Source organism: Leisingera sp. ANG-S5, from assembly GCF_000813925.1.
Lineage (GTDB): Bacteria > Pseudomonadota > Alphaproteobacteria > Rhodobacterales > Rhodobacteraceae > Leisingera.
In genome coordinates, this window is record NZ_JWLH01000003.1 from 112,413 (window position 1) to 331,436 (window position 219,024).

General features: G+C 62.7%; 218 protein-coding genes, 9 tRNA genes and 1 pseudogene (2 of these 228 running past the window's edge). 120 read left to right on the forward strand and 108 right to left on the reverse strand.

What is annotated here, in order from left to right; translation table 11 throughout:
• The 7 genes from RA25_RS05240 to cobA form a co-directional block, all read right to left on the reverse strand.
• Positions 1-227, reverse strand: the start of a protein-coding gene (locus RA25_RS05240) for a hypothetical protein (RefSeq protein WP_241477365.1). Its footprint begins 286 nt before the window's first position; the window shows 227 of its 513 coding nt (coding positions 1-227); its start codon is at positions 225-227; its stop codon lies beyond the left edge, outside the window.
• 135 nt (positions 228-362) lie between these two features.
• A complete protein-coding gene (locus tag RA25_RS05245; RefSeq protein WP_029204787.1) occupies positions 363-1,229 on the reverse strand; it encodes a ferredoxin--NADP reductase in 867 nt (288 codons plus the stop codon).
• Between the two features lie 140 nt (positions 1,230-1,369).
• On the reverse strand, positions 1,370-1,765 hold the full coding sequence (locus RA25_RS05250; RefSeq protein WP_039170607.1) for a DUF934 domain-containing protein: 396 nt from the start codon (positions 1,763-1,765) through the stop codon (positions 1,370-1,372).
• Between the two features lie 5 nt (positions 1,766-1,770).
• A complete protein-coding gene (locus RA25_RS05255) occupies positions 1,771-2,532 on the reverse strand; it encodes a phosphoadenylyl-sulfate reductase (protein WP_052254166.1) in 762 nt (253 codons plus the stop codon).
• 4 nt (positions 2,533-2,536) lie between these two features.
• Positions 2,537-4,201 carry a nitrite/sulfite reductase gene (locus RA25_RS05260; RefSeq protein WP_039170608.1) on the reverse strand — a complete coding sequence of 555 codons (1,665 nt, stop codon included), beginning with the start codon at positions 4,199-4,201 and terminating at the stop codon, positions 2,537-2,539.
• Complete coding sequence (locus tag RA25_RS05265) at positions 4,194-4,502, reverse strand: DUF2849 domain-containing protein (protein ID WP_019295911.1); 309 nt, start codon at positions 4,500-4,502, stop codon at positions 4,194-4,196. The genes RA25_RS05260 and RA25_RS05265 overlap by 8 nt, the downstream gene beginning before the upstream one ends.
• Positions 4,502-5,257: a uroporphyrinogen-III C-methyltransferase gene (gene cobA / locus RA25_RS05270; RefSeq protein ID WP_019295910.1), complete on the reverse strand. Its 756-nt coding sequence runs from the start codon at positions 5,255-5,257 to the stop codon at positions 4,502-4,504. Before cobA ends, RA25_RS05265 begins: the two co-directional genes overlap by 1 nt.
• A gap of 209 nt (positions 5,258-5,466) precedes the next feature.
• Between cobA and RA25_RS05275 the strand changes: the two genes are divergently transcribed.
• A complete protein-coding gene (locus RA25_RS05275) occupies positions 5,467-5,934 on the forward strand; it encodes an Lrp/AsnC family transcriptional regulator (RefSeq protein ID WP_019295909.1) in 468 nt (155 codons plus the stop codon).
• Positions 5,935-5,967: 33 nt separating this feature from the next.
• Here the strand turns inward: RA25_RS05275 and RA25_RS22955 are convergent, their stop codons facing one another.
• Positions 5,968-6,114 (reverse strand): hypothetical protein, encoded by a 147-nt coding sequence (locus tag RA25_RS22955; RefSeq protein ID WP_156131907.1) that lies wholly within the window; start codon positions 6,112-6,114, stop codon positions 5,968-5,970.
• 240 nt (positions 6,115-6,354) lie between these two features.
• On the opposite strand from RA25_RS22955, the gene RA25_RS05285 reads away from it, so the two are divergent.
• On the forward strand, positions 6,355-7,263 hold the full coding sequence (locus RA25_RS05285; RefSeq protein WP_052254167.1) for a LysR substrate-binding domain-containing protein: 909 nt from the start codon (positions 6,355-6,357) through the stop codon (positions 7,261-7,263).
• Between the two features lie 190 nt (positions 7,264-7,453).
• On the opposite strand, the gene RA25_RS05290 is transcribed toward RA25_RS05285, so the two are convergent.
• The gene (locus tag RA25_RS05290; protein ID WP_039170610.1) at positions 7,454-8,638 is read right to left on the reverse strand and encodes a cytochrome P450; all 1,185 of its coding nucleotides are present in this window, start codon (positions 8,636-8,638) and stop codon (positions 7,454-7,456) included.
• A gap of 59 nt (positions 8,639-8,697) precedes the next feature.
• Between RA25_RS05290 and RA25_RS05295 the strand changes: the two genes are divergently transcribed.
• The 5 genes from RA25_RS05295 (at position 8,698) to RA25_RS05315 (ending at position 15,548) form a co-directional block, all read left to right on the forward strand.
• Positions 8,698-10,443 (forward strand): sensor histidine kinase, encoded by a 1,746-nt coding sequence (locus tag RA25_RS05295; protein ID WP_039145493.1) that lies wholly within the window; start codon positions 8,698-8,700, stop codon positions 10,441-10,443.
• Positions 10,440-11,669, forward strand: a complete 1,230-nt coding sequence (locus RA25_RS05300; protein ID WP_019295904.1) for a sigma-54-dependent transcriptional regulator — start codon at positions 10,440-10,442, stop codon at positions 11,667-11,669. The genes RA25_RS05295 and RA25_RS05300 overlap by 4 nt, the downstream gene beginning before the upstream one ends.
• Positions 11,670-12,391: 722 nt before the next feature.
• On the forward strand, positions 12,392-13,393 hold the full coding sequence (locus RA25_RS05305) for a DctP family TRAP transporter solute-binding subunit (RefSeq protein WP_039170611.1): 1,002 nt from the start codon (positions 12,392-12,394) through the stop codon (positions 13,391-13,393).
• Positions 13,394-13,494: 101 nt separating this feature from the next.
• Complete coding sequence (locus RA25_RS05310) at positions 13,495-14,172, forward strand: TRAP transporter small permease (protein ID WP_039170612.1); 678 nt, start codon at positions 13,495-13,497, stop codon at positions 14,170-14,172.
• Positions 14,172-15,548 (forward strand): TRAP transporter large permease, encoded by a 1,377-nt coding sequence (locus RA25_RS05315; RefSeq protein WP_039170613.1) that lies wholly within the window; start codon positions 14,172-14,174, stop codon positions 15,546-15,548. The genes RA25_RS05310 and RA25_RS05315 overlap by 1 nt, the downstream gene beginning before the upstream one ends.
• Positions 15,549-15,655: 107 nt before the next feature.
• Here the strand turns inward: RA25_RS05315 and tpiA are convergent, their stop codons facing one another.
• The 4 genes from tpiA to RA25_RS05335 form a co-directional block, all read right to left on the reverse strand.
• Positions 15,656-16,405: a triose-phosphate isomerase gene (gene tpiA, locus RA25_RS05320; RefSeq protein ID WP_039170614.1), complete on the reverse strand. Its 750-nt coding sequence runs from the start codon at positions 16,403-16,405 to the stop codon at positions 15,656-15,658.
• A 137-nt stretch (positions 16,406-16,542) separates the two neighbouring features.
• Positions 16,543-16,902 carry a HesB/IscA family protein gene (locus tag RA25_RS05325; RefSeq protein WP_019295899.1) on the reverse strand — a complete coding sequence of 120 codons (360 nt, stop codon included), beginning with the start codon at positions 16,900-16,902 and terminating at the stop codon, positions 16,543-16,545.
• Positions 16,903-17,075: 173 nt separating this feature from the next.
• On the reverse strand, positions 17,076-18,299 hold the full coding sequence (locus RA25_RS05330; protein ID WP_039170615.1) for a glycerophosphodiester phosphodiesterase family protein: 1,224 nt from the start codon (positions 18,297-18,299) through the stop codon (positions 17,076-17,078).
• 110 nt (positions 18,300-18,409) lie between these two features.
• Entirely contained in the window at positions 18,410-18,772 is a 363-nt protein-coding gene (locus RA25_RS05335; RefSeq protein WP_019295897.1) for an SUF system Fe-S cluster assembly protein, read from the reverse strand.
• 239 nt (positions 18,773-19,011) lie between these two features.
• Here RA25_RS05335 and RA25_RS05340 point away from each other — a divergent pair, with 239 nt between their 5' ends.
• On the forward strand, positions 19,012-19,767 hold the full coding sequence (locus RA25_RS05340) for an outer membrane protein (RefSeq protein WP_039170616.1): 756 nt from the start codon (positions 19,012-19,014) through the stop codon (positions 19,765-19,767).
• 48 nt (positions 19,768-19,815) lie between these two features.
• On the opposite strand, the gene RA25_RS05345 is transcribed toward RA25_RS05340, so the two are convergent.
• From RA25_RS05345 to rimK, 3 genes are all read right to left on the reverse strand, one after another.
• On the reverse strand, positions 19,816-20,091 hold the full coding sequence (locus tag RA25_RS05345; protein ID WP_039146425.1) for an NfeD family protein: 276 nt from the start codon (positions 20,089-20,091) through the stop codon (positions 19,816-19,818).
• Positions 20,091-20,981 (reverse strand): SPFH domain-containing protein, encoded by an 891-nt coding sequence (locus RA25_RS05350; RefSeq protein ID WP_039171208.1) that lies wholly within the window; start codon positions 20,979-20,981, stop codon positions 20,091-20,093. Before RA25_RS05350 ends, RA25_RS05345 begins: the two co-directional genes overlap by 1 nt.
• Positions 20,982-21,247: 266 nt before the next feature.
• Entirely contained in the window at positions 21,248-22,654 is a 1,407-nt protein-coding gene (gene rimK, locus RA25_RS05355; RefSeq protein ID WP_039145506.1) for a 30S ribosomal protein S6--L-glutamate ligase, read from the reverse strand.
• 70 nt (positions 22,655-22,724) lie between these two features.
• Here rimK and tgt point away from each other — a divergent pair, with 70 nt between their 5' ends.
• The 5 genes from tgt to lon all read left to right on the forward strand — a co-directional run bounded on the left by tgt (position 22,725) and on the right by lon (position 28,479).
• Complete coding sequence (gene tgt / locus RA25_RS05360; protein WP_039170617.1) at positions 22,725-23,855, forward strand: tRNA guanosine(34) transglycosylase Tgt; 1,131 nt, start codon at positions 22,725-22,727, stop codon at positions 23,853-23,855.
• Between the two features lie 70 nt (positions 23,856-23,925).
• On the forward strand, positions 23,926-24,621 hold the full coding sequence (locus RA25_RS22610; protein ID WP_152612164.1) for a hypothetical protein: 696 nt from the start codon (positions 23,926-23,928) through the stop codon (positions 24,619-24,621).
• Positions 24,609-25,070 (forward strand): hypothetical protein, encoded by a 462-nt coding sequence (locus tag RA25_RS22320; protein WP_082023041.1) that lies wholly within the window; start codon positions 24,609-24,611, stop codon positions 25,068-25,070. Before RA25_RS22610 ends, RA25_RS22320 begins: the two co-directional genes overlap by 13 nt.
• Before the next feature lie 101 nt (positions 25,071-25,171).
• Complete coding sequence (locus tag RA25_RS05370) at positions 25,172-25,831, forward strand: hypothetical protein (protein ID WP_039170619.1); 660 nt, start codon at positions 25,172-25,174, stop codon at positions 25,829-25,831.
• Between the two features lie 236 nt (positions 25,832-26,067).
• Positions 26,068-28,479 (forward strand): endopeptidase La, encoded by a 2,412-nt coding sequence (gene lon, locus RA25_RS05375; RefSeq protein ID WP_039145510.1) that lies wholly within the window; start codon positions 26,068-26,070, stop codon positions 28,477-28,479.
• 271 nt (positions 28,480-28,750) lie between these two features.
• Here lon and RA25_RS05380 read toward each other — a convergent pair whose 3' ends face one another.
• Positions 28,751-29,806, reverse strand: a complete 1,056-nt coding sequence (locus tag RA25_RS05380) for a Glu/Leu/Phe/Val family dehydrogenase (protein ID WP_039171210.1) — start codon at positions 29,804-29,806, stop codon at positions 28,751-28,753.
• A 133-nt stretch (positions 29,807-29,939) separates the two neighbouring features.
• Between RA25_RS05380 and RA25_RS05385 the strand changes: the two genes are divergently transcribed.
• From RA25_RS05385 to RA25_RS05400, 4 genes are all read left to right on the forward strand, one after another.
• Positions 29,940-30,395: an Lrp/AsnC family transcriptional regulator gene (locus RA25_RS05385; protein WP_019295887.1), complete on the forward strand. Its 456-nt coding sequence runs from the start codon at positions 29,940-29,942 to the stop codon at positions 30,393-30,395.
• 133 nt (positions 30,396-30,528) lie between these two features.
• The gene (locus RA25_RS22325; protein WP_082008869.1) at positions 30,529-31,086 is read left to right on the forward strand and encodes an HU family DNA-binding protein; all 558 of its coding nucleotides are present in this window, start codon (positions 30,529-30,531) and stop codon (positions 31,084-31,086) included.
• Between the two features lie 12 nt (positions 31,087-31,098).
• Positions 31,099-31,173, forward strand: a tRNA-Val gene (locus RA25_RS05395).
• Positions 31,174-31,286: 113 nt separating this feature from the next.
• The gene (locus RA25_RS05400) at positions 31,287-31,856 is read left to right on the forward strand and encodes a histidine phosphatase family protein (RefSeq protein ID WP_039170620.1); all 570 of its coding nucleotides are present in this window, start codon (positions 31,287-31,289) and stop codon (positions 31,854-31,856) included.
• Positions 31,857-31,899: 43 nt separating this feature from the next.
• Here the strand turns inward: RA25_RS05400 and RA25_RS05405 are convergent, their stop codons facing one another.
• Positions 31,900-32,604, reverse strand: a complete 705-nt coding sequence (locus RA25_RS05405) for a hypothetical protein (RefSeq protein WP_019295884.1) — start codon at positions 32,602-32,604, stop codon at positions 31,900-31,902.
• Positions 32,605-32,841: 237 nt separating this feature from the next.
• On the opposite strand from RA25_RS05405, the gene RA25_RS05410 reads away from it, so the two are divergent.
• From RA25_RS05410 to RA25_RS05425, 4 genes are all read left to right on the forward strand, one after another.
• Positions 32,842-32,917 (forward strand) — tRNA-Val (locus RA25_RS05410).
• A 199-nt stretch (positions 32,918-33,116) separates the two neighbouring features.
• Positions 33,117-33,193: transfer RNA gene (locus tag RA25_RS05415), tRNA-Asp, on the forward strand.
• A gap of 81 nt (positions 33,194-33,274) precedes the next feature.
• Positions 33,275-33,351: transfer RNA gene (locus tag RA25_RS05420), tRNA-Asp, on the forward strand.
• Positions 33,352-33,417: 66 nt separating this feature from the next.
• Positions 33,418-33,494: transfer RNA gene (locus RA25_RS05425), tRNA-Asp, on the forward strand.
• A gap of 45 nt (positions 33,495-33,539) precedes the next feature.
• On the opposite strand, the gene RA25_RS05430 is transcribed toward RA25_RS05425, so the two are convergent.
• The 4 genes from RA25_RS05430 to RA25_RS05445 all read right to left on the reverse strand — a co-directional run bounded on the left by RA25_RS05430 (position 33,540) and on the right by RA25_RS05445 (position 36,841).
• On the reverse strand, positions 33,540-33,956 hold the full coding sequence (locus RA25_RS05430) for a nuclear transport factor 2 family protein (protein WP_039170621.1): 417 nt from the start codon (positions 33,954-33,956) through the stop codon (positions 33,540-33,542).
• Between the two features lie 55 nt (positions 33,957-34,011).
• Positions 34,012-34,233: a hypothetical protein gene (locus tag RA25_RS05435; protein ID WP_019296794.1), complete on the reverse strand. Its 222-nt coding sequence runs from the start codon at positions 34,231-34,233 to the stop codon at positions 34,012-34,014.
• A 125-nt stretch (positions 34,234-34,358) separates the two neighbouring features.
• Positions 34,359-35,237, reverse strand: coding sequence for an alpha/beta fold hydrolase (locus tag RA25_RS05440; RefSeq protein WP_039170622.1), 879 nt, complete (start codon positions 35,235-35,237; stop codon positions 34,359-34,361).
• Positions 35,238-35,449: 212 nt separating this feature from the next.
• On the reverse strand, positions 35,450-36,841 hold the full coding sequence (locus RA25_RS05445) for a M20/M25/M40 family metallo-hydrolase (protein WP_039170623.1): 1,392 nt from the start codon (positions 36,839-36,841) through the stop codon (positions 35,450-35,452).
• A gap of 400 nt (positions 36,842-37,241) precedes the next feature.
• On the opposite strand from RA25_RS05445, the gene hemA reads away from it, so the two are divergent.
• The 3 genes from hemA (at position 37,242) to ispG (ending at position 41,048) form a co-directional block, all read left to right on the forward strand.
• Complete coding sequence (gene hemA, locus RA25_RS05450) at positions 37,242-38,465, forward strand: 5-aminolevulinate synthase (protein WP_029204868.1); 1,224 nt, start codon at positions 37,242-37,244, stop codon at positions 38,463-38,465.
• A 130-nt stretch (positions 38,466-38,595) separates the two neighbouring features.
• The gene (locus RA25_RS05455) at positions 38,596-39,822 is read left to right on the forward strand and encodes a helix-turn-helix domain-containing protein (protein WP_039170624.1); all 1,227 of its coding nucleotides are present in this window, start codon (positions 38,596-38,598) and stop codon (positions 39,820-39,822) included.
• A 104-nt stretch (positions 39,823-39,926) separates the two neighbouring features.
• Positions 39,927-41,048 (forward strand): flavodoxin-dependent (E)-4-hydroxy-3-methylbut-2-enyl-diphosphate synthase, encoded by a 1,122-nt coding sequence (gene ispG / locus RA25_RS05460; protein ID WP_039145522.1) that lies wholly within the window; start codon positions 39,927-39,929, stop codon positions 41,046-41,048.
• 90 nt (positions 41,049-41,138) lie between these two features.
• On the opposite strand, the gene RA25_RS05465 is transcribed toward ispG, so the two are convergent.
• Both RA25_RS05465 and RA25_RS05470 read right to left on the reverse strand, forming a co-directional pair.
• A complete protein-coding gene (locus tag RA25_RS05465; RefSeq protein ID WP_039170625.1) occupies positions 41,139-41,903 on the reverse strand; it encodes a DsbA family protein in 765 nt (254 codons plus the stop codon).
• Positions 41,900-43,279 (reverse strand): M48 family metalloprotease, encoded by a 1,380-nt coding sequence (locus RA25_RS05470; RefSeq protein ID WP_039170626.1) that lies wholly within the window; start codon positions 43,277-43,279, stop codon positions 41,900-41,902. Before RA25_RS05470 ends, RA25_RS05465 begins: the two co-directional genes overlap by 4 nt.
• Between RA25_RS05470 and RA25_RS05475 the strand changes: the two genes are divergently transcribed.
• The 3 genes from RA25_RS05475 (at position 43,278) to RA25_RS05485 (ending at position 48,410) form a co-directional block, all read left to right on the forward strand.
• Positions 43,278-44,423 carry a pyridoxal phosphate-dependent aminotransferase gene (locus tag RA25_RS05475; RefSeq protein WP_039170627.1) on the forward strand — a complete coding sequence of 382 codons (1,146 nt, stop codon included), beginning with the start codon at positions 43,278-43,280 and terminating at the stop codon, positions 44,421-44,423. The genes RA25_RS05470 and RA25_RS05475 overlap by 2 nt on opposite strands.
• 92 nt (positions 44,424-44,515) lie before the next feature.
• On the forward strand, positions 44,516-45,742 hold the full coding sequence (locus RA25_RS05480) for an N-acetylmuramoyl-L-alanine amidase (protein ID WP_039170628.1): 1,227 nt from the start codon (positions 44,516-44,518) through the stop codon (positions 45,740-45,742).
• Between the two features lie 166 nt (positions 45,743-45,908).
• On the forward strand, positions 45,909-48,410 hold the full coding sequence (locus RA25_RS05485) for a penicillin-binding protein 1A (RefSeq protein ID WP_039170629.1): 2,502 nt from the start codon (positions 45,909-45,911) through the stop codon (positions 48,408-48,410).
• Here RA25_RS05485 and RA25_RS05490 read toward each other — a convergent pair.
• The gene (locus tag RA25_RS05490; RefSeq protein WP_039170630.1) at positions 48,404-50,401 is read right to left on the reverse strand and encodes a Hint domain-containing protein; all 1,998 of its coding nucleotides are present in this window, start codon (positions 50,399-50,401) and stop codon (positions 48,404-48,406) included. The two genes, RA25_RS05485 and RA25_RS05490, sit on opposite strands and share 7 nt — an antisense overlap.
• Before the next feature lie 224 nt (positions 50,402-50,625).
• Here RA25_RS05490 and prfB point away from each other — a divergent pair, with 224 nt between their 5' ends.
• Together prfB and RA25_RS05500 are read left to right on the forward strand one after the other, a co-directional pair.
• Complete coding sequence (gene prfB, locus RA25_RS05495; RefSeq protein ID WP_039170631.1) at positions 50,626-51,753, forward strand: peptide chain release factor 2; 1,128 nt, start codon at positions 50,626-50,628, stop codon at positions 51,751-51,753.
• Between the two features lie 245 nt (positions 51,754-51,998).
• Entirely contained in the window at positions 51,999-52,769 is a 771-nt protein-coding gene (locus RA25_RS05500) for a DUF2189 domain-containing protein (protein ID WP_039170632.1), read from the forward strand.
• 2 nt (positions 52,770-52,771) lie between these two features.
• Here the strand turns inward: RA25_RS05500 and RA25_RS05505 are convergent, their stop codons facing one another.
• The gene (locus RA25_RS05505; RefSeq protein ID WP_019296780.1) at positions 52,772-53,569 is read right to left on the reverse strand and encodes a helix-turn-helix domain-containing protein; all 798 of its coding nucleotides are present in this window, start codon (positions 53,567-53,569) and stop codon (positions 52,772-52,774) included.
• A 235-nt stretch (positions 53,570-53,804) separates the two neighbouring features.
• On the opposite strand from RA25_RS05505, the gene RA25_RS05510 reads away from it, so the two are divergent.
• The gene (locus tag RA25_RS05510) at positions 53,805-54,158 is read left to right on the forward strand and encodes a hypothetical protein (RefSeq protein WP_039145540.1); all 354 of its coding nucleotides are present in this window, start codon (positions 53,805-53,807) and stop codon (positions 54,156-54,158) included.
• A gap of 29 nt (positions 54,159-54,187) precedes the next feature.
• Here RA25_RS05510 and ilvN read toward each other — a convergent pair whose 3' ends face one another.
• A complete protein-coding gene (ilvN, locus tag RA25_RS05515; protein ID WP_019296778.1) occupies positions 54,188-54,748 on the reverse strand; it encodes an acetolactate synthase small subunit in 561 nt (186 codons plus the stop codon).
• Between the two features lie 85 nt (positions 54,749-54,833).
• Complete coding sequence (locus tag RA25_RS05520; RefSeq protein WP_019296777.1) at positions 54,834-56,585, reverse strand: acetolactate synthase 3 large subunit; 1,752 nt, start codon at positions 56,583-56,585, stop codon at positions 54,834-54,836.
• 403 nt (positions 56,586-56,988) lie between these two features.
• Here RA25_RS05520 and RA25_RS05525 point away from each other — a divergent pair, with 403 nt between their 5' ends.
• Complete coding sequence (locus tag RA25_RS05525) at positions 56,989-57,840, forward strand: HalD/BesD family halogenase (protein WP_039170633.1); 852 nt, start codon at positions 56,989-56,991, stop codon at positions 57,838-57,840.
• A 67-nt stretch (positions 57,841-57,907) separates the two neighbouring features.
• On the opposite strand, the gene RA25_RS05530 is transcribed toward RA25_RS05525, so the two are convergent.
• Entirely contained in the window at positions 57,908-58,897 is a 990-nt protein-coding gene (locus tag RA25_RS05530; protein ID WP_039170634.1) for an MBL fold metallo-hydrolase, read from the reverse strand.
• A gap of 265 nt (positions 58,898-59,162) precedes the next feature.
• Between RA25_RS05530 and RA25_RS05535 the strand changes: the two genes are divergently transcribed.
• Positions 59,163-60,311: a lytic murein transglycosylase gene (locus tag RA25_RS05535; protein ID WP_039145543.1), complete on the forward strand. Its 1,149-nt coding sequence runs from the start codon at positions 59,163-59,165 to the stop codon at positions 60,309-60,311.
• 3 nt (positions 60,312-60,314) lie between these two features.
• On the opposite strand, the gene RA25_RS05540 is transcribed toward RA25_RS05535, so the two are convergent.
• From RA25_RS05540 to RA25_RS05550, 3 genes are all read right to left on the reverse strand, one after another.
• On the reverse strand, positions 60,315-61,283 hold the full coding sequence (locus RA25_RS05540; RefSeq protein WP_039170635.1) for a LuxR C-terminal-related transcriptional regulator: 969 nt from the start codon (positions 61,281-61,283) through the stop codon (positions 60,315-60,317).
• Positions 61,284-61,351: 68 nt separating this feature from the next.
• Positions 61,352-61,996 carry a response regulator transcription factor gene (locus RA25_RS05545; protein WP_039171212.1) on the reverse strand — a complete coding sequence of 215 codons (645 nt, stop codon included), beginning with the start codon at positions 61,994-61,996 and terminating at the stop codon, positions 61,352-61,354.
• A 55-nt stretch (positions 61,997-62,051) separates the two neighbouring features.
• Positions 62,052-63,479 (reverse strand): cache domain-containing protein, encoded by a 1,428-nt coding sequence (locus RA25_RS05550; RefSeq protein ID WP_039170636.1) that lies wholly within the window; start codon positions 63,477-63,479, stop codon positions 62,052-62,054.
• A 282-nt stretch (positions 63,480-63,761) separates the two neighbouring features.
• Between RA25_RS05550 and RA25_RS05555 the strand changes: the two genes are divergently transcribed.
• From RA25_RS05555 to RA25_RS05565, 3 genes are all read left to right on the forward strand, one after another.
• Positions 63,762-64,844 carry a TRAP transporter substrate-binding protein gene (locus RA25_RS05555; protein WP_019296770.1) on the forward strand — a complete coding sequence of 361 codons (1,083 nt, stop codon included), beginning with the start codon at positions 63,762-63,764 and terminating at the stop codon, positions 64,842-64,844.
• Positions 64,845-64,975: 131 nt separating this feature from the next.
• Entirely contained in the window at positions 64,976-65,902 is a 927-nt protein-coding gene (locus RA25_RS05560; protein ID WP_039170637.1) for a TRAP transporter small permease subunit, read from the forward strand.
• Between the two features lie 15 nt (positions 65,903-65,917).
• A complete protein-coding gene (locus RA25_RS05565) occupies positions 65,918-68,272 on the forward strand; it encodes a TRAP transporter large permease (RefSeq protein WP_039170638.1) in 2,355 nt (784 codons plus the stop codon).
• Between the two features lie 152 nt (positions 68,273-68,424).
• On the opposite strand, the gene RA25_RS05570 is transcribed toward RA25_RS05565, so the two are convergent.
• From RA25_RS05570 to RA25_RS05585, 4 genes are all read right to left on the reverse strand, one after another.
• Complete coding sequence (locus tag RA25_RS05570; protein WP_039145548.1) at positions 68,425-68,808, reverse strand: VOC family protein; 384 nt, start codon at positions 68,806-68,808, stop codon at positions 68,425-68,427.
• Entirely contained in the window at positions 68,808-69,632 is an 825-nt protein-coding gene (locus RA25_RS05575) for an arginyltransferase (protein ID WP_039145549.1), read from the reverse strand. Before RA25_RS05575 ends, RA25_RS05570 begins: the two co-directional genes overlap by 1 nt.
• A gap of 130 nt (positions 69,633-69,762) precedes the next feature.
• Positions 69,763-70,194 (reverse strand): RDD family protein, encoded by a 432-nt coding sequence (locus RA25_RS05580; RefSeq protein WP_019296765.1) that lies wholly within the window; start codon positions 70,192-70,194, stop codon positions 69,763-69,765.
• Positions 70,195-70,270: 76 nt separating this feature from the next.
• A complete protein-coding gene (locus tag RA25_RS05585) occupies positions 70,271-70,726 on the reverse strand; it encodes a DUF2852 domain-containing protein (protein ID WP_039170639.1) in 456 nt (151 codons plus the stop codon).
• Positions 70,727-71,201: 475 nt separating this feature from the next.
• Here RA25_RS05585 and RA25_RS05590 point away from each other — a divergent pair, with 475 nt between their 5' ends.
• On the forward strand, positions 71,202-74,012 hold the full coding sequence (locus RA25_RS05590; RefSeq protein ID WP_039170640.1) for a [protein-PII] uridylyltransferase family protein: 2,811 nt from the start codon (positions 71,202-71,204) through the stop codon (positions 74,010-74,012).
• The gene (locus RA25_RS05595) at positions 73,993-74,265 is read left to right on the forward strand and encodes a hypothetical protein (protein ID WP_039170641.1); all 273 of its coding nucleotides are present in this window, start codon (positions 73,993-73,995) and stop codon (positions 74,263-74,265) included. The genes RA25_RS05590 and RA25_RS05595 overlap by 20 nt, the downstream gene beginning before the upstream one ends.
• A gap of 9 nt (positions 74,266-74,274) precedes the next feature.
• Here the strand turns inward: RA25_RS05595 and RA25_RS05600 are convergent, their stop codons facing one another.
• A complete protein-coding gene (locus RA25_RS05600) occupies positions 74,275-75,408 on the reverse strand; it encodes a glycoside hydrolase (protein ID WP_039170642.1) in 1,134 nt (377 codons plus the stop codon).
• 245 nt (positions 75,409-75,653) lie between these two features.
• On the opposite strand from RA25_RS05600, the gene RA25_RS05605 reads away from it, so the two are divergent.
• From RA25_RS05605 to RA25_RS05620, 4 genes are all read left to right on the forward strand, one after another.
• Positions 75,654-76,322: a DUF6778 family protein gene (locus RA25_RS05605; protein WP_039170643.1), complete on the forward strand. Its 669-nt coding sequence runs from the start codon at positions 75,654-75,656 to the stop codon at positions 76,320-76,322.
• Between the two features lie 83 nt (positions 76,323-76,405).
• Positions 76,406-77,620, forward strand: a complete 1,215-nt coding sequence (locus tag RA25_RS05610) for an RSP_2647 family RNA methyltransferase (RefSeq protein WP_039170644.1) — start codon at positions 76,406-76,408, stop codon at positions 77,618-77,620.
• A 5-nt stretch (positions 77,621-77,625) separates the two neighbouring features.
• Positions 77,626-78,168 carry an RSP_2648 family PIN domain-containing protein gene (locus RA25_RS05615; RefSeq protein ID WP_039170645.1) on the forward strand — a complete coding sequence of 181 codons (543 nt, stop codon included), beginning with the start codon at positions 77,626-77,628 and terminating at the stop codon, positions 78,166-78,168.
• Between the two features lie 119 nt (positions 78,169-78,287).
• Positions 78,288-78,809: a hypothetical protein gene (locus tag RA25_RS05620; RefSeq protein WP_241477366.1), complete on the forward strand. Its 522-nt coding sequence runs from the start codon at positions 78,288-78,290 to the stop codon at positions 78,807-78,809.
• Between the two features lie 29 nt (positions 78,810-78,838).
• Here the strand turns inward: RA25_RS05620 and RA25_RS05625 are convergent, their stop codons facing one another.
• Both RA25_RS05625 and RA25_RS05630 read right to left on the reverse strand, forming a co-directional pair.
• Positions 78,839-79,525 (reverse strand): M48 family metallopeptidase, encoded by a 687-nt coding sequence (locus RA25_RS05625; protein ID WP_039170646.1) that lies wholly within the window; start codon positions 79,523-79,525, stop codon positions 78,839-78,841.
• A 57-nt stretch (positions 79,526-79,582) separates the two neighbouring features.
• Positions 79,583-80,545: a sodium-dependent bicarbonate transport family permease gene (locus RA25_RS05630; RefSeq protein WP_019296755.1), complete on the reverse strand. Its 963-nt coding sequence runs from the start codon at positions 80,543-80,545 to the stop codon at positions 79,583-79,585.
• A 94-nt stretch (positions 80,546-80,639) separates the two neighbouring features.
• On the opposite strand from RA25_RS05630, the gene RA25_RS05635 reads away from it, so the two are divergent.
• Together RA25_RS05635 and RA25_RS05640 are read left to right on the forward strand one after the other, a co-directional pair.
• Positions 80,640-81,584, forward strand: a complete 945-nt coding sequence (locus RA25_RS05635; protein ID WP_052254170.1) for a hydrogen peroxide-inducible genes activator — start codon at positions 80,640-80,642, stop codon at positions 81,582-81,584.
• Between the two features lie 93 nt (positions 81,585-81,677).
• Positions 81,678-82,850: a threonine/serine ThrE exporter family protein gene (locus RA25_RS05640; protein ID WP_039170647.1), complete on the forward strand. Its 1,173-nt coding sequence runs from the start codon at positions 81,678-81,680 to the stop codon at positions 82,848-82,850.
• On the opposite strand, the gene RA25_RS05645 is transcribed toward RA25_RS05640, so the two are convergent.
• The 5 genes from RA25_RS05645 to RA25_RS05665 form a co-directional block, all read right to left on the reverse strand.
• On the reverse strand, positions 82,847-84,298 hold the full coding sequence (locus RA25_RS05645; protein WP_039170648.1) for an HD-GYP domain-containing protein: 1,452 nt from the start codon (positions 84,296-84,298) through the stop codon (positions 82,847-82,849). The two genes, RA25_RS05640 and RA25_RS05645, sit on opposite strands and share 4 nt — an antisense overlap.
• A 220-nt stretch (positions 84,299-84,518) precedes the next feature.
• The gene (gene minE, locus RA25_RS05650) at positions 84,519-84,782 is read right to left on the reverse strand and encodes a cell division topological specificity factor MinE (protein WP_019296751.1); all 264 of its coding nucleotides are present in this window, start codon (positions 84,780-84,782) and stop codon (positions 84,519-84,521) included.
• 2 nt (positions 84,783-84,784) lie between these two features.
• A complete protein-coding gene (gene minD, locus RA25_RS05655; protein WP_039145567.1) occupies positions 84,785-85,633 on the reverse strand; it encodes a septum site-determining protein MinD in 849 nt (282 codons plus the stop codon).
• Positions 85,633-86,382, reverse strand: a complete 750-nt coding sequence (gene minC / locus RA25_RS05660; RefSeq protein WP_039145568.1) for a septum site-determining protein MinC — start codon at positions 86,380-86,382, stop codon at positions 85,633-85,635. Before minC ends, minD begins: the two co-directional genes overlap by 1 nt.
• A gap of 213 nt (positions 86,383-86,595) precedes the next feature.
• Positions 86,596-88,062, reverse strand: coding sequence for an alkaline phosphatase D family protein (locus RA25_RS05665; protein WP_052254171.1), 1,467 nt, complete (start codon positions 88,060-88,062; stop codon positions 86,596-86,598).
• A gap of 185 nt (positions 88,063-88,247) precedes the next feature.
• Between RA25_RS05665 and RA25_RS05670 the strand changes: the two genes are divergently transcribed.
• On the forward strand, positions 88,248-88,616 hold the full coding sequence (locus RA25_RS05670; RefSeq protein WP_039170649.1) for a hypothetical protein: 369 nt from the start codon (positions 88,248-88,250) through the stop codon (positions 88,614-88,616).
• 206 nt (positions 88,617-88,822) lie between these two features.
• Here the strand turns inward: RA25_RS05670 and RA25_RS05675 are convergent, their stop codons facing one another.
• From RA25_RS05675 to RA25_RS05690, 4 genes are all read right to left on the reverse strand, one after another.
• Positions 88,823-90,007: a vWA domain-containing protein gene (locus RA25_RS05675; RefSeq protein WP_019296745.1), complete on the reverse strand. Its 1,185-nt coding sequence runs from the start codon at positions 90,005-90,007 to the stop codon at positions 88,823-88,825.
• 19 nt (positions 90,008-90,026) lie between these two features.
• Positions 90,027-90,194 (reverse strand): hypothetical protein, encoded by a 168-nt coding sequence (locus RA25_RS22960; protein WP_019296744.1) that lies wholly within the window; start codon positions 90,192-90,194, stop codon positions 90,027-90,029.
• 48 nt (positions 90,195-90,242) lie between these two features.
• Entirely contained in the window at positions 90,243-91,604 is a 1,362-nt protein-coding gene (locus tag RA25_RS05685; RefSeq protein ID WP_039170650.1) for a DUF2927 domain-containing protein, read from the reverse strand.
• Between the two features lie 194 nt (positions 91,605-91,798).
• A complete protein-coding gene (locus tag RA25_RS05690) occupies positions 91,799-92,638 on the reverse strand; it encodes an AAA family ATPase (protein ID WP_039145572.1) in 840 nt (279 codons plus the stop codon).
• Positions 92,639-92,813: 175 nt separating this feature from the next.
• Between RA25_RS05690 and dksA the strand changes: the two genes are divergently transcribed.
• Together dksA and RA25_RS05700 are read left to right on the forward strand one after the other, a co-directional pair.
• Entirely contained in the window at positions 92,814-93,236 is a 423-nt protein-coding gene (gene dksA / locus RA25_RS05695; RefSeq protein WP_036762180.1) for an RNA polymerase-binding protein DksA, read from the forward strand.
• Between the two features lie 104 nt (positions 93,237-93,340).
• Entirely contained in the window at positions 93,341-94,507 is a 1,167-nt protein-coding gene (locus tag RA25_RS05700) for an FAD-dependent monooxygenase (protein WP_039170651.1), read from the forward strand.
• Positions 94,508-94,615: 108 nt separating this feature from the next.
• On the opposite strand, the gene xth is transcribed toward RA25_RS05700, so the two are convergent.
• On the reverse strand, positions 94,616-95,422 hold the full coding sequence (xth, locus tag RA25_RS05705; RefSeq protein ID WP_019296739.1) for an exodeoxyribonuclease III: 807 nt from the start codon (positions 95,420-95,422) through the stop codon (positions 94,616-94,618).
• Positions 95,423-95,699: 277 nt separating this feature from the next.
• On the opposite strand from xth, the gene RA25_RS05710 reads away from it, so the two are divergent.
• The 3 genes from RA25_RS05710 to RA25_RS05720 all read left to right on the forward strand — a co-directional run bounded on the left by RA25_RS05710 (position 95,700) and on the right by RA25_RS05720 (position 98,528).
• Positions 95,700-96,452 carry a DUF6749 family protein gene (locus RA25_RS05710; RefSeq protein ID WP_241477367.1) on the forward strand — a complete coding sequence of 251 codons (753 nt, stop codon included), beginning with the start codon at positions 95,700-95,702 and terminating at the stop codon, positions 96,450-96,452.
• 97 nt (positions 96,453-96,549) lie between these two features.
• Positions 96,550-97,611 (forward strand): DUF6902 family protein, encoded by a 1,062-nt coding sequence (locus RA25_RS05715; protein WP_039170652.1) that lies wholly within the window; start codon positions 96,550-96,552, stop codon positions 97,609-97,611.
• The gene (locus RA25_RS05720) at positions 97,611-98,528 is read left to right on the forward strand and encodes a DMT family transporter (RefSeq protein WP_039170653.1); all 918 of its coding nucleotides are present in this window, start codon (positions 97,611-97,613) and stop codon (positions 98,526-98,528) included. The genes RA25_RS05715 and RA25_RS05720 overlap by 1 nt, the downstream gene beginning before the upstream one ends.
• 108 nt (positions 98,529-98,636) lie before the next feature.
• Here RA25_RS05720 and RA25_RS05725 read toward each other — a convergent pair whose 3' ends face one another.
• Positions 98,637-98,960, reverse strand: coding sequence for a HesB/IscA family protein (locus RA25_RS05725; RefSeq protein WP_019296551.1), 324 nt, complete (start codon positions 98,958-98,960; stop codon positions 98,637-98,639).
• 91 nt (positions 98,961-99,051) lie between these two features.
• Between RA25_RS05725 and RA25_RS05730 the strand changes: the two genes are divergently transcribed.
• From RA25_RS05730 to RA25_RS05775, 10 genes are all read left to right on the forward strand, one after another.
• Positions 99,052-100,203 (forward strand): deoxyguanosinetriphosphate triphosphohydrolase, encoded by a 1,152-nt coding sequence (locus RA25_RS05730; RefSeq protein WP_039170654.1) that lies wholly within the window; start codon positions 99,052-99,054, stop codon positions 100,201-100,203.
• A 380-nt stretch (positions 100,204-100,583) separates the two neighbouring features.
• Positions 100,584-100,976: a GFA family protein gene (locus RA25_RS05735; protein ID WP_039170655.1), complete on the forward strand. Its 393-nt coding sequence runs from the start codon at positions 100,584-100,586 to the stop codon at positions 100,974-100,976.
• A gap of 144 nt (positions 100,977-101,120) precedes the next feature.
• The gene (locus RA25_RS05740; protein ID WP_019296548.1) at positions 101,121-101,420 is read left to right on the forward strand and encodes a YciI family protein; all 300 of its coding nucleotides are present in this window, start codon (positions 101,121-101,123) and stop codon (positions 101,418-101,420) included.
• Positions 101,417-101,755, forward strand: a complete 339-nt coding sequence (locus RA25_RS05745; protein ID WP_039170656.1) for a YciI family protein — start codon at positions 101,417-101,419, stop codon at positions 101,753-101,755. Before RA25_RS05740 ends, RA25_RS05745 begins: the two co-directional genes overlap by 4 nt.
• A 165-nt stretch (positions 101,756-101,920) precedes the next feature.
• A complete protein-coding gene (gene argS, locus RA25_RS05750; protein WP_019296546.1) occupies positions 101,921-103,666 on the forward strand; it encodes an arginine--tRNA ligase in 1,746 nt (581 codons plus the stop codon).
• A gap of 118 nt (positions 103,667-103,784) precedes the next feature.
• The gene (locus tag RA25_RS05755) at positions 103,785-104,984 is read left to right on the forward strand and encodes an SPOR domain-containing protein (protein ID WP_019296545.1); all 1,200 of its coding nucleotides are present in this window, start codon (positions 103,785-103,787) and stop codon (positions 104,982-104,984) included.
• A 154-nt stretch (positions 104,985-105,138) separates the two neighbouring features.
• Positions 105,139-106,143, forward strand: a complete 1,005-nt coding sequence (gene nagZ, locus RA25_RS05760) for a beta-N-acetylhexosaminidase (RefSeq protein ID WP_039170657.1) — start codon at positions 105,139-105,141, stop codon at positions 106,141-106,143.
• Entirely contained in the window at positions 106,136-106,930 is a 795-nt protein-coding gene (locus RA25_RS05765; protein WP_019296543.1) for a segregation and condensation protein A, read from the forward strand. Before nagZ ends, RA25_RS05765 begins: the two co-directional genes overlap by 8 nt.
• On the forward strand, positions 106,930-107,607 hold the full coding sequence (gene scpB, locus RA25_RS05770; protein ID WP_019296542.1) for an SMC-Scp complex subunit ScpB: 678 nt from the start codon (positions 106,930-106,932) through the stop codon (positions 107,605-107,607). Before RA25_RS05765 ends, scpB begins: the two co-directional genes overlap by 1 nt.
• Before the next feature lie 82 nt (positions 107,608-107,689).
• Positions 107,690-107,887 (forward strand): hypothetical protein, encoded by a 198-nt coding sequence (locus RA25_RS05775; protein ID WP_039170658.1) that lies wholly within the window; start codon positions 107,690-107,692, stop codon positions 107,885-107,887.
• Here the strand turns inward: RA25_RS05775 and RA25_RS05780 are convergent.
• A complete protein-coding gene (locus RA25_RS05780; RefSeq protein ID WP_039170659.1) occupies positions 107,880-109,037 on the reverse strand; it encodes an MFS transporter in 1,158 nt (385 codons plus the stop codon). The two genes, RA25_RS05775 and RA25_RS05780, sit on opposite strands and share 8 nt — an antisense overlap.
• Before the next feature lie 44 nt (positions 109,038-109,081).
• On the opposite strand from RA25_RS05780, the gene RA25_RS05785 reads away from it, so the two are divergent.
• Positions 109,082-109,642 carry an Lrp/AsnC family transcriptional regulator gene (locus RA25_RS05785; protein WP_241477368.1) on the forward strand — a complete coding sequence of 187 codons (561 nt, stop codon included), beginning with the start codon at positions 109,082-109,084 and terminating at the stop codon, positions 109,640-109,642.
• Positions 109,643-109,793: 151 nt separating this feature from the next.
• Here RA25_RS05785 and RA25_RS05790 read toward each other — a convergent pair whose 3' ends face one another.
• The 8 genes from RA25_RS05790 to RA25_RS05825 all read right to left on the reverse strand — a co-directional run bounded on the left by RA25_RS05790 (position 109,794) and on the right by RA25_RS05825 (position 116,979).
• A complete protein-coding gene (locus tag RA25_RS05790; RefSeq protein ID WP_039170660.1) occupies positions 109,794-110,873 on the reverse strand; it encodes a 2'-deoxycytidine 5'-triphosphate deaminase in 1,080 nt (359 codons plus the stop codon).
• Between the two features lie 124 nt (positions 110,874-110,997).
• A tRNA-Pro gene (locus tag RA25_RS05795) sits at positions 110,998-111,074 on the reverse strand.
• Positions 111,075-111,264: 190 nt separating this feature from the next.
• On the reverse strand, positions 111,265-113,451 hold the full coding sequence (locus tag RA25_RS23205) for a MerR family transcriptional regulator (protein ID WP_241477369.1): 2,187 nt from the start codon (positions 113,449-113,451) through the stop codon (positions 111,265-111,267).
• Between the two features lie 16 nt (positions 113,452-113,467).
• On the reverse strand, positions 113,468-113,770 hold the full coding sequence (ihfA, locus tag RA25_RS05805) for an integration host factor subunit alpha (RefSeq protein ID WP_008207184.1): 303 nt from the start codon (positions 113,768-113,770) through the stop codon (positions 113,468-113,470).
• 101 nt (positions 113,771-113,871) lie between these two features.
• Positions 113,872-114,843 carry a beta-ketoacyl-ACP synthase III gene (locus tag RA25_RS05810; protein WP_039170661.1) on the reverse strand — a complete coding sequence of 324 codons (972 nt, stop codon included), beginning with the start codon at positions 114,841-114,843 and terminating at the stop codon, positions 113,872-113,874.
• Between the two features lie 18 nt (positions 114,844-114,861).
• Positions 114,862-115,974, reverse strand: a complete 1,113-nt coding sequence (gene plsX / locus RA25_RS05815; protein WP_039170662.1) for a phosphate acyltransferase PlsX — start codon at positions 115,972-115,974, stop codon at positions 114,862-114,864.
• Between the two features lie 37 nt (positions 115,975-116,011).
• The gene (rpmF, locus tag RA25_RS05820; RefSeq protein WP_008558107.1) at positions 116,012-116,218 is read right to left on the reverse strand and encodes a 50S ribosomal protein L32; all 207 of its coding nucleotides are present in this window, start codon (positions 116,216-116,218) and stop codon (positions 116,012-116,014) included.
• Between the two features lie 224 nt (positions 116,219-116,442).
• Positions 116,443-116,979, reverse strand: a complete 537-nt coding sequence (locus RA25_RS05825) for a YceD family protein (protein WP_039170663.1) — start codon at positions 116,977-116,979, stop codon at positions 116,443-116,445.
• A gap of 101 nt (positions 116,980-117,080) precedes the next feature.
• Between RA25_RS05825 and RA25_RS05830 the strand changes: the two genes are divergently transcribed.
• From RA25_RS05830 to RA25_RS05840, 3 genes are all read left to right on the forward strand, one after another.
• The gene (locus tag RA25_RS05830; protein WP_029204843.1) at positions 117,081-117,554 is read left to right on the forward strand and encodes an outer membrane protein assembly factor BamE; all 474 of its coding nucleotides are present in this window, start codon (positions 117,081-117,083) and stop codon (positions 117,552-117,554) included.
• Positions 117,555-117,618: 64 nt separating this feature from the next.
• Positions 117,619-118,359: a GNAT family N-acetyltransferase gene (locus tag RA25_RS05835; protein WP_052254172.1), complete on the forward strand. Its 741-nt coding sequence runs from the start codon at positions 117,619-117,621 to the stop codon at positions 118,357-118,359.
• A gap of 69 nt (positions 118,360-118,428) precedes the next feature.
• A complete protein-coding gene (locus RA25_RS05840; protein ID WP_082023042.1) occupies positions 118,429-120,237 on the forward strand; it encodes an ABC-F family ATP-binding cassette domain-containing protein in 1,809 nt (602 codons plus the stop codon).
• Between the two features lie 134 nt (positions 120,238-120,371).
• Here the strand turns inward: RA25_RS05840 and RA25_RS05845 are convergent, their stop codons facing one another.
• A complete protein-coding gene (locus RA25_RS05845; RefSeq protein WP_039170666.1) occupies positions 120,372-120,929 on the reverse strand; it encodes a sugar O-acetyltransferase in 558 nt (185 codons plus the stop codon).
• Positions 120,930-121,081: 152 nt separating this feature from the next.
• On the reverse strand, positions 121,082-121,369 hold the full coding sequence (locus RA25_RS05850; protein ID WP_039145605.1) for a putative quinol monooxygenase: 288 nt from the start codon (positions 121,367-121,369) through the stop codon (positions 121,082-121,084).
• A gap of 95 nt (positions 121,370-121,464) precedes the next feature.
• On the opposite strand from RA25_RS05850, the gene RA25_RS05855 reads away from it, so the two are divergent.
• Positions 121,465-121,821, forward strand: a complete 357-nt coding sequence (locus tag RA25_RS05855; RefSeq protein WP_039170668.1) for a winged helix-turn-helix transcriptional regulator — start codon at positions 121,465-121,467, stop codon at positions 121,819-121,821.
• 241 nt (positions 121,822-122,062) lie between these two features.
• On the opposite strand, the gene RA25_RS05860 is transcribed toward RA25_RS05855, so the two are convergent.
• Both RA25_RS05860 and RA25_RS05865 read right to left on the reverse strand, forming a co-directional pair.
• Positions 122,063-122,818, reverse strand: coding sequence for an SDR family NAD(P)-dependent oxidoreductase (locus RA25_RS05860; RefSeq protein ID WP_039170669.1), 756 nt, complete (start codon positions 122,816-122,818; stop codon positions 122,063-122,065).
• A gap of 100 nt (positions 122,819-122,918) precedes the next feature.
• Positions 122,919-123,833, reverse strand: coding sequence for a GNAT family N-acetyltransferase (locus RA25_RS05865; RefSeq protein WP_052254173.1), 915 nt, complete (start codon positions 123,831-123,833; stop codon positions 122,919-122,921).
• Between the two features lie 46 nt (positions 123,834-123,879).
• On the opposite strand from RA25_RS05865, the gene RA25_RS22965 reads away from it, so the two are divergent.
• Entirely contained in the window at positions 123,880-124,017 is a 138-nt protein-coding gene (locus tag RA25_RS22965) for a hypothetical protein (protein WP_193747963.1), read from the forward strand.
• 297 nt (positions 124,018-124,314) lie between these two features.
• Here RA25_RS22965 and tyrS read toward each other — a convergent pair whose 3' ends face one another.
• A complete protein-coding gene (gene tyrS, locus RA25_RS05870; RefSeq protein WP_039170671.1) occupies positions 124,315-125,571 on the reverse strand; it encodes a tyrosine--tRNA ligase in 1,257 nt (418 codons plus the stop codon).
• Positions 125,572-125,714: 143 nt separating this feature from the next.
• Between tyrS and RA25_RS05875 the strand changes: the two genes are divergently transcribed.
• Entirely contained in the window at positions 125,715-126,824 is a 1,110-nt protein-coding gene (locus tag RA25_RS05875) for an anhydro-N-acetylmuramic acid kinase (RefSeq protein ID WP_039170672.1), read from the forward strand.
• An 81-nt stretch (positions 126,825-126,905) separates the two neighbouring features.
• Here RA25_RS05875 and RA25_RS05880 read toward each other — a convergent pair whose 3' ends face one another.
• Positions 126,906-127,808 carry a fatty acid desaturase gene (locus RA25_RS05880; RefSeq protein ID WP_039170675.1) on the reverse strand — a complete coding sequence of 301 codons (903 nt, stop codon included), beginning with the start codon at positions 127,806-127,808 and terminating at the stop codon, positions 126,906-126,908.
• A gap of 44 nt (positions 127,809-127,852) precedes the next feature.
• Positions 127,853-128,272, reverse strand: a complete 420-nt coding sequence (locus RA25_RS05885; protein ID WP_039170676.1) for a cupin domain-containing protein — start codon at positions 128,270-128,272, stop codon at positions 127,853-127,855.
• Between the two features lie 57 nt (positions 128,273-128,329).
• Here RA25_RS05885 and RA25_RS05890 point away from each other — a divergent pair, with 57 nt between their 5' ends.
• Complete coding sequence (locus RA25_RS05890; protein ID WP_039170677.1) at positions 128,330-129,748, forward strand: protein adenylyltransferase SelO; 1,419 nt, start codon at positions 128,330-128,332, stop codon at positions 129,746-129,748.
• A 156-nt stretch (positions 129,749-129,904) separates the two neighbouring features.
• Positions 129,905-130,609, forward strand: a complete 705-nt coding sequence (locus RA25_RS05895; RefSeq protein ID WP_039146448.1) for an endonuclease/exonuclease/phosphatase family protein — start codon at positions 129,905-129,907, stop codon at positions 130,607-130,609.
• Between the two features lie 234 nt (positions 130,610-130,843).
• On the opposite strand, the gene RA25_RS05900 is transcribed toward RA25_RS05895, so the two are convergent.
• On the reverse strand, positions 130,844-132,160 hold the full coding sequence (locus tag RA25_RS05900) for a DEAD/DEAH box helicase (protein WP_029205083.1): 1,317 nt from the start codon (positions 132,158-132,160) through the stop codon (positions 130,844-130,846).
• Between the two features lie 352 nt (positions 132,161-132,512).
• Here RA25_RS05900 and RA25_RS05905 point away from each other — a divergent pair, with 352 nt between their 5' ends.
• The 5 genes from RA25_RS05905 to RA25_RS05925 all read left to right on the forward strand — a co-directional run bounded on the left by RA25_RS05905 (position 132,513) and on the right by RA25_RS05925 (position 136,844).
• Positions 132,513-132,926 carry a Fur family transcriptional regulator gene (locus RA25_RS05905; protein ID WP_019298556.1) on the forward strand — a complete coding sequence of 138 codons (414 nt, stop codon included), beginning with the start codon at positions 132,513-132,515 and terminating at the stop codon, positions 132,924-132,926.
• A 195-nt stretch (positions 132,927-133,121) separates the two neighbouring features.
• The gene (locus RA25_RS05910) at positions 133,122-134,015 is read left to right on the forward strand and encodes a DMT family transporter (RefSeq protein WP_019298555.1); all 894 of its coding nucleotides are present in this window, start codon (positions 133,122-133,124) and stop codon (positions 134,013-134,015) included.
• Between the two features lie 173 nt (positions 134,016-134,188).
• Positions 134,189-135,463, forward strand: coding sequence for a phosphopyruvate hydratase (gene eno, locus RA25_RS05915; RefSeq protein WP_039170678.1), 1,275 nt, complete (start codon positions 134,189-134,191; stop codon positions 135,461-135,463).
• Between the two features lie 174 nt (positions 135,464-135,637).
• Positions 135,638-136,144 carry a DUF2306 domain-containing protein gene (locus RA25_RS05920; RefSeq protein ID WP_193747964.1) on the forward strand — a complete coding sequence of 169 codons (507 nt, stop codon included), beginning with the start codon at positions 135,638-135,640 and terminating at the stop codon, positions 136,142-136,144.
• 169 nt (positions 136,145-136,313) lie between these two features.
• Positions 136,314-136,844, forward strand: coding sequence for an AAA family ATPase (locus tag RA25_RS05925; protein WP_039170682.1), 531 nt, complete (start codon positions 136,314-136,316; stop codon positions 136,842-136,844).
• Positions 136,845-137,185: 341 nt separating this feature from the next.
• On the opposite strand, the gene RA25_RS05930 is transcribed toward RA25_RS05925, so the two are convergent.
• Positions 137,186-137,461: a glycine zipper 2TM domain-containing protein gene (locus tag RA25_RS05930; RefSeq protein WP_019298551.1), complete on the reverse strand. Its 276-nt coding sequence runs from the start codon at positions 137,459-137,461 to the stop codon at positions 137,186-137,188.
• A 32-nt stretch (positions 137,462-137,493) separates the two neighbouring features.
• On the opposite strand from RA25_RS05930, the gene RA25_RS23210 reads away from it, so the two are divergent.
• The gene (locus tag RA25_RS23210; RefSeq protein WP_241477370.1) at positions 137,494-138,210 is read left to right on the forward strand and encodes a GNAT family N-acetyltransferase; all 717 of its coding nucleotides are present in this window, start codon (positions 137,494-137,496) and stop codon (positions 138,208-138,210) included.
• 3 nt (positions 138,211-138,213) lie between these two features.
• Here RA25_RS23210 and RA25_RS05940 read toward each other — a convergent pair whose 3' ends face one another.
• Together RA25_RS05940 and RA25_RS05945 are read right to left on the reverse strand one after the other, a co-directional pair.
• Positions 138,214-138,663, reverse strand: a complete 450-nt coding sequence (locus RA25_RS05940; RefSeq protein WP_019298549.1) for a GNAT family N-acetyltransferase — start codon at positions 138,661-138,663, stop codon at positions 138,214-138,216.
• Positions 138,660-139,601 (reverse strand): nucleoside hydrolase, encoded by a 942-nt coding sequence (locus RA25_RS05945; protein ID WP_039170686.1) that lies wholly within the window; start codon positions 139,599-139,601, stop codon positions 138,660-138,662. Before RA25_RS05945 ends, RA25_RS05940 begins: the two co-directional genes overlap by 4 nt.
• Before the next feature lie 268 nt (positions 139,602-139,869).
• Here RA25_RS05945 and RA25_RS05950 point away from each other — a divergent pair, with 268 nt between their 5' ends.
• Complete coding sequence (locus RA25_RS05950; RefSeq protein WP_039145630.1) at positions 139,870-140,424, forward strand: hypothetical protein; 555 nt, start codon at positions 139,870-139,872, stop codon at positions 140,422-140,424.
• A 77-nt stretch (positions 140,425-140,501) separates the two neighbouring features.
• Here RA25_RS05950 and mazG read toward each other — a convergent pair whose 3' ends face one another.
• Positions 140,502-141,317 (reverse strand): nucleoside triphosphate pyrophosphohydrolase, encoded by an 816-nt coding sequence (gene mazG, locus RA25_RS05955; protein ID WP_039170688.1) that lies wholly within the window; start codon positions 141,315-141,317, stop codon positions 140,502-140,504.
• A gap of 63 nt (positions 141,318-141,380) precedes the next feature.
• Between mazG and RA25_RS05960 the strand changes: the two genes are divergently transcribed.
• The 5 genes from RA25_RS05960 (at position 141,381) to RA25_RS23085 (ending at position 145,791) form a co-directional block, all read left to right on the forward strand.
• Entirely contained in the window at positions 141,381-142,547 is a 1,167-nt protein-coding gene (locus tag RA25_RS05960) for a M20 aminoacylase family protein (protein ID WP_039170691.1), read from the forward strand.
• A gap of 75 nt (positions 142,548-142,622) precedes the next feature.
• Positions 142,623-143,591 (forward strand): agmatinase, encoded by a 969-nt coding sequence (gene speB, locus RA25_RS05965; protein ID WP_039170693.1) that lies wholly within the window; start codon positions 142,623-142,625, stop codon positions 143,589-143,591.
• Positions 143,584-144,531 carry an agmatinase gene (gene speB, locus RA25_RS05970; RefSeq protein WP_019298543.1) on the forward strand — a complete coding sequence of 316 codons (948 nt, stop codon included), beginning with the start codon at positions 143,584-143,586 and terminating at the stop codon, positions 144,529-144,531. The genes speB (RA25_RS05965) and speB (RA25_RS05970) overlap by 8 nt, the downstream gene beginning before the upstream one ends.
• Before the next feature lie 75 nt (positions 144,532-144,606).
• The gene (locus RA25_RS05975; protein ID WP_039170695.1) at positions 144,607-145,047 is read left to right on the forward strand and encodes a DUF1499 domain-containing protein; all 441 of its coding nucleotides are present in this window, start codon (positions 144,607-144,609) and stop codon (positions 145,045-145,047) included.
• Between the two features lie 330 nt (positions 145,048-145,377).
• The gene (locus RA25_RS23085; RefSeq protein WP_082023043.1) at positions 145,378-145,791 is read left to right on the forward strand and encodes a hypothetical protein; all 414 of its coding nucleotides are present in this window, start codon (positions 145,378-145,380) and stop codon (positions 145,789-145,791) included.
• Positions 145,792-145,994: 203 nt separating this feature from the next.
• Here the strand turns inward: RA25_RS23085 and RA25_RS05980 are convergent, their stop codons facing one another.
• Positions 145,995-146,294 carry a hypothetical protein gene (locus tag RA25_RS05980; RefSeq protein ID WP_019298541.1) on the reverse strand — a complete coding sequence of 100 codons (300 nt, stop codon included), beginning with the start codon at positions 146,292-146,294 and terminating at the stop codon, positions 145,995-145,997.
• A gap of 60 nt (positions 146,295-146,354) precedes the next feature.
• Between RA25_RS05980 and prfA the strand changes: the two genes are divergently transcribed.
• The 3 genes from prfA to RA25_RS05995 all read left to right on the forward strand — a co-directional run bounded on the left by prfA (position 146,355) and on the right by RA25_RS05995 (position 149,156).
• Positions 146,355-147,410 carry a peptide chain release factor 1 gene (gene prfA / locus RA25_RS05985; RefSeq protein WP_039170698.1) on the forward strand — a complete coding sequence of 352 codons (1,056 nt, stop codon included), beginning with the start codon at positions 146,355-146,357 and terminating at the stop codon, positions 147,408-147,410.
• A gap of 2 nt (positions 147,411-147,412) precedes the next feature.
• Entirely contained in the window at positions 147,413-148,264 is an 852-nt protein-coding gene (prmC, locus tag RA25_RS05990) for a peptide chain release factor N(5)-glutamine methyltransferase (protein ID WP_193747161.1), read from the forward strand.
• Positions 148,265-148,478: 214 nt separating this feature from the next.
• Entirely contained in the window at positions 148,479-149,156 is a 678-nt protein-coding gene (locus RA25_RS05995) for a DUF4167 domain-containing protein (RefSeq protein WP_019298538.1), read from the forward strand.
• 80 nt (positions 149,157-149,236) lie between these two features.
• Here the strand turns inward: RA25_RS05995 and RA25_RS06000 are convergent, their stop codons facing one another.
• The 7 genes from RA25_RS06000 to lptF form a co-directional block, all read right to left on the reverse strand.
• Positions 149,237-150,004: a pyridoxine 5'-phosphate synthase gene (locus RA25_RS06000; protein ID WP_039170700.1), complete on the reverse strand. Its 768-nt coding sequence runs from the start codon at positions 150,002-150,004 to the stop codon at positions 149,237-149,239.
• 39 nt (positions 150,005-150,043) lie between these two features.
• Positions 150,044-150,886, reverse strand: a complete 843-nt coding sequence (gene rsmA / locus RA25_RS06005; protein WP_039145645.1) for a 16S rRNA (adenine(1518)-N(6)/adenine(1519)-N(6))-dimethyltransferase RsmA — start codon at positions 150,884-150,886, stop codon at positions 150,044-150,046.
• Positions 150,887-150,970: 84 nt separating this feature from the next.
• Positions 150,971-151,942 (reverse strand): 4-hydroxythreonine-4-phosphate dehydrogenase PdxA, encoded by a 972-nt coding sequence (gene pdxA / locus RA25_RS06010; RefSeq protein WP_039170702.1) that lies wholly within the window; start codon positions 151,940-151,942, stop codon positions 150,971-150,973.
• Positions 151,939-153,198, reverse strand: a complete 1,260-nt coding sequence (locus tag RA25_RS06015; RefSeq protein WP_019298534.1) for a peptidylprolyl isomerase — start codon at positions 153,196-153,198, stop codon at positions 151,939-151,941. The genes pdxA and RA25_RS06015 overlap by 4 nt, the downstream gene beginning before the upstream one ends.
• A complete protein-coding gene (locus RA25_RS06020; RefSeq protein ID WP_193747965.1) occupies positions 153,183-155,363 on the reverse strand; it encodes an LPS-assembly protein LptD in 2,181 nt (726 codons plus the stop codon). The genes RA25_RS06015 and RA25_RS06020 overlap by 16 nt, the downstream gene beginning before the upstream one ends.
• On the reverse strand, positions 155,347-156,450 hold the full coding sequence (gene lptG / locus RA25_RS06025; RefSeq protein ID WP_039145651.1) for an LPS export ABC transporter permease LptG: 1,104 nt from the start codon (positions 156,448-156,450) through the stop codon (positions 155,347-155,349). The genes RA25_RS06020 and lptG overlap by 17 nt, the downstream gene beginning before the upstream one ends.
• Positions 156,447-157,574 carry an LPS export ABC transporter permease LptF gene (lptF, locus tag RA25_RS06030; RefSeq protein WP_019298531.1) on the reverse strand — a complete coding sequence of 376 codons (1,128 nt, stop codon included), beginning with the start codon at positions 157,572-157,574 and terminating at the stop codon, positions 156,447-156,449. The genes lptG and lptF overlap by 4 nt, the downstream gene beginning before the upstream one ends.
• A gap of 201 nt (positions 157,575-157,775) precedes the next feature.
• Between lptF and RA25_RS06035 the strand changes: the two genes are divergently transcribed.
• From RA25_RS06035 to RA25_RS06045, 3 genes are all read left to right on the forward strand, one after another.
• Positions 157,776-159,251, forward strand: coding sequence for a leucyl aminopeptidase (locus tag RA25_RS06035; protein WP_039170708.1), 1,476 nt, complete (start codon positions 157,776-157,778; stop codon positions 159,249-159,251).
• Positions 159,252-159,257: 6 nt separating this feature from the next.
• On the forward strand, positions 159,258-159,716 hold the full coding sequence (locus tag RA25_RS06040; RefSeq protein WP_039170711.1) for a DNA polymerase III subunit chi: 459 nt from the start codon (positions 159,258-159,260) through the stop codon (positions 159,714-159,716).
• A gap of 166 nt (positions 159,717-159,882) precedes the next feature.
• A complete protein-coding gene (locus RA25_RS06045) occupies positions 159,883-160,434 on the forward strand; it encodes a CHAP domain-containing protein (RefSeq protein WP_039170714.1) in 552 nt (183 codons plus the stop codon).
• A 33-nt stretch (positions 160,435-160,467) separates the two neighbouring features.
• Here the strand turns inward: RA25_RS06045 and RA25_RS06050 are convergent, their stop codons facing one another.
• The 5 genes from RA25_RS06050 to RA25_RS06070 all read right to left on the reverse strand — a co-directional run bounded on the left by RA25_RS06050 (position 160,468) and on the right by RA25_RS06070 (position 164,448).
• Entirely contained in the window at positions 160,468-160,884 is a 417-nt protein-coding gene (locus tag RA25_RS06050) for a globin domain-containing protein (protein WP_039170717.1), read from the reverse strand.
• A gap of 116 nt (positions 160,885-161,000) precedes the next feature.
• Positions 161,001-161,582 (reverse strand): retropepsin-like aspartic protease family protein, encoded by a 582-nt coding sequence (locus tag RA25_RS06055; protein ID WP_039170720.1) that lies wholly within the window; start codon positions 161,580-161,582, stop codon positions 161,001-161,003.
• Between the two features lie 44 nt (positions 161,583-161,626).
• Positions 161,627-162,247 carry a MarC family protein gene (locus tag RA25_RS06060; RefSeq protein WP_019298524.1) on the reverse strand — a complete coding sequence of 207 codons (621 nt, stop codon included), beginning with the start codon at positions 162,245-162,247 and terminating at the stop codon, positions 161,627-161,629.
• Positions 162,244-164,091 carry an ABC-F family ATP-binding cassette domain-containing protein gene (locus tag RA25_RS06065; protein ID WP_019298523.1) on the reverse strand — a complete coding sequence of 616 codons (1,848 nt, stop codon included), beginning with the start codon at positions 164,089-164,091 and terminating at the stop codon, positions 162,244-162,246. Before RA25_RS06065 ends, RA25_RS06060 begins: the two co-directional genes overlap by 4 nt.
• 81 nt (positions 164,092-164,172) lie before the next feature.
• A complete protein-coding gene (locus tag RA25_RS06070) occupies positions 164,173-164,448 on the reverse strand; it encodes a hypothetical protein (RefSeq protein WP_241477371.1) in 276 nt (91 codons plus the stop codon).
• Between the two features lie 201 nt (positions 164,449-164,649).
• Here RA25_RS06070 and ndk point away from each other — a divergent pair, with 201 nt between their 5' ends.
• A complete protein-coding gene (gene ndk, locus RA25_RS06075; protein WP_019298521.1) occupies positions 164,650-165,072 on the forward strand; it encodes a nucleoside-diphosphate kinase in 423 nt (140 codons plus the stop codon).
• A 56-nt stretch (positions 165,073-165,128) separates the two neighbouring features.
• Here ndk and RA25_RS06080 read toward each other — a convergent pair whose 3' ends face one another.
• From RA25_RS06080 to RA25_RS06090, 3 genes are all read right to left on the reverse strand, one after another.
• Positions 165,129-165,647, reverse strand: a complete 519-nt coding sequence (locus RA25_RS06080; protein ID WP_019298520.1) for a DUF4112 domain-containing protein — start codon at positions 165,645-165,647, stop codon at positions 165,129-165,131.
• Entirely contained in the window at positions 165,640-165,810 is a 171-nt protein-coding gene (locus RA25_RS22335) for a YqaE/Pmp3 family membrane protein (protein ID WP_019298519.1), read from the reverse strand. The genes RA25_RS06080 and RA25_RS22335 overlap by 8 nt, the downstream gene beginning before the upstream one ends.
• Before the next feature lie 129 nt (positions 165,811-165,939).
• A complete protein-coding gene (locus RA25_RS06090) occupies positions 165,940-166,287 on the reverse strand; it encodes a TfoX/Sxy family protein (RefSeq protein WP_019298518.1) in 348 nt (115 codons plus the stop codon).
• 161 nt (positions 166,288-166,448) lie between these two features.
• Between RA25_RS06090 and RA25_RS06095 the strand changes: the two genes are divergently transcribed.
• On the forward strand, positions 166,449-167,678 hold the full coding sequence (locus RA25_RS06095; RefSeq protein WP_039170722.1) for a cytochrome P450: 1,230 nt from the start codon (positions 166,449-166,451) through the stop codon (positions 167,676-167,678).
• Positions 167,679-167,692: 14 nt separating this feature from the next.
• Here the strand turns inward: RA25_RS06095 and RA25_RS06100 are convergent, their stop codons facing one another.
• The gene (locus RA25_RS06100; protein WP_039170724.1) at positions 167,693-168,718 is read right to left on the reverse strand and encodes an AraC family transcriptional regulator; all 1,026 of its coding nucleotides are present in this window, start codon (positions 168,716-168,718) and stop codon (positions 167,693-167,695) included.
• A 112-nt stretch (positions 168,719-168,830) separates the two neighbouring features.
• Here RA25_RS06100 and RA25_RS06105 point away from each other — a divergent pair, with 112 nt between their 5' ends.
• Both RA25_RS06105 and dmdD read left to right on the forward strand, forming a co-directional pair.
• Entirely contained in the window at positions 168,831-170,585 is a 1,755-nt protein-coding gene (locus tag RA25_RS06105; protein WP_039170729.1) for an acyl-CoA dehydrogenase, read from the forward strand.
• A gap of 56 nt (positions 170,586-170,641) precedes the next feature.
• Positions 170,642-171,448: a methylthioacryloyl-CoA hydratase gene (dmdD, locus tag RA25_RS06110; protein WP_019298514.1), complete on the forward strand. Its 807-nt coding sequence runs from the start codon at positions 170,642-170,644 to the stop codon at positions 171,446-171,448.
• Positions 171,449-171,598: 150 nt separating this feature from the next.
• Here the strand turns inward: dmdD and RA25_RS06115 are convergent.
• From RA25_RS06115 to RA25_RS06130, 4 genes are all read right to left on the reverse strand, one after another.
• Positions 171,599-171,673, reverse strand: a tRNA-Asn gene (locus RA25_RS06115).
• A 137-nt stretch (positions 171,674-171,810) separates the two neighbouring features.
• Complete coding sequence (locus tag RA25_RS06120; protein ID WP_039170730.1) at positions 171,811-172,515, reverse strand: GntR family transcriptional regulator; 705 nt, start codon at positions 172,513-172,515, stop codon at positions 171,811-171,813.
• 138 nt (positions 172,516-172,653) lie between these two features.
• A tRNA-Asn gene (locus RA25_RS06125) sits at positions 172,654-172,728 on the reverse strand.
• A 69-nt stretch (positions 172,729-172,797) separates the two neighbouring features.
• Positions 172,798-173,715 carry an MBL fold metallo-hydrolase gene (locus tag RA25_RS06130; protein ID WP_039170734.1) on the reverse strand — a complete coding sequence of 306 codons (918 nt, stop codon included), beginning with the start codon at positions 173,713-173,715 and terminating at the stop codon, positions 172,798-172,800.
• Positions 173,716-173,788: 73 nt separating this feature from the next.
• Between RA25_RS06130 and RA25_RS06135 the strand changes: the two genes are divergently transcribed.
• Entirely contained in the window at positions 173,789-175,108 is a 1,320-nt protein-coding gene (locus RA25_RS06135) for an ATP-binding protein (protein WP_039170736.1), read from the forward strand.
• A gap of 107 nt (positions 175,109-175,215) precedes the next feature.
• On the opposite strand, the gene RA25_RS06140 is transcribed toward RA25_RS06135, so the two are convergent.
• Positions 175,216-176,400, reverse strand: coding sequence for a hypothetical protein (locus RA25_RS06140; RefSeq protein WP_019297442.1), 1,185 nt, complete (start codon positions 176,398-176,400; stop codon positions 175,216-175,218).
• 360 nt (positions 176,401-176,760) lie between these two features.
• Here RA25_RS06140 and RA25_RS06145 point away from each other — a divergent pair, with 360 nt between their 5' ends.
• The gene (locus tag RA25_RS06145) at positions 176,761-177,024 is read left to right on the forward strand and encodes a spike base protein, RCAP_Rcc01079 family (RefSeq protein ID WP_039170740.1); all 264 of its coding nucleotides are present in this window, start codon (positions 176,761-176,763) and stop codon (positions 177,022-177,024) included.
• A gap of 317 nt (positions 177,025-177,341) precedes the next feature.
• The gene (locus RA25_RS23215; protein ID WP_241477372.1) at positions 177,342-177,728 is read left to right on the forward strand and encodes a hypothetical protein; all 387 of its coding nucleotides are present in this window, start codon (positions 177,342-177,344) and stop codon (positions 177,726-177,728) included.
• 103 nt (positions 177,729-177,831) lie between these two features.
• Here the strand turns inward: RA25_RS23215 and RA25_RS06155 are convergent.
• Both RA25_RS06155 and RA25_RS06160 read right to left on the reverse strand, forming a co-directional pair.
• Positions 177,832-177,907, reverse strand: a tRNA-Ile gene (locus tag RA25_RS06155).
• 37 nt (positions 177,908-177,944) lie between these two features.
• A complete protein-coding gene (locus RA25_RS06160; RefSeq protein ID WP_052254176.1) occupies positions 177,945-178,880 on the reverse strand; it encodes a LysR family transcriptional regulator in 936 nt (311 codons plus the stop codon).
• Positions 178,881-178,998: 118 nt separating this feature from the next.
• Here RA25_RS06160 and RA25_RS06165 point away from each other — a divergent pair, with 118 nt between their 5' ends.
• From RA25_RS06165 to purN, 3 genes are all read left to right on the forward strand, one after another.
• Positions 178,999-179,979, forward strand: a complete 981-nt coding sequence (locus RA25_RS06165) for an MBL fold metallo-hydrolase (protein ID WP_039170745.1) — start codon at positions 178,999-179,001, stop codon at positions 179,977-179,979.
• A gap of 124 nt (positions 179,980-180,103) precedes the next feature.
• Positions 180,104-181,150 (forward strand): phosphoribosylformylglycinamidine cyclo-ligase, encoded by a 1,047-nt coding sequence (gene purM / locus RA25_RS06170; RefSeq protein WP_039171231.1) that lies wholly within the window; start codon positions 180,104-180,106, stop codon positions 181,148-181,150.
• Positions 181,147-181,743 (forward strand): phosphoribosylglycinamide formyltransferase, encoded by a 597-nt coding sequence (gene purN, locus RA25_RS06175; RefSeq protein WP_039170749.1) that lies wholly within the window; start codon positions 181,147-181,149, stop codon positions 181,741-181,743. Before purM ends, purN begins: the two co-directional genes overlap by 4 nt.
• Here purN and RA25_RS06180 read toward each other — a convergent pair.
• Entirely contained in the window at positions 181,740-181,925 is a 186-nt protein-coding gene (locus RA25_RS06180) for a hypothetical protein (RefSeq protein ID WP_039170752.1), read from the reverse strand. The two genes, purN and RA25_RS06180, sit on opposite strands and share 4 nt — an antisense overlap.
• A 231-nt stretch (positions 181,926-182,156) precedes the next feature.
• Between RA25_RS06180 and rnd the strand changes: the two genes are divergently transcribed.
• Positions 182,157-183,314, forward strand: coding sequence for a ribonuclease D (gene rnd, locus RA25_RS06185; protein ID WP_019297450.1), 1,158 nt, complete (start codon positions 182,157-182,159; stop codon positions 183,312-183,314).
• A gap of 69 nt (positions 183,315-183,383) precedes the next feature.
• On the opposite strand, the gene RA25_RS06190 is transcribed toward rnd, so the two are convergent.
• Positions 183,384-183,893: a hypothetical protein gene (locus tag RA25_RS06190; protein ID WP_039170755.1), complete on the reverse strand. Its 510-nt coding sequence runs from the start codon at positions 183,891-183,893 to the stop codon at positions 183,384-183,386.
• Positions 183,894-184,027: 134 nt separating this feature from the next.
• On the opposite strand from RA25_RS06190, the gene RA25_RS06195 reads away from it, so the two are divergent.
• Positions 184,028-184,438, forward strand: coding sequence for a SufE family protein (locus tag RA25_RS06195; RefSeq protein ID WP_019297452.1), 411 nt, complete (start codon positions 184,028-184,030; stop codon positions 184,436-184,438).
• A 60-nt stretch (positions 184,439-184,498) separates the two neighbouring features.
• Here the strand turns inward: RA25_RS06195 and RA25_RS06200 are convergent, their stop codons facing one another.
• Both RA25_RS06200 and RA25_RS06205 read right to left on the reverse strand, forming a co-directional pair.
• On the reverse strand, positions 184,499-185,209 hold the full coding sequence (locus RA25_RS06200) for a DUF1638 domain-containing protein (protein ID WP_039145679.1): 711 nt from the start codon (positions 185,207-185,209) through the stop codon (positions 184,499-184,501).
• Position 185,210: 1 nt separating this feature from the next.
• Positions 185,211-185,909 carry a corrinoid protein gene (locus RA25_RS06205; RefSeq protein ID WP_019297454.1) on the reverse strand — a complete coding sequence of 233 codons (699 nt, stop codon included), beginning with the start codon at positions 185,907-185,909 and terminating at the stop codon, positions 185,211-185,213.
• A gap of 222 nt (positions 185,910-186,131) precedes the next feature.
• On the opposite strand from RA25_RS06205, the pseudogene RA25_RS06210 reads away from it, so the two are divergent.
• The 5 genes and pseudogenes from RA25_RS06210 to RA25_RS06230 form a co-directional block, all read left to right on the forward strand.
• Positions 186,132-186,371, forward strand: a pseudogene (locus RA25_RS06210) (PA0069 family radical SAM protein); the annotation flags it as partial.
• A 522-nt stretch (positions 186,372-186,893) separates the two neighbouring features.
• Positions 186,894-188,120, forward strand: a complete 1,227-nt coding sequence (locus RA25_RS06215) for a tyrosine-type recombinase/integrase (protein ID WP_206539681.1) — start codon at positions 186,894-186,896, stop codon at positions 188,118-188,120.
• Positions 188,120-190,045: a hypothetical protein gene (locus RA25_RS23090; protein ID WP_206539682.1), complete on the forward strand. Its 1,926-nt coding sequence runs from the start codon at positions 188,120-188,122 to the stop codon at positions 190,043-190,045. Before RA25_RS06215 ends, RA25_RS23090 begins: the two co-directional genes overlap by 1 nt.
• 149 nt (positions 190,046-190,194) lie before the next feature.
• Complete coding sequence (locus tag RA25_RS22615; RefSeq protein WP_152612167.1) at positions 190,195-192,468, forward strand: hypothetical protein; 2,274 nt, start codon at positions 190,195-190,197, stop codon at positions 192,466-192,468.
• Entirely contained in the window at positions 192,458-192,937 is a 480-nt protein-coding gene (locus tag RA25_RS06230) for a hypothetical protein (RefSeq protein ID WP_039170768.1), read from the forward strand. The genes RA25_RS22615 and RA25_RS06230 overlap by 11 nt, the downstream gene beginning before the upstream one ends.
• A 470-nt stretch (positions 192,938-193,407) precedes the next feature.
• On the opposite strand, the gene RA25_RS06240 is transcribed toward RA25_RS06230, so the two are convergent.
• From RA25_RS06240 to RA25_RS06250, 3 genes are all read right to left on the reverse strand, one after another.
• Entirely contained in the window at positions 193,408-195,642 is a 2,235-nt protein-coding gene (locus tag RA25_RS06240; protein WP_052254177.1) for an AAA family ATPase, read from the reverse strand.
• 88 nt (positions 195,643-195,730) lie between these two features.
• Positions 195,731-196,645 (reverse strand): hypothetical protein, encoded by a 915-nt coding sequence (locus RA25_RS06245; RefSeq protein ID WP_039170773.1) that lies wholly within the window; start codon positions 196,643-196,645, stop codon positions 195,731-195,733.
• 156 nt (positions 196,646-196,801) lie between these two features.
• A complete protein-coding gene (locus tag RA25_RS06250; protein WP_241477373.1) occupies positions 196,802-196,993 on the reverse strand; it encodes a hypothetical protein in 192 nt (63 codons plus the stop codon).
• A 312-nt stretch (positions 196,994-197,305) separates the two neighbouring features.
• Between RA25_RS06250 and RA25_RS06255 the strand changes: the two genes are divergently transcribed.
• The 11 genes from RA25_RS06255 to RA25_RS06305 all read left to right on the forward strand — a co-directional run bounded on the left by RA25_RS06255 (position 197,306) and on the right by RA25_RS06305 (position 207,448).
• A complete protein-coding gene (locus RA25_RS06255) occupies positions 197,306-197,563 on the forward strand; it encodes a helix-turn-helix domain-containing protein (protein WP_039170778.1) in 258 nt (85 codons plus the stop codon).
• 262 nt (positions 197,564-197,825) lie between these two features.
• The gene (locus tag RA25_RS06260; RefSeq protein WP_193747966.1) at positions 197,826-198,983 is read left to right on the forward strand and encodes a muconate/chloromuconate family cycloisomerase; all 1,158 of its coding nucleotides are present in this window, start codon (positions 197,826-197,828) and stop codon (positions 198,981-198,983) included.
• Between the two features lie 70 nt (positions 198,984-199,053).
• Entirely contained in the window at positions 199,054-200,442 is a 1,389-nt protein-coding gene (benA, locus tag RA25_RS06265; protein ID WP_027233514.1) for a benzoate 1,2-dioxygenase large subunit, read from the forward strand.
• A 12-nt stretch (positions 200,443-200,454) separates the two neighbouring features.
• On the forward strand, positions 200,455-200,982 hold the full coding sequence (benB, locus tag RA25_RS06270) for a benzoate 1,2-dioxygenase small subunit (protein ID WP_039170784.1): 528 nt from the start codon (positions 200,455-200,457) through the stop codon (positions 200,980-200,982).
• 72 nt (positions 200,983-201,054) lie between these two features.
• Positions 201,055-202,077, forward strand: a complete 1,023-nt coding sequence (gene benC / locus RA25_RS06275; RefSeq protein ID WP_039170786.1) for a benzoate 1,2-dioxygenase electron transfer component BenC — start codon at positions 201,055-201,057, stop codon at positions 202,075-202,077.
• The gene (gene benD, locus RA25_RS06280; protein ID WP_039170788.1) at positions 202,074-202,853 is read left to right on the forward strand and encodes a benzoate diol dehydrogenase BenD; all 780 of its coding nucleotides are present in this window, start codon (positions 202,074-202,076) and stop codon (positions 202,851-202,853) included. The genes benC and benD overlap by 4 nt, the downstream gene beginning before the upstream one ends.
• Positions 202,854-202,910: 57 nt before the next feature.
• Positions 202,911-204,086 (forward strand): ABC transporter substrate-binding protein, encoded by a 1,176-nt coding sequence (locus tag RA25_RS06285; RefSeq protein WP_039170792.1) that lies wholly within the window; start codon positions 202,911-202,913, stop codon positions 204,084-204,086.
• Positions 204,087-204,142: 56 nt separating this feature from the next.
• Positions 204,143-205,012 carry a branched-chain amino acid ABC transporter permease gene (locus tag RA25_RS06290; RefSeq protein ID WP_027233519.1) on the forward strand — a complete coding sequence of 290 codons (870 nt, stop codon included), beginning with the start codon at positions 204,143-204,145 and terminating at the stop codon, positions 205,010-205,012.
• A gap of 4 nt (positions 205,013-205,016) precedes the next feature.
• Entirely contained in the window at positions 205,017-206,021 is a 1,005-nt protein-coding gene (locus RA25_RS06295; protein ID WP_039170794.1) for a branched-chain amino acid ABC transporter permease, read from the forward strand.
• Positions 206,014-206,757 (forward strand): ABC transporter ATP-binding protein, encoded by a 744-nt coding sequence (locus RA25_RS06300; RefSeq protein WP_027233521.1) that lies wholly within the window; start codon positions 206,014-206,016, stop codon positions 206,755-206,757. Before RA25_RS06295 ends, RA25_RS06300 begins: the two co-directional genes overlap by 8 nt.
• Complete coding sequence (locus tag RA25_RS06305) at positions 206,750-207,448, forward strand: ABC transporter ATP-binding protein (RefSeq protein ID WP_039170796.1); 699 nt, start codon at positions 206,750-206,752, stop codon at positions 207,446-207,448. The genes RA25_RS06300 and RA25_RS06305 overlap by 8 nt, the downstream gene beginning before the upstream one ends.
• Before the next feature lie 29 nt (positions 207,449-207,477).
• Here RA25_RS06305 and RA25_RS06310 read toward each other — a convergent pair whose 3' ends face one another.
• Positions 207,478-208,368, reverse strand: a complete 891-nt coding sequence (locus RA25_RS06310; RefSeq protein WP_039170797.1) for a LysR family transcriptional regulator — start codon at positions 208,366-208,368, stop codon at positions 207,478-207,480.
• A 97-nt stretch (positions 208,369-208,465) separates the two neighbouring features.
• Positions 208,466-209,341 (reverse strand): dioxygenase family protein, encoded by an 876-nt coding sequence (locus RA25_RS06315; protein ID WP_039170799.1) that lies wholly within the window; start codon positions 209,339-209,341, stop codon positions 208,466-208,468.
• A gap of 288 nt (positions 209,342-209,629) precedes the next feature.
• On the opposite strand from RA25_RS06315, the gene RA25_RS06320 reads away from it, so the two are divergent.
• The 5 genes from RA25_RS06320 to RA25_RS06335 are packed head-to-tail and all read left to right on the forward strand — an operon-like array spanning position 209,630 to position 213,192.
• Positions 209,630-210,010, forward strand: coding sequence for a hypothetical protein (locus RA25_RS06320; RefSeq protein ID WP_039170802.1), 381 nt, complete (start codon positions 209,630-209,632; stop codon positions 210,008-210,010).
• Positions 210,007-210,864: an alpha/beta fold hydrolase gene (locus RA25_RS06325; RefSeq protein ID WP_039170806.1), complete on the forward strand. Its 858-nt coding sequence runs from the start codon at positions 210,007-210,009 to the stop codon at positions 210,862-210,864. The genes RA25_RS06320 and RA25_RS06325 overlap by 4 nt, the downstream gene beginning before the upstream one ends.
• Positions 210,865-210,892: 28 nt before the next feature.
• A complete protein-coding gene (locus RA25_RS22620) occupies positions 210,893-211,045 on the forward strand; it encodes a DUF1289 domain-containing protein (RefSeq protein ID WP_152612168.1) in 153 nt (50 codons plus the stop codon).
• Between the two features lie 58 nt (positions 211,046-211,103).
• Positions 211,104-211,991 (forward strand): 3-keto-5-aminohexanoate cleavage protein, encoded by an 888-nt coding sequence (locus RA25_RS06330; protein WP_039170809.1) that lies wholly within the window; start codon positions 211,104-211,106, stop codon positions 211,989-211,991.
• Entirely contained in the window at positions 211,984-213,192 is a 1,209-nt protein-coding gene (locus RA25_RS06335; RefSeq protein ID WP_052254178.1) for a benzoate/H(+) symporter BenE family transporter, read from the forward strand. Before RA25_RS06330 ends, RA25_RS06335 begins: the two co-directional genes overlap by 8 nt.
• A gap of 23 nt (positions 213,193-213,215) precedes the next feature.
• On the opposite strand, the gene RA25_RS06340 is transcribed toward RA25_RS06335, so the two are convergent.
• The 4 genes from RA25_RS06340 to RA25_RS06355 all read right to left on the reverse strand — a co-directional run bounded on the left by RA25_RS06340 (position 213,216) and on the right by RA25_RS06355 (position 218,257).
• Positions 213,216-214,139, reverse strand: coding sequence for an AEC family transporter (locus RA25_RS06340; protein WP_039170811.1), 924 nt, complete (start codon positions 214,137-214,139; stop codon positions 213,216-213,218).
• A 126-nt stretch (positions 214,140-214,265) separates the two neighbouring features.
• A complete protein-coding gene (locus tag RA25_RS06345; RefSeq protein WP_039170814.1) occupies positions 214,266-216,203 on the reverse strand; it encodes an FAD-binding monooxygenase in 1,938 nt (645 codons plus the stop codon).
• Positions 216,204-216,473: 270 nt separating this feature from the next.
• Positions 216,474-216,653: a hypothetical protein gene (locus RA25_RS06350; RefSeq protein ID WP_027233530.1), complete on the reverse strand. Its 180-nt coding sequence runs from the start codon at positions 216,651-216,653 to the stop codon at positions 216,474-216,476.
• Positions 216,650-218,257 (reverse strand): FAD-dependent monooxygenase, encoded by a 1,608-nt coding sequence (locus RA25_RS06355; RefSeq protein ID WP_039170817.1) that lies wholly within the window; start codon positions 218,255-218,257, stop codon positions 216,650-216,652. Before RA25_RS06355 ends, RA25_RS06350 begins: the two co-directional genes overlap by 4 nt.
• A 90-nt stretch (positions 218,258-218,347) precedes the next feature.
• On the opposite strand from RA25_RS06355, the gene RA25_RS06360 reads away from it, so the two are divergent.
• Positions 218,348-219,024, forward strand: partial view of a helix-turn-helix transcriptional regulator gene (locus RA25_RS06360; RefSeq protein ID WP_039170820.1) — the 5' portion only. 34 nt of this gene lie beyond the right edge of the window; the window shows 677 of its 711 coding nt (coding positions 1-677); its start codon is at positions 218,348-218,350; the stop codon falls past the right edge of the window.

Sequence of the window (219,024 nt, forward strand, 5' to 3'; positions counted from 1 at the left end):
TGGCCTTCCTGCACCAGCGCGTCGAACATCAGGTCGATGTCCTGCGGTGTCATGGCGCGCAGGTCGAAACGGGCCTTGATGGCGGCAATCCTGTCCTGCAGCGGCGGCTGCACCGGGTCGGGGCGGTTCTGGAAGCCGGACAGCGCGGCGCGGACGCGGGCCTTGCCTGCTTCGGTTCTGACGGACTGGAAGACGGGCGCCTGCCCGGGGGCCGTTTCGTTATGCATCTGCTGTTGCTCCATTCTGGATCTCAGCAGCAGAATTACCGATTCATCCCCAACAAAAGATAAACGGGAGGCGGCAGCCTCCCGTCAAATCCGTGTCAAAATTCGGGCAGCCCGCAGGGGCGGGCCAGCGCCGGATCAGTCCAGGAATGCCTTTTCGACCACGAAATGTGCGGGCTTGGAGTTGGCGCCTTCCTCGAGGCCGTAAGTGTTCTCAAAGAGGTCCTTGAGCTCCAGGTTGAAGGCCAGGTTGCCGCAGATCATCGCCCGGTCGCTTTCCGGGTTCAGCGGCGGCACGCCGAGATCGGCAAAGGCCTCGCCGGAACGCATCAGGTCGGTGATGCGGCCCATCTTGGGGCTCTCTTCGCGGGTGGTGGTCGGGTAATACTTGATCTTCTTCCAGAAGCCTTCGCCGATCACCTCATTCAGCAGTTCGTCGTCCTTCAGGCTCTCGATCAGCTCAGCACCATAGGTCAGCTCGCCTGCTTCACGGCAGGTGTGGGTGATGATCACCTCGTCGAATTTCTCATAGGTTTCCGGCTCGCGCAGCAGCGAGGCGAAGGGGGCAAAGCCGGTGCCGGTGGCAAAGAACCAGATCCGCTTGCCCGGAACCAGCGCGTCATGCACCAGGGTGCCGACGGGCTTCGGGCGCAGGATGATCTCGTCGCCTTCCTTGATGTGCTGCAGCTTGGAGGTCAGCGGGCCGTCCTGCACCTTGATCGAGTAGAATTCCATTTCCTCGTCCCAGGAGGGGGAGGCGATGGAATAGGCGCGCAGCAGGGGCTTCACCTTACCAGTCTTGGGATCGGGATCGTTCATCAGGCCGATCATCACAAATTCGCCGGAGCGGAAGCGCAGGGAGGCAGGCCGGGTGCAGCGGAAGGAGAACAGCCGGTCGGTCCAGTGTTTCACCTGGGTCACGGTCTGGGCGTCGGGCAGGGCCGGCACGGCTTTGGCCGGTTTCGGGTCGGTTGCAGTGTCGGTCACGGGTGTCATCTCATTCATCGGTTCCACTGCCGGAGGAGTAGCCGGCACCTCTGATTAGTCTTTGATACAGGTCAGGAAAACCCCCTGTTTTGCGAAACCGGCCCCGCGTCTGACGCAACGGAGCCGGTTTCAGGGAGTGTCCCGGGTTAAGGGCTGGCTTAGCGGGCAGCGGTGCTGCCGCGCAGGCGGGCCTGATAGCTGTGGTCTTTCCAGTTGGCGCGGGCGAGCCACTGGTCTTCGGGCTGGCGGGCGGCCAGCTCGTCGGTCAGCTCAACCTCGTCAAAGCCGGAGCGGCGGGCCATGGCGTACTGGTCGGCGATCACATGGCCGAAGGCGCGCAGGCGGCCCTCAAAGCCCTTCAGCCGCAGCTGGCGGGCCAGGGTGAAGCCGCGGCCGTCGGCAAAGCTGGGGAATTGCACCCGCACCAGCTCCACGCCGTCCAGCGATACGTCGTTCAGATTGGCGTCCGAGGCCAGCTCCAGCACGTTGCTGCCCTCAAAGCCGCCGGTCCAGTCATCGGCGGCAAAGCCGGTGTCGGTCACGATAACAGTCATCTCACTCACGCTCCTGTGCGTACCATTTGGCCGTCCACCACGTGGATGCCGCATTCTTCTTTGTTCTCCCCGCGCCACCGTCCGGCGCGCGGGTCTTCGCCTTCCTTGACCGGGCTGGTGCAGGGCGCGCAGCCGATCGAGGGATAGCCTTTGGCCACCAGCGGATGGCGGGGCAGGCGGTTCTCATCCATATAGGCGCGCACGTCCTCGGGCGCCCAGTGGGCCAGCGGGTTGATCTTGAGCCGCCCGGTGCCTTCTTCGACCTCGAAGAACTCCAGCGCCGCACGGGTGCCGGACTGGAACCGCTTGCGGCCGGTGATCCAGCCGTCGTAGTCCGCCAGCGCCTTTTGCAGCGGCACGGTTTTGCGCAGCGTGCAGCAAGCGTCCTTGTCGCTGAACTTGAGGGCCCCGTAGGGGTCCTTCTCGGCGATGTCATCGGCGCGGATGATGCGCACATTGCGCAAGCCAAGCCGCTCGCTCACCTCCTGCTGATAGATCAGCGTTTCGGTGAACAGCAGTTCGGTGTCCACGAACACAACCGGCGTCATCGGGTCGATGATCGCGGCCATGTGAAGCAGCACCACGGATTCCGCGCCGAAAGAGGAGACCAGGGCGATGTGCCCTGCATCCCGCAATGCGCCCTCCATCACCGAGGTGGCCGAATGGTGGCGGAAGCGCGCATTGAGCGCCTCCGCCTTGGCGGCCAGCTCCCGGTCCCGGATGAGGTCTTCCTCTCCGGCGGGCTTGTTTCCGGCTGTATGGAACATCAGATCAGGCGACCTTTTTCTGAGCCTCGGGGTAAAGCGCGGCCTTGAAGGGATCCATGCCAACCCGGCGGTAGGTTTCGATGAAGGTCTCCTCGGCGTTTTCGCGCACCGACAGGTAAGTCTCCACGATCCGTTCCACCGCAGGCACGATTTCGTCATAGGCGAAACCGGGACCGGTACGGGTGCCGATGGCGGCATTTTCCGACGCGTCGCCGCCCAGGGTGATCTGGTAGTTCTCCACCCCTGCACGGTCCAGGCCCAGGATGCCGATGTGGCCCACATGGTGGTGGCCGCAGGCGTTGATGCAGCCCGAGATCTTGATCTGCAGGTGGCCGATGTCATGCTCCAGCTTCAGCTCGTCAAAGCGGGTGGCAATCTCCTGCGCGACCGGGATCGAGCGGGCGGTGGCCAGGTTGCAGTAGTCCATGCCCGGGCAGGCGATGATGTCCGAGATCAGGCCGAGGTTTGCGGTGGCCAGCCCGTGCTCTTTCAGCTTGGCGTGGATTGCCGGCAGGTCCGATTTGTGGACATGCGGCAGGATCACGTTCTGCTGGTGGCTGATGCGCAGCTCGCCATAGCCGTACTGCTCTGCCAGGTCCGCCATCACGCGGATCTGCTCGGCGGATGCGTCGCCCGGGGTCGCCCCATGCGCCTTGATCGAGATGGTGGCGATGGCGTGGCCCTCGGCGCGGTGCGCGTGCAGGTTGGTGTCGGCCCAGGCGCGGAACACCGGGTCGTTGGCATAAGCTGTGTCGAACGCATCGGTCGAGGCAGAGCGGAACTCCGGCGCCTGGAAATGCGCTTTGATCTCTTCCAGCAGCTCCTGGTCGGTGCCGTCGTACTGGCCGCGGATGGTCAGGAAGGCTTCCTCGGTCATCGCGCGGTAGGTGTCGATGCCGTTCTCGGAGACAGTGATCTTGATGCGCGCCTTGTACTTGTTGTCGCGGCGGCCCAGCACGTTGTAGACGGTCAGAACCGCCTCCAGATAGGGCAGCAGATCCGCCTGCGGCAGGAACTCGCGCAGCACCTGGCCGATCATCGGGGTGCGGCCGAGGCCGCCGCCAACGATAACCTTGAAGCCCAGCTTGCCGTCCTTCTCGACCACCTGCAGGCCCACGTCATGGGCGCGGATCACGGCGCGGTCGGTGTCGCTGCCAGTGATGGCGATCTTGAACTTGCGGCCCAGGAACTGGAATTCCGGGTGGTCGGTGGACCACTGGCGGATCAGCTCGGCATAGGGGCGGGGATCGGTCAGCTCATCCGCGGCGGCACCGGCGAAATGGTCGGCGGTGGTGTTGCGGATGGTGTTGCCCGAGGTTTGGATCGCGTGCAGACCGACCTCACCCAGCGCGTCCAGCATGTCCGGCAGGTCGCGCAGTTTCGGCCAGTTGTACTGGATGTTCTGGCGGGTGGTGAAATGGCCATAGCCCTTGTCCCACTTCTCCGCCAGCAGCGCCAGGGCGCGCATCTGGTTGGGGTTCAGGGTGCCATAGGGGATCGCAACCCGCAGCATATAGGCGTGCAGCTGCAGATAGACGCCGTTCATCAGGCGCAGCGGGCGGAATTCTTCCTCGGTGAGGGAGCCGTCGATGCGGCGCTCGACCTGGGCGCGGAACTGGGCGTTGCGTTCGGCCAGGAAGGCTTCGTCGAATTCATTGTACTTATACATTGGCTTCAGCCTCCTGTTTGCCGTGGAAGTAGTTCGAGGGTCCGGTGCGGCGGAATTCCTCGCGGAAGTGGGTCGGTTCGGGGCCGTTCGGGCCTGCCTTGGCATCGGCCAGATAGGCGCCGACGATCTTGATGTTCTGCTTCTCCGCCTCGATCAGGCGCAGCTGGGCGTCTGCCTCGTCCGTGATCAGCTCAGCTTCGGACAGGTCGCGGGTCCAGGTGTCCTGGGCGGTGAAGTAGATCACGTCGCCCTCGAGCAGGTCGTTGGCGGTGATGACTTTGGGTGTAAAGGCGCGGGCCATTATGCAAGCTCCGTTTTGAGATCGTTCAGGGCTGCCGCCGCCTGGCGCGGGGCAAGACCCAGGAATGTGAGGGCAGGGCCGTCGAAACCAGCCGCATCCAGGTCGGCGGGCAGGCGGTCCAGCGTTGTTTCCAGCACCCGCTGTTCGGGGCGCGAGGCGTTTTCGATGATGGTCACCGGCGTTGCGCGGTCGGCGCCATGCATGATCAGGCGGCCCTGCACGAAGCGGGCGGATTTCTTGCCCATGTACACGGCGGCAACCTCGCCCGGGCGCGCCAGTGCGGCCCAGTCGTGATCGGCAAAGCCGGTCATTGCATGGCCGGTCAGGAACCGGACCGAGGTGTTGCGGCCACGCTGCGTCAGGCTCTGGCCGATGGCGGCCACGGCAGCGGAGGCGGCGGTGATGCCGGGGATGATGCTGTAGGCGATGCCCGCTTCCTCGCAGGCGGTCAGCTCTTCATCGAGGCGGGCAAAGATCGCAGGATCGCCGCCCTTCAGCCGCAGAACCTTCTTGCCCTGCTTGGCCAGCTCCACCAGCCGGGCGTTGATGTCCGCCTGAGAAACCTGAGCGCCAAAGCCTTCCTTGCCTGCGTCTTCCAGCACCGCCTGCGGGCCGGCCAGTTCAAGGATCTCTGCGCTCACCAGACGGTCATGCAGGATCACGTCGGCGGCTTGCAGCGCGCGCAGGGCTTTCAGGGTCAGCAGCTCTGCATCGCCGGGGCCGGAGCCCGCAAAGCACACCTGGCCCGCAACCATACAGTCCATGCTGCCACGGACGTGAGTGGCGGCATTGGCAGCATGTGTCGATGGTGCGGACATTCCTGTACCCTCTGAGTGTGTTTGACTTGGGGTTAGATATAGGAAATATTCCCGGTATTGCGCTATATGGGCGGATAAATAAGAACAATGGTTTTGCCGCGGCGGGACATCGGGCCGATTGGTCCTCACAAAAGGAGAAAACAGGAATGACGGTGCGGATCGACGGCACGGACCGGAAAATTCTGGCTGAACTGCAGCGCGACGCCAGCCAGTCGCTGGATGAAATAGCCCGCCGGGTGGGGTCTTCCAAGACCCCGGTGTGGAATCGCATCCGCAAGCTGAAGGAGGCCGGGGTGATCGGCCAGCAGACGGTGCTGCTGGATGCGGATTCCCTGGGGTTTGAGGCCTGTTTCTTTGTCCTCATCCGCACCTCGGAGCATGAGGCGGAATGGCAGGCCAAGTTCCTGAAGGCGCTGCAGGAACGCCCTGAGGTGCAGGAGGCGCACCGGCTGGCGGGCGATATCGACTATATCCTGAAAGTGCGGGTGCAGAACGCCCGTGCCTATGATGTGTTCTATCAGGCGCTGATCTCAGAGGTGAAAGTGCACAATGTGACCGCGCTTTTGTCGATGGAAGAGATCAAGTCGACCACCATGCTGCCGCTGGGCAGCTAGAGGGTAGGGCGGCCGGCTGGCCGCAGCTGATCGTCACAGAGGCGGGCGCAGCAGCAGGTGGCGCCCATCTTGCAGCCGCCAGGGTGATGTGTCTTCGGCGGATGCTTGCGGCACTACGCCAATATCGGCCAGCAGGTGCGGAGAGATTTCCGACAGCCGCTCCATGTCGCGGCGCGGCACGTGGACCGTTTTCCGGGACGTGTTTGTAAAAGGCTCAGCTTTTCTCAGCCCTATCAGGGCTGCAATCCAATCAAACACGCTGCGGGCCGGACCCGCATGGTGCCGGATGTCTGCTGTTTCACAATTTGAGGTCATGGCTGTTCCTCCGTTCTGGCCTCTGACAGATAGGGGCGGAGGGGGCTTGCGCGCAAACCAGTTAATCTCCACCATGGATCAGGAAAACTGACCCATGGTGATTTGATGCGCCTGCCGCCCCTGAATTCCCTGCGCGCCTTCGAGGCCGCTGCCCGCCACGAAGGCTTTATCGCTGCGGCGGAGGAGCTGTTCGTGACCCGCGGTGCCATCAGCCGGCAGGTGAAGATCCTGGAGGACCACATCGGCGTGCAGTTGTTTCACCGCAATGCCCGCGGGGTGGCACTGACGGAGGCAGGGCGGCGGCTTTATCCGGTGCTGACAGAGGCCTTCGCGAAGATGCTGCAGGAGGTGGAGCGGATCGCGGCGGATGCCTCGGAGCTGCGGGTGATCTGCCCGCCGACCCTGTCGCTGCGCTGGCTGCTGCCGCAGCTGGAGCAGTTCCGCATCGCGCATCCGGAGATCACGCTGCGGCTGGCCACCGACTTCTATGGCAGCAAGGGGTTTGAACGGTCGGAGTACGATCTTGGCATTTCGCTGGAAAACATTCCGGGACGGCCTGCGGATATCGAGGTCATGCCGCTGTTCGGCATGATCCTCTCGCCGGCCTGCGCGCCATCGCTGCTGCCTGCGCTTGCGGACGGTCCTGCGGCGCTGGCGGGTCTGAGGCTGCTGCACGAAACCCCGCGCCGCCAGGACTGGCACACTTGGCTGCAGCATTTCGGGGTGGAGGCGGTGGACCCGGACAGCGGCGAAGTTTTCCCGAACCTCGACATGGCCACCCGTGCCGCTGTGATCGGGACCGGCGTGGTGATGGCCGATTTGGTGCTGTGCCGCGATGAATTGGAAAGGGGGGATCTGGTGCTGCCCTTCCCGGACATGGCCTGCACCACCCCGCAAGGATCTTATGCGCTGATCGGCGAACGGCAGAAATGGAACGACCCCAAGGTGGCCGCCTTCCGGGAGTGGCTGCTGAACAGTCCCGGCATGGCGGCCCTGCCAGCCTTGCCGAAGTGACATCCGGGCCGGGCGCGGCAGGAGGGCAGGAGGGCGGGAGGGGGCGCTGCCCCCTCGGCGCCGGGGCGCCTCACCCCCGGAGTATTTTGCCAAAGGTGAAAGAGGGGCGCCGCGCGGCGTCAGCGGCGCCTGGCCCAACTGTGCAAGGGGATTTGTGATCCCTGCGGCGCGGGCGGGAGCGCCCCGGTCCTCAGCTGCGGGTGACCATCAGCCGCGTGAGGCCGTGGAAGTGGTATGTGTTGGAATATTCCACCTCTGCCGCCAGTTTCAGGTCCGGGCAGCGCTCGAACAAGATGGGCAGGGCAATCTGCATCTCCAGCCGGGCCAGCGGCGCGCCGACGCAGAAATGCAGGCCCCCGCCGAAGCTCTTGTTCACTTTCGGCGGGCGGGTCGGATCAAATCGGTGCGGATCGTCCAGCGCCGCAGGATCGCGGTTGGCGGCGCCCAGCAGCAGCGCCACTTGGTCGCCGCGCTGGAAGGTGTGGCCGAAAACCTCTGCCTCCTCATAGGCGTAGCGAGTGAACATGTGCAGGGGCGGGTCGAAGCGCAGGATTTCCTCCACCAGCCCCTCGATCCCCTCCGGCGCCAGCCACTCCGGCTGCCAGCCCTGCTGCAGCATGGTCTTCACGCCGTTGCCCAGGGAATGCACGGTGGCCTCATGGCCCGCGTTCAGCAGCAGGACACAGGTGCCGATCAGCTCGTCCGTTGACAGCTTGTCGCCTTCCTCCTCCGCCGCGATCAGCCGGGTGATCAGGTCGTCGCGGGGATCATTGCGGCGCTCGGCGATGTAGCCGCGCAGAAACTCGGTGAACTCCTGCGAGGCCTTGGCCGCGGCGTGTTCAGTGTCTTCCGTGCGCGACGCCTGATACATCGCAACCATCTTGTGCGACCAGTCCAGAAGCTGCGGCGCCATCGCCTCCGGCACGCCCAGGAGGCGGCAGATGGTGATCACCGGCACTTGGGTGCAATAGGCGTCCAAGAGGTCAAAGGGCTGGTCCGGGAAGCTGTCGATCAGCTGGTGGCACAGATCCTTGATGCCCGGCTCCAGCGCCGCGATCTCGCGCGAGGTGAAGGCGCGCAGCACCAGGCGGCGCAGGCGGGTGTGGCGGGGCGGCTCGGCATCCAGCATCGAATGCGCTTCCACCGCCAGGAAAGGGGCAAGATGGGCTGGGCCGGGCTTGCGCAGTTCTTCCGGGACTTCGCGGCCGAAGCGGCGGTCGCGCAGCAGCATATGCACCGCGGAATGGCCGAAGGCGGCAACCATGCCGTAGTCCTGCCAGTGGTACAGCTGCCCATGTTTCCGGGCTTCGGCATAAAAAGAATAGGGGTCCTGCACGAAGGCGGGATCGGTGGGGGATTGGATTAAAGTCTTCATATACCGGTTGTTGCTGTTGCGTCTGGTCAATGCAAGGGCCGCTTTGATAACGTGCCGCAATGAAAACACAGCACTATCTTCGCTGGAGCCTGCCTGCCGGGTTCCTTGTGGCCGTGGCGGCACTGGCGCTTGCGGTCTGGTCTTATGGATACCGCCAGGCTCTGAACGGCCTGGCAGAGCGCAGCGCCGCGGATCTGGCGCTGGCGTCTGACCGCGTCAGCACCCAGCTTCAGGTCTATCAGGAACTGGCGGTGCTGACGGCGGAGCATCCGGCGCTGGCAGACCTCTCGACGCCGGCAGCGCAAGACGAGGCGGCGGAGCTGCTGCGCGCGGTCGCCGACAAGACGGCAGCGCTGGATGTGTTCTTTGCTGCCGCGGACGGGCGGGTGCTGGCGGCTGCCGAGGGGGTGACAGGTGCCAGCGTGGCAGCGGAGGATTATTTCATCCGGGCCACGCAGGGCGCGCTGGGCACAGGCCATGGCGTGCTGCCCGCGGAGGGCAAACGCGCCTATTTCTATGCAGCCCCCGCCTTTTCCGGTGAGGGCCGGGTGCGGGGCGCGCTGGTTGTGGTCGCAGATGTGGGGGACGTGGAGCAGACCTGGCGCGGCTCCTTGCCCGCGGTGTTCTTTACCGATGAGCGCGGAGAGGTGTTCATTGCCAACCGCACGGAGCTGCTGTTCTGGCAGCGCGGCGCTGACGGGCAGAACCCGAGCGTGACGGGACGCGACTATTTTGCCGGGCATGAGATCTGGAGCCTGGAGGGCAGCCCTTACCTGCCTGCCCAGGCGCTGCATCTGACAGTTGGCCTGCCGGTCATCGGCATGACCGGGGAGATCCTGGTGGACGTGGCGCCGGCCCGGCAGATTGCGCTGCTGCAGGCGGCGGCGCTGGCGGCAGTGTGCCTGGCGCTGGGTGCGATGCTGTTTATCGTGATGGAGCGCCGCCGCACCCTGGCGGAGGCCAACGCGGTGCTGGAGAGCCGGGTCGAGCAGCGCACCCGTGATCTGTCGGCGGCCAACACCCAGCTGCGCCGCGAGGTGCGCGAGCGCGAGGAGGCCGAGGCGGCCCTGAAGCGCGCGCAGGAGGAGCTGGTGCAGGCGGGCAAGCTGTCGGCGCTGGGGCAGATGTCAGCAGGCATCAGCCACGAGCTGAACCAGCCCCTGATGGCGATCCAGCAGTATGCCGAGAACGGCGCGGCCTTCCTGGAGCGCGGCAAGGCGGAGCGGACCGGCGAAAACCTGGGCCGGATTGCCGATATGGCGGCGCGGATGGCGCGGATCATCAAGAACCTGCGTGCCTTTGCCCGCAATGAAAGCGAGCCGATGGGGCAGGTCGATCTGGTGCAGGTGATCGACGCCGCAGTGGAGCTGACGATGCCGCGGCTGAAGGCCGACCGCATCGACCTGCGGTGGACCCCAGCTGCCTGCGGCGGGCCGGTCCATGCCTGGGGCGGCGAGGTGCGGCTGACGCAGGTGTTTGTGAATCTGATCAACAACGCCGCCGATGCGATGCAGGGACAGGTGGAGAAGGTGATCTCGATCAGCGTTGACACTGGCCCGCGGCTGCTGGTGCGGGTGCAGGACAGCGGTCCCGGCATCAAGGAGCCGGAAAAGATGTTTGATCCCTTCTATTCCACCAAGGCAGTGGGCAGTTCCGAGGGGATGGGGCTGGGGCTGTCGATCTCCTATGGGCTGGTGCAGAGCTTTGGCGGCAATATCCGCGGTGCCAACACCGGCGGCGGCGCGGTGTTCACGGTGGAGCTGGAGCCGTGGCGCGAAGGTGCTGAAAAGGGAGACGCGGCATGACCCGCAAGGTGCTGCTGGTAGATGATGACGCGGCGGTGCGGGAAGCGCTGGCTCAGACGCTGGAGCTGAACGACCTGGATGTGGTCGCCTGCGGCTCGTTTGTGGCTGCCAAGGATCACATCACCTCTGCGTTCGATGGCATCATCGTCTCGGACATCCGGATGCCGGGGCGGGACGGTTTTCACCTGCTGGACTATGCCCGCGGTGCCGACGAGGAACTGCCGGTGGTGCTGCTGACCGGCGAGGGTGACATTCCGATGGCGGTGAAGGCGATGTCGCAGGGGGCGTTTGATTTCCTTGAGAAACCCTGCGCGCCCGCCGACTTCCTGCCGGTCCTGGAGCGCGCGCTGAAGACCCGGGCGCTGGTGCTCGAGAACCGGCGGCTGAAGCACCAGCTGGAGACCGGCGACCCTGCGGCGCGGCTGCTGTTCGGGACCTCGCCGCAGGCCAAGGAAATGCGCCAGCGGGTGCGGGCGGTGGCGCCGACGGGCGCGGAGGTGCTGGTGACCGGCGCGCCGGGCAGCGGCATTTCCAAGGTGGCGGAGGTTATCCACCTGATGTCGCCCGCCGCGCAGGGGCCCTTTGTGAAACGCCCGGCCGCAGGGCTGGCGGCGGACACTGTGGCGGAGCTGTGCCAGGAGGCGGCGGGCGGCTCATTGTTCCTGGACGAGGTGCAGGCGCTGCCGGAGGCGGCGCAGTATGCGCTGCTGGCGCAGCTGGAACAGGGCGGCGGGGTGCGGATCATCGCGGGCTCCAGCGCTGATCTGGCGGGCAAGGCGGAAGCGGGCGGGTTCAGCGCCGATTTGTTCTACCGGCTGGATGTGATGCGGGTGCGGATCCCCTCGCTGGCGGAACGGCCCGGCGACATTCCGGTGCTGTTCCGCCATTACGTGGCACAGGCGGCGGAGCAGGCGGGGATCGAGGCGCCGGAGGTTTCGCAGGACCATCTGGCGGCGCTGATGGCGCAGGACTGGCCGGGCAATGCGCGCTCATTGATGTCGGCGGCGATGCGGTTTGTGCTGGGAATGCCGGAAGAGGCCGCAGCGGCGGCCGGGCTGGGGCTGGCAGAGCAGATGGCGCAGGTGGAGCGCTCACTGCTGATTGCGGCGCTGGGCCGCGCAAACGGGCGCGCGGCTGCGGCCGCCGAAGCCCTGAAGCTGCCGCGCAAGACGTTTTATGACAAGCTGGCCCGCTATGGCATCCGGCCCGAGGATTACCGCCGCTGAGGGCGCTGGGGCCGGGGCCTTGCGGTTGGTCTTTTCCGGCGCTGTGGCCGGGGTATTTAAGGAGGCGGCGCCGCCGGGAAGCCCCATTGGGGCCATGGGCGGAGGGAGGACGGGGGTCGCAAGCCCCCATGTCCGCTGAAGCCTTCGGTGCGGGACGCCCCTGCACCCAATGAAGAGGTGGTCTCGGGGGCCCTGTGATCTCCTGGTGGTGCGGGGTGTCAGTCCGCACCGGTGTCGCGACGGGAAAGAGTATCGCAGGCCCGGGTTAAAGAGCGGCAAGCGGTGCGTACGGTGGGTGCGCAACACCCTTCTTAGACCGGATCGCTTGCGGCCCGGTCTGCGCCTGCCTGCCCGTCAAACCACAGGTTTGCCTCCGGCAAAACGGTCAGGCGCATTCGCGCCCGCCCAGGCAGGCGCAGACCTATCAGTTGCAAACATGCTCGTGATTCCTGCAGTTTTGTCTGGCGCTAACATTTGTGCGGTTTTTCGCACAAAGCCCTGAAAGCCCTGTGCGGGATTTCGCACAGCTTGTTGCGGGCGTTGTTGATACGCTTTTGATGTCTCCCGTAAGTGTATGCAAAGACGCAGATAATTCTGTGGAATGGTGATTCTCGAATCAATTGTTGAGCGGTTTTCCGCAACTTGGGATGCTTTTGCCAGGCCTCAGCCCTGCGCTGAGTGCACCATCGGATTTACAGACGATTTTTCTGGGAGGAAAAACCATGAAATTCCTGACAACTGCCGCCACCGCATTGGCTCTGGCTGTTTCCGCAGGCGCCGCAAGCGCCGCCTGTGATGACGGCGAAATCGTGGTGAAGTTCAGCCACGTCACCAACACCGACAAGCACCCCAAGGGGATTGCTGCGGCGCTGCTGGAAAAGCGCGTGAACGAAGAGATGAACGGCACCATGTGCATGGAGGTCTATCCGAACTCCACGCTGTATAACGACAACAAGGTGCTGGAAGCGATGCTGCAGGGCGATGTGCAGCTGGCCGCGCCGAGCCTCTCGAAGTTCGAGAAGTTCACCAAGCAGTTCCGCCTGTTCGACCTGCCGTTCATGTTCAAGAACATCGAAGCCGTGGATGCCTTCCAGGCGTCCGAGACAGGGCAGGAGATGCTGAACTCGATGCAGCGCCGCGGCCTGCAGGGGCTGGGCTACTGGCACAACGGCATGAAGCAGATGTCCGCCAACAAGCCGCTGGTCGAGCCCACGGATGCCAACGGGCTGAAGTTCCGCGTGCAGTCCTCTGACGTGCTGGTGGCGCAGATGGAAGCGATCGGCGGCAGCCCGCAGAAAATGGCGTTCTCCGAAGTTTACGGCGCGCTGCAGCAGGGTGTTGTCGACGGTCAGGAAAACACCTGGTCCAACATCTACGGCAAGAAGTTCTTTGAGGTGCAGGACGGCATCACCGAGACCAACCATGGCGCGCTGGATTACCTGGTGGTGACCTCCGTGGACTGGCTGGACAGCCTGGATCCGGCAGTGCGCGACCAGTTCCTGACCATCCTGAACGAGGTGACCGCGGTGCGGAACGCCGAGTCGACCAAGGTGAACGGCGAAGCACGCCAGGCGATCATCGACGCCGGCGGCGTGGTGCGCGAGCTGAGCCCTGAGCAGCGCGCGGCCTGGGTCGAAGCGATGAAGCCTGTGTGGGAGAAATTCGCAGGCGACGTCGGCCAGGAGAAGATCGACGCGGCGCAAGCCATCAACGCAGGCCTTTAAAGGCCATCTCCGGGGTGCCCTGCGCGGGCGCCCCGTGACCGCAGGCGGCGCGGGGATCCGCCGCCTGCACCCCTACTTTCCGCAAAACTTGGGAGGCAGCCATGGCGGGGTCCAGAACCGGCCCGAGCGGGCTTATCAATTCACTCGAAGAAACCCTGATCGCGCTTCTGCTGGGGCTGATGACGGCGATTACATTCGCCAATGTGATCGCGCGCTTCGTGTTCAATTCCAACATTTTATGGGCACTGGAACTGACGGTGTTCCTGTTTGCCTGGCTGGTGCTCTTGGGCGCGTCTTACGCGGTCAAGACCCACGCGCATCTGGGCGTTGATGCCATCGTCAACATGCTGTCGCCGGGCGCGCGCAAGGCGGTTGGCCTGTTTGCCGCTGGCTGCTGCATCGTGTTTTCGCTGCTCTTGCTGAAGGGGGCTTATGACTACTGGGCGGTGTTTGCCGACCTTCCGCCCACCTCGGGCCGCTGGTTCCCGATCGGGCTGGACATGAAGGCGCGCAGCCAGAGCTTCTATGAGGTGCAGGACGTGCCGATGGTGGCGGTGTTCAAGTTCTTGGAGGACCTGATCAACTACGGCGATTCTTACGAGAAACTGCCGAAGGTGGTGCCTTACGTGGTGCTGCCGGTGTCGATGCTGCTGCTGGTGTTCCGCTTCATCCAGGCGGCGTTCCAGATTGCCCGCGGCGAGGCTGACCGGCTGGTCGCCAGCCATGAAGTCGAAGATGAAATTGCAGAAGTGCAGGCGCAGCGCGGGGAGCATGACTGATGGAAGTGGTAATCCTCTTTGCGATGGTGATCGGCCTGCTGCTGATCGGGGTGCCGATTGCGGTGTCCCTGGGCCTCAGCTCGACTATCTTCTTGCTGATCTACTCCGACAGTTCGCTGGCCTCGGTCGCAGGTACGCTGTTTGAAGCTTTTGAAGGGCATTTTACGCTGCTGGCGATCCCGTTCTTCATTCTGGCGTCGTCTTTCATGACGACGGGCGGCGTGGCACGGCGGATCATCCGCTTCTCCATCGCCTGCGTCGGCCACCTGCCCGGCGGTCTGGCAATTGCGGGCGTGTTTGCCTGTATGCTGTTTGCTGCGCTGTCCGGGTCGTCTCCGGCGACCGTGGTGGCCATCGGCTCCATCGTGATCGCTGGCATGCGGCAGGTGGGCTACACCAAGGAGTTCGCGGCCGGTGTGATCTGTAACGCAGGCACCCTGGGCATCCTGATCCCGCCGTCGATTGTGATGGTGGTCTATGCGGCGGCCGTGGAAGTCTCCGTGGGGCGGATGTTCCTGGCCGGTGTCATTCCGGGCCTGCTGGCCGGTCTGTTCCTGATGGTCACCATCTATGTGATGGCCAAGGTCAAGAACCTGCCGAAGGGCGAGTGGAAGGGCTGGGGCGAGATCATCACCTCTGGCCGTGAGGCCGGCTGGGGCCTGTTCCTGATCGTGATCATCCTGGGCGGCATCTATGGCGGCATCTTCACGCCGACTGAGGCGGCAGCGGTGGCGGCGGTCTATGCCTTCCTGATCGCCTCGTTCGTCTACAAGGACATGGGGCCGCTGTCGAACGGCGAGGGTGAAGCGAAGACGCCGCTTATGAAGAAGCCCTATGCGCTGGTCACTGCCTTCTTCCACAGCGACACCAAGCACACGCTGTTCGAAGCGGGCAAGCTGACCGTGACGCTGCTGTTCGTGATCGCCAACGCGCTGATCCTGAAGCATGTGCTGACCGATGAGCAGGTGCCGCAGCATATCGCCAATGCGATGCTGTCGGCGGGCTTTGACTGGGTGATGTTCCTGATCGTCGTCAACGTGATCCTGCTCATTGGCGGCCAGTTCATGGAGCCCTCGGGCCTGCTGGTCATCGTGGCGCCGCTGGTGTTCCCGATTGCCATCGAGCTGGGCATCGACCCGATCCACCTGGGCATCATCATGGTGGTGAACATGGAGATCGGCATGATCACACCGCCGGTCGGCCTGAACCTGTTCGTGACCTCGGGCGTGGCGGGCATGCCGATGATGGGGGTGGTGCGGGCCGCGCTTCCGTTCCTGGCGGTCTTGTTCGTCTTCCTGATCCTGATCACCTATGTGCCGTGGCTGTCGACCGTGCTGCCAAACGCGGTGATGGGGCCGGAGATCATAACGAACTAGGGCCGCACCCGACGAAAGAAAACGACGCCTGGATTTCCGGGCGCCGTTTTGCGTTCTTGGCAAAATTCTTGGAAGAATTTTGCCAAGAAAATTCGAATTTTCTTGGCTCAGGCTGCCTCAAGCGCGGTGATGATCGGGGAGAAATCCGCGGCCTTGAGGCTGGCGCCGCCAACCAGCGCGCCGTCGACGTTGGAGACGGCGAAGATTTCCGCAGCGTTAGACGGCTTCACCGAGCCGCCGTAGAGCAGGCGGATGCTGTCTGCCGTCTCAGCCCCGAAACGGGCGGTGAGTTCGGCGCGCAGGAAATCATGCACTTCGGCGATTTGTTCCAGGGTCGGCACCTTGCCGGTGCCGATGGCCCAGACCGGCTCATAGGCGATCACGGTGTTTTCGCCTGCGGCATTGGCCGGGACGGAGCCTGCCAGCTGAGTGCCGGCCACTTTCAGCGTATCGCCTGCTTCGCGTTCTGCCAGGGTTTCGCCGATGCAGATGATGGCGATGAGGCCTTCTGCGATGGCGGCCTCGGCCTTGGCGCAGACCTGGGCGTCGCTCTCGCCGTGGTCGGCGCGGCGTTCGGAGTGGCCGAGGATCACGGCAGAGGCGCCTGCGTCCTTGAGCATGGCCGCCGACAGATCGCCGGTGTGGGCGCCGGAGGCGTTTGCGTGGCAGTCCTGGCCGCCGATGGCGACGGCGCTGCTGTTGGCGGTGTCCGCGGCGCGCGACAGGAGGGTGGCAGGCGGGCAGATCAGGATATCGGCTGCAGGGGAGGCATGGCTTTCCGCCAGGGCCGCCAGTTCAGCGAGGTTTTCGCCGGTGCCGTTCATCTTCCAGTTGCCTGCTGCCAGTTTCCGCCGCATGGGGGTGCCTCCGAATGTCCTGTTTGGGCGTGACTGGTAGCACCGGCGGCGGAGCGGTGCAATTCGCTTGAGAGCCTGGCTGAAAAGCAAAGGGCGGGGAAAGCCCCGCCCGGTGTTTTCTGCCAATGTGTGCCGGATCAGGTGCCGGGAACTTCCTTGAAGGAGATCGACTCGCCGCAGCCGCAGGCCTCGGACACATTGGGGTTGTTGAACTTGAAGCCGCTTTCCAAGAGCGTCACCTCATAGTCGATTTCGGTGCCGAACAGGAACATCTGCGCCATCGGCGCGATCAGGATGCGGGCGCCGTCCTGCTCGACCACCTCGTCGTTGGCGTCGGGCGCGTCGACATATTCCATGGTGTATTCCATGCCCGCGCAGCCGCCCTTCTTGACGCCGATGCGCAGGCCGGCATGGCCGTCCTTTGCCATCAGCTTGGCGATCTGGGCCGCAGCCTTGGGCGTCATGGTCACCGCCTGTTTGCCGGGAATGCCGAACATGTATGTCTCCTTGCGCTTCCCTAGTTATCTAGGATGGCCGCCGGGGCGGCTCAACCCCGGATGCGACCGGGAAGCCATAACATATACCTGCTACGCAGAATTAAAAGAGGCCGCCTCCTGGGCAGGGAGGCGGCCGGTGATGGGGGTGTCCGTCTTTTGGGGAGGGACGGGCGTCAGAGCCCCATGCAGTTCGCGTAGTAGGTGGTGGTGGCGGGCCAGTCGGAGAACACGCCCTCAACCCCCACGTTCTGGGCCAGCACGTCCAGCAGCTGGTAGTACATGCTGTCGTCGGTGGTGAGGTCAGAGACCGATTGGAAGTACCAGCCGCCGCCCGTGGCCAGCGGGCCGGAGCGTTCCAGGGTCCAGGTGATCAGCTTGAGGCCGGCTGCCTTGGCGGCCTTGGCGTAGGCGGAGGGGACGATTTTGCCGTCTTCAGAGGTGACCAGCATCCACATCGGCGGGGCGATGTAGTTGACGCCTTTGGCGTGCAGCGCGGCAAAGTCGTGCGGGAAGGTCGCAGGGTTGTTGTGGTCGAAGCCTTCGATGTCGTAGCTGGCGTCGAGGAACACCGCCTGCTTGCCGAATTCAGGCTCGTTTTCAATCCAGTAGAGCACGTCGTCCAGGTTGAAGCTTTGCGCCCAGACATCCGAAGCGGGGATGCCGGCGGACTTGTATTCGTCGATCAGTTTCTGGGCGTAGTCTGCCTGGGAGAAGCCGTTGAAAGGCATCTCCACCGCCGGGCTCTTCAGCTCCGGGGTGAATTTGGCGCCGAGCGATTTGAACAGGGCGATCGATTCCGCGTGGGTCATGCTGGTGGCGTCGCCGGCAAACAGGGTGGAGCGCCAGTCTGCGGTGCCGCCCTGGTAGGCTGCGGCGGTCAGCGCGGTCTTGTCAGCGCTGTCCATCTTGGGCTGCAGGCTGCGGAATTCGGCCAGGGTTGTTTCGGAGGTGCGGCACTCGGCAGCGGCGGGTGTTTCGCCGTCGGCCGGGGTAAAGGCGGTGACGCAGGTGTCCGCTAGATCCGAGGTCAGGATGTTGGTGGTGGTGTGCAGGTCGTTCTGGGCGTGGCGGCAGACCAGTTCCAGATCCTTGGTGAAGGTGACATCGCATTCCAGGATGCCGGCACCCATCTGCGCGGCGGCGATGTTGGATTCGGCGGTGTGTTCGGGGAACATCAGCGGTGCGCCGCGGTGGCCGATGGAGAAATCCGTGCGCTGCGGCGTCTGGCCCAGGCAGGACTGCAGCTTCTCTTTCAGCGCGCCCTCGGGCAGCTTGGAGATCAGATAGGCGGGGCGGGGGCCGTAGCTGAGGCCCGCATCCGCTGCCACTGGCGGATTGCCGGCCAGGGCGGCGGTGGACACAAGCAGGGCGGCTGCCGAAGTCAGGGCGAGGCGCATGAATTTTTCTCCGGTTGGTCAAATTTGCGCAGAGCGTGCCGCGCATATGTAACAACCGGATTGCGCCCGCATGACGGGCGCATCAAACTTCCATGACAACTGGAGCGGGGCTACATGAAGCCCAGTTCGAGGCGCGCCTCGTCGGACATCATCTCCATGCCCCAGGGCGGTTCCCAGGTGAGTTCGACATCAACGCTCTTGACGCCGTCGACCGGGGAGACGGCATCAATCAGCCAGCCCGGCATCTCACCTGCCACCGGGCAGCCCGGCGCGGTCAGGGTCATGATGATCTTCACGTCATTCTCGTCCGTGATGTCGATGGTGTAGATCAGGCCCAATTCGTAGATGTTCACCGGGATTTCCGGGTCATAGACGGTGCGGCAGGCGTCGACGATGGCCTCGTACAGCGGGTGGCTGACGGAGGAGGGCGCGATCAGCGGGGCGCCTTCGAGCGGTTCGGCAGGGTTGGTCATGAGGATCCCGGTTCTATATTCCGACGGTTTATATAGGAAATAAGCGCCCCGGCGTCCAGAGGCGGCAGGCGCCAAGACGCCGATGATCTGCGACTCTTGCGATGTGAATATTTGATTTGCACCCGGATTCGCGCTAAGTTGTGGTTCCCCATCATGTTTTTGTGAAGGCTGCCAGGCTGCAGCGGACCGGTATCCGATTGCCGGTCGTGATCCAGTCTGGGCGGGTCCGGGGAGGAGCCATGCCTGAGCTGTCTGCACTTCACCGCGTTTTCGCACGCATTATGCTGGCGGCGGCTGCGGTATTGGCTGCTGCCGCGCCTGCCCGGACCGAGGGCAGCTGGCAGTGGCAGCTGACGCCCTTTGTCCTGGCGCCCTCCATCGACAGCACCACAGAACTGGGTCTCGCCGGTGGCGATGTGGAGATTGATGCCGGTGATGCATTTGACCAGCTGCGTGCTGGGGGCATGCTGCAGTTCGAGGGGTTTCACAGCAACAACTTCGGGTTCCGGCTGCGCTATTCGATACTGGATGCCGATGCGGACGGGGCCACTGCAATGGGACCGGCATCGGTGCGTTATGATCAGAATCTGGGCGAGGCGGTGATGACCTACCGGTTCGAGCGCGGATTGGACCAGTTCGAACTGTTCGGCGGCGTTCGCCACTGGGATGTGGATGTGACGGCCAGCCTGCCCGGCGGCATGGTGCGGCGCGGCGCCGACTGGACCGATCCGGTTGCAGGCTTTCGCTGGCAGCGCCGCCTGTCGGATGACCTCAGCCTGATGCTGGAGGGGGATATCGGTTTCGGCGGCAGTTCCGATGAAAGCTGGTCAGCCATGGGCGGGGTGATCTACGACCGCTGGGACCGGGCCTCGATCTACGTCATGTACCGCGGGCTGGGTGTGGAGTATCAGGAAGGCACCCGCGGCACCCCAGGCTTTTTCCGCCATGATGCGGTGACGCACAGCCTGCTGGCGGGGGTGGGGTTCAGATTCTGACAGCCCGGATCAGGTGCGGGGCGCGCGTTTGGCGCCCCGGCAACAGGTTTAATCGTTGATATCGTGGTTGAAGGTCTTCACCTGGCCCTTGGGCAGGGCGAAGAACTTGCGCATCACCAGCCAGGCCGCCAGCGACAGCACGGCGAAGATCAACAGCAGCGGCGGCAGGCCGAAGCCCGCACCGGCCAGCAGCAATAGGGACACCACCGCGGCGCCGATGGCAAAGCCCAGGAAGACAAAGCCCGGTGCCAGCACCTCGAGGATCGCCAGCGCCAGCGCACCGGCGCCCCAGACCCACCACAAAGCCCAGAAGGGTGTGTCCATCATTTGGCTCCTTTCAGCAGGTTGAAGGCGTTGCCAAAGGCCTCCAGCGCGTGGGCAGGGACCACGATGGTCTGCTTGCCTTCGCCCTTGCCGAGCGCGGTCAGCGACTCCACCTGTTTCAGGGCGACCTGGTACTGCGCCGCCTCCAGTCCGTTTTCGGCAATCGCCTTGGCAACAACTTCGGTCGCGTAGGCCTCGGCCTCGGCTTGGATGCGGCGGGCCTTGGCGGTTTGTTCAGCCGCGTACAGCTCTGCGTCGGCCTGCAGCTCCACGGCGCGTTTCTGGCCCTCGGCCTTGGTGACCTCGGCGCGGCGGGCGCGTTCGGCGTTCAACTGCTGCAGCATGGCGTCGCGGGTGGCCTGATCCAGGTTCACGTCGAGGATCTCGGCGCGGGTCACTTCGATGCCCCAATCATCCACGGCGGTCTCTACCGCTTCCTGGATGCGGGTGATCAGTTGGGCCCGGTTCGACTGCACCTCATCCAGGTCCATCTTGCCGATCTCGGCGCGCACGATGCCAGCCACGGTGGTGGCAATGGCGCCATCGACGTCGCGGATCCGGTAGACGGTCTTTTCCGGCTCCAGGATGCGGTAGAACACCGAGGTGTCGATCTGCACCAGCACGTTGTCCTTGGTGATCGCATCCTGGGTGGCATTGGGCAGCTGGCGTTCCAGGATCGAGATCTTGTGGCGGGCGACGTCCAGAAACGGGACGATGAAGTTGATGCCCGGCCCCAGCACCGAGTGCAGGCGGCCAAACCGCTCGACCACGTATTTCTCCGACTGCGGCACGATCTTGACCCCTTTGAGGATCACGATGATCAGCAGGATAGCACCCAGCAGATACAGCAGGTTGCCGGACAGGATGTCGAGGATCAGGTCTTCGTTCATGTAAAATTCCTTTGGTTGTTCAGCAGGGGCCGCAGGGGCGGCGGGCGCGGTTTGCGCCGCCGGATCAGGCGGCCCGCCGGGCAGGGGCTGTGCGCCGGAAGTCTTGGCCTTGTTCAATGATATGCCCCGTTGTGTGCAATGGTATACAAATGGGTTCTGACAGCGCTGGTTTCAAGAGTTTCAGGCGTATATGACGCGGGCTGGCGCAGGCTGGCAAGCCCGGACAGGCTTGCCGCCCGGTGACTGTTGCCGGGTTATTTGCGGTTTCAGCTGCTGGTCGGTTTCAGCCGCCGCATCGGGGTGGGGCGGACCCGGTCTTCGATTTCGCCGTAGATGAGAGCGGCGATGTTTTTGGAAGAGGTCTTCTCGATCCCCTCCAGCCCGGGGGAGGAGTTCACCTCCAGCACCTTGGGGCCGGTCTCAGAACGCAACAGGTCCACGCCCGCCACATTGAGGCCGAAGGCGCGGGCGGCGCGCACGGCGGTGGCGCGTTCCTCCTTGCTGATGCGCACCGTTTCGGCGCTGCCGCCCAGGTGCAGGTTGGAGCGGAAGTCGCCCTCAGCCCCCGAACGTTTCATCGACGCGACCACCTTGGAGCCGACAACAAAGCAGCGGATGTCGACGCCCGCGGCTTCCTTGACGAACTGCTGCACCAGGAAGTTGGCCTTGAGCCCGCGGAATGCGGTGATGACGCTTTCGGCGGCTTTCTTGGTTTCCGCCAGCACCACGCCTTTGCCTTGGGTGCTTTCCAGCAGCTTCACGATCAGGGGCGCGCCGCCGACGATCTGGATCAGGCTGCCGGTGTCCTTGGGCGAGGCGGCGAATGCGGTGGCGGGCATGCCGATCTTGTGGCGGGCCAGGATCTGGTGCGCGTGCAGCTTGTCGCGGCTGGCGGTGATGCCTTCGGAGCCGTTGACGCAGAAGGTGCCCAGCGTTTCGAACTGGCGCAGGAGCGCGGTGCCGTATTGGGTGACAGAAGCGCCGATGCGCGGGATCACCGCGTCATAGCGGGGCAGGCGTTTGCCGTCATAGTGGATTTCCGGTGCCAGCGCGTTCAGCGCCATGTAGCAGCGGGTGGTATTGATCACCTCCACCGTGTGGCCGCGGCTTTCGCCCTCTTCCACCAGGCGGCGGGTGGAATAGTTGTCCTCGCGGCTGAGAACAGCGATGCGCAGGGCGCGCTTGGGCGCGGATTTGCGGATGTTGGCAGAGGCGTAGACGGAATAGTCCAGTGCGGGCTGGCACATGCGTTCGCCGGGCACCACGGTCACGTTTTCGGTCAGCGCCTGGCGGCCCAGCAGCATGTGCTTGGCCATGCCGCGCCGGTCGGTCAGCGTCAGCTCCACCGGCCAGGACTCGCCGCCGATCTCCATCGGGGTTTCGATCACAAAGCGCATCTCGCTTTCGCCGTTTGACGATGTCACCTCGCGCCGGTCCTTGATCAGGGCAGAGCAGGGGATTTCCAGATCGTACTGGCCGGGAATGGGGTGCACCATGAAGCGCACCTTGGGGGCGCTTGCCGGGCCGAAGGTTTCGATCCCGGTGGCATGCAGCGACGAGGTGCGGGCGCCGGTGTCGACCTTGACCCGCAGGGCAGGCAGGCCGAGGTCCGGCAGGCTGACCCATTCCTCCCAGCCGAGTTTCAGTTGCGGTGCAGGGTCGGCTGTGGACATGAGCTTGGCTCCTTGGCATTAGGGGTGAATCACCGGGATGCCGGTTTGAGTGTAACGGCAGGAATACGAGATGGCAGAGCTTTTCAACTTTGAACTGAAGGCAACGGACGGCAAGGCGCGCACAGGTGTCATCAATACGCCGCGCGGCGAAATCCGCACGCCTGCTTTCATGCCGGTTGGCACTGCCGCAACGGTCAAGGCGATGATGCCGGAGAGCGTGCGTGCGACCGGGGCCGACATCCTGCTGGGCAATACCTACCACCTGATGCTGCGCCCGACGGCAGAGCGGATCGACCGGCTGGGCGGTTTGCACAAGTTCATGAACTGGGAACGCCCGATCCTGACTGATTCAGGCGGGTTCCAGGTGATGTCGCTGGCGGGTCTCAGGAAGCTGACCGAGAAGGGCGTGACCTTTAAATCCCACGTTGACGGTTCCAAGCATGAGCTGACGCCGGAACGCTCAATGGAGATCCAGCGCCTGTTGGGATCGGACATCGTCATGTGTTTCGACGAATGCCCGGCGTTGCCTGCGGAACGTGACCGGATTGCCGAGTCGATGCGGCTGTCGATGCGCTGGGCGGAGCGGAGCCGCGAGGCCTTTGGCGACCGTCCGGGCCATGCGCTCTTTGGCATCATGCAAGGCGGGCTGGAGCAGGACCTGCGCGAGGAAAGCGCCGAGGCGCTGAAGAAGATCGGCTTTGAGGGCTACGCGGTTGGCGGTCTGGCCGTAGGCGAGGGGCAGGAGGCGATGTTTGAGTGCCTCGATTACGCCCCCGGTTTCCTGCCCGAGGACAAGCCGCGCTATCTGATGGGGGTGGGCAAGCCCGATGACATCGTCGGCGCGGTGGCCCGCGGTATCGACATGATGGACTGCGTGCTGCCGTCGCGGTCGGGCCGCACAGGGCAGGCGTTTACCCGCTATGGTGTCGTGAACATCAAGAACGCCCGGCACCAGGACGACCCGCGCCCGCTGGATGAGCAGTGCGGCTGCCCGGCGTGCCGCAATTATTCGCGCGCCTATCTGCACCATGTGTTCCGCTCCAACGAGATGATTTCGGGGATGCTGCTGACCTGGCACAACCTGCATTACTTCCAGGAGATTATGGGAGGAATGCGCGAGGCGATTGCGGCGGGCACGTTCGAGGCCTGGCAGAAGCACTTCCACGACCTGCGCGCGCAGGGCGATATTGAGCGGCTTTAGGGCTGCTCCCCCGCCGCATCTGTGGCGGCTTTCAAATAATTTGCAAAGCTCGTGAAGAGGAAGAGACGTAATGAAATTTTCCAAGACAGCCTCATTTTGTTTGGGCGCAGTATTGAGCCTGTCCGCTTGTATGGAGGGCAGCAGTTCCTCATCCCGGCAAGTGGCGCAATTGGGCTTTCAGGAAGTTGCGGCGATGAGGCTGTACCAACGCGGCGGTCATAGATCTTTTTACGAGGGAAGCCTGGTGCCCAAAACTGTTTCTGCATCAGTGCTCTTCCATCAGGGCAGTGCCGCGTCTCATGATGGTATCAAAGGCAACGCGGCCTATTTTAGGGTTGCCGTTGATACATCGGAAAGTGATTTCCAGCCTCGCGACCGCTTGCCAGACGGTGTTCTTGCTGGGTTGTCAAAGCCTGAATTGGTCGCCCTTTATAACGACCTGATGGCTGAAAAGACTTCGGGCCGGGTAATGGAACTGGCGAAAACGGCTGCGCGCCAGACGATTTGCACAACCGGTACGGTACAACTGGATGACCGGCCAATTCGCGAGGCGGAACCTTTGACGCCGTCGGAGCAGGCCCGCGTGAATACAGCACTGGGCGGAAACTTGGACCGTATTCTCGGGATGAAGAAAGCCGAAATTGAGCGGCTTGGAATCGGTTTCCTGGTCAACCGCAAAACCCGGCCTGTGCCCAAATTCCATTACAAAACTCACGGGTATAGCGGCACCACTTCGGCCTGGCTGCGGATGAAATGCGTTTTCTGAGCAGTGGAGCTTGCCTCGCCACGATTTTGCTGGTGGCATGTGGTGGGCAGCAACGAGCCAATTCCAACCCGGTCGCAAACCGGGTTGCTGAAGATCGTTCAACCTACCCTTCTGTTGATACAACCTATCTCCAGTGGGACAAGGGGCATGGCTACCAGGTCACCTATTTCGGCGAGAAGCATGTCTGGCTTTGGTACCCTGGAAATACGGCTGCGCTTCGCGGTGAATGGGTGCAGGAGGTCGTTGCAGGCGGGTATTACCTGTGCTTCACCTATCCGAAAAGCTCTTACAACCCTGTGACAGGTTTTGCCGGCGGGCAGAAAGAGTGCCAGCCGCTAGCCGTTCTTGAGGGCGCATTGGCGGGCGCCATAGCTGGTGACGAATTCAATTTATCGTCGGGCTCAATCCCTTATGTGCTGCGAAGAGGCAAGAAGCCGGATGAGTTCTGAGGTGCTAAGCCGAGGGAATTGATCGAACGCCTCCGGTTTTCCCATTCACCTGTTATGAAGACCTTATCCGCTATCCTCGCGCCAAACCGCGGAGGATGGCGATGACTAACTGGCGTGCGCTGGCTGTTGCGGCCCTGCTGGGCGGTGCTCCGGCGGCTGAGGCGCAAACTGCACCGGGCGGCACAACTCCAGGTTCCCTGGCCGAGGCCTCCAGCTTTTTCAAGGCGCCGCCGCTGGATGGCTGCCGGATTTCACTGGAAGATCTGATCAAGGGCGGCTCGCAAGCCCTGCGCGGGCAGTGGGTTGTGCAGAAGGGGCCGGGCGAAATTTCTCTGAACACTGGCGGGCGTATCGAAATGGTGCCGCTGCCGCAGCGCACGGGTGAGGTTTTGCGCCTTGGGTTCCGGGGCGGGCGGCTGGTGGCGGAGTCTGCAACCCTGGGGTTCCTGCCCATCGGGGTGGAGGACCGGGCGCCATTGAAGCCGGGCACGGGGCTCAGGGCTGAGAGCGTGGGCCGCGGCGATCTGGCGGACGGAACGGAGGTTTATCTCGATGACCTGGCGCTGGGCGCGCTGCCCTGCGGTGCGGACCAGCTGTTGCGGCTGAACCTGCAGGCGGAACACGACAGTGGGACCGGAGAGGTGCTGCGGCAGGACATCCGGCTGTTTCTGATTGACCAGGGCCGGATGAGCGGAACCTACCGGGAAACCGGGCCGGGCGGGCGGCTGGAGCGCGGTCTGATTACATTGATGCGGCGCTGACAGGCCCTTGCGGAGTTATCCACAGGGAAGCCTCGAAAGGCCTTCATCATTTGCTCACCCTTCCTGCATTTGCGCCCTTGTGGTCCCGGCGCGCAGCGGGCAAGGTGAGCCCCAGCCTTGAGGATGCGCGGTTGAAAATCCAGAGCCGCCCCACCAAGTAAAGACATCCAATGAGGAGACGGGCCAAAGCTGCCAATACCGGGGCCGGGCCGTCTTGCCTAACCAAAGGACCGAGTATGCAAGAGCCACTCAATTCCTCCTACCCAGTCCTGCCGCTGCGCGACATCGTGGTCTTCCCCCACATGATCGTGCCGCTGTTCGTGGGCCGGGAAAAATCGGTGCGCGCCCTGGAAGAGGTGATGGCCGACGACAAGCAGATCCTGCTGTCGAGCCAGATCGACCCCTCCGAGGACGATCCCGAAACCGATAGCATCTATACCGTCGGCGTGCTGGCCAATGTGCTGCAGCTGCTGAAGCTGCCCGATGGCACCGTCAAGGTGCTGGTCGAGGGGCAGAGCCGTGTGAAGATCACCGAGTTTCTGGAAAACGACAATTTCTTCGAGGCCAAGGCCGAGGAACTGAGCGAGATCCCGGGTGACGTCACCACCACCGAGGCGCTGGTGCGCACCGTGGGCGACGAGTTCGAGCGTTACGCCAAGGTCCGCAAGAACATCCCCGAAGAGGCGCTGTCTGCCGTCGGCGAAACCGCGGAGCCGGCCAAGCTGGCCGACCTGGTGGCAGGCCATCTGGGCATCGAAGTGGACCGCAAACAGGAACTGCTGGAGACGCTCTCTGTCAGCGAGCGGCTGGAGAAGGTCTATGGCCTGATGCAGGGCGAAATGTCGGTCCTGCAGGTCGAGAAGAAGATCAAGACCCGGGTCAAATCCCAGATGGAGAAGACCCAGCGCGAGTACTATCTGAATGAGCAGATGAAGGCCATTCAGAAGGAGCTGGGCGACGGTGAGGAAGGTGCCGGCGAAATCGCCGAGCTGGAAGAGAAGATCGCCGCCACCAAACTGTCGAAAGAGGCGCGCGAGAAGGCGGATGCGGAGCTGAAGAAGCTCAAGAACATGTCGCCGATGTCGGCGGAAGCCACCGTGGTGCGCAACTACCTCGACTGGATGCTGTCGATCCCGTGGGGCAACAAGTCCCGCGTCAAGAAAGACCTGAACAAGGCGCAGGAGATCCTGGATGCGGATCACTATGGCCTGGAGAAGGTCAAGGAGCGGATCGTCGAGTATCTGGCGGTGCAGCAGCGCTCGGCCAAGCTGAAGGGGCCGATCCTCTGCCTCGTCGGCCCTCCGGGTGTGGGTAAAACGTCGCTGGGTAAATCCGTGGCCAAGGCGACCGGGCGCGAGTTCATCCGCATTTCGCTGGGCGGTGTGCGCGACGAGTCCGAGATCCGCGGCCACCGCCGCACGTACATCGGCTCGATGCCCGGCAAGATCATCCAGGCGCTGAAGAAGGCCAAGACCACCAACCCGCTGATCCTGCTCGATGAGATTGACAAGATGGGCCAGGATTTCCGCGGCGACCCGGCGAGCGCCATGCTGGAGGTGCTGGATCCGGAACAGAACAACACCTTCATGGATCACTACCTGGAGGTGGAATACGACCTGTCGAACGTGATGTTCCTGACCACCTCGAACAGCTACAACATGCCCGGGCCGCTGCTGGACCGGATGGAGATCATCCCGCTGTCGGGTTACACCGAGGACGAAAAGCGCGAGATCGCCAAGCAGCACCTGATTTCCAAGCAGGTGAAGAACCACGGCCTGAAGGCCAAGGAGTTCGAGCTGACCGACGACGCGGTGACCGAGATGATCCGCACCTACACCCGCGAGGCCGGCGTGCGGAACCTGGAGCGCGAGATCGCCAAGGTGGCACGGAAGTCGCTGACCAAGATCGTCAAGAAAGAAGCCGAAAGCGTGACCGTTACGGCGGACAATCTGGACGACTTCCTGGGCGTCAAAAAGTTCCGCTATGGTCTGGCTGAGCTGGAGGACCAGGTGGGTGTCGTGACCGGCCTCGCCTATACTTCTGTCGGCGGCGAGCTGCTGTCGATCGAGGCGCTGCGGCTGCCCGGTAAGGGCCGGATGAAGACCACCGGCAAGCTGGGCGATGTGATGAAGGAATCGATTGAGGCGGCGTCGAGCTATGTGCGCTCGGTCAGCCCGCAGATCGGGATCAAGCCGCCGCAGTTCGACCGGCTGGATATCCACGTGCACGTGCCGGACGGCGCAACGCCGAAGGATGGCCCGAGCGCCGGCCTGGCGATGGTGACCGCGATTGTGTCGGTGCTGACCGGCATCCCGGTGCGCAAGGACATTGCGATGACTGGCGAGGTCACCCTGCGCGGCAATGCCAGCGCCATTGGCGGCCTCAAGGAGAAGCTGCTGGCGGCGCTGCGCGGCGGCATCAAGACGGTGCTGATCCCGCAGGAGAACGAGAAAGACCTGCCGGAGATCCCGGACAACGTGAAGGAGGGGCTGGAAATCATTCCGGTGTCCCATGTGTCCGAGGTTCTGGAACACGCGCTGGTCTCCAAGCCCGAACCCATTGAGTGGGATGAGGAGGCCGAAGAGGCGGCTGCGGCCAAGGCGGCTCTGAAAGGCTCCGGCGAGGGGGCAGGCGCAACGGCGCACTGATCCGCGGTTCACGCAAGTAAGTAAAAGAAAAGGGCGGTCCGAGGGGGCCGCCCTTTTTAGTTTTCTCTTCCGTTCTGGCCCTTCTTTCCGGGGCGTATGGTCCTGTGTGGCAGCGAGTGGAGCAGGTGCTCCCGCCCGCTGCCGGCAGCGCATTCAGCGCCGCCGCTGCGGTTGGGCATGGCGCCGGGCCCAAAATCCGGATGGTGCCCGGCTACAGGCCGGACGCTTTGCGGCTGCGGGAGTGCGCCCGCAGGGCTGCTGACAGAAAAGCTCAGGCGGCCTTGCTGGCCTGTTCCATCTTGGCCTGGACGGTGGCAATGGCCATTTCTGCCGGGCTGACGTCCGCCGACTTGGCCTGGGCCAGGATTGCCGCCATGGTTTCATCCAGCGCCTGCAGCTTCTCGGCGACAAAGCCCTCGCGGTCCTTGATCCGCTGGATCTCGGTCGCGACGTTGATGATGCCGCCGCCATTGGCCACGAAATCGGGCGCATAGAGGATGCCGCGGGCGTGCAGCGCGGCGCCGTCTTCCGCCGTGGCCAGCTGGTTGTTGGCGCCGCCTGCCACGATGTCCGCCTTAAGCTGCGGGATGGTTTCAGCGTTCAGGATGCCGCCGATGGCGCAGGGGGCAAAAACGTCTGCCTCGGCGCTATAGATCTCTGCCAGCGGCACCGCCTTGGCACCGAAGTCGGCAATTGCCTGCTCGACACGGGACTCGTCGATGTCGGTGACAACCAGCTTGGCGCCTGCCTCGTGCAGGAACTGGCAGAGGTACCAGCCGACGTGGCCCAGGCCCTGCACCGACACGATGACGCCGTCCAGATCGCGGCTGCCGTGCTTGTGGGCGCGGGTGGTGCGGATCGCATTGAAGATGCCGCGCGCGGTGATCGGGGAGGGGTCGCCGCTGGCGAACTCGCCGTCGGCCAGACCAGCCACGAAGCGGGTTTCCTCTGCCAGGATGGCCATGTCCGCCGGGCTCATGCCCATGTCCTCGGCGGTGATATAGCGGCCGTCCAGGCCCTCGATGGCGCGGGCAAAGGCGCGCAGCAGCTCCGGCGACTTGTCCTTGGCCGGATCGCCGATGATCACCGCCTTGCCGCCGCCCAGGGTCAGGCCCGCCGCCGCGTTCTTGTAGGTCATGCCTTCGCTCAGGCGTTTGACGTCGGTCAGGGCTTCGTCTTCGCTGGCATAGGGGCGCATGCGCAGCCCGCCGGCCGCCGGGCCCAGCTGGGTGGAATGCACAGCGATAAAGCCCAGGAGGCCAACCGAGGGCTCCTCGACGCGGTAAATCTCTTCATGGGTGGCGGAGGCCACGGCGGTCACTGTCATCTGGATAGCTCCTGCAAAACTTTCGCCAATCATATCCTCCCGTGCGCGCCGGTTTTCACCAAAAGAGGTCTGTTAAGGCGGGTGCAGTTGGCGGTAAACTCTGAAATGTGAGGCTGGATTAGAGGAAACCCCTATGGATTCGATAGACCGCAAGATTGTCGCCGCGCTTCAGCGCAACGGCCGGCTGAAGATATCAGAATTGTCGGAGATGGTTGGCCTGTCGCCCACCCCCTGCGCGCGCCGGGTCGGCAACCTGGAGGAAAGCGGCGTGATCAGCGGCTATTCGGCGCGGGTGGATCAGGCCAAGCTGGGTCTGCCTGTGACGATTTTTGTGGCGGTGGAGCTAGAACGGCAATCCACCGACGCGCTGCAGGCCTTTGAGAAGGCGGTGCGCAAGTTCGATCAGGTGATGGAGTGCTACCTGATGACCGGCACCCGCGATATCCTGCTGCGGGTGGTGGCGGAGGATCTGCCGGATTTCGACCGCTTTCTTGAGGACCGGCTGATGCGGGTGCCCGGCATCCGCAACACCCGGTCCAGCTTTACCCTCAGGACAATGATACAACGCGACGCGCTGCCGTCCTGCTGACCGGTTCACGGCTGTGGGGCAGGTGTGTTAGGGTGAAGGCACAAAACAGGCCCGTCTGCCCGTCCGCTGTGCTCCTCAGGGCCGCAGGAAAGAGGCAAAGCGGGCGGATAAAGACAGGCAAACGGGGCATCATATGGCACGAGCAACCAGAAAAACCAGCACATCCGCGCGCAAAAGCGGCACGCGCAAACCAGCGGCACGCAAGACGGGCACGCTGACGGCAAGAGCCGCAAAGGTCTCCGGCGCGGAACCGGCGGCTGCTGAACCGCAGTCCCGCACGGCACCGGAGCCGAAAGCAGTTTCTGCAGCAGAGGCGCAGGCTGCGCCGCCAACGGTGGTTGTTGCGGCCGCCGCGCCGGTGGTGTCTGCTCCTGAGCTGGCAAAAAAGGAACTGATTGAAAAGGCGGTCGAACGGTCCGGCGTCAAGAAGAAGGACGCCAAGCCTGTGGTTGAGGCGGTTCTGGCGCTGCTGGGGGAGGCGGTGGCCGAGGGGCGCGAGCTGAACCTGAAGCCCTTTGGCAAACTGCGCATCAACCGCAGCCAGGAACGCAGCAATGGCACCGTGTTTGTCTGCAAACTGCGCCAGCCCTTGGCGGCCTCAGAACCGCAAACCGCCACGCCTGAAGAAAATGCCGGGGGAGGTGAAAATTCTTCCAATGACCCTCTTGCAGAGCCTGCGGCGGAAGGCTAAAAGCCGCCTCACGGGTGATTAGCTCAGTGGTAGAGCGCTTCGTTCACATCGAAGATGTCAGGAGTTCAAATCTCTTATCACCCACCATCATTTTGAAAGGCGCTCCCTGAAATGGTTGAGCGCCTTTTGCTTTTCCGGGGTTTCACTGGCGGCTTTGCGGCGTTACCACTTTGCCTGAAAAACCGGGCAGGGGGCATATCATGCAGTTTCCGAAAATCTGGCTGCTGCGGCACGGGCAGACCGAATGGAATGCAGAGCGCCGTATCCAGGGGCAGCTGGAATCACCGCTGACAGCCCTGGGAGTGGAGCACGCCCGCCGCCAAGCCGTGCTGATGGCGCCGGTTATGGCGCAGAATCCGGCCTGTTTTGCCTCTCCGCTGGGACGGGCGCAGCAAACCGCGGATATTGCCCTCGGCGGTGCGCCTTTTGTAACCGACCCGCGGCTGGCCGAGGCATATGCCGGGGCGTTTCAGGGCATGACGCTGGAGGAAGTGGCGGCAGAATATCCGGGCATCCATGGCGCCAATCCGCGCAATCTGGATCTGTTCTGCGAAGCGCCGGGCGGTGAGGGATACGGCAGTTTCCATGCTCGCATCCTTGATTTCATGCAGTCGCTGACCGGCCCGTCGGTGGTGGTGGCGCATGGGCTCTTGGGGCAGGTGATGCGCGGTATTGTTTGCGGCCTGACGCGCGACCGGATGGCGGCGCTGCCGAACGGGCAGGGCTGCGTCTATGTGCTGGAAAACGGGACGGAAACGGTCCTGGAGTAGGGCGGCCGGTTGGGCGGCCGGTTGGGCGGCCGCCCTTGCCGGGTCAGAGACCCGGCAGCTTGTTCACCAGGCCGCGGCGGCCGAAGGTGGTGCCGCGGTTGGCGCCGAAATCCCACTTGAGGCCGATGCCGACAAAGGCCTCGTTGCCGGACAGGTTCTGCGCTTCGGCATTCAATGAGCCAAGTTCGCCGTAGAACTTGGCACCTTTGCCGACGTCATACTGCGCGCTGGCGGCGATCCTGGTGAGTTCGATATTGCCCAGATCCAGGTGGTCGAGGCCTGCGCCGACGGTGAACTGGCTGTTCACATCCCTGCGGAAGGCAACACCGGCGATGGTGCCGGAAATCGCGCCGTCGTCGCCTTCACCCAGGTAGAACTCGGCATCGGCAAACCCGAATTCATGCCCGGCCTCGATGCCGTAGAAGTCATACTCATCCCGGCCGGTTTCCTCGATACCGTAGAACAGGCCCAGCGAGGTGGTGCTGCTGACATGGGCGATGCCGTGCAGGGTGGCATTTGCGCCTTCCAGGTCCGTCAGGTTGAAATCGGCGTAAAACAAGTCGAGCTGGGTGGAGAAGCTGCGGGAGAAGCCCAGTTCCACGGCGCCGCCAACGGCGGTGCGGGCATAATCGGTGTCATCGGCAAAGGCCGAGGTGGACAGGTCAAAGCTGCCGCCGGTGATTTCCGCGGCTTGCAGGCTGCCGGCCAGGGCTGCGGCTGCGCAGGCTGCGCTGAAAAGGCGTTTCATGGATACTGCTCCGGTCGTGTAATCGCTTCCGGCCTCTGCTTTTTCCGGGCCGGTTGCGCAGATTGCTATCCCTTCGCGCCGCCGCTTGGCAAATGGCTTGAACCTGCTGCCCTCTGGCTGCGGTGAAGTGTTGCCCTGCTGCCCTGCATCGTCCGGGACAGATGGCGCCGCAAAGTGAAAAAACTTCTGCCCGCCCCCTTGCGCAGTCCCGCGCCATTGTCTAAATCCCCGCTCAACGGGTCGTTAGCTCAGTTGGTAGAGCGCTTCGTTTACACCGAAGATGTCGGGAGTTCGAGCCTCTCACGACCCACCATTCTCCTCCTCCGAAGATAAAGAAATCTCCCGCGCAAGTGTTTGCTGCGGTTGAGTTTTTCATGATGTTTCAGTGTGGTATCCGGGGGTTGCCATTTTTTTCCGGGAAAGTTCTGAAAAAGGCAAAACACCGCTTGACGGGTCACCGGGCGGAGAATATTACAGCCCAACATTCGGCAGCGATGCTGGATGTGCAGCGGGCGGTTGTAGCTCAGTTGGTTAGAGTACCGGCCTGTCACGCCGGGGGTCGCGGGTTCGAGCCCCGTCAACCGCGCCACTGCTGCGCCCCGTCCCGGGGCCGAACAGGGACCGCCCCGGAGGGGACTGGATCGGAGACGATCCGCCGCAAGGCGAAAATGCGGTTGTAGCTCAGTTGGTTAGAGTACCGGCCTGTCACGCCGGGGGTCGCGGGTTCGAGCCCCGTCAACCGCGCCACTTTCGCCCGCCGCCCTGGCGTATCAGGGTCCGCCCCGGAGGGGATCATAGCCGAAAGGCCCATGCGCGGTTGTAGCTCAGTTGGTTAGAGTACCGGCCTGTCACGCCGGGGGTCGCGGGTTCGAGCCCCGTCAACCGCGCCACTTTCTTCCTCAGTTTTAAGGAATTAGAGACGCGTCCAGCGTGTGTCATCCGTGTTCCGGTGGGCTTCCCGGGGCCGCTGTGACTTCGGGGGTGTCCTGGCTGAAGCTGTTGCGCCAGCCTGCTGCGCTTTTTTCCCACAGGGACGAAATCAGCATCGATTTCCATGCCGTGGTGCCGGCGGGGAGATAGGCCGCTCGGTAGCTGAGCAGCACGGCATCCGGGCTGATGATGCGCAGTTGTGCATCGCTGAGGCGGTAGTCCGCCATCACCGGTCCGTTTTGCAGCTGATCGCAGTGGCCTGATTTGTCCGAGAAGCCACTGGGGTAGACGCCCAGGAAGTCCTCGGTCAGCATCTGCCCATCGGCCTCGGGGTCACCGGCAACCAGCGCCTCCCAGACCTTGGTTTCCAAGGCGACGAACTCGGCCAGCCGCGGGCCGCCGGTCAGAATCGTTTGTGTCATGAAACCAGCCTGACCGCCGGAAGCGGGGCGGGCAAGCGGTATGGCGGCGGAGCTGTCAGATAGCAGGCGGGTTCGGTGCCGCCTCTGTGTCGTGGCGCCAGCCGGTCAGCTCCGCATCGACCCATTTCTTGAGCCGGTCAAGATCGGGCTTGGGATTGGATTCCAGATAGCGCAGCAGCACCCTTGTTCCGTGCTGATAACCGGCACGGTAGCTTTCCTCCGGGTCGGTCTGGTTGCCCTCGAACCCCGGCGGGCGGTTGAACCTGCTTTGTGTCATCTCTGCCTCCGTGTGCAATTCGATCAGGTGTTTCCGCAAGGTTAGGGCAAGAGCGATAAGCAAGTCTTAACCTGGTGCGTAAAACGAACATCAAAGCCGCTGGCAGTGGCGGATTTTCTAACGGGTCAAGGCGGTGGCAGCGGGCTGAGAAAGCTGAGCAGCGCAGCGGCGGTCTCAGCCGGGGCGCTGTCGATGAAGAAGTGCCCGCCGGGTACACCGCGGGCCGCCATGTTCTGCAGCCGGGGCGCCCAAGTGGCGGCGACGTCATAGGCTCGCGCCATGGCGCCGTCGGCGCCGGAAAGCACCAGCGCCGGACATTGAACCTGGCGGTCCAGATCGCGGGCATCGTCATGGAAATCCAACTCGATCGCGGCGCGGTAGTCGTTGCACATGGCATGGACGCAGGCCGGATCTGCCCAGGCACGGCGGTAGGCGGCCAATGCATCAGGCGGGAAGTCCGATAGCGATGCACCGCCCCAGCCCAAAAGGCAGCTTTCGAAATAGGCCTGCGGGTCGGCGCCGATCATCCGTTCCGGCAGCGGCGCGGGCTGGGCCAGGAAGAACCAGTGGTAATAGGCGCGGGCGACCTGCTGAGTCAGCTGATCCAGCAGCAGGTGTGTCGGGATAATGTCCATCACGGTGAGGCTTGCGACGGCTTCGGGGGCGTCCAGCGCCAGCCGGTGGGCAGTTCGGCCGCCGCGGTCGTGGCCCGCCAGGTGAAAGCGCGGATATCCCAGCGCCTGCATCAGCGCCAGCTGGTCAGCGGCCATGTTGCGGAAGCTCATCGCTTCCACGCCTTCAGGCTTGGAGCTGGCGCCATAGCCGCGCAGGTCGGCGGTCACCACGGTGTAATTGCGGGCAAGGCCGGGGATGGTATGTTCCCACATTTCTTTGGTTTGCGGGAAACCGTGCAGCAGCAGAAGCGGCGGGCCATTGCCGCGTCTTGTATAGGCGATCTGCTGGCCGTTCACCTGACGTGTGCCGGTCTCGATAGCGGCTGGCATGGCTCTCTCCCTTGGCTGACGGGCGCACGCGCATTGGAGCCAGAGCAGCGTTCCAGATCAAGCCTGCCGCTGCGTTCGGGAGAAAGGGGAGGGCTCCCGCGCCTTGGCGCGGCATCGAAGAAGCGCTCGTCAGAGCACCGGTGACGGGCGGGAGAATGCCCCTCCTTGCGGGGCCGGTGGCGGGGCGGACGATTTGCCCGCCCTGCGGCTGCTTATTTCTGCGTCAGCGCGTCCAGGATGCGGGCCCAGGAGCGGATGCCCTTGTGGAAGCTTTTCAGGTCATACTTCTCGTTGGGCGAGTGGATGGCGTCGTCGTCATTGGCGAAACCGGCCAGCATCGATTCCATGCCCAGGATCGACTTGAAGAAACCCGCGATCGGGATCGAGCCGCCCATGCCGCAGAACACCGCTTCGCGCTGCCATTCGTCCGACAGGGCGGCGCGGGCGGCGGTGAATTCGGGACGGGTGATGTCCATGACTGACGCCTTGGAGCCTTCGAGATCGTTGTCCCAGACCACCTTGCAGTCGGGTTTCAGCTGCGCCTCCACATGTTTGCGGATTTTCACCCGCAGTGCGTCCGGGTCCATGTCGCCGACCAGGCGGCAGGTGATCTTGCAATGTGCCTCCGACGGGATCACGGTCTTGGAGCCGGCGCCATTGTAGCCGCCCCAGAGGCCGTTCACCTCCAGCGTCGGGCGGGCCCATTGCTGTTCCAGCACCGAGCGGTCCTTTTCGCCGTGCGCCTGGGTGTAGCCGGCGTTGTCGAGGTAGTCCTTTTCGTCAAAGCCGCAGCCTTCCCACTGGCGCAGTTGGTCCTCGGGCACCTCATGCACACCTTCATAGAAGCCGTCGACCGCCACCTTGCCGGTCTCCTCGTCATAGAAGGAGGCAACGATGCGGCTGAGCTCGCGCAGGGGGTTCAGGCCGGGGCCTCCGTAGTGGCCGGAGTGCAGGTCGATGCGCGGGCCAACGAGAGTGAACTCATCCTTGAGCATGCCGCGCAGCTGGGAGGAGATCGACGGCACCCCGCGCGACACCATCGAAGTGTCGCAGATCAGCGCGATGTCGGCCTTCAGCTCTTCAGCGTTTGCTTCCATGAAGGGAATGAGCGAGGGGGAGCCGCTTTCCTCTTCACCTTCGAAAAAGAAAGTAATGCGGCAGGGCAGGGAGCCGTTGACGGCCTTCCAGGCGCGGCAGGCCTCGACAAAGGTCATCAGCTGGCCCTTGTCGTCCGAGGAGCCACGGCCGCGGATCACGGTGCCGTTCGGGGTTTCCTCCAGCTGCGGCTCAAACGGCGGCGTGTTCCAGAGGTTCAGCGGGTCGACCGGCTGCACATCATAATGGCCGTAGAACAGCACATGCGGGGCGTCGGTGTTTTCCTCGCCCACATGGCCGACCACCATCGGGTGGCCCGGGGTCGCGCGTTTTTCCGCCTTGATGCCGATGGAGTTCAGATCGGCGACCAGCCAGTCGGCAGCCTTGTCGCATTCCGCCTTGTAGGCCGGGTCGGTGGAAATCGACTGGATCCGCAACAGCTCCATCAGCCGTTCGGTTGCGGCGTCCAGCTCTGCGTCGATCCGGTCCAGAACGTCGTTCAGTGCCATCAATTGCTCTCCTGTTTGTCCGGGCAGGCCCTGGAATTTGGGCCAATTTGCCGCGGACCCTAGCAGCGCGGCTGGGGAGGGGCCAGAGGCCTCAGCGCTGGATTTTCAGGGCATTTTCTGCTGCTGAGGTTTCCGATCCGGTGCATTATATGGAAAAATGGGAAACAGATACGACGCAAACGGCCAAAGGTTGGCCGCAGCTGTCCTTGCCTGGTTATTGTTTAAGTTCTATTTGACCTGCATCAATGTTGCGCACCCGTGGCGGCGCGTATTCAGTTGATCGAAGGGACTGCCTCAGGTAACCAGTCGCGAACGTGATTGTGGCCTAATCGTCAGAAGACCCGTGCCCTTTACACAGCCCGCGTGCTCCGCAAGAGCACAATTAGCTATGGAGATGCCGGTGGACTATACCGCGAAACTGGACGCAGCGATTGCCAGCCTTCACGAAGAGGGCCGTTACCGGACCTTCATCGACATCGAGCGTAAGAAGGGCCATTTCCCGCACGCGGTGTGGAACCGGCCCGATGGCAGCAAGCAGGACATCACCGTCTGGTGCGGCAACGATTATCTGGGCATGGGCCAGAACCCGGTGGTGCTGGATGCGATGCATGATGCCATCGACGCCACCGGTGCAGGCTCTGGCGGGACCCGCAACATCTCCGGCACCACAGTCTATCACAAGCAGCTGGAGGCCGAACTGGCCGACCTGCATGGCAAGGAAGCCTCGCTGCTGTTCACCTCGGCCTATATCGCGAATGACGCGACGCTGAGCACTCTGCCCAAACTGTTCCCGGGGCTGATCATCTATTCGGATGCGCTGAACCACGCCTCCATGATCGAAGGCGTGCGCCGCAATGGCGGCGCCAAGCGCATCTTCCGCCACAACGATGTGGCCCACCTGCGCGAACTGCTGGAGGCCGACGACCCCAAGGCGCCCAAGCTGATCGCTTTCGAATCGGTCTATTCGATGGACGGCGACTTTGGCCCGATTGCCGAAATCTGCGATCTGGCGGATGAATTCGGCGCGCTGACCTACATCGACGAGGTGCACGCGGTTGGCATGTACGGCCCGCGCGGCGGCGGCGTCACAGAGCGCGACCGCCTGGCCCACCGCATCGACATTATCAACGGCACCCTGGCCAAGGCCTATGGCGTGATGGGCGGCTATATCGCCGCCTCGGCCAAGATGTGCGATGCCATCCGCTCCTATGCGCCGGGCTTTATCTTCACCACCTCGCTGGCGCCTTCTGTTGCAGCAGGGGCGGCCGCTTCCGTCGCCTATCTGAAGGGCGCGCAGGACCTGCGTGACAAGCATCAGGATCAGGCCAAGGTGCTGAAATTGCGGCTGAAAGGCCTGGGCCTGCCGATCATCGACCACGGCAGCCACATCGTGCCGGTGATTGTCGGCAACCCGGTCCATACCAAGGTGCTGTCCGATCACCTGCTGGAGGATTACGGCATCTACGTGCAGCCGATCAACTTCCCCACCGTGCCGCGCGGCACCGAACGGCTGCGCTTCACGCCGTCGCCGGTGCACGGCCCCAAGGAGATCGATGCGCTGGTCCATGCAATGGACGCATTGTGGTCGCATTGTGCGCTGAATCGTGCCGAACTTGCCGGGTAACCTACTGATCAGTGTAAATTAACGCCGAGTGTGTTACGCTGTTGCTAATCAATGAACGGATCTGAGTCGCAAATGTGATTCTTTCACCGTACAGAAACGATGGCGGCAGGCATATTATGGGACGGCAGGCATGATCGGGCGCTTCACCCAGCGCAAGCAAGATGAGCATGGCGGAACGGCAGAGCCGAAGGGTTTTGACGATTTCGAGCTGAGGCTTGGCGACGTGATGCGCGGCGAGCGGGCGACGATGGGCAAATCGCTGCTCGACGTCCAGCGCGAGTTGCGGATCAAGGCCTCCTATATCGCTGCCATCGAAAACTCCGATCCTTCCGCGTTTGACACGCCCGGCTTCATCGCCGGTTATGTACGGTCCTATGCGCGCTATCTGAACATGGATGCCGAGCAGGCGTTCCAGGATTTCTGCAAGGAAAGCGGCTTTTCTGTAGCCCATGGCATGTCGGCAGAGGCCTCCAGCCGCAGCAAGTCCGGCAAAGCGCCGGCGCCTGCGTCCAAGGGCCTGGGCGGCGATGCCTTTGCCTCGCCGAATACTCCGTTCATTCCCGCGCCCAGCAGCATCCTCAGCCAGATTGAGCTGCGTGCCGTTGGCTCGCTGATGGTGCTGGCCGGCCTGATTGGCGGCATTACATATGGCGGCTGGGCCGTCCTGAAAGAGGTGCAGCAGGTACAGTTTGCACCGGTGGATCAGACCCCGGCAGTGCTGGCGGATCTCGACCCGCTCAGCAGTGCGGTGCTGGAGGTTGCCGAGGGCAGCCAGGACCCCGCGGCTGAGGCGTTGGACCGGCTGTACCGTCCGCAGGCGCTGGATGTGCCGGTGCTGGTGGCGCGTGACGCACCGATTTCCACCATTGACCCGTCGACGCTGGGCAATTTTGCGGCGCCGGATGTGCCCACGATCAGCCTGGCGGAGGCCAGCCTGCCGTTTGACGGCGCCGGGCCGCTGCAGCAGGGCGAGCAGGGGCCGCAGGTGCCGCAGGTTCTGGCCGCAGTTTCGCCGGGTGTCGAAATGGTTGCGGTGCGCCCCTCCTGGGTGCAGGTCACCGCGGCGGACGGCAGCGTGATCCTGGAAACCATCATGGACGCGGGCCAGCGGTTCCAGGTGCCGGTGACCGAGGATGCGCCAAAACTGCGCACCGGTGAAAGCAGCGCGATCTACTTTGCCGTCAATGGCCAGCATTTCGGCCCGGTCGGCGAGCGCGGCCAGGTCACCAAGAATGTCGAGCTGTCGATGGACGCGATCACCGGCCGGTTTGAACTGGCGGATCTGCAGGACGGCAGCAATGAGGCGTTGGCCACTCTGGTTGCGCAACTGCAGGCCGAACAGCTTCCGCAAGAATAACGCCCGCGCAGGAATTCGCAAAAGACGCCCGGTGCTGCCATTGCAGCGCCGGGCGTCTGCACGTATCTAGACCGCAACAGGATCCAGCCGGGACACCAGCCGCAATGTCGATCAATCACATCCGCCCCTGGCGCCATATCGAGCGCCGCAAGAGCCGCCAGATCCATGTGGGCAACGTGCCCGTCGGCGGCGACGCCCCGATTGCGGTGCAGACTATGACCAATACGCTGACCACCGATGTGGCCGCAACGGTCGCACAGGTTCAGGCGGCGGCAGAGGCGGGCGCTGATCTGGTGCGGATCTCGGTGCCGGATGAGGCCTCGTCCAAGGCGCTGAAGGAGATCGTGCGCGAAAGCCCGGTGCCGATCGTCGCTGACATCCATTTCCACTACAAGCGCGGTATTGAGGCCGCCGAGGCCGGGGCTGCCTGCCTGCGCATCAACCCGGGCAATATCGGTGACGAGAAGCGCGTGGCCGAGGTGATCAAGGCGGCGCGCGACCACAATTGCTCGATCCGCATCGGGGTGAATGCTGGGTCTCTGGAAAAGCACTTGCTTGACAAATATGGCGAGCCTTGCCCTGAGGCGATGGTGGAGAGCGGTCTCGACCATATTCGCATCCTGCAGGATCATGACTTCCATGAGTTCAAGATCTCGGTGAAAGCCTCCGACGTCTTCATGACCGCCGCCGCCTACCAGCAGCTGGCGGAAGCCACCGACGCGCCCATTCATCTTGGCGTGACTGAGGCCGGCGGTTTTGTCTCCGGCACCATCAAATCGGCGATCGGCCTGGGCCAGCTTCTTTGGATGGGCATCGGCGACACCCTGCGCGTCAGCCTCTCTGCCGATCCGGTGGAGGAGGTGAAGGTAGGTTTCGAGATCCTCAAGTCTCTCGGCCTGCGCCATCGCGGCGTCAACATCATCTCTTGCCCCAGCTGCGCGCGGCAGGGGTTTGACGTGATCAAGACGGTGGAGACGCTAGAGGAGCGGCTGGCCCATATCCATACCCCGATGAGCCTGTCGATCATCGGATGCGTGGTGAACGGCCCGGGCGAAGCGCTGATGACCGACGTTGGTTTCACCGGCGGCGGCGCGGGCTCCGGAATGGTCTATTTGGCGGGCAAGGCCAGCCACAAGATGTCCAACGAGCAGATGGTCGACCACATCGTCGAAGAGGTCGAGAAAAAGGCTGCCCAGATCGAGGCGACTCAAGAGGCGGCGGAGTAGGGCGTTTCAAACGCCAGCTATGCTTCTTCTTTGCAATAATACTCCGGGGTCCGGGGCAGAGCCCCGGACCAGCCGGTTCAACTTAACCTGTCAGCTCTGCTGCTCGCGGATTTCCGCCACCATCAGCTCCATCTGATCGGCGGGCAGGTAGCCGCGCAGAAGCTCGGTGCCCAGCACAAAGGTCGGGGTGCCGGAGATTGCCATCTTCTGTGCCAGCGCACGGGTCTGGCGCAGCTCTGCGGTCACCTCTGCGCTGTCCATCTTGGCAAAAATTGCCTCAGCATCCAGCGACAGGCCGTCTGCCAGGCGGCGCAGGGCGACCTCGTTCGGCTCACCTCCGAATTCGATCAGCGCGTCATGCACATCCTTGTAGGCATCATCGCCTGCCACCTGTTTGGTTGCGACGGCAAAGCGTGCGGACAGAACGGAAGCGTCGCCCAGGATCGGCAGTTCCTTGATCACCAGGCGGATATTACCATCGCTTTCCAGCAGCTTGGCCACTTCCGGGGCGGCCTTGCGGCAGTAGCCGCAGCGGTAGTCCATGAATTCGACCAGGGTAATGTCGCCGTCAGGGTTGCCGCCAACCCAAGAGTAGCCGTCGTTTTGCAGCTCCGCCAGATTGTCGGCAACCAGCGTGTCATCGCGGGCGGCTTCGGCCTGCTGCTGGCGCTGCTCCAGAAGGTCGACGGCCTCCAGGATCAGTTCCGGGTTTGCCAGGATGTATTCGCGAACTTCCTTGCCGAAGGCCTCGCGTTCCGTCTCCGACATTGAGCTGATGTCAAAGGCCTGCGCCGGCGCGCCCAGGAGGGCCAGGGCAGTAGCCGCGGCTGTGGCGGTGCGGGTGAAAAGGGTCATTTGCGTCTCTTTCTCTTCTGAGCTTGTTCATAGGCCACCAGCACATCCTGCGCCCGCCGGGCGGCGGGGGATCCGGCTGGCAGCAGGGCGGTGGCCCGTTTGGCGTGAATGCCGGCGTCATTCAGACGCCCTTGCAAGGCATAGCGTTCGGCAGTGACCAGGGCGGCCATGCCGTTTTGTCCGGTTTTGGCATAGGCCAGCGACATGTCGCGCAGCAGCACTGTATTGCGGAAGTCGATGGCGCGGGCGCGTTCCATGGATTTCAGTGCCGCTTTGGGCTGGCCCGCGGCCAGCTGTGCGCGGCCGTAGCCGGTCAGGATCAGCGGGTCCTTGGGGGCAAGGCTGACGGCCTTGCCATAGGCGGCTAGTGCCGCGGACCACTGGCGGTTCTCGATCAGGATCTGGCCCTTGAGTTCGTAATAGAATGGATCGGAAGGCCGTGCAGCCAGCGCGCCGTTTACCGCCTTCAGCGACTTTTTCAGGTTTCTCTGCCGGTGATAGGCGGCGGCCTCGCGCATCAGGCGGACGTCCTTGTACTGCTCCTCGCGCACTCGGCGCAGGGTCCATTTCGGCGCGCGGGTAAAGGCCGACAGCTTGCCGCGGACCCGGGCGAACCAGTATTGCGCGTCCGGGCTGGTCTGGCCCTTGTCGCCATAGGCGGCCAGATAGGCCTGCGCGGCCCGCATACGGTCGCGGCTGAGGGGGTGGGAGCGGGTGTAGGGATCCTGGGTACCTGCACTCAGCACTTCCTGGCCTGCAAAGGCGCGGTGCAGATCGACCAGTCCCTGCGGGCTGATGCCTGCCCGGTTCAGGTAGTCAGCGGCGGAACGGTCGGCGCTGCTTTCCTCTGCCCGTGTGTGGGCCAGGAAGCTGCGGAAGGCCGAGCTTTGGGTGCCGATGGCAATGCCCGCCGCCGCATCCCCGCCGCCTGCCGCCGCAGCCAGCGCGGCCAGTGCCAGGCCAAGACCGGCAGCACTGTTGGCAGAGCGCAAGTTCTGCATTCGCCGTGACAGGTGGCCGTTGGTGATATGGGCCGCCTCATGGGCTAGCACGGCTTGCAGCATTTCCGGTGAGGTGACCTTGAGGATCAGCCCGTAATTCACAAATATCGTTCGAGAATCCAGGACGAATGCGTTGAAGGACGAGTCGTTGACCAGCAGGATGCGAACCCGGTTTGCGTTCAAACCCGCGGCGCGCAGAACCGGGGCCGCCAGCCGGTTCAGCCCGTATTCGATATCCGGATCGCGCAGCAGCGAGATAGACGCCGCCTGCGCCGCCGCTGCAAATTGGACAAGCGTGCAAACCAGAAGAGCCGGGATTGACGCCAGCCGGAAGAAACGGTCAAAACTCATGCGCGCACATTGGGAGATTAGCATGCGAAACTCAACCCGGTCCGAGGTCGATCCCTTCATTGTGATGGATGTGATGGAGGCTGCCCGCAAGGCTGAGGAGGCAGGCCGCCACATCATCCACATGGAGGTGGGCCAGCCGTCGACCGGGGCGCCCTCGGGGGCGCTGAAGGCGCTGAGGAATGCGTTGGAAAACAATGCCTTGGGCTACACGGTTGCTCTGGGCCTGCCAGCCCTGCGCAAGCGGATCGCGCAGCTCTATGGGGAGTGGTACAATGTCGATCTGAACCCAGAGCGGGTGATCGTGACGCCGGGTTCCTCCGGCGCTTTTCTGCTCAGCTTCACCGCTTTGTTCGACAGCGGCGACCGCGTGGGCATCGGCGCGCCGGGCTATCCCTCCTACAGGCAGATTCTGAAGGCGCTGGGGCTGGTGCCGGTGGACATCCAGACCGCACCGGAAAACCGGCTGCAGCCGGTGGCGGCGGACCTCAAGGGGCAAAAGCTGTCCGGCCTGATGGTGGCGTCGCCCGCCAATCCGACCGGCACCATGCTGGACCGTGCGGCGATGGGGGCGCTGATCGATGCGGCCAGGGAAGAAGGCGCCAGCTTTATCTCCGACGAGATCTATCACGGGCTGGAATACGAGGCGAAGGCAGTCACGGCGCTGGAGCTGACCGACGAGTGTTATGTCATCAATTCCTTCTCCAAGTTCTTTTCGATGACCGGTTGGCGGGTCGGCTGGATGGTGGTGCCGGAGGATCATGTGCGCGTGGTCGAACGGATCGCCCAGAACATGTTCATCTGCGCGCCGCACGCCAGCCAGGTGGCGGCGCTGGCCGCACTCGATTGCGAAGACGAGATGCGGGAAAACCTGGCCGTCTACGCCAAGAACCGCCAGTTGATGCTGGACGGGCTGCCGAAGGCCGGTTTCACCAAAATCGCGCCGCCGGACGGGGCGTTTTATGTCTATGCCGATGTGTCGGACCTAACCGATGACAGCCGCAGCTTTGCCGCGGAAATCCTTGAAAAGGCGGGTGTTGCTGTGACCCCGGGTCTGGATTTCGATCCCGTCCGCGGCGCCACCACGCTGCGGTTCTCCTATGCGCGCTCCACCGCGGATATCGAGGAAGGCCTGGCAAGGCTGGCGCTGTTCATGGCGTCGCGGGATTAAGCCGCGGATAGACGCAGAAGGCGGATTTCCAATCACGCGCAAATTGCCTAGTCTGCCGGCCAAAAGGCCGGAGGGCCAGGCATGAGGCAGATATGGGCAGACTGATCACACTCACCGCGTTGATCTGGGCACTGGCAGCAGGCGCCTGGGCGCAAGGCGGCAGCGGCTTCAGCGGGCTGGCGCGCATTGATGCCGGGGCCAGCCAGGTGCGCGATGCCGGGCCGGGGGCAGAGATCACGCTGGGTCTCAGCCAGGGGGTGCCGTACCGGCTTTTCACCCTGACGGAACCGCCGCGTTTGGTTCTGGATTTCCAAGAGGTCGACTGGACCGGGTTGACGGCAGAGAAGCTGCTGCAGGGGGATCAGGTCACCGCGGCGCAATTCGGCACTTATGTTCCCGGCTGGTCGCGTCTGGTGCTGCAACTGGCGGGACCGATGAGGGTGGCCTCTGCCGCTTTGTCGGTTGATCAGGTGACAGCGGCCGCAACACTGACAGTTGCGCTGGAACAGGTCACAGCGGAGGAGTTTGCCGCCAGCGCCGGGGCACCGCAGGACCCGCGCTGGGACCTGCCCGCACCGGAACCCATGGAGGCGAAGGCGGCGCGGGATGAGAACGCGCCGTTGCTGGTGATGCTGGATCCGGGCCACGGCGGTATTGATCCAGGTGCTGAGACAGAGGTTGTCGTAGAAAAGCACCTGATGCTGCAATTTGCCCGGGAGCTGGGCGAGGCGCTGGTGCGGTCCGGCCAGTTCACCGTGTTGTTGACCCGCGATGACGATTATTTTGTCTCGCTGGAGCGCCGCATCGCAATGGCGCATCAGGCGGGCGCGGACGTGTTCATTTCGCTGCATGCGGATACGATTTCCGAGGGCCGCGCCCACGGCTCGACCGTTTATACCCTGTCCAAGGAGGCCTCGGACGCGGCTTCAGCCAAACTGGCGGAGCGGCATCTGCGTGGTGATCTCTTGTCCGGCACCGACCTTAGCCAAGCGGACGACGGCGTGACGGCTGTGATGCTGGATTTGGCCCGGCAGGAAACCCAGCCGCGCAGCGACGCGCTGGCGGCGGCGCTGATTGACGGGCTGCGGGCGCAGGGCCAGCCGATCAACAACCGGCCGTTGCGCTCTGCCGGGTTTTCGGTGCTGAAATCTGCTGACATCCCCTCCGTCCTGGTCGAGATCGGCTTTTTGTCCAGCAAGCGCGACCTGAAGAATCTGGTGGACGCGGAATGGCGTGCCAATGCAGCCCGCGGTATTCTGAACGGGCTGATTGCCTGGCGCATCGAAGATGATGCCCGCCGGGCGCTGGTGCGGCAGTAGGCATATTTGCGCCGGAATCAGCGGACCATCCGCAAAACGGGGCCGGGTGCGGTGAAATCTGCTAGGATTTTCCCACCTTCCCCGGCGCCTATCCCCTGTTTCCCGTTTTGACGTGGACGCTTGCCGTCCCTATATAGGCGGCACCCCGCGTGAAAGGCCAACATCCGTGCTCAGGTTCATATTCTCTTTCTTCGGCTCCATCTTCAGCACCATCACCCTTGGCGTGGCGATGGTGGCGCTGACCATTGGGGCGGTGTTCTGGATCTATGGGCGCGACCTGCCGAGCCATGAATCGCTGGCCCAGTACCAGCCGCCGACGATCAGCCGGATCTATTCGGGCGAGGGGCACCTGATTGACGAATTCGCCAAGGAACGCCGCCTGTTCACCCCGTCGCATGAGATCCCGGATCTGGTGAAACAGGCCTTTATCTCGGCGGAAGACAAGAACTTCTACAGCCATTCCGGTTATGACGCCCGCGGTATCGCCGCAGCGGCGATCGAGGCGGTGCGCTCGCGCGGGCAGAACGTGCGCGGTGCCTCCACCATTACCCAGCAGGTGATGAAGAACTTCCTGTTGTCCGGCGATCGCCGGGCCGAGCGCAAGATCAAGGAGATCATCCTCGCCACCCGGCTGGAGGAAACGCTCGACAAGGAACGCATTCTGGAGCTGTACCTGAACGAGATTTTCCTCGGTCAGAACTCCTATGGCGTGACCGCGGCGGCGCAGACCTATTTCAACAAGACCCTGAGTGAACTGGAGCCGCATGAGGCGGCGACGCTGGCCTCGATGCCCAAGGCGCCGTCGGATTATCACCCGGTGCGCCAGAAGGAGCGCCTGCTGGCGCGGCGCAACTATGTGCTGCGGGAAATGCGCGAGAACGGCTATATCTCCAAGGACGTCTATGAGGTCGAGGTGGCGCAGCCTCTGCGCTCTGTCCAGAACGGCGATTTCGAGGGCTTCCGCACCACGCTGCCGCCGCGCGACTATTTCACCGATGAAATCCGCCGCCAGCTGACAGAGGACTTCGGCGAGGGCGAGTTTTTCACCGGCGGCTTCACCGTGCGCGCGACTATCGACCATGACATGCAGGCCGAGGCGGCGCTCGCGATGCGCGGCGGCCTGGAGAAATACGACCGCTCCCGCGGCATCTGGCGCGGCACCGGTATCAAGCTGGAAGAGGAACAGCTAAAGGATGAACCCACTTGGCGTGCAGCGCTGGCAAACGCCGATGTCTCCCGCGATATTGTGCTGGGTGGGCGCTGGTATCCGGCAGTGGTGCTGGAGGTCGGCGACAAGTCCCTGACCGTTGGTGTCGAACACAGTGAAGGCACAGGTTCTGTCCCGCGCTCTGACATCAAGTGGATGAAAGGCAGCTTTGCCGACAATTTCACCCGCGGCGACGTTGTGCTGGTCCGCGCCGAGAAGAAGGACGATGCCTTCAGCCACTGGTCGCTGCGGCAGGTGCCTGAGGTCCAGGGCGGCTTTGTTGCGATGGACGTGAACTCCGGCCGGGTTCTGGCGATGCAGGGCGGCTTCTCTTACCAGCATTCGGTGTTCAACCGTGCCACCCAGGCGATGCGCCAGCCCGGTTCCAGCTTCAAACCCTTTGTCTATGCCGCGGCACTGGACAGCGGCTACAGCCCGGCGACCATCGTCGTCGACGCCCCGATCGAGATCAACACGCCGCAGGGCCTGTGGCGGCCGAAGAACTCCACCAACAAGTTCTACGGTCCGACGCCCTTGCGCACCGGCATCGAGATGAGCCGGAACCTGATGACTATCCGCCTGGCGCAGGAGGTCGGGATGCCGGTTGTGGCGGGCTATGCAGAACGCTTTGGCGTCTATGACAATATGGGGCCGTTCCTGGCCAACTCTCTCGGGGCGGAGGAAACCACGCTTTATAAGATGGTGGCGGCCTATGCGATGTTCGCCAACGGCGGCGAGCGGGTGCAGCCGACGCTGGTGGACCGGGTGCAGGACCGTTTCGGCAAGACCATCTACCGTCACGATGACCGTGACTGCGTCGACTGCTCCGATCCCACGCTGGCGCCCGGTCAGGCCCCGCGCATTGTCACCGACCGCGAACAGGTGATGGACCCGATCACCGCCTATCAGCTCACCTCGATGATGAAGGGCGTGGTTGACCGCGGCACCGCATCGAGCGTGATCAACCTTCCGGTGCCCACCGCGGGCAAGACCGGCACCACCAACGATTCCCGTGATGTCTGGTTTGTCGGCTTCACATCCAACATCGTGGCTGGCTGCTACATGGGCTTTGACCAGCCCCGCCCGATGGGACGCGGCGCCTATGGCGGCACCATGTGCGGCCCGGTGTTCCAGCAGTTCATGAAGAAGGCGACCGAAAAATTCGGCGGCGGCCCGTTCGAGGTGCCGGAAGGCGGCCATTTCATCAAGATCGACCGCTACACTGGCGCGCGGCTGCCTGACGGCGCCTCTGGTGCCTATGTGGTGGCGGAGTATTTCCGCGACGGGGCTGAACCGATCTTCGGCCTGACCTATGACGGCGGCTTTGCGATGGGGTCGAACCTGCCGCTGATCGAGGAAGTTCAGCAATCCGGCCGCCAGGTCACCACCTCCAGCGGCGGCACTGCGGTGCTGGGACCCAAGGCGACCTTCGGCACGGTCAGTTCCGGCGGGCTTTACTGATCCTGCGGCGCGCGCGGTAGCAGCAGCGCGGCCTCCTGGCGTGAGGCACAGAGGCGGGCGGTGCGCCCGCCTTCGCCGCTGTGCCAGCGCAGGTCGGGCATGATGCGGAACAGTTCCTCGCGCACCGGTTCTTCCAGCGCTGAGACCGCCTGAATACCCGGGTGGAAGCTCTCGGAGGCGGCGCCCTCGGCATAGATGATCTCGTGCTGGCCAAACAGCACATGCACATAGGTCACGGTGCCGCCTGGCTCCCGCCGGATGGTGCGGTCATTGAGCATATGCACGGCAGAGACCAGCACCTCGCTCTCACCAAACAGCAGGCTGGCCTGGGACCCGCTGAACAGCATCCGGTGCTGCGGTGAGACCAGCAGGTCGCGCTCCGCCCCGAACTGGCCCGCCTTGATGCGGATCGGAGCCAAGTTGCCCGTCGCGGGCACCGTTGACTGGCTGATCCAGCGCACTGGCTGCAGGCCGTTGTCGCGGGTCATCACCAGATCGCCGGGACGCAGGGTTTCGATGGCGCGCAGGCCCCCAGACGTGGCGATACGGGTGCCTGCGGTAAAGCAGATGATGTTTTCGATGCCGGAAAAGTAGACGGTACTGCCGTCCAGCAAGGTGGCGCTGCCGGTCTTGCTGCCGCCGGTGTCATCAGTAATGACCAGCGTGCCCTTGTCCAGCTGGCCATTGAAGTCCAGCGTGTCGCCAGTGGTTTCGCCGTCATTGCCGCCAGTTATGGTGATGTCGCCGGTGACGAAGGCTTCGTCGGACACGATTGTGAAATAGTCGTCACCTGCGCCGCCGCTGGCAGAATCCCCTTCGCCAGCAATTATGCTGTCGTCGCCCGCGCCGCCGTCCAGCGTATCGGCACCGCTACCACCGGATATCGTGTCATCGCCGCCCTGGCCATAAATCACGTCATCGCCGTCGCCGCCGTCGATGCTGTCATCCCCGTCCGCGGGCACTTCCGGGGGCACCGCAAAGGTGATGTCGGTGACCATGTAGTCGGAGCCGTCGGTGCCATCGGTCTGCAGGTTGGCGGACAGCACCAGTTGGTCGAAGTCGCCATAGCCACTGATGTCGATGGTGCCGGTGCCAGAGCCCGCAACATCCTCAGTGAAATCCCCTTGGGCGACCAGAACGCCGTCCTTGTAGATGGCCCAGTGGCCCTCTTCGCCGTTCGACTGGGAATAAAGATGCTTAAAGGTGACGCTGACATCGTCGGTATCCTGGTCGAAGTCGACGATCAGTTCCTCTGACACGCCTGAGGCTTTGTCATATCCGATCTGGGCGTCAACCCCGCTGTCAGAGTCGGAAATCGCACCGGCCACGCCATAGCCGCCATCGTAGTAGTCGATGTTGGCAGCACTGGTGTTGCCTGCAACGGTCTTAGCCGTGACGGTGAAACCGCTGCTGGTGTCGGTGACATTGGCGTCGGTGATGCTTTGGTCGGAGTCTGTCAGGCCCGCTTCGCTGCTGCTGTCGCCATAGATCGTGTCATCGCCGCTGCCGCCTGCCAGACTGTCGCCGCCTTCACCGCCGAACACCATGTCATTGTCGGCGCCGGCATCCACAGTATCGTCGCCAGCCCCGGCCTCGACCGTATCCTGGTTGCCGGAGGCGCCGCCGCCATTGCCGTTGTCGATCTGGTCGCCGTCGGCATCGGTGTAGCTGCTGTCGATGGTGTCTGCGCCACTGGTGCCCTCCACCGCGCCGTCAGTGTCAGAATAGGCGGGCGGGTTGTCGGCCGAGGCTGAGCTGAATGTGTCTGGCGGGCCGTAGTCCGGAACGAAGTAGACGTTTCCGTCTGTGGCCAGATAATAAACACCTGGCTCCAGCTCGTTGGTGTAAGGGGTGCCGCCGTGCGAGCCGGTCCAGCTCCAGTTGCCGGCTCCCAGGTTTTGGTCGGTTGTAAAAGAGGCATAGGTGGACGTGATCGTATCGCCGTGATCAAGCGATCCGTCTCCAAGCTGGACAAGATATCCGCTGGGCATGGCCCCAATTCCCCAAATACACCGCGAGCCGGCGGCACGCGCGTTCGAAAGCCCACTGTCAAGCAGACCCTGTTAATGCCGGGTATTTCGGAAGGCAGATAACGTGCAGCATTTTATCTGAATTTTCCGCAACGGCCGGGGAATGCCTGTGTGGCCTCGCCGCTTGCCCGCGGCGCAAGGGTGGTTTATCACGCAGTCCTGATCTCAGATTGCAAGGACCTCCCATGCGCGCGGAAACCCAGAACATCGTCGCAGACATCGAGAAATCGCTGGAGCTCTTGGCCCAGCGGATGAACTGGGAAACCGCCGAATACCGGCTGGAGGAGTTCAATGCGCGTGTTGAGGATCCGAACCTGTGGGATGATCCCGAAGCCGCGCAGAAGCTGATGCGCGAGCGCCAGGCGCTGGTGGATTCCATCGCGACCTACAAGGGCATCCAGCAGGATTTGTCCGACAACATCGAGCTGATTGAACTGGGCGAGATGGAAGACGATGCTGATGTCGTCAAGGACGCTGAGGAAGCTCTGGCGGCGCTCAAGGGCAAGGCTGCCGAGAAAGAGCTGGAAGCGCTGCTGGACGGCGAGGCGGATGCCAACGACACTTTCCTGGAAATCAACGCGGGTGCAGGCGGCACCGAAAGCTGCGACTGGGCCTCGATGCTGGCGCGGATGTATGTGCGCTGGGCCGAGAAGAAGGGCTACAAGGTCGAGCTTCAGTCCGAAAGCGCGGGCGACGAGGCGGGCATCAAATCCGCCGCCTACAAGATTTCCGGCCACAACGCCTATGGCTGGCTGAAATCCGAAAGCGGCGTGCACCGGCTGGTGCGGATTTCGCCCTATGACTCGGCGGCCAAGCGGCACACATCGTTCAGCTCCGTCTGGGTCTACCCGGTGGTGGACGACAATATCGAGATCGAGGTGAACCCTTCTGATATCCGCGTTGACACCTACCGCTCGTCCGGTGCCGGCGGCCAGCACGTCAACACCACCGACTCGGCGGTTCGGATCACTCACATCCCGACCGGCATCGTGGTGACCTCGTCTGAGAAATCCCAGCACCAGAACCGTGACATCGCCATGAAGGCGCTGAAATCGCGCCTCTACCAGCAGGAGCTGGACCGCCGCAACGCCGCCATTAACGAGGCGCATGAGGCCAAGGGCGATGCCGGCTGGGGCAACCAGATCCGGTCTTACGTGCTGCAGCCCTACCAGATGGTAAAGGATCTGCGCACCCAGCATGAGACCTCTGACACCAAGGGGGTTCTGGACGGCGATCTGGACGGCTTCATGGCTGCCACCCTGGCGCTGAATGTTGCCGGTAAAAGCCGCGCGGACGCGCAGGCTGAGGACTGATCCCGGCGATGTCTGGCCGGGGCATCTGACAGTTTTCAAGGGGCAGCCTGCATGGGCTGCCCTTTTTCTTTGTGCAGTTTCTGCTTCGGGCAGGTGCCGCTAAATCATGCATCTGCAAGGCATTTTATTCTGCGGATTTCGCGGCTAGGCTTAAATGAAGCATTTTTGACGCCGCTTTTGAAAAGGACGCAGGCCATCCGCGACCGGACAGAAAACAGGGCCTGCCGGAGGGGAGGAGTACCGCGATGACACCCGAAAAACCCTTTGGTGTGCCGCCGCTGCAGCCGGTCACGACGCAAATGCTGTTTGAGGCGCTGCGCCGGGGCTGGGCGGATTTCCGAAGGAAGCCGCTTTACGGGCTGTTCTTTGCTTCGGTCTATGTGCTGGCTGGCTGGCTGATGGCCTGGATCACCGTGCGTACCGGCACCACATACTGGCTGGTGCTGGCAGCCATCGGGTTCCCGCTGATCGGCCCCTTTGCCGCGGTTGGCCTTTATGAGGTGTCGCACCGGCTGGAACAGGGCAGGGGAATCGCAGTTGGCCGGATTTTGGGTGTCGTGGTGCAGCAAAGCCGCCGCCAGCTGCCGTCGATCTGCGCCATCATCGTGGTGGTTTTCCTGTTCTGGTTCTTTCTCGGCCATATGATCTTTGCCCTGTTCCTGGGGACTGCCACCATGACCAATATTTCCACCTCAGCGGAAGTGTTCCTGACTGCCAACGGGCTGATCATGCTGGCCGTCGGCACTGTAGTCGGGGCGCTGTTTGCATTGCTGCTTTACATGATCACGGTGATTGCACTGCCGCTGCTGCTGGACCGCGAGGTGGATTTCGTCACCGCGATGATTACCAGCTTTCAGTATGTGCAGCAGAATTTTGTGGTGATGATGATCTGGGCCGGAATGATCGCGGTTCTGACCTTTGCGGCGTTGCTGCCGTGGTTCCTGGGTTTGTTTCTGGTGTTGCCGCTGCTGGGCCACGCCACCTGGCACATCTACAGGCTGACAGACGCCAGTTAGCGTCAGTGGAAAGGTTGAGTGGTGTTGAGAAGGCGCCGGTGAAAGGGCAGCAGGGCGTCTTCATCGGCAAATCCGGCGCTGCGGGCGGCGGCCAGAACCTGGGCCGTGTCGCGGCCCAGATGCTCATAGACCATCCGCGTCACCCGCTCGCCGGTGCCGCTTTCGCGGACGGTGCGGGCGACGTAGCCTGACCAGAAGTTGTTCTGCAGCGAGGCAACCCGCGCCAGGTAGTTGAAGGAGTAGGTCATCGCCTTGCGCCGCGCGATGACAAAGGCAACGCCGTCCTCGTGGCCGCTGATGTAGCCGCGGAACTCCCGCACGCCGGGGCTGGCCGGCAGGCCCTGGCTGAGCATTGCCTCTTTGGCTTCGAACCCTTTGATATAGGTGACACCGGCCTCGCGGAACACATAGACCAAGCCGATCACGAACTTCTCTTCGTTGATGAAGCTGCGGCGGGTGAAGCGATAAAATCCGGAAGGGAAAAACTCTTCAGTCAGCTGCTGTACGCCGTGGCCCAGAAAGTCAGCCAGAAAGGCGCCATTTACAACCTGGCCAGCCTTGGAAAGAGTTTCGACAGGGTCAAGCAGAATGCGGGCGTCAACCTCAAAGAAACGGCAAATTCGGTCCAGAACATCAGGGCGCGGGAAACTTTCACCGGACAGGTACCGGTTGAATTGGGTGCGGTTGATCCCCAGCTGCCGCGACAATTCAGAAATCGACCGGTATTGCCGCGCCAGTTGACGCAAGTTGGCGCCAAACATGTTCCTTAAGTCAGCTGGAGAGCGGTTCTGGCTGTTCATTCGGGGTCCTGACTGTCCGGCTTTTACGTAGAATTTTCCCCTTTTACCGAAGGCTTATGCCAGTTTTCGGCATCACCGGACCGGTCTGTGCCGCCTACCTGCGTCAGGGGTGTCGCTAATTCACGTCAGAAGGCTAATTGAACTGACACAAAATGCAATAGCCCAACCCGATTTTTGTCATGTTGGCGTCAGCTTAATTGGTTCAGAATTGGGGGGCGGCAATACGAGGACTGGTATGATTGGAGTCATTTTATGGAGTGACGCCCCCCTGACCAAAGCCGTTATATGGTGCGACGATCAAGGGGACCTTGCTTTTTTCACAAACAAGGCTGACGCAGGCTTTCCAGAGCTGAACCCGGGTGATTGGGTTGAGTTTGACATAATCCTGAGTGGTAATATTCGAATTGCAGAAAATCTGTCTGTTGTCGTGGAGCAGGGCAGCCCTGATTTGGCCGACCGGCTGAGCGCAACAGCGGAATGCGGTGAGAAGGCGGAGCCCGATTGCCAGGAGCAGAAGGTTGTTCCCTTCCCGCTGCAGGCAGCAGAAAAGCGGCGCGTTTCCGCACCGCTTCGCAACGTTCAAGGATAACGCCGGCCCTTAACGGGCCGGGGACAGGGTCAGTTGCCGCGCAGAAGGGCGGCAACGCCGGTGCGGGCAATCTCGGCCAGACCCAGAGGGCGCATCAGATCGGCAAAGGCATCGATCTTTTCCGGCGCACCGGTGATTTCAAAGACAAAGCTGTTCAGGGTACTGTCGACCACGTTGGCGCGGAAGATATCCGCCAGCCGCAGCGCCTCGACGCGTTTGTCGCCTTCGCCTGCCACTTTCAGGATTGCCAGTTCGCGCTCCACTGCGGCGCCTTCGACCGTCAGGTCATGCACGTCGCGGACCGACACGATCCGGCCTAGCTGTGCCTTGATCTGCTCGATCACCTGCGGGGTGCCGGTGGTGACAATGGTGATGCGCGATAGGTGGCCGGTATGGTCCACCTCGGCCACGGTGAGGCTTTCAATGTTGTAGCCGCGGCCCGAAAACAGGCCGATCACCCGGGCCAGAACGCCGGGTTCGTTTTCCACCAGCACCGCAATGGTGTGGCGCTCCTGCACGTCCGAAAACGTCGGGCGCAGGTTGTAGGCGGAGTGGCGGTTGGAGCCTTTTTTGATATGCAGGGCAGACATTCGTGGTCTTCCTCTCGTATGTCGGTGCCAGGAAATTCGAATTTCCTGGCAAATTTCTTCGAAGAAATTTGCGGCGCCGCCGCGGTTACACCAGCACTGCGCCGCCGGCCTGGATGACGCCCTGCGTCTCAGCCTCGCCCAAGAGCATCTCGTTATGCGCCTTGCCCGACGGGATCATCGGGAAGCAGTTCTCGTGCTTCTCGACCAGGCAGTCGAAGATCACCGGCCCGTCATAATCGATCATTTCCATGATCGCATCATCCAGGTCTTTGGGATCGCTGACGCAGATGCCCTTGGCGCCGAAGGCCTCTGCGAGCTTCACGAAATCAGGCAGTGCCTCGGACCAGGAGTGGCTGTAGCGTTCGCCGTGCAGCAGCTCCTGCCACTGGCGCACCATGCCCAGGCGCTCGTTATTGAGGATGAACTGCTTCACCGGCAGGCGGTACTGCACAGCGGTGCCCATTTCCTGCATGTTCATCAGCCACGATGCCTCGCCCGCGACGTTGATCACCAGCGCGTCCGGATGCGCCATCTGGGCGCCGATCGAGGCCGGGAAGCCATAACCCATGGTGCCAAGCCCGCCTGAGGTCATCCAGCGGTTCGGATCCTCAAAGCCCAGGTATTGCGCCGCCCACATCTGGTGCTGCCCGACCTCGGTGGTGACGTAACGGTCACGGCCTTTGGTCAGCTCCTCCAGGCGCTGCAGCGCGTATTGCGGCTTGATGGTCTTTTCCGAGTTCTTGAAGGACAGGCAGTTCACCGCGCGCCATTCGTTGATCTGCTTGTGCCACTTGTCCAGCGCCTCGCGGTTCACCTTGCGGCCGCGCGACTTCCAGACCTTCAGCAGGTCCTCCAGCACATGGGCCACATCGCCGACAATCGGGATATCGACCCGGATCACCTTGTTGATCGAGGAGGGGTCGATGTCGATATGGGCTTTCTTCGACTTCGGGCTGAAGGCGTCGATGCGGCCGGTGATCCGGTCGTCGAAGCGGGCGCCGATGTTGATCATCAGGTCGCAGCCGTGCATCGCCATGTTGGCCTCGTAAAGGCCGTGCATGCCCAGCATCCCCAGCCAGTTCTTGCCGGAGGCCGGATAAGCGCCCAGCCCCATCAGGGTGGAGGTGATTGGAATGCCGGTGGCATCGACCAGCTCACGCAGCAACTGGCTCGCTGCAGAGCCGGAGTTGATGACGCCGCCGCCGGTATAGAACACCGGGCGCTTGGCCTTTTCGATGGCCTCGACCAGCTCGGTGATCTCTTCCATATCACCTTTGACCTGGGGCTGGTAATGCGAGGCCGACGGCTTCGGGCCCTGATACTTGCCATTGGCGAACTGCACGTCCTTGGGGATGTCGACCAGAACCGGGCCGGGGCGGCCGGATTTGGCGACGTGGAATGCCTCGTGCAGGGTGCCGGCCAGCGCATCGGTGTCCTTGACCAGCCAGTTGTGCTTGGTGCAGGGGCGGGTGATGCCGACGGTATCCGCCTCCTGAAAGGCGTCGGAGCCGATCATGAAGGTCGGGACCTGGCCTGTCAGAACCACGATCGGGATCGAGTCCAGGAGAGCGTCGGTGAGACCTGTGACCGCATTTGTGGCACCGGGACCGGACGTCACCAGCACAACGCCGGGCTTGCCGGTGGAGCGGGCATAGCCTTCGGCGGCGTGGACCGCGCCTTGCTCATGGCGGACCAGCACGTGACGAATGTCATTCTGCAGAAAGATCTCGTCATAGATCGGCAGCACGGCGCCGCCTGGGTATCCGAAGACTACGTCCACACCCTGATCCTTCAGGGCTTGGACAACCATCTTTGCGCCGGTCATTTCACGTGTCATCTGCTTTTTGCTCCAATTGGCGGCATCGTCCGTTACGCATAAAAAAAGCCCCCGATTTCAGGTCGGAGGCGCATGGGTTCGATTATGGTCTACCGTTACCGGCCCATGCGCTTGGTTCCTACGATTACGACTAGGGTGGTCACTGCCACAGGCTCCTTCTTGCGTTGCGGGCGACATTATGTCTGCCGGACAGGGGCGTCAACCGCGAAAGCTGTCAAAAAACACCGGTTCAGGGACATTTTCTTGCTTGCAGGCGGGGGTGCGGCGAAATTTCCGCGAAAACGGGTGCGGTTTTCCGTGCGGATTCGTTCAAAACCGGCACCGGGATGTCCCGTTTGTGCCAGATCGGCCAAACCGCAGCAGGCAAGCTCACCTTAAAAGAGGCGACAGGGAAGGACATACAATGGCTGAACTTGCAGAACTGGTGGATCTGGGCCGGTATCCCATCGACCGGCCCGGCTCGCCTGCCTATGCGCGGATGATGGCGGACGTGCAAAGCGAGCTGGAGGCTGACGGCTGCGCGGTGCTGCCGGGATTTGTGCATGAAGACGGCATCGCCCGGCTGGCAGCAGAGGCAGATAACGTGGCGGATCAGGGGCATAAGTCGTTCAGCCGCACCAACGCATATTTCTCCAAGGACGATAAGTCGCTGCCGGAAACCCACCCGGTGCGCCAGTTCTATGACCGTTCCAACGCCTTTATTCCCGCCGACAATTTCGGCGCCGCCAGTCCGCTGCGGACAATCTATGAATTTCCCGGCTTCATGCCCTTCATCCGGGAGGCATTGGGCGAGCCGGAGGGCCGTTTCTTCCGCTATGACGACCCTTTGGCGGACGTGATAATTAACATGGTTGAGGAGGGCGACGGCTTCCCCTGGCATTTTGATACCAACAACTACACGGTGACACTGGCGATCCAGAACGGCGAGGCGGGTGGCGATTTCGAATACGCGCCGATGCTGCGCACGCCCACGGACGAGAACTACGACGGTGTGGCGCGGGTGCTGGCGGGCGGCTCGCCCCTGGTGCGCAGGCTGGTGCTGCAGCCGGGCGATCTGCAGATCTTCCGCGGCCGCTATTCATTGCACAGGGTAGCCCCGGTCGAAGGCCCGCGCAGGCGCTACGTCGGCATCTTCTCCTTTGTCGAGACTGAGGGCATGTGCGGCGGGGTGGAGCGCACCAGGCAGCTTTATGGCCGGGTGCTGCCGCGCCACTACGAGCGCGAAGGACTGCGTGCAGACGCGCTGCGGGACTGACAAAAACGGGCGCCCCGGGGGAGAGGGCGCCCGGACGGGCACAACAATGTTGCGGCAATGCCGAGGATTACTCCGTCAGCGCGTTATGCCCGAAATACAGAAACTCCTTGTCCATCCCCTGCACATCCGCCGCCGCCAGCGACAGAGAGGCGCCGTCCAGCATTTTGAAGCTTTTCTGGTCCTTTACCCAGGTGTCGGCGGGCTGCAGCGTCGACAACGTATAGGTGGTGGTCTCCGTCAGGTAGTGGGTAGGGATCACCACCTTGGGCTGGATACGTTCCACCAGCGCGTTGGCCTGCTCATAGGACAGGATGTGCTCGGAACCGTCGACCGGCAGGGTCAGCACGTCGATGCGCCCGATGGCATCCCAGAACCCGTCTGCCGGGTCGGGCCGGTTATCGCCCCAAATCAGGGTGCGGATGCCGCCGGTCTCCACCACATAGGTCACCATGTCCATGTGGCCCGGGTTGTTGGGCGGGCAGGCCTCAACCCCGAATTCCGCCAGGGCGTCGGTCCAGGGGTACCAGCCAGGTGCGACGCAGGCGTGCTTGTCGGCATAGCCAGTGATCTTGAGGTCCGCGAATTCGAAACTGCCGACCATCCGGTCCAGCACCATGGTTGATTGCGGGCGGTCGATGGCGTCATGGTCGAAATGGGTGTGGGTGGACATGGTGATATCCACCAGCGTTTCCGGGAATTTCTGCTTGAACCAAAGCCCCCAGGCACCGGAGGGATCGTCCCGCCACGGATCGAACAGGATGGAGGCGCCGCCGGGCGAGGTGATCTTGAGGGCGCAATGGCCGTAGAAATCGATCTTCACCTCGCCATCCGTAAAGGCGGACATGTTCTGCAGGTCGATCACGTGGTTGTTGTTGCCGGGCTGCAGCCAGTCGGTTGATTGCGCCTGTGCGCTGGTGCTGCCCAGCAGGCCGGCGGCCGTTCCGACGCCTGCTGCGCCTGCGGCTGCAAAGAAGCTGCGCCGGGACAGACCGGGCGCCAGATCATCCTTGCGGCCATCAAGCCTGGCCGGTTTCAGGTCCTTCTTTTGCTCATCCATTGGTTCCGTCTCCCTGTTGTTGTCTGGCCGCCGCCTTGGCGCAGCGATGCAAACAGGCTAGGCATCAACGGCTCTAAGGGGTGCCCCGGAAGATTGTGGGGGTAATATGGGGCCAATCCCCATAATTTGGGCAAATGTACCAGCGGCGGGTCCTTGCTGTGGAGGAAATCCGGGCCTTGGCGCACCTGCTGGTTTCTGGCAGCCTGTTTTCAAAGGATCCGGACGGAACCGGGCAGCTAATCACCTATTGGAGCGGGCAGAGAGCATGAACATCACACGGCGTCATTTCGGATTTGGCCTGGCAGCCTTGGGGCTGGGCGCCTGCAGCAGCACGGTACCGGCAGGCAGCGGCCCCAGCGGCACATCCGGCCTGCCTGCAGACCTGCGGCCGGTGCCAAACGCGGGTTATGACGCTTGGGTCGCCGCCTTTCGAACACGGGCAGAAGCCCGCGGCATTTCCCAATCCACCCTGCGCGCCGCCTTCCGCGGGGCAGGGTATCTGCCCGGCGTGGTCAAGCGCGACCGCAACCAGACCGAATTCAAACGCTCGCTGGAGGATTACCTCTCCATCGCCGTTTCGGACGAGCGCCTTGCCAAGGGCCGCGCCGCCTTTGCCCGCCACCAGTCCACGCTGCGCACGCTGGAGCGCAGCTATGGCGTCGATGCGGAAATTATTTGTGCGATCTGGGGGCTGGAGAGCTTCTTTGGCGAGCGCCGCGGCAACGTTCCGGTGATTTCCGCCACCTCGACGCTGGCCTATGACGGGCGGCGCGGAGCGTTCTTTGAAAAACAGCTGCTGGCGGCGCTGAAGATCCTGCAGAACGGTGACATCACCCCTGCGCGCATGACCGGCAGCTGGGCCGGAGCCATGGGGCATACCCAGTTCATTCCGACCTCTTATCAGGCCTTTGCGGTGGATTTCACCGGCGACGGCCGCCGCGACATCTGGTCGGAGGATCCGACCGACGCGCTTGCCTCCACTGCCGCGTATCTGCAACGGAACGGCTGGACCCGCGGCCTGAAATGGGGCGGCGAGGCCGGTGCGCCGGGCACCCCTTCGGGCCGCAGCCTGCAGCCGCAACCGGGCGGGCCGGTGTTCACCGTCACCAGCAACTTCAATGCGATCAAGCGCTACAACAATTCGGATGCCTATGCGATTGGTGTGGGCCATCTGGCCGACCGCATTGCCGGCGGCGCCCCGCTGCGCGCCAGCTTCCCGCCGGACAAATACGGGCTGACCAAGGATGACCGCATCCTGCTGCAGAAACGCCTGACCGCGCGCGGTTTTGACACCGGCGGCGCCGATGGGGTGCTGGGGCCGAAAAGCCGTGCAGCGATCAGCGCCTACCAGTCCAGCCGCGGCTTGCCGGCAACCGGCGACCCGTCGCAGGCACTGCTCAGCAGTCTAAACTAGCGGCTACTCCGCCGAACTCAGCGCAATCAGATGCTGGCGCAGGTTCTCGCGCCGGCTGAGACCCAGTTTCTGGCGGATGTTGTTGCGGTGGAAATCGATGGTGCTGGTCTCGCGTCCCAGGGTGGTGGCGATCTCCTTGGTGGTGCGGCCCATCATGATCAGCTGCATGATCTCTGTCTCCGCTGGCGTCAGCTGCTCCAATGTCTGTGCCAGCTTGGGCGAGAGCGCGGAGGTGATGTTCTTCAGATTGTCCTCGATCATCATCAGGTAGGCGCTCTGCAGTTCGCGGCCCGCATCCAGATGCCTGAGTTTGGCCACATAGGGCAGCACCATTCCCTTGATTTGCTGCACGATCTGCTGCTCGCTTTCGTGGCGCGATGCCTCCACGTTGTCGATCAGTACCCGCAGTGCGGTGTTGGCTTCCTCCAGCGCTTTGGTGCGGCGCTTGATGGTGTCCTCCCGCGCCCGCACCGTCTCGCGCAGTTCCGCCTGTGCCTGCTTTCGCTGGGCCACCTCCAGCAGCAGTGCCAGATCACCCTCGACCACCCGGCAGAACTCCTGCAGCCCTTTGCGGAACATCAGCGCGCGTTTGTTGCGGCGGGTGTCCAGCACGCAGATGGTGCCGTAAACCTCGCCATCGGGCCATTTGATCGGATAGCCGATATAAAAGGACATGGCGTGTTCCATGTCCTCATTGTCCTGCCAGCGCGGTTCGCACTGGGCGTCCTCGACCACCAGTTCGCCGTCGTTCTCAAAGACGCCGAAGCAATAGAGCTTTTCGTTCAGATGGTATTTGCGGCCCGGATAATAGGGGTTGTTCTCTGAAGTGTTGGAAACCTTGACCCGGTGGTCCAGATCGACCGTTGCCATGATCAGCGCGGCAGGCACATCGGTCAGCTCCGCCACCAGATCCACCACCCGCTGCCATTTGGCCTGGGTCTGCGGGGGGATTGCGGGCTTGTCTGTGGTCATGGCGCAGCTCCTTGACGCGCAAGGCTAGGGCAGGGGCTGCGGATCACAAAGGAAATTCTAGATGGCGTTCAGAACCCGGCGCCGGTGCCCTGCAGCACGCCATGCTCCAGCGCATAGCGGGTAAGGCCGGCGGTGGAGGAAATCCCCAGCTTGCGCTTGATGTTCTTGCGGTGAGTCTCGACGGTTCTGACAGAAATATCAAGCGTTTGCGCGACTTCCTTGTTGGACTTGCCCTGTGCCAGTTCCAAGAGGATCGTCTGCTCGCGCCCGGTCAGCGCCTCGCGGATATCGCCGTCCTTGGGTTTCAGCGAGCCGGCCGCGCCGGTGCAGAGGTAGGTCTTGCCCTGCATCACCGCGTCGATCGCCTGCTTGATCTCCTCTGTGGGAACATCCTTCAGAACGTACCCCATGGCGCCGTGGCTGAGCGCGGTGGAAATATATTCGGCGCTGTCATGCATCGACAGGATCAGGATCCGGGTGCCGGGGTGCTGTTCCAGGATGATCTCGGTGGCGCTCAGGCCGCCGAGCTTGGGCATGTTGAGGTCCATCAGCACCACGTCAGGCGCCAGCCTGCCCATCTGCTCCACGGCGTCACGCCCGTCGGTCAGGGAGCCGACAACTTCGATATCGTCATAGCTTTCCAGGATCGACTGGATGCCTTCGGCCACCATCGGATGGTCATCCACGATCAGAACTTTCACCGGATCAGCCATCATCCCCCCAACGACAGTTGTTGATGTTTCCCAAGGCCGCAGCTGCTTCCCCTGATCACGGCAGTTGCGCAGGTGCGCCTTCCTCTCCCGGCGGCAGCAGGTGGCTCAGGGGCAGGCTTGCCTCGATCACGGTGCCGCTCTGGGTGCCCCGTGATGACAGAATGCGCAAGGTGCCGTCAAGCTGCTCGATCCGTTCCTGCATGTTGCGCAGGCCGATCCCTGGTCCGGTGCGGGCGTCGCGCGGCGGCAGCCCGCGGCCGTTGTCAGAGATCCGCATGGTGGCGCCGCGGGTGTGGCCGCGCAGGTCGATGCTCACCTTGGTGGCCTCTGCGTGGCGTTCGATATTGGTCAGTGCTTCCTGCGCGATACGGTAGAGCGCAATCTTGGAATCCTGGTCCAGGCGGTTGCGGAACACCACGGTGGAAAACTCGGTCTCAATCCCCGTGCGGGCAGCGAAATCGTCTGTCAGCGCCTTCAGCGCGGGTCCCAGGCCAAGGTCGTCCAGCACCCCCGGGCGCAGGTCACGGCTGATCCGGCGCACCTCGGTAATCGCCGTCAGCAGGTTGTCGGTGCCCTTTTCCAGCGGTGCCTGGGCCGCCTCACTGTCGCCGCGAGACAGGCGGCGGCTTGTATTGTCCAGCGCATAGCGCACCCCCACCAGCAGCTGGCTGATGCCATCATGCAGCTCCCGCGCGACCCGGCCGCGTTCTTCTTCCTGAGCGTCGAACACCCGCTGGGTCAGCTCCTTCAGCTTGGCATCCGCCAGCCGCCGCTCGCGGATGTTCAGGAACATGCCGGAGGCAAAGACCAGCGCCAGTGACACCAAGGTGATGCCGCCGATATACAAGAAGGTGCGCCGCACCCGGGCCTCCACCTCCGCCCGCGAGGCGGCCACCGAGGCCAGCACATCGTCGATGAAGACGCCGGTGCCGATTGCCCATTGCCAGTCCTGCAGGCCCAGCACATAGGCGATCATCTGCGCCTCTTCGCCGGTGGAGGGCTTTTCCCAGGTGAAACTGTGCCAGCCAGCCCCGTCACGTGCGAGGCGGATGAACTCGTCCACCACCGGCACGCCGGCGCTGTCGGTCAGGCCTGCCCAGTTGCGGTTGATGTATTCGGTCTGCCGCGGGCTCACCAGGTTGGTGCCGTCATAGTCGTAGACGAAGAAAAAACCGTCCTTGCCATAGATCATCGCGCTCAGGATCTGGGTGACCTGCTCCTTGGCCGCCGCATCATCCGGCGCCGCCAGGCCGTAGATATGGGCAAAGCCGTTGCGGGCCTGGGTCACGTAGTTGCGCAGTTCCGCCTTCTTGGCCTCCAGCAGCTGCATTTCCAGCGCCTGAATTTCGCGTTCGGCCAGGGCACGGGACTGATAACCCACCACCAGCGCAATCGCAGTGCCTGCCACGATCAGGGGCAGGGTCATCAGCAGCGATAGTTTCTGCGCATAGTCGGGGCGCAGCAAAGAACGGAACAGGCGCATGAGCACTCCGCTGGAATGGGTCAGAATCGTGTACCGAATCATTGCGCAGCCGCCCAGAGGAATCAAAGGGGCAGGTGTGGTTTGCACTTTATGGATGAGCGGCAAGTTTTCACATCGCGCATGAAATGCATGCGATTTGCTGCAATTACCGGCAAAAACGTTCCGTTCTACGCAGTACTAGGTATTCACATAAAATTCACCGCCGCTAGGCTGACCGCACTCGAACCGATCCGCCTTGGGGGGACCTGGGGCAATCCGAATTGATAATGGGAGGAATAATTAATGGATCGCCGTTCTTTCTTGAAAACATCCGCGCTGGGCGGGTCCGCAGCAGCAGCCAGCACCCTGGCGGCACCGGCCTATGCCCAGGGCAACCGCACCCTGACCATGGTTACCACCTGGGGCCGCGGTCTGGCAGGCGTGCATGACTCGGCGCAGTACGTTGCCGACACCATCACCGCCATGTCCGACGGCAGCCTGACCATCGACGTCAAGGCCGCAGGCGAGCTGGTTGGCGCGTTCGAAGTGTTCGACGCCGTGACCGCGGGCCAGGCCGACATGTACCACGCCGCTGATTATTACTTCGTCAGCCAGCATCCGGGCTATGCCTATTTCACCGCCGTGCCGTTCGGCATGACCCCGCAGGAACTGGTGAACTGGTACTACCACGGCGACGGCCACGCGCTGCATGACGAACTGGGCCAGATCTTCGGCCTCAAGTCCTTCATCGGCGGCAACACCGGCCCGCAGGCCGGCGGTTGGTTCAACAAGGAAATCAAAGGCCCCGAGGACTTCAACGGCCTCAAGTTCCGGATGCCAGGCCTGGGCGGCAAGGCGCTGGGCAAACTGGGCGCATCCGTGCAGAACATCCCGGGCTCCGAAGTGTATCAGGCGCTGTCCTCCGGCGCGATCGACGGCACCGAGTGGATCGGCCCCTGGGCAGACGAAAAGGCTGGTTTCCAGGAAATCACCAAGACCTACTACACCGCCGGCTTCCACGAGCCGGGCGCGGCGCTGTCGGTTGCCACCAACCGCGAAGTGTTCGAAGGCCTGTCGCCTGCGCATCAGAAGATCATCGAGATGGCATCGGCTGCCGGCCACCAGTGGAGCCTGGCGCAATTCATGAACAACAACGGTGCAGCGCTGCAGCGCCTGCAGTCCGGCGGCGTGAAGACGCTGGAATTCCCCGACAGCGTCTGGGATGCCTTCGGCTCCGCGACCAAGGAAACCCTGGACGAGTTCATGGGCGACGAGCTGTTTGCAAAAATCCGCAACAGCGTTGAAGCTTCGATGAAAGCCTCCTCCGGCTGGATTACCAAATCCGAAGGCGCCTACCGCGTTCAGCGCGACCGCGTCCTGGGCTGATCCGCCTGACCGGCATCAACCGGATCCTCCGCCTGCGGCGGGGGATCCTTTTCCAGTTGCGTGACGCGGGACTTTGGCCGGCCAAACGGCCGCGCGCCTGACCCGCCGCAGCAAAGACCCCCGGGGGAAACATGCAGGAAGAGAGTGGCCTCACCTTCTTCGGCGCCATAGCGGGCGGATTGCTCTGGCTGGTCCAGAATATCGCCGGCGCCTTTTACAATTTCGGCTATGCCATCACCCATCCGCAGCTCTGGCTCGACTGGTCCGACAAGGCCTCGATCATGCGCTTCGTCTACTATGGCGGTTCGGTCGAGTTTTTCTTTGTCGTCTTCACCGCCTTCCTTGTGCTGACCGCCATCGGAATTTACTTCCGCGGCTTCATGTGGGGCATGGTCCGCGGGCTGGAGGGGCTGGCCAACACCGTCGGCCGCTTCTTTGCCTGGGCGGGCCTCCTGATGGTGCTTCAACAGATCATCATCGTCTTCATGCAGCGGGTGTTTGCGCGGCCCGACATCAGCTTTGGCTTTGGCATTCCGTTCAGCCAGGACATCAGCTGGTTTGCCGAAGAGTTGAAGTTCTACAATGCCTTGGTGGTCTGCCTTTGTGTGACCTACACCTTCGTGCAGGGCGGTCATGTGCGGGTGGACCTGATCTATTCCGGCATCAGCTTCCGCGCCAAGAAGGTCGTCGACATGCTCGGCTCGCTTTTGTTCATGATGCCCGCCGCAGTGCTGACCTGGATGTACGGCTGGTTTTTCCTCTGGCGGCACCTGATCGTGCCGAAGCCTTCGGCCTCGGACAGTCTGGACAGGCTGGTGATGAAGTCCCGCGCCTTGCGCTGGAACGTGGAGACCATCGGCTTCAGCCCTAACGGGTTCAACGCCTACTTCCTGTTCAAGATCCTGCTGGTGCTGTTTGCAGGCCTGGTGTTCCTGCACGCCATCGCCTTCTTCTACCGCTCCTTCCTGGAGTTCGTCGAAGGGCAGGGCAGCGAAAACAAATACCTCGACAAGGACAGCCTTGGAGAGGGTGAAGAAGCCTACGAAGGCACGCACTAAAGGGACGTCGGAAACATGCTATTTGGACTTGATGGCGTCGAGATCGGCCTGCTCATCGTATTCTTCTGCCTCTTCGGGGGCATTCTCTCCGGCTTCCCGGTGGCTTTTGCCATCGGCGGTGCCGGGATCATCTCCTTCGGGATCATCGCTGCGCTGGACAGCGCCGGCATCCTGATCCACCAGGCCATCGACACCTCGTCGCAGGCCTACCGGGATCTGGTGGGATCGGGCATCAGGCCCGATAAGATATCCGTTTTCCGCTACCCGGATTTGCCCAGGCTGGCCGAACCGGTTTTCACCCAGGGCTGGGAAGTGGCGCTGGACCGCAACGTCTCCTTCATCGTCAACCGGATGAATGAGCGGGTTTTGGCGGGAGCGTCGATTGAAACCCTGCTAGCGGTGCTGATGTTCGTTCTGATGGGTATCACGCTGGAACGCTCCAAGATCGCCAACGACCTGCTGACCACCATGGCGCGCGTCTTCGGGCCGCTGCCCGGCGGCCTGGCGGTGTCGATTGTTGTCGTGGGTGCGTTCCTGGCGGCTTCCACCGGCATCGTTGGCGCTACTGTGGTGACCATGGGCCTATTGGCCCTGCCCACCATGCTGCGCAACAATTACTCGCCAGAACTGGCAACCGGTGTGATTGCTGCTTCAGGCACCCTGGGCCAGATCATTCCGCCGTCCATCGTGATCGTTCTTCTTGGTACCCTGGCAGGCGACCTCTACTCCACTGCGCAGGAGACCCGCGCGATGGAGGCTGGCTGTTCCGACGCGCTCACATACCTGGGCGAGCCGGCGGTGGTCTCGGTCGGCACATTGTTCCAGGCGGCGCTGCTGCCGGGCATCCTGCTGGCGATCCTCTATGCCACCTACGCCTTCGGCTATGCGCTGCTGAACCCGCATAAGGCGCCTGCGGTGAACATTGAGGGCGGCACCGGTGAGGTGATCACCCGCAATGAAGGGCTGATCTGGTTCCTGGGCGTGCCTGCGGCTCTGATCGGCGGCGCGATCCTGCTGAACAGCTTCAACGTGATCGGCAGCCAGAACATTGTCGTGTCCACCTTCTCGGATGCTGGTGAAACAGCTTCGCTGCGCACCAATGTCGGCGCGGAATGCAAGGCGTCTATGATTGAGCTGCACGGGCAGGAAGCATGGGATGCAGCTGTCGAAGAGCAGAAGGCCATCAACGAGGCTGGCGGCGTGGCCCTGGCCAAGCGGCTGAGCGAAGAGGAAATCACCGCCGCCCGCGACGCCAAGATCGCGTCCGCCGCGCCGATCGGCACCGGCATCACCGTGATCATGGTTCTGCTGGGTCTGGTGCTGGCCTTTGGCCGCGGCGTGGCGCCGTCGCGCGACGCCAAGCCGCTGATCCTGGGTTCCATCGGCATCCTGCTGATTGCACTGGTGGATCTGTTGGCGATAGCGCCCACCACCTCTGCCGGGGTGACGGTGCTGTGGATCGCGCTGCCGCTGTTGCTGGCGCTCTACGGCTGCCGCGAGGCCGCGGCCCGCTGCGCCAAAAACGATCTGATCCGGGTGGTATTCCCGCCGCTGGTGCTGATCGTTGCGGTGCTTGGGTCGATCCTGGGCGGCATCACCAACCCGACGCCCGCTGCGGCGCTGGGGGCAGGCGGTGCCATTATGCTGGCGGCCTACCGCAAGCTGCAGGATGAGGGCAAATCGGGCAAGATCATCATCTGGTCGACCTTTGCCGTCATGCTGTGCATCCTGATCGGCATGAACTTCGACCTGCGCGTCAACCAGGGCGGTGTCTCAGTCGAGAGCTGGATCGCCTTTTTTGCAGCCTATGCGATGTATCTCTATGCGCTGTTCGGCCTGCTCTATGGCTGCTGGGTTCTGTTCCGCTCCGGCGTGCTGACCCCGGTGGTGCGGGAAACCGCCAAGGTGACCTCCATGGTCTTCACCATCCTGATCGGCTCTCAACTCTTGAACCTGGTGGTGATCTCCTTTGGCGGCGAACACTACATCCAGCAGTTCCTGAAGAGCTTCGACAACGAGATGACGGTCTTCCTGATCGTGATGCTGGTCTTGTTCTTCCTGGGCTTCGTGCTGGACTTCCTGGAGATCATCTACATCGTGATCCCGATCGTCGGTCCGGTGATCTACGGCGGCTCGTTCGACCCCAAGTGGGTGACCATTATGGTGGCGGTGAACCTGCAGACGTCGTTCCTGACACCACCCTTCGGCTTTGCGCTGTTCTACCTGCGCGGGGTGGCGCCGAAAGAGGTTACAACGGCCCATATCTACCGCGGGATCGTGCCTTTCGTGCTGATCCAGGTGGTGGGCATCGGAATCCTGTGGATGTTCCCGTCGATCGTGACCATCGTACCGGCGCTGATCCCGAACTGATCCGGGCGGCAGGCAAGAAACGGAAAAGGGGCCCCGAGCGGGCCCCTTTTGCATGTTCGGAACGGGCAGGGGCGCTGCCCCCCTCTGCGCGCGCGGCGCGCATTCACCCCGGAGTATTTGCGGAAAGATGAAAAAGGAGGCAGCACGGGGCCTCAGGAGAACTGGATCAGGTCCCAGCGGTTGCCGAAGGGATCGCGCCACACGGCGACGGTGCCATAGGGCTCATGCCGCGGCTCTTCCTCGAAGATCACCCCCTTGGCCAGCATCGCGGCATGGTCGCGGGCAAAATCATCCGTCGCCAGGAACAGCCCGACGCGGCCGCCGAACTGGTTGCCGATCACGGCCTCCTGCTCAGCCCCTTCAGCGCGGGCCAAAATCAGGCTTCCCTGTTCGGCCCCAGGCGGCAGGATGCGGACCCAGCGCTTGCGGCCCTGGTCAATATCCTCTGCCAGCTGCCAGCCCAGCTGGGTGCAGTAAAAGGCGATGGCGGCGTCGTAATCCGCCACCACCAGCGAAACGGCATGGAGGAATTGCATCAGCGTTTCTTGTGAATCGGCTGTTCAGGCAGCTGGATATTTGCAACCTGCTCGGCAATCGGATCGGTCGACAGCGGGTGGCTGGCCGTCTCGAACTGCGTCGGGTCACTCATCTTTTTCCATTCGCTCTGGTGATAGATCTCCAGACCGGAGAACTTGGCCTTGTAGCCCATCTTCTGGCTGCCGGGCACCCAGTAGCCCAAGTACACATAGGGCAGCCCCGCCTCCTGCGCGATCTTGATGTGATCCAGGATCATGAAGGTGCCGAGCGAGTCCTGAGGCCGGTCCGGGGCGTAGAAGGAATAGACCATGCTCAGCCCGTCCTCCAGCACATCGGTCAGCGACACCGCGGTCAGTTCGCTGCTGCCGGGTGCCGCATATTCCACCACCCGGCTGCGCACCGGGGTTTCCTCGATCATTGCGGCGTACTCAAAGACGTCCATATCAGCCATGCCGCCATCGGCGTGGCGGCTGTCAAGATAGCTGCGGAACAGGGCAAACTGATCCTCGGTCGCCCAGGGTGAGGTGGCGCGCCGTTCAAGATGCGCATTGCGCTTCAGGGTGCGCTTCTGGCTGCGGCTGGGGCTGAAGGCTGCAACGTCGATCCGGGCCGACAGGCAGGCCGAGCATTCCGAACAGGACGGCCGGTACAGCACATTCTGCGAGCGGCGGAACCCTTGCTGGCTGAGGCTGTTGTTCAGTTGATCCACCCCGTCGCCCTGCAGCGCGGTGAACAGCTTGCGCTCCATCCGGCCCTCCAGATAGGGGCAGGGCTGCGGCGCAGTCACATAGAACTGCGGGGCAATCGGAAGAGTATGGCGCATCGGAACCCGTCAGCAGTTTCGCGGAACAGGCGGAACAGATCGCCTGCGGTCCCAAGGATGATAGCAACGCGGTTCCGGTGCGCCAAGCGGTCTTGTGGAAAATGGTTTAACGCTGTCTTGCCGGTTTCATTCAAACCCGACGGTTCAGCATCACGGTGCCGAGGAAATGGTCGGTCAGGCCTTGGCCGCGCGTGGAGGTCAGCATCAGGATCACCGAGATCACCTGCAGCACCGGCAGCGCCAGCGACAGAGTGTAGCCCGCGGTGTGCAGCGCAGCCATGCCGCTGTCCATGCGGCGGCCTTCGCCGTCGCGCAGCTCTATACCCGCAAAACGCATGCCCCAGGTGGCGGACCCGTTGGCGATGGTCACGGTGCGGTAGGCAAAACCAACGGCCAGATACAGAAGCGGCCAGATGAAGAGCCCGGTGAAGGCGGTCAGCACCACGGCACCGGCGCTGAGTGCAAAAATCAGGATGCTGTCGACGATCCAGGCGATCAGCCGCTTGGCGGGAACAGACGCATAGAATTCTGCCTGGTAGTCAGGATCGGGCAGGGCGGTCATACATGGGTCCTTTGCTGAATGGTCACTAGGAAGCCCCGCCCAGACGGGTGGGCGGGGCAGCCGGAGGGGGCTTGGATCAGTGGCGCTTGGGCTCGCCCCGGTCTTCATCCTCGTCCTCCAGGTCCTCGCTGGCGGCGGTGCGGGCGCGTTCGTCCATGAATTCGTCGAACTCTGCCTTGTCCTTGGCTTCGCGCAAGCGCTGCAGGAAGGCCTCAAAATCATGCTGTTCCTGTTCCAGGCGGCGCAGCGTGTCGGCCTTGTAGGCGTCAAAGGCGCTGTTGCCGGAGGGTTTCATCGCCGAGTAACCGTGACGTGCCCAGGACTTTCGGTGGCGGCAGGAGGATTTGCTGAACATGCGTTTGCTCCAGATCATGTAGAAGAGAAGGGCCAGGCCAACGGGCCAGAAAAACACGAAACCCAGGACCATGGCGGCGATCCAGGCGCCTTTGCCCTTGCTGTCCAGCCAGGCTTCGCTGCGGGAAAACCAGCCCTGTATCGGGGCGGCAGGGGCGGTCGGGGTGAAACTCGTCATCGGGGTCCTCCAGGTTTCGGTGAATGTAAATCCCTTTCACATGATTGCATATCGGAAGCCACCAGCGGGCTTTCAAGCCCTCATGTAAATCTTTTTCACATTTTTCGGAGGCAGAAGGCAGAGGCCTGCAATTGCTACAGTGAAGAGGGGCGCGACCCGGCCGCGCGCGCAAACATTGTTGGGGAAGATGCGCGGTTACACTCCGGTTGCGATACCAGGTCAAGGGAAACTGCGCCTAAGAAACTGCTGCTGGCGGAACCTGTCCAAAAACCGTCAGACCAATCCGGGCATCCCCAGGGAACAAAACACTCTTTACTTCGAAACGGCTCCGCAACGGGAGCATAACCGTAACGTTAACATTACCTTAAAATTCGATTTTAACCTATTCGGGTATTCCTGACCCAAGGTAAACCTATGCGGCAGCGCGGCAATTCACCCATTGACGGCATCCTGCCTGCGGAACAGTGTCGTTTCCATGACGACTGAGCTGACGATTTTCCGCATTCCCCGCCCTTACGATCCGGAGCTTGGCGCCGAGGCGCGCGCGCTGGTACCCGCGCTTTCAGGCGATTTGGCAGACCTGGTCGCCGGGGCCTGCGGGTCCAGCCCGTACCTGAAGGAGCTGACGGACCGGGAGGCAGGCTGGCTGCCACAGGCGCTGCACGATCCGGAAGCCGCAGTACAGCAGGTTTTTGCGGATTGCCGCGCGCTGGAAGCTGCGCAGCTGAAACCGGGGCTGCGCCAGGCCAAGCGGCGGCTGGCGCTGCTGACTGCGCTTTGCGACCTCTCGGGCGGCTGGAGCCTCGAGCAGGTAACCGGGGCGCTCACCGATTTCGGGGCGCTGTGTGCAGACGTTGCGATCAAGGCGGAGATTGCCAATCTGATCCGCCGCAAGAAGCTGCCCGGCCTCACGCAGGATGACGTGGAAACCGCCGGCGGCCTGAGTATCCTGGCCATGGGCAAGATGGGCGCGCATGAGCTGAACTACAGCTCCGACATCGACCTCATCTGCCTGTTCGACGAAACCCGCTTCGACCCGGATGATTTCTACGAGGCGCGCCAGGGCATGGTGCGCGCGACTAAGAACATGTGCGCCGCGCTCAGCGACCGCACGGGTGATGGCTATGTGTTCCGCACCGACCTGCGGCTGCGCCCGGACCCGGCGGTGACCCCCGTGTGCCTGGCGATGGAGGCGGCGGAACGCTATTACGAAAGCCTGGGCCGCACCTGGGAGCGCGCCGCCTATATCAAGGCGCGCCCCTGCGCCGGCGACATTGCGGCGGGGGAGCGGTTCCTGAATACCCTCCGCCCCTTCGTCTGGCGGCGGCACCTCGACTTTGCCGCGATCCAGGACGCCCACGACATCCGCCTGCGCATCCGCGAGAACAAGGGCACAGGCGGCGCCCTGAACGTGCCGGGCCACGATATGAAACTGGGCCGCGGCGGTATCCGCGAGATTGAGTTTTTCACTCAGACCCGCCAGCTGATCGCCGGCGGGCGCGACGAGGACCTGCGCCTGCGCGGCACCGTCGAGGGTCTGGCGGCACTGGCCGGCAAGGGCTGGGTGCCGCCCGAAGTGGCCGAAACTCTGACCGCCCACTACCGCGCCCATCGGGAAGTCGAGCACCGCATCCAGATGGTGCACGACGCCCAGACTCACCGGATGCCGAAATCCGAGGATGGCATTGCCCGTATTGCCTGCCTGATGGACCGCGACCCGGCGGAACTGCAGTCCGAAACCAGGACACGGCTGGAAGAGGTGCATGAGCTGACCGAGGGCTTTTTCTCCCCCGGTGCGGCGCCTCAACCGCCTGCTGTCATACCGGAAGATACCGCGGAACTGGACGGCGCCATTATCGCCCGCTGGCCGACTTATCCGGCGCTGCGCTCCTCACGCGGTGCGCGCATCTTTGAAAGCCTGAAGCCGGAACTTCTGTCCCGCGTTGCCAAGACCGCCAAGCCCGCTGAAACCCTGCTGGCGCTGGACGGATTTCTGGCCGGGCTGCCTGCCGGTGTGCAGCTGTTCTCGCTGTTCGGGGCAAATCCGCAGCTCATTGACCTGCTGATCGACATCGCCGGCACGTCGCGTGATCTGGCCTCCTTCCTGTCGCGCAACTCCGGCGTTTTTGACGCGGTGATCGGCGGCTCCTTCTTTGACCCTTGGCCGGGCGCAGAGAGGCTGCAGTCAGAGCTAAGGACGCGGCTGGAGCAGGAAGACGATTATGAAACCCGGCTCGACGCCACCCGGCGCTGGTGCAAGGAATGGCACTTCCGCATCGGCGTGCATCATCTGCGCGGGCTGATCGATGGCCAGCAGGCAGGCGCCCAGTATGCCGAGCTGGCAGAGGTGGTGATTGCAGGCATCGCACCGGAAGTGCTGGCGCATTTCTCCAAAAAACACGGTCCCCAGCCGGGCCGTGGCGCCGCCGTGCTGGCGATGGGCTCGATGGGGGCAGGGCAGATCAACTCGCAGTCCGACCTCGACCTGATCGTGATCTACGATCCCCAGGGCGTGGAGATGTCCGACGGCAAGCGCCCGCTGGCCACGCGACCCTATTTCGCGCGCCTCACGCAGGCCTTTGTCACCGCGCTGTCGGCACCGATGGCGCAGGGCCGCCTTTACGAGGTCGACATGCGCCTGCGTCCGTCGGGCACCCAGGGCCCCGTCGCGGTCAGCTTTGCAAGCTTCACTCAGTATCAGCAGAACGAAGCCTGGGTGTGGGAGCATCTGGCCCTGACCCGCGCCCGGACCATCGCCGGCGACCGCACCCTGACCACCGAAATAGAGGACTTCCGCACCAGCTTCCTGTCGGAACCGCGCGACAGCGGCAAGGTCCTGCGCGAAGTGGCGCAGATGCGCGAACGCCTCGCTGCGGCCAAGACTCCCGCTGGCGTCTGGGACGCCAAGAACGGGCCGGGGCGGATGATGGATATCGAATTGCTGTCACAGGCCGGCACGCTCACCTCCGCCTTCGCTGCCCGCGATGTGGCCTCCGGTCTTCGCGGCGCTGTCGCTGCCGGATGGCTGAATGACGCGGATGCAGAATACCTTGCTGATGGTTACCGTCTATTCTGGGCCGTGCAATGCGCAGCGCGGCTGCTCTCCGGCAAGGCTATTGATGCCGAAACCATGGGGGAGGGCGGGGCGCAGTTCCTCTGCCGCACCACCGGATTTGACCATCTGGAGGCGCTGGAACAGGAACTGCAAGACCGCTACAGCCGCTGCGCTGCGCTGATTGGCGAAACCTTGGAAAGGGAAGCGGCGGATGAAGAAGGGCAGCACTGAACAGGACCCGCGCGGTCTGATCTACGAGGCCTACCGGATCGAGGGCATCAGCGATTCCCAATGCCGCAGCATCTTCTTTGACTGGGCGCTGGGCATGGACGCTGCCCGCGACAGCCGCACGGATATTCAGGCGCTGCTGGATCTCTATGGCAATGCGCATCCGGAGCATCCAATGACCGCGGTGCTGCGTGACGGGCTGCAAGGTGCGGAAAAACCGCGCCGCCGCGGCGGCTGGCGCTCGCGCGAGCGCTAGGGCAGACGGCTACCAGAGGCTCAGTGTCTCAACAGACAGAATCGTGGGCAGGTGCCGGGCGATTTCCGACCAGCTTTCGCCCTCGTCAAAACTGGCAAAGACTGAGCCCGAGTTGGTTCCGAAATAGACGCCCGCCGCTGCATCGGTCGCCATCGCCTGGCGCAGCACGGTAAAGAAACACGCGCCCTGCGGCAGCCCGTCACGTTTGGCCTTCCAGGTCTCGCCGCCATCGGTGGACTTCCAAACCGCCGCCGAGGCATCCGGCGGAAACCGCCCGGCGGCATCACCGTTCAGCGGCAGCACCCAGATGGTATCCGGATCCTGCGGATGCACCGCAATGGGAAAACCGAAGGTGGAGGGCAGACCGGCGGTGATATCGCTCCAGGTGCGGCCGCCATCGGTGCTGCGGTAGGTGCCGTGATGGTTCTGCTGATAGAGCAGATCGCCCGGGCCGCGCTGCAAATTGTGCACGCAATGGCCGGTCTCGCCGTTGCGCGGTGCTGCCGGGTGATGATGTTCCGTGCAGAGCGTGTCGTTGGACAGGCGGTTGCGCCGCTCCCAGCTGTTGCCGCCATCCTCTGTGGCAAAGACCCCGGCGGCTGAGATGCCAAGCCACAGCTTGGCCGCATGGCCCGGATCGCTCAGCAACGTGTGCAAAACCAGCCCCGCCGCACCGGGGTTCCAGCTCTCGCGCGACGGATGGCCGTCGAGCGCCGCATTCCTTTCCCACGTTTTGCCGCCATCCCTGCTGGATAGAAGCGTGGCCGGATTGGTGCCTGCGTATAAAACCCCATGCGCGTGGTGCAGCGACCACACGGCCTTGAGATCCTCAAAAGGCACCTCCACTGGCTCCCAATTGAAAAACGCCGCTGTTTCCGGGTCCGAGGCCGCCCACTCATCAATCTGGCCATTGGACAGTTTGCTCAGCTCCCAGGCCTCGCCATCTGCAGAGCGCCAGACCCCGGCACCGGGCCAGTCGCCGCCGCCGCCCGCCCACACCATGCCGCTGTCCGGATCACCGATCACATGATTGATGCACCAGCCGTCGCAGTGCGGGCCGGAGACGCTCCAGCCCTTGCCGTCCGGTGTCAGAACAAAGGCGCCTTTTGTCGTGCCGATTAGAAGTCTTGCAGATAGAGTCATGGTAGCCTCCGGCCCTCAAGCATACCACAGCTTCGGGCCGCACCGAACCGGCAGCAGCGGCTGGGCGCACATCGGGTTTCTGCCTTGCTGATGCCGACAGTAAACGGAGCGTCAACATTCGTTAATTTTTCGCTAAATTGGACGTAAATTGTCCCAATTCTGCCCGGATTGACCGGCACCTTGCCATTGACCCCGCCCTCCGGACCCTCACCCGGCGGCGGCTTTATACGGCAAGGAGCTGACCCATGAAGATCATTCGCAGTCTTGCACTTGGTGCCCTCGGGCTGGCGGTTTCTGCCTGTGCACAGGTGGATCTGCCATCCCGGAACCTCCCGTTTGAGCCTATGCCCGACGCCGCAATCAGCGTGCCTGACGGGTATGAGACACTGCCGCAGGCGGACCCGGTTCCGGCTCTGCGCGTCAGCCGTGTTACCGTGTCGGTGCCGCGCAGTCTCAAGGTCTCGGAATCCAACAGCTATCTGCCCAAGGGCGACATCGTATGGCGCGAGGATCCTCATGGCGACCGCTACACACAGGTGCAGGCGATCGTGCAGGCCGCGATGGAACGCGGCACCACCACCATGAACGGCCCGATCAAGGCGCACCTCAGTGTCGAGGTGCAACGCTTCCACGCGCTGACGCAGAAGGCGCGCTATACCACTGGCGGCATTCACGCCATCACCTTCAAGATGCGGCTGACGGACCCGGCCACCGGCGCCCTGCTGCGGCCTGAAAAGGTGATCGAGGCTGACCTCAAGGCCTTTGGCGGCGCCCGCGCACTGGAAGCCATGGCGCGCGGCCAAACCCAGAAGGTCCGCATCACCGGCCATTTGTCCAACGTGATCCGCCAGGAGCTGATCAAACCCGGCAGCTACAAGAATCCCCGCCTGGGCCTGCTGCAGGCCCTGCAGTAACGCCGGCGCGACGAGCGAAAGTTCTGAGGAGAGGGGCCACGCGGCCCCTTTTCCTGTTCGGGGCTAAGGGATAAGAGAGCCCTATGACAGCCTCCTCCGATGCGCTCCAGCGCCCCCGCGTTAAAATGAAGCCCAAGTCCAACGCCCGCGCCATCCGGCACGGGTTTCCCTGGGTTTATGCCAATGAACTGGTGACCGACCGCCGCACCCGCAAGCTGGTTCCCGGCACCCTGGCGGTGCTGGAGGATGAGGCGCAGCGCCCGCTGGGGCTGGTCTCGGTCAATCCTGAAAGCAAGATCATCGCCCGGATGCTCGACCGCGACCCGGAGGCGGAAATTGACCAGGCGTGGTTCGCCGCTCGCCTCACCCGTGCGCTGGAGATGCGCCAACGGCTCTATGATGCGCCCTTCTACCGGCTGGTGCATGCCGAATCCGATGGCCTGCCCGGCGTGGTGATCGACCGCTTCGGCGCGGCTTGCGTGGTGCAGCCCAACGCCGCCTGGGCAGAAGCGCATCTGGATATGCTCACCGCTGCCCTCGCAGAAGTGACCGGCGCCGAAGTGATCCTGAAAAACGCCTCCGGCCGCACCCGCGGGCTGGAAGGTCTGGATGACGTGAACCAGACCCTGCTGGGCGCGGCCCCCGCCGCGCCGGTGCCGGTGCAGATGAACGGCGCCACCTATATGGCCGACCTCACTGGCGGCCAGAAAACCGGGCTGTTCTTTGATCAGCGCGAAAACCACGCCTTTGCCGCCCGCCTCACTGCGCCCGGCGCCAAGGTGCTGGATGTGTTTTCCCACGTCGGCGGCTTTGGCCTGGCGATGCTGGCAGGCGGGGCAGGGCAGGCCACTTGCGTCGACGGTTCCGCCGCCGCGCTGGAACTGGCCGCGCAGGGGGCCGAGGCCGGCGGTTTCAAGGACAAGTTCACTGCCCGCCAGGGCGATGCTTTCGACGTGCTGACGGCGCTGGGGCAGGAGGGCGAAACCTTCGACGTCGTCATCTGCGACCCGCCCGCTTTTGCACCCTCGAAACAGGCGCTTGAGGCCGGTCTGCGCGCCTATGAGCGCGTCGCCAAACTGGCAGCACCCTTGGTGAAACCCGGCGGCTATCTGGGCCTCTGTTCCTGCTCGCACGCCGCCGACCTCACCCGCTTTCGCAACGCCTCGGCCCGCGGCATCGGCAAGGGAGGCCGCCGGGCGGCGCTCATCCATACCGGATATGCAGGCCCCGACCACCCGCAATTGCCGCAGCTGGCCGAAAGCGGCTATCTGAAGGCCGTCTTCTTCCGGCTGGACTGACGCGGGTGAAGCTGCTCCTCGACACTTGCGTCCTGTATCCCACGGTGATGCGGGAGATGCTGCTGGGGGCGGCGCGCCTCGGCCATTTCACCCCGCTCTGGTCTGCCCGCATCCTGGGGGAGTGGGAGCGCGCGGCGCTTAAACTCGGCCCCGCAGGCGCGGCCCAGGCCAAGGCAGAGATTGCCCTGATCCGCGCGGGCTGGCCCAAGGCGGAGGTCGCTCCGGCACCAGGGGTTGAGGCGCGTCTCTGGCTGCCCGACAGCGCTGACACCCATGTGCTGGCCGCTGCCATAGCAGGCCACGCCGACGCCATCGTCACGGTCAATAACAAGGACTTCCCCCGCCACACCTTGGCAGAAGAGGGCCTGGACCGCCTCGGCCCCGACGAACTCCTTTACCGCTTCTGGCTGCAGGACAGCATCGGCATGGAGGCGCTGGGAACCCAGGTGCTGGCCGAAGCCAACCGGCTGTCCGGCGGCAGCTGGGAGATCCGCCCGCTCCTGAAAAAAGCCCGTCTGCCGCGGCTGGCCAAGGCGCTGGCGCGGTAACAGAACCACAGCCTGCAAATTTGCACGGCATTCTTCCAGCTTTCCGCTTGGCCGCTGCTGCGGTTCCCGTTTATCAAACGGAAAAGCCTGTTATTTAAAACATTTTTCAGGGACCAGAAATGCCAGCCAAACCTTGCCGCACCGCACTGCCCCCCCGTTCTCCGTCCCGTGCCCTCTCCGGACTGGCCATGGCGGCGGTGCTTGGGCTGTCCGCCTGCGCCAAGACGCCGGTGCCTTCTGTCCCTGCTCAGCCGGGCAAGTCGATCTCCGAAGCGCATGAGGCCGTCCGCCAGTGCGCTCCCGTTGCCCCCAAGGGCGGTAAGAATGCGGTTACCGGCAGTTATGTGGCCGGCGTGCTGTTGGGCGGGCTGATTATCGGCCCGGTGATCGTCGCCTCGAACGAGGATCACATCCGCGCCAACGGCGCCCGGCGCGCGGTGGACAAATGCCTGGAGGCACAAGGCTATACCCGCCGGGAAATGACGCCGGAGGAAGCGGCCTTCCTGAACGCGCTCTATGGATATCAGCGGCAGATTTTCCTGGATCACCTGGTGGCAGGCGGCACGCTCGAAGGGTTCAAGCAGGAATACGACGTTCAGTATCGCCGTTTCATCTTTTCTGAAATACTCCGGGGAGTTTGAGGGGCCGGCCCCTCAAATCCGCTGCGGCCTCAGCCCTTGGCCCATTTGTCTTCCAACCGCTCCAGCGCCGCGATGCGCTCTTCGGTTTTGGGGTGGCTCATCAGCCAGGCAGGCGCCATGCCGGCGCGTTGCTGGGTCAGTTCCTCAAGCTTCGCAAACAGGCTTTTCTGGGGTTCCAGGCCAATGCCCGCCTTGGTCAGCAGCGCCGCGGCGTATTCATCGGCCTCATACTCATCCCCGCGCGACAGCCGCGCCGCCAGCAGTCCGGTCAGCATCCCGGCAATCCACGGCCCGATAAAGGGGATATAGCGGCCCAGGATCATCATCAGCGCAGTGCGCAGCGCATTCTGGCCGGAGAAGTCGATCATCCGCTTCTTCGCGTGCCCCAGCGCCACATGGCCCAGCTCATGGGCAATGACGGAGGCCATCTCCTCGGCGCTGACATCACCGTTCTGGTACTTGCGGTAAAACCCGCGGGTGATGAAGATCCGCCCGTCCGGCGCTGCCAGCCCGTTCACCGGGTCGACCTCGTAGATATGCACCGGGATGCGGGCCACGTTCAGAGCCGCCGCCAGCCGGTCGGTCAGCTGCTTCAGCTTGGGGTCAGCCAGCTCGGTTGAGCGCTGGTCCAGCTCCCGGTGGGTGCGCCAGATCGAAATCCGGTACATCACAAGGCCATAGGCAACGGCCAGCAGTATGGGCAAGAGGCGCAGCATGCCTCAGATATGGGCCGGAACGGGCGGCAGCGCAAGGCGTGCCGCCCGCCCGAAGCTTCAGGACGCCAGCCAGTAGTACAGCGGCAGCCCAACCGTGATGTTGAACGGGAAGGTCACCCCCAGCGACAGCGTCAGGTAAATGCCCGATTCCGCCTTGGGCAGGGCGATCTTCATCGCCGCAGGCACCGCGATGTATGAGGCCGAGGCCGCCAGCACCATCAAGAGGAACAGGCTGCCGCTTCCCAGTCCGACCACCCAGCCCGCGCCATAGGCCAGCAGCGCGCCAATGACCGGCATCGCCGCACCAAAGACAAACAGCCCCGGCGACAGCATCTCCCGGTTCTTGATCAGGCTGCGGCCCGCCGACAGGCCCATGTCCAGCAGGAACAGGCACAGGATGCCGGTAAAAGGGGTGACGATGAAGGGGGCAATCAGCTCCATCCCCTTGCCGCCGGTGATCGCACCGATCGCAAAGGCACCCAAAAGCAGCACAACCGAGCCATTGGCCAGCAGCTCGCGCCAGAACCCTTCCGGCCGCTCGCCGTTGCTGCCGGTGCTATGTGCCAGCCACAGCGCCGACAGGATCGCAGGCACCTCCATCGCCGCGGCCACCGCCACCATGTAGCCGTCATAGACCACCCCGGTCAGCTCCAAGAGGCTGGTTGCGGTGACAAAGGTCACGATGGAGATCGAGCCGTAATGCCCGGCCACCGCCGCCGCGTTCAGCGGGTCGAGCCGGGTCAAGACCTTAAGCAGCGCAAAGGCAAGGAACGGCAGAAGGAACGACAGCGCCACCCCCGCCAGGATGGTGGCAAACAGATCCGGGCTCAGCCCGTGCTCGGCCAGGCTGGCGCCGCCCTTGAAGCCGATCGCCAGCAGCAGGTAAAGCGACATGAACTTGGCTGCGCCTTCGGGGATCGAAAGGTCGCTGCGGGCAAAGGCTGCAATCAGGCCAAGGGCAAAGAACAGGATCGTGGGCACCAGCAAACTGCTGGCCAGCGTTTCGAGGGCGGTGGGCATCTGTCTCTCCATTCCGTTTTTTGCCCTCATGAATTGCACTGCAGCATAGTTCCAATATATTGTTTCTAAGTTTCACATAGGATCAGGCTATATTATGCGCCCAACCCTGCGTCAGCTCGAGTACATTGTCGCCGTGGCCCGGCTCGGCCAGTTCGGCCTGGCCGCGGAGGCGCTGAACGTCAGCCAGCCCAGCCTTTCGGCGCAGATTTCCGCGGTGGAGGAGGATCTGGGCACCCGGCTGTTCAAACGCGGCCGCGCCGGCGCCCAGCCCACCGCAATGGGGGCAGAGGTGATCCGCCGGTCGCAGCGGATACTGGGAGAGGTCGACGACCTGCGTGCGGCCGTTACCGGCGGCGTGCCGTTCGGCGGGCGGCTGCGGCTGGGGGTCTTGCCCTCGATCGGACCCTATCTGCTGCCCAAAGCGGTCAGCGCCATCCACCGCACCCAGCCCAGCCTGCGTGTCATCGTGCGCGAGGAAAACACCCGCGACCTGGAGCAGGGGCTGAAGGCGGGACGCTTCGACATGATCATCTCCACGCCGGAGGATCACCCCAACACCCACCAAGTCAGGCTGTTCAACGAACGCCTGTGGATCGCTGCCGCACTGGACGATCCGCTGGCGGAGCAGGCTGGTCCTGTTGATGGCAAGTCCCTGCGGGGTCGCAATTTTCTGACCCTGGACAGCGGCCACCGGCTGTCGCGTATCGTTTATGCGCTGGCCTCGGGTTTTGGCGGGGTGGTGGCCGACGACTACGAGGGCACCAGCCTCGATTCGATCCGCCTGATGGCGGCCTCCGGCGCGGGCATTGCGGTGCTGCCGGAGCTTTACACCCTGCGCCAGCCGAAGGGCCACAGCGAGGTGATCTTCCGCCCGCTGGCGGCCGAAGGCGCCAGCCGCGACATCGCGCTGCTGCAGCGGGCAGGGGAGGAAAGCCAGGCCGGCACCGGCTTCGTCAGCGCCGCGCTGCTGGATGTGGCCCGCGAATTTGGCCTCAGCACTGGCGCAGCGGAGCCTGCCGCCAGCCCTGACGTCCAGTGATAGCAGCCATGCAAAAACCGCACTCGCTGCACCGCCCCGCATCCAGTATGGGGTGCGTTCCCAAAGACACCAGATAACAACGGCTTCCGGCACATGGCACCGCTCTCTCAGCTCCGCAATATCGCCGACACCGGCGAGACCCTGCACCGCAGCGGCTGTGCGCCCTACAAGATCGAGAAGTACCTGCAGTTCTATGCCCGCAAACAGGGCATCAACGTGATCGTGCAGGCGACCCCCACCTCTATTTCCTGCCAGTTCCCGGACGAGGACAACCAGTTCATCATCCGCCGGCTGGAGCCCGCCCAGATCAACCTCAGCCTGCTGGCGCGCACCATCATCCGCATCAACGCGGTTGAGGACCCGGGGATCGAGGAGCCGGGCCGCTATCCCGGCTGGCTGATCATGCTGGCCAATATCGCCATCCCGCCCGCCTTCCTGACCCTGATCGGCAGCGCACTGACCACCATTGCCCTGTCAGCGGTGCTCGGCTTGCTGGTCTGGCTCTGCCAGCTGTTCTGCCGCGGCGACCGGGTAATCCTGGTGGAGTTCCTGTCGGCGCTGGTCGCGGGCCTCACCGTGTCGCTGGTCAGCAGCATGGGGGTGGAGGTGCCGGTCTGGGGCACTTGCATCGCCGCCATTGTGCTGTTCGTGCCGGGGCTGTCGATTGCCAACTCCTTGGAATGCCTTGCCTTCAACGACGTGATTTCCGGCTCCAGCCTGTTTGCACAGTCGATCTTTGTGCTGATGAAGCTGTTTATCGGCATCTACATCGGCGTCAGTATCGGTGCGGCGCTGTGGGGAACAACGCCCCAGGTGGCGAACGTGAACGAAGTCCTGTGGTGGATGCCCTTTCTGGCGCTGCCGGCGCTGTCGTTCTCAATCGGGGTGATCTTCAACGCCCGGCTGGCCGACATCCTGCGGGCGCTGCCGGTCACCGTGCTGGGCATGTGGGGGCCGCTCTACCTGGGCTTCGGCGGCGGCTGGATCGTCGGCACCTGGGTCACCGCCATGTGCATCACCCTTTACGGCACCTGGCTCGCTAAGACGCTGAACCTGACCGGCGCCATCTACATCGTGCAGGGCATCCTCATTCTGGTTCCCGGCAGCCGGGTGCTGATGAGCGCCACCCAGTCGCTGTTCAACGAAACCCTGATGGCGGATGCCAGCATCGGCCTGTCGGCGCTTCTGATGTTCTCCGCCATCGTGGCGGGGCAGGTGACGGCACTGGCGCTTTATTCACAGAAGAACCGCAACCTCGCCAGCTAGGCGCTGCGCTCAGCCGCCGGCAGTTCCCATTCACCGCCAGTCAGGGGCGCGTCAGAGGCTGAGGGCCAGCCGCTGGCGGTCACCGCATCCTGCAGCGCAGCGTAACAGTCGGGATCGATGCCGGGGCCTGCCAAGTCATCCATGATGGCATAGGTCTTCTCCAGCGGCAGTGCCGCGCGGTAGGGGCGGTCGGCGGTCAGCGCATCAAAGATATCGGCCACCGCCATCACCCGCATTTCCTGGGTCAGGCGGCTGGCGTCCAGGCCATAGGGGTAACCCTTGCCGTCCAGCCGCTCGTGATGCGCCGCGCTCACATCCGCCAATTCGCGGAAGGCATGTATCCGGCTCAGTACCTCATGTCCCAGCACCGGGTGCCGCTTCATCAGGGCAAATTCCTCGTCCGTCATCTTGCCGGGCTTGTCCAGAATGGTGTTGGAGATCCCCAGCTTGCCGATGTCATGCAACAGCGCCCCGCGCACCATCCAGCGGCGCCGTTCCGGCGTGTATCCCAGCTGGTCACAGATCATGCCGGTATAGCGCGCCACCCGCTGCGAATGGCCGTGGGTAAAGGGGCTCTTGGCGTCGATCACCAGCGAGAACGCGCGGGCGATCTCATCCAGGTACTCCTCGTCAACGGCATGGATGTGCTGCGCCTGCGGGGTGGCAAAGACTTCGGCCTCCAGCCCGGGGTCCTGCAGGTCAGGCAGGAACCGCGGCCGCCGGAGCACAGCGGTGAAGACCGGCACCAGATCCGGGTCGAACCAGCTGCCTGCGCGCCGCTCCAGCTCCTCCGCGGCGGCCTCCGCCCCCAGATCGGTGGCAAAGACATCCGCCACCTGCGCCATCAGCGCAATGCGCGCGAACAGCGGGATCGCCTCGCCCTTCAGGCCCAGCGGCTGACCGCCGCCGTCCCAATGCTCATCCAGGCAGGCGATACCCTCCGCCACATCCTCCGAGAACCGCATCTGCCGGGCAATCGCCGCACCGCGGTTGCAGCGGGTCTCAATCAGCTCTCCGGCAATTTCAGTGTTCTTTGCCAGCACTTGCTTCAGCGTCTTCAGCCGGGTCCAGGGCGCCGCATTGGCCGCAGTATTGCGCCAAAGGAACGCCAGCCCCTGGCGTACACCGCTGACGGTCTTGAAGCTGCGTTTGAAGGAAAGATCATCGGCCATATACAGCTGGCAGATGCGGGCGGCGTTGGAACTGCAGCCCAGATCCTTCATCAAGAGGGTGAAATAGAGATCGGAGCGCGCTTGCGGCGCCAGCCCCAGCTCTGCCGCCACCTGCATGCCGATCCAGCAGCAGCGCACGCAATGGCCCTTGGGCTGGCCTTCTGTCAGGTCCAGCGCATGGCTGAGCGCGCCCAGCAGTTCACCAAGCCGCAGGATGTCCTGCGGCGCGGCGGTGCCGGCCTGACCGGGACTGTAGGGAGAAGTGTAATGTGTCATGGGCCTTCTGCAGGGCAAGTGCGGAAGGCCCATGACAACACGGGCAGGGTTAACCTGCCCTGACCCGGCGCAGGATAGGGGTGGGGATTCTGCGCCGGATTTTCGTAAAATTTCCAGGGCCGCCGGATAGGCAGCCCCATGTTCTGATTTTGAGGGCCGCAGGAAGGCCGCCCTTGCCAGGATTTCCGGGGCGGGCAGCACCGCCCCAGGGGCCCCGGCCCTAGTTCACACCCAGTTTTCCCGGGAACTCTATGTTGATCTCCAGACTCGACAACTCGTCACCGCGCTCCATGCGGATGTCGATCGCCTCGTCGCCGATCTGCATGTGGCGGCGGATCACGTCCAGGATCTCGCGCTGCAATTGCGGCAGGCAGTCGGGGCGGGCGCCGCCGCTGCCGCTGCGCTCATGCGCCAGCAGGATCTGCAGCCGTTCCTTGGCGGTGCTGGCCGAGGCCTTGCGGGGGCGGAGGGAAAATCCGAACATTCTTACACCGCCCGCCGGAACAGCCGCTGCAGCAGCCCGCGGCGCGGGTCGGCGGCAATCCGCATCTCGATCTGCTCGCCGATCAGCCGGCCCACCGCATCCTCATATGCGGCCGCTGCCGCAGACGGATCATCCAGCACCACCGGCACGCCCAGGTTGGAGGCGCGCAGCACCGCCTTGCTTTCAGGAATGATTCCCAGCAGCGGCACCGCCAGAACTTCCAGCACGTCTTCCACCGTCATCATCTCGCCGCTGTCGACACGGGCCTTGTCATGGCGGGTGATCAGCACCTGCGCCTTCACCGGCTCGGCGCCGGTCTTGCCGGCCCGCTCGGTGATGCTGTTCAGGAGCCCCAGCACCCGGTCGCTGTCGCGAACCGAGGACACTTCGGGGTTGGTCACCACAATGGCCTCATCGGCGAAATGCATCGCCATCTGGGCGCCGCGCTCGATCCCTGCCGGGCTGTCGCAGATGATGTAGTCGAACTCCTTGCGCAGTTCATCCAGAACGGTCTCGACGCCCGCCTTGGTCAGCGCGTCCTTGTCGCGGGTTTGCGAGGTCGGCAGCACCGCCAGGTTCTCCAGGCGCCGGTCGCGGATCAGCGCCTGCTTCAGCTTGGCGTCGCCCTGAATGACATTGATGAAGTCGAACACCACCCGGCGCTCGCAGCCCATGATCATGTCCAGGTTGCGCAAGCCCACGTCGAAATCGATCACCACAGTCTTATGCCCGCGCCGCGCCAGCTCTGCGCCCACCGCCGCCGAGGTTGTGGTCTTGCCGACGCCGCCCTTGCCCGAGGTGACAACGATCACCTTGCCCAGCGGTTCTTCCAATGTCAGGTCCTTGCTCATTACAGTGCCTCCACACACAGCCGGCCATCGCGCAGGAAAACCTGTGCTGCGCGGTTCAATAGCTCCGGCTCCAAATTCTCGTTCGTCCGGTAAAGGCCCGCCACCGCCAGCAGCTCCGCGTCCAGCCGCTGGCAGAAGATGCGGGCGCTCTCATCGCCTTCGGCTCCGGCCATGGCGCGGCCCCGAAGCAGGCCGTAGACATGGATATTGCCGCGCGCGATCAGTTCCGCGCCGGAGCTGACGGGGCCAACCACCACCAGATCGCCGCCCTCGGCCACCACCGTCTGGCCGGAACGCACCGGCCGGGTGATCACTACATTTTCCGGCGGGCGCAGTTTCTTGGGGATTTCACGGCGGGTGCCGGGGCCAGTGTTCAGCGGCGCATCCTTGCCGCTGGCCAGCGTGATCAGCCCGGCGTCCTCTGCAGCAGCGGCCTGGGCGGGGGTGGCGTTCTGCACCCCGAACACCGCCAGGTCGCGGCTGCGCAGGCTGTCAGCCAGCGCCCGCAGTTCAGCAGGCCGGTTCAGCCCCGGCGCCTGCGCCAGATCCAGAATCAGCGGTGCACCGTCAAAGAAATGCGGGCTCCAGCGCAGCTGCGCGTCCAAGGCGGCATAAAACGCCTGATCCAGCGGCCCGTCCTCGGGGCGCAGGGCAACAGCAGTAAAATAGCGCCCGCGGATCTGGAACGGCTTCACGCTGGCGGCAGGCGCGCTGCCACGGGGTTTTATGTCTTGATGCGGCACGCTCACGCGATGCTCCTGCTCGGGGATTGGCGGGTTTTGCTGCCGCGCCTTTTTCTCTTGGGTAGCCCTTGCGGGATACGCCGTTCAACCATGGCAGGGCGGGTTCGGCGGACAAGCGCCTGCGCTGTGCCGGAGCGGCGGATTTCCGCAGGCGATCCATCTGCGGTTGAGCAGAAAAGGGTTGCCGTTCCCGCTGCCGCCAGCTGCCGCTGTCCGGGTCTACAGGGCCAGCGGTGAGGACCGGCCCGAGGTCTCCAGCTCCCAGCTGGCGGACCAGTCTGCGCCCCGGCGTTCCAGCACCAGATAGTTGCGCTCCGCCGCATACCGCCCGGCCTGACCGGGGATTCTGCGGATGCGGATCGGGTGGCCGGGCAGGGGCGCATCGCCCAGCCACGAGAGCAGCCCCAGCGCCTTCGCCCAGGCCTTGGGCGGTGCCCGGTGGGAAATGCCGGAGGCCACCAGCTGGTGCAAAACCTTGCCGCCGCCAAGCGCCATCTCGCCCCGTGCGGCCAGGTGGATCTCGCCGGAAACGGCCGTGACCTCGTGCCCTTCTTGCGCTGCCATGTCCCGCAGCATCCGCAGCATCCGCCGCCATGAGGCCCGGTGCGCCCGGCTTTGCCACTGGTCGCGCAGGTCGTCCTCGTATTTCTGCATCCGCGGGATCAGCACCATCAGGAATTCCAGCAGCGACAACCGCGGCCCCAGCAGCGGCACGCTGGACAGGATCAGGCTGCGCCCGGCAAAGCGTTTCTCTGCCGCTGCTTTCATCAACCGCCAGCCGCTCCGCGCCATCACCCGCCGCCGGCTGCGTTCGGAGCGCAGATCGGGCGCCAGCAGCCGCAGCCCCGGCGCTTCGATGCACCAGCCCAGATGGCTGCCTTCGGGATCGGCAAAACGGGCAGGCAGGTCCCCATCGCAGCAGCCGTGCTGAAACAGCAGCGCCGCCTCCCGTGCAGCGGAAAACAGCGTCTGGCCGACAGGGGAATAGGTGCGCGAACGGCGCAAGGACCCCCAGCCGTCGCAGATGTCATGATCGTCCCACTGCATCAGCGACGGCACTCGCGCTGCGATCCAGGCAAACTCCGGTGCGGTGTAGACTGCCAAGTAGCGCTGCAGGAAACGCTCGCGCAGGTGGTGCATCAGATTCGCCAGGTCCGCGCGCGCGGGATCGCGGGGAATGCGGTCCGGCCAATCTTGGCTCAAGGGATGGCCGTCTGTCACCTCATCCGCATAGACTTGGTCACCGCCATGCAGCAGCAGCGAGAAGGGGTGTTCCGCATGCTCCGCGCCCATCCGCGCCCACATGGCGTTGCGCTCGGCCCCGTCGCGGTCCAGGTCACCATGCTCCTCGCCGTTGCAGGCGGCATAGGCGATCCGCAGATCGCCGCCAAAACCGCCTGCCAGCTCATAGCGCGTGCCGTTCCACTGGTAGGCGGAAGGGCAGTCCGCCGGCAGGCTGAACCGCGCCCGCAGCACCGTACGGGTGCTGTACTCCGCCAGCGTTGCGGGCTGCGCTTCTCCGCGGTCCAGCTGAACAGGCGGCAGAGCCGCGCCTTTGGGCGCGATGAACAAGGCGGCCAGATGCATCCGGCCATCGCGCAGATCATCAAGGATCAGGATCGGGCCGGTTATTCGGCCTGTTGCCGGGCCTGTTATCGGGCCTGTTGTACGGGTGCTGCTGCTCATGCCGTCACAGCACCTAGGTGCGGGCGGCGGCGCAATCAACCGCTGGCGGCATGACTTTGTGGGGTCGTCCGGGTCTGCGGCAGAATTGCCGGTGGCGCTTCCTGGGCGGGTGTGGTCTGACTGCCCCCATATTGCCCAGCCGCCTCCGGCCCGCCCGAAGGCGCGGATTTTTCAGGAGATTTGACATGCAATGGAGTTTTCTGGCCGCCGCCCTTCTGGCCGCCCTGTGGATGATTGTTCATGCCTTTGTGGGAGGCCGTGAATGCGCCCGTCCCCTGGCGCAGGACCGGCAGCTGCCGGATGTGGTGCGTGAGACCACGCTCTTGTGCTGGCATCTGGTCACCGGCTGCCTGGCACTGATGGCGCTGTTCCTGTTCCTCGGCGCCCGCGGATATGACGGGCTGGCGCTGGCCGGAACTGCAATGGCCGCGATGATGGCGGTGGTTGGCCTGCTGCTGCCGCCGCTGCGCCGGGCGGGTTATGGCCTGCTGCCGCAAGGGTGGCTGTTTGTGCCTGTGGCCGCTCTGGGCGCTTGGGGGCTGGCGGGCGGTTAGCGCCAGGTTAAACACCAGGGCGGCCCTCCCGCCCGTCCAGCGTGCATGCGGCATGCCCGCCGCCCGGTTGGGCCCGGCGCCGGAGCCGCGGCTCCGGCGCGCATCCTGCCCGCAGGGCAGGATGCCATACCCAAGGCTGCAAGGGGGTGCGGCATCAGCCGCAGCATCTGCAGGCGCGGGAGGGCTGCCGGGTTTGGGGAAATGACCTAGCGGCTCAGCTCCCGCATGCCGCGTTCCAGGCCGTCCAGGGTCATCGGCACCATCCGGTTTTCGAAAATCTCACGGATCATGCCGATCGAATGGGTGTAGTCCCAGTATTTCTCCGGCACCGGGTTGATCCACAGGTTCGACGTCCAGGCCTCCCGCGCGCGCTGCAGCCAGACCTGGCCCGCTTCCTCGTTCCAATGCTCATTGGCGCCGCCGGGATAGGCGATCTCGTAAGGCGACATCGAGGCATCGCCGACGAAGATGCATTTGTAATCCGGCCCGTAGGTGCGCAGCACCTCATGGGTCGGGGTCTTCTCGTTCCAGCGGCGCTTGTTATCGCGCCAGACGCCCTCATAGAGGCAATTGTGGAAGTAGTAGTATTCCAGGTGCTTGAACTCGGCGCGGGCGGCAGAGAACAGCTCCTCCACCACCTGGATATGCGGATCCATCGAGCCGCCCACGTCAAGAAACAGCAAGACCTTCACCGCATTGTGCCGCTCAGGCCGGGTTTTCACGTCCAGATAGCCGTGCTCAGCAGTGGAACGGATGGTGCCGTCCAGATCCAGTTCCTCCTGCGCGCCCTCACGCACCCAGCGGCGCAGCCGCTTCAGGGCGACCTTGATGTTGCGGGTGCCCAGTTCCACATCGCCGTCGAGGTTCTTGAACTCGCGCTTGTCCCAGACCTTGACCGCGCGCTGATGGCGGCTCTTGTCCTGGCCGATGCGCACGCCTTCGGGGTTGTAGCCATAGGCGCCAAAGGGCGAGGTGCCCGCTGTCCCGATCCACTTGTTGCCGCCCTGATGGCGGCCCTGCTGTTCCTTCAGCCGCTCCTTCAGCGTCTCCATCAGCTTGTCGAAGCCGCCAAGCGCTTCGATCTCGGCCTTTTCCTCCGCGCTCAGATGCTTCTCGGCCATCTTGCGCAGCCATTCCTCGGGAATGTCCACCGCCTCCATCACGGCATCAGCAGGGATCGCCTCCAAGCCTTCAAAGGTGGCGGCAAAGGCGCGGTCGAATTTGTCGATGTTGCGCTCATCCTTCACCATCGCCGCGCGGGCGAGGAAGTAGAACGCCTCGATGTCATAGGTCGCAAGCCCCGCCTTCATGCCTTCCAGGAAGGTAAGGTACTCGCGCAGGGAAACCGGAATGGACGCCTTGCGCAGGTTTTCAAAGAAGGGCTGGAACATCGCGGGCCTCTGTCAGCAGTTACGCCAGCACCCGGTGGGTCAGGATGGTTGCCAGCAGCCCCAGAATACCAAAGATAATGGCATAGACAGCCCCGTATTGCAGCATGTCCAGGGTGTTGCCGCCACGTTTGCGGGCCTTCAGGGCGCCAATCAGGCCGCCCAGCAGAACGCCGATGATTACGATCATGGTTCTATCCGTCTGTTGTCTTTCAGGGTCAGTTTCTTGCGGGCCGTATCAGGAGCCGGTGGGGCGCAGCGCGGCGACTTCCTCCAGCCGGGCCTCGACCACCCAGTCCGGGCCAAAGCCGTATCGCGCCCATCCCAGGCTGTCCAGCCTGACCCGGCGCGCCTCAACCTGGCGGCCCTCCAGCTCCAGCGCCTCCGCTTGCAGCATCAGCAGCGTCGACAGCAGGGCAGCGTTTTCATGCGCGGCCGCGGCAGCTGCGGCAGGTTTCAGCCGGGCCAAGGCCGAGGCGCCGTTGCCGGTGGCAATGTCATAGGCCGCCAGCTGTACCGCGACCTTGGCCTGGTGGATGCCGGTGCCGGGCAGCCGCTTAAGGAAATCCTGCGCGGTCAGGAAATGCTGCAGTGCCAGCTCAGGCTCGCGGATGTGCAGCATCCGGCCCAGCGTATAGTGGCTCAGCGCCCGGCGGTGGTCGCTCCAGCCCAGGTCGCGGGCAATCTCTGCCGCCCTGTTGGCGGCGCGCAGCCGCTCCCGCAGGGACGCCTGCGGCCCCAGTGCCTGTTCATAAGCTGCGGCCCAGGCCCGCGGCGTGTCCGGCAAACCGGGCGCAGCGGCCCGTGCACCGCGCGGGTTCAGCCGGGCCAGGATGGCGGGCAGCCGGGCGGCAACCTGCTCCCGGCTCATGCCGGTTTTCAGCTCCGGCGCGTAGGTCGCCCGCAGGATCAGCATATCGAACCCGGTCAGCACCGCGTGCATGTTGTCGTCGTTGAAAACCGAATCCGGCAGCCGGTAGAGGTCATTCAGCGGCCCGATCGCCTGGGCGAGCTCCTCATGCAGGCAGTCGCGCACTTCCTGCGGGCTGGTGTCATTCGGAATGAACACCGCCAGCCGGTCCCGCTCGCGCAGCAAGGCCCAGTTGGTGCGCGGGCTGCGCCGGTTGCGCCGGTATTCCGCCAGCGAGGAGACATTGGGCACCACGAAACAGGCCGCCTTGGGCAGCGCCCGGCGGATCTCGTTCCGGGACACCATCTGAATGGTGATGCTGGCCGTCTCGCCAGCGACCCGGCGGATGGGAATTCCGGCCTCTGTGCGCAATCTGGCCAGCAACGCGTTCAGCTCGCGGCTGAAGCCGGGGGATGGCGTGCCGGTCACGCGCAGGGTGATCTGGGTCTCGAACCGGGTGAACTGGGGCAGGGTGCTGCCGCCCTCCAGCTGGAAATGCAAATCCAGGAAGTCGCGGGCGATTTCCGCGTTGGCGCGCTGCGGAGCTTGCGGGCGCGGTGTGGTGAACACCTTGACCGGCGGCAGCGCCAGCGTCGCGGCAGCGGCGCGGGTCGGGGCCTCGACACGGGGCACGGGGGCCGTGCAGGCGGCAAGGGCAAGCGCCGCCAGAACACCTGCAGCCGCCTTCATAAGGCTGCGCCCGCCGCTGCGGGGCTTCGTTTCCGGCTTGATAGTTGCGTCCGCGGGCACTCAGGCGTCTCCTGCTGGCCCGGCTGTCTCAGCCCGGCCCTGTTTCCTCTGATAGGGGAATGCATCAGCAATTTGAAGCGAAACAGGCAGACGCCGGGCAAAGCGCCCGCCGCCTGTGGCATCAGGCCGTGCCCTCAGCGCCGCCCGCGCGCCATAAAGGCCAGGCGTTCGAACAGATGCACGTCCTGCTCGTTCTTCAAGAGCGCCCCGTGCAGCTTGGGCAGGGCATTGGCGCCGTCCCGCGCAATGTCCTCCGGGCTCAGGTCCTCGGCCAGCAGCAGTTTCAGCCAGTCGATCACCTCAGAGGTCGAGGGCTTCTTCTTCAAGCCTTGCGTCTCGCGGATCTCATAGAACTGCGTCAGCGCCGCGGTCAGCAGCGCCTCCTTGATGCCCGGGTGATGCACCTCGACGATTTTCTTCATCGTTTCCGCATCCGGGAAGCGGATGTAGTGGAAGAAACAGCGGCGCAGGAAGGCGTCGGGCAGCTCTTTCTCGTTGTTGGAGGTGATGATCATGATCGGGCGGTGCTTCGCCTTGATCGTCTCGCCGGTCTCGTAGACGTGGAACTCCATCTTGTCGAGCTCCTGCAAGAGGTCGTTCGGAAACTCGATGTCAGCCTTGTCGATTTCGTCAATCAGCAGCACGACCTTCTCGTCCGCCTCAAACGCTTCCCACAGCTTGCCCTTGCGGATGTAGTTCTTCACGTCATGCACGCGTTCTTCGCCCAGCTGGCTGTCGCGCAGGCGGCTGACGGCATCGTATTCATAGAGGCCTTGCTGGGCACGGGTGGTGGACTTCACGTTCCACTCGATCATCCGCAGCCCCAGCGCTTCTGCAACCTGCTTGGCCAGCTCGGTTTTGCCGGTGCCGGGTTCACCCTTGACCAGCAGCGGCCGCTCCAGCGTCACCGCCGCATTTACCGCAACCTTCAGGTCGTCGGTTGCAACATATTCCTTAGTGCCCTGAAATCGCATATCTTTCCCGTCTCAGCCGTGGTTGCCGTCTTGTTATCACGGTTTTAACCAAACAGCGCCACTATTGTGTAGTGACATTCCTGTCCGATAGGGATAAACGCTGCGGCAGAGGGGGATCCAAAGTGTTGAGGTATAGTTTATGACCAGCATGATGGGCCAGACCGAAGGAGCCGAAATGAAGCAAGAAGTGTTTCTGCCGGACGACTACCGACCGGCCGAAGATGAGCCGTTCATGAACGAACGGCAACTTGAGTATTTCCGACGCAAACTATTGGAATGGAAGCAGGATCTGCTGGCAGACAGCCGCGACACGATTGAGGGGCTGCAGGACAGCACCCGCAATATTCCAGATGTCGCCGACCGCGCCAGCGAAGAGACCGACCGCGCGCTGGAGCTGCGCACCCGCGACCGCCAGCGCAAGCTGGTCGCCAAGATCGACTCGGCCCTGCGCCGCATCGACGAGGGCGAATACGGCTACTGCGAAGTGACCGGCGATCCGATCTCGCTGAAACGCCTGGATGCGCGTCCGATTGCAACCATGAGCCTGGAAGCGCAGGAGCGCCACGAGCGCCGCGAAAAGGTCCACCGCGACGATTAACCGCTGATTTTGGCGGCAACAACGCGACAAACATTGACGCCGGGGCCTTTTGCTCCGGCGTTTTTTGTTTCATTGGGGGCAGGCGGAGAATCTGCGGGAGCCCAATGGACCTCAAAGGCCTGAAAATAACCGTCATCGGCGCCGGCATCGGCGGCCTGGCTGCAGCGCTGTCGCTGCGCCGCTTCGGGGCGTCCGTCACCGTGCTGGAACAGGCCGAGGCGATCTCCGAGGTGGGCGCAGGCCTGCAGATCACCCCCAATGGCGTGCAGGTGCTGAAGGCGCTGGGGCTGGCGGATGATCTGGCCTGGTGCTCACAGCGCGCGCGCGCCGTGGTACTGCGCGGCCACCGCCGCGGCAAGCAGGTGCTGCGGCTGGATCTGGACGAGTACGCCGCCGGGCTGCCCTATTACTTCGTACACCGCTCCGACCTCATTGGCATCCTGGCCGGTGCTGCCCGGCGCGAAGGCGTGCAGGTGCGGCTGCTGCAAAAGGCAGAGCGCATCGAACCCGGTCCGCAGCCGGCCGTTCACCTGGTGAACGGTGCCCAGTGCGGCGGCGATCTGGTAGTCGGGGCCGACGGGCTGCATTCCAAAGCCCGGGTGGCTTTGAACGGCGAGCGCAAACCCGCCTTCACCGGCCAGGTCGCCTGGCGCGCCACGGTGCCCAACCACCTGAACCTGCCGCCGGAGGCGCAGGTGTTCATGGGGCCGGGGCGGCACCTGGTGGCTTACCCTTTGCGCGATGGCAGCCTGATGAACCTGGTCGCGGTGCAGGAGCGCCGGGCCTGGGCTGAGGAAGGCTGGAACCTCAAGGACGACCCCGCCAACCTGCGCGCCGCCTTCCGCGGTTTCGGCGGCAATGCTGCGGCGCTCTTGGAGGCGGTGGAGGAGGTGCTGCTGTGGGGGCTGTTCCGCCATCCGGTGGCAGAGCACTGGTTTGGCGAAAACACCGCCATTCTTGGCGACGCCGCGCATCCGACGCTGCCTTTTATGGCGCAAGGCGCCAATCTGGCGCTGGAGGATGCCTGGGTGCTGGCACGTTCCCTGCAAGAGGCAGCGGGGCTGAAATCCGGCCTGATGATGTACCAGGAGCGCCGCCGCGCGCGGGCAGAGAAGGTGGTGCAGGCCGCCAGCAACAACGCCTGGAAATACCATCTGCGCGCGCCGCTCAGCTGGCCTGCGCACCAGGTGCTGAAACTGGGCGGCCGCTTTGCCCCGGACCGCATGGTCAGCCAGTTCGACTGGATCTACCGCCACGACGTCACCGCCTGAATCAGGCCGGGGGCTGGGCGGGGGAGGCTCCCGCCCGTCGCGGTTTCATCGAAAATGAACCGCTCCCGTTGGGCGTGGCGCCGCGCTGACGCGCGGCGCGGGTTGTGTTCAGATGTCCAGGTCGACCCAGACCGGAACATGGTCGGACGGCTTTTCGCGGCCCCGCACATCCTTGTCGATCTGGCAGTCCCGCAGCAGGTCAGCGGCCTGCGGCGTGAGCAGGAAATGGTCGATGCGGATGCCGTCGTCGCGGTTCCAGGCGCCGGCCTGGTAATCCCAAAAGGAATAATGCCCCGGCCCCTGGTGCCGCGCCCGGAACGCCTCGGTGAAGCCCAGGTTGACGATCCGCTGAAACGCCGCACGGCTTTCCGGACGGTGCAGAGCGTCCTCGCGCCAGGCCTCCGGGCGCTTGGCGTCCTCGGCCTGCGGGATGATATTGTAGTCCCCGGCCATCAGCGCGGGCATCTCTTCGGCCATCAGCGCCGCGGCGCGGGTCTTCAGCCGCTCCATCCAGGCCAGCTTGTAGGCGTATTTGCCGCCCGCCACCGGGCTGCCGTCTGCCTCCAGCTCCACCGGGTTGCCATTCGGCAGATACAGGCCGCAGATCCGGATCGCCTGCTTGCCCACCACGGTGGCCTCGATCCAGCGCGCCTGTTCGTCGCTGTCGTCGCCGGGCAGGCCGCGGCTCACATCCTCCAGCGGCAGCTTGGACAGGATTGCCACGCCATTGAAGCTCTTCTGGCCGTGGGTTTCGACGTTGTAGCCGCGCTCCTCGAAGATCTCGCGCGGGAAGGCCTCATCCACTGACTTGATTTCCTGCAGCAGCACCACGTCGGGCTGCGCCTCATCCAGCCAGTCCGGCAGCGCCTGCGCCCGGGCCTTGATGCCATTGATGTTAAAAGTGGCGATTTTCATGGCTTGCCTCCGGCGCAGAATTCTTTATTCGGGGCCGATCTATCGCTGAATCAGCGTCCCGGGGCAAGCCCGATGCGCGATTCGCGAATCACCTTTGGCGCTGCGACTCACTGGCGTTTTGCACAGGTGAAAAATACCCCTCAGGTTGAGTTTCTTTATTTTGCAATAATATGCGTGTGAATAACACGGTGAATAACCTGTGGATGAATTGAAATAACTGAAATTGCGCAAAAAATAGCGGGTTGAAGTTAAAGTAAATGAAACTACAAAATACAATGTGAAATTGCATTTTATGTTTGCGCTGCGCGGCGCCCGTGCCAGCGTCAAGGAGCCTTTTGTCCTTAACGAATGGGGTTCCAAAATGACTGCTCAGCGTAAAATCCAGACCATCCGCGCCACCCGCCCGGCCGCAGGCGCCAGCCTGTTCGAGGGCGATGCAACAGAGATGTTCTCCTCCGGCTCCGCGCCTGAACTCAATGCGGGTCTGTCAGCAGGGGAAGGCGTTTCGCTGTTCTCCTCGGGCTCCATGCCGCAGACGGCAGAGAGCTGGGCAGGCGGGGAAACCGGGCTGTTCTCCAGCGGTTCGGCGCCGTCGGCCTGCAGCGAAACCGCGGCTGGCGATCTGGTGGAGATGTTCTCCTCTGGCTCCGCCCCTGCCGCCCGCGCTGACACCTCAGCGGGGGATTTGGTGCAGATGTTTTCTTCCGGGTCTGCACCCTTAAATCAATCTGAGGTTGCTTCCGGCAATTTGACTGAACTGTTTTCTTCTGGCTCCGCCCCGGCAATGGGAAATGAAACCGCCTCCGGCGATCTGACGGAAATGTTCTCGTCAGGCTCGGCCCCCGCGGCACAGGCCGGAACCGGCGCGGGCGAGGGGGTGGAAATGTTCTCCTCCGGCTCCGCTCCGGCCGCCACTGCAGAGGCGGGCGCGGGCGAGGGGACGCATCTGTTCTCCTCCGGCTCCGCTCCGGCGGCTGAGGCCCGCACCAGCAATGGCGACGCAACCCGGCTGTTTTCCTCCGGCAGCTGACCGGACCGGGGCCGGCCTCCCTCCCGGCCCCTGACCATCGGCGGTCCCGTATCCGGGGCCGCCCTTGCCGCGCCGCACATACCCGCAGGAGGTTTCCATGGCCCAGATCATCCCGTTCTTCTCACCTGCTGCCCGCCAGTCCCGGGCGGCTGCGCATGCGGCGCTGATCGGCGGTTTCGCCGCACAGCGGCGCACCCAGGAAGACGTGTTCTGGCTCAAGGAAAACGCCGAGCTGTTGAATATTCTGGAATGCACCAGAGCCGATGTTGCCGCTGAGGCCCTGGTGCCCTTGCAGGGGTTCTACGACGGTGCGGCGCGGCATATCAGTTTCTTCCGCCAGTATTACCGCTTCATCCTGTCGATCTGCTTGGATCTGGAAGACTTGGGTCATCCCGGGGAGACCGGCGCGCAGCTGGCCGCATGGATCCGCGCCGAAGGGCTGGCGCAGGCAGAGCTGTCCGACCTGCAGCGCGCCGAAGCCCGCCGCCTGCTGGCGCGCCGCGGTGAGATCCTGCAGGACGACGGGTTGGACGACCGGCTGCGCGCTTTCATCTCGCGCCCGGAAACCTTTGCCATTCCAAACAAAAAAGCCGCTTACGAGCTGACCCACATCGTCTTTTACCTGTCGGAATACGGCCGCCGCGACCCGCAACTGCCGCAGGCGGCGCTGACCAGCCTTGAGTTCGCGGGGCTGGTGGCCTTCTTGGACCAGAACGCCGATCTGCTGGCCGAAATCTGCATCGCGCTACGCTATGCCGGCCAGCAGCCGCCTGCTGCCTGGGAGGGCTGGCTTGACAGGCATGTATCCGCCTTTACTCTATCAGAGCGAGAATTTTCTGGACTTCATGATTCTTATCACGAGTATTTTGTTGTTAACTGGCTCATGATCCTGTCCGGGCGAAAACCCTTCCGGCAGGCAGTTCCCGCAGGGGGCGTGCATGTGTCAGCTGTGCGGGGAGGAAGTATCTTGAGAAGCCTTTCAGAAGCAGTATTCGAGGCCGGAATGGCCCAGTCAGGCTGGAGTGCCGTCAAGCGGCGCACCGAGGCCATGCTGAACGAGGAAGAACACGGGCTGCTGAGCGCGGCGGAACGCAGCTGCGCCGGCTTTGCCCATTTCTTTGAAGGATTTGCCCGGGCGGGCAGTGCAGGGGCCGCGTGATGGGCTGTTCGCGCAACCAGGCCCTGGGCGGGGCGCTTTTGGTGGTGGCCTATACTGGTCTGATCGCCTCTGCTGACGGGATCACGAAACTTTTGGCGGGCCAGTATGCGGCGGCGCAGCTTTACGCGCTGTCAGGAGCCATGGTGGTCGGATTCTGCCTGCTGGCGGACCGGCTCCCCCGGCTGCGCGGCGGCTTCCGCACCCGCTGCCCGCGGGCGATGGCACTGCGTTCGGTGGCGACGCTGATTGCCGCGGTCTGTTTCTTCTATGCGTTCCGCCTGCTGCCCTTTGCCGAAGTGTTTGTCTTCATCGGACTGATGCCGCTTTTGGCGGGGGCGATGTCCGGCCTTGTGCTGAAGGAGCCGGTGCGCCCGGCGGCCTGGATTGCGCTGCTGGCTGGCTTTGCCGGGGTGCTGTTCCTGCTGCCCCACGGCGGTGACGGCAGCCATTCCGCAACTGGTCATTTCGTGGCCTTCGCGGCGGTGGTGTCCGGCACGTTTTCCATGACCATTGCACGGTTTATCGGCCGTTATGAAAGCAACGCGCTGGCGCAGGTGTTTTATCCGAACCTGACGCTGTGCGGTGCGATGCTGCTGGCGCTGCCATTTGTCTGGGTGCCGATGCCGCTGGCGGATGTTGCTTGGGCGGCAGCCTATGCGTTCCTGCTGTTCGGTGCGCGCTGGCTCCTGGTGGTGGCGCTGCGTCTGCTGGCCTCCTACGCCGTGACGCCGCTGATGAATCTGCAGTTCATCTGGATGGCAGTGATCGGCGCAGTGTTCTTTGGGGAGTTTCCGCCCGCCACAACCTATCTGGGGGGCGCCATCGTGATCGCCTCGGGTCTCTATCTGGTCTGGGATCAGTTCGCCCCTGCGATGCCGCGTTTGCGTGGTGCGGGGCGGTTGCGGACGGATCCGTAACGCTGGAAACCACCTGTTGAGCCCCTTAAGGGGCGAAGCGCCCGCCCCTTGAGCAGGGGGCGGGCGCGGCCTTGCAGGAGCAAGGCTGGGAAATGCTCAGATTTACCGTCACATGGAGAACGAGGTCCCGCAGCCGCAGCTGGAGGTGGCGTTTGGATTCTCGATGGTAAACCGCGCGCCGATCAATTCCTCGGTGAAGTCGATCACCGCGTTTTCAAGGAACGGCAGGGAAACACTGTCGACGACAACTTTTTCGCCCTGGCCTTCGAGCACCAGATCGTCGTCCTTTGCCTCATCCAGAGCAATCTCGTACTGGAAGCCGGAGCAGCCGCCGCCTTCCACCGCGACACGCAGCGCCTGGCCCTGGTCCGCGGCGCCGATCTCGGCCAGCCGGGCAAAGGCGCGGTCTGTGACTTTGGGGGGCAGGTTCATCAGCTTTCTCCACGGGCGTAGGTTGCAGCGCAAAGCTTTATATAGAAAGGTGCAATTCAGGCGGCAAGATTTGTAAGGGAAAAGATTTCATATGCATGCGCCTTATGCCACGATGCCGGACCGCAGCCGCGGGCGGCAGGTGCCGGAGGAGGAGAGCTCCTTCCGTTCCCCCTACCAGCGCGACCGCGACCGGATTATCCACGCCAGCGCCTTCCGCAGGCTGAAGCACAAGACCCAGGTGTTCGTGGAGCATGAGGGCGACAATTACCGCACGCGGCTGACCCATTCGATCGAGGTCGGGCAGGTGGGCCGCACCATTGCCGGCGCGCTGGGACTGAACCAGGAGCTGACCGAGGCGGTGGCGCTGGCGCATGACCTGGGACACACGCCGTTCGGCCACACTGGCGAGGATGCGCTGCATGCGCTGATGGCGCCTTATGGCGGCTTTGACCACAATGCCCAGGCGATCCGTATCGTGACCTGCCTGGAGCGCCACTACGCCGAGTTTGACGGCTTGAACTTGACCTGGGAAACCCTTGAAGCGATTGCCAAACACAATGGCCCTGTGGTGGGGGAGCTGCCCTGGGCGCTGGCCGAATGCAATGCCGCCATCGACCTGGAACTGCACACCCATGCCAGCGCCGAGGCGCAGGTGGCGGCGCTGTCCGATGACATCGCATATAACAACCACGACCTGCACGATGCGCTGCGCGCCGGGCTGTTCACCGACGATGATCTGGCGCGGCTGCCGCTCTTGGACAGGGCTTATGGTGCGGTGGACCGGAAATACCCCGGCCTTGATCCCAACCGCCGCCGGCATGAGGCGCTGCGGCGGTTCTTTGGGTTCATGGTGGAGGATGTGATCAGCACGGCCCAGCACTTGCTTGCGGAATCCGGCGTGCAAAGCGTCGAGGAGGTGCGCGGTCTGGGCCACCCGGTGGTGAAATTCTCCGATCCGCTGTGGCGCGACCTGAAGGAGATCCGCGCCTTTCTGTTCACCCGCATGTACCGGGCGCCCTCTGTGATGGAGAAGCGGGCCAAAGTTGCCAAGGTGGTGGAGGCGCTGTTTCCCTATTTTCTGGACAATCCGCAGGACATGCCGGAGCGCTGGCACGCGGAGATTGCGGCCGCACAGGACCGCACCGCGCTGGCGCGGATCGTCTCGGATTACATCGCCGGCATGACCGACCGCTTTGCCTTGCAGCTGCATGAGCGGCTGATCGGGGTAAAGGTCGAGGTGTAAGGGCTTCGGGCTGCTGCCGTTTTGCTGTTCTTCAGTCTGCGTGCCTTTCAAGGGGTGGTTAAAGATGGCGGCGCCGCCAACGGGGGCGGAGGATAGGGCCGGAACGCCAGCGCGCCCCGGGTCCGGTCAAAAGCTTCAACCATTGACGCCCCTGCACCTTTTGTAGAGGTGGTCTTGGGGATCCTGGTCTCCTGTTCGCACGGGGTGCCAGACCCGCGCCTTGTGCTGCAGCGGGGGTGACTGTCGCATAGTCCGGTTAAGGACCGGAAAGCGGGGCGTGCGGTGCTGACAGTGTTTGCGCAACGCCCTGTGGCGGCTTGTTTGGCAACAGGTGTTCCTGTAATGTTCTCATTAAATTCATGTTAGAGAGGATAGCCGGAATGATTGAGGGAAGCTGCTGCTGCGGCGCGGTCAGGTTTGAATTGCTGGCGCAGCCTGCGCTGATGGGCACCTGCCACTGCTCGCGCTGCCGCAAGGCCGGGGCCAGCACTATTGTCTTTGTGAAGAAAGAGGACTTGCACTGGGTGGCGGGCAAGGAGGAAGTGGCGCTGTATCAGCCTGCGCCGCCCTATAAATACGGCCGCTGTTTCTGCCGGATCTGCGGCAGCTCGCTGGGCGAGATCCTGTCGGAGGAGGAAAGCTTCCCGATTGCCGCAAATGCGCTGGACGGGGTGCTGGAGGTGTCGAACAGCTTTCATGAGTTCGTGGGCGAGAAACCCGGCTGGTATGAAATCTGTGACGGGGCAAAGCAGTCGCAGGGGCATCCGGCCTAGGCATGGCAGCGCAGGGTGGGCGGCTGCCCGCCTTGCGTGCCATGCGGTTTCCCAAATTGGCCGTAAGCCGTGTTATGATCTGGCCCTATGATGCCGCAGTGCATCGGCGGTATCCGCGAGGGGAGGCATAGCGAGGGGAAAGCCATGGCACGCTGGACCGTCACATTCACGGACAAGCCCGAAATGGACCGGGTGCGCAGCGACAAGAAGCGGCGCGAGGCGCATATTGCCTTTGTGCGCGCACGGCCTGAGTTGCAGATCGGCGGCGCGCTGGCGATGCGGCCGATGCAGGATTTCCCCGGCGCGATCTGGAATGTCGAGGCCGAAACCCGCCAGGATGTGGAGCGGCTGATCCTGCAGGACCCGTATTACGTGGCTTCCTTGCGCACCTATAAAATAACCGAATGGGGCACCGCCTCCGCCATCCAGGGGATGTTTTCATGACCGCCGCCCGTGAAGCCCGCAAATCCGCGCCCGCTCTCACCCGCTGGGCCGTGCTGTTCCGCGATGCGCCTGCGATGATGGATGTCCGCGCCGACAAGGCCCGGCGCGAAGCCCATGTGGCCTATGTCGAGGATCATCCGGAACTGCGCATCGGCGGCGGGTTGAAGCCGGACACAGATGGTGATTTCTGCGGCGCCTTGTGGATTGTCGAGGCCGAGGACCGGATCGAGGTGGAGCACCTGATCCATGGCGACCCGTTCTACGTGCCCGCCTTCCGCTCTTACGAGATCTTCACCTGGGGCAAGATCCTGGAAGACCGCACCGCGGTTCTGTAAGCCGCGCGCCGCGGCAGCGGCGCAATTTTCTTGAGGAAGAAAATTGGCTGGAAAATTCGAATTTTCCGGTGCCGCCTGCCTGAGGGTCCGGGCAGCCTTTGCAATCCTGTTGACCCTTCCGGCGGCCCCCGGTATCCGCAGTGCTGAACAGTTGGGACGCCAGACATGAACCTCTTTACCGATATCCGCACGCTTGTGATTGACAGCCTGACCGCCATGACCGGCGAAGGCGCGCTGCCCGAGGGGCTCGATTTTGCCAATGTGGCGGTGGAGCCGCCGCGTGATGCCGCTCATGGCGACATGGCAACAAATGCGGCGATGGTGCTGGCCAAGCCCGCCAAGATGAAGCCGCGCGACATTGCCGAGGCGCTGGCGGCCAAGCTGGCCGCGGATGAGCGGATCACCTCGGCTGAGGTGGCAGGCCCTGGCTTCCTCAACCTGCGGCTGGCCCCCGGCGTCTGGCAGGCGGTTCTGAAATCAGTCCTGGACGCAGGCACGGATTTCGGCCGCTCGGACATGGGCGCGGACAAGCGCGTGAACGTGGAGTATGTCTCTGCCAACCCGACCGGTCCGCTGCATGTGGGCCACACCCGCGGCGCGGTCTTTGGTGATGCGCTGGCGGCGCTGCTGGCCTATGCCGGTTATGACGTCACCCGCGAATACTACATCAACGACGGCGGCGGCCAGGTCGATGTGCTGGCGCGCTCTGTCTACCTGCGCTACCTGGAGGCGCACGGTCAGGAAGTGGCCTTTGCTGACGGCACCTATCCGGGCGATTACCTGGTGCCGGTGGGGCAGGCGCTGAAGGACAAGGTGGGCGATGCCTATGTCGGCAAGGGCGAAGACGTCTGGCTGGCCGAGGTGCGTGAATTCTCCACCGATGCGATGATGGAGCTGATCCGCGAGGACCTGGCCCAGCTCGGCATCAAGATGGACAAGTTCTACTCCGAGAAGTCGCTCTATGGCACCGGCAAGATCGAGGCGGCGCTGGCCAGCCTGGAATCCAAGGGGCTGATCTATCAGGGCGTGCTGGAGCCGCCGAAGGGCAAGAAGCCCGACGATTGGGAGCCGCGCGAGCAGACCCTGTTCAAATCCACCGATCACGGCGACGACGTCGACCGGGCGGTGAAGAAATCCGACGGCTCCTGGACCTATTTCGCGCCGGATATCGCCTATCACTTCGACAAGGTGGAGCGCGGCTTTGACGAGCTGATCGACATCTTCGGCGCCGACCACGGCGGCTACGTTAAACGCATGAAGGCAGCGGTTTCGGCGCTCTCCGACGGCAAGGTGCCGCTGGACATCAAGCTGTGCCAGCTGGTCAAGCTGTTCAAGGACGGCCAGGAATTCAAGATGTCCAAGCGGGCAGGGACCTTTGTCACCCTGCGCGATGTGGTGGATGCAGTGGGCGCCGACGTCACCCGCTTCATGCTGCTCACCCGCAAGAACGACCAGGGCTTCGACTTCGACCTCGACAAGGCGCTGGAGCAGTCCAAGGACAACCCGGTGTTCTATGTGCAATACGCCAATGCGCGGATCTGCTCGACCCTGCGCAAGGCGGAGGAGCAGGGCATTGCCGCGGATGACACCACCCTGAACGCTGCCGACCTCAGCCTGATCGCCGATCCGGCGCAGCTGGCGGTGGCCAAGAAGCTGGCCGAATGGCCGCGCCAGGTGGAAATCGCCGCCCGCACCCATGAACCGCACCGGGTGGCCTTCTATCTCTACGATCTCGCCTCCGAGTTGCACGGGCTCTATCACCTTGGCAAATCCAATGAGGATTTACGCTTTGTTAAGGAGAGCAGCCAATCGGCAACACATGCGAATTTGGCACTGGCGCGGGCCGTTTCCGTTGTCATTTCCGCAGGTCTTGGTATTCTTGGCGTGAAACCGGCAGAAGAGATGCGATAACCAAAGGGGCCTGCCCCCTGAGGGAATAAATCACACATTCCGCCGGACTGAGGCAGTTCAAGAGACTTGGGGCGCAGCACCACCTTAGGTGCTGCCGAACCGGGCAGTGAGGCGGACAATGGCGTATTTTGCGCAGGCGGGCCAGGGCCACGCCTATTCACAGGGCGATGGCCGGCAGCAGGACACCGCAACTGGCGGCTCTTATGGGCAGCAGTACTCCGATCAGACCTATGCAGGGCAGCAGTATACCGGGCCTGGCGCTGAACCAGCCTATGGCTATGAAGATCCGGCCTATGGCTACCAGCCAGAGGGGCAGGGCTACGGCGCGGATGAGTACGCGGCCTATGCCGCGGCGCCTGCGGGGCTGCGGGCACGGTTCTCCAAATCCTTGAGCATTCTGGGCGCGGTGGCCTCCATCGCGCTGGTCGCGGGCGTCGGCTTCTGGGGCTACAAGCTGGTGATGCGCGACGTCAGCGGTGTGCCGGTGGTGCGTGCCGCCGAAGGCCCGATGCGTGAACAGCCCGCAAACCCGGGTGGCAGCCAAGCCGACCATCAGGGGCTGGCCGTGAACGCAGTGGCCGCCCGCGGCAGCGCCGAGGCGCCCGCCGACCGGCTGACGCTGGCGCCCTCTGCCATTGAGCTTACAGAAGACGACAAACCGCTGCCGGAACTGGCGGCAGAGGCCGCGCCGGTTGCGGACGTGCCCGCTGCCCCGGCAGAACCGGAGGCCCCAGCAGCCCTTGGCGCCGAGACAGGTGTCAGCGAGGAGGCAGTGGCGTCCTTCCAGAACGGCGATATCGATGCGCTGGTGGCGGAGCTTGCGCGCGAGGCCGAGGATGTTTCCGCGGCGGTGCCTGCCTCGGCGGCGGCGCCTGCAATTGTGCAGCCGGAACCGCTGCAGCCTGCGCTGGCCGCTGCCACGGTTTCTCCGGCGCTGCTGAATGCGCCCGGCGTCAAGGTCTCGCTGCGGCCCTCGGCCCGGCCCGCACGGTTCAGCCCGGCTCCGGCCGCTGCCGCGCCGGCAGCGCGTGCCGGAACCGTGGATGTGGACCCGGCAACCCTGGCGGCCGGCACCCGTCTGGCGCAGCTGGGCGCCTATGAAAGCCCCGAGGTGGCGCGCGCCGAATGGGACCGCATCAGCGCCCGTTTCCCGGAGTATCTGGAAACCAAGCAGCGGGTGATCCAGCGCGCCGAAAGCGGCGGCCGCACCTTCTACCGGCTGCGGGCGATGGGCTTTGACGGGCTGTCGGATGCGCGCCGGTTCTGCTCGGCGCTGGTGGCCGGCAATGCGGATTGCATTCCGGTAACCACCCGGTAACAGTACAGACGGCAGACTAATGTTCCGCCCGGCCGCGAGGCCGGGCAGCGCCCGTCCCGCCCCCCACGGGGCGGGCGCTTTGCACCCTCCCCGCCGGGCCGGGCGCAGCCCTTTTTGTCACTGACTGGGGGAGCGCGAACACCAGGGGGCAATCATGACCTACGGAGCCACGATCCTTGATGCCGAGGGCCTGCGGCTGAGTGCAGATGAAAAGGCGTTCTTCCGTGATGCGGATCCCTTCGGCTTCATCCTGTTTGCCCGCAATCTGGAAGACGTTGAGCAGATCCAGGCCCTGTGCAACGACTTCCGCGAGGCGGTGGGCCGCAATTGCCCGATCACCATCGATCAGGAGGGCGGCCGGGTGCAGAGGCTGCACAAGCCGCTGGCGCGCAACTGGCGCCCGCCGCTGGAGCATGTGCAGCTGGCCGGCGAGGATGCCGTCCGTGCCATGTATCTGCGCTACCGTCTGATTGCGCATGAGCTGCACACCCTGGGCATCGACAGCAATTGCGCCCCGATCGCTGACATCGCCTATGCGGAGACTCACGAATTCCTGCGCAACCGGTGTTATGGCACCAGTGCCGCAACCGTGGCGCGGATTGCCCGTGCGGTGGCCACCGCGCATCTGGACGGCGGTGTGCTGCCGGTGCTGAAACACATCCCCGGCCACGGCCGCGCCACCGCCGACAGCCACCTGGACCTGCCGCATGTGGCCAGCCACCCGGAAATGCTGGAGGAAGGCGATTTTGCCGCCTTTGCGGCACTCAATGACCTGCCGCTGGGGATGACCGCGCATCTGGTCTATGACGCCTATGACGACCGCCCGGCCACAACCTCGCCGGTGATGATGCGGCTCATTCGGGAACGCATCGGCTTTGACGGGCTGATCATGACCGACGACATCTCGATGAAGGCGCTGCAGGGCTCGCTGGCCGGCAACGCCCGCGCCTCGATCGAGGCGGGCTGCGATGTGGTGCTGCTGTGCAATGCCTCGCTGGAGGAGCGGATCGCCGTGGCCGAGGCCGCAGGCACCATGAGCGCGGCGGCACAGACCCGCGCAGAGCGCGCGCTGGAGGCCCGCCGCGCGCCTGTTGCCCTTGACATTATGAGCGCTGAAAGAGAACTTGCCGCCCTCATGGGCGGGCAGGTGTATGGCTGAGCAGACACTTTTTTCAGAAGCGGACACGAGCGTAGAGGAACGGCTGGCGGCCGAGGCCCTGATCGTGGACGTGGACGGGTTCGAAGGCCCGCTCGACCTGCTGCTGACGCTGTCGCGCACGCAGAAAGTCGATTTGCGCAAGATCTCGGTGCTGGAGCTGGCAAAACAGTACCTGGCTTTTGTCGAGAAGGCCAAGGAACTGCGCATTGAGCTGGCCGCCGATTATCTGGTGATGGCGGCCTGGCTGGCGTTCTTGAAATCCCGCCTGCTGCTGCCGCCGGACCCGGAAGAAGAGGGGCCGTCCGGTGAGGAACTGGCGGCGCACCTAGCGTTCCAGCTCGAACGTCTGCAAGCAATGCGCGACGCTGCCGCACGGCTGATGGGGCGCGACCGGCTGGGCCGCGACTTCTTTGCCCGCGGCGAGGAAGAGAACGTCGCCCGGATCAAGACCGTGACCTATACCGCCAACCTCTTGGATCTGATGCAGGCCTATGCCCGCATCCGCACCAAGGAGGATTTCCGCCCCTTCGTGATGGACCGCGACTCGGTCTTCACCATGGAGGAGGCGCTGGACCGGATGCGCCATCTGCTGGGCTTTACCGGCGACTGGACCGACCTGATCAGCTATCTGCCGGACGGCTGGCACAGCGATCCGGTTAAGCGGCGGTCGGCCACCGCGGCAACCTTTGCCGCCTCGCTGCAGCTGGTCAAGGAAGGCAAGGCCGAGCTGCGCCAGAGCGAAACATTTGCGCCCATTCAGCTGCGCAGCCTCGACGAGGATACCTGATGGAAGATCAGATCATGGACGCGGCCAGCAGCTCTGGCCGGACCGAGAACGACACCCTGTTTGACGCACCGCCCATGGCAGAGCAGGAGCGGATGGTGGAGGCGGTGCTGTTTGCCAGCGCCGAGCCCGTTACCTTACGCGACCTGGAAGGCCGCATGCCGCCCGGCTGCAACCCGCGCGAGGCGCTGGAGCATCTGCGCAAGCGCTATGAGGGGCGTGGTGTGCGCGTCGTGCGCCTGGGTGATGCCTGGGCGATCCGCACCGCTCCGGACCTTGGCTTCCTGATGCAGAAGGAAACCACCGAGCTGCGCAAGCTGAGTCGTGCCGCCATCGAAACCCTGGCCATTGTCGCCTATCACCAGCCGGTGACCCGCACCGAGATCGAGGAAATCCGCGGTGTGTCGGTGTCGCGCGGCACCATCGACCAACTGATGGAGATGGATTGGATCCGCCTCGGCCGCCGCCGGATGACACCGGGCCGGCCGGTGACCTTTGTGGTGACGCCGGATTTCCTGGACCATTTCGGACTGGAAAGCGCCCGCGACCTGCCGGGCCTCAAGGAACTGCGTGCCGCGGGCCTGCTGGAGAACCGGCCGCCGCCGGGCAGCCTGCCGCTGGGGCAGGGCGGCGACGAGGACGACGAGGCGGAAGAACAGGCGGAACTGTTCGAGGAGTGACGCCTCCGCGGCCTCGAGCGCCCGGAAATTGCCGCATTACTCTTCTACGGTGGCAGGCAAGCGAAGGCAGAGGACTGAGGCCATGAATGCGAACTGGATTATCCGCATGGTGCTGCGCCGCCTGATCGGGCGCGTGGTTAATGCCGGGCTGCGCCGCGCGGCGCAACACGGTGCGCAGCGGCTCGGCAAGAGCAAAGGGCCGGCACCGGGGTTCGGAGCCGGCCCCAGCCCGCAGCGCAAATTCCGCAATGCAAGGTCACGCATTCCCAAGGTCAAGTAGCGGAACCGGCAGGCAGCGCACCGCCGGGCTTTCGCCGGAGGCTAAGCGCCTCAGCCGCGCCGCTGAGCGCTAGGAAGGCCGATAGCCCCAGGCAGCCCGCCAAACCCCATCCTGCGAACAGCAGCCCGCCCGCAAAAGGCGCCGCAAAGACGCAGAGATAGGTGACGGTGCTGTACAGCCCCATGATGGCACCGCGCTGCGCAGGCTCCAGCGCCGTAAGGCGCGCCACCAGCAGGTTGAGGGCAAGATGCTGGAACATGCCCCAGACCAGGGCCGCCCCCAAGAGTAGCAGGTATTGCGGTGCCACCGCCATCATCAGCAGGTAGCTGGCTGTGACCGCCAGCAGTACCGGCGCTGTGGCGCGGGCCAGCCCCAAGCGGTCCAGCAGTGGATCCAGCAGCACCGCAAGGCCAAAGCCGATGCCGTAGAACAGCGGCAGCAGGCCCGCCTGCGTGGTGCTGAGGTCAAGCGCTTGGGTGATATGGGCACCGGTAAAGAAATAGCTGCTGTAAAACCCCATCATCAGCAGCGCGGTTGCCAGCAGGCCGCGGAAAATCCCTGGCACCCGCAGCGCCGTCAGCGGCGAGGTGGCCTGGCCGCTGGGGCTGCCTGCCGCGCGCAGCGAAGCCGAGGCAGCCCACAAAAGCAGCGCCACCGCCGCCAGCGCTCCATAGACCGCGCGCCAGCCCGCCAGATCAGTGGCCCAGGCGCTGACGCTGACACCCAGCACCATCGACACGGTCCAGCCCGCCAGCACATAGCCCAGCACCCGCGCCTCGCGTCCCTTGGGGGCTATCACCATTGCCAGCGTGTAGATCGAGGGCAGGGCGGCCCCCGCCGCCAGCCCGCAGACCATCTGCGCTGCCATCAGTGTCCAGACATCCGGTGCTGCGGCGCTGGCACCCAGCCCGGCCCCAAGCAGCAGGAGGGCAGCACGCATCAGCCGCCCGGCGCCGATCCGGTCCCCGAGCGGTGCCAGCAGCAAGGCTGCGGCGGCAACCCCCAGCCCATAGGCGCTGGCTGCCCGCATCACCTCTGCCGTGGCGGCGTTCAGCGTCTGGCTGACCGCCGTCACCACCGGCGACAGCAGCAGGGAGTTGGCGCCAATCACGCCAATGGCGCTCATCAGGATCAGAATCGGGGTTCGCATGGGTTTACCTTGAAGAATGTTCAGATATCTTTGCTATATGCTGAATGGTGTTCTGTGAAGGGCGGGCGAAGATGGTCAGGGAAAAAACAGATGAGGTTCGGAGAAACGGCGGGGCCGCCCGTGTTTTGGACGCATTGGACCGAAAAATATTAGGCGCGCTGAGCGTCGATGCGACGCTCTCCTACGCCGCCATCGGCCAGGAAGTGGGCCTCTCGGCGCCCGCGGTGCATGAGCGGGTGAAGCGGCTCAGGGCCTCTGGCGCGATCCGGGCGACGGTGGCGCAGCTGGACGGGCCTGCTGTGGGCAAGCCGATGCTGGCCTTCATCCATGTGGACACGGTCGGCTGGGGAAAGACGGCAGAACTTATGTCGCTGGAAGCCTGGCCGGAGGTGGAGGAGATTCACACTGCCACCGGCGACACCTGCCTGATCCTCAAGGTGCGGGTGGCCTCGCCGCATGCGCTGGAGGGGCTCTTGGCCCGCATCTATGACGTCGAGGGGGTGCGCGGAACCCGCACCTATATGACGCTCTCCACCCATCTGGAGCGCACCGTGCAGGCCGGGGTCAGCGCGGAGCTGGAAGAGGATTTATATATCAAGCGTTGAGGGCGCGGTGAAGTAACTGATCTATCGCCTGGCCGAAGGCCGGGCAGCGCCCGTCCGGCCCCCGTCAAACCGGAGGTTTGCCTCCGGCAAAACGGGCGAGCGCTTCGCTTCCTGCCCCGCCGGGCCGGGCGCAGCCGTTAGCTGCAGATGATTACTCCGGCGTCTTGAAATGCTTCGACAGTTTCAGCCCCTGGCCCTGATAGTTGGAGGCAATGCCCGCACCATAGAGCTGCTCCGGCACCTCGGCCATCTTCTCATAGACCAGGCGGCCAACCACTTGGCCGTGCTCCAGCACAAACGGCGCCTCGTGGCAGCGCACTTCCAGTACCCCGCGGGAGCCGGTGCCGCCGGCGGCGTCATGGCCGAACCCGGGGTCGAAGAAACCGGCGTAATGCACCCGGAATTCACCGACCATCGCCAGATAGGGGGCCATCTCCGCCGCATAGGCGGGCGGGATATGCACCGCCTCGCGGCTGACCAGGATGTAAAACGCACCGGGGTCCAGGATGATGCGGCCGTCCCTGGTGCGCACCTCTTCCCAGTATTCCTGCGGATCGTATTCGCCGATCCGGTCCAGGTCGATCACGCCGGTGTGCGGCTTGGCGCGGTAGCCGACCAGATCGGTGCCGGGCAGCTTCAGATCGACGGAGAAGCCAAGGCCGTCCTCGATCACAGCCTCGCCATCCACCAGCGGCGAGCCGGCGTGAAGCATCTTCAGTTCCGCATCTGACAGCACCGCCTGGCCGGTGCGGAACCGGATCTGGTTGAGTCGCATGCCGGGGCGCACCAGCACCGAAAAGGAGCGGGGGCAGATTTCTGCGTAAAGCGGGCCGGTGTAGCCGGGCTTGATGCGGTCAAACTCCTCGCCGCCGTCGGTGATGGTGCGGGTCAGGAGGTCCAGCCGCCCGGTGGAGCTTTTGGCGTTGGCGACGGCAGAGACATCATCCGGCAGCGCCAGCCCTTCCATCAGCGGCACCACGTAGACGCAGCCCTTTTCCAGCACCGCGCCGTTGCTCAGGTCGATCCGGTGCATCTCAAACTCGGTCAGCCGGTCGGAAACGCTGCGGCCCTGGCCGGCCAGAAACGACGCCCGCACCCGGTAGGCCACATTGCCGAGGCGCAAGTCGAGGCTGGCGGGCTGCACCTGGCCCTCCACCAGCGGTGTGCTGACGGTGATCTCCCCGCGTTCCAGCATCATTTCAATGGTTTGGCTGGGCAAAACGCCTGTCATTCTCTGTCCCCTCCGCGCGCCGGCTTTGCGGCGATGCTGTCCCATCCGGGCGCCATGCGCAATCGGCAAAGCTGGTTCCGGATGTGAAAACGCCCGGGTGCGTGAACACCCGGGCGTTTTCAAATGGTCGGGCTAGCAGGACTCGAACCTGCGACCTTCCGTCCCCCAGACGGACGCGCTACCAGGCTGCGCCATAGCCCGTTGCAAAGCCTTCTAACCGTTTTCGCAGCAGGGGCAAGAGGGGGCAGCAAGATTTTTTGCAGCCCCGCGAAGAAATTCAGCAGCCAGAAGCAGTTGCCGGGGCAGACACAGACGGCATCCGTTTCCCGGCGCGGGAAACGGCTCGGAAATCATGTGATTTCCGGGCCGGAATTCGCGCCGAATTCCGGCTTCAGGGCCTGTTCTGAACAAAAGCGCGCAGTTCTTCGGCGCAGGCGGCAATGCCCGCCAAAGACTTCGGCGGCAGGCTGCGGGTTTCGGCCAAAAGCGTCAGGATGCCGGGCTGCACCGGGGCAGGGACGGCGGCTTCTTCGTCTGCCGCAGGCTGCTGTTCGGACATGTCCGCCGGTTCAGGTTCCGTTAGTGCCTCTGTCTGCTGTTCCGCACTCTCTGCCAGCGCAGGCTCCGTCTCTGCATCGGTCAGGGCATCTGCCTGCATATCCGGCTCTGCTTCCGCGAACACATCCGGCTGGGCATCTTGTCCGGCTCCCGCAAGAACCTCCGCTTCGCCGTCGTCCTGCGCGTCGTCCCCGCCGCCGTTGAAGCCGGTCGCGAATTCCAGCGCGTCCACCTGACGGGCAGCTTCGTCCAGATCATGCGGTGGGAAGGTTGCGGCGGGATCAGAGGGCTGATCTTCCTCCGGCTCTGGCGCTGCTTGCACGGATTCATCTGCGGAAACGGCGAAGTCCAGCGGCTCCTCGGGCTGCAGTCCTGCAGCTGCAACCAGCGTGTCTTCTGCGGGCTCGGGCTCTGCCTGAGGCTCCGGCTCCGCCACGGGTTCAACTGCGGGGGCAGCTTCCTCTGTGAACTCAACCGCAGCGGAAGCGGCTTCCGGTTCGGGGTTCTGAACGGCGTCCTGCATTTCTTCTGCTGCAGACAGTCCGGCGGCTGCGGGCACTCCGGCGGCAGTGCTGTCCTGCGCGAAGTTTTGCGGTTCCGCGGCCAGGTCCTCAGCGGGGGCTGATTCCGCCTCGTCCAGGTGCTCCTGACCGCTCAGCGGCGCGATATCCTCCAGCGGAGCAGGTGCCGTATCGGGGGCTGGGTTCGCTGCCACTTCCTGGCCAGTTTCCTGCGCGTCCTCTTGCAGCTGTTGCGCAGCCGCAGGTGGTGTCTCGGCCGCGGCAGGATCCTCCGCGGAAAGGGTTTCCGCCTCTTCCTCCGGTTCGGGCAGATGTTCCTGTCCGGTCAGGGGGGCGATCTCTTCCAGCGGTGAGGGCTGAGATTCGGGGGTGGTCCCTGCGGCAGCCTCTGGCGCGGTTTCCAAAGTTGCTTCCGCGGCTTCCGGCGCGGCCGCAAGCGCTTCCTCCGCAGGAGCGGGTGCGTCTGCAAAGGTTTCCTGCAGCTCCTCTGCGCCGTCAGCCGTTTCAGGCGCGGGTTCAGGGTCCGCGGCGGCCTCCGTCAGCTCCGGGGCCGGCGAATTCTCTTCAATGGCGGTCGGCTCTGCGGCGGCCTGATCCGCAAAAAGATCCTGCGGTGCCTGGCCGGCGGGCTCGGCCGGCTGTTCCGGGGCGGAATCACCCTCATGCAGTGCGGCTGCCGCAGCGGTTTCCTGTGTCTGAACCTGAGATGCAGATGCCTCATCGGGCATCACAGCGTCCGCTGCACCGGACAGCGGTTCCAGGGCTGCTTCAGACGCTGGCTGCGATGGCTCAGGCTGATCCTCAAATGGTGCGGAAGTTGCAGGCGCGGGCGTTTCGGGTGCCTCCGGGGCGCCGTCCTGAGTGTCCAAACCTGTTGCTGCGGTTGCAGGCGGTTCTGCCTCTGCGCCGGATGGTTCCCCTGCAGGGGCCGCTGGCGTCCCGCCGGAGGGGGCAGTGCTGCCTCCCGCTGCGGGTGGAGCCAGATCCATCTGCATTTGCGGCGCAGCGGCAGCTTCGGGCCGCGGGGAAGCGGGGGCTGGCTCCGGGGATGCGGAGGCCGGAGGGGCAGCGTCTGCACCGGAGGCTTGCGGGAAACCAACCACATTGCTGTCTTCGGGGGGGGCTTCGGACGCGGCCTCGGCGCTTTGCTCCAGCGACTGATCCCAGTCATCGCCCAGCTTGTCCGCGGGCGGCGGCGCCTCAACAACAGGCTCTTCCTCGCCGTCCAGCGGATGCGACAGGCTGGCGACATGGGCCACGCCCTGCTCGCGCAGCAGTGCCTGCACTTCCTTGATCGACAACCCGTCGACGTGCAGCAGTTTCCTGATCCCGCCCAGCAGCTGCATATCCGCAGGCCGGTAATAGCGCCGCCCGCCGGCGCGCTTTACAGGTTTGACCTGGGTGAACTTACTCTCCCAGAAGCGCAGAACATGCGCCTGCACGTCCAGCCAATCCGCAACTTCGCTGATGGTGCGGAAGGCGTCCGGTGATTTCGACATGGCTTAATTGGTCCCGTTACTTACGGTTGCCGTCTGCCACGCGGTCTTTCATCAGGTGGGAGGGCCGGAAGGTCAGCACGCGGCGCGGCTGGATCGGCACTTCTTCGCCCGTCTTCGGGTTGCGCCCGACCCGGGCCGACTTGTCCCTTACGCTGAAGGTGCCGAACGAGGAAATCTTAACCTGTTCACCGCGCACCAGGGCATCCGACATATGCTGCAGCATGCTTTCTACCAGCTGTGCGCTTTCGTTGCGCGACAGGCCGACTTCCCGGAAAACAGCTTCACTCAAATCCATTCTTGTCAGTGTTTTTTCGCCCATACCAATCCCCGTTGTTTGCCAAAGCATAGGGCGGAGGGAATTTCCCTGTCAATATCAATGAATTGCACCGGGGTATTCGGGCGGAAATTAGAGCTGCGCGGTTACCAGCGCAGCACAACTGCTCCCCAGGCCAGGCCGCCGCCGATGGCCTCAGTCACGATCAGATCGCCTTCCTTGATCTGGCCGCGTTCCTTGCCGACCGACAGGGCCAGCGGGATGGAGGCGGCGGAGGTATTGCCGTGATCCTGCACGGTAACCACCACGTTGTCCATGCTGAGGCCCATTTTCTTGGCTGTGCCCTGGATGATGCGGATGTTGGCCTGATGCGGCACGATCCAGTCGACATCGCCCGCAGACAGGCCTGCACGGTCCAGCGCGGTGTTGGCGGTGGAGGCGAGTTTTTCGACCGCGTGGCGGAACACCTGGTTGCCCTGCATCCGCAGATGGCCGGTGGACTGGGTCGACACCCCGCCATCCACGTACAGAAGGTCCTTGTAGCGGCCGTCGGAGTTGAGGTCGGTCGCCAGGATGCCGCGGTCCGCATTGGTGCCGGGCTGTTCCTGCGCTTCCAGCAGCAGCGCCCCGGCACCGTCGCCGAACAGCACACAGGTGCCGCGGTCGGTCCAGTCCATGATCCGGCTGAAGGTCTCTGCGCCGATCACCATCACGCGGTTTGCCTGGCCGGAGGCAATCAGCGCGCTGGCATTGCTGAGCGCATAGACAAAACCGGCGCAGACCGCCTGCACGTCAAAGGCAAAGCCCTTGGTCATGCCCAGCTTGGATTGCACCATGGTGGCGGCGGAAGGGAAGGTGAGGTCGGGGGTGGAGGTGGCCACAACAATGGCATCCACATCATCCGCGGTCAGCCCCGCGTCCGCCAAAGCGCGTTCAGCTGCCTTGGCGGCCATATCCGATGTGGTCTCTCCCTCAGCGGCAAAATGGCGGCGTTCGATGCCGGAGCGGCTGCGGATCCATTCGTCCGTTGTGTCCAGCGTGGCTTCGAATTCCGCGTTTTCAACCACCCGTTCGGGGAGATAGTGTCCTGTGCCAACAACTACCGCGCGTCGCGTCATCCGTCTGCCTGCCTATTTTCAGTCTTTTTCGGTGGCCGCCCGCATCTCGCGGGGGGCAGTATTATCTTGGGTATGCAGGCCGGCAGATGCAACCCGCGCGGCCAGCTTTTCGGCGAATCCGTGCTGTGCCAGCCGGAACGCCAGCTTGACTGCAGCGGAGACGCCCATGGCATCGGCGCCGCCATGGGATTTCACCACCGTGCCGTTGAGGCCCAGGAACACGCCGCCGTTGACGCGGCGCGGGTCCATCCGCTTGGACAGCCGTTTCAGCGAGGTCATCGCCAGAACCGCGGCAATCTTGGACAGGAACGAGTACCCGAACGCCTCGCGCAATGCGGTGCGCATCAGGCTGGCGGTGCCTTCGCCGGTCTTGATTGCCACATTGCCGGTGAAACCATCGGTCACGATCACATCGGCAATATCGCCGGGAATGTCGCTGCCCTCGACAAAGCCGACAAACTCGTAATTCGCCTGCCCGGCTTGGTCTGAGATAAGCCCGTAGGCCTCCTTCAGCTCGGCGCGGCCCTTGTGTTCTTCGGTGCCGACATTCAGCAAGCCCACGCGGGGGCGGATGATGTCCATCGAGTTGCGCACGTAAGACGTGCCCATCAGGGCAAATTGCAGCAGATCCTCTGCATCCGCCTTCACGTCGGCGCCGACATCCAGCATCACGTTGAAGCCTTGCGGGTTCAGCGAGGGCCAGAGGATCGCAATGGCGGGCCGGTTGACGCCCGGCAGCTTGCGCAGGCGCAGCATCGACAGCGCCATCAGCGCGCCGGTGTTGCCGCAGGAGACAGCGCCCGAGGCCTCGCCGTTCTTGACCGCATCCAGGGCCGACCACATCGAGGTGCCCTTGCCGTTGCGCATCACCTGGGAGGGTTTATCCTCCATGGTGACCACATCGCGGACGTCACGGATCTCGACGCGGCCTTTCAAGGCGCGCTTCTTGGCAACCAGCGGTGTCAGCTGATCCGCGGGCCCGTGCAGGATAAACCCGATATCCGGGTTCTTTTCTGCAGACATGGCAATGCCGGCCACCACAACTGCGGGGCCGGCGTCTCCGCCCATGGCGTCAACAGAAATAGTGATGCGGCCGGCTTTTGCCTGATTTTGATCGGGTTTACCCGTCATGCGAAAGCCTGCCTGGCATCAGGATCCTGTCCGTGGCTTACGCCGCGTCCTCGTCGATCTCGATCTCGTCAGCCGCTGCGACGATTTCCTTGTCGTCGTAATGGCCGCAGGAGGGGCATACGTGGTGCGGGCGCTTCAGCTCGCCGCAGTTGCCGCATTCGTTCGGGTTCGCAGCAACCAGTGCATCGTGCGCGCGGCGGTTGTTGCGGCGCGATTTGGATACTTTGTTCTGTTGGACGGCCATGTCTCAACCTTTGTCTGTTTGGGCCTTGGGGCCATCCCCGCGGCGCGATTGCATTCTGTTCGATCAGTCTGACGTGCGTTTAGGCGTCTGCCCAAGCATTGTCCAACCAAAAATTCCGATGAGCGCGCGAAAATACTGCGAATCTCCGCTGGCGCAAGCTGTTTTTTACGGCAGGCAGAAGGGCGGCGCCAGAGGCGATTTTCTGCGCTGCAAAAATTCTGCCCTCAGTCCTCATCTTTCAGCTGGCCGCGCAGCGCGGCAAGACCGGCGAAGGGCTTGGTGTCCTCGTCCCGCATCGGCTGCACGCCATCCTCGGCATAAACGGCTTCGCCGAGTTCTGCGCCGTCCTTGCGCGGATAGGCGGGGATATGCAGTGCCAGCGCCTCTGCCATCACGGCAGCCGGGTCGATGTGTGTGCCCAACGGTTCGATGCTGTCATCTTCGGGCATTTCGACCTCGGCACCTTCCGGGGTCTCAACGCGGGCCAGGTAGGTGATCTCCACCTGTTCCTCGATCCGGGTGGTGACCGGCTCCAGCGTCACCACGCAATCCTGCACCACGGTGGCGCCCAGGCGGCCGGATAGTTTCCAGTCCTTCTTGCCCATCGCCTTGATTTCACCGGTGAAGCGCAGTTTGCGCACTGCGTTCACCCCCATTTCCGCCGCAAGCGCGGTCAGGGTTTCCTTGTCCGGGATGATTTCAAAGGCAGTCGGGGTGTTCTGAGGCAGGTCCGCGACCCGCAAAGCGGTGCTGTCAGACATATTCGGGGACTTTCGTTTCTTGAACCGGAGGCGGTCATTAGGTAATCGGGTTAAAAGACGTATTCAAGCCGCCGGTCATGGCGGCAGGCTGGGGGGCAGTCATGGTTGCAAAGGCATTTCACTTCAAGGCCGTTTTGCGCGGCGCAGTATTTGCGGCGGCAGGGCTGGCACTGGCGGCCTGCACGTCCGTCTACCGCAAGCACGGCTATGTGCCGTCGCCGCATCAGCTGGCCGAAGTGGTGCCGGGCATCGACACACGGGATTCGGTGGCGGAAACCATCGGCATCCCGTCCTCGACCGGCGTGCTGAACGACAGCGGCTACTATTATGTCGCCACCCGGTTCCGCCACTACGGGGCCAAGGCCCCCGAGCCGGTGGCACGCGATCTGGTGGCGATCAGTTTCGACACTTCGGGCGTGGTGCAGGCAATCGAGCGTTACAGCCTGGAGGATGGTAAGGTGGTGCCGCTGGAGCGCCGGGTGACCAGCTCCGGGGTGCAGGACAACACCTTCCTGCGCCAGCTCTTGGGTAACCTGGGCAACTTTGGCCCCGGCCAGCTGCTGAACAACGAATAAGCCGGCTTCACTGCTCTGTCACAGCGCATATGTTATGGGCTGAGCCGGAAAGCTGGAGGCCGCCGTGGCGGAACCTGAGATATTGCTGAGCAAGGGGCGCTACCGTGCCCGGCTTGCTGCGGGTGCCGATGATGTGGCGGCGGCGCAGGCGCTGCGGACGCTGTGTTTCCGGACCGCCGCCGCCGACAGCGACCCCTTTGACAGCCGGTGCACCCATGTTCTGGTGGAGGAAAAGGCCAGCGGCGCGCTGGTCTGCTGTTTCCGGCTGCTGCTGCTGAAGAGCGGCGCGGTGCTGGCGCAAAGCTATTCGGCGCAATTCTATGATCTGTCTGCGCTCCAGAACTTTGCGGGGCGGATGGCGGAGCTGGGCCGCTTTTGCACGCACCCGGAATGGCAGGATCCCGACATCCTGCGTATCGCCTGGGGGGCATTGACGGGCCTTGTAGACGGGCAGGGGGTGCAGATGCTGTTTGGCTGCTCCTCCTTTGCGGGCACCTCGGCCGAGCCCTACAAGGATGCCTTTGAACTGCTGCGGCAGCGGTATCTGGCGCCTGCGCAGTGGCACCCGGCTGAAAGGGCGCCTGAGGTGGTGCGTTTTTCCGCGGAGCCGCCGCGGACGGCAGATGCGAAGAAGGCACTGCAGGTGATGCCGCCCTTGCTGCGGGCCTATCTGGCGATGGGCGGCTGGGTCAGCGGTCATGCGGTGGTGGACCGGCAGATGAACACGCTGCATGTGTTCACCGGCCTTGAGATCGGCACCATTCCTGACGCCCGCAAGCGGCTGCTGCGGGCAGTGGCCGGGTGATTATGAGTATTTCAGGAAAGATGAACGGGGAGCGTTGACGGGATTTGGCCGCCGGGGTAGCTGGCTGGCATGGCACGTATTCCTCTTTTGCAGATGTCCGGCATTTCCCTCACCTTCGGGGGTGATCCGGTTTTTTCGAACCTCGATCTGGTGGTGCAGCCCGGCGACCGGGTGGCGCTAGTGGGCCGCAACGGCTCGGGAAAATCCACGCTGATGAAGGTGATGGCGGGGATTGTTGAAGCCGATCAGGGCGACATCGTGGTGCCGCCGGGCAAATCAGTCGGCTACATGGAGCAGGACCCGAAGATGGAGGGGTTTGCTACCTTAGGCGATTTTGCCGCCAGCGAACTGGACCCCGGCGAAATGTACAAGGTGGAACGCGCGGGCGAGGGGCTGAAGTTTGATCCCGCAAGGCCGGTGGAAACCGCCTCCGGCGGCGAGCGGCGGCGCGCGGCCCTGGCCAAGCTGATGGCCGAGGCGCCGGACCTGATGCTGCTGGACGAGCCCACCAACCATCTGGACATTGAGGCAATCACCTGGCTGGAGAATGAGTTGAAGGCGACCCGCGCGGCGTTTGTGCTGATCTCCCACGACCGGGCGTTTCTGCGGGCGCTGACCCGCGCCACCCTGTGGGTGGACCGCGGTGAGGTGCGCCGTCAGGAGAAGGGGTTTGAGCATTTCGAGGCCTGGCGCGACAAGGTCTGGGAAGACGAGGACATGCAGCGCCACAAGCTGAACCGGCTGATCAAGTCGGAAAGCCGCTGGGCGGTGGAAGGCATCTCGGCCCGGCGCAAGCGCAATATGGGGCGCGTCAGGGCGCTGCAGGACCTGAAGGCGGAGCGCGCAGGCCAGATCAAGCGTCAGGGCGCCGCCGAGATGGCGCTGGAGGCGGGCCCCAAGTCGGGCCGCAAGGTGATCGAGGCCGAGGGGCTGAGCAAGGCGTTTGGCGGCAAGGAGATCGTCAGGGATTTCTCACTGAAAGTGCAGCGCGGCGACCGGGTGGCCTTTGTCGGCCCCAATGGCGCGGGGAAAACTACGCTTTTGAAGATGCTGCTGGGGATGGAAGACCCGGATGCGGGTTCTGTGAAGCTGGGCACCAATCTGGAGATCGCCCTGTTCGACCAGACCCGTGACCAGCTGGACGGCGATTCGACCCTTTGGGAGAACCTGACGGCCGATCCGCTGCTCGGCATATCCGGCAAGGCCGATCAAGTGATGGTGCGCGGCCAGCCCAAGCATGTGGTGGGCTACCTGAAGGAGTTCCTGTTCGACGAGCGCCAGGCGCGGGCGCCAGTGCGCTCGCTGTCGGGCGGCGAGAAGGCGCGGCTGTTGCTGGCGCGGCTGATGGCGCGGTCCTCGAACCTGCTGGTCTTGGACGAACCGACCAACGATCTGGATGTGGAGACGCTGGACCTGCTGCAGGAGCTGTTGGACAACTACGACGGCACTGTGCTGCTGGTGAGCCACGACCGGGATTTCCTGGACCGGGTGGCAACCACCACCATTGCGATGGAAGGCAATGGGCGGGCCACGGCCTATGCCGGCGGCTGGAGCGATTACATCGCGCAGCGCGGGCCGCTGGAGGTTTCTGAGAAAGCGGAGAAGGTGAAGCCTGCAAAGGCGAAGCCCAAGCAGGAGAGCCAGCCCAAGGACGGGCTCAGCTTCAAGGAGAAGCACCGGCTGGAGGCGCTGCCTGCGGAGATCGAACGGCTGGAAGCGGAGATCGGCAAGCTGCAGGAGCTGATGAGCGATCCCGAGCTGTTCACCCGCGAACCGGTCAAGTTCAAGAAGGCCACCGAGGCGCTGGTGGAGCGGCAGGAAAAGCTGGCTGCAGTCGAAGAGGAATGGCTGGAGCTGGAGGAGAAGGCTGGGGCCTGAGGCCGGTTCCCCAGTTAGGTCAGTACGCCTGACCAAATGTTTCGCGCGCGAAACATTTGGTCAAGGATGCTGCCGTAAAACTTTGTAATTCATCAGGAAATGTAAATTGGGTGCTAAGCGGGCGGACGCCGCCCTTACCGTTTGGCCACCGGGGCAGCGGGATTGCCGGTGACGGTCTCTCCTGCGGCGACATCCTTGGTGACCACCGCGCCTGCTCCCACAATCGCGCCATCGCCGATGGTGACCCCGGGCAGGATGATGGCGCCGCCGCCGATCCAGACATCTGCACCAAGGGTGACGGGACAGGCAATCTCCAGCCCCTGGGCCCGCAACGCCCTGTTTTTGTGGTGCTGGGCGCAGTAGATCTGCACGTTCGGCCCCAGCATGGTGCCGTCGCCAATGCTGACGGGAGCGGTGTCCAGAATGGTGCAGCCTGCGTTCATGTAGACGTTGTTGCCTAGCCGGATGTTGAGGCCGTAGGCGCAGTGAAACGGCGCCTCGATCAGGCAGTTTTCACCGTGGGCGGCAAAGAGTTTGGCGAGCGGCGGGCTGAGATTCTCAGCCGGATCAGGCAGTGCGCTGTTGTGCTGATGCACCGCAACCCGGGCCTGGTGGCGCAACGCGGAGAGTTCGCTGTCCAGGCAACAGTACCATTCCCCTGCCTGCATTTTCTGCCGTTCGGATTTGTTCATCGGCGCCTCCTGACCCGGAGTGAAGGGCGGGCGGCATCGATTGTCAATTGCGGGTGTGCTCCCGCGCCCGCAGGCGCCCTGGCTTTGCCAAGGCGCCCTTGTGCGGCCTTGGGCCGGGCACCGCTGGTGCGGTGCCCGGCGCGGGCAGAAGCTCAGGCGGTTTGGGTCATCTCATTGAGGGTGAAGGCGGCCACCGCGCCCTCAGTCGCGGTCATATAGGCGGCCAGATGCGGTGCGTTCATGTGCTGCTGCCACAGCTCCCGCGATTCCCAGGTTTCGTAGAACACGAAAAACCCGGGCGTCTGGTTGTCCTGGTGCAGGTCATAGCGGATGCAGCCGTCCTCAGCGCGGGTGATGGGCACCAGCTTTTCGAGTTCAGCTTTGACCAGGGCTTCTTTACCGGGCTGGGCGGTAATCTGGGCGAGAATTGTCAGGGCCATTTGGGCCTCCTGTTCTTGAGGGATGTGACGGGACGGGATATGGCTGCACGGTGTATTCTGCGCAAGAACGCACATTTTGTGAGGGTAGGTACAAAATGGATACTGAAGATCAGGGCGAAAGCCGGGCCGCACGGTTCGAGACTTACGATTGCAGCGGCGGCTGCCCGGTTGAGGCGGCGCTGGAGCAGATCTCCGGCAAGTGGAAGGGGCTGATCGTCTATCACCTGCTGCCCGGCACCTTGCGGTTCAATGCCCTGGCGCGGGCGCTGGGGGATGTGACGCAGCGCAGCCTGACCAAGCAGCTGCGGGAGCTGGAGGCGGATGGCATCGTGCACCGCAAGGTCTATGCCGAGGTGCCGCCGCGGGTGGAATACAGCCTGACCGGCAAGGGACAGGCGCTGCGCCCGGTGATCGAGGCGCTGGCGGCCTGGGGTGCCGGGCCGGGGAGCTAAGGCAGCGGCTTGGCAAGAAACTCCCGCGGCCGTAGGTGCCCTGGCTGCGCCAAGGCGCCTTTGTGCGGTCGTGGGCCGTTCGTTGCTGCGCAACGCTGAGGGTTTTGCTGAGAAGCGCTTCAGGGGCAGGTTTGCCCTGAAGGCGCGGTATCGAGTGTGTTTGCCGCTGCTTGCGCATCAAGGATGAACCGTGCTGCGCACGGCGGCTGCGCCGTCCTTGACCCGGAATCAGCAGCAGAGGTCAGCGCATGCGCAGGGCGCCGTCTATGCGGATAACCTCGCCGTTGAGATAGCCCATCTCGACGATGAAGCCGGCGAGACGGCCGTATTCGCGCGGGTCGCCCAGGCGGGCGGGGTTGGGAACATCTGCAGCCAGCTGCTGCTGCACCTCTTCCGGCAGGCCGGCCAGCATCGGGGTCATGAAGATGCCGGGCGCGATGGTCATCACCCGGATGCCGGAGGACGCGAGATCGCGGGCCATTGGCAGGCACATGCCGGCAACCCCGCCCTTGGAGGCGGCATAGGCGGCCTGGCCCTTTTGCCCGTCAAAGGCGGCGATGGAGGCGGTGTTGATGATTACGCCGCGGGCGTTGTCCGCGTCGGGGGTGTTCTTGGCGATCTCGACAGCGGCCAGGCGGGCGACGTTGAAGGTGCCGACCAGGTTGATGTCGATGGTGCGCTTGTAGGCATCCAGCGGGTGCGCGCCCTCCTTGCTCACGGTCTTGGCGCCGATGGCGATGCCCGCGCAGTTCACGCAAGCGGTGATCTTGCCCATCTTCTCTGCCGCGTGGGCGATGGCAGCGGAGACCGACTCCTCGCTGGTCACGTCGGTCTGGGCAAAGTGGCCGCCGATTTCCTCTGCCACCTGAGTGCCGCGTTCGGCGTCGCGGTCGAGGATGGTGACCTGAGCGCCTTGTTCGGCGAAATAGCGCGCGGTGGCCTCACCCAGGCCGGACGCGCCGCCGGTAACCACGGCTGCGGTGTCTGCAAGTTTCATGAGCGGGGCTCCTCCCGATTATCTGAACATGTGTTCATATAATGGAGACGCTGGGTGCCTGTCCAGCGGGACGGGACGTCGCGGACTTACGAGAAACCTGTCAGGCCATTTGCTGCCAGTCGAGCAAGGCCAGCGGGCGCAGGAGGCGGCCCAGCGGCGGCCAGAGACCCCAGGTGCCGCCCAGACGGTGCAGATGGGCGCCGGTGCCGAGCTTAAAGCGGGCAAGGCCTGGGGCGTCCTCGATGTTGATGAGGCCGAGGTCGAGCCGGCAGATGCCCTTGGCGGCGAGCCAATTGGCGGCCTCCCACAATAGGAGGGGATGGGCGCTGAGCTGTTTGCCGCGGGCGGTGGTGTGGGCGATGTGGTAGGTGGCGGTGCTGCCGTGGGTCAGGATCAGGATGGCGGCAACCGCTTCCTTGCCCTCAAACGCCTGGAACAGCTTGGCCTGGCCCTTGTTTTCGCGGGCATAGGCGAGGGTGAGGCCAATGGGCCAGCTGCGGTAGCCGCGCTGTGTTTGCTGTGCCGCGTCGGCCCGGAACAGCCAGTGGCGCACGTCATGCGGCAGGTTCTGGCGGGTGAGGCGGAGGTTTTGCACTTCTCCGTGCTTCAACCGGTTGCGCCATTTCTGATGCAGGGCGGCGCGGCGCTGCTCTGCATCGCCTGTCAGGTCCCAGAGCGCGGCATGGGCTGGCGTAGCCAGCGGCACGGCGCCGAGGCGGGCAAGATGCGGCGCCGGGGATTCGGGTGACAGGATCAGCGGGGTGCGGGCGAAGCCGCCAGCGCGCAGGGTGGCCAGCAGGGGGGCGGGATCCGTCAGATCCGCCCGGTTCACCATTGCCAGCTTCAGCCCGCCGGGGAAGCGGCGGCGCAGCACCAAAGCACCCTTCAGCATCCGGGGCTCCTGTCCGCAGGCCATCAGCGCGCGGGCGAACTCCGGCGATTGCTGGAGCGCGCGGGGTTGGGGGCGGGCGGTAGCTGCTGCGGGCAGATCGGGATCGGGGGCGCTGTCGAACATGGGGTTATTAACGCGCTGGAAACCTAAATCATGGTTAATTTCAGGCATGAAGAAAGCAAAACAGATCATGGGGCAGGCGGCAGCCGCCCCGCGGATGACCAAGGCGGCGGCGCTGCTGATTGCGATCACCCTGTCTGTGCCGGTGTTTCTGGTGCTGACGCTGGTGGAAGCGCTGCTGCTTTGAGAGGGGATATATTGCCGAGAGGCGCATAAGGTCAGGTCTACCCTTAAGCGCCTTTACGAGTGTATCCCGGCCATCCCCGCCTCAAGGGTGAACCGTGCTGCGCACGGCCGCATGCGCGGCCCTTGACCCGGGGCTGGCTTGAGGGAGGCGTTGCGAGGATGTGCTGGTGCGTCGCCAAGCGGCGCCCGGCCCAACCTTGAGGACCCGTCTTTGACGGGGCTGGAACGGGCGGGAGCATCTGCGGGCAAGAAAAAAGGGAGCGCAAGGGCTCCCTTTTCCTTCTCATATCCAGATGGATCAGCCGCCCAGCTTGACCAGCGCGTGGCGTTTCTTGCCGGCGCTCAGCTTGATTGGCGAGGACAGCGCGCCTGCGTCGATCATCAGGCCTGCGTCGGTCAGCGGCTGGTCGTCGATCCGGGCGCCATTCTCGGAGATCAGCCGCTTGGCGTCCTTGCCGGATTTGGCGAGACCGGATTTCACGATCAGCTGCACGATCGAGATGCCGTCGCCCAGGTCCGCAGGGGACAGCGAGAGTGTGGGCAGGTCGTCGCCGACACCGCCCTTCTCAAACACTTCTCGCGCGGTGGCTTCTGCCGCCGCAGCAGCTTCGGCGCCGTGCAGGAGGGTGGTCACCTCATTGGCGAGGATCACCTTGCCCTCGTTGATCTCGGAGCCTTGCAGGGAGCCGATGCGCTCGCATTCCTCCACCGGCAGCTCCGTGTAGAGCTTCAGGAACCGGCCCACGTCGGCGTCGGTGGTGTTGCGCCAGAACTGCCAGAACTCATAAGGGCTGCGCATGTCGGCGTTGAGCCAGATCGCGCCTTCGGCGGTCTTGCCCATCTTCTTACCGTCGGAGGTGGTCAGCAGCGGCGAGGTGAGGCCATAGACCTCATGTTCGATGGTGCGGCGCGTCAGGTCGATGCCGTTGACGATATTACCCCACTGATCCGAGCCGCCCATTTGCAGGATGCAGCCGTAGCGGTTGTTCAGCTCCATGAAGTCATAGGCTTGCAGGATCATGTAGTTGAATTCGAGGAAGCTGAGCGACTGCTCGCGGTCGAGGCGGGATTTCACGCTCTCGAACGACAGCATCCGGTTCACCGAGAAATGGCGGCCGATGTCGCGCAGGAATTCCAGGTAGTTCAGCCCGTCCAGCCATTCGGCGTTGTTCAGCATCAGCGCCTTGTTCGGGGCGTCGGTTTCATAGTCGATGTAGGCGGAGAACACCTTTTTGATGCCGGCGATATTGTCGTCGATCTGTGCTTCGGTCAGCAGCGGGCGCTCATCGGCGCGGAAGGACGGGTCGCCCACCTTGGTTGTACCGCCGCCCATCAGGGTGATCGGCTGGTGGCCGGTCTTCTGGAACCAGCGCAGCATCATGATCTGAATGAGCGAGCCGACGTGCAGCGATTTCGCTGTGGCGTCAAAGCCGATATAGGCCGGGCGCACACCTTGCAGCAGGGCGTCGTCCAGGCCCTGATAATCGGTGCAGTCCGCGAGGAACCCGCGTTCCATCATGACTGCGACGAAATCCGATTTCGGTGTGTAGGTCATAACATGCCTCGGTCTATGGTTTTGCACCATGCCCTATAAATCGCATTGGCGCCGGTTGGAACCTGTTTTCCCGGCAAATTATGCGCTGTAGTATCCCCTGCAACGGGCGGTACGGCCCGGATCCAGAAGGATGGGGGCAGGCCATGAGCAGGGCCATTGCAAAAACGGGTGCGGTCAGGGCGCTGGGCGCGATGAGCGGCACCTCGCTGGACGGGGTGGATGCGGCGGTTGTGGTGACCGACGGCGCGCGCATTCACGCATTCGGCGAGAGCAGTTACCGCGAGTATTCCGCCGCAGAGCGCAGCGTGCTGCGGGCGGGCCTCGGCAAGTGGGCGGGGCCGGAGGTTGAGGCCGCGGCAGAGGTTTGCGATGCGGCCCATGCGGCGGCGCTGGCGGAGTTCGGTGATGTGGAGATCATCGGCTTTCACGGCCAGACCCTGGCCCATGCGCCGCGGCTGCAAGGCACATTGCAGGTGGGCGACGGAGCAGCCTTGGCCGAAACGCTGGGCAAGCCTGTGGTCTGGGACTTCCGCACTGACGATGTGGCGATGGGCGGCGAGGGCGCGCCGCTGGCGCCGTTCTTCCATTTTGCCTGCGCCAAGTATATCGGCGCTGAGCAGCCCTTGTGCTTCCTGAATCTGGGCGGGGTTGGCAACCTCACCTATGTGGATCCGCGGTTTGACAGGCCCGAGCAGCCGGGTGCGCTCTTGGCCTTTGACACCGGCCCGGCCAATGCGCCGGTCAATGATCTGGTACAGGAGCGGTTGGGTATTCCCTGGGACGCCGATGGCAAAGTGGCGCGGTCCGGCACCGTGGAAACAGGTGCGCTGGAGCTGTTTCTGGCCGAGCCCTATTTCGCAAGAATGCCGCCCAAGTCGCTGGACCGGAACGATTTTGCCGAGATGGTCGGACTGGTCAATGAACTGAGCGATGCGGATGCGGCTGCCACCCTGATTGCCATGTGCGCGGCTGCCGTGGCGCAGGGCATGGAACATTGCCCTGAGCCGCCGGAGGTGGTGCTTGTCACCGGCGGCGGGCGGCACAACCCGGTGCTGATGGAGATGCTGCGGGTGTCGCTCGATTGTCCGGTAAAGCCGGTGGAGGACGCAGGGCTGGACGGTGACATGCTGGAGGCGCAGGCCTTTGCCCATCTGGCGGTGCGGGTGGCGCGGGGAATGCCGACATCGGCGCCTGGCACCACCGGTGTCAGCGCCTGTGTCGGCGGCGGTGTGGTAAGCGTGCCGGGGGCGTAAGGTTGTGACCGGGCGGACAAGAAACTTCGAAGTTTCTTGGCAAATTTCTTTGAAGAAATTTGTGCGGCCTCTGGCGGCGGATCAGCGGGAGAGCTGGCGGAGGTAGTCCGCCGTGAACTCCCCGTACCCGTCTGACGTCGACTTCAAATGCGCGCGGGTGATCGCGTGGAAGGCCGGCAGCTGGTGAAAGGGCACATTCGGGAAAGAATGGTGCTCTGCGTGATAAGGCATGTTCCAGGCCACAAACCGCACCAGCCGGTTGGTGAAGGTGGTGCGGGAGTTTTCCAGCATGTTCGCCACCGGGGGGCAGAGACCGTGTTCCGCCAGCAGGTAGGCGCGTAGGACAGGCTGGCCGATCAGCAGCGGCACAATCCACAGCCACAGGATCAGCGGTGATACAAGCAGGCTCAGGATCGCGGCGGCGTAGATCGCCAGCAGCAGGCGCGCCTCCAGCCGCATGGCCGCGTGGCGGCGTTCCGGCAGGTAGGGCGCGGTGATGGTGCCAAAAGCGTTTTGCCAGAGGGTTGCCGCCATGCCGCGCCAATAGCCCCAGCCGCTCAGGTATTTCAGCCATTGAGCGAAGGTCTCCGGCCGCCCTCCGTGTTCCAGCTCCGGGTCGCGCTGAGGATCGTTGGTGTATTTGTGATGCGCCAGGTGGAAGTAGCGGAACCAGACAAAGGGCAGGGCGATGGCGACGGCGCAGAAATGACCTGCGGCCTCATTCATCCAGCCGCTTCGGAACGGGGTTTTATGGGTGCACTCGTGCGACAGGGTGAACAAGAAGACCAGAAGCACCCCCTGCGGCAGCATCAGAAGCGGCCAGAGGGGCACATGCAGCGCAATGCCGGTTGAGCAGGCGCCGAGCGCCGCCAGATACAGCGCCAGATGCCGCAGCCCCGCCGCGTCAGACCGGGCCGTCAGGGTAGCCTTGGTCTGTGGCGGCAGCGATTTGATGAGGCGTGTGTGATCCGGTTCTGCAGACATATGGACAGTCTTGTCCAGACAGGCGATTCGCTGCAAGGGGCGGATCAGCCGCGCGGGATGTCAAAACCGGGGGCGGCCAGTTCGAAGCCTTCAAACTCGAATCCCGGCGAAACGGTGCAGCTGAGCAGTGTGAACGCGCCGGTGGTGCGGGCGGCCTGCCAGTGGCCCGTGGGCACGATCAGCTGCGGTGCGCCTTTGGTCAGGTCCGGGGTCAGCAGGTGGTCCTGCACCGGGCCTTCATCTGTCGCAGCCATTGACAGCACCAGCGGCGCGCCGGCGTGGTACAGCCAGATTTCGGTGGCGTCGACGCGGTGCCAGTGGCTGCTCTCGCCAGCCTTCAAAAGAAAGTAAATACAGGTGCCTGTGGGGCGGCCTTCATTTTCCGCACGCCAGGTTTCCTTGTACCAGCCGCCCTCCGGATGCTGCTGCAGGCCCAGGTGCTCGATGATCCGGTCCGCGTCCATTGCTGCTCCCTCCGCTTTGGTGCTGGTAAATCTGTGTCCCAGTCATATGTTTGGGCCATGACATTCACGATCCCCTTTGACAACACCTATGCTGCCCTGCCGGGGCAGTTCTACTCCAAACTCCCGCCGCAGGCGGTGAAGGCGCCGCGGCTTCTGGCTTTCAATGAGGATCTGGCGCAGATCATGGGCGTAGCACCCAGTGAGGCGGAGGAGATGGCCGCGGTGTTCAGCGGAAATCAGGTGCCGGAAGGGGCGGACCCGCTGGCGCAGCTTTACTCGGGGCATCAGTTCGGCACCTACAACCCGCAGCTGGGCGACGGGCGCGCGATCCTGCTGGGCGAAGTGGTGGGGACGGACGGCAAGCGCCGGGACATCCAGTTGAAGGGCTCGGGACGGACGCCGTATTCGCGAAACGGCGACGGGCGGGCCTGGCTGGGGCCAGTGCTGCGGGAATATGTGGTGAGCGAGGCGATGCACGCGCTTGGCATCCCGACCACCCGGGCGCTGGCGGCCGTGGAGACCGGCGAGACCGTATGGCGCGAGGGCGGCCTGCCCGGCGCGGTGCTGACCCGGGTGGCGGCAAGCCATCTGCGGGTGGGAACGTTTCAGGTATTTGCGGCACGCGGCGACAAGGCGAGCCTCAGGCAGCTGACAGACTATGCCATTGCCCGCCACTACCCGGAGGCTGATGGCCCGATGGGGCTGCTCAGCGCGGTGCGTGATGCGCAGGCCGAGCTGATTTCTGCATGGATGTCCGTGGGCTTTATCCACGGGGTGATGAACACCGATAATTTCTCGATCTCCGGCGAGACCATCGACTACGGGCCTTGCGCCTTCATGGATGTGTACCACCCGCATACGGTGTTTTCTTCGATCGACCGGGGGCGGCGCTATGCCTATGCCAACCAGCCCACGATTGCGGTCTGGAATCTGGCGCAGCTGGCAACCGCGCTGATCCAGCAGATGGACGACCCGCAGGCAGGTGTCGAGCAAGCAACGGAGATCGTGCATGCGATGCCCGCACTGACAGAGGCGGCCTGGCTGCGGCGGTTCCGGGCCAAGCTGGGGATCACCACGGAGCGGGACGGGGACCTGGAACTGGTCACCTCTCTGCTGGGTCGGATGGCGGAGAACCAGAGTGATTTCACCAATACCTTCCGCGCTCTGGCGGATGGCACGGCGCGGGATCAGTTCACCGATCCGGCAGCTTTTGATGCCTGGGCGGAGGACTGGCAGGCGCGGCTGGAAGACGAACCGGACCCGCAGGCGGTCCTGCGTGCGGCGAACCCAGCCTTCATTCCGCGCAACCATAGGATCGAGGAGATGATTGCCGGTGCGGTGGCAGGCGACTATGCGCTGTTCCACCGGCTGAACACAGTGCTGGCCAACCCTTACGAGGACCAGCCGGACCATAGTGATCTGCAGCGTCCGCCGCTGCCCGAAGAAGTGGTGCAGGCAACCTTCTGCGGCACCTGATCTGCTCCTTTCTGATTGAAAATACCCGCGGGGGTGAAGTGAGCTGCAGGCTCAAGAGGGGGAGGCAGCCCCCCTTTTTAACCTTCTGCGGCGTGATGCCGGTTGTGCTTGGATGGCGTCCTGCCCCACACTCCGATTGAGACCCGGGACAAGCAGATGCCACAAAGACCCCCGCCGGACACGCTGCGGATTGCCACCTACAACATCCAGAAATGCGTCGGCCTGGACCTGCGCCGGCGGCCGGAGCGTATTCTGCAGGTGCTGGCCGGGTTGAAGGCGGATGTGGCGGTGCTGCAGGAGGCGGATAAGCGATTGCCGCCGCGCCCGGCGGCGCTGCCGCATTTCCTGGTCGAGGAGACCGGCTGGCGGGCCGCGGATCTCGGCGGTGCGGGGTCCTTGGGCTGGCATGGCAATGCGGTGCTGTACCGGAATGGGGTGCAGCTGCGGGCAAAGGGGCATATCGCGCTGCCCGGGCTGGAGCCGCGCGGGGCGGTCTGGGCGGAGCTGGAAACCGCGCTGGGCCCGGTGCGGGTGATCGGCGCGCATCTGGGGCTGACAGGCAGGGCCCGGCGCGAGCAGATGCATGCGCTGGCGCGGGCCGCGAAACGCGATGACGCCGCGGTGGTGCTGGCAGGGGATTTCAACGAATGGTCGCGCGGGGCGGTGCTGGAGCATATCGCCCCGGCGCTGAATTTTCTGCCGCCGAAACCGAGTTTTCCAGCGCTCAGGCCGCTGGGCGCGCTGGATAGGATCGCCCATTGCAAGCGGCTGACGGCGGTGGCGCATGGGGTGCATGGCAAAAGGCCCGCGCATATCGCCTCTGACCATCTGCCGGTCTGGGCGGATCTGCGGGCGGTCTAGCGAAGCGAGGGAGCTCCCGCGCCTTTCCAGGGAAATTGCCTGGGCAATTTACCGTCAGGCTTGGGCCGGGCGCTGCTGCGCAGCGCGGAGTATTTTCTGCTGAGAGGCGCTTAAGGGCAGGTGTGCCCTTAAGCGCCATTTCAAGTGTGTGTTCCGCCAGCGCCGCGTCAAGGGCAAGCCGCGCGTGCCGCGCGGTCCCTGCGGGACCCTTGACCCGGCGCTGGCGGGGAAGGCTTAGCGCGCGCGCTGTTTCTGGCCGCGGCGCTGGGCGTTGCCGGGCTTGCTGCCCTGGGGTTTGCCCTGGCTGTTGCCGCCGCCGCTGCCGCCACGGCGGCGCTGGCCGCCGGGTTTGCCGCCGCCGCGGCGCCCGTTGGGACGGCCGCCGGGCTTGCCCGCGGGGGCTGCCGGATCGGGCATCGCTTCCCAGGCGCGGCCGGAGGCGGTGGGGATGGTGATTTTCATCACTTTCTGGATCGCCTTCAGCTCTTCCATCTCATCCGGGGCGCACAGCGCAATTGCCTGGCCGTCCTTGCCCGCACGCGCGGTGCGGCCGATGCGGTGCACATAAGCGTCGGGCACGTTGGGCAGTTCATAGTTGTAGACGTATTTCACATCCGGAATGTCGAGGCCGCGGGCCGCCACATCGGTAGCAACCAGCACCTTGATCTCGCCCGCCTTGAAGGCCGCCAGGGCGCGTTCGCGCTGGCCTTGGGATTTGTTGCCATGGATGGACGCCGCGGCAAAACCTGCCTTGTCCAGCGTCTTCATCAGCTTCTCCATGCCCCATTTGGTGCGGCCGAAGACCAGGGTGCGCTCATCCTTGTGTTCGTTCAGCAGTTCCTTCAGCAGGTCAAGCTTGGCGGCCTTGGCGATGAAATGCACCGACTGGGTGATCTTGTCGGCGGCCTTGCCCGGAGGTGAAACCTCGATTCGGACGGGGCTTTGCAGGTAGGAGTTGGCGATCTCGTTCATCTGCTTGGGCATGGTGGCCGAGAACAGCATGGTCTGGCGTTCCGCGGGGATCAGAGCAGCGATCTTGCGCAGGGTGTGGATGAAGCCCAGATCCAGCATCTGGTCGGCTTCGTCGAGCACCAGGAAGTCGCAGGAAGCCAGGTCCAGCGCGCCGCGGTCGAGGATGTCGATCAGGCGGCCCGGAGTGGCAACCAGGATGTCGGTGCCCTTGGCGATGCGGGCGATCTGCGGATTGATGGAGACGCCGCCGACCACCAGGCCGACTTTCATCGGGGTGCCTTCAGTGAGGCCCTTCAGCGTGTCGGCGATCTGGTTGGCCAGTTCGCGGGTCGGTGCCAGAACCAGGCCGCGCACGGTCATCGCAGCGGGCTTGCGGCCGTATTGCATCATTTGCGCGATCAGCGGCACGCCGAAAGCAGCGGTTTTGCCGGTGCCGGTCTGCGCGAGGCCCAGCACGTCCTTGCCATTGAGGGCATGGGGAATGGCGCGCGCCTGGATCGGGGTGGGGTCGTTCAGACCCATGTCCTTGAGGCGCGCGAGGAGCTTTTCAGGCAGCCCCATGGTCGAAAATTCAGTCACGTATCGTCCTTTCACGGCCCTGCAGTCTGCACGGGCCGGAGTCCGCTGCATGGCAGCGGTGTCTTGCGGGGCAGGGACCTCGGGCGCGCGCTGGCCGGATGCCAGGCCGCTGGCCTCTGCAATCCCCACGCGTGATTTTGGGAATGGCGGCATATCACTAGACCCCGGAACTGTGGTTTGTGCGCAGGTTGCGCGTCCGGTCAATGGCCTCTGCTCACGCGGCAGGGAGGGATGCCTGGGTGCCAAATGGCTGTGGATAAGCTGTTTGTCAACCATTGATACGGTTGAAAAGCCTGTTTTCGCCGCAGAACGCATCCGCTAAAGAGGAAGACCAGAAAACCGCGAGGAAGATATGCAAAAGACGATTATCGCCCGATGCGAAGCCAAGGGGCTCCGCATGACCGGCCAGCGCCGGGTGATTGCCCAGGTGCTGCAGGACAGCGATGATCACCCGGATGTCGAGGAGCTGTACGCCCGCGCCAGCGCAAAAGACGCCGGGATTTCGATTGCCACGGTGTACCGCACGGTCAAGCTGTTCGAGGAGGCGGGCATTCTGGAGCGGCTGGAGTTCGGCGACGGGCGCGCGCGCTACGAGGACGCCGAGCGCGAGCATCATGACCATCTGATCGACATGAACACCGGCGAGGTGATCGAGTTCTGCGATCCGGAGATTGAGGAGCTGCAGGAGCGGATCGCCCGCAAGCTGGGCTATGAGCTGCGCGGGCACCGGCTGGAGCTCTACGGAGTGCCGCGCAAGGCGGAGTAGGCTAGCGGGGGTGTTTTCCAGCCCAAAGCCCGGTTGTGCGGGTAGCTGGTGTTCGGCTTATCACAAATATTGATGTGTGTGCTCACGTCTTGTCATGGGCCGGGGTCGGAAACGGAGTTGTCCGGGACCGTGTGCTGATGTCATTTGCCCGGATGGTCCGGCGTGCTGCCGGTCCGCATTACGGGACGCGCGAAAATGAACAACCTGCACGGCATTCTTCTGGTCATCGCCTCTATGGCGTTCTTCACGCTTGAAGACATGTTCATCAAACAGCTGTCAGGCACTTTGCCGGTTGGGCAGATCCTGATCTGCCTTGGCATTGGCAGCGGGCTGGTCTTTGCGGTGATGGCAAAGATGCAGGGCCACAAACTGTTTGCGCCGCGGTCCTGGCGTCTGCGCCCCGTGCTGCGCGCGGGGACAGAGGCGGTGTCGGCGATGGGCTTCGCCTCTGCGTTGGCGCTGGTCGACATCTCGGTTGTGGCTGCGGTGTTTCAGGCAACGCCGCTGGTGATTACCATGGGGGCGGCGCTGTTTTTGGGTGAACAGGTCGGCTGGCGGCGCTGGCTGGCGATCTGCGTTGGCTTTGCCGGGGTGCTGCTGATCATCCGGCCGGGTCTGGACAGTTTTGAGCCTGCGGCGCTCTTGGTGGTGATTGCGGTGCTGGGCGTCGCCACGCGGGATCTGATGACCCGGGTGATGGACAGCGCCGTTCCCTCTACCGTCGTCAGTTTCCAGGCGTTTTTGGCAGTCATTCCTGCGGGCCTGCTGCTGCTGGCCTTCACTCCCGGCGAGGCGCAGGTGATGGAGCAGAATGAATACCTGATGATGGCAGGCGGCGTTCTGTTCGGGGTCTTGGGCTATTACGGCATTGTCACGGCGATGCGGGTGGGGGATGCCTCGGCGGTGACACCGTTCCGCTATACCCGGCTGCTGTTCTCGATCCTGGCGGGCGTTCTGGTTTTTGGCGAGCGGCCCGATGCGCTGACCATGACCGGGGCGGCGCTGATCATCGGGTCGGGTCTTTACACCTTTGTGCGCGAGCAGCGGCTGGCACGGCGGGCCCGCCGTGCGGCGGCGGCTGCGGCCTGACGTCCCGGCTGGCGAAATTCCTCTGCCCTGTTGGCGCAAACAGCGCCTTGTTAGCCCTAAACTGCCGCTTTTATGCGTGTTAGCGATAACGATCCCGGTTTACTTTCCTGCAGCGGCTGGTATGACGCTGGCAGCAAAACGCGCCGCTTTCAGGCCAAACCAAGGATGGACAGATGAGCACCATTATCGACATTCACGCCCGTGAGATCCTCGACAGCCGGGGCAACCCGACGGTTGAGGTCGACGTGATCCTGGAAGACGGCACCATGGGCCGTGCAGCCGTGCCCTCGGGTGCCTCGACCGGTGCCTATGAGGCGGTGGAGAAGCGCGACGGTGACAAGTCCCGTTACATGGGCAAAGGCGTGCTGGAAGCGGTGGCCGCGGTGAACGGCGAGATCGCCGAGGAGCTGGTCGGCTTTGATGCTACCGAGCAAGTTGCGGTCGATCAGGCGATGATCGAACTGGACGGCACCGAGAACAAGGGCCGCCTGGGCGCCAACGCCATTCTGGGCGTGTCGATGGCGGTGGCCAAGGCCGCGGCCGATTTCACCACCCAGCCGCTCTACCGCTATATCGGCGGCACCTCGGCCCGGGTTCTGCCGGTGCCGATGATGAACATCATCAACGGCGGCGAGCATGCCGACAACCCGATCGATATTCAGGAATTCATGATCATGCCGGTGGCCGCGGAAAACATCCGCGACGCGGTGCGCATGGGCTCTGAAGTGTTCCACACCCTGAAGAAAGAGCTGTCGGCGGCGGGGCTGTCGACCGGGATCGGCGACGAGGGCGGCTTTGCCCCCAACATCGGCTCCTCCCGTGAGGCGCTGGATTTCATCCTGAAGTCGATCGAAAAGGCTGGCTACAAGCCCGGTGAAGAGATCTACCTGGCGCTCGATTGCGCGGCGACCGAGTACTACAAGGACGGAAAATATGTCCTGGCGGGTGAAGGCAAATCCCTGACATCCGAGGAAAACGCCGACTATCTGGCGGCGCTGGTCAATGACTATCCGATCATCTCCATCGAAGACGGCATGTCCGAGGACGACTGGGACGGCTGGAAGCTGCTGACCGACAAGATCGGCAATTCCGTGCAACTGGTGGGCGACGATCTGTTCGTGACCAACCCGGCGCGTCTGGCTGAGGGCATCGAGCGCGGCGTGGCGAACTCGATGCTGGTGAAGGTGAACCAGATCGGCTCCCTGACCGAGACCCTGAAGGCTGTCGATATGGCCCATCGCGCGCGTTACACCAACGTGATGTCGCACCGCTCCGGCGAGACCGAGGACGCCACCATTGCCGACCTCGCGGTTGCCACCAACTGCGGCCAGATCAAAACCGGTTCGCTGGCGCGCTCTGACCGGCTTGCCAAGTACAACCAACTGATCCGTATCGAGGAGGCGCTGGGTGAAGTGGCAGAATACGCAGGCCGCTCGATCCTGAAGTAAGATTGCGAAGCCCCGCCTCTCCGGCGGGGCTTCTCATTTTGAACCACACATAGATGTTCCGATTTGATACCGTATTTCTCTATCTGTTGAGCTGGCCGGTTCTGCGGGACAGTTTTGACCGTTTGCTTTTCCTGTTTCAGACTCATGACGGGTTGCCTCTTGTGGACCAGCGCTATGCTGATCACGCCACTGGCGTCAGCTGTCCACCTAATTCCTGGTATCGTGTTCTTTCTGATTGGCCCCCTTCAGTTTTCCCCCGTGGTCCGAAGGCGTTTTCCCAAGGCTCACCGGGCGCTGGGCCAAGTGTTCATTCTAAGCGGGGTGATTTCAAGCCTTGGCGTAATGCATATGGTGATGGTCTTCCCGGCGCTTGGCGGGGTTCTGACACAGGCAGTTACTTTCGCAATTTGCATCAGCTTGATGGCGGCTATGGCTTTCGCATACCGTTTTGCTCGCCTGCGGAAATTCGGAATGCACATGCGTTTGATGCGGCTGGCTTTTGCCCTTGGACTGACGGTCTCCACTGCGCGGGTTTACATTGAACTGGCCAATCAGCTGCTTTCTGTCCCCTTTGAACAGAGTTTTACCGCAGCATCGGCGGTGGGTTTGGTGACAAATCTGGCTGTTCTTCTTGTCCTGGAGGCGCGTGCGGGCGTTTTCCATAAGGCGTTGAGGTTTTGATGATTTGCCTCTGACCCATACTCAGTCTCTCCTTAAGTAAGAGGTAGTTTGCTGGCTATTCGGCTGGGCGAGGCGGCAAGTTTCCGCGAGTTTTCGTTTCTCTGAGAAACCCTATGCGGGTATTGCCGAATGATGGTAAATCTGGTGCAGGCAAAACTGAGCTGAAAAGATGAAAGCGGCAATTATCCTGACAGGTTTGCCCGGCAGCGGGAAATCCGCACTTGGGCATGTCTTGGCGCAGCAACTGAGCTGGCCCTGTCTGGACAGGGATGACTTCCTGGAAGCCTTGTCTGTGCGCGCGGCTGATGCCACGCCGGAGCAGCGCAGGCGGCTGGAGCAGGAATGCGACCGCCTGTTTCAAACCGCCGCTGAAGCGCTCAGCCACTGTGTTCTGGTGGCTCAGTGGCAGCCGCGCGTAGGGGCGGCTGGTTTCGGAACGCCAGCTGGCTGGTTGCAGCAGTATGAGACCTTGGTGGAGGTGCATTGCGCCTGCAGTGCCGAAGTTGCTGCGGAAAGGTTCGGCTCAGCCAAAAGGCGTCTTGAAGACCTGAGCTGCCGGGATAATGTTCTGAAGTGGCTTCAAGTACTCGAAGCCGGCTACCCTCTGCAGGCGGGGCGGCTGATTTCTGTGCCGTGCGGCCTGGAATTCGACGCTGAGCAGCAGGGCCGCGCCTTGGCCGCAGAGCTGGCAGAGACGTAAGAAATCCCCATTTCGGCATATGTGGCCCGGATCACAGACGCTCACGCTGGCGTCATGTAGCTTGTTCTTACGCGGCGCAAAGCAGCCGCGGGAAAGGGGAGCAAGCCATGACGATGCGGGCTTTGCGCACAGTGGCAATCTGTGCAGTTCTTTCGACCCTTCTGGGATGCAGCGGACCGGGAACCTACCCATTCAGCGGCCAGGCCGCGTCACCGGACGATCCGGTCCAGCGGCTGAATCTTGGCGGTGAAATACGCTGATGCCAGGGATGCGGCCTGACCGCAGGCTGCATCGGGAGATCTGGCGCCCTGGCCGGGGGGAGGGCGCCAGATCGTGAACTCTTAGCACGGGGCGGTGTAATAGGTGCCGTCGCCGCGGGAATATGCGCACTGCCGGGTCTGGTTGTTCTGCGCAACCAGCGTGCCTGCGGCGGCGCCGCCGAGCGCTGCGATCAGGCGCCAGTCGTCGTCTGCCTTGAGCGCGTCAGCTGCGATCAGGCCGGCTGCGGCACCGCCTGCCACACCGGCAACGGTGCGCTGTTCCGGGGTCAGATTGGTACAGGCCCCGAGGCCCAGTACAGCGGAACTTGCAAGTGCAGGGATCCAGCGGAAAGTCATTTGATATCTCCATTTTCAGGTCCAGGGTGGCCATGTTTCAGGCCGCAGACGGGACTATAACGCCGGCCTCAGGAGGATGGTTCCGCATAAATGCGCGCTTTGGGGACAGCAGCGCAAAACTGCCGGAGGGGGGCGCACAGCGGCGGGCTTTTGCCGGGGAGGGGTGGAAAGCCCGCCGTGACGTGCCGGGATTTTCAGTGAAACAGCCGCGTGGCCTTTGTAATAGACACGGGTGGCCAGCTGGGGTTAATTTGATCATATTATTGGCATGTATTGGGGGAAATCCTTTGAGCGGCACCAGCATTGAAGTTCGCCAGCTTGTACCAGGCGAGGCTGCTGTTGCATCGCGATTCATTGCTGCATTGCTGGAGGAGCTTAGCGGTGGCGAGGCCGTGCAGTCTGACCAGTTGCTGCCTGTTGCGGAAGAAGTGCTGCGAACCGGCTCTGTTGCCGGTTTTGTTGCGGCCACCGCTGGGCGGCAGGTTGGGCTGCTCATGCTCAATGAATGCGCAGCAGTCTATGCGGGCGGGCGGTTTGGCGAGATCACCGAGCTTTATGTGGAACCGGACTGGCGTTCAAAGGGCGTGGCCGCGGCACTGGTTGCCGTGGCATCCGAGCATGGGCGCCAGCACGGCTGGAAGCGATTGGAAGTCGGGGCTCCGGATCAGCCGGCCTGGGCGCGGACCTTGGCATTTTACAAACGAAGCGGGTTTCTGGAGGTCGGCCCGCGGCTGCGCTGCCTGCTGTAAACGCTAGAGGCTCTTGCTCATCAGGATGTAGTTCTTGCGCGGCTGAAACCGGGTGCGCAAATACAGCCTTTGCGCGGTCTCGTTTTCCCGGTCGACCTCCAGATGCAGGGCGCGCATGCCGGCCGTTGCCAGCGATTTCGGCAGCTCGGTCAGCACTTCAGTGGCGATGCCGCGGCCGCGCACGGCGGGGCGGATATAGAGCTCATCCACGAAACCGTCCATGCCGCCGAATTCCACGGACCAGCCGAAAGTGATGACGATGTAACCGATCGGCGCGCGGGTGGGGCCGATCAGGTAGACGGCGCCATAAGGGTGGCCGTTCAATAGCGGCTCGATTCCGGCGCGGCGGTGCTCGTCGCTGCTTTCCAGCCCGGATTCGGCATGGAAGGCGGCAACCAGTGCCAGCACGGTTTCCAGATGTTCCGGTTTGGCGAGATGCAGTGCGGCGCTCATAGGCGGGCGAGCCTTTCGGTCAGAAGGGTGAAGAAGCCGTCCGCGTCAGCATCACCGATGAAAAGGGCATTGGGCTTGCGGTTTGCAACGCCCCACCAGTCGGCGACGGTCATACCGAGGGTGAGGTCCGAACTGGTTTCTATCTCGACGTTCACATGACGGCCGGAAAACAGCTCTGGCTGCAGCAGCCAGGCGATGACGCAGGGGTCGTGCAGCGGGCCGCCTTCTGAGCCGTATTTCTCCACATCGAAGCGCTCGAAGAAATCCAGCATCTCCGCAGTGAAATGGCCAACCCGGGTATCAAGCGCGCGGATCGCCTCGACGCGCGGCTTGGTGGCCAGCACCTTATGCGTGACATCCAGCGGCATCACCGTGAGCGGCGCGCCGGATCTGAACACGATTTCAGCAGCTTCCGGGTCGACGTAGATGTTGAATTCCGCGGCTGGAGTGATGTTTCCGACCTCGAAATAGGCGCCGCCCATCATCACGATCTCCTGCACCCGGTCGATGATGTCCGGGGCGGTGTTGAAGGCGGCGGCAACATTGGTCAGCGGCCCAAGAGTGCAGAGCGTGACAGTGCCGGGTTCGTGGCGGCGCAGGGTTTCGATGATGAATTCGACGCCGTTCCCCTCGGCCAGCGGCATCTGCGGCTCCCATAGGGCAGGGCCGTCCAGGCCGGTCTGGCCGTGCACGTGTTCGGCAGTGATCAGCGGGCGGGCGAGCGGCGCCTTGCTGCCTGCATAGATAGGCACATCGGTACGGCCCGCGGCCTCGCAGACGATACGGGCGTTCTTGCTGGTGAGCTCCAACGGCACATTGCCGGCCACGCAGCTGATGCCGAGCAGGTCAAGCTCTTCCGGGCTGGCCAGTGCCAGCAGGATGGCGACGGCATCGTCCTGGCCGGGATCGGTGTCGATGATGATTTTTCTGGCGCTCATAGCGGTCTCCGCGGGATCGTGAACCGGGAGACTACGCGCAGTTTCACCGGGATTGAACCGCTGCTGTGCAGGTCCGCGCAAATTTCACGGGATTTTCTGCGACGGAAGTTTGCTGCGCCCGCGTTTGCTTTCTATAATTGCCTGACGCAGCGTCACGGACGGGATGGTTCGCAGGCGCAGGCAGTGATTTCTCAGCCCGCATTGTGGGCTTTATTGGTACGGCATTGGTTGGCCGGAAACACATTGATTTGCATGGGGAAAACAAGACATGCCCAAAGAGCCCAAGGTTGTTGGCGATATCCTGAAAGACAAGAAGATGACCGCCGCTTACATGGATTACTGCAAGCGGCGCTATTGCCTGAACGAGTTCATGTTCACCCAGAACAAGGGCAACGCGGAATCGCTGTGGACCCGCTACATGGACCAGAAGAAGGGCAAGGAACCGGTCAACATCACCTCCAAGACGCATCTGGCGGCCAAGGCGCTGGCTGACAAAGGCGACTTCAAGCACGCCGACTGGAAAAAGATCATCGCGACCGGCAAGGAAGAGGTCGTGAAGATGCTGAACAAGGATGTGATGGGGTTCACCGGCGGCGATGAATACAAAAAATACGTGGCTGAAAACGCTATGGGCGATCCTAAGAAGGCGGCCAAGCTGCTGGGTATCACTGACGTGAAGAAGCTGAAGGAAGTGATGGTGAACGTCGCCGTCGACGATAAGAAAACCGCCGAGAAGCTGTGGAAAGAGCTGGCGAAGAAGGAAAAGATCCTTGAGGATTACAAGGCGATTTCATCGTCCTTGAAAAAGGCCAACCTGGTCTGAGTCAGCGGACCCAGGGACCCGGCGGCGCTGCCGCCGGGATTTGAGTATTTAGGGAAAGATGAAAGATCTGGGCGCGTTCAGGCGCGCTCGTCGGCCTTTACCGCGTCCCAGAGCGCATCCATTTCCTCTAGGTCACTGTCCTCAGGCCGTTTGCCGCGGGCGGCGAGCTTGGCCTCGACGCCCTCGAAACGTCGGGTGAATTTGGCGTTGGCAGCGCGCAGCGCGGCTTCGGGTTCAACGCCGAGGTGGCGGCCCAGGTTGGCCATCACGAACAACAGATCGCCGAATTCTTCTTCCACCTCAGAGTGGGAGAGGCTGTCGCGGGCCTCAACCAGCTCGGCGCATTCCTCGGTGATCTTGGCGATGACATTGTCAGCCGAGGGCCAATCAAAGCCAACCCGGGCGGCGCGTTTCTGCAGCTTGTAGGCGCGCAGCAGGGCGGGCAGGCCGACGGCGACACCATCCAGCGTGCCCTTCTGTTCCTTGCCTGCGCGCTCCGCTGCCTTGATTGCCTCCCAGTCCTGCGTCTGCTGCTCGGCGGATTTCTCGCGGCTTTCATCGCCGAACACATGCGGGTGGCGGGAGACCATTTTGTCCGACATGGTCCGGACCACGTCCTGAAAAGTGAAATGCCCGGCTTCCTCTGCCATCTGAGCGTGGAAGACCGATTGGAACAGCAAGTCGCCCAGTTCCCCCTTCAGTTCGTCCCAGGCCTTGCGTTCGATGGCATCGGCAACTTCATACGCCTCTTCAATGGTGTAGGGGGCGATGGTGGCGAAATCCTGTTCGATATCCCAGGGGCAGCCGGTTTGCGGGTCGCGCAGACGCGCCATGATTTCCAGAAGGCGCTCGATACCGGCGGTATGGTCGTGGATCAGGTCTGTTTCTTGCATTGCGGCTGCTCTTTTTCCGGTGTCAGATGCATCATCCCGAGTCTGGAGCAGGAGTCCACCCCGATGCCCGTTGTGAACCGTATTGCCGATTACGCCGAGGAGATGAAGGCCTGGCGGCGGCATCTGCACCAGATCCCGGAATTGGCGCTGGACCTGCCCAAGACCGCCGCCTTTGTGGCGGAGCGGCTGCGGGAGTTCGGTGTGGACGAGCTGCACGAGGGCATCGCACAGACCGGCATGGTGGCGATCATCAACGGGCAGGGCGAGGGGCCGACGATTGGCTTGCGCGCCGATATGGATGCGCTGCCCATCCCGGAGGAAACCGGGGCGGAGTATGCCTCTGGCCATGCGGGCAACATGCATGCCTGCGGCCATGACGGCCATACAACGATGCTGCTGGGCGCGGCGAAGTACCTGGCCGAGACGCGCAATTTCAAAGGCCGGGTTGCACTGATTTTCCAGCCTGCGGAAGAGGCGATTGGCGGTGCCCGCATCATGGTCGAGGAGGGCATCATGGAGCGGTTTGATATCGGCGAGGTCTATGCGCTGCACAATGCGCCGGGCCTGCCGGAGGGGCATTTCCTGACCACCCCGGGCGCGCTGATGGCAGCGGTCGATACCTTCCACATCCATATCCAGGGCAAAGGCGGCCACGGGGCGATGCCGCATGAGACCCGCGATCCGGTGATGGCGGCCTGCGGCATCGCGCAGGCGATCCAGACCATCGTCAGCCGCAATCACCACACTCTGGAGGATCTGGTGGTCTCTGTCACCCAGATCCACACCGGCACCGTCGACAATGTGATCCCGGACACCGCCTATATCAACGGCACCGTGCGCACGTTTAACCCGGACGTGCAGAAAATGGTGATGCGGCGGATGAAGGAAATTGTTGCCGGGCAGGCGGCGAGTTACGGCGTCGAGGCAGAGCTTGACTACGAGATAGGCTATCCGGCCACGTTCAACGACGCCGAAAAGACCGGTTTTGCGGTGGAAGTCGCGAAGGAAATTTCCGGCGACGCCAATGTGGAGGCTGACGGCGGACGCGAGATGGGAGCGGAGGACTTCGCCTATATGCTGCAGGCGCGGCCCGGCTCCTACCTCTTCCTGGGGCAGGGCGACAGTGCCGGGCTTCACCATCCGAAGTATGATTTCAATGACGCGATTGCACCGGTGGGGGCGTCCTTCTTTGCCCGGCTGGTGGAACGCGCGCAGCCTCTGAACGGCTAGAGGCGCTGAGTAATGACAATGGCCCGCTGGGCCTGTATTTGATCAAAAGGTCAGCATAAACAGGAACAATCCGCCATGGCACTGGAAGATGCAAAACGCATTGTCGATCACGCCTTCACCCGCGAGGATTTGAAGGGGCTGAGTCCGGAAATCACCTTTGGCGGGGCGACGTCCTTTCTGCGCCGGAAGTATACCAAGGACCTGATAGGCGTGGACATCGCGGTGACTGGCGTGCCGTTTGACCAGGCCGTCACCAACCGTTCCGGCACCCGGCTGGGACCGCGGGCCATCCGCGAGGCATCGTCCATGCAGGCGCCGGATGAACCTTATGGCTGGCCTTACAAACCGCTCAGCACCCTGGCGATTGCCGATTACGGCGACCTGGCCTTTGATCATGCCAATGTGCCTGAGTTTCCCGCAGCGCTGACGGAGCATATCCGCGGCATTCTGGCGGCAGATGCGGCCTCCGTCGTGCTGGGCGGGGATCACTACATCAGTTTTCCGATCCTGAAAGCCTATGCGGAGAAATACGGCCCGATTTCGCTGCTGCAGTTCGATGCCCATACGGACACTTGGGCGGATGACAACATGGACCGGGTCGATCATGGCACCATGTTCTACAAGGCCGTGAAGACAGGGATCGTGGATCCGGCCACGTCCGTGCAGGTGGGGATCCGTACCACCAATGACGACACGCTGGGGGTCAATATCATAGACGCGCCCACGGTGCATGAGATTGGGCCGGTGGAAACCGCGCGGCGGATCAAGGACATCTTGGGGGACCGGCCGGTTTATCTGACCTTTGATATCGACTGTCTTGACCCGGCCTTTGCGCCCGGCACCGGCACGCCGGTCTGGGGCGGCCTCACGTCCGCGCAGGCCTCGCGCATCCTGCGGGAGATTGCCGGCATCAATATCAAGGGCGGTGACGTGGTGGAGGTCTCTCCGCCCTTTGACACAACCGGCGCAACTGCTATTGCCGGGGCACACGCAGCGACGGAAATTATCTGCCTTCTTGGCTGGAACATGAGAGACAATGACTGACTTCAATCAGCCGATCAGCGGCAATGACCTGGCGCGGTTTTCCGGGCCGAACACCTTTATGCGGCTGCCGCAGGCGACCTCGCTGGACGGTTTGGATGTAGCAGTGCTGGGGGTTCCGATGGATATCGGCACCTCCTGGCGGTCGGGCACCCGGTTCGGACCAAAGCAGATCCGCGCGGAAAGCGCGATGCTGCGGCCCTACAACATGGCGACGGGCGCGGCGCCCTTTGACAGCCTGAACATCGCCGATATCGGCGATCTGGCGATCAATACGTTTTCGCTGCCGGAATCGCTGCGCATTATTGAAGACAGCTACGACGCGATCCTGACGGGCGGGGTGGTTCCGGTGGCAATGGGCGGTGACCATTCGATTACCTTGCCGATTCTGCGCGCGATTGCCAAGAAATACGGCCCTGTCGCACTGGTGCATGTGGATGCCCATGCGGATGTGAACGACGAGATGTTCGGGGAGCGGGAGACCCATGGCACTGTGTTCCGCCGCGCCTATGAGGAAGGGCTGATCGTCCCGGACAAGACCTATCAGATTGGCATCCGCGGCACCGGTTATGCCGCCACCGATTTTTCCGAGGCGCAGGGCTGGGGGTTCCAGCACTTCCCGGCGCAGGAGCTGTGGAACCGCTCGCTGCACCAGATGGGTGCGGAAATTCGCCGCGATATCGGCAATAGGCCGGTTTATGTCACCTATGATATCGATAGTCTTGACCCGGCCTATGCGCCGGGCACCGGCACGCCGGAAATCGGCGGGCTGACCACGCCGCAGGCGCTGGAACTGATCCGGTCCCTGAAGGGGGTCAACATCGTGGGCTGCGACCTTGTAGAGGTGTCGCCGCCTTATGACCCGTCGGGCAACACTGCCCTGGTGGGCGCCAACCTGCTCTATGAGCTGTTGTGCGTGCTGCCGGGCGTGGCAACGAGATAAGCGGTCCGGCCTCACACAGAAGGCCGGGGGAGGACCGCGTGTGAGGAGGAGGCAAGGGGTGACCTTGAAACCGCGTTGAGGCGGCTGATGCTGCTGGGCTGGCTGCTGCTGGCCGCGATAGTTGCCGGACTGGGGTTCGTCCGGCTGGCGCCGAGCGATCCGCTGGACTGGAACACCCAGCCGGAGCTGAGCGAGGATAAGGAATTCCGCGGCGGCGTGTTCCGGGTGATCCGGACCGGGCCGGACGGGCTGGAGCGGTTCCACCGTATTGCCAGCCACGCGCCGCGCACGAGCGTGCTGGCGGGTGGCCCGGACGACGGCATGGTGACCTATATTACCCGCACCCAGGTGCTGGGCTTTCCCGATTACACCACTGCGGCGCAAGACGGCGATCTGCTGAAAGTCTATGCCCGGCTGAGGTTCGGCCGGTCTGACCTTGGCGCCAACAAGGAGCGGATCAACGGTTGGCTGGCGGAAATGGAGGAGGCTCCGCAAGCGGCCACAGCCGGGGAATAAGCAGAAGCTCCCGCCTGTTCTCGGGCTTTTTGCGCAAAAGCATCTTACGGTTGATCCGGGCGCCGCACTTGCGCGTGGTACAGGCTCATCGGCCGCGGACCGATGAGCCATTTCAATTTGATGAGAAGCGTTTCAGGGGCAGGGCTGCCCCTGAAGGCACCGATTCAAATGTGTTTGCTGATGCCGCGTCAAGGGCAAGCCGCGCTGGCGCGGTGGCTGCGCCACCCTTGACCCGGTTCTGTGATTGTTGATTGTGGTCTGCATGGCCTTGTTCAGAAAAGATTTTTAGGCGCTGAGCAACAGTGCCGACTTGAAAATGGAGAGAATTTCATGACCCCTAGATTCACGAAACTCGTGCTGTCTCTTGCTTGTTGCGCGCTGTTTGCTGCCTGCGGTGGAGCGCCTGCCAGCAATGAGCTGCAATTCGACAACGACGGGAATGGCCGTTTCAGCGGAAGTGCGGGTTCAGGTTGGACGGCACAGGAGATCAGGACATATGCCGTCAATCAGATATGCGGCGGCGGTCCTGTTACGGGCTTCAGTGTCAGAGTGTTGCCAACTGCCCCTGACTACAAGATTTTTTCAGGCGCTTGCGCATCCGGAGAATATAGCGTGTCTGCTGCAGACGCAGGTCAGAACTATGTTGTGGCCGCCCAGACCACCCCAGCCGCGCCAGCGGCGCCGGTCGCGACGCCGGCAGGCAACAGTGCAGGGTGGGACGGTTCTACTCCCTTTGTGGATTGATCGGGCTGGTGTCAATTGAGGGTGAAGTGCAGCGCGCGCAAAGCAAGGTCACGGATACTGGTCTTCGACCTTCAAACCCGTCTTGGGCAGCCTTGTTGCTCCAAGCGCGGTTGCAGGCCCTGTGGGGAGAGAATTCCCGCGCAGCTGCTCGCGGCAAAGGTGCTTTCACTGTGTAGCAGAGGTTGCACCCCAGCGGCTGCGGCTTAGATCTTCGGGAGCTCTGACGGAGCTGCTGAAGAACCGGGCTCATCCCCCAGCGACGCCGACAGGCAGCTGCTTTGCACCTCGCGCCACATCGGCACGTTCAGGGACATCTGGCATTGCGCCATGAACATGCGGCCGTCCACTTGCAGGCAGCGCAGCTCTCCCAGCTCCACGCGGGAGCCGGATTTGTCAGTGCAGTAGCAGTCGATGGTCTTGCCGCCCGGACCCTTCACATCCGCCAGCCCCAGGCCGGGCAAGGTGAGAAGGATTGTGGCAATAAGGGCTCTGGCATGTCGCATGGCTCTAGCATATCACATGGGGGTCACTTGGCCAAAACATGAACAACAATAGGCGCGCTCATGGTTCCCGAAGAACGGCTGGAACAGATCCTGCAGCGGTTTCAGTATCTTGAAGCCGCGATGGCGGATGGCGCCGGGGGCGGGGATATTGCCGCGCTGGCTAAGGAATACTCCGACCTGCGCCCGGTGGTGGAACAGGTGACGGCCTACCGTAAGCTGCTGAGCGATCTGGAAGAGGCGGAAGCGATGCTGGCGGACCCGGACATGAAGGACTTGGCTGCCGAGGAGCTCCCGGAGCTGAAGGCCGCGATCCCGGAGGCTGAGCACGCGCTGCAGCTCGCCTTGCTGCCCAAGGATGCGGCCGATGGCCGTCCGGCGATGCTGGAAATCCGCCCTGGCACCGGCGGTGACGAGGCGGCGCTGTTTGCCGGCGATCTGTTGCGAATGTACCAGCGTTATGCCGAGGGGCAGGGCTGGAAGTTCGACATCATTGAGGAACAGGCAACCGAGCTGGGCGGCATCAAGGAAGTGGTGGCACATATCAAGGGTGACAATGTCTTTGCCCGCTTGAAATACGAATCCGGCGTGCACCGGGTGCAGCGGGTGCCAACGACCGAAAGCGGCGGGCGCATCCATACCTCTGCCGCCACCGTGGCGGTACTGCCGGAAGCGGAGGATGTGGATATCCATATCGACCCGAATGACATCCGCATCGACACCATGCGCGCGTCGGGGGCCGGCGGGCAGCACGTGAATACCACCGACTCTGCCGTGCGGATCACCCACCTGCCGACCGGCCTGATTGTGACCTCTTCGGAGAAGTCCCAGCACCGGAACCGCGAGATTGCCATGCAGGTGCTGAAAACGCGGCTCTATGATCTGGAACGCCAGCGGATCGACAGTGAGCGGTCAGCCGACCGCGCGAGCCAGGTCGGCTCCGGCGACCGGTCCGAACGCATCCGCACCTATAACTTCCCTCAGGGGCGCATGACCGACCACCGTATCAACCTGACGCTCTACAAGCTGGATCAGGTGATGGGCGGCGATCTGGAGGAGATCATCGACGCGCTGACCGCGGACAATCAGGCGCGGCTTCTGGCCGAGATGGGGCAGTGAGCATGGCAGAAACCGCGGCACAGGCAATGGCAGCAGCAACAGCCAAGCTCCGGGCTGCGGGGGTGCAGGATCCGGCACGCGATGCGCGGGTGCTGCTGGCGCATGCCGCGCGCATCGAGGCCAGCCGGGTGACGCTGATCGCACCGGAGGAATTGGCGCCGGAAATCGCCGAACGCTATGAGCAGCTGATTTCACTGCGGGCGGTGCGGGTGCCGGTTTCGCATCTGATCGGCGAGCGGGAGTTTTACGGGCGCCGGTTCAAGGTCTCGCGGGATGTTCTGGACCCGCGGCCGGAGACCGAGATTCTGATCGAGGCAGCGCTGGCGGAACCTTACGCGCGGGTGCTGGACCTGGGTGTCGGCTCCGGCTGCATCCTGGTGACTCTGCTGGCGGAACGGCAAGAGGCCACCGGGCTGGGGGTGGACATCAGCGAGGCAGCCTGCTTGCAGGCCAGTGCCAACGCGGTTCTGCACCGGGTCGAGGCGCGCGCCGATATCCAGCAATCGGACTGGTTCGAAAAGGTCGAGGGGCAGTTTGACCTGATCGTGTCGAACCCGCCTTATATCGCGCTGGACGAGATGGAGGGGCTATCCGCGGAGGTGCGCGGGCATGAGCCAGGAATCGCTTTGACCGATGGCGGCGACGGATTGGGCGCCTACCGGCAGATAGCTGCAAAGGCGGCGGCGCATCTGGCAGAGGGCGGCCGGATACTGCTTGAAATCGGCCCAACCCAGGGCCAGGCGGTCAGCGCGCTGCTGGAAACTGCCGGGTTCAGCGGCATTGCAGTGCTGCAGGACCTGGACGGGCGCGACCGGGTGGTGCGGGCGCATTCCTCCTCAAATCGCGGATTTTAGCGCGAAATTCCGCAGATTCGGTCGAAAAAACACAGAAAATCCTTTTGGCCCCCTTGTCTGGGGCTTCGGAACATGGTTACTCAAGATGAGCCGTATAGAGGTGAACGCTTCTCGAGCATTCCCGCGGCATCAAGCCCAAAAAAGCTAACGATCCGGCGCTGAGGCGCGCTGCATAGGGTCAACGGCGCATTAACTCAAGGCTTATGATAGGCATATGAGATCGTCCAAATCACGTTCACGCTCCAAGTCGAACCGGAACCGCCCGAATGGCGCCAATGTGGTCAACCGGGTGTTCGACAGCTCCGGTCCCGAAGGCAAGGTGCGCGGAACCCCGCAGCAGATCATCGACAAGTACAATCAGCTGGCCCGCGATGCGCAGCTGAGCAATGACCGCGTTGCAGCAGAAAATTTCCAGCAGCATGCAGAGCATTACCTGCGGATGCTGAACGAGGCGCAGCGCGAGATCGAAGCGCGCCGCGAGGAACAGGAACGCCAGAACCGCGAGCGCCAGGCAGAGCGCGACCGCGAGCGGGCGGAGCGGCTGGAACGCCAGGAGCGCGAGGCTGCGGCCTCTGCCGCGGCAGACAGCGACCCGGCCAGCGCGCCGCAGCCCGAGGTGATTGACCCGCGCGGCGACAATGGCAATGGCCAGGACAGCGGGTTGGTTGAAACGCCGGAGAGCCAGAGTGCGGCACCGGCTGAGGGGGCTGAAGAGGCTGCGCCGAAGAAGGCGCCGGCCCGCAAACCCCGCACCCGCAAGCCCGCAGCCAAGGCTGAGGGGGCAGAAGCTGCAGGCGAAGGCGGTGACGCCCCGGCGCCGAAGAAACCAGGCCGCCCCCGTGCTAAGCCCAAGCCGAAGGCCGAGGATGGCCCTGCGGAAGCTGCTGAGTAATTCGGTAGCGGTCAGAAAAGCAAAACCCCCGAAGCTGAGTGCTTCGGGGGTTTTCTTTTGCGGAATTTTCGGCTGGCTGTTCAGGCGTCGTGGCCCAGCACACGCAGGTAGCGGCGGACGGCCTCCGGGAAGCCCAGCATCAGCGCATCTGCTGTCAGGCCATGGCCGATGGAGACCTCGGCCAGATCGGGAATGGCCTGGCGCAGGCCGGGCAAATTCTCGACGGTTAGGTCGTGGCCTGCATTCATCATCAGATTGCCAAGGGCGCGGGCCTCGTTCGCGGTATCCCGGATCATATCCAATTCGCGGATGGTGGCATCGGGGTCAGTCTGGTCCGCGTAGGGGCCAGTGTAGAATTCGATCCGGTCGGCGCCTGCCTGCTGCGCGAGCGCCGGATCAGCGAGGTTTGCGTCCACAAAGTAGGAAACCCGGATGCCGGCCGCCTTGAACTCCTCCGCAATGGGCAGGAGCATCTCGCCATCGGCGGCAAAATCCCAGCCATGGTCGGAGGTGGATTGCTCCGGTGTGTCAGGGACCAGCGTTACTTGATGGGGTTTGTTTTCCAGCACCAGGTCGATGAAATGCCTGGTTGGGTATCCCTCGATGTTGAACTCGGCCTGGGGGAACTCCTCGGCGATCAGGCGGGACAGGGCAGGCAGATCGGAAAAGCGGATGTGCCGCTCATCCGGGCGCGGGTGCACGGTGATGCCGTGGGCACCGGCCTGCAGGATAGCGCGGGAGATGTCGATCAGGTCCGGCCAGGGCACTTCGCGTCTGTTGCGCAGGTAGGCGACCGCATTGACGTTCACAGACAGGAGGGTCGGGCGCGCGGCAACGGCTTGGGTCATCTGAAAATCGGGCTCCGGCAGTATATCTGGAAAAGAGGGTTAGGCCTTGGCGACTTCGCGCGCCAAGGTGCAGAAGGCCTCGAGGCTCACCTGTTCGGCGCGCTCGGTGGGCGGGATCCCGGCCGCGGTCAGATGTGCTTCGATATCAGGTGAGATGCCCTTGAGCGAGGCGCGCAGCATCTTGCGGCGCTGGTTGAAGGCGGCCGCCACGACCCGCGACAGGATGGCGGCATCCGCCGGGAAGCGCGGCTCGGGCAGGGCGTCCAGATGCACGACGGCGCTGGAGACCTTGGGCGGGGGGGTGAAGGCGCCTGGCGGGAGCGATAGCACGATACGCGCATCCGCCCGCCACTGAGCCAGGATCGCCAGACGGCCATAGGCCTTGGAGCCGGGCTGCGCCACGATGCGCTCGGCAACCTCGCGCTGGAACATCAAGGTGAGGCTCTGCCAGAACGGCGGCCAGTCCTTGGGCGTCAGCCAGCGCACCAGCAGTTCGGTGCCGACGTTGTAGGGCAGGTTTGCGGCGATGCGGATCGGCGGGGTGAGGTGCTCAAGCGGGTCGATCTCCAGCGCGTCGCCGTTGATCACGTCAAAGCGGCCTGGATACGCCTCTGCGATCTCCTGCAGGGCGGGCAGGCAGCGCTGGTCCTTCTCGACCGCCAGCACGCGGCGGGCTCCTTCGGCCAGTAATCCGCGGGTCAGGCCACCGGGGCCGGGGCCGATTTCCAGCACGTCGCAGCCAGTCAGATCGCCGGCCTGCCGCGCGATCTTGGCGGTGAGGTTCAGATCCAGCAAAAAGTTCTGGCCCAGCGACTTGCGGGCCGACAGCTGATGCGTGGCGATCACTTCGCGCAAGGGGGGCAGGCTGTCGATAGCGCTCATATCATCTGGACCTTGGGACTGGGCGCACGGCGCGCGCCAAAATTTTCATGCCTCCGGCGGGGATATTTCCGGTAACGGGAAGAATCAAGTGCTGGCGGCCATGGCCTGCGCCAGCTTCAGCGCCTCAATCAGACTGGAGGGGTTGGCCTGTCCGGTGCCCGCGATGTCGAATGCGGTGCCGTGATCTGGTGAAGTGCGGATAAAGGGCAGCCCCAGAGTCACATTGACGCCGCGGTCGAAATCCAGCGTCTTGATCGGGATCAATGCCTGATCGTGATACATGCAGACCGCCGCGTCATAGCGGGAGCGGGCGGCGGCGTGGAACATGGTGTCGGCCGGATGGGGGCCGGTGACGTTCAGGCCCTCACTTTGCAACTGCGCGATCAGACCGTTGATCCAGTCCAGTTCCTCGCGGCCCATGGCGCCGCCTTCGCCTGCGTGCGGGTTGAGGCCCGCGACAGCGATGCGCGGGGAGGCAATACCGAACTGGCTTTGCAGGCCGGCAGCTGTGATCTCGATCGTTTCACGCAACGTTTCCGGGGTCAGCAAGGCCGGCACGTCCGACAAGGCGATGTGGATGGTTGCCGGCACCACCCGCAACTGCTCGCTGGCGAGCATCATCACCACCCGGCTGCGGCCCGCCAAAGCGGCGAGGAATTCGGTGTGCCCGGGATAGGCAAAGCCTGCGCCGTCGATCAGTGCCTTCTTGTGAATGGGGGCTGTGCAAACGGCGGCGGCTTCACCACTCTGGACCAGCTTCACCGCGGTCTCAATGGATTGGATGACGCCTGCAGCATTGGCCGGGTCCGCGGTGCCTTTGGCAGCACTGCCGCCGAAGGCCTTGGGCAGAACCGGAAAGCTGCCGGCACTGGCTGCAGCGGCCTCGGACGGGGAGGATATTTCCCGGACGGGTGTGCCGGAGGGCAGGTGGCGGGGATCACCGATCCAGAAGAACGGACAGCTGTCCCGCAGCGCCTGCCAAGCCTTGACGGCGATTTCCGGGCCGATGCCTGCGGGCTCTCCGCAGCTGAGGGCAATAGGCCCGGACAGGCTCATTTGATATCAATCCGCGCATCCGACCGCAGTTGTTCCAGGAAGCTGTCGGTCAGCGAAGTCATCCGCTGCGCGGTAAGCGCGTTAGCCACGGTTTCGCGGTTGGCGCCTTCGCCAAGGTCGGCAGTGCGGCCGCAGAGCATCAGCACCATCAGGGTCTGGCCATTGTTGCGGGTCAGCGCAGTCGAGGTCTCGCTGGGATCAAGCTTGGCCAGTTCCAGCGCGATGTCGCGGGGAATGTCGGCAGGCGGCAGGCTTTGGATCTCCAGCACAGAGGGATCCTGGCCCTGAGCGAGGCCATAGAAGTCCTCGCAGGTGTCGACATTGTTCACAACCTTCTGCGCGGCTGCCAGCCCTTCGGGTGTGCGCCCGCCTGGCAGGTAGTAGGCGGCGTATTCAATTGCGGTGTAACGCGGTGCGGCGCCTTCGACCTCGCGGACGCCGCGCATCTGGAACAGCGCCACGGCGTTCTGCAGCGGCAGAGGTTCTGAAATTTCGCCCGGTTTCAGGGCCAGCACGACTTCCTGCAGTTGCGGCGGCAGTTTGGTCAGCGGCATCCAGGGCAGGCGGCCGCCTTCGTTGCGGCTGGCCGCGGCGGAGTATTGAGCGGCAGCTGCAGAAAAGCTGTCATAGCTCTTGAGCCTTGCCACCTGTTCGATCAACTCCTCGACCTGGGCGGCGTTCTGCTCGTTGATCGGGACAATGAACTCGCTCAGAAGCACCTGGACGCTGCCGGTGCCTGCGCTGCCCATAGCGCGGTCGATCTCTTCCGGCGTGGGGCGGGCCCGGGACAGGAAGCGGGCGCGGGTGTATTCACGCCAGCCCAGTCCGACCTCAGTGAAGTCGCGCAGCGTTTGCGGCGCAACACCCTGCTGCTGCAAGGCTGTCAGGAACTCATTCAGCGACAGGTTGGCGCGGCCCGCCAGTTCTTCCATGCCGGCGGTGACATCCTCATCGGACAGTTCAATCCCTGCCTGCTTCAGCACGTCCAGCTTGAGCCGGTCGTTGATCAACTCCTCGCGGGCGGTCTCCAGCGGGTCGCCCGGCACCCGCAGTGCCGACTGAAAGCGGGCGCGCTGCTCCAGCTCGTAGCGGGTGATGACCTCGTCATTCACTGTAATTGCGGGGGCAAAGAGGTTCTGCGCCGCTGCCGGCAGGCCGGTCAGCGAAAGACCCGCGGCCAGCGCCAGCGCGGCTGCGGATTTGAGAGCACGGGAAAAGAAGGGAGCCGGGAACCGGGTATTCACGTCTTGCTGCATGACCGCCTGTACTGTTTGTTGCCGCTCTTCACGGAGAAACCGCTGAGGGAGATGGTAAAGCCGAAATCCGTTGTCGGCTCAACACTTGTTGTTGAGGTATAGCGCCGGTTGACCGAAAGGTCGACCGTTACGCATTCATTCTGATAGGCCACGCCGAGGCCTGCGCGAGTGGCGCGGGCGCCGGCAATGTCATAGCGCAGCCGGGCGCTGGCGGACCAGCTGGGGTTGATATCATAGCGCCCGTCGACCCAGATTTCCGAACTTTCCTCTACCCGGTCCTCGTCCGGATCGGTGCCCAGCCACAAGTAGGTGCCGGACAGGCTGGAGCGGTGTGTGTGCCACTCGCCGCGGACTTCGGCCTTGGAGAAGTTCAGCGAGCCGTTCAGCAGCCCGCGGCTGGAGAGGGCCAGCCCGTCGCCGAATTTGATCTGCCCGGCCAGCAGAAGGTCGGAAGAAGTGCCGCTGAGGCCCGAGCTTTTGGTGAAACGGGTGTCGTCCTCACTGCGCAGCACCTGGCCGATCGTGGCATAAGCCTGCCAGCCGTTCGGGGAATAGCGCGCCCAGTTGGTGCCATAGACCAGGGTGAACCCGTCCTCACGCGCATCGGTCGACGGAAAACGGGACAGTGACAGCAGGTTGCCCTGATCGAATTCGACGAACCGGCTTTCTTCACTGACGACATCACCGCCGCCTTCATCGCGCCAGCCCAGCTGCAGGATCGGTTCCAGGTACTGGGTCGCGCCGCTGGCTTCACGCCGGGTCATCGGCAAACGGAAGGTCATCGCTCCGCGGGGGGTCAGACGGGTGACATCCTCTGTGAAAAAGGAGTCATCATAGGCCCGGAAAGCATCCGCCGCGGCGCCAAGCTCCGCCTCTGCCAGAATGCCGTAGCCGAATTTCCAGGTCCGGTGCCAGCTGAGGTCAGCCGAAAGCCGGGCAAGGTCGCGGCCGTTGGCGTCGGTCGCGGTGGCCTCAATGCTGGAGCTGCGGTGATGGCCGTGGCCTTGAAGTGTAAGGCGCATTTCACCGCCGGTCAGGGCAGGGAAATACCGCTTCTGGTAAAAGGCCTCTGCGATGCCGGAAGGGATATCGCTTTGGACTTCGCTGTCACGCAGGGTCTTGTAGTGGGTCAGCGACGTGCGGAACAGGCTGTCGCGGCGGATCCGGGCAAGCTCTGCCCGCGAGCGCAGGCGGTCAAGGTCCGGCAGGCCGTAGTCTTCGAGATAGGCATCATCTGAGACCGCTTTGACGTCGAAGGTGAAGCGGTAGTCGCGCGGCAAGTCGAACTGGCCTTCGCCGAAGATATAGCCGCGGTCCTGATCCGGATACAGATCGTCCCGGGTGTAGGCGCCATTGAACTCAATCCGGCCGCGACGGAAGGCTTGGCGGTAGCGCAAGTCCAGTGTTCGCGTTCTGGACGAGATATAAGGCGCCACGGTCAGATCCTTGTGCGGACCGAGGGTGAAAAAGTAGGGAATTTTCAGCCCGGTTCCGAGGTTCGAAGTGGAGCGCACCGAAGGAACCAGAAAACCGCTGGCCCTTTCCAGCGAAGGATCCGGCAGGCGGATTGCCGGGAAGTAAAATACTGGCACATCCAGCACCCGCAGCTGGGCACTTTCGAAATACAGCTGCCGTTCCTGCTGGTCGTGGGTCACCCGTTCTGCCCGGATCTGCCAAAGCGGCGGGCGGCCGTCGTCGCAGACATGGCAGGAGGTGACAGCCGTCTTGTAAAGCTGCGTATAGCGGCCGCTGACCCGTGTCATCTGCAGCGAGGCCAGCTGCAGCTGCTGCTGGAACACCATGCGGGCCCCAGTCAGGAGGCCATTGCGCAAATCCTGGTCCAGCTCGGCGGCATTGGCCAGGATCGTAATGTCACCGTCCTGGTCGATGCGGATCGGACCTTCGATCTGCAGCGTGCCTGTGGTCTGGTCAAAGGTGATCTTCTTGGCGCGGAGCCGGATGTTGCCCTGAAAGGCTTCGACATTGCCTTCGGCCACGAGGGTGCGGTCCGGGGTGATGAAAACCTGGTCTGCAACCAGCATCGCGGGCTGGGCCGGATCCGGCGGCACGGCAGTCTGGGCCTGCAGGGCAGGGGGGGACAGCACCAGCCAGGGCAGCACGGCAGAAAGCAGCAGGGCGCGGCGCAAATTACCCGTCTTCGGCATGGAGAAGCAGTCCTAAGGTCAATAGTATCGCAGCGGCAGGGGGAGCCCAGGCGGCAAGGGCCACCGGTATTTGCCCGTTCTCGCCAAGGATTTGCGCGAAATTGCGGATGAAATAAAGCCCGAATCCCAACAGCACGGCCATCAGCACCGCAAGGCCGGTGCCGCCAAACCGGGCATGCCGCATGGTGAAGGACGCGCCGACCAGCACCATGGCGATCAGGAACAGCGGCCGGGCCAATTCAGCCTGAAGGCGGACTTCATAGCGTTTGGTGGTGAAGCCTGCTGCGGACAGCTCGCGAATGGTGGAGGGCAGATCGTAGATCGAGATGCCGCTGGCTGTGCCCAGTGTGTCCCGGATGCGGTCGGTTGTCAGCGTTGTCGGCAGTTGCAGTTCGTCATGCTGCGCGGCGCCGGTTTCGGGGTTGATGCCAGCCGTCAGCGGCCAGGCCTTGGCATTGGTCAGAACCCATTTGGTGCCGTCCAGCCGCGCACTGTCGGCAACGATGCGGCGGACCGGACCACCGGCGTTGGAGTAGGCGTGGATCGACACGTCAAACAGGGTTATGTCGGCGGCATCGCCGCTGTACCCCTTGGCATGAATAACCGATTGGCCGCGCAGCCCGCCCTGGCGCAGCCACAAACCTTCACCGCTGAGAGACAGCGCCGAGGGGCCGCCGTTGTGGTACGTCTCAGCCAGATCCTGATAGCGGTTGGCAGTGGCGGCTGCGATCGGGTTCAGCATGGTGACCGCAAGGCCGCCGATTACGGCGGCCATCAGCACTGGCGCCGCAAGCGCCCGGATGCCGGAGCGGCCAATGGCACGGGTGACCACCAGCTCGCTGCTGCGGGCAAGGCCGACAAACAGCACGATAGTACTGAGGATCATGATCAGCGGAAGAAACTCGCTAAGTGCTGCCGGAATGTTCAGCAGCGTCAGGCCAACCAGCTGGGCAAGGCTGAGGTCAACCGCTTCGAACCGGCGGACCTGCTCGTTCAGGTCGATCAGCACCACCAAAGTCATCAGGACAGCAACGATCACCATGAACCACTGCAGAAAACGGCGCGCGTAGTAAATGTCCAGCTTCATGCCGCGGCCTCCGGTGCCCGGCCACGAATGCGTTTCGGGCGGGCCGACAGGATCAGAAAGACCAGTGCCACTGCAAACCCCAACAGAGTGGGCAGGTAGATCAGCGGCCACAAACTGGGGTCTTGCAGCACCGGTTCGGAGACCACGCCGCGCAGGCCTTCAATGAAGATCAGCACGACGAAGGCAAGGAAGGCTTGGCGCCAGACCCCGAAGCGCGAGAAAGTGCCCAGCATCAGTGCGGAGAAGCCGATCAGCGTCACCGCGATGCAGACCAGGGCGCGGGCAAAGCGCAGGTGAAGCTCTTCGGCCTGAGCACCGGCGGAATAGCCGTCGCTTTTGGTAACCGCTGCGGTGCTGGTCATCAGCTCGAGGCTCGGAATGGCGCGGATATTGCGGGCCGGGTTCTCAGCTTTGCGGGCGAGTGAGCTGATATCGTAGGAAAAATCTGAGAAGAAAGTGGTCGAAAGCCGCTGTGTTTTGTGGTCCAGCCGCTGCGCCATCCCCTCCACCATGATCAGATGCGCGCTGGCGCCGTCTCGCACCAAAAAGGCACGGGCGCCGGTATAGGTTACCGTCATCTCCGGATCGCGGCGGTCCGACAGGAATACATCGTTCAAGGTGCCATCGGGGTCGATCTGGCGGATGTAGAAGGTCACGCCATCGGCAGGGTGAAGAAAGTCGCCCTCGCTCAGCAGCTTGGCGGTGATGTTGCGGGATACCTCGCTTTCGCGCACCTCAAGCTGGCTGATCGAGGCGGGCAGCAGGTAATGGGTCAGTGCCGACATCATCAGCGCGGTGATAACGCCGAACGCCAGCGCCGGGCGCGCCATTTGCCAGGGGCTGGTGCCGGTGGCGCGCAGCACAGTCAGTTCGCTTTCGCTGTTCAGCCGGTTGGTGACCCAGACCGCAGCGCCAAAGGCGGCAATCGGCAGCACCATGCGGATCAGGTTCGGCAGGGTGAGCGCAGTGAACTCCAAGAACACCAGCGCCGACTGGCCGTTGCCGATCAGTGTGTCGAACAGGACAACGGCCCGGTTGACCCAGAACACGGCCACCAGAATCAAGGCAAAGAAGCCGAAGAAGAGCAGATACTGTGACAGCACATATCTGTCGTAGCGTGACACCCGATCCCCCCAGACCTTGCCATTGTTATTTTGCCGGACCTTAGTGGATTTGATTGGCGGGGAAAACTGCATTCTCGCCCCGTCGGGCAATCGGCGGCGGACCGCAAGTTCCGGCCAGCGCAACCGGGTCTTTCCAACCGCCGCTCTGCAGGATACCTCTGGAGCCAAGAACCAAACGATTTTCAGCAGGAGCGCGCAAGAATGAGCAGCCTTACCCCGATCCGTTTTGCCGAATACGACCCCAAGGCAATGGCTGAGATGACCGGCCGGGTGGCGGTCTTGGTGACCCCTGAAGGCAGCATGGATCAGGCCGCGCGCAGCGCCAACCGGATGGCCAAGGGCGCCATTGCCCGGCTGATCGATTCCGAAGGGTTCAAAAAGGCCAAGGCAGGTGATGTCATTTCACTGAACTGGCCCGCAGGCATGAAGGCCGAGGCGCTGGACGTGCTGGTGCTGCCGCGCAAGCTGACGCCGGTGGAGGCGCGGCAGGCGGGCGCCAAGCTGGTCAAGGGGGCTACTGGCAAGCGGTTGACCGTCATGGCTGGCAGCATGAACAAAGCCGCGGATCTGACAATGGGTATGGCCCTGCGGGACTATTCCTTCGACAATCACAAGTCGCCGAAGGACGACAAGGCCGAAGGCGAAGTGGTGGTCGCCTCCAAGGCTCCGGCGGATCTGGAAGCCGCCTGCGCGCCGTTGCTGGCGGTAGCTGAAGGCGTTCATATGACCCGTGATCTGGTCAATGAGCCCGCAAATGTGCTGACAACCACGGAATTTGCCCGCCGCATCGAAGACATGAAGGACATTGGCCTGGAGGTCGAGATCCTGGAAGAGGCTGACCTCGAAAAGCTGGGCATGCGCACGCTGCTGAGCGTCGGGCAAGGCTCCGACAGCCCATCCAAGGTGGCAGTGATGCAATGGAAGGGCGGCGCCAAGGATGCCGCACCGCTGGCTCTGGTCGGCAAAGGCGTTGTTTTTGACACAGGCGGTATCTCCCTCAAGCCGGCGGCGGGCATGGAAGAGATGACCATGGACATGGGCGGCGCCGGTGTGGTGGCAGGCACCATGCGGGCGCTGGCGCTGCGCAAGGCGAAGGCCAATGTGGTTGGCCTGGTCGGGCTGGTGGAAAACATGCCGTCGGGCAACGCCGCCCGCCCGGGCGATGTGGTGAAGTCGATGAAGGGCGACACCGTCGAGATCATCAACACCGACGCCGAGGGCCGTTTGGTGCTATGCGACGTGCTTTGGTACGCGCAGGAGCGCTTCAAGCCCGCGGGCGTGATCGATCTGGCGACCTTGACCGGCGCGATCATCATCGGGCTGGGGCATGAAAACGCCGGTGTCTTCTCCAATGATGATGACCTGTGCAATGCCTTCCTGAAGGCTGCCAAGTCTGAGGACGAGGGCGCCTGGCGGATGCCGCTGGGCAAAGCCTATGACGAGCAGCTGAAATCCCGCATCGCCGACATGAAGAACGTTGGCGGCCGCCCTGCGGGCTCCATTACTGCGGCGCAGTTCCTACAGCGGTTCATCAAAGACGATATGCCCTGGATCCATCTGGATATCGCCGGCGTGGCATCGGTCAGCAAGGACACGGACTATGCGCCCAAGGGGGCCACCGGCTGGGGTGTGATGGCGCTGAACCGGCTGGTCGCGGATAAGTTCGAGGCGGAATAAGCCGTTATGGGAGCCGCCTATTTCTATCATCTGACGCAAAGGCCGCTGGAGGAGACCCTGCCGGTCCTTCTTGACAAGGCGCGCGGGGCGGGCTGGCGCATTGCGGTGCGCGGGCGCGATCCGGAGCGTATGGCCTGGCTGGATGACCGCCTGTGGCAGGGGCCCGAAGAGAGTTTCCGGGCTCATGGCTTGGCGGGCGGCCCCCATGACGCGCTGCAGCCCATCCTGCTGACGGCAAGGCCGGAAGCTGCCAACGGACCTGAGTGCGTGATGGCGGTGGACGGCGCTGCCGTCAGTGCCGAGGAAGTGCAGGCGCTGAGCCGGGTCTGCATCCTGTTTGACGGCACCGACCCCGAGGCCGTTCAGCACGCGCGCACCCAGTGGAAGGCCCTGACGGATGCGGGCTGTTCCGCCCAGTACTGGTCCGAGGAAAGCGGCCGCTGGGAAAAAAAGGCCGAGAAATAGGCGGATATCCGTTTGTCGCACCCCGGTGTCGGCGGAATTTTGCCGATAGCTTGTGTGAAATGTTTCGCAAGGGCAACAATTTCTCGATTTTTCGTCACGCGCCCATTATCCCTTCCATCACAAAATTCCGGTCAACCGGGAATACGGCCAGGACACTGGGGGACAGATGATTTTTCGACAGGTGGTCAAGCGGCTGCGGCTGCTTCCTATTGCCGGCGCAGGCCTTCTTTTTCTGGCCAATTGCAGCGATGTTCAGAACGGATCCGTCAGCCGGGCAGAGGCTGAGGCCGCGCGGCTGGAGTATGCGGTTCAGGAAGTTCAGTACCTCCAGTCCAAGGGCCGCCGTGTCTGGTGTGTGCCCTTTGCCCGCAATGCCAGCGGAATCGAAATCTTTGGCAATGCAAAGACCTGGTGGGCGCAAGCCACGGGGCAATACAACCGCAGCAAGCAGCCGGAACCAGGTGCCGTGATGGCGTTCAGCGCCACCCGCTCCAACCCGCTGGGGCATGTCGCGGTGGTCTCCAAGGTTGAGGATTCGCGCAGGATCCGGGTCAATCACGCCAACTGGCACCGCAATAGGATCTCGCTCGGCATGGCGGTGGTTGATGTGTCGGAAAAGAACGACTGGTCCGCGGTCCGGCTGGAAAGCAACCCGGGCGCGTTCGGACGGGTCTACCCCGTCAAAGGTTTCATCACGGCTGAACCCGGCAACGGGTAACGCCGCTGCCGTGGTGCAGTTCAGTTGCGCGGGTCAGTGACCCGGAATTTCGCCGCGTTCGATCATCTTGACGGAAATTTCCTTGAAGGCCGAACGCCACAGCGCCTCCAGCTCAAGGGTCATTTCCTTGCCGAGCGCATGGCGCAGGGTGTCGATCAGCGCCTCTTCCATTGGGGCGAAATGGTCAGTGAGGACGCCAAGAGACGCATGTGTTTTGCCGAGCTGCTGAAATTGCGGGGCTACAGCGCTCTCATCATTCAGCCTGGCAATTATCACGCCCAGTGTGGTCATGAATTTCATGCCCTGGCCTTCCAGGTCTTCGCGGAACAGCTTGCGCAACTCAGGCGCATGCCGGAACAGCGCGTCATAGAAATAGGCTGGCGATCTGCCGGTTTCTTCCTTCAGCTTGGTGTAGCTTTGCTGCAGTTGCTTGAGCTCGTCATCTGTCACGGCGGCTTGCTCCTCTCTGATTGGTTTTCTGGCTTCCAATCTAAGGGTCATGCAGACGCAGTTCCTTGATCCGCCTCAATACATTGCACACGACAGGGATGCGTGGCACGCGGCGGTTAGCGTGTCAGTACCAGCGCACCATTGCGGATCTCGATGCTGGACCAGCGCTGCAGGTAGCCCATGCCCAGCAAAGATTGATCCAGTTCGCCCTGATTGACCCAAACGCGCAGATCCGTGTCGGTGATGCCGCCCAGCGAAATCTCATCCACCCAGACAGAGGCGGTGCGCACTTCGCCATTGGCGGTGCTGGCACGGCCGAGATAGGCGAGGTTGCCGGTATCAATGCCTGCGCTTTGCGCGTCGCGCTCATTCAGCACCACCTGGCTGGCGCCGGTATCGACCAGAAACTCGACTGGCGCGCCGTTCACTTCAAGCGTCAGGTAGTAATGGCCGTCAGGAGAGCGCGGCACCTCGACCCGGCCGGCATCCATCGCCACGCTTTGCTGCGGCCGGACGGTCTGCCGGATGTCCTCCCACAGCCCGTATGAGGCGATCACGCCAAGGAAAATAAAGCCCCAGACGGCAAACATCTGCATCGTCTTGCCGAGGCTTTGACGGTTCTGGACAAAGACCCAGGACCCGACCGCAACCAGAAGGATGATCAGATAGATAAACCGTCCGATTTCATATTCGCCCATGCGCTCACCTCCTGGATATAATGTAGGTGCTGCGGGACGTTATACTAGCCGGCGAAACCGAAGTCGCGCAGGCCGTCCAGAACGAACTGCACCGAAAGTGCCGCCAGAAGCATGCCCAGAAGGCGGGTGACAACAGTGATCCCTGTCTTGCCCAGCATCCGTTCGAACAGGCCGGAGAACAGGCACATCACCAAGAGGATCGCCAGCACCGCGATCACCACGCCCATGACCATGGCGAAGCCCGCGAAACCGGGCTGCTGGCCGGTCAGCAGGATCACCGTGGCGATGGAGCCGGGGCCAGCCATCAGCGGGATTGCCAGCGGAAAGACCGAAGGATCGTCGAAGTCATCTTCCTCGCTGCGGTCCTCGCGCCGCTTGTTGCGGCGTTCGAACAGCATGTCGAGGGCGGTCAGGAACAGCAGGACGCCGCCAGCCACCCGGAAAGCGGGCATTGAAATGCCGATGAAACCCAGCACTGCTTCGCCAAATCCAGCAAAGATCGCCAGCAGGACCGCAGCCGTAATTGTTGCCCGCAGTGCTATGGAGCGGCGGCGGGAGGAGGACATGCCCTGGGTCAGGGCAATGAAAACCGGTGTCAGGCCGATCGGGTCGACGATGACGAACAAGGTAACAAAAGAGGTGATCAGAAATGCAGTGTCGATCATTGTGCCTCGGCTTTTTCCAGTTTCTCAACTGCCTTCATCCAAAGATCCTCGGCGCGGTCCTGCGCTTCCATCACTTCGGCATATTTGCGCTGCCAGACAACAGCCTCATCCTTGCGGCCTTCTTCGTACAGCGCGGGGTCTGCCAGCTTCTGGGCCAGCTTGTCCCGCATCTCGCTGACTTTTTCGAGCCGTGCCTCACCTTTGCGGACCTCGGCGCGCAGGGCCAGGATAGCGTCGCGGGAAGGGCGCTTGGGCTTGTCTGCCTTGGGTTTGCCCGCTGGTTTGTCGCGTGTCAGCAGCAGGTCGCGGTAGGCGGGCAGGTCGCCCTCAAACGGCTTTACAGTGCCGCCGGACACCAGCCACAGGCGGTCCGCCACCAGGCTGAGAAGGTGCATGTCGTGGCTGACCAGAATAACTGCGCCGGAGTAGGCTGTCAGCGCCTCAACCAAAGCCTCGCGGCTTTCGATGTCCAGGTGGTTGGTCGGTTCGTCAAGGATCAGCAGATGCGGCGCGGGCAGGGTGGCCAGCAGCAGCGACAGGCGTGCCTTCTGGCCGCCGGAGAGACGGCCTACCGCGGTATCAGCCTGATCCGCGCCAAGGCCAAAACCGGCCAGCCGGGCGCGCAGCCGGGCCTGGCCCTCGTCGGGGCGTTCGCGCTGCAGATGCTGCAGCGGTGTTTCGTCGATGTGCAGCTCATCCACCTGGTGCTGGGCGAAAAAGCCGATCCGCAGCTTGCTGGACTGGGTCATCCGTCCCGTCATCACGTCCAGGCGTCCCGACAGCATCTTGGAGAGGGTGGATTTGCCCTCGCCGTTCTTGCCCAGCAGCGCGATGCGGTCGTCCTGGTCGATGCGCAGATCCAGCCGGCTGAGGATCGTGGTGCCGTCATAGCCGACCGATGCCCCCTCGGTGGCGATGATCGGCGGCGACAGCTCCTCCGGTTCGGGGAAGGTGAACACGGTGCGTGCGGCGTCTTCGGGCGCGCGGATGGTTTCCATCTTCTCCAGCATCTTCACCCGGCTTTGCGCCTGTTTTGCCTTGCTGGCCTTGGCCTTGAACCGGTCCACAAAGGCCTGCAGATGGGCGCGGCGGGCGTCCTGTTTCTTGGCCAGGGCGGCCTGATTGGCGCGGTTGGCTGCGCGCTGGCGGGCGAACTGGTCATAGTTGCCGGAATAGAATGTCAGGCCCAGGTCTTCGAGGTGCAGAATGCCGTTCACCGAGCGGTTCAGCAGTTCACGGTCGTGGCTGATGATGATCACGGTGTGCGGGTATTTCACCAAATAGGCTTCAAGCCACAGCGCGCCTTCGAGGTCCAGATAGTTGGTCGGTTCGTCCAGCAGCAGCAGATCGGGCTGGGAGAACAACACCGACGCCAGTGCGACGCGCATCCGCCAGCCGCCTGAGAAGTCGGAGCAGGGGCGCTGCTGGGCCTCGTAGTCAAACCCGAGCCCTTTGAGGATGGAGGCAGCACGGGCCTCGGCCGACCAGGCGTCAATGTCCGCAAGGCGGGTTTGGATTTCCGCGATCCGCCCCGGATCCTGTGCGGTTTCCGCCTCCGCCATCAGCTCGGCACGTTCGGTATCGGCCGCCAGCACCGTGTCGATCAGCGACACGTCCGAGGCGGGGGCTTCCTGTGCCACCCCGCCGATCCGCGCCCGGCTGGGCAGGGAAATGCTGCCGGATTCCAGCGACAGCTCATTGCGTATCAGCCGGAACAGCGTTGTCTTGCCGGTGCCATTGCGGCCGACCAATCCGACTTTGTGTCCGGTGGGGATCGTGGCGCTGGCGCCATCGAACAGGAGGCGGCCTTCGACCGCATAGGAAATATCGCTGATACGTAACATGAACCGAGCACTGCGGCAGTGCTGCGGTGTTGTCAATGGGGGAGGGGAGCTGGCGGCGGCTGGCAGCCCCATCATGAGCTGCTATTTCAGATGCCGGGCCAGTTCATCGAAGGAGTAGGATGCAAATCCGACCAGCGGGCTCTCACCATCACGGCTGAAAGCAAAGACGTGGATCTCGTCATGGCTCAGGGTGGCGCGGCAGAAGGTGTCCGGTTTGGCGAGCTGCGCCGGACAGCTGTCCAGATCCGTGTGGGCGATAGCAGTTTCGAAAAGGCCGTATGTCATTGACATGGCAGTTTCAGCGGCAACCGCCGGGGCGGCTGCGAGGCAGGCGATCAGAGCAAATGCAGGTTTCATCATTCAACCTTGTTTCAAGTTTCAACCCTGTTCGCGCTGTGGTATCTGACAAAAACAATCAGGTAATTGCAACCCCGAAGCAGCAGCTGCGTCAAAGCTGCGCAATCCCCTCTTTATCCTGTCACAGAGCCATGCTATCGGGGCGGCAATTCGTAACGGGCCGGGCATGACGTCCGGCTTTTCAGCACAGGAGTCTGCCCCATGGCACTGGAACGCACTTTCTCGATCATCAAGCCCGATGCAACCCGCCGCAACCTGACCGGCGCAATCAACGCCAAGTTTGAAGAAGCTGGCCTGCGCGTCGTGGCGCAGAAGCGCATCCACCTGACCAAAGCGCAAGCGGGCGAGTTCTACAAGGTGCACGCCGAGCGTCCGTTCTACGACGAACTGTGCGAATTCATGGCTTCCGCGCCGATCGTTGCACAGGTTCTGGAAGGCGAGAATGCCATCGCGAAGAACCGCGAAGTCATGGGCGCCACCAACCCGGCAGACGCCGCGGCCGGCACCATCCGCGCTGAGTTCGCTGAATCGGTTGGTGAAAACTCCGTTCACGGTTCCGACGCACCGGAAACCGCAGCGGTTGAAATCGCCTACTTCTTCTCCGGCCTCGAGCTGGTCGGCTAAGCCACAGGCTTATCCGGATCTAGAAGGGCTGCAACCTCCGGGTTGCAGCCCTTCTTTTATTGTGAAAACGGCCTGCCCAGCGGGTGCTGGCGGATCCCCGGCTGATTTTGTTGCCGGGCCGGTCTGGCGGCGTAGGCCGGGGACGCCCGCAGCTCCCGCGGAGCGCTCAGGCTGGAAAACTTTCTCCGTCCCAGGCGTTTCGGCAATGGTTCACGCCTGCCTGCCCGGTCCTCGAGGTGCTGGCGGAGCAGCGCTGCATTACGGGTGTTGGACTTCCAGGCCGCATCAAACAGGTCACCCAGCAGCGGCACCGCGCCGATCAGCGCGTCGATGCCTGAGTTGGCGGCCATCCGGGCCAGCACCGGGGCGGAGGCGCCCATGCGGTATCCGGAGTAGAGGAGGTAGCCGGCAGGCAGCAGGGCAAACGCGTCGCCGATGCCTGGCACCAGGCCTGCGATGCTGTCCCAGCCTATCCTCACCCCAATAACCGGAACGCGGAAGGCGCGGTCCATACGATGGGCAAGGCGCTCAAGTTTCAGCAACCGCTTTTGCTGATATTCCGGCAGTTCAGGCATGGCGCGGCGTCCTTGCAATAATCCAGACCGCGTGAACGATGCCGGGGATGTAGCCAAGAAGCGTGAGCAGAATGTTCAGCCAGAAATGCTTGCCCAGGCCCACCTGCAGGAACACGCCCAGCGGCGGCAAAATGACTGCGAAAATGATGCGGATCAGGTCCATGCCGGATCTCCCTTGGTTGCGACTGTCCTTGGAGACACAACGCTGCAGCACTGGAAAAGGTTGCAGTCTTGCCAGCTGGCTGGTTTTTCGCGGCCTTGCAATCACCTGACCCTGGCCCCGCCCGGGGGGTTAGAGCGTCTTCAAATCCGCAGGCGTTGCACGCACGCCGATGGCGTCCAGTTCCGCCAGCAGTTTGGAGCTGTGCTGCGGGCGCGTCTCTGCCTTGATCGCATCAAAGCGTTTGCGCAGCTCTTCTTTTTCTTTTCCCTTGCAGTCATTCCAGGGCCGCCCCTGCAAGGCCATCACCAGCACGTAGTAGCCGATGAAATGCGGCCGGGTGCCGGTTTGCAACAGCTTGGCATAGGCTGCATCGGCACCAATCGCGCGCAGCTCTTCGGCGGAGGTGATACCTGCGCGGTGGCAGGCTTCCTCGTAGGCGGGGCCGAGGTTGCGGATGGAGGAGATGGCTGTGTTCACGGTTTGTTTCTATCTGCGCGATCTTCTGTTGTCACGCGGAAATCTTGCATCGTTGTCATTGTTATCCGGCACTTTGACGCTGGGTTCCGCGCCGGAATGGGTGATTGACAGTCTCATTTGCTGCGGAAACGCTACCGGAGCAACCGGCAGGAGGGCGAAGGATGAGCAATGCAGCGTACAGGCCTGTGAGCGTTGAGGGATTTGACCTGGCGAACCCGCCAGAGGGGTTTATTGCGGATCCCTTCCCCTACTACGATGCCTTGTTGCGCGATGCTCCGGTGCTGCCGCAGCCGGACGGGTCCTTGCTGGTCTGCCGCCATGCGGATCTGGACAGGATCTACCGTGATACCACTTTGTTTTCCTCGGACAAAAAACGCGTCTTTGCACCCAAATACGGCGCGGGTTCGCCGCTGTTTGAGCATCACACCACCTCGCTTGTGTTCTCCGACCCGCCCTTGCACACGCGGGTGCGCAAGATCATGACCTCTGCCCTGACACCGCGGGCGATTTCCAGGATGGAGCCGGGGCTGATTGAAACCGTCGACCATTTGCTGAACTCTATGGCGGGAAGCGGCGAGGTGGATCTGATAGGGGATTTCGCTGCCTCCATTCCGATCCAGATCATCGGCAATCTGCTGGATGTTCCACTGGGGGAACGGGCGCCCTTGCGGGATTGGTCGCTGGCGATCCTCGGCGCGCTGGAGCCTGCGCTGAGCGAGGCCCAACTGGCGGCGGGGCACCGCGCAGTGGAGGAATTCAAGGACTACCTGCAAGACCTGATCGCACGGCGGCGGGCCAGACCGGGCGACATTGAGACCGATGTGCTGACCCGGCTGATCCGGGGCGAGGGGGCAGACGGGACCCTTAGTGAGATCGAGCTGATCCAGAATTGCATTTTCATCCTGAATGCAGGTCATGAGACCACCACGAACCTGATCGGCAACGGGCTGGCGCTGCTGAACGACCATCCAGAGCAACGGCGGCGCTTGCTGGAAGAACCGGAGCTGATAAAGCCCGCGGTGGAGGAGGTACTGCGGTTCCGCTCTCCGAACCAGCTGGGCAATAGGGAAACTACCGCAGAGGCGGAGATCGGCGGTATCCGGGTGCCTGCTGCGACCAACCTGCATCTGGTGATCGGGGCGGCGAACCGCGATCCGGGCGTGTTTGAAAACCCTGCGGAATTTGACATCGCCCGTACACCGAACCGGCACCTGGCCTTTGCTGGCGGTCCGCATGTCTGTGTCGGGCTGACGCTGGCCCGGCTGGAGGGCAAGATTGCCATCGAGCGCCTGCTGCGCCGGTTTCCGTACTACCGCATTTTGCCCGGGAGAGTGCCGGGCGGACGGATCCGGTTTCGCGGCTATGCGCGCTTGCCCGCGGCGCTGGGGTGAGGGGACGGCTGCACTCAGATTGCCGCTGACCTGTAGGCGCTCGGCGGTGCGCCGGTCCAGCGGCGGAAGGCGCGGTGAAAGTTGGCGGCGGAGGAAAACCCGGTGTCCTGCGAGATTTCCTCGATGCTTTTCAGGCCGGATTGCAGGTCGCGTATTGCCAGGTCGCGGCGCAGCCCGTCCTTGATGGCCTGAAAAGACGTGTCCTCAGCATCCAGTCGGCGCATCAGCGTGCGCGGGGTGACGCTTAGCGCTCTTGCTGCGTCCGCAAGATGACAATTCTCCCAGCTGCTCCGGTACAGGAATTCCCGTACTTTCAGCGACTGGGTGTGTTCGCGGAACCCGGTGAAAATCCAGTCGCGAGGCGCCCGGGCCAGAAAGTCGTTCAGCTCTGCATTGCTGCGGTGGCCGGGCAATCCAGCGGAGCCGGTGTCGAAGTCGATCGCGGACCACTGCGCACCAAAGCTGACAGGGGCAGGGAAGATGACCGCATAGTCCTGGGCAAACGCGGGGCGTTCAAAGGCGAACTGCACAGCGCGGACCGGCACTTCATATCCAGCAAGCCACGACAGCAGCCCGTGCGCCAGTTTCAGGATCAGCATGTGCCCGAACCGCTGCGCAGGCTGGCTGCCTTGGGGCACCAGTTGCAGGCCGGTGCTGGTGGTATCCTCAGTCAGGCCGACCCGGTAGTCGTCCAGCAGCAGGTTCCAGAACGTGGAAAACCGGTGCAAGGCGGCGGGCAGCGTGCTGGCTTCGCGCACGGTTGTCAGCAGATGCTGCAAGGCCCTGGGCCTTACCGGCCGGCTCCAGAGGCCCGTCATCTCGTCCCCGGTTTCAACTGCGGCAATCTGATAAAGCCGTACGATCTGATCCAGCGTGACCCGATGGGTCAGTTGCCCCTCCGCCAGATGCAGCCCGGCCCGTTGCAGGAAAGTCGCCAGTTGTCCTTCCTCGCTGCATTTGCGCAGCGCGTGCAGCCAGTCTCCGGCAAACTGCGGTGACACTGTTGCAAGGCTAGAGGAATCTGGCGGAGGGATCTGCATCGTGAATGCGATTCTTGTCATTTTTTGAAAGGATTTTGTCTGTAATGAACGTGGAATAGCACCATTGCAACGCGTATCTGGCATGAAGGAACAATAATCCGGAGCCACGGAAATGACCTACCAGGCGCCCATTCGCGACATCATGTTCAACATTGAACACCTGCCACCCGAGCCGGAAGCAGGTGCTGCTGGCGGTGGGATCGAACTGGAAGATGTTGGCGCTGCGCTAGAGGCGCTGGGACGCTTCTGCTCGGACATCGTTGCGCCGTTGTCCCGAGTTGGGGATGAAACGGGTGCGCGGCTGGACGGGGCAGAAGCCGTTTTGCCTGAGGCCTATACGCAAGCCTATGCGCAGTTCGCTGAAATGGGCTGGCAAAGCCTGCCGCACCCGGAAGAGTTCGGCGGCATGGGCCTGCCGCGGGCGGCTGCAGCGGCTGCGACCGAGATTTTGAATGCTTCGGACCTCAGCTTTGGCCTGTGCCCGCTGCTGACCGATGGCGCGGTGGAGGCACTGCTGCTGACCGGATCGGATGCGCAGAAGCAGAAATACCTGGAGCGGATGATTTCCGGCCAGTGGTCCGGCACCATGAACCTGACCGAGCCGCAAGCAGGCAGCGATCTGGGGCGGGTGCGCTGCAAGGCGGAACCGGCGGGGGATGGCACTTTTGCGGTCTCCGGCACCAAGATCTTCATCACCTATGGTGAGCACGGGCTGACGGAGAACATCATTCACCTGGTGCTGGCCCGAACCCCGAATGCGCCGGCTGGCCCCAAGGGGCTCAGCCTGTTCATTGTGCCTAAGTTCCTGGTGGAGGAAGACGGCACGCTGGGCGGCCGCAACGCAGTCACCTGTGTTAGCCTGGAACACAAGCTGGGCGTCCGGGCCAGCCCGACCGCCGTGCTGGAATACGATGGCGCGACCGGTTTCCTGGTCGGCGAGGAGAACCGCGGGCTGGAGTATATGTTCGTGATGATGCGCGCCGCCCGCTTTGCCGTGGGTGTGCAGGGTGTTGCTGTGTCGGAACGCGCCTGTCAGCATGCGCTGCAATACGCACAGGACCGCGTGCAAAGCCGCCCGGTGGATGGCAGCACCAAAGATGCCGCGCCGATCATCCGCCACCCGGACGTGCAGCGGATGCTGCTGCGGATGCGGGCGCTGACCGAAGGCGGGCGGGCGCTGGCGATTGCCACTGCGGGCTGGCTGGACCTGGCCAAGCAGGGCAGTTCCGACGCTGAGGAAATGGCCGAATTCCTGGTGCCGCTGGTCAAGGCCTTCTGCACCGAGCGGTCTCTGGAAGTCACTTCCCTTGGGGTGCAGGTGCACGGCGGCATGGGCTTCATCGAGGAGACTGGTGTTGCCCAGTTCTACCGCGACGCGCGGATCCTGCCGATCTATGAGGGCACAACGGCTATCCAGGCCAACGACCTTCTGGGCCGCAAGGTGCTGCGGGACGGCGGCGCAACTGCCCGCCGCTTTGCAGGGCTGGTGCAGGAAACCGAACAATCGCTGCAGGGTGGCAATGCCCAGGCGCAGGCCGTGGCAAAACGGCTGAGTGAGGCGCGCCAGATGTTTGAGGTCAGTCTGGCCTGGCTGCTGGAAACTGCCGGCAAGGACCCCAACGCGGCCTATGGCGGCAGCGTGCCGTTCCTGATGCTGACCGGCAACCTCGCCGCCGCCTGGCAGCTGGGCCGGTCCGTCCTGGCGGCCAGCACCAAGCTGGAGCAGAACGAGGAAACTGCCTTCATGACGCAGAAGATCGCTACGGCAGTCTTCTATGCGCAGCACATCCTGGTGGAATGCGGCGCCGAACACTTGCGTATCACCGAAGGCAGTACCAGCCTGGGCGATGCCGCAGTCAACTTTTGAATACTTAACACTAGCGGCACGGCTCTGTGCTGGAAAACTAAGAAAGGGCCAACTCCATGACCCAAGCGGCAAATACGCAATCTTATGAAAACCTTGAAATCGAACAGCAAGACAATGGCGTCAGCATCGTCCGGCTGAACCGCCCCACCAAGCGCAACGCGCTGGATACCGCCACAATCGAGGAGCTGGTCACCTTCTTCAGCAATGCCCACCGCAATGGCGTGAAGGCCGTGGTGCTGGCAGGCAAGGGCGACCACTTCTGCGCAGGGCTCGATCTGGTCGAGCATTGGAAGGCTGACCGCAGCCCTGACGATTTCATGCATGTGTGCCTGCGCTGGCATGAAGCCTTCAACAAGATGGAATACGGCGGCGTTCCGGTTATCGCCGCGCTGCAGGGCGCGGTTGTCGGCGGCGGGCTGGAACTGGCCAGCGCCGCCCATATCCGGGTAATTGACCAGAGCACCTATTTCGCGCTTCCCGAGGGCCAGCGCGGTATCTTCACTGGCGGCGGCGCCACCATCCGGGTCTCTGATATGATCGGGAAATACCGGATGATCGACATGATTCTGACCGGCCGCGTCTATCAGGGGCAGGAGGCCGTCGATCTAGGCCTGGCGCAATACATCACCGAAGGTTCCAGCTTCGACAAAGCGCTGGAGCTTGCGGACAAGATTGCCGAAAACCTGCCGCTGACCAACTATGCGATCTGTTCGGCAATCAGCCATCTGAACAATATGTCCGGCATGGATGCGGCTTATGCCGAAGCAGTGGTGGCGGGCGTGGTGAACACCCAGCCCGCAGCCCGGGAACGGCTGGAGGCCTTTGCCAACAAGACCGCTGCCCGGGTGCGTCCCAACAGCTAATTCTTCGATGCGCGCCGCCAGTGGCAGGGGCAGCCTGGCGGCGCCAAAAAGCATTGTTCCCGGGGCTCCAGCCAGTGCGGCGGCTGCCCGGCCTGTTTGAAGCGCAAAAGAAAAGGGCCTAGCGAGTGATCGCTAAGCCCTTGAATTCTTTGGCTCCGGCGGTAGGGATCGAACCTACGACCAATTGATTAACAGTCAACTGCTCTACCGCTGAGCTACGCCGGAACATGTGGCGTCGTATAGGATTTCCGGCCTGCGGCGTCCAGAGGAAATTCTCATCCGGCAGCAATTTTTTTCGCTGCGCCTGGCTTCGCTCCGGCGGACGCCGCGAGGGCGATGCCGGTCCCCCATTTGTTTCCATTTCAAAGGTGGGTTGTCATCCTGTACCCCGGTGCAAAGAACAGCTTGGCCAGCGTCACCGGCTCGCCGCGCAGCCATGTAATGCGTTCGGCAGTAAAGATCGGATCGCCGGCCTGGGTGTCGAGAAATTCGGCAACGGACTGGTCGGCCTTGGTGGCCAGAAAACTCAGCTCCAGATTGGTGAATGGCACCTTTTGCACAAGCCAGTCATTGGGGCCGGAGCGGGAGAAATCCGCCTCCAGAACCTCTGGAATGCTGTCGGGCACGATCCAGCGGACTTCATACTGAAACGGCGTGTTGTCGGCATAATGCATGCATCTGAGGTGCAGCACTTCGCGGCCTTGCGGGATGTTCATCCTGGCCGACAGCCAGCCCGGCGCAGGCTTGACCGCGCGCTCGACAAGAGCATACCGGTATTCTGCCCCTGTTTCCGAGATCTCATCGCGGACCAGCGGAATCGCAAACTGTGCTTTTCTGACCGGTGAATTCAGGACTCTGGTGCCGGCTTTGCGCTTGCGCTCCAGGTAGCCCTCTTCCGCCAGCTCCCGCAGCGCCCTGTTGACGGTTGTGCGGGTGCTTGAAAATTCTTCGGCGAGGTCGGTTTCGCTGGGCAGCAGGCTGTCCGGCGCCCAGATCTTGTTGTGAATCCGGTCCAGCACGACCTGCTTGATATCGCGGTAGCTCATGTTTGCACGGGGTGCGGCCATGCTGCCTCCAATAAATTTTCTTATTGCTTATATATATAGACATAATGAGCTTGGAAAGCGTGCAACCGCCGAAGGGCAGCAGCTGGAGTCTGTAAATGCAAAAAAGCCCTCAAGCGGTTGAGGCTTGAGGGCTTATTATGGCTCCGGCGGTAGGGATCGAACCTACGACCAATTGATTAACAGTCAACTGCTCTACCGCTGAGCTACGCCGGAACGGTCCGTGCCGTATAGCGTTCCCGCAAATGGGCGTCCAGAGGGCAGTGGGCACTTTTTTGAAAAAATTCAGCCCTTCGAAAACTCAAAGACCGACGATGTCGACAGGGCGCCTTGAGGCTCTGCCATGCCACGGCCTGTGAGGTCCACCAGATGGGCAAAGACGTTGCGCTCCGCGGCCTTCAGCAAGGCAGGCGGGGTGTCGGTGTATATTTGCTCCGCCAGGCTGCGGGCGGTGGCCGGCGCTTGGGCCAAAGCAGCCAGAATGGCGGTTTCGCGCGATTCCCTGTGGGCAATCAGCCAGTCGAGCCGTTCTTGCGGATTATGAATGGGCGCACCGTGGCCCGCATGAAAGACCCGCCAGTTGCGCTGCCGCAGGCGGCGGCTGGACGCCATGAAATCGGTCAGGTCGCCATCCGGCGGCGACACCAGCGAACTGGCCCAGCCCATAACGTGATCGGCGGTAAAGCAGGCGTCGTTCCAGGCCAGGGCTATGTGGTTGCCCAGGTGGCCGGGGGTGTGGATCACTTCCAATTCCCAGCCGTCGCCGCTGATGACTTCTGCATCACCCACCGTGATATCGGGGGCGAATTGCCTGTCGATGCCCTCGCCGCCGCCTGCCAGCCCTTCCTTTGCCAAACGAGACATGACGGCGCTGCGGCCTGCCTGCGGCCCGCCAAAGGCATAGACCGGCGCGCCGGTGGCCTGACTCAGGCCGCGGGCCAGCGGCGAATGGTCCAAATGGCTGTGGGTGACAATGATATGGGTGATCTGCTGGCTGGGCTGCACTGCCGCAAGGATAGCGGCAAGGTGCGCGCCAGACTCCGGCCCCGGGTCGATCACCGCAAGCCCGCCGGTGCCCAAGAGATAGGTGTTGGTGCCGCGGTAGGTCATCGGCGACGGATTCGGCGCCAGGATGCAGCGCAGACCCGGCTCCAGCTCCTCGGCCAGTCCGGGTTGCGGGTTGAAGTCGTCCGGTGCCTGCATGGTCCTGCCTCATTGATGATTTCCCGGCCCGGGCAATCTTCCCTCTTTCCCCGGCGCCCTATAGGCTTAGCCCATGTTCTTCCAATGGCTCAAACGATATATGCCGCGCAGCCTTTATGCCCGGGCGGCCCTGATCCTGGTGGTGCCGATCGTGGCGCTGCAGATCGTGATCTCTGTTGTGTTCATCAAGCGCGACCTGGAGGACGTGACGGTGCAGATGACCGCAACCATCCAGCGCGAGATGGAGCTGTTGCGCCAGATCGCGGATGCAGCACCGGACCAGGAGACGGCGCTGGTCCAGATCGCTCCGGTACTGAAGCCCTTGCAGATGCAGGCGCAGTTTCTGCCGCCCGGTGCGCCGCTGCCGGAGGATGAATTCAGCCTGATCGAGTTTTCCGGCCGGGTGGTGCGCGAGGAGATGCAAAAGACCTTTCCCGGGTTTCTGGCGGCGCGGTTCCTGCCGGACCGGATGGTGCAGATCTATTTCGGCACTTCACACGGGCTGATGGAGTTGAGCTTTGACCGCCGCAGGCTGACTGCCGCAGCGCCGCACCAGTTGATTGTCACAATGCTGCTGTTCGGCTTTTTCATGATGATGATCTCCTTCCTCTACATGCGCAACCAGCTGCGTCCGATCAAACGGCTGGCCAACGCGGCTGAGGCATTCGGGCGCGGCCGGGCAATGCCGTACTCACCCTCCGGCGCGACAGAGGTGCGGGCCGCGGGCAGCGCCTTTCTGGACATGCGTGCCCGCATTGAACGCCAGATTGAGCAGCGTACCCTGATGCTGTCCGGGGTGAGCCATGATCTGCGCACGCCGCTGACCCGGATGAAGCTGGAACTGGCGATGCTGGACGAGGAGGATGCAGCCCCAATGCTGCGCGACGTCGACGAAATGCAGGCGCTGCTGGACGCGTTCCTGGATTTCTCCCGCGGCGCGGCGGTCAGCGAGCCAGAGCCGGTGGACCCGCAAGAGCTGGTGCGCGGGATCATCAGCGATTGGCAGCGCCAGGAGCAGCAGGTGACATTGGGCGAGATGACCGGCGAGGGGGAGGTGATGCTGCGCCGCCAGCCGATGCAGCGGGCGGTATCCAACCTGATTTCCAATGCGGTTCGCTATGGCTCCTGCGCAAGGGTTTCCGTTGCGGTGACCGACAAATCCATGCGGATCAGGGTTGAGGACGACGGGCCAGGCATCCCGGCAGAACAGCGCGGCGACGCGGTGCGGCCTTTCACCCGGCTGGATCCGGCGCGCAATCAGAACCGGGGCTCTGGAGTCGGGCTGGGGCTGGCGATCGTGGCGGATACCGCACGCGCCCACGGCGGCACCCTGCGGCTGGGCGAAAGTGCCGATCTGGGCGGGCTCAAGGCGGATATCGTCATCGCCCGCTGACACGGCCCGTGCAGAAACAGATCTGGCGGCCCCTAACGGGACCGCCAGCATCATTTTCTCTTGGCTTTTCAGGCCGGTGCTCCTGCCATCAGCCGCGCAGCTGGCCGTCAGGCCAACTCCTTGGATAGCGTGTTAAAGCCGGTCTCAATCGCCGAAGCAGCCTTGACCAGGTTCTCGCCGCCGGAGGCAATGCTGGTCACCGCGGTGCTGAGGCCCAGGCTGCCGACCCAGATCACCCATTTGGCCCACACCGGGTCCTTGTGGCGCAGGGCGTCGACGGCCTTTTGCGAGTTGTCACGGAACTTCTCGGCTGGCTTGATGCTGACGTGATAGGCTTCGATGCTCTTGATCAGCTTGGCGGTTTCCTTGCGCGTGGCCTCCATGGCAGCAAACAGCCCATCCAGCTTCTTGCTCTTGTAACCGCGGTCCTTGGCCATCTTGCCCAGTTTCTTCTCGATCTCCTTGTCGAGCTTGCTCTGCTTGTCGAGAAGCTTGTTCAGTTCCTTGCCCAGTGCGGCGATTTCCAGGTCGATGTTCTTGAGCTTGGCCTTGTAGGTTTCCAGATGCTTATCGACCCGGTTGAAACCCGCGGTTTCGATCATCAGAAAATCAGCCAGAAACTCCTTGCCGATCTCCTTGGCCTTCACCTTGGCCTTGGACTGTTTTTCATAGGCCGAAACCAGCTGTTTCAGCGCCTTCTCCAGCTCACCGTGGATCTTGACGATGTCGGAGGTCACTTTCTGCACCGCGCGCGCCACTGAAACGATGCTTTGCGCAATGCCATAGATGCTGGCGGCAATGGAAACACCGCCGGTCACCGCACCCGCCGCCAGCGAGGCAGTGGAGCCGATCGCACAGGCGCTGCCGAGCACAATCGCACTGACCACTTTGATGCGGTACTTCTTCCGGTCCTTGTTGGCCTGTTTCCACTTGTCGAAATGCTTGGTCGCGACCTGTTCAATCGACTTTTCGTATTTGGCAAAGATCTTCTTGATATCGGCGTCCAGCTCTTTGCATTCCTTGTCGCTCAGCGGCATCACCGAACCCAGATTGTTCGCTGCATCCACCCGAAGGCAGCATTCGTTCAGCAGCTTTTTGTATTCTTTGGTGGCATCATCATACAGCTTGGCGACAAAGCGGGCGTCGGTGTCGAGTTCCTTGGCAACGCTCTTGTCGACCTCGACGGTGGCGGTGAAGTTCATGTTGCCGAGCTGAACAAATTTGGGCTTCACCTTCTTGGTGACCTCATTTTTCACGTCAGCTTTGATGATGGTGAGCTTTTCTGTCGCCATATTCCTGATGCCTCTTAAATAATCTTGCGGCGGGGGCGGCGCCTGAAAACAGTATCGAAATCGCTACGGAACAAGTAATTTGCCCTGCTCTGACGCCACCCTACCGGACGGCGGGGATTGTGAAAGCAAAAAGCTTACAGCCGGGTGAAGGCGGCCTGAGAATGGCGTGATCCTGCAAGTTTCTATGGCTTGGCGCCGCCTGGCCCGATGCATCAGGCTGCGCTCCGCAGACTGGACGCAGGGTGTTGCGCCGGACCACCAATCAGCGCACGCCCGGTTTTCCGTATCTTCGTTTTTTCTGTGTATCTCTCTGGCTCAGGGGAAGCAGTCCATGAGCGCAACCTGCCTGGGAGTTACCACATGCCTCAGATTGATCCATTCACCAGTTTCTGCCGCGGCCTGGAAAGCCCGGCCACCCACCATCTGTCCATTACCCCGCAGGACGGAGTGGATCTGCCTGTCAGACCCAGGGTCCTGCGGGTGCTGGCCTCCGGCGATCTTGCCATGCGCGATGAGGCTGGAACAGTGATGACCTATGCGGTCACGGCCGGAGAAACCATCGGGTTCTCGGCGGTTGGCATCGAAGCAACCGGCACAACGGCATTTGTCGCGGGGTGGTACTGATGCTTGGGCTGGGGTTATCCGTTACCGGCACGGCACTGCAGGGGGGCACAACCCGCCCTGCCAGTGCGGGCCTGATCGGGTGGTACAGTGCCAAGGCGGCAGGAACCATCACACGCGGGGCAGGGGAGGAGGTCACTGCCGTCGGCAACCTTGTTCCCGGCGGCGCCAGCCTCGGCAAGCTGTCCGGCGGGGGACCGGTGTACGCGGCTTCAGAACCTTTGGCCGGCGGGCGCCCGGCGCTGGTCTGGCCGGATGCGGCAAATGCCAGCGGATTGGCGCTTGCAACGGACGCGCTCGTCAAGGAAGTGTTTGCAGTCATGGCCTATGCCGATGGCACGCGGGGGGCGTTTGACACATATAACACGCTGATCACCGATCTCGCAGGTCTTGATGCCAGCAGCGCCAACCGCGTTATGGGCCATGAGGGCAACCCTGGCGTTTTCACACCCTCTCTGCCGCCGGGGATGACAATCCATCTGAACGGCGGTGCAGCAACCACCACATTGCTGCCGTTGCCGCTGTCGGTCGTGCATATCAAATCCGCAACCCCTTTTGCGCTGGCTGCCATTGGTGGGCGCAACAATGGGATCAACCGGGCGTGGCGCGGGCCCGTGTGCGAGGTGCTGGCTTATTCGGAAACAATGGATGCAGAAGCAGCCGGCCGCAATGTCCGCTATTTGAAAGAGGGTTGGGGCATTGGGTAGGCGTTTCGGGATGTGCTGCCGATGCCGGCCAGCGAGGCTGCCGCCTGCCGCGGATTAGGGGTGAAAACTGTACCGGGTACAGAGAGGCTGCAGGCGGATGACGTGGTAGGCCCGGCAGGATTCGAACCTGCAACCAAAGCGTTATGAGCGCTCTGCTCTAACCGTTGAGCTACAGGCCCGCCATGAAAATGTGGTTAGGAAATGAAGCGGAGAAGGTCAAGCGGTGATTGCAGAGGCCAAGGGCGTTTCCGTGCTCTGGGCCCCGAGCAGGGATTCCAGCCGGGCAACTGTGTGCTCAATAGTCAAATCCCGGCGCCGGTCCGGCGTGCGGCGCGAGGGATAGACAGCAAACACGTCTTTTAATGGCGCCTCATATCCGGGCAGAACCTGCTCATACTCACCGCTGGCCAGTTGTTCTTCGACCATGAAGCGGGGTGCACGGGTATACCCCGATCCGCTGCTGACGGCATGCATGATAAGGTCCGGATCGTCGGCGGTGAAGCCGACCTGCACCGGCGCAGGATACTCCTGACCGCCGCGGCGCAATGGAAAGAACCCGCGGGTCTGATCCTCGTGGTGCTGAATAAACTTGAGCCGTTTCAGCTCCTCCGGCGTTTGTGGCCTGCCTTCGCGGTCCAGATAGTCCGGGGTGGCAAACAGAACCGTTTCCAGGGTGGAGATCTTGCGCCCGAAGCCGTCGGTGTCGCCCAGCCGCCCGGTGCGGATCGCCAGGTCGAACCCCTCGCGCACGACATCGACCAGCCGGTCCTCCAGCCGCATCACGATGTTCAGATCCGGGTGCTCTCGGTTCAGGTCCAGCAGCATCGGCCCGATCACACTGCGCCCGAGAAAGGAGTTCACGCTGATCCGGAAGGTGCCGGAGACGCTGCCTTCCAGCGCGTCCACTTCGGCTGTCATGCGGTTGTAGCCGGACAGCAGGGTCTGCGCATGGCTGAAAACCAGGTCGCCCGCGCGGGTGGCGTGAATGCCCTTGGCGGTGCGGTGCAGCAACTGCTGGCCCATCAGCGCCTCCAGTTGCTTGATCTGCTGGCTGACTGCAGACTGGGTAATACCGCGGCGCTGGGCAGTACGGTTCAGGCTGCCTTCATCGAGGGCGATGGTGAATGTCTCCAGCAGGGTCAGCTTGTCCATGGGGGCCTATAAGGGTTGCTAATAGCCGTTATCGGTTCTGCCGGGCTGTAAGCTGCGAAAATGCGGCCTTAAGTCCGGTGCACGGGAATATTTCCTGAAACAGATATTGGAGTTTCTTATGACAATCAATCGCAGGGCATTTCTGAGCGGGCTGGCAGCGGCTCCGGCGGCGGCACTGGCAAGCGGGCTCGCTGGCAGCAATTGGGCTTGGGCGGCTGAGGGTTCAGCGGCGGCTGGCCCTGTCATCCACCCCTTCAGCCTTGGGGATGCCAGGATTACGGTGCTGCTGGATGGCCATCTGCCGCTGGGAACCCAGTTGTTCAATGACTACGATGCTGCCAAGGCGGAAGCGGTGCTGGCACAGGGTCTGCACCGGCTGCAGAACGATGCCCTGCAGATCCCGGTCAATGGCTACCTGGTGGAGCGCGGCGGGAAGAAGCTGCTGATCGACACCGGCACGGCGCAATTGATGGGGCCGGGCCTGGGGGCGCTGGGCGCCGGACTAGCAGCGGCAGGCGTTGCGCCGGAAAGTATTGATACTGTACTTTTGACCCATATCCACCCGGATCATTCCGGCGGGCTGATCACGCCGGACGGTGCCGCGGCCTTTGGCAATGCCGAACTGGTGGTTGCGCAGCGGGAATGGGACTTCTGGCATGACGATGCCATCATGGCCGGTGTGCCGGAAAGCAGCCGCGGCTTCTTTGAGATGGCCCGCCGATCCGTCGCGCCATATGCCGACCGCCTGCAACTGCTGCAGGGGGAGGGCGAGGCCGCGCCCGGTTTCACCGCGGTGGAGCTGCCGGGCCATACGCCGGGCCACACCGGGTTCATGCTGGATACCGGCAGCGAGGGGCTGCTGTTCTGGGGCGATCTGATTCACAGCGCCGCGCTGCAGTTTGCGCTGCCGGACTGGACCATCGCCTTTGATACCGATCCGGCCCAGACCGCCCAGACCCGGCGCAAGATGATGGACCGGGCGGCGGCTGACAACCTGCTGGTTACCGGCGCGCATCTGGACTTTCCGGCGCTGGGCCGGGTGCTGCGGCAGGGAGAGGCCTTTGCGTATCAGGCAGCGCCCTGGCAATTCGGGATTTGAGACCGGCATTCCTGTCGTGAAAACCGCTCTGCTGCGCTGTCGGGGATGGCGCAGCAGATTCCCTAGTTCCCTTCTGATGCGCCTTGCGCTAAAGGCTGCGCAACCGATTTGAAGGAGCCAAATGATGACCAGCGGCAAGAACGGCCTGACCTATGCAGATGCAGGTGTGGACATTGATGCGGGCAACGCCCTGGTTGACCGGATCAAGCCGGCCGCCAAGCGCACAAACCGCCCCGGCGTGGCCAGCGGGCTGGGCGGGTTCGGCGCGCTGTTTGATCTGAAGGCTGCAGGCTACAACGATCCGATACTGGTTGGCGCCACCGATGGTGTCGGCACCAAACTGCGGATCGCCATCGACACCGGTGTGGTGGACGGTGTTGGCATCGACCTGGTGGCGATGTGCGTCAATGACCTGGTCTGCCAGGGCGCTGAGCCGCTGTTCTTCCTCGACTATTTTGCAACCGGCAAGCTGGAAACTGACGTCGCTGCCCGCATCATCGAAGGCATCGCCGAGGGGTGCGTGCGCTCCGGCTGCGCGCTGATCGGCGGCGAGACCGCGGAAATGCCGGGCATGTACCCGGAAGGAGATTTTGACCTCGCGGGCTTTGCCGTGGGCGCCATGGAGCGCGGCACCGCGCTGCCTGAGGGCGTGGCTGAGGGCGACGTGCTGCTGGGGCTGGCGTCTGACGGCGTGCACTCCAACGGCTATTCGCTGGTGCGCAAGCTGGTTGACGTTTCCGGCCTGGGCTGGGACGCGGACTGCCCGTTCGGCGAAGGCACCCTGGGCGCGGCGCTGCTGACCCCGACACGTCTGTATGTGAAGCAGTGCCTGGCCGCAGTGCGGGCAGGGGGCGTGCATGCGCTGGCCCATATCACCGGCGGCGGGTTGACTGAGAACCTGCCGCGGGTGCTGCCCGAGGATCTGGGCGCCGATATCGACCTGAACGCCTGGGACCTGCCGCCCGTGTTCAAATGGATGGCCGAGACCGGCGGCATTGCCGAAGCGGAGATGCTGAAAACCTTCAACTGCGGCATCGGCATGATCCTGTCCGTTTCCGCGGACCGCGCTGACGAGCTGGCTAAAGTTCTGGAAGCGGAAGGCGAGACTGTCGCCCGCCTGGGCTCCGTCACTGCAGGTGCCGGCATGCGCTATTCGGGCAAGCTGCTGTGAGCCATAAGAAGGTCGCGATCCTGATATCCGGCGGCGGCTCCAACATGGTGTCGCTGCTGGAGAGCATGACCGGCGATCACCCGGCGCGGCCCTGCCTGGTTCTGTCCAACAACGCCGATGCCGGCGGGCTGGCCAAGGCCGCTGCGGCTGGTGTTGCAACTGCAGTGGTGGATCACCGCCCGTTCAAGGGCGACCGCGAGGCGTTTGAGACCGAGCTCGTGAAACCGATTTTTGAGGCCGGTGCGGACATCGTCTGCCTGGCCGGTTTCATGCGGGTGCTGACTGCAGGGTTCGTCTCGCAATTCGAGGGGCGGATGCTGAACATCCACCCCTCCTTGCTGCCGAAATACAAAGGGCTGCACACCCATGCGCGCGCGCTGGAAGCGGGCGACGCAGAGCATGGCTGCACCGTTCATGAGGTAACACCGCTGCTGGATGACGGCCCCATTCTGGGTCAGGCGCGGGTGCCGGTGCTGGCAGGTGATACGCCGGACGCGCTGGCCGCGCGGGTGCTGGAGCAGGAGCACAAGCTCTATCCGGCGGTGCTGCGCCGCTTTGCCGCGGGCGACAAGACGCCGGTTCTGCTGCCTTAACGGGTTTCCTGCACAGCCGCGCTGTTTCCGCGCCAGTCCAGCTGTTCGGCTTGCTGTTCCGGCGCCATCAGTGCGGGCAGGCCGATCAGCGCCAACAGCAAGGCTGCCGCAAGCACCGGAATCAATCCTCGGGACAGCGTGAAACCACCGGTTTTGGCGGGGGAAAGATCAAGTATGGTCATCGTTAGTCCTCCTGTGACGGGTGTATCCCCAATCTAGGAGCACGGCATTCATAATGAAAATGAATGTTTGAAAGGGGTCGCATCACAAGATGTGAACTCATGTGGTGCCCGTGTGCTGGCGGCCACAGCACCGCTGGCAGAAATCTTTGCCCGGCCTCGCACCTGTTTGCATTGGCCGGGACAAGCGCGTATCACGGCCCGGTCTTACTGATAATGAAAAAGCCGTAATTGATGAAAACTCTGACCTCTACCGAAGAACTGCAGGCCTTCTGCGAAGCTGCAGCGCAGCACGCCTATGTCACGGTGGATACCGAGTTTCTGCGCGAACGGACCTATTACTCCAAGCTCTGCCTGATCCAGCTGGCCTTTGCCGGGGATGGGGAGAACGACGCGGTTCTGGTTGATCCGCTGGCCGATGGCATCTCGCTGGAGCCGCTGTATGAGCTGTTCCGCAACGAGAATGTGGTCAAAGTGTTCCACGCCGCGCGCCAGGATCTGGAGATCTTCTGGGTCGACGCGCAGGTCTTTCCGAAGCCGCTGTTCGACACCCAGGTTGCGGCGATGGTCTGCGGCTTTGGCGAGCAGGCCGGCTATGAGACGCTGGTGCGCAAGATCGTCAAGCAGGGGCTGGACAAGACCTCGCGCTTTACCGACTGGTCGCGCCGTCCCTTAAGCGAGGCGCAGAAAACCTATGCGCTGGCGGATGTGACCCATCTGCGCAAGATTTACGAGTTCCTTGCCGCGGAACTGGACAAAAGCGGCCGCGCTCATTGGGTGACCGAGGAACTGCAGGTGCTGACCGATCCTGCGACTTATGACATTCAGCCCCAGGATGCCTGGAAGCGGGTGAAAACCCGCACCAACTCCGGTAAGTTCCTGGCCGTAGTGCGCGAACTGGCAGCCTTCCGCGAGACCTATGCGCAGTCCAACAACGTGCCGCGCAACCGGGTGTTCAAGGATGATGCGCTGGTCGAGCTGGCCTCAACCAAGCCGCGCAACCCGGGGGATCTGGGCGGCTCCCGTCTGCTGCTGCGCGAGGCGCGCAAGGGCGCGATTGCCGAGGGTATTCTGGAGGCCGTGGCCAAGGGCGTTGCCTGCCCGGCAGAGAAGCACCCGAAGATGGACCGCAGCAAGGAGAAGCTGCAGGTGAACCCGGCGCTGGCGGATCTGCTGCGGGTGCTGCTGAAGGCCAAGACCGAGGCAGAGGGGGTGGCGGCCAAGCTGATCGCCCCCAGTGCGGATCTGGATGCGATTGCCGCGGGTCTGCGCGATGTGCCGGCGCTCAGCGGCTGGCGGCGCGAGGTCTTCGGCGCCGATGCGCTGCGGCTGTGCGAGGGCAAGATCGGTCTGGCTGCCAAGGGGCAGGACGTGAAGGTGGTTGAACTCTGACTGCCCGGCCAGTGTAACAACCCAAAAAAACGCCCGCATCTGCGGGCGTTTTCTTCTTTGGGGGAGGGCTTAGCGTCGGTGGCTTTCCCGCGCGTTTGTCTCGCCGTTCACCCGCACCAGGCGGATCTCCTGCAGGTCCTGGTTCGACAGGGTTCGGGCGGCGCGCAGGGTGCGGCTGAACTCGCTGCCGGTGATTGTCGGCTGTTCCGGATACACGATCCGGAAGTCGTAGGTCAGGACACCTTCCTCGGTGCCGTCAACCCGCCGCAGTTCAACGTCAAATGCGCCCTGGCGCGCAGCGACACCGGTAGCGTGGATGATAGCGCCCGTGCTGGTCCGCTCAATCTCCAGGCTGTCGATCCGGCTGATCAGGACGCTTTTGTCCTCGGGCGGTTTCTTGGCAAAAATGCCGCGCGCATTGCTGTCCTGCGGCAGCAGCGGATTGACGTTCTCCGCCACTTCCACCTCTGCCGGTTCCGAGCTGCCAAACCAGTTGGAGGGGTTCAGCCGTGAATCCCGCCAGCCGCACGCTGAAAGCACCAGCGCGCAGGCCAAAGTAAGAGCCAATGGTTTATGCATCTGTCCCCGCCCATTCAAAATGTCTTTGCAACGGATTACCCGATTGGCTGCAGCTTGAAAAGCGGTTGAAAAGGGGCGGGCAGGGGCTTAGGTGCTGATCTGCACCGGATGCGGGTTTTGAGGATAGACGGACGATGGCCACTGCCGCCTTTGAAGAGATCGTGGAAGACTTCGAGTTCATGGAGGACTGGGAGGACCGCTACCGCCATGTGATCGACCTCGGCAAGGCGATGGAACCGCTGGACGATGCGCTGAAGGTGCCTGCGACCAAGGTCGACGGCTGCGCCAGCCAGGTGTGGCTGCATGCCACCATCGAGGGCGGTGAGTTCCGGTTCGACGGCGACAGTGACGCGATGATTGTACGCGGCCTGATTGCGGTGCTGCGCTGCCTCTACAACGGGCTGCCGGTGGCCGAAGTCGCGGCAGTGGATGCCAAGGCAGAGCTGGGGCGGCTGGGGCTGAATGAACACCTGTCCTCGCAACGGTCCAACGGTCTGCGGGCGATGATCGAGCGGGTCCGCGAAACAGCGATGGCGCAGGCCTGAAGCGGGGCGAGGGGCCGGCCCCTCGCGCTCCCCGGAGTATTTCTGGAAAGATGAAAGGGGCTACCTGGCCCAGTTCGTCATGGCGGTTTCGAGGTCGCCATAACCGGTGTGGCGGTGTTCAAACGCCAGGCCCATCCGGTCTGCGCATTCGCGGGCCTTTTCCACCAGTTTTGGATCGCTTATCTGCGACTGATAGACCAGCTTGGTGTAATTGCCGAACACCATGTCCCGCAGCTCCGGGTTCTTGTCCAGGCCCATCGGGCGCCAGACAAAGGCGTCGAACTGCTTGACCAGAAAATCGGTGAGGTAAAAGGCTGTGATTTCTCCTTCTTCCGAGTGGCGGGCAAAAGTCTCATTACCCTCAAAGAAGGAATAGCAATGCGGGCCTGCGACCATCTCAACGCCCAGCTCCGCGCATTTTCGCTCCAGCGCGCCGCCGGTGCCGCAGTCGGCATAAACCACGAAGATCTTGTCATAGACCGCTGAATGCTTGGCCACGGCGCCGTCAACGGCGTCAACGATCTGTTCCGGGTAGAGGTGCAGTTTGGCAGGCAGGCAGGTGAGGTCGATGTGATCCATGCCGTTTGCGTCCTTGATGGCAAGGATCTCGCGCGCCAGCGCGCCGCAGGCGATCAGCAGGATGCGGCCGGTCTTCTTTTCGGGCGCGGCCAGGCCCTGTTCGGTGAGGGAGCTTTCCTCAAGCGTCCGCCCGGTGGGGGGGCGGAAGGCAGCCCGCTCTGTCAAGCGGGCTGCACGTCCTTTGCGTGCCAAATCAGGCGCTCATCGAGTTGTGCTTGCGCGCAACGAAGTCCTTGGCCATTTCCACGGCCACGGCTGCGTCACGGCAGTAGCCGTCGGCGCCGATTGCCTTGCCGAACTCTTCGTTCAGCGGCGCGCCGCCAACCAGCACGATGTAGTCGTCGCGCAGCCCTTGCTCGACCATGGTGTCAATCACCACCTTCATGTAGGGCATGGTGGTGGTCAGCAGAGCCGACATGCCGAGGATGTCCGGCTTGTGCTCTTCCAGCGATTCCAGGTAGTTCTCGACCGGGTTGTTGATGCCGATGTCGACAACTTCGAAGCCCGCGCCTTCCATCATCATGGACACCAGGTTCTTGCCGATGTCGTGGATGTCGCCCTTGACGGTGCCGATGACCATGGAGCCAACGCGCGGGGCGCCGGTTTCGGCCAGCAGCGGCTTCAGGATGGCCATGCCGCCCTTCATCGCGTTTGCCGCCAGCAGCACTTCGGGAACGAACAGGATGCCGTCGCGGAAGTCTGCGCCGACGATGGTCATGCCGCCAACCAGTGCCTTGGTCAGGATGTCGTAGGGCGTCCATTTGCGCTCGAGAAGGATGTTCACGCCTTCTTCGATTTCCTCTTTGAGACCATCATAGAGGTCGTCAAACATCTGCTGAACAAGTTCCTCGTCATCGAGTTCCGAGAGGATGATGTCTTCTTCGTCCGACATGCGCCTAATCCTTGCTGACGGGGGAATCCCCGGTGTTGGCCTATTTCTGAGGCTTTTGTGACAGAATGCTGTTTGCGAACTGCATTATTTGCGACATTGCCGCGTTTCTAACCGACGTATAGAGACAAATCCGGCGCAAGAATAATGAAGATTCCACATGGAAATCTTCGATTTTGCCCATTTGTTCTTTATTTGTTCTCTTGGGGCGGTTATTTTGCGTCCATGCCGCCGGAAATTACGCCACACACCTTGCGCCGCAAAACACGCGCCAGCCTCAGCAATGCGGCAGGCCGGTTCGATATGGCGCGGGAGGATGTGGATGACGGCTGGTTTCAGGACGTGCCGGACGCGGTGATTCCCACTGAAGTGCGTCTCGAGACGGCGCGCTCGCTGATCACCTACAACCGTTCACCCGATCTGCCGTTTGACCGGTCCATCAATCCCTACCGCGGCTGCGAGCATGAAATATGAGTTGCGTGATCGGATGAGCGAGCGTTGGTTTTTAAGGGTTCTTCGCGTTGGTTGGTCTTGCGGGAAATTTGGGACCGAGATGCCAAAAAGTGTTCATCAAGCCTCTATTTTGTGTGTCGAACAAGGATTTTCTGTTGGCTTTTTGTCCTCGCATTAATTGCGGGGCGGAGTTCTTATGAACACGTTCTCTGCGAAGCCTAGCTACATGGAGACCTCTTGGCGTACGGAAGGAGAACTAAGGTCGAGCGCAGGCCAACTGAGACGAGCCTGACCTAAGCGGTCCTGCTCGGGAATTCCACGATACTTGGTGCGATCCCCGGTGGGGCATTTTTGCGAAAAAGCGACGCTCAGTGGGTGAAAGTAACAAGAAGGCCTTTAAAAATAGGGCTTATCAGACAGTTGGGGGAATGTGCGAAAATCAGAATTATGGTTTAAATTCAGCTGCTTGACTGATCTTTTTGGGACTGGTTTAGTGTCAGGTGCCTGACACTGCCGTTGCGATACATAGCTCCGTTGTACACATTCTTTGCCAATCCCTCCGCATTTGAAACCCTACGTGCTGGCCATCCTGCAATCTGGGAAGATGGTCACCTGCACGAGCAGGCCTGCCGCTGGTTGAATGAGCAGGTCGTTCCAAGATCAGGGTCGATCAGAACATGGGAAAACAAGGCGCGCGCTCTGATCACGTGGTTCGAGTGGTGCGAGGCGATCAAGATTGATTGGCGGGACACTGCGACCGATGATCTCGTCGCGTATAGGGACGCGTATCTGTCGGCGGTCTCGCCGCTTACGGGAAGGCCCTATTCGCCAGGAACTGTAGGCACCCGAATGAGCGCCATCCTTGATTTTATCAACTTCGCTCACGAGCAAGGATGGATGGTTGATGCATCCCTTTCAACAGAGCAACGAACCACTGGCCGGGCACCGATCAACCGCGATATGCTCGCACATACACGAAAGGGAGGCACGGCGACTCGTAAGCGGAGCATAATCCCTAGGAACCAAACCGATAAGGTTCAGGTGCTTAGCCGAAACCAACTGGAAGCATTGTTGAAGTGGGCCGGCCCGCGAGTGTCTGAGCGGGCGCTAGAGAGCGAAGGTTCAGCGAGGGATCGGATCGCGATTGATCTTGGTTGGGCTGTCGGGCTTCGAGTTCATGAGAAAGTCTCTCTGACTATCTATCCCTTTCTCGCAATGACCCCTGATCCTGCGTCGCTCGCACATCACAAACTTACCATAACCGGAAAGGGCAAAAAGACGAGGCAAGTAGACGTACCTGCGTGGCTTGTGATTGACATCCAAGCGTACATTGACGGTGCCCGTTCCAAGGCCCTGCGAACCCGTGGAAGAGGAGTCAGGGAGGGTCAGCTACTGCTCAACTCCGAGACATCGACGAACCGTGCAGGGCGTCCGATGAAGATATCTGGTGTGACAGAGATGATGAAGCGGGCCTGTGCTGGTACAGGGCTAATCGAACAGCGCACCCGGACCGATCCCATCACCGGGCATGCAATAGTAAAGGCAGCTGCCAAATTCAGCGATCACTCTCTTCGGCACACCTATGCGGTGATGACCTGGTATGCCTTGCTGGCAGCCGGCCACGAGGAAGCCTACGCTTGGAAATACGTTCAACACCAGTTGGGTCATTCGCAACTGGCCACCACCACGGACACTTACCTGAAGCATGTGAGTGTCTGGGCAACACCTGGATTGTCGGCCGCAATCAAGTCTGTGCGCTGATGGCTCGTAGAAAGAATGCGATCATTGCAGCGTCCGTTGTCGCTCAGGCGAAGAAGATTGCAGCAAGCAACGAAAGCGATGTTTCTTCGGTCGTGGTTCTTTCCGACCGCGGGCGCCTGCAATCTCGTGTCGACCGTACTCCTGATCCGGAGACAGGAAATTCACGTCTCCGAGTGATTATCCCGGGTGCCGCGAGGCCAGATGTTTATGAGTTCACGCAGTTCCTTGCGCATCCGCAGCTAGCAGATTTCCTGGCCGAGGGTTTCCGCTGTTGGGCGCAGGGGAAGGAGCCCACGTCAATAGGCAACGTATCCCGGGACTTACTTAGAGGAATAGCCAAGTACCTTTCACTTTTTCCTGCACATTCAGTGACGCCCAAAACCATTGACGAGAGCTTCTGGACCGGGTTTCTTCGATTTCTCGATGCACCAACGAAGCGTGGACAACCTTTAGCCCTGAGTTCGCGTGCCTCACTGCTAGGAGCTGTCGGCGGTTGTATCAATGCGCTGGAAGGTCACGTGGTCTGGGGCTACGCAGCTGAACGCTTGATTCATTCTTCGGGCTTTCCACGTAATCCGTGGCCCGGGCGATACAAGAAGAACAAGCCAACAGAGATCATTCTTCCCCATAATGTCGACCGGATTCTAAACGCCTGCATCGCGGATGTCGCCGCTATCAAAGCGCGCCTTGACAACAACGACCTTATCCTCGCATCAGGCCAGGAAATTTTAAAGGCGGCTCAAGCCTCATGCGAAGACCCCAACTACGAAAGTCTCAGCGTTTGCAGCGCCATCATTCTTGAAGCTTTTCCCAGCAAGCTGGCTTTGCTGACGGATCTCAATCAACTTGATCCAAAGCTCGGATATGCTGTGTGTTTTAACCACGGTATGGCGGAAATTCGCCGGACACTCTACAATTCCTTTGAAGACCTTGTCCCATTCGTTGTGCTTATTGGTTTTAAAACGATATTCAATCCTGACACGCTCCTGTCCCTCGAATGGGGTGCGCTTCAAACTTCATTTGATGGGGCTACGATCATACTGCATGGGGGGAAACCCCGGTCCACAAAGATGCAGACAAGCACACATGATGCAGAGGACGATGTCGCAAAAGTAACCTTGCCTTCGGAACTCGGTACACCGCTTGGTTTTGGAGACCTCCTCGACATATTGGACCGCTTGACGATGCGCACTCGTGGTATTGTTTCTAATAAGGCTGATGCCTCCCGGCTTTTTGTTGGCGTACCTATTAACAGTGGTACGGTTGCAAAAGCGTTCCTGCACAAAATTGGGCCTAGTTCTGATACAACCTGGAATACGGCGTTAAAAAAGTTCATTTCAAGGCACAACTTGCCAGCATTCACGCTCAGATCCATTCGCGCAACTGGTGCCGATCAGACGCGTCGCGATTTTGGTGTTTTCGCCCAGCAGGCGCAGCAGGGACATGCGAGCCCACAAACGACAAGAACCTTCTATACGTCTGACTGGGTGCGGAAGCAGGGGCAGGATCGAATTGGGGAGATGCAAGATCTCTACGTGCGAGCCTCCGAAACCCTTGGCAGAATTGATCCGCGAGGTGCAGGAGGCAAAGGTCAGTTAGCTGCAGCAACTCCTGGTTTTCTTTGTCTTGATCCTTACGATAGTCCAAGGCCGGGGCAGAAAAAGAACCGACTTTGTGCGGCTTATGGTGAGTGCCCGTCATGCCCATTTGCAGCTGTTGAGCTTCATAATGAACAAGCCGTAGCCAAATATCTCGCTTTGCGTAATGCGCTACATGCAGGGCAGCAAGGTCTCGTTTCAGTGGTCCAATGGCAAGAGAAATGGACACTGATCCTGCGTGATTTGGAACAATTGCTTGCTGAGATTCCTCAGGACGTTCTTGAAGCTGCCAAACAGTATCGCGTCTCAGTTCCCGCCATAGGATGATCATGAATTTTGTCACTGACAACTCTAAACCCGTAACAACGGATGGAATTTTGGAGGCTACCGCTGGGAGGCCCCTTTTTCTCAGGTCGATGGACGAATTAGTAGGCTACTTTGTGTCCAGCAAAAGCCGATGGTCGGATACAAAGTGGGTGTTCGACAATGAAACACGTGGAGCGAAATCAAGTAGTAGTACCGTTTCGTGGGATCTCGACCTGTTCGACGGCTCTAATCTCTGCAGCCCGTGCCATGCCAGTTTGCTCGATTGGCTCAAGCGCCTCGTTTGGTCAGCTTTTGCGGCTCCAGGAGACGGGGCTGGTCGGCTAAAGCCTGGTTCACTTGGCACTTTGGCAACAGGGCTGCGCTACTTTGTTAATTGGTGCGTCGAGAACGATGTGACCCTTCCTTCTCAGATGACCCGTAATGTCACTAAAGCCTATGTCGATCATCTTAGAACAGAGGCGAACGGCGGTGATGAGGGGCAGAGCCTCACTGAGGCAGTCGCATGGAATAGGTTGCGTGTGCTTGCCATGATTTGGCAACAACGACATGCGCTGAAACGTGTCGGCATCGCACCTATGCCTGATCCGCCGTTTGGCCGGCTTGGAGTCTGTGCGGTTGTCAAGGAGATCGGTGCGGTCGCCAGTGGAACCTACCGGCCAATCCCGAGTGAGGTGAGCCTGCGCATCCTAAACACCGCCATGAAGTTGCTCAACGTACCGGCAAAAGATGTCATTCGTCTTGGTGATCTCTGCGCGTCAGCTTACGCCACCAATGATTTGGAAGGCTATAGTGAAAGTCATCGAAAGATGACCGGTAAAAAGCGTCAACGTGATGCTGCGTTAGGTTTTCAGTTCTCACTTGTTGATGGTCGGCCATGGCACCCCTCTTTGGATTCTGCCACCTGGGATCAAAAAAAAATCCATGGACTAAGAAAAAAACTGACAGCATATCTTGCTGGGGTCAAAGAGCTTCCAGCGTTTTCTGTCGGTAGTCGAATGTATGTGGATACCCGGAAGGTAGTTCTCTCTATAGGACACCAAGCGGGAATGGAGTATTTTCTTCATACCTGTCCGCATATGAATAAGGCTCTTTCAGAAAGAGCTCGACTGGAAGGCCTCAGCTGCCCTTTAAATAGTCCCGCTGGTCGCTTGCTTCAATTGACAAAAGCCATTTGTTCGGCCGCGCACATCGTAGTTCAAGGAACGATTGGTCTTAGGATTAGTGAAGTTTGCGGGCTGAAGGCCGGTGTCTGTGAGAGCACTGGATTGCCGCGCTGCATACACGTTAGAGACTCTGTAACGGGCCTGGCGGAGGTCTTCGTGCTCACTACAGAACTCTCGAAGACTGAAGAATCACCCCGAGCAGAAGAATGGGCGATTGGGTACCGCCCGAAAGGTTCTAGTCGCATCCCACCCGCCGTTCATGCGATCCTAGTCCTAAACAGATTGCTCGAGCCCTACCGGGAGTTGCTCGCGATCGACGATCTCTTTGTCAACCTGAATGGCCGTCGGAGTCTTCCCAAATCACGAGCTGGGGTGGGGCGGGTAACATCCGAAAGGCTTCAGGCGGACATGCGCGCCTTCATCGCGGAGTGGGTCGATCTGTCTGACCTACCTGATGAAGCAGCTCAGAAGACCATGGATCGCGAACTTGTGCCCTGGCGCGAAAGCCATGGCCGTATTCTTAAGACCCACCAATGGCGAAAAAGCTTCGCGCACTTTGTTTACATGGTCGATCCAATGATGTTGCCGGTACTCCAGGCACATTTTCATCATGTATCAATCGCTATGACTGATGGCGGCTACCTTAACAATGTCATCCAAATCGAGGACATGAATGACATCAAAAGGCAGAAGGTGGCTAGTTTAGCACTCGAAATAGCGAGGGGCGGCTCGGAACTGGCCGGTAGGAATGGCGAAGATCTTCAGGAAAAAATTCTCCGGGAGCTTGGCCCTGAAATTGAAGGGGAGTCGACAGAGGCCGCCTATCAGTCCGCGTTCATCTACGTTGAGGAAGCGGGTCTTCACCGGATGTTTTTCGAACCGTACGGCATCTGCGGTGCAAAAAGTGCGTCGGAAATGGCCTGCCACAAGGAGGCAGGAACGGAAGATCTTGCTCGCTGGAGACCTGACCTTGTTCCAAATTACTCCACACGAACGCCAAACCTCTGCGCTGGCTGTCCGTCGTTCGCGATAGCGCGCTGGAACCTGCCGTTTTGGGAGGAGCGCTACGTTGAGAGCGTCTTCGCGGTACGCCAGTACGAGGTAGTGAAGATGGACATGACCTACATGGATCGTCCTAACGAGCTTATGCGGGCGCGTGCAAAACAGTCTGCTGCCCTGTGCCGGAAGCTCGGTGCCGACATCAGTGAATTGGATCTTCGCGTCGAAACTAAGCTGGAGGAGCTGCGCCATGCCTCGTAGACGCACCAAAGATATCGACATGATTGAACAGGACTTTCTTGACGCTTTGGAGAGGCTTCAAGGAGGTCGCCCGCAGAATCCAGAGCTGCGGAAACGCCTGAAAACCGGTAAATCGGTGAAGGTCAACATTCTTAATGTGGCCAAAGAGGCTGGCCGGGCCCGAGGGCTGATTGCTGAAGAAGACTGCCGCTTGCCTGCGGTACGGAACTTGGTGCTGGCCGCCGCTGGACGCGAGGGTGTTCAACCGGGAAACCTTAACGACGTGATCAAGCACCTCCGTGCTGAAGTAGCATTGCTTCGTGCCGAACTTGCTGATGCCAAGAAACATGCGGCATGGCATCTCTCTGAAAGGCATAAAGCGGAGAGCCAGGCACAAAGGCTTCAGGCACAACTAAAGCGGATCCGCGAAAATGCGGATCAACGATCCAGTAAGGTGATCCCGTTTTATGTGGAAGGTCACGATAACTAAGGCAGAGGTCGTCCAGGCTGCCTACACTGGAGGGTTTCCAAGCTTTTCTATTGACCGTGCTCTGAGCCCCAACCTTGGACCGCCAGAAGCTGGATTTTCCGGCTCTGTTGCTCTGAGCCCCAACGTTGGACCGCCAGAAGCTGGATTTTTCCGGCTCTGTCACGATGACGGGCTGGTAACGCCATCGGGATAATGCATGGCAATCGGGACGTCGTATGCGCCCCCAACAAGGCGATCTTGCCGGCAACTTCAGGGTCAATCTGCTGGGAGGGGACTTCGGCGTTCATAGTCTATTCCTTTTCTACCGCACACTCAGGTTTGACCCTCAGTTGGTTTTGACGCCAACGATTGATCTCGCGCTCCCCGCGGATCAGGTCCGGATTTTGGACCAACCGCAGCCTGCGCCGCCGGAGATTGCCCATAAGAATTGTGCAAACCTCGCGGCGGAGCGGCTTGATTGGCGGGCGCATCTACTGGTCCAGGACTGGCTCTGGGCCATTATTGCGCGGCACGTCGCGCAGCCAGGACCGGACCGCCTTGGCATCGAACTCTCGTTTCTGCACCAGATCTGCAGCCATGTCCTGCAGCAACTGCTGATGGGGGTACAGCAGCGCGCGCGCGTGGTCCTCTGCGTAGTCGACCTTCTCACGGAGGCGCTTGCGGTCGGGTTCCGCCAGTTGGGCTGGATCCTGCGGTCCGAACCAGCCGTTGCCAAAGGCGCCCAAACCTAGTTCAAAATCCATCGCCAGGGCAAGCTGTGCGGCTTGCGCCAAGTCAGAAGCGCGGCCTCCGCCTGCACCGGCGGAGACAGTCCCAAACACCAGCCGTTCCGCAGCGCGGCCCGCCAGGTGGATGGTCATCTGCCGATCGAAATCCGCCTCCAGCCCGGCGCTCGGCGGTGCGGTGCGCTCGGTGAACCCGCCAGTGGCGGAGAGGCAGACACGTTTGATATCTTCTCCATAAAGCCAGGCGGCGATGGCATGGCCACATTCATGGAGGGCGACGCGGTACAAAAGGTCTTGGTTCTCCTCCTGCGCCATGACCCCGAGATGGCGGCGCAGAAGCTGCAGATCGAGCGGGCAGCCGCTGTGCCGGGCTTCACTGCGAGCAGAGCGCACCGCGGCGTCCACGTCGGCGGCGGTCCTTCCAATACATTCCCGTGCCAGCTGCTGCAGATCCTCCTCTTGGACTGCGTCCTGCAGCCGCTCAGCAAGGAGGTGCTGCAGCATCGCCATGCTTGGCAGCGGCATCTCGATCTTGATGTCAAACCGCCCGGCTCTCAGCACCGCGGGGTCGAGGTGCTGTGGATGGTTGCAGGCACCGACGACCATGATCCCTGCCTCCCGGCTGATCCGGTCCATCTGCTCCAAAAAACCAGCAACCACTTGGCGCCTGTAGCTGGCACTGTTGTCGCCAGCGCTGTCGCGGGAACCAATCGCGTCAATCTCATCGATGAAGAGGATACAGGGAGCATTCTTGAGCGCTTCGTCGAAGCTTCTTCGCATCGCGAGCAGCAGGTTGCCCAGATGCCCCTTGGCCTGCCATTCGGCGCAGCTTGTCTCGACGCAATTGACCCCGACGCTCCGGCCCATCGCGCGGGCGAGATGGCTCTTTCCGTTTCCTGGCGCGCCAAAAAGCAGCAAGGAGTGCGGGATCTCATTCCAGGCCACGCCGCCTTCGGTCCACAGGCGCAGGTCTGCGACCAGTTGCCGGGCGGTGTCATAGGACCGGCCAATGCCGGTGATCTCTCTTGCTGGTGTTCCGGCTTCTGGTTCCGGCGTTGCCGGGGCGGTAAGTGCCTGGGACAAGCGCTGCGCCATCTTCTTCGCTGTGGGCGCACGCAGGGCGAATGAGAGTGCAGGCGTGGAGAGTTCTTGCAGCTGGCCGTTCGGGGGCAGCGCGGCGCGGGCGGCGGCTTCATCAATGCGGCCTGTCCGGCTGTGGGTCTGACGCAGCAGGGCGATCAGAAAATCCGCGTCCACTTGCGGCACTGTCAGTTGATGACAGTGCTCCGCCACCAGCAGTGCCGGCAGCGCCATCTCGTCCGGCAGGCAGATCCACAAAGGCTGGCTGTGCGCCAGGCCTTTAATGATGAGATCCTGCAGTTCATCAAAGTGTCGCTGCTCAATCTCGTCATCGCGGACGCTGGGGACGGCAAGGGTCACGCGCTGAGGCAGCTGCACCTGGCGCCGGGCGTCATAGGCCTGCCAGCCCGGCGGCAGCAGGGCGTGGTTAAGGAGGTTTTCCACGCTTGAAAAACCGGAAGCAGGAACGTTGCGAAGGATCAGCACGGCGCCACGGGCAAGCTGCGCGTCCACTGCAGCCGGGGAGCCGAAGGCCGCGGCGATCCGCAGCAGCAGAAGCAGCTTGTCTGCCGGCAGGTCTGTGCCCGGCAGCCAGCGGCCCGTGTTGTCACAGGCATATGGGTCGGCACCTTCCTGCTCCAGCGCTTCCCAGAGTTCCGGCGGCAGATGCCGCGCGTCCGGCTGCTCGCTCAGATGGTGCAGCAAAGAATGGGGGTGATCCGGTGCTGGGGGCACAAGCGGCTCCTCGGCGCCAGCACTGTCGTCTGGTGCGTCTTCTTTGAGTGTCTTGCGCCGAGTTTGCTGCAGCTCTCTGTGATAGAGATGATAGCGGCGGGCGCAGTCTTCGGCGAACTGCCACCAATCGGGGCGCGCGGGGTTGGAGAGATCAAGCTGGCTCATGGAAAGCCTCCTTCAAAAAGGCAAAAGGGATCGGGCGCCCGGTGAAACCGGGCGGGAGATGTTGAAAATTGAAGAGGAGGGGGGCCGCTTAGCGGTCTTCTTCTGCCTCAATGGCATCGAGCATCGCGAAGATCACCTGGGCCGCATCGGCGAAGTAGACCTCACTTTTGACCCTCAATTCACCGGCGTAGAGGTCTGGCGGCGCGACCAGATCGGGAAAACCCGCCTGCAGCTTCGCGTGCAGCCGCTTCTCGGTCTGCAAGGCTAGCTGCCCGGTTGCCATCGGAACAGTCTTCAGGATCTTCGCGTCCAGGTCACGGTGCTTCAGCAACTGGTGGCGCAGGCGGGAATCCGGGTTCCGTGAAAAACCTAGTTTGACCAAGCAGGTCCCGTTTGGAAGCTTGAACTGCATGGCGTAGAGATGGCTCGGTGCTGCGGGCCAGTCCTCTCCGCATAAGCCGCACCCGAACCGGCCAGTTTGCATGTTGGCACGGGCCACCCTTTGTTCATGGCCGCATTCTGGATGCCGGTATAGGCGATAGTTCGGGCCGCCGTCCGGGTCCGGTCCGATCAGCTCCCAGCCCTGGGCTTCGGCTTCTTCTTGCTCCTTCTGCTGCTGGCAGAGTTCGCAGCGTACGTCGCAGATCCCGGTGGCAGCTCTTTTGATCAGCTCAAACTGACGGCGCAAACGGTGTCGGCAGTCCGCGATGTAGAAGCCGTGATGGCGGCTTTGCGGGTCGCGGCCTGCCCACTGCAGCCCGGCGGCTTCGGCATCGGCCTGCCAGCGCGCTTCAATGCAGTGCGGGCACTGCGGCTGGCTGTTCATCACCACAAAAATTTTGCTCATGTGCGTTGCCCCGCAGGCCTTGCAGGACAGGAGCAGGTGATAGCGGTCCTTGACCCGCTGCAGGATGCCGAAGCCCCTGGCTTCGGCGGCCGCGCGCCAGTGGGGGTGAATGGTGAGCGGGAAGGCGGCGGGCGTCGCGGTTGATGTATGGGTCATTGAGAACTCTATTTGCGCAAAGCGGGAGAGGGGGCAGACGCCGGATATGGGGCACCTGCCGTGAAAATCTGGAATTGGGTATGACGCGGCCGGGCGCAGGCGGAGAGATCCGCTGCGGTGGCCAGGTCAGGTTATGTCAGGAAGGGATTGGGCGGATCAGACCGGCGCAAAATCCGGGGCTGTCACTGCCATCTCCACCACGGCGTCGACTTGCCGCGCCGCTCGATTCAGCGCTTCGCGGACACCGGGATCATCGGTAGTGAAAAGGTCCCGGTGCTCATGCATCAGCTGCTGGAACCGAAGTGCCTCGTCCGGGCTCTCAGATTCGATCAGAAAGTGCAGCAGCATGCCCATGCGCTGCATTGGCAAATCATCGGCGCTGACGGAAATCGGTTGCTCCATTGCACTTCAGTTCACAGATCGGACGCAAGAACGGGTCGGACAAGTAGCGCCGGGTGCGAACGTTGATCGAATTCCTGAGTTTGTCGTTTCAAAGCGATTCCTCTCGTGCGGTGCTGAGATGCAGTTCGCTTTCCAAAAAAAATTTCGGTTCAAAACCAGTGGGGTAGTTGATCACGTTCGCTCCAGTTCCGTGAGATATCTAAATTTTAGATAATCTGATTTATAGATCATTGTGCCGCTGAGCAAGGCAAAGCGGCAATGAGCAACACGATTCACAGCAAAGGTCAGGAGGTGCTCTGCCAAGTCTTGGTCGAAGCAAGAAAGGCGGCTGGCCTGTCGCAGGCGGAACTTGCGAAAAAGCTAAATTGCCAGCAGTCCATGGTTGCGAGAATTGAAAGCGGACAGCGCAGGATTGATGTCGTTGAATTGATCGTTATCGCGCGTGCGATTGGGGCGGAGCTTCATGATCTTCTGGCCAATGTCGAGGCAGCGGTGCCCATTAGTCACCACTTGTGACCGCAGAAAATTCGCATGCTGTGCTAAAAGCTGAGCAGCGCTGACGCTCCTTCAGAAACTGACCTCTGTTTTCCAGATTCCGGGCCGACAACTTATAAAAGACCGCTCAGGCACTTTTGCGCTGTTATCCTAGTGAGCACCGACAGCTGCTGGTACCTTCTATTGAGCCACACGCCGAAGGGTATCACCCAAGACCCCACCCATCATCGACAGAATCTCACCGCAGCGGGCAACCTGCATCTCAACGTAACTTGCAGATGTGGTGAAACCCGTGACCAAGATCGACCAGATCGAGACGATGATCCTCGATATACCGACCATCCGGGGGCACGTGCTGTCCATGGCTACAATGCGGGTCCAAACGGCGGTTCTGGTTAAGATCAAGTTCTCTGACGGCTCCGAAGGAATTGGCGAAGGCACCACCATCGGCGGTCTGAGCTATGGCGCCGAAAGCCCCGAAGGCATCCAGTCTGCCATCGACACATATATCTCACCCGTGCTGCTGGGCTGTGATGGTGACAACGTGAACGGAGCGATGCAGCGGATCGAAAAATTGGTCAAGGGCAACCGCATCGCCAGGACGGCGGTGGAAATCGCGCTTTGGGACGGGCTTGGCAAGCGTCTCGGTGTCCCGGTCTCGCAGCTCTTCGGGGGTGCCGTGCATGATAGGCTCCCGGTTGCTTGGACACTTGCTTCCGGCAATTCCGAAACGGATATCGCGGAAGCCCAGGAGATGATCGAGACCCGCCGCCACAACATCTTCAAGCTGAAGATCGGCAAACGCTCCGTGCGGGAAGACGTGGCTCATGTGGCCAGGATCAAGAAAGCCGTTGGCGATGCCGCCAGTATCCGCGTCGATGTGAACACTGCGTGGTCACTGCAGGACGCCCGATGGGGCCTGAAGGGTCTTCAGGACGCGGGTTGCGAATTGGTCGAACAGCCTGTTCCGGCCCGGTACCGTCGCGCCTTGGCGGAACTGACCAGCGGCTACGAGATTGCCGTTATGGCGGACGAGGCCCTGAATGGTCCGGAGGATGCCCTGGCGGTAGCCGAGGCGAATGCTGCGGATGTGTTTGCTGTGAAAGTGGCGCAGTCCGGAGGGCTGAAGCGGGCGTCTGAGGTGATTGCCATCGCGCAGGCGGCAGGGCGCGGCCTCTATGGCGGCACGATGCTGGAAACCGGGTTGGGGACAGCAGCCGCTCTCCAGCTCTTTTCCACCATTGAGACCCTACACTGGGGCACTGAATTCTTTGGCCCCTTGCTGCTGACCGACGAGATCCTGGCTGAACCGATCACTTACCGCGACTTTTGCGTTGAAATCCCGAAAGGCAACGGCATCGGCGCAATACTTGACCCCGACAAGGTCGCATTTTTCCGCCGTGAAGGCGGCCGGAATATGAAAGCCGCCGCCGGGCAATAACCAGCGGCATGACATCAAAGCCAGTCAAAACGCTACCAAAGCGTTGCGGCTGTCAGGAGGAGGACGACTGATGTTCACACAATCCAATCTCGAGGAATTCGAGGCCCGCCTCGACGGTGCGATCCAAGATGATCCCGAAAACGGCGTCTTCCGCTGCCGTCGGGATATCTTCACCGACGAAGAACTGTTTGAGCTAGAAATCAAGCACATCTTTGAAGGCAATTGGATCTACATGGCCCATGAAAGCCAGATCCCAGAGCCGGGCGATTACTTTACACTTACCATGGGCCGCACACCCGTCGTTATCACCCGCGACAAGGACGGTGAACTGCACGCACTGGTCAATGCATGTTCGCACCGTGGCGCGCAGCTCTGCCGGTTTAAGCGCCGCAACCAGAAAACGTTCACCTGTCCTTTCCACGGTTGGACCTTCTCGAACACCGGCAAGCTTCTGAAGGTCAAAGACCCCAAGGGCGCGGGTTACCCCGAGCAGTTCAACAAGGACGGAAGCCACGATCTGACAAAGGTTGCACGGTTCGAAAACTACCGTGGCTTCCTGTTTGGCTCGCTGAACGCTGATGTGCAGCCGCTTGAGGACTATCTCGGCGAGGCGCGCAAGATGATCGACGTGATCGTTGACCAGGCTGACGAAGGGCTTGAGGTGCTGCGTGGGTCCTCGACGTATACCTATGACGGCAACTGGAAGCTGCAGGCCGAAAACGGCGCCGATGGCTATCACGTATCCGCTGTCCACTGGAATTACGTCGCTACCACCGCGCACCGTACCGACGATGGCAAGGAAGACAACATCAAGGCGACAGATGCCTCGAAATGGGCCAAGCAGCGCGGCGGTTTCCACGCATATGAGAACGGCCATATCCTTCTTTGGACCGAGTGGGCGGACCCGACCAACCGCCCGAACTATCCGCGCCTCGAGGAATGGACCGAGAAATACGGCAAGACCAAGGCAGAGTGGATGGTGGGCGTTCTGCGTAACCTCTGCCTGTACCCGAATGTCTTCCTGATGGATCAATTCAGCTCGCAGATCCGCGTTTTCCGCCCGATCAGTGTCGATCAGACTGAAGTGACGATCTACTGCATTGCCCCCAAGGGCGAGAGCCAAGAGGCCCGCAGCCGCCGTATTCGCCAGTACGAGGATTTCTTCAACGCCTCCGGCATGGCGACCCCGGACGATACCGAGGAATTCCGGGCCACTCAGCGCGGCTACGCGGGCGCGGCACATGCCAAATGGAATGACTTGACCCGTGGCGCCACCCAGTGGATCGAGGGCCCTGATGACGATGCCAAGGCCCTCGGGATCAATCCGGTTCTTTCCGGGGCCCGCACTGAAGACGAAGGTCTCTTTGTCATTCAGCATACCAACTGGTCCGAGCGCATGGGCGAAGCCATCGCCAAGGAACGCGCCACTGCGCCTGATGCACGCACCGCGGCTGAGTGAGGAGGAAAAGACATGAGCACGGAAACACTTGAACGCACCAACACCAGCCCGGGGATGACCTTTGAAGACATCCAGGCCTTCCTCTATGCCGAGGCCCGTGCGCTGGATGACCGCGACTGGGACACCTGGCTGACATTCTATGACGCGGACTGCCCGTTCTGGATGCCCGCTTGGGATGACTACGACAATCTGACGGAAGATCCGCAGAATGAGATGTCGCTGATGTACTATCCCAACAAACAGGGCATTGAGGACCGCGTGTTCCGTATCAAGACTGACCGGTCTTCTGCAACATCGCTGCCTGAACCGCGTACCAACCATTACCTTTCGGGGATTGAAGTGCTGAGCCGGGAGGGCACGCAGATCAAGGTGCGCTTCAATTGGCAAACGCTGAGCTATCGCTACGGCAAAACCGACCAGCACTGGGGCACGTCGTTCTACACGATCGACAGCAGCGGCCCAAATCCGCTTATCACCGACAAGAAGGTGGTCCTTAAGAACGATCACATTCACCACGTGATCGACGTCTACCACATCTGACCCGGGAATTTCGGGAACTTAGAGAGCTCCGCGCATCCACGTCAGGGTGCGCGGCCAAGGGAGGAGCATGCCATGACGACCTATAACGTTGCCCTGAATTTCGAAGATGGCGTCACCCGCGTCATCCAGTGCGATGACGACGAGAAGGTGACCGATGCGGCCTTCCGTCAAAAGATCAACCTGCCGATGGATTGCCGGGATGGCGTCTGCGGCACCTGCAAGTGCTTCGTCGAAAAGGGCGAATACGAGCTGGAATTCTATATGGACGAGTCCATGAGCGACGAAGAGGCGGAACAGGGCTTTGCGCTGACATGCCAAATGACGCCGGAAAGTGACTGCGTGGTGCGCGTCCCGGTGCCCTCCGCTGCCTGCAAGACCGCACCGGAGGCTGTCGAAGGCGAGGTGCTGGGCGTCGACACCCTATCGGAGACCTCCTTCGGGCTGCGAGTGAAACTGGCCAAACCGGTCAGCTTTCTACCCGGCCAGTATGTGAACGTCACCGTTCCGGGGACCGGAAAGCACCGCTCTTATTCCTTCTCCTCCGCGCCCGGTGCCGATGAGGCCACGTTCCTGATCCGCAATCTGCCCGGCGGCGTGATGAGCAGCTACCTGGGCGAACAGGCCAAGGCCGGCGACAGCGTCACGCTGACCGGACCGATGGGCGCGTTTTACTTGCGCCCCATGGAGCGCGCGCAGCTGTGGCTGGCCGGCGGCACCGGCCTGGCACCATTCCTGTCGATGCTGGAGCAGGCGGCCGAACAGGGGACGGATCATCCCATTGTGCTGTACTACGCGGTGACCCGCGCCGCCGATCTGGTGGAGCTGGACCGCGTGCAGGACCTGGCCGCAAAGATCGGCAATGTCACCGTCATTACCATTCTGGCCGCCGAAGAAGAAGCACATGAGCGTAAGGGCTTTGTCACCGATCATGTCACTGCCGGCGATCTGAACGGCGGCGATTGCGATGTGTACCTCTGCGGTCCGCCACCGATGGTCGATGCGGTGCGGGGCCACTTCAGCAAGCTGGGGGTCGAGCCTGCGAATTTCTACTTTGAGAAGTTCAACCCGACCGAAGCAGAGGCGGAAGCCGCATGAGCCGCCGGTTTGATGAAAAAGTCATGGTCGTGACCGGCGCGGCCCAGGGCATTGGCCGCCGGGTTGCCGAACGGGCAGCGGCCGAGGGCGCCCGGGTGCTGATCGTGGACCGCTCCCCCGCGCGCGAGGAGGCCGCGGAGTCGATCCGCAGAGGGGGTGGCGCGGTGCAGGCAGTCGCGGTTGACCTTGAGACTTGGGAGGGCTGCGCGGAGGCGATGCAGGCCGCTATGGACCTGTGGGGCCGGATTGACATCCTGGTCAACAATGTAGGCGGAACGATCTGGGCCAAGCCGTTTGAGCATTACGAGCCCGGGCAGATCGACGCCGAGGTGCGCCGGTCGCTGTTCCCGACGTTGTACTGCTGCCGGGCCGCGATTGAGCACATGCTCCCGCAAGGCTCGGGCGTGATCGTCAACGTGTCGTCCATCGCCACGCGCGGGTTGAACCGCGTGCCTTACGCGGCGGCCAAGGGCGGTGTGAATGCGATCACGGCGAGCCTGGCCTGGGAAGTGGCCGAGCGCGGCATCCGTGTGGTTGCCGCCGCCCCCGGCGGCACCGAGGCGCCGCCGCGCATAGTGCCACGCAATCCCAATGCCGAGGAAGAACAGCGCGAAGACTGGTACAAGACCATCGTCGACCAGACGGTGCAGTCTTCGCTGATGAAACGTTATGGAACACTCGACGAACAGGCCGGTCCGATCCTGTTCTTGGCGTCGGAGGACGCATCCTACATCACCGGTGTAACGGTGCCGGTGGGGGGCGGTGATCTCGGTTAGCGCCGAGCTGGACAGGCCCTGAGGAGGGGCCGGAAAAACCAACAGGAGGAAACTACAATGAAACGCGCAATCCTGGCGGCCCTCGGGCTCGCCACCTGCCTTGCTGTGCCCGCAGCCGCCGAAGAGGACATCAAGGTCGGCTTGCTGCTGCCGTTTTCAGGCGTCTATGCTGCGCTCGGCAATGATATCGAAGCGGGCTTTACCGTGGCCCTTGAACAGTTCGGTAGCGAAGCCGGCACGGGTTTCGAAATTGTCCGCGAGGACACCGAAGTGAAGCCGCCCGTAGCGCTTGGCAAGGCCAAGAAGCTGATCCTGCAAGACAAGGTTGACGTTGTGGCGGGCATCGTCAGCTCAGGTGTTCTGGGCGCCGTGCGCGACATGGTGCATGGCGCCGGTGTGCCGCTGATCGTGGCCAATGCCGGTAATGATGATGCCACCGGGGCAAGCTGCTCGCCCTATATCACCCGCATGTCATTTTCCAATGGCCAGGTGAACCGCCCGATGGGGCAATGGATGTACGATCAGGGCATTCGCAAAGTCTATACGCTGGCCCCGGACTATGCGGCGGGCCGCCAGATGATCGGGGGCTTCGTTGAGACTTTCACCGCCGCGGGTGGAGAGATCGCCGGGCAGGAATTCACCCCGTTTCAGAAAACCCAGGATTTCGGTCCCTATCTGGCGCAAGCCAAAGCAAGCGGCGCCGATGCGGTCTATGTGTTCTATGCTGGCGGCGAGGCAATCTCCTTCGTCAAGCAGTATGATAGCTTCGGGCTGAAGGCGGATCTGCCGCTATATGGCTCCGGCTTCCTGACGTCGCCGCTGTATGTCAACGCCGAAGGTCTGGCCGCCGAGGGTGTGATCACCGCGCTGCATTACGTGCCGACGCTAGACAACGCGGCCAATGCCGCCTTTGTCGCGGCATTCCAGGCCAAGACTGGTCGTCTGCCGTCGGAGTTCGCCGTGCAGGGGTATGACGCGGCCCGGGCGCTGGTCGAGGCGGCCAAAACCGGTGCTCACGACCGGGCATCGCTGGCTGAGGCTCTGCGCCAGGTCAGCTTTGACGGGCCGCGCGGCAAGCTGTCGATCGACCCGGCCACCAACAATATCGTCCAGCCGGTCTACGTCTACGAAACCGTGGCTGGTGAAAACGGGCTGACCCAGAAGGTGCTGGCCGAGCTGCCCGCCGAGGCCGACCCAGCCAACGGCTGCGAGATGGCCCCCGTCTCCAACTGACAATGCTGCCCGGCCGCCCCCGTGCGGCCGGGCCCATATTCCGAGGAGGGCCTCTCATGGCACATGATCTTGGTTTCTGGACGCTTCAGGCGCTGAATGCGCTGCAACTGTCCATGCTGCTCTTTCTGCTTTCCATCGGCCTGACGGTCATCTTCGGGCTGATGCACTTCGTCAATCTTGCTCATGGATCGCTCTATGCGCTGGGGGCATACTTTGCCGCCTCTCTGGCCGCCATCGGTGGATATTGGATGGGGTTCTTTCTTGCGCCTGTCGCCGTGGCCGGGGTTGGCATTTTGCTTTATTCCGGACTTATCAAACGGATGCGCAAGTCCGGTCCTATGGCCCAGGTGCTCGTGACCTTTGGGCTTATTTTTGTTCTGCTCGATCTGACACGGATTTTCTGGGGCGATCTGGCGTTGGCTATCGACGCGCCTGCGCTGCTTTCTGGTCGGCTGACGTTCCTGGGCATCGAGTATCCGGCCTACCGGCTGTTCATCATCGTTCTCGGACTTTCCATCTTCGCAGCGCTCGCATTTGTGCTGAGCCGTACGCAAATCGGCGCGATGATCCGGGCCGGTGTCGACAACGATGCCATGGCGTCTTGTCTCGGTATCAATGTTGAACGGTTGTTCTTCATCGTTTTCTGCGTCGGATGCGCGCTGGCAGGTCTTGCGGGGGTCGTCGCGGCGCCGCTCTTGAGCGTTACGCCGGATATGGGTCTACAGATCCTGATCCCGACTTTGATCGTGATTGTCATAGGCGGTCTGGGCTCGCTTAAAGGCGCAATCGCCGGGTCGCTGATCTATGGTTTCGTTCAGACCTTCGGCGCGGTTTTGGCTCCGCAGCTCGCTTCTATCCTCATCTATGCCCTGTTGGCTGCTGTCCTCGTGATCAAGCCCGTGGGCCTGTTTCCTGCGAAAGGATAAGCCGATGTTTCGTCACAATGCTCTTCGCTACATGGCCCTCGTGCTTTTGGCCGCAGGTGCCCTCTTTCAGGCCTTTACCGCCGAGTACTTCGGGCTGGAAATCCTGACCGAAATCTTGATTCTGGCCATGCTTGTGCTGGCCCTCGACATCGTTGCGGGTTTTGGTGGCATGGTATCGCTTTGCCACGGCGCACTGATGGGCGTTGGCGCTTATGCCTACGCCATCCTGTCGGCTAAGGCGGGCCTCGCGCCGCCCGTGGCCATGGCTGGCGCCATCGCTTTGACCGGTTCCACCGCCTGGATCATCGGCGCAATCTGTTCACGAAGCCATGGAATCTATTTCATCATGGCGACGCTCGCCTTCGGCCAAATGGCCTATTCCTACGTGTTCGAAGCCCCAATCTTTGGCGGAGACGATGGGCTAGGTGGTATTTCCCGGTTGGATCTGAGCTTTATCGGAGTTGATTTGAATGACAGCCGCAGCTTTGCGTTCTTCTGCCTAGCCATCCTTGGCGCGGTCTATGGCGCATCTGTTCTCATTCTGCGTTCAGGGCTTGGCCGTTCGCTGACGGGCGTCATGCACAACGAACAACGGATGCGCGCGCTTGGATTGACGATCTGGCGGATCAAGGCGGATGTGTTTGGGTTGTCGGGCATGATTGCCGGCCTGGCCGGCGCTCTTGCTGCGCAGCACATCATGTATATCTCGCCCGGGCTTCTCAGCTGGACTGTGTCCGGCGAGGCACTGGTTGTCGTTATCCTTGGCGGCTTAGGAACTTTGGTTGGTCCGCTCGTGGGCGCTGCCGCCTTTGTGCTGCTCAAGCATGAACTGAGTTCGCTTACGGCACACTGGCATCTTGTTGTCGGCGTAATTTTGATCGCCGTGGTGATGAGCCGCGCAAACGGTATCTTCGGCTGGATCGAAGCCCGCTGGGGTGCCCGGGTCGAACGCCGTGTGGCTGATGCAACGCGCAAACAGGAGTCCGAGGAGGTGTTGACCGATGCTTGAGACGCGTAATCTGGACAAGAGCTTCGGTGCCGTCCACGTCACCCGCGATGTATCGCTGAAATTGGAGCGGGGAGAACGCCGCGTGATCCTGGGCCCCAATGGCGCAGGCAAGACAACGCTGTTCAACCAACTGGTGGGTGAACTCACACCCGACAACGGATCGGTTCATCTCGCTGGCGAAGATGTCACCGCCTTGCCTGTTGCTAAACGCGCCCGCCGTGGCCTGTCGCGCAGCTACCAGAAGAATACTTTGTTCGACGGTCTGACGGTTGAGGAAAATCTTGGGCTTGCCGCTGCCGTGCATACCGGCAACGCGACGCAGCTTTGGGCAGATAGCCTGGCAAAGCCCGACGTTCGCGAGATCGTCGAGGAGGTGGCGGAACAGGTCAACCTGATGCCGTTCATTCACGCCAAAGTATCTGAGATCAGCTACGGCGTGCGCCGCCAGCTCGAAGTTGGCGTCGCGCTCGCCACAAGGCCGCTTGTTCTGCTGATGGACGAACCCACTAGCGGTGTCGGGCCAGAGATGTCGAAGGGGTTTCACGACTTGTTGAACAATCTGCCGCGTGACCTGACAATGCTCATCATCGAGCACGACATGGACCTTGCCTTCGACGTGGCGGACACGATCACTGTGCTCAACTACGGCGAAGTTGTCTTTGACGGCTTGCCGGAGGAGGCCCGCGGGTCAAGCCTGCTAAAGGAAATCTATTTGGGGAGCTGGGAAGATGCTTGAACTGAGGGCAATCGAATCCGGTTATGGCGAAACGCAAGTTCTCTATGGCCTTTCGCTGGAAGCGCAAAAGGGCAGGGTGCTGGCCATCCTGGGCCGCAATGGCGCAGGAAAATCCACAACGCTGAAAACCATCATGGGGCTCCTTCCGATCAAGTCCGGCGAGATCGCCTTCGAGGGTAAACCGATCGCGAGGCAACCATTCGACATCGCCAAGAGTGGTATCGCTTACGTTCCTGAAACGCGTGACATCTTCCCGTCGTTGACAGTTCGCGAAAACCTGGAGATTGCGGCCAAGAGATTTGGCGGAACCAAAGCCGAATGGACGATGGAACGGGTTCTGGATCTTTTTCCCCGTCTTGGCGAACGTATGGATAATGGCGGTACACAGCTATCGGGCGGCGAGCAGCAAATGCTGGCGATTGCACGCGGTTTGCTGATGAATCCCCGCCTCCTGATCCTCGATGAACCGACCGAGGGTCTGGCGCCGATCATTGTGAAACTGATCCACGACAAGCTCCAAGACCTGAAGGCAGCCGGGCTTTCGATGATCATCGTGGAGCAAAACTTTGGTTTTGCAACCTCGCTTGCCGATGACGTGGTGGTGGTCGGCAAAGGCCAGGTCGTCTGGACTGGCAGTGCAGAAGAGATCAAGGCAGACGAGGACGCGCAGCATACCTGGCTTGGTGTGTAATTGGGCCGCTTTGTACACCGGCCGTCCAACTAGAAAACCTTGCGGGCCACCTTTTGCGCGATGTTGACGAAGTTCTTTACATGCAGGCCTTGCTCGTCCAGCCGGTAGTTAACAGACAGTTCGGTGCGCGCGAACTCGGGTTCGATCCTGAGGAATTTCATACCCTTCCGCGGGGCGTTTGCAACTGACTCCGGCACGATGCAAACGCCCTCGCCGACGGCAACCAGGCCGAGTGCGGTTTGCAGATCCATGCACCAGATGCGTAGCGGCGCTTCGAAGCCGGCGTCTTCGATAGCTTTTAGAACCATGTCCGCATAGCTCGGGCGGGGCTTCTCGGGGTAAAGGATCAGATGGTGCGTCTTCAGGCGCTCAAGCTTTGCGACTGAGCGTGTCCCCGTGTCCACAATATCGGGTAAGGCCAGGATTAGCCTTTCTTCGACCAGGTGTTTCGAAAGGAACTCAGGATCCTTAAGCGTTGGGCGCGCGAACACCACGTCGAGTTCACGCGACACCAAGGCCCTATGCAGATCCGCATTGTTCATGGGGATGAGGCTAAGGTTCACTTCCGGGTAATTCGCTCTGTAGGACCGGATGATGTTTGGGAGTATGCCAAAGGTCGCAGAACCAACGAAGCCAATACGCAGACGTCCCTCGGCTCCCTGGCCCAAGCGGCGCACTTCCAGCTGGGTATCTTCAATCTGGGCCAAGATTGATTTCCCGCGCTCAAGCAGTCTTTCCCCTGCTTGCGTCATCGTTATCGCGCTGCGGCCGCGATTGAATAGGATCGCACCAAGCTCTTCTTCCAACTGCTTGATCTGGCGGCTGAGTGGTGGTTGCGCCATGTCGAGACGCTCAGCTGCCCGCCCAAAATGCAATTCCTCTGCCACCGCAATGAAATAGGACAGCTGTTTGAAGTTCATTTTCAGTCACTCCCTCAGGAATTCACGTTAAGCGATCCCATCAAATGAAAAAAGACCCCCGAAAATCGGGGGTCAGTTTGGTGGGAGGTGAAGTGGTTTACTCGGCGGCGACGGCCTGCTCGGCGGCACCGGTCTTCAGCACAAAGTCGAACTCGAAGTGCAGATCTGTGCCCAGTTCCTTGGGGGCAGGGTTGAACTTGCCGATCAAGCTTTCCTTGACGGCAAACACGCTGTCGTTCTCCAGCCATTCGCTGTCGGCATCGTAGATCTGGCTAATCAGCGGGCGGTACCCGTCCTTGGAGATAACGAAGTGCATGTGGCCAGGGCGGTTCGGGTGGTGCCCCATAAAGCGCAGCAACTCCCCTGCCGTCTCGTCGTCGGGGATCGGGTAGGGGACAGGCCGGACGGCAACAAAGGCATAGTGCCCGTTATCGTCGGTTTCGAACCGGCCGCGGAGGTTGTATTCGGGTTGGTCAGGATCGAGGTTCTCGTAGATGCCGTTCGGTGCATCCTCCCAGACATCGAGCGTCACACCAGGAATGCCGTTGCCGTTCTCGTCGCGGATGTAACCTTCGTAGTAGGCAGTTTCTTCGTTGTCGAAGTGCTTTTGAATGGTCGACGCGCCCTTGGGCAGGACTGGCGGGTTTTCGCGGTAGAACGGTCCGAGCACGGTCGATTCACTCTCGTTGCCTTCGACCGGGTTGGTCATCATGTCGACCAAGACTTCGATGCCGAGGATATCGGCCAGCAGGATGAATTCCTGGCGGTTGTCGTTGCAAAGCTGGCCAGCGCGGGCAAGGTAATCACAGGCGGCCAGAAATTCGTGATGCTGAAGTTTCACGTCTTTGATGAAAGCATGCATGTGCTTGATGATACCTGTCGCGATCTCGCGTTCACGGTCGCTGATATCGCCATGCTGGCCGAGGCTGCCGATCACAACCTCTGTAATGTTTTCTTGGTTGACGATGCCCATGGATAATTCCTCCTCCTGGCTGTCTGGGGGTTCGAATTCAGGACGCTCCACCGTCCCTCGTCTGCGATCGAACTTCCCCCCAATCGCTCCTCATCCCAATGCCTGGGGCGGTATCGGGCAATACCGCAAACGGTTGTAGCCCTCGGAGTGTCCTTTAAATCAAGCAGTTATAAGGGCATTCCAGATGCGCCCAACCTGAGAGTATTGCCCCATACCCGGGATGGTATGGCTTCACTGTATTGGCTCATGGCACCAACGCTTCAGTAAATTATCGCATGGGAGGCTGAGGTGATCGATACCTTCAAGCATATTCAGCAAAGCCTAGAGGCGACGCCGCACTTGCTGCGCCTCGGCTGTCTGTTTTCCGAAACGGTGCTGATCGAGATCGAGGGCAGCGAGTACTACCTGTCTTTCGATAAAGGACTCATCGTGTCCGTCGTAGAAGGTCCGAGCCGCAAGACACCCTGGCGATTTGCCCTGCGCACAGATGCCGAAGCACTGGAAAAGTTCTGGCAGGCCCGTCCCGAGCCGGGGTTCCACGACATTTTCGGGCTGGTGAAGATCGGCCGGGGCCGAATTGATGGCGACATCCTGAGCCTCGTCAAGAATCTGCGCTTCTTCAAGGAAGTGCTGACGCTGGCACGCGCAAAAAAGGAGCTGGCCGCATGAGTATCGAACCGATCACCGGCCGTTATGTCACCGTCACCGTGGGCGGCGCGCCCCGCCGGATCTATTTCGAGGAAGCAGGGCAGGGCCGTCCGGTCATCTGTCTGCACACGGCCGGGGCTGATACCCGCCAGTGGCGTCATCTGATGAACGACGCAGAGATCACCGCTTCGAACCGCCTGATCGCTTTTGACATGCCATGGCACGGAAAATCGCTGCCGCCTGAAGGCTTTGAGACCCAGGAATACCTGCTGACCACCGAAGCCTATTTCGAGACCGTTCTCGCGGTCATCGACGGTCTTGGGCTGGAATGCCCGGTTCTGGCTGGCTGCTCTATGGGCGGGCGCATCGCGCTGCAACTCGCGGCTTTGCACCCCGAGAAATTCAGCGGTTTTATCGCAATAGAAGCCTCTGATTTCCAGCCCGCCTGGTATGATATCGACTGGTTCCACCGCCCGGATGCCCATGGCGGCGAGATGGGCGCAGCGCTTGTTTCGGCCAACATTTCCCCCTTCGCGCCAAATGCCGAGCGATGGAACACATTGTGGATGTTCATGCAAAGTGGTCCCGGCGTTTTCCGTGGCGATCTGAGTTTTTATACAAAGGACGACAGCCTGATCCCGCGTTTGCCGACGATAGATACGGCAAAAACCCCTGTTCACATCATCGTCGGGGCTTACGACCTGACATGCACACCCGAGGATGCCGAGCGGACAGCCAAGGCGATCCCTGGCGCGACGCTCGCTGTGATGGACAAGCTCGGACATTTTCCGATGAGCGAACACCCGGACGGGTTCCGTCCCTTCTTCGTCGAAGCTCTTGGGAAAATGCCCAAACCAGCTGCGAAGGCGGCCTGACACTCAAATCAGCACGGGAGGAGGAGCCATGTGCAAGAATGCTGACAACCCCTGTCCAGGATGCAAGAAGCACAAAAAGGCAGAGGCCGCATGGATGTTCTTCACCGACGAAGAACGCGCCGCCATCGAGAGTATGCGGCAGGCCGGCAAGGCCTCCGCATCGCGCAAGGCACGCTCCTGAGCGGATCCAAACCTGACGTGCCGCATTCCCCGTGACGCGGCAAAACCGGAACAAGACAATGACAAACCCCTGCATCATCTGCGTGGCGATTACCGGCAGCCTGCCGACCAAAGCCAACAATCCGGCTGTTCCAATCATCGTATCGGAGCAGGTGGAATCGACCCACGAAGCCTTTGAGGCGGGTGCCACCATCGTTCATGCGCATGTGCGCAATGAGGATGAGACGCCCTCATCGGAGCCTGAGAAATTCGCGGCTCTGAAGGAAGGTATCGAGAAACACTGCCCGGGCATGATCATCCAGTTCTCGACCGGCGGGCGGTCGGGTGCGGGCAAGACACGCGGCGGGATGCTGCCCTTGCGGCCTGACATGGCGTCGCTTTCGGTCGGGTCGAACAATTTCCCAACCCGTGTCTACGAGAATCCGCCGGATCTGGTGGCCTGGCTGGCTTCGGAAATGCTGGCCTACGACGTCAAGCCAGAGATCGAAGCGTTCGATCTTAGTCACATCCTGAAAGCCAGACAGATGGCCGATGAAGGCCAGCTTGCGGGCACACCCTACATTCAGTTCGTGATGGGGGTGAAGAACGCCATGCCGGTCGATCGGGATGTGTTTGACTACTACATCCGCACCGTTCACCGTCTTTTCGGCGACGATGCGCCATGGTGCGCGGCCGGCATCGGGGCCAATCAGCTCACGCTGAATGAATGGGCGATTGCTGCGGGCGGGCACGCGCGTACAGGGCTTGAGGACAATGTCCGCCTCGACCGGAACACGCTGGCCCCCTCCAATGCCGCTCTGGTTCGACGAACCGCGGAAATTTGCGCAAAGAACAACCGCCCCGTCGCGACCTGGCAGGAAGCGCGGCGCATCCTCGGGCTTCGCCTGCCCACCGACAGCATGAACCGAGGCGAGACCGAAAAAACCGCGGCGGCCACAATTGTCTGATACGGCTGGATACCAGCGACTGCGCCTGGGGGACATTTCCGGCTCCGCCGTCGGGGCCGGTTTCCTTGCAGTCCTTGTATCTTATTCAGGTCCTCTGCTGATCTATCTCAGTGCTGCCGAGGCCATGGAAATTTCCCGGCCGGCATTCACATCGTGGGTTTTCGCAATCTCGATCGCGGCAGGGCTGTCGAGCATCGTCCTCAGCCTGTGGTTCCGTGTCCCTGTCGCCATGGCCTGGTCCGCGCCTGGAACCGTGCTTCTTATCGGGTTCGGTCCTTCTTTGCCTGCTGCTGAGATGGCAGGTGCCTACATTGCCGTCGCGGCGGCTTTGGTCCTCATCGGTATTTCCGGCCTGTTTGATTGGCTCGTGAAAGTCCTTCCTCCCGCCGTAACTAACGGCATGATGGCGGGTATCCTGTTCGGTTTCGGCCTCAAGGCTGCAGGCGGGCTGACCACAGATCCGGTGGTGGTCTCCGTTCTCATCGCAGCCTTCGCAATTTGCACCGCCACCGTGCCGCGCTATGCCGTGCTCGCTTTGCTTGGGCTGGCTCTTATGCTCACCTCCATCGCTTATGAAACATCGATCACATCGGTGAGCTTGTCGATGGCGCAGCCACAAGCAATAGCGCCAGAGTTCTCGGTGGCAGCGATGCTCAGTCTTGCAGTGCCGTTGCTAATAACGACTCTCAGCGGGCAATATCTGCCAGGAATGGCGGTTCTGAGAGCCAATGGCTACGCGGTCTCGGCCAATCCGATCATGATCTTTGGAGGGCTTGCGTCCGCGGGCGCCGCGGTGTTCGGCGGGATCAGCACCGCGCTTGCGTCAATCACGGCTTCTTTCTGCGCAGGGCCAGACAGTCACGAAAACCCGGAGCGCCGCTACATTGCGGGTGTTGCCTGCGGATTGTTCTTTTGCCTCGGCGGGCTCTTTGCCGGGAGCATCGTCGACATCCTGATCATGCTGCCATCCTCCGTCATCGCACTGCTGGCGGGGTTGGCGCTGCTGCAACCGATCCTGAAATTTACCGCCGCAATGATGGCGTCCGAAGACGCGCAGGCTGGGCTGCTCACCTTCATTTTCACCGCATCCGGCGTGTCGCTCTTCGGGATCGGCGCGGCATTCTGGGGAGTCGTGGCGGGCATCGTGTTTCATTTCCTGACGCGGTTTGGCCGCTGGATGATGGACCGGCTGGCGGCGTGAGCGGCCCCCCTTTGCATGCGGTTTCAGTACAGCTGGGCAAGGATGACGGGCACCGTGACGGCCCCGAAAAGCGTTGACAGAACAATGGCCGACGCGCCGGTTTCACCGACTGAGTGGCGGCCGCAGAACACCGCATAGGATAGAAACAGCGGCATGGACGAAAACAGGACCGCGTCCCGCGCTACCGGGTCCTGCCAGCCGAATACAGCGCAGAAGGCACCGCCGACCACAAACGGGTGGATGATCAGCTTGGCCGCGGTGACGGCCGCGACACGCGGTCCGCTGCGCGACACCCGGAATTGCAGGATACTGCCGCCGATCACGAACAGCGCGATGAACGGCGCGGCGGCGACGATTGACGTGACCACCCGGTCCAACCATTCCGGCAGGGTGAGGCCGGTCGCGAGGAAGGCGAAACCGGCGGCCAGACCCAAGACGACTGGGCTGTGCGCCAGTGCTTTCAATGCGGCGCCAAAGGCGTTCTGACCGGATGTGTTCTCGGCCAGCAGCGCCAGTGTAGTCACGACCGGGATGATGATCGCGACTTCGGCGAACACGACCCAGGAAAAGACCTTGGCCGCGCTGCCGGGTATGAAGGCCGAGGCAATTGGGAAGCCGAGAAAAATGGTGTTGGCGGCCGCCCCGCCGAGCGCCAGGATAATGCGCTGCGGGGCCGGTTCGTGCAGGGCAAAGCGCAGGACGGCCCACAGAACCGCGCTCGACACTAGCGATGCGGCGCCAAAGACGAATGCGTTGAGCCAGGAGAAATCCGCTAGCGTTTCGCCGTTTGCGATGGCGGAAAACAGCAGCACTGGAATGCAGGCATTCATCACGAACCGGTTCAGGACCGGCAGGCCGTCTGCGGGAAACCATCTGCGGGACACGAAGAGGCTGCCGATCCCGATCATCGTGAAGATCGGCAGCATCAGGAGCAGGACATCGGTCATGGTGAATCACTCTGGAAGGCGCCGCTTGGGCGCGCGTGCATGTTGCCCGGCGCAGAGTCGGAGCTGGCATCAAGGTGCCAGCGCTGCATTTGAACAAGCGCGGCGCGGTGTGCGGCGGCGGCCCCTTTATTGATAATCTTGCGGTTTGAAGACGCTGTCGAAGAAGGTTGAAAGTGCAGCGAAGCCGTCAAGCGGCAGGATGTGCGCCACGTATTGGTCCGGCCGGACAACGATCATGCAGCCCTGTTTGCAGTCAATGCCGCGCATCGCGTAGATGTCCTGCCCCAGTTTGTAGTCGGTGCAGAAGATCTTCTCGAAGTCGCGCAGCCCGTAGCGGCCTTTGGCCGGGCGCAGCAGGCCCGGCATATTCTCGAAGTTCAGCGCCTTGAAATCCTGCTGGAAGATGGCGCGCAGGTCGATCAGTGCATCGATGTCCTCGACCGCGCGCGTGTAGCGCCGGACCGGTGAGGCAGGGTCGCTGCTCAGATAGGCGCAAAGATCGTGGATCGCTCCGCCCGCAGTCCCGTCGTCATTCCGTCCGGCAAAGGCGTAGATGCGCCATCGCCCGTCTGCCTCGGCAACGTGGCCCAACTGCATGGGCTTCGCATCGGATAGCCTTAGAGCCGGCGCCGAATGGAAGCGCTTGCCCACGATTTGACCTGTGGCAAGCGACTGGTGTGCCGACTCGGCGATGATCCGCGAAGGTTCGTAGTGAACGGCAAGCCCGCCGGTAAACTCCAGGTTTTCGATAAACTGCTTCTGAAACCGGGGCATTTCGCTGCCATCAAGTTCGGATTCGCCCGGCGGAGCGCTCATAACGCGCGCCCACTTGTGATCGGTCTCAACTAACCGCTTGGCTTCCAGCTGACGTTCGGCCGAGTAACTATGCAGCAGGCCCGGGTCTGACCGGCCGGTCAGAACATGGGCAAGTTTCCAACCGAGGTTGAAGGTGTCGCCCATGGAAACATTCATACCTTGCCCCGCCTTGGGGCTGTGGGTGTGGCAGGCATCCCCGGCGGTGAAAACGCGGGGTGTCCGGTGGGCAATCTCATCCGCGGGGACATCATCGAACTTGTCGGTCAGCCTGTGGCCGATCTCGTAGACCGACCACCAGACCACCTCTTTGACGTCGATGGAGTAGGGGGCCATGATCCGGTTCGCCGCAGCGATAATATCGCCGGCTGTCAGGTTGCGGTTCGACACCCGTTCATCCGGATTGAGCTTGTCGAGTTCGACATACATCCGGAATAGATAGCCGCCTTCGCGCGGGATGATCAGGATATTGCCTTCCTTCGCTGACTGGATCAGGCACTTCCTGCGCAGATCCGGGAAATCTGAATTTGCCAGAATATCCATAACCCCCCAGGCCTGATGCGCCGCATCTCCGTGTAACTTGCCACCGATTGATTTGCGCACTGTGCTGCGCGCGCCGTCGCAACCGACCACATAATTCGCGCGCACCGAAACAGTGTCACCTGCGCTGCCATCTTCGGCCACGTGTTCCAAGGTAACAGTAACGGGGTGATCGTCGCTGCCGCTGTCAATCGCCAGGTCTTTGACGCGCAGCCCGTAATGGGGTTCCAAACGTGTTGGGGCGTTCTTCATCACGTCGAGGAACAATTGGTGTATCCTCGCCTGGTTCACGATTGTATGCGGCATCTCCGACTGATCATCGGCCACGTCCTGAGCGATCCCGACGCGGTGGATATGGCTCGGATCGGCGGGGTCCGGTTTCCAGAACGCCGTCTGGTTCACCCAGTATGCTTCGCGCTTTACCTTTTCTACGAATCCAAAGGCCTGAAACATTTCCATCGAGCGGACGCTGACGCCATCGGCTTGCCCTTTTTCCATAGCCCCGTGTTTTGGTTCGACAATCATAGTCGAAATTTCTGGAAAACCCGCCAACTGTGCCGCGAGACACAGCCCCGCGGGTCCACACCCGGCAATCAGTACATCAACCTTTTGCGGGATTTCGTTTGCGTTCGAGGTGGCACGACCAAGACCAGGTGCTGGTGGTTTGACATCGGGATCACCAGGTTTGAACCCGTCAACGTAGTACTGCATGGCCAACTCTCCGCTTCACCGCTTTCTGACTGGTTATTACTGATTGTATTATTCAGCCCCCCCTCAAGTAAGGTATGCATGCATACCATTCCGGTTGGCCAGCGCATTCATGCTGTTACTGCTGGTTGCTCTGCCCCAGGGTAGAAACCGGGCTGAGAGGTGTGCGGTTAAGATTAGAGTCCCCGTTGATTTCGCAAATTTCAGTATGCCCGCCGGCTGCGTGACGAAGCCAGCCTGCGGGGGCACCGCACCGGACTGAAGGTGGCAGCGCTAAGCGGCAAGATTCTTGCCCGCTTCCATGATGCGCCGGCAGACCAGGCCGGGGTCATCCAAATCGCGGGACAACAGCAGGACCAGTTTCGCCAGCAGTGCAGCGTGCTGTTCTTCTCCTGCGGCGTCCAGCGCACGGGCCAGGGTTTCAAAAACGGATTCGAGGTCTTCCGGTGTCATTTGATTTCTCCTGCTGTGGCGCTGGCGAAGGCCTGCCGCAGAGCGTCAGGTGTGGCTTGGCACCAGCGGGCGGCAATATGGGTGTCGGGCCGGATGAGATAGGCGCTGTCCGGAGAGGCAGAAAGCAACCGCGCGGCGTCGGAACCCGGTGGCAATACGATATGTGTCAGGCCCAGCTCAGCAGCAGTTTCGGCCAACGCTTCCCCGAAGGTGACGAGACTGAAGCCGGAGCCCAGAAGGCCGGAGAGAAACCCGTCTGAGGTGCGGGCGTCGGGCAACACCGTGCCAGGCTGCGGGCCACCTTCGAAGCCCGTATCGTCGGCCCAGACGGCAGGGCTGGCGGCATAACTGTAGGGAGTCATCTGCCGGGGGTTGGCCAGCTCGCCTGCGAACGGATGGCTTAGCGCGAGGTTCAGCGCGGCGTCCCGCATCAACTGCCAGCCGGGGCTGGGCGGGGTCATGAACCGGGCCGACTTGGATGCATTGGCGAAGACATCCAGCGTCGCGCCGCGGCGTTCCGGCGTGTAGCTGTCCAAAAGCGCTGTCCCGGCTTTTCCTTGCAGCACCCAGGCCAGTTTCCATGCGATGTCACAGGCGTCGGCCAAGCCGTTGTTCAGGCCGCGCACGCCGAAGATCGGCACGATATGGGCGCTGTCGCCGACGAAGAACACGCGTCCGTCACGATAATCATCAAGCGCCAGCGTGTTGGCGGAATAGACGCTCCACCATTCCAGCTCCCAGTCGCCGTCATGGCCAATCTCCCGCAGCACTGCGCTGACCGAGGCGCGCACGGTTTCCTCGCGGATGGCCTCTGCCTCATCCTCGCCGTCGCGCAGCTGGTAGTCGATGCGCCAGATGTCATCGGGCTGCTTGTGGACCAGAACGGTGCCGCCGCGGCGGCAGTCAGGGTCGAACAGGGCGCGGCGGATGGTGGGGTAATCGTGCTGCATCTTCACATCGGCGATGACATAGCGGCCCTCGTAGTTCTCTCCCTTCAGGCGCAGGCCGCGCAGTTTGCGGATGGCACTGCGGGCGCCGTCCGCAGCCAGCACCCAAGCTGCGTAGACCGTATAAGTGCCGTGCGGATCCTCGACTGTCAGGGAGATGCCGTCGGGGGTGTCCCTTGCCCCGGTGACCCGGCTTTGCCAGCGGGTTTCGATCAGCGGCTCGCGGGCGATGGCGTCCCACAGAAATTGCTCGATGTACTGCTGCTGAATGTTGTACATCGGCCGGTATTTCTCGGCCGGGCTATCGGGCATATCGAACTCGAGGATCTGGCGGCCGCGGTAGAAGCTGCGCCCGGTGGTCCAAGGCAGTGCTTTTTCCAGGAAGGGCGCCACTGCGCCGATACGCTCAAAGATGCGAAAACTGTGGCGGGCGACACAGATGGCGCGGCTTCCGTCGTTGAAGGTGGATTTGGCGTCAAACAGCACCGATGGCACGCCGTGGCGGGCCAGTGCGAGTGCTGCTGTCATGCCCACAGGACCGGCGCCCACGATGGCGACCGGAGTATCAGATTCTAGCCTGCTGCGGTCTGCCGGCGGATCGAAATGCGGGTAGGTGAAGTAGAGCGAGTCGGTGTCGCCGCGGCCTGCCGGTCTCATTGGTAAGTTCCTCCTTGCGTGGAAAAAACATAGCTGCCCGGCTGGCGTCCTGTCTGTCCTCCTTGAGGGGGGACATGATAGCTTGTGGCGATGGCATCCTGTATCCAGCATATCGATACTTGTCTTGCGCTGCTGGGCAGCGGCGGCTTTGCGCCGGCGTTTTCAGAGTTCATGGAAACGTTGGGGGCCGATCAGGTCATGGTGTTTGCGATCACTGAAGGGAATGCGCGCTGCCTGTTCTCGCGCCATTACCGAAGTGCAGCTCTAGCCGAGGAACTGTCAGCGCAATATCTGGATGGCTGGTATCTGCAGGATCCGCTTTTGCCTGAACTGATGCAGGCGCAGCCTGGCACAGTCCGGCTGAGGCGGCTGGAGACGATTGCCGAAACGATGGGCAGCGACTACCGGCGGATATTCTTTGACACGCCGGGGCTGCGGGCCAAGACCACTGTGCTGGCCGCCGGAGTGCGGCTGAGGCTGTTCGTAAGCCTGTACCAGACGGGTGGGGCACAGCCGGACTGCGACGCGGATTTAGCGCGAGTTGCAGGCCGGTTGGCGCTGATGCATTTCGAAAGTACCTCCGGCAGCGCCACTCCACCGGCTCTGGACGCTTTGAGTGAGCGGGAGCGGGCGGTCTGCCTGGGTATTCTGGTGGGGCAGAAGGCGGAGGTGATCGCAGCGGCTCTGGAGGTCGCGCCCAATACCGTAATCACCTACCGTAAGCGCGCCTATGCCAAGCTGGGGATCAATTCGCGTGCGGGGCTGTT

What these genes read in the sequence shown, in the direction of transcription:
- RA25_RS06315 (WP_039170799.1), bottom strand. Translation starts at nt 209,341, where the DNA reads ATGGGCATCGTCAACCAAGAAAACATTACAGAGGTTGTGATCGGCAGC.
- RA25_RS23205 (WP_241477369.1), bottom strand. Translation starts at nt 113,451, where the DNA reads ATGTCGAAATCACCGGACGCCTTCCGCACCATCAGCGAAGTTGCGGAT.
- RA25_RS05245 (WP_029204787.1), bottom strand. Translation starts at nt 1,229, where the DNA reads ATGAATGAGATGACACCCGTGACCGACACTGCAACCGACCCGAAACCG.
- RA25_RS05250 (WP_039170607.1), bottom strand. Translation starts at nt 1,765, where the DNA reads ATGACTGTTATCGTGACCGACACCGGCTTTGCCGCCGATGACTGGACC.
- RA25_RS06145 (WP_039170740.1), top strand. Translation starts at nt 176,761, where the DNA reads ATGCCTCAGATTGATCCATTCACCAGTTTCTGCCGCGGCCTGGAAAGC.
- RA25_RS22965 (WP_193747963.1), top strand. Translation starts at nt 123,880, where the DNA reads ATGAAGAAAGCAAAACAGATCATGGGGCAGGCGGCAGCCGCCCCGCGG.
- RA25_RS05875 (WP_039170672.1), top strand. Translation starts at nt 125,715, where the DNA reads ATGAGCAGGGCCATTGCAAAAACGGGTGCGGTCAGGGCGCTGGGCGCG.
- RA25_RS06080 (WP_019298520.1), bottom strand. Translation starts at nt 165,647, where the DNA reads ATGCCTGAACTGCCGGAATATCAGCAAAAGCGGTTGCTGAAACTTGAG.
- plsX (WP_039170662.1), bottom strand. Translation starts at nt 115,974, where the DNA reads ATGACGGGTAAACCCGATCAAAATCAGGCAAAAGCCGGCCGCATCACT.
- RA25_RS05465 (WP_039170625.1), bottom strand. Translation starts at nt 41,903, where the DNA reads ATGACCCTTTTCACCCGCACCGCCACAGCCGCGGCTACTGCCCTGGCC.
- RA25_RS05385 (WP_019295887.1), top strand. Translation starts at nt 29,940, where the DNA reads ATGGATTCGATAGACCGCAAGATTGTCGCCGCGCTTCAGCGCAACGGC.
- RA25_RS05550 (WP_039170636.1), bottom strand. Translation starts at nt 63,479, where the DNA reads ATGCGCCTGTTCCGTTCTTTGCTGCGCCCCGACTATGCGCAGAAACTA.
- RA25_RS06230 (WP_039170768.1), top strand. Translation starts at nt 192,458, where the DNA reads ATGCCTCGTAGACGCACCAAAGATATCGACATGATTGAACAGGACTTT.
- RA25_RS05675 (WP_019296745.1), bottom strand. Translation starts at nt 90,007, where the DNA reads ATGTTCCAGCCCTTCTTTGAAAACCTGCGCAAGGCGTCCATTCCGGTT.
- RA25_RS05560 (WP_039170637.1), top strand. Translation starts at nt 64,976, where the DNA reads ATGCAGGAAGAGAGTGGCCTCACCTTCTTCGGCGCCATAGCGGGCGGA.
- RA25_RS06000 (WP_039170700.1), bottom strand. Translation starts at nt 150,004, where the DNA reads ATGACCCAAGCCGTTGCCGCGCGCCCGACCCTCCTGTCTGTGAACGTC.
- RA25_RS05775 (WP_039170658.1), top strand. Translation starts at nt 107,690, where the DNA reads ATGAATGCGAACTGGATTATCCGCATGGTGCTGCGCCGCCTGATCGGG.
- RA25_RS05540 (WP_039170635.1), bottom strand. Translation starts at nt 61,283, where the DNA reads ATGACCACAGACAAGCCCGCAATCCCCCCGCAGACCCAGGCCAAATGG.
- RA25_RS05860 (WP_039170669.1), bottom strand. Translation starts at nt 122,818, where the DNA reads ATGAAACTTGCAGACACCGCAGCCGTGGTTACCGGCGGCGCGTCCGGC.
- RA25_RS05295 (WP_039145493.1), top strand. Translation starts at nt 8,698, where the DNA reads ATGAAAACACAGCACTATCTTCGCTGGAGCCTGCCTGCCGGGTTCCTT.
- RA25_RS05330 (WP_039170615.1), bottom strand. Translation starts at nt 18,299, where the DNA reads ATGCGCCTCGCCCTGACTTCGGCAGCCGCCCTGCTTGTGTCCACCGCC.
- rimK (WP_039145506.1), bottom strand. Translation starts at nt 22,654, where the DNA reads ATGTCCACAGCCGACCCTGCACCGCAACTGAAACTCGGCTGGGAGGAA.
- RA25_RS05950 (WP_039145630.1), top strand. Translation starts at nt 139,870, where the DNA reads ATGCCCAAAGAGCCCAAGGTTGTTGGCGATATCCTGAAAGACAAGAAG.
- RA25_RS23215 (WP_241477372.1), top strand. Translation starts at nt 177,342, where the DNA reads ATGGCCTATGCCGATGGCACGCGGGGGGCGTTTGACACATATAACACG.
- nagZ (WP_039170657.1), top strand. Translation starts at nt 105,139, where the DNA reads ATGACCTACGGAGCCACGATCCTTGATGCCGAGGGCCTGCGGCTGAGT.
- RA25_RS06130 (WP_039170734.1), bottom strand. Translation starts at nt 173,715, where the DNA reads ATGCAGGCACCGGACGACTTCAACCCGCAACCCGGACTGGCCGAGGAG.
- benC (WP_039170786.1), top strand. Translation starts at nt 201,055, where the DNA reads ATGACGACCTATAACGTTGCCCTGAATTTCGAAGATGGCGTCACCCGC.
- eno (WP_039170678.1), top strand. Translation starts at nt 134,189, where the DNA reads ATGAGCACCATTATCGACATTCACGCCCGTGAGATCCTCGACAGCCGG.
- RA25_RS23085 (WP_082023043.1), top strand. Translation starts at nt 145,378, where the DNA reads ATGACCCCTAGATTCACGAAACTCGTGCTGTCTCTTGCTTGTTGCGCG.
- RA25_RS05780 (WP_039170659.1), bottom strand. Translation starts at nt 109,037, where the DNA reads ATGCGAACCCCGATTCTGATCCTGATGAGCGCCATTGGCGTGATTGGC.
- RA25_RS06205 (WP_019297454.1), bottom strand. Translation starts at nt 185,909, where the DNA reads ATGTCGGACGAAGAAGACATCATCCTCTCGGAACTCGATGACGAGGAA.
- minD (WP_039145567.1), bottom strand. Translation starts at nt 85,633, where the DNA reads ATGAGCAAGGACCTGACATTGGAAGAACCGCTGGGCAAGGTGATCGTT.
- RA25_RS05255 (WP_052254166.1), bottom strand. Translation starts at nt 2,532, where the DNA reads ATGTTCCATACAGCCGGAAACAAGCCCGCCGGAGAGGAAGACCTCATC.
- RA25_RS05765 (WP_019296543.1), top strand. Translation starts at nt 106,136, where the DNA reads ATGGCTGAGCAGACACTTTTTTCAGAAGCGGACACGAGCGTAGAGGAA.
- RA25_RS05455 (WP_039170624.1), top strand. Translation starts at nt 38,596, where the DNA reads ATGATCGGGCGCTTCACCCAGCGCAAGCAAGATGAGCATGGCGGAACG.
- RA25_RS06285 (WP_039170792.1), top strand. Translation starts at nt 202,911, where the DNA reads ATGAAACGCGCAATCCTGGCGGCCCTCGGGCTCGCCACCTGCCTTGCT.
- RA25_RS05625 (WP_039170646.1), bottom strand. Translation starts at nt 79,525, where the DNA reads ATGCTGCGCCTCTTGCCCATACTGCTGGCCGTTGCCTATGGCCTTGTG.
- RA25_RS06325 (WP_039170806.1), top strand. Translation starts at nt 210,007, where the DNA reads ATGAGTATCGAACCGATCACCGGCCGTTATGTCACCGTCACCGTGGGC.
- RA25_RS06035 (WP_039170708.1), top strand. Translation starts at nt 157,776, where the DNA reads ATGAGCAGCCTTACCCCGATCCGTTTTGCCGAATACGACCCCAAGGCA.
- RA25_RS05610 (WP_039170644.1), top strand. Translation starts at nt 76,406, where the DNA reads ATGACAGCCTCCTCCGATGCGCTCCAGCGCCCCCGCGTTAAAATGAAG.
- RA25_RS05405 (WP_019295884.1), bottom strand. Translation starts at nt 32,604, where the DNA reads ATGAAACGCCTTTTCAGCGCAGCCTGCGCAGCCGCAGCCCTGGCCGGC.
- RA25_RS05565 (WP_039170638.1), top strand. Translation starts at nt 65,918, where the DNA reads ATGCTATTTGGACTTGATGGCGTCGAGATCGGCCTGCTCATCGTATTC.
- RA25_RS05370 (WP_039170619.1), top strand. Translation starts at nt 25,172, where the DNA reads ATGACTAACTGGCGTGCGCTGGCTGTTGCGGCCCTGCTGGGCGGTGCT.
- xth (WP_019296739.1), bottom strand. Translation starts at nt 95,422, where the DNA reads ATGAAAATCGCCACTTTTAACATCAATGGCATCAAGGCCCGGGCGCAG.
- RA25_RS05600 (WP_039170642.1), bottom strand. Translation starts at nt 75,408, where the DNA reads ATGACTCTATCTGCAAGACTTCTAATCGGCACGACAAAAGGCGCCTTT.
- RA25_RS05925 (WP_039170682.1), top strand. Translation starts at nt 136,314, where the DNA reads ATGAAAGCGGCAATTATCCTGACAGGTTTGCCCGGCAGCGGGAAATCC.
- RA25_RS05275 (WP_019295909.1), top strand. Translation starts at nt 5,467, where the DNA reads ATGACGGTGCGGATCGACGGCACGGACCGGAAAATTCTGGCTGAACTG.
- RA25_RS05530 (WP_039170634.1), bottom strand. Translation starts at nt 58,897, where the DNA reads ATGGATGAGCAAAAGAAGGACCTGAAACCGGCCAGGCTTGATGGCCGC.
- RA25_RS05910 (WP_019298555.1), top strand. Translation starts at nt 133,122, where the DNA reads ATGAACAACCTGCACGGCATTCTTCTGGTCATCGCCTCTATGGCGTTC.
- benA (WP_027233514.1), top strand. Translation starts at nt 199,054, where the DNA reads ATGTTCACACAATCCAATCTCGAGGAATTCGAGGCCCGCCTCGACGGT.
- RA25_RS05735 (WP_039170655.1), top strand. Translation starts at nt 100,584, where the DNA reads ATGATTGAGGGAAGCTGCTGCTGCGGCGCGGTCAGGTTTGAATTGCTG.
- RA25_RS05490 (WP_039170630.1), bottom strand. Translation starts at nt 50,401, where the DNA reads ATGCCCAGCGGATATCTTGTCCAGCTTGGAGACGGATCGCTTGATCAC.
- cobA (WP_019295910.1), bottom strand. Translation starts at nt 5,257, where the DNA reads ATGGTTGCGGGCCAGGTGTGCTTTGCGGGCTCCGGCCCCGGCGATGCA.
- RA25_RS05575 (WP_039145549.1), bottom strand. Translation starts at nt 69,632, where the DNA reads ATGCGCCATACTCTTCCGATTGCCCCGCAGTTCTATGTGACTGCGCCG.
- RA25_RS06105 (WP_039170729.1), top strand. Translation starts at nt 168,831, where the DNA reads ATGACCTACCAGGCGCCCATTCGCGACATCATGTTCAACATTGAACAC.
- RA25_RS06045 (WP_039170714.1), top strand. Translation starts at nt 159,883, where the DNA reads ATGATTTTTCGACAGGTGGTCAAGCGGCTGCGGCTGCTTCCTATTGCC.
- dksA (WP_036762180.1), top strand. Translation starts at nt 92,814, where the DNA reads ATGAAGCAAGAAGTGTTTCTGCCGGACGACTACCGACCGGCCGAAGAT.
- RA25_RS05640 (WP_039170647.1), top strand. Translation starts at nt 81,678, where the DNA reads ATGGCACCGCTCTCTCAGCTCCGCAATATCGCCGACACCGGCGAGACC.
- tgt (WP_039170617.1), top strand. Translation starts at nt 22,725, where the DNA reads ATGGCAGAGCTTTTCAACTTTGAACTGAAGGCAACGGACGGCAAGGCG.
- scpB (WP_019296542.1), top strand. Translation starts at nt 106,930, where the DNA reads ATGGAAGATCAGATCATGGACGCGGCCAGCAGCTCTGGCCGGACCGAG.
- RA25_RS05745 (WP_039170656.1), top strand. Translation starts at nt 101,417, where the DNA reads ATGACCGCCGCCCGTGAAGCCCGCAAATCCGCGCCCGCTCTCACCCGC.
- RA25_RS06040 (WP_039170711.1), top strand. Translation starts at nt 159,258, where the DNA reads ATGGGAGCCGCCTATTTCTATCATCTGACGCAAAGGCCGCTGGAGGAG.
- prfB (WP_039170631.1), top strand. Translation starts at nt 50,626, where the DNA reads ATGCGCGCGGAAACCCAGAACATCGTCGCAGACATCGAGAAATCGCTG.
- prfA (WP_039170698.1), top strand. Translation starts at nt 146,355, where the DNA reads ATGGTTCCCGAAGAACGGCTGGAACAGATCCTGCAGCGGTTTCAGTAT.
- RA25_RS05445 (WP_039170623.1), bottom strand. Translation starts at nt 36,841, where the DNA reads ATGGCACTGAACGACGTTCTGGACCGGATCGACGCAGAGCTGGACGCC.
- minE (WP_019296751.1), bottom strand. Translation starts at nt 84,782, where the DNA reads ATGTTCGGATTTTCCCTCCGCCCCCGCAAGGCCTCGGCCAGCACCGCC.
- RA25_RS06015 (WP_019298534.1), bottom strand. Translation starts at nt 153,198, where the DNA reads ATGCAGCAAGACGTGAATACCCGGTTCCCGGCTCCCTTCTTTTCCCGT.
- pdxA (WP_039170702.1), bottom strand. Translation starts at nt 151,942, where the DNA reads ATGAGCCTGTCCGGGCCTATTGCCCTCAGCTGCGGAGAGCCCGCAGGC.
- RA25_RS05995 (WP_019298538.1), top strand. Translation starts at nt 148,479, where the DNA reads ATGAGATCGTCCAAATCACGTTCACGCTCCAAGTCGAACCGGAACCGC.
- RA25_RS05265 (WP_019295911.1), bottom strand. Translation starts at nt 4,502, where the DNA reads ATGGCCCGCGCCTTTACACCCAAAGTCATCACCGCCAACGACCTGCTC.
- RA25_RS23210 (WP_241477370.1), top strand. Translation starts at nt 137,494, where the DNA reads ATGTTTCAGGCCGCAGACGGGACTATAACGCCGGCCTCAGGAGGATGG.
- RA25_RS05690 (WP_039145572.1), bottom strand. Translation starts at nt 92,638, where the DNA reads ATGCGATTTCAGGGCACTAAGGAATATGTTGCAACCGACGACCTGAAG.
- RA25_RS05590 (WP_039170640.1), top strand. Translation starts at nt 71,202, where the DNA reads ATGACGACTGAGCTGACGATTTTCCGCATTCCCCGCCCTTACGATCCG.
- RA25_RS06305 (WP_039170796.1), top strand. Translation starts at nt 206,750, where the DNA reads ATGCTTGAACTGAGGGCAATCGAATCCGGTTATGGCGAAACGCAAGTT.
- RA25_RS06355 (WP_039170817.1), bottom strand. Translation starts at nt 218,257, where the DNA reads ATGAGACCGGCAGGCCGCGGCGACACCGACTCGCTCTACTTCACCTAC.
- RA25_RS05700 (WP_039170651.1), top strand. Translation starts at nt 93,341, where the DNA reads ATGGACCTCAAAGGCCTGAAAATAACCGTCATCGGCGCCGGCATCGGC.
- RA25_RS05315 (WP_039170613.1), top strand. Translation starts at nt 14,172, where the DNA reads ATGGAAGTGGTAATCCTCTTTGCGATGGTGATCGGCCTGCTGCTGATC.
- RA25_RS06255 (WP_039170778.1), top strand. Translation starts at nt 197,306, where the DNA reads ATGAGCAACACGATTCACAGCAAAGGTCAGGAGGTGCTCTGCCAAGTC.
- tyrS (WP_039170671.1), bottom strand. Translation starts at nt 125,571, where the DNA reads ATGACCTACACACCGAAATCGGATTTCGTCGCAGTCATGATGGAACGC.
- RA25_RS05435 (WP_019296794.1), bottom strand. Translation starts at nt 34,233, where the DNA reads ATGACACAAAGCAGGTTCAACCGCCCGCCGGGGTTCGAGGGCAACCAG.
- RA25_RS05715 (WP_039170652.1), top strand. Translation starts at nt 96,550, where the DNA reads ATGGCCCAGATCATCCCGTTCTTCTCACCTGCTGCCCGCCAGTCCCGG.
- ndk (WP_019298521.1), top strand. Translation starts at nt 164,650, where the DNA reads ATGGCACTGGAACGCACTTTCTCGATCATCAAGCCCGATGCAACCCGC.
- RA25_RS05440 (WP_039170622.1), bottom strand. Translation starts at nt 35,237, where the DNA reads ATGCCAGCCGCTATCGAGACCGGCACACGTCAGGTGAACGGCCAGCAG.
- mazG (WP_039170688.1), bottom strand. Translation starts at nt 141,317, where the DNA reads ATGCAAGAAACAGACCTGATCCACGACCATACCGCCGGTATCGAGCGC.
- rpmF (WP_008558107.1), bottom strand. Translation starts at nt 116,218, where the DNA reads ATGGCCGTCCAACAGAACAAAGTATCCAAATCGCGCCGCAACAACCGC.
- RA25_RS05335 (WP_019295897.1), bottom strand. Translation starts at nt 18,772, where the DNA reads ATGACCAACCCTGCCGAACCGCTCGAAGGCGCCCCGCTGATCGCGCCC.
- RA25_RS05555 (WP_019296770.1), top strand. Translation starts at nt 63,762, where the DNA reads ATGGATCGCCGTTCTTTCTTGAAAACATCCGCGCTGGGCGGGTCCGCA.
- RA25_RS22610 (WP_152612164.1), top strand. Translation starts at nt 23,926, where the DNA reads ATGAAATTTTCCAAGACAGCCTCATTTTGTTTGGGCGCAGTATTGAGC.
- RA25_RS05665 (WP_052254171.1), bottom strand. Translation starts at nt 88,062, where the DNA reads ATGAGCAGCAGCACCCGTACAACAGGCCCGATAACAGGCCCGGCAACA.
- RA25_RS05505 (WP_019296780.1), bottom strand. Translation starts at nt 53,569, where the DNA reads ATGAACAGCCAGAACCGCTCTCCAGCTGACTTAAGGAACATGTTTGGC.
- RA25_RS06065 (WP_019298523.1), bottom strand. Translation starts at nt 164,091, where the DNA reads ATGTTACGTATCAGCGATATTTCCTATGCGGTCGAAGGCCGCCTCCTG.
- RA25_RS05645 (WP_039170648.1), bottom strand. Translation starts at nt 84,298, where the DNA reads ATGACACATTACACTTCTCCCTACAGTCCCGGTCAGGCCGGCACCGCC.
- RA25_RS05890 (WP_039170677.1), top strand. Translation starts at nt 128,330, where the DNA reads ATGACATTCACGATCCCCTTTGACAACACCTATGCTGCCCTGCCGGGG.
- RA25_RS06180 (WP_039170752.1), bottom strand. Translation starts at nt 181,925, where the DNA reads ATGACCATACTTGATCTTTCCCCCGCCAAAACCGGTGGTTTCACGCTG.
- RA25_RS05825 (WP_039170663.1), bottom strand. Translation starts at nt 116,979, where the DNA reads ATGTCTGACAGCACCGCTTTGCGGGTCGCGGACCTGCCTCAGAACACC.
- benB (WP_039170784.1), top strand. Translation starts at nt 200,455, where the DNA reads ATGAGCACGGAAACACTTGAACGCACCAACACCAGCCCGGGGATGACC.
- rnd (WP_019297450.1), top strand. Translation starts at nt 182,157, where the DNA reads ATGAAAACTCTGACCTCTACCGAAGAACTGCAGGCCTTCTGCGAAGCT.
- RA25_RS05855 (WP_039170668.1), top strand. Translation starts at nt 121,465, where the DNA reads ATGGATACTGAAGATCAGGGCGAAAGCCGGGCCGCACGGTTCGAGACT.
- RA25_RS06160 (WP_052254176.1), bottom strand. Translation starts at nt 178,880, where the DNA reads ATGGACAAGCTGACCCTGCTGGAGACATTCACCATCGCCCTCGATGAA.
- RA25_RS06310 (WP_039170797.1), bottom strand. Translation starts at nt 208,368, where the DNA reads ATGAACTTCAAACAGCTGTCCTATTTCATTGCGGTGGCAGAGGAATTG.
- RA25_RS06290 (WP_027233519.1), top strand. Translation starts at nt 204,143, where the DNA reads ATGGCACATGATCTTGGTTTCTGGACGCTTCAGGCGCTGAATGCGCTG.
- RA25_RS05285 (WP_052254167.1), top strand. Translation starts at nt 6,355, where the DNA reads ATGCGCCTGCCGCCCCTGAATTCCCTGCGCGCCTTCGAGGCCGCTGCC.
- RA25_RS06245 (WP_039170773.1), bottom strand. Translation starts at nt 196,645, where the DNA reads ATGACCCATACATCAACCGCGACGCCCGCCGCCTTCCCGCTCACCATT.
- RA25_RS06340 (WP_039170811.1), bottom strand. Translation starts at nt 214,139, where the DNA reads ATGACCGATGTCCTGCTCCTGATGCTGCCGATCTTCACGATGATCGGG.
- RA25_RS22960 (WP_019296744.1), bottom strand. Translation starts at nt 90,194, where the DNA reads ATGATCGTAATCATCGGCGTTCTGCTGGGCGGCCTGATTGGCGCCCTG.
- RA25_RS06250 (WP_241477373.1), bottom strand. Translation starts at nt 196,993, where the DNA reads ATGCTGCTGCACTTTCTGATCGAATCTGAGAGCCCGGACGAGGCACTT.
- RA25_RS05670 (WP_039170649.1), top strand. Translation starts at nt 88,248, where the DNA reads ATGCAATGGAGTTTTCTGGCCGCCGCCCTTCTGGCCGCCCTGTGGATG.
- RA25_RS05545 (WP_039171212.1), bottom strand. Translation starts at nt 61,996, where the DNA reads ATGGCTGATCCGGTGAAAGTTCTGATCGTGGATGACCATCCGATGGTG.
- RA25_RS05980 (WP_019298541.1), bottom strand. Translation starts at nt 146,294, where the DNA reads ATGCGACATGCCAGAGCCCTTATTGCCACAATCCTTCTCACCTTGCCC.
- RA25_RS05470 (WP_039170626.1), bottom strand. Translation starts at nt 43,279, where the DNA reads ATGCTAATCTCCCAATGTGCGCGCATGAGTTTTGACCGTTTCTTCCGG.
- RA25_RS05325 (WP_019295899.1), bottom strand. Translation starts at nt 16,902, where the DNA reads ATGTTCGGCATTCCCGGCAAACAGGCGGTGACCATGACGCCCAAGGCT.
- RA25_RS05520 (WP_019296777.1), bottom strand. Translation starts at nt 56,585, where the DNA reads ATGACACGTGAAATGACCGGCGCAAAGATGGTTGTCCAAGCCCTGAAG.
- RA25_RS22620 (WP_152612168.1), top strand. Translation starts at nt 210,893, where the DNA reads ATGTGCAAGAATGCTGACAACCCCTGTCCAGGATGCAAGAAGCACAAA.
- tpiA (WP_039170614.1), bottom strand. Translation starts at nt 16,405, where the DNA reads ATGCGGCGGAAACTGGCAGCAGGCAACTGGAAGATGAACGGCACCGGC.
- RA25_RS05605 (WP_039170643.1), top strand. Translation starts at nt 75,654, where the DNA reads ATGAAGATCATTCGCAGTCTTGCACTTGGTGCCCTCGGGCTGGCGGTT.
- RA25_RS06195 (WP_019297452.1), top strand. Translation starts at nt 184,028, where the DNA reads ATGGCCACTGCCGCCTTTGAAGAGATCGTGGAAGACTTCGAGTTCATG.
- RA25_RS06140 (WP_019297442.1), bottom strand. Translation starts at nt 176,400, where the DNA reads ATGGCGACAGAAAAGCTCACCATCATCAAAGCTGACGTGAAAAATGAG.
- RA25_RS05345 (WP_039146425.1), bottom strand. Translation starts at nt 20,091, where the DNA reads ATGGACACACCCTTCTGGGCTTTGTGGTGGGTCTGGGGCGCCGGTGCG.
- ihfA (WP_008207184.1), bottom strand. Translation starts at nt 113,770, where the DNA reads ATGGGCGAAAAAACACTGACAAGAATGGATTTGAGTGAAGCTGTTTTC.
- RA25_RS06070 (WP_241477371.1), bottom strand. Translation starts at nt 164,448, where the DNA reads ATGAAACCTGCATTTGCTCTGATCGCCTGCCTCGCAGCCGCCCCGGCG.
- RA25_RS05290 (WP_039170610.1), bottom strand. Translation starts at nt 8,638, where the DNA reads ATGAAGACTTTAATCCAATCCCCCACCGATCCCGCCTTCGTGCAGGAC.
- RA25_RS06345 (WP_039170814.1), bottom strand. Translation starts at nt 216,203, where the DNA reads ATGCAGTACTACGTTGACGGGTTCAAACCTGGTGATCCCGATGTCAAA.
- RA25_RS06100 (WP_039170724.1), bottom strand. Translation starts at nt 168,718, where the DNA reads ATGCAGATCCCTCCGCCAGATTCCTCTAGCCTTGCAACAGTGTCACCG.
- RA25_RS05300 (WP_019295904.1), top strand. Translation starts at nt 10,440, where the DNA reads ATGACCCGCAAGGTGCTGCTGGTAGATGATGACGCGGCGGTGCGGGAA.
- RA25_RS06330 (WP_039170809.1), top strand. Translation starts at nt 211,104, where the DNA reads ATGACAAACCCCTGCATCATCTGCGTGGCGATTACCGGCAGCCTGCCG.
- argS (WP_019296546.1), top strand. Translation starts at nt 101,921, where the DNA reads ATGAACCTCTTTACCGATATCCGCACGCTTGTGATTGACAGCCTGACC.
- RA25_RS05305 (WP_039170611.1), top strand. Translation starts at nt 12,392, where the DNA reads ATGAAATTCCTGACAACTGCCGCCACCGCATTGGCTCTGGCTGTTTCC.
- RA25_RS05960 (WP_039170691.1), top strand. Translation starts at nt 141,381, where the DNA reads ATGCCCGTTGTGAACCGTATTGCCGATTACGCCGAGGAGATGAAGGCC.
- RA25_RS05895 (WP_039146448.1), top strand. Translation starts at nt 129,905, where the DNA reads ATGCCACAAAGACCCCCGCCGGACACGCTGCGGATTGCCACCTACAAC.
- RA25_RS06300 (WP_027233521.1), top strand. Translation starts at nt 206,014, where the DNA reads ATGCTTGAGACGCGTAATCTGGACAAGAGCTTCGGTGCCGTCCACGTC.
- RA25_RS05865 (WP_052254173.1), bottom strand. Translation starts at nt 123,833, where the DNA reads ATGTTCGACAGCGCCCCCGATCCCGATCTGCCCGCAGCAGCTACCGCC.
- RA25_RS05475 (WP_039170627.1), top strand. Translation starts at nt 43,278, where the DNA reads ATGCGAAACTCAACCCGGTCCGAGGTCGATCCCTTCATTGTGATGGAT.
- RA25_RS06190 (WP_039170755.1), bottom strand. Translation starts at nt 183,893, where the DNA reads ATGCATAAACCATTGGCTCTTACTTTGGCCTGCGCGCTGGTGCTTTCA.
- RA25_RS05880 (WP_039170675.1), bottom strand. Translation starts at nt 127,808, where the DNA reads ATGTCTGCAGAACCGGATCACACACGCCTCATCAAATCGCTGCCGCCA.
- RA25_RS22325 (WP_082008869.1), top strand. Translation starts at nt 30,529, where the DNA reads ATGGCACGAGCAACCAGAAAAACCAGCACATCCGCGCGCAAAAGCGGC.
- RA25_RS22320 (WP_082023041.1), top strand. Translation starts at nt 24,609, where the DNA reads ATGCGTTTTCTGAGCAGTGGAGCTTGCCTCGCCACGATTTTGCTGGTG.
- RA25_RS05810 (WP_039170661.1), bottom strand. Translation starts at nt 114,843, where the DNA reads ATGACGCGACGCGCGGTAGTTGTTGGCACAGGACACTATCTCCCCGAA.
- RA25_RS05945 (WP_039170686.1), bottom strand. Translation starts at nt 139,601, where the DNA reads ATGAGCGCCAGAAAAATCATCATCGACACCGATCCCGGCCAGGACGAT.
- RA25_RS05740 (WP_019296548.1), top strand. Translation starts at nt 101,121, where the DNA reads ATGGCACGCTGGACCGTCACATTCACGGACAAGCCCGAAATGGACCGG.
- RA25_RS05685 (WP_039170650.1), bottom strand. Translation starts at nt 91,604, where the DNA reads ATGAAGGCGGCTGCAGGTGTTCTGGCGGCGCTTGCCCTTGCCGCCTGC.
- ispG (WP_039145522.1), top strand. Translation starts at nt 39,927, where the DNA reads ATGTCGATCAATCACATCCGCCCCTGGCGCCATATCGAGCGCCGCAAG.
- rsmA (WP_039145645.1), bottom strand. Translation starts at nt 150,886, where the DNA reads ATGAGCGCTATCGACAGCCTGCCCCCCTTGCGCGAAGTGATCGCCACG.
- lptG (WP_039145651.1), bottom strand. Translation starts at nt 156,450, where the DNA reads ATGAAGCTGGACATTTACTACGCGCGCCGTTTTCTGCAGTGGTTCATG.
- RA25_RS23090 (WP_206539682.1), top strand. Translation starts at nt 188,120, where the DNA reads ATGGCTCGTAGAAAGAATGCGATCATTGCAGCGTCCGTTGTCGCTCAG.
- RA25_RS05510 (WP_039145540.1), top strand. Translation starts at nt 53,805, where the DNA reads ATGATTGGAGTCATTTTATGGAGTGACGCCCCCCTGACCAAAGCCGTT.
- RA25_RS05850 (WP_039145605.1), bottom strand. Translation starts at nt 121,369, where the DNA reads ATGGCCCTGACAATTCTCGCCCAGATTACCGCCCAGCCCGGTAAAGAA.
- lon (WP_039145510.1), top strand. Translation starts at nt 26,068, where the DNA reads ATGCAAGAGCCACTCAATTCCTCCTACCCAGTCCTGCCGCTGCGCGAC.
- RA25_RS05340 (WP_039170616.1), top strand. Translation starts at nt 19,012, where the DNA reads ATGCCTGAGCTGTCTGCACTTCACCGCGTTTTCGCACGCATTATGCTG.
- speB (WP_039170693.1), top strand. Translation starts at nt 142,623, where the DNA reads ATGGCACTGGAAGATGCAAAACGCATTGTCGATCACGCCTTCACCCGC.
- RA25_RS05885 (WP_039170676.1), bottom strand. Translation starts at nt 128,272, where the DNA reads ATGGACGCGGACCGGATCATCGAGCACCTGGGCCTGCAGCAGCATCCG.
- RA25_RS05620 (WP_241477366.1), top strand. Translation starts at nt 78,288, where the DNA reads ATGCCAGCCAAACCTTGCCGCACCGCACTGCCCCCCCGTTCTCCGTCC.
- RA25_RS05790 (WP_039170660.1), bottom strand. Translation starts at nt 110,873, where the DNA reads ATGACAGGCGTTTTGCCCAGCCAAACCATTGAAATGATGCTGGAACGC.
- RA25_RS05940 (WP_019298549.1), bottom strand. Translation starts at nt 138,663, where the DNA reads ATGAGCGCCGCACTGCATCTCGCCAAACCGGAACATCTGGAAACCGTG.
- ilvN (WP_019296778.1), bottom strand. Translation starts at nt 54,748, where the DNA reads ATGTCTGCCCTGCATATCAAAAAAGGCTCCAACCGCCACTCCGCCTAC.
- RA25_RS05635 (WP_052254170.1), top strand. Translation starts at nt 80,640, where the DNA reads ATGCGCCCAACCCTGCGTCAGCTCGAGTACATTGTCGCCGTGGCCCGG.
- RA25_RS05845 (WP_039170666.1), bottom strand. Translation starts at nt 120,929, where the DNA reads ATGAACAAATCCGAACGGCAGAAAATGCAGGCAGGGGAATGGTACTGT.
- RA25_RS06350 (WP_027233530.1), bottom strand. Translation starts at nt 216,653, where the DNA reads ATGACACCGGAAGACCTCGAATCCGTTTTTGAAACCCTGGCCCGTGCG.
- RA25_RS05730 (WP_039170654.1), top strand. Translation starts at nt 99,052, where the DNA reads ATGCATGCGCCTTATGCCACGATGCCGGACCGCAGCCGCGGGCGGCAG.
- RA25_RS05630 (WP_019296755.1), bottom strand. Translation starts at nt 80,545, where the DNA reads ATGCCCACCGCCCTCGAAACGCTGGCCAGCAGTTTGCTGGTGCCCACG.
- RA25_RS05725 (WP_019296551.1), bottom strand. Translation starts at nt 98,960, where the DNA reads ATGAACCTGCCCCCCAAAGTCACAGACCGCGCCTTTGCCCGGCTGGCC.
- RA25_RS06055 (WP_039170720.1), bottom strand. Translation starts at nt 161,582, where the DNA reads ATGGGCGAATATGAAATCGGACGGTTTATCTATCTGATCATCCTTCTG.
- RA25_RS05755 (WP_019296545.1), top strand. Translation starts at nt 103,785, where the DNA reads ATGGCGTATTTTGCGCAGGCGGGCCAGGGCCACGCCTATTCACAGGGC.
- RA25_RS05480 (WP_039170628.1), top strand. Translation starts at nt 44,516, where the DNA reads ATGGGCAGACTGATCACACTCACCGCGTTGATCTGGGCACTGGCAGCA.
- RA25_RS05525 (WP_039170633.1), top strand. Translation starts at nt 56,989, where the DNA reads ATGGCTGAACTTGCAGAACTGGTGGATCTGGGCCGGTATCCCATCGAC.
- RA25_RS06020 (WP_193747965.1), bottom strand. Translation starts at nt 155,363, where the DNA reads ATGCCGAAGACGGGTAATTTGCGCCGCGCCCTGCTGCTTTCTGCCGTG.
- RA25_RS05400 (WP_039170620.1), top strand. Translation starts at nt 31,287, where the DNA reads ATGCAGTTTCCGAAAATCTGGCTGCTGCGGCACGGGCAGACCGAATGG.
- RA25_RS05430 (WP_039170621.1), bottom strand. Translation starts at nt 33,956, where the DNA reads ATGACACAAACGATTCTGACCGGCGGCCCGCGGCTGGCCGAGTTCGTC.
- RA25_RS06120 (WP_039170730.1), bottom strand. Translation starts at nt 172,515, where the DNA reads ATGGCCGCACCCCGTGCAAACATGAGCTACCGCGATATCAAGCAGGTC.
- RA25_RS05580 (WP_019296765.1), bottom strand. Translation starts at nt 70,194, where the DNA reads ATGACCGCCCTGCCCGATCCTGACTACCAGGCAGAATTCTATGCGTCT.
- RA25_RS05595 (WP_039170641.1), top strand. Translation starts at nt 73,993, where the DNA reads ATGAAGAAGGGCAGCACTGAACAGGACCCGCGCGGTCTGATCTACGAG.
- prmC (WP_193747161.1), top strand. Translation starts at nt 147,413, where the DNA reads ATGGCAGAAACCGCGGCACAGGCAATGGCAGCAGCAACAGCCAAGCTC.
- RA25_RS06095 (WP_039170722.1), top strand. Translation starts at nt 166,449, where the DNA reads ATGAGCAATGCAGCGTACAGGCCTGTGAGCGTTGAGGGATTTGACCTG.
- RA25_RS22335 (WP_019298519.1), bottom strand. Translation starts at nt 165,810, where the DNA reads ATGGACCTGATCCGCATCATTTTCGCAGTCATTTTGCCGCCGCTGGGC.
- RA25_RS05260 (WP_039170608.1), bottom strand. Translation starts at nt 4,201, where the DNA reads ATGTATAAGTACAATGAATTCGACGAAGCCTTCCTGGCCGAACGCAAC.
- dmdD (WP_019298514.1), top strand. Translation starts at nt 170,642, where the DNA reads ATGACCCAAGCGGCAAATACGCAATCTTATGAAAACCTTGAAATCGAA.
- RA25_RS06135 (WP_039170736.1), top strand. Translation starts at nt 173,789, where the DNA reads ATGTTCTTCCAATGGCTCAAACGATATATGCCGCGCAGCCTTTATGCC.
- purM (WP_039171231.1), top strand. Translation starts at nt 180,104, where the DNA reads ATGACCAGCGGCAAGAACGGCCTGACCTATGCAGATGCAGGTGTGGAC.
- RA25_RS05785 (WP_241477368.1), top strand. Translation starts at nt 109,082, where the DNA reads ATGGTGTTCTGTGAAGGGCGGGCGAAGATGGTCAGGGAAAAAACAGAT.
- RA25_RS05920 (WP_193747964.1), top strand. Translation starts at nt 135,638, where the DNA reads ATGCTGATCACGCCACTGGCGTCAGCTGTCCACCTAATTCCTGGTATC.
- RA25_RS06165 (WP_039170745.1), top strand. Translation starts at nt 178,999, where the DNA reads ATGACAATCAATCGCAGGGCATTTCTGAGCGGGCTGGCAGCGGCTCCG.
- RA25_RS06060 (WP_019298524.1), bottom strand. Translation starts at nt 162,247, where the DNA reads ATGATCGACACTGCATTTCTGATCACCTCTTTTGTTACCTTGTTCGTC.
- RA25_RS05535 (WP_039145543.1), top strand. Translation starts at nt 59,163, where the DNA reads ATGAACATCACACGGCGTCATTTCGGATTTGGCCTGGCAGCCTTGGGG.
- RA25_RS05380 (WP_039171210.1), bottom strand. Translation starts at nt 29,806, where the DNA reads ATGACAGTGACCGCCGTGGCCTCCGCCACCCATGAAGAGATTTACCGC.
- RA25_RS05905 (WP_019298556.1), top strand. Translation starts at nt 132,513, where the DNA reads ATGCAAAAGACGATTATCGCCCGATGCGAAGCCAAGGGGCTCCGCATG.
- RA25_RS06295 (WP_039170794.1), top strand. Translation starts at nt 205,017, where the DNA reads ATGTTTCGTCACAATGCTCTTCGCTACATGGCCCTCGTGCTTTTGGCC.
- RA25_RS05840 (WP_082023042.1), top strand. Translation starts at nt 118,429, where the DNA reads ATGGCACGTATTCCTCTTTTGCAGATGTCCGGCATTTCCCTCACCTTC.
- RA25_RS05585 (WP_039170639.1), bottom strand. Translation starts at nt 70,726, where the DNA reads ATGACGAGTTTCACCCCGACCGCCCCTGCCGCCCCGATACAGGGCTGG.
- RA25_RS05350 (WP_039171208.1), bottom strand. Translation starts at nt 20,981, where the DNA reads ATGAACGAAGACCTGATCCTCGACATCCTGTCCGGCAACCTGCTGTAT.
- RA25_RS05930 (WP_019298551.1), bottom strand. Translation starts at nt 137,461, where the DNA reads ATGACTTTCCGCTGGATCCCTGCACTTGCAAGTTCCGCTGTACTGGGC.
- speB (WP_019298543.1), top strand. Translation starts at nt 143,584, where the DNA reads ATGACTGACTTCAATCAGCCGATCAGCGGCAATGACCTGGCGCGGTTT.
- RA25_RS06240 (WP_052254177.1), bottom strand. Translation starts at nt 195,642, where the DNA reads ATGAGCCAGCTTGATCTCTCCAACCCCGCGCGCCCCGATTGGTGGCAG.
- benD (WP_039170788.1), top strand. Translation starts at nt 202,074, where the DNA reads ATGAGCCGCCGGTTTGATGAAAAAGTCATGGTCGTGACCGGCGCGGCC.
- RA25_RS05720 (WP_039170653.1), top strand. Translation starts at nt 97,611, where the DNA reads ATGGGCTGTTCGCGCAACCAGGCCCTGGGCGGGGCGCTTTTGGTGGTG.
- RA25_RS05570 (WP_039145548.1), bottom strand. Translation starts at nt 68,808, where the DNA reads ATGCAATTCCTCCATGCCGTTTCGCTGGTGGTGGCGGATTACGACGCC.
- RA25_RS05830 (WP_029204843.1), top strand. Translation starts at nt 117,081, where the DNA reads ATGGTTGCAAAGGCATTTCACTTCAAGGCCGTTTTGCGCGGCGCAGTA.
- RA25_RS05500 (WP_039170632.1), top strand. Translation starts at nt 51,999, where the DNA reads ATGACACCCGAAAAACCCTTTGGTGTGCCGCCGCTGCAGCCGGTCACG.
- RA25_RS05310 (WP_039170612.1), top strand. Translation starts at nt 13,495, where the DNA reads ATGGCGGGGTCCAGAACCGGCCCGAGCGGGCTTATCAATTCACTCGAA.